We start from the raw sequence: 230,686 nt of genomic DNA on the forward strand, positions 1-230,686 counted from the left end.
CATGGCATGGTGAAAACTGACCACATTCTGTTTATCGCTTCAGGCGCGTTCCAGGTTGCCAGCCCTTCTGACCTGATTCCGGAACTGCAGGGTCGTCTGCCCATCCGTGTAGAGCTGCAGGCACTGACCGTGAATGATTTCCAGCGCATCCTGACCGAGCCGAATGCCTCCATCACCGTGCAGTATAAAGCGCTGATGAATACCGAGGGCGTGAACATTGAGTTCACCGAAGAGGGTATCCGCCGAATCGCTGAAGCCGCATGGCAGGTCAACGAAACCACCGAAAACATCGGTGCGCGCCGTCTGCATACGGTGCTGGAACGTCTGATGGAAGATATATCGTATGACGCCAGCGATCGTCACGGTGAATCCGTGACCATCGATGCTGATTATGTCGGCAAACATCTGGATGAACTGGTGGCTGACGAAGACCTTAGCCGCTTCATTCTCTGATTCACTGAATCAGCGTATTTCAGAAGCCCAGCCCATCCGGCTGGGCTTTTTTATGCATGTTCTTGATCGAACGATGCTTTTTTCATACTGATGATTTTGCCAACAATCTGCATATAGCGATATACTTACCCTTCCTGTGGCAAACAGACGAAACCCTTATGAAATACGATACATCTGAACTCTGCGATATCTACCATGAAGAAGTGAACGTTGTTGAACCGCTTTTTTCAAACTTTGGTGGGCGCACTTCATTCGGTGGTCAGATTACCACAGTGAAATGCTTTGAAGACAACGGCTTACTCTACGATCTGCTGGAAGAGAATGGCCGGGGTCGCGTCCTGGTAATCGATGGCGGCGGCTCCGTGCGTCGTGCGCTGGTCGATGCGCAGCTGGCACGCCTGGCGGCAACCAACGAGTGGGAAGGCCTGGTGATTTACGGTTCGGTACGCCAGGTTGATGAGCTGGAGGAGCTGGAGATTGGCATTCAGGCCATTGCCGCGATTCCGGCAGGCGCTGCGGGTGAAGGGATTGGTGAAAGCGATGTGCGCGTCAATTTCGGCGGCGTCACCTTCTTCTCCGGCGACCATCTTTATGCCGATAATACCGGTATCATTCTGTCAGAGGATGCGCTGGACCTCGAATAGGCCGGACATGAAAACGGGTGCCTGAGCACCCGTTTTTCACATCAGCTGAGGCTTCAAACCTCTTCCATTTTTCCCAGCAAGGCACGCAGACGTTCCTGCCATACGTGTTGCTCTTCTTTCAGGTGCTGATTTTCACGCATCAGCGCATCGTGGTTGCCCGCGACTTGTTGCGCATCGTTACGCAGTGAGTTGTTCTGCTCTTTCAGCTCTTCGATTTCCATCTGCAACAGGGTGATGGTATCAATCGCCTGCTGTACTTTCGCTTCCAGTTTCTCAAACACTTCAAATGACATCTTTCTGACCTCTCCTAAATTCCTGCAAGGCGTTGATGATGCCAGCTTAAGCCAGCAACGTTGTCCCGATTGTATGTAGCCTCACCCCGCAAGTCCAGCAACGCGGCCTTTGCGGGCGTAGTCTGTAACACTTTTCAGCCAATCCCTGAATTTACGCTGCGCTTACTGCAGCTGCGTTCTGGCACTGGCCCGTTATCACTGCAATGAGGCGCGAATAATGGGTTAAGAAAGCCAGAATACGCGAAAACGCGCATTTTTATGACACAGTACACAAAAAACGATTTCGCTATTTCTCGTTTATGTTCGTTAACGATAAATTCACATCAGCCCTACATAAAAGCTGGGTGCCTCATGGACTGAGAACAAAAACTGATAAAATTTAACCTCGCTTCAGGAACCACTATTATGAGTCAGACAACTAACACGCTCAAAGGTCAGTGTATTGCCGAATTTCTGGGGACAGGCTTGATTATTTTCTTCGGCGCAGGCTGTGTGGCTGCTCTGAAACTCGCCGGTGCCGCCTTCGGTCAGTGGGAGATCTGCATCATCTGGGGTCTTGGCGTTTCCATGGCCGCCTACCTCACCGCAGGCATTTCGGGCGCGCACCTGAATCCGGCAATTACCGTTGCACTCTGCCTGTTTGCTAATTTTGAAGGACGTAAAGTTCTGCCTTATATCGTATCGCAGATTGCCGGTGCCTTTTGTGCCGCGGCGCTGGTATACGGTCTCTACTACAGCCTGTTTTTTGATTATGAGCAGAGCCATCAGATGGTGCGCGGCACGGTTGAAAGTCTCGACCTGGCAGGCATCTTCTCAACCTACCCTAATCCACATATCGGTGTCGGCCAGGCCTTCCTGGTTGAGATGGTCATCACTGCAGTATTAATGGCGGTGATTATGGGTCTGACGGATGACGGCAACGGCATTCCGCGTGGCCCACTGGCTCCACTGCTGATTGGCCTGCTGGTTGCGGTTATCGGTGGCTCCATGGGTCCTCTGACCGGCTTCGCCCTTAACCCGGCACGTGATTTCGGACCGAAGATCTTCGCATGGCTGGCAGGCTGGGGTAACGTTGCCTTTACCGGTGGTCGTGACATCCCTTACTTCCTCGTGCCGATTTTTGGCCCGCTGGTCGGTGCCTGCCTGGGTGCAGTAGGTTATCGCACACTGATTGGTCGCTACCTGCCAGGTACCGCCCAGGAACCTGCAAGCGTTCCAGCAGACAAACCAGTTGCACGCGCTCAGCAGCGTAAAGCGTAAGTTTCACCTTTTATCATCAGGACTGAATTTATGACTACCACAGATAAAAAATATATTGTCGCGCTCGATCAGGGAACAACCAGCTCACGCGCCGTCGTTCTCGACCACGACTCTAATATCGTTGCGGTATCGCAGCGCGAATTTACTCAGATCTACCCGAAAGCGGGCTGGGTTGAGCATGATCCAATGGATATCTGGGCTTCACAAAGCTCTACGCTGGTTGAAGTGCTGGCCCATGCCGATATCCGTTCTGATGAGATTGCGGCAATTGGTATCACTAACCAGCGCGAAACCGCCATCGTGTGGGAAAAAGAGACCGGTAAACCTATCTATAACGCCATCGTCTGGCAGGATCCCCGCACCGCCGACTACTGTAACAAACTGAAGAAAGAGGGTCTGGAAGAGTACATCCAGCACACCACCGGGCTGGTAATTAACCCCTACTTCTCCGGAACGAAAGTGAAGTGGATCCTGGACCATGTTGAAGGCTCACGTGAGCGTGCGAAACGTGGCGAGCTGCTGTTCGGTACCGTTGATACCTGGCTGGTCTGGAAAATGACTCAGGGCCGCGTTCACATTACTGACTATACCAACGCCTCACGTACCATGATGTTTAACATTCACAAGCTCGAGTGGGATCAGCGCATGCTGGATATCCTGGATATCCCACGTGAAATGCTGCCGGAAGTGAAGTCCTCGTCTGAAGTCTACGGTCAGACCAACATCGGTGGTAAAGGCGGTACACGTATTCCTATCGCCGGTATTGCCGGTGACCAGCAGGCCGCGCTGTATGGCCAGCTGTGTGTACAGCCTGGCATGGCGAAAAACACCTACGGCACCGGCTGCTTTATGCTGATGAACACCGGTACTGAAGCGGTGACCTCGACCCATGGCCTGCTGACCACTATCGCCTGTGGCCCGCGCGGTGAAGTGAACTATGCGCTGGAAGGTGCCGTATTTATCGGGGGTGCCTCTATTCAGTGGCTGCGCGATGAGATGAAGCTGATCAGTGAAGCGGCTGACTCTGAATACTTCGCGATGAAAGTGAAAGATACCAATGGCGTTTACATGGTGCCTGCTTTCACCGGCTTGGGCGCACCTTACTGGGACCCGTATGCCCGTGGCGCAATCTTCGGTCTGACGCGCGGCGCGAACGCTAACCACATCATCCGTGCGACGCTGGAGTCGATCGCTTATCAGACGCGTGACGTGCTGGAAGCGATGCAGAATGATGCCAACACCCGCCTGCAGGCGCTGCGTGTGGATGGTGGTGCGGTATCCAACAACTTCCTGATGCAGTTCCAGGCTGACATCCTCGGCACCCGTGTTGAGCGTCCGGAAGTGCGTGAAGTAACGGCGCTGGGTTCTGCCTATCTGGCGGGTCTGGCTGTCGGCTTCTGGCAGGATCTGGATGAAGTGCGCGCTAAAGCGGTTATTGAGCGTGAGTTCCGTCCAAGCCTGGAAACGACCGAGCGTAACTTCCGCTATGCCGGCTGGAAAAAAGCGGTTGCCCGCGCACAGGCGTGGGAAGACCAGGAGTAATCTCTGTGCCCGCGACGCTGGCCGTTGCGGGCCTTTTCCCCGCCCTGCTGCCCCGCTGTGTTACACTGCCTGCCGGTTTTTTGTCAGGTAGATGCCATGAAACGAGAACTTGCCATTGAATTTTCCCGCGTAACCGAAGCTGCCGCCCTGGCAGGCTATCACTGGTTAGGACGCGGCGACAAAAATGCAGCTGACGGCGCGGCTGTCCATGCCATGCGTCATGTCCTGAACTCCATTGAAATTGACGGTCAGATTGTGATCGGTGAAGGCGAAATCGATGAAGCGCCGATGCTCTATATCGGTGAAAAAGTTGGTACCGGTCGCGGTGATGCGGTCGATATTGCCGTCGATCCGATTGAAGGCACCCGCATGACGGCACTTGGCCAGGCTAACGCGCTGGCCGTGATGGCCGTCGGCGATAAAGGCAGCTTTCTGCACGCCCCTGACATGTACATGGAGAAACTGATTGTCGGTCCGACAGCGCATGGCGCTATCGATCTCGACCAGCCGCTGGAAACCAACCTGCGTAATATCGCGATAGCGATGAACAAGCCGCTGTCGCAGCTGACCGTATCGATTCTGGCAAAGCCACGTCACGATGCGGTGATCGGCCAGTTGCAGCAGCTGGGCGTACGGGTCTTTACCTTCCCGGATGGCGATGTCGCCGCCTCGATTCTGACCTGCATGCCGGACAGCGAAGTGGATGTGATGTACGGCATTGGCGGCGCACCGGAAGGCGTGGTCTCTGCGGCGGTGATCCGTGCACTGGACGGCGATATGCAGGGCCGCTTGCTGGCACGTCATCATGTGAAAGGCGACAGCGCTGAAAACCGTCGGCTTGGCGAGCAGGAGCTGCAGCGCTGTGCAGAGATGGGAATTGAAGCGGGTAAAAAGCTGACGCTGGGCGAGATGGCCCGTAACGACAACGTGGTATTTGCCGCCACCGGCATTACCAGTGGCGAACTCCTGAAAGGCATTACGCGTCAGGGCAATATTGCTACCAGCGAAACGCTGCTGATTCGCGGTAAATCACGCACCATTCGCCGCATCCAGTCGATTCACTATCTCGACCGTAAAGATCCGGCGCTCCATCCGTTTATCCTGTAACCGGCTGATTGCCGCGCTTCGGCTGACGTGAGAGCGGCAACCAGCAGAGCAGCATCACCAGCGCGGTAAAGAACATCAGCATGCCAAGGCTGAACTGATCGCGCTGCGGCATCATGGCTGAGAGCCACGCCACCAGGCCCGATCCCAGATTCTGCATGCCGCCAATCAGTGCGCCCGCGCTTCCCGCCAGCCACGCATACGGCTCCATCGCGCCTGAGGTCGCCAGCGGAAACAGCATACCGGCACCAAAGAAGAACAGCGCGGCGGGCACCAGCAGCGTCCAGATATTCATTACGCCGAACCATGCCGGGATCCACATCAGGATGCCCGCCAGCAGACAGCTATTCACGCCCCACCACATCAGGCTGTGCCATGAACCCTGCTCGCGCCCGGCAAACCACGCACCAAAGAACGCTGCCGGAATCGGCAGGATGAAAAGGATGCTGACGGTCAGGCTGTGCAGGCCGAGCACGCCGCCCAGCAGAACGCCACAGCTCGACTCAAAGACCGCAATCCCGGCCAGCGCGCCAATCAGCAGCACAATATAGCGGACGAAATTCGCGTCGCTGAGCAGGCGGGCGTAACGTTTAAAGAAAGGGGTCACTTCCGCACTCTGCGGCCGGGTCTCCGGCAACCAGCGCGCCATGGAACCGGTCACCGCAAGACAGAGCAGCAGCAGAAAGGCGAAACAGGCGTGCCAGCCAAAGAGCTGGGTCAGCAGTGCGCCAATCACCGGTGCCAGCAGCGGGCTGACCAGAATGCCCATATTAAGCAGGCTGTTAGCGCGACGCAGCGCGTGCCCCTCGTAGAGATCACGTGGCATGGTACGGGCCATCACGCCTGCCACGCCGGTTCCCAGTCCCTGGATTGCGCTACCCAGCACCAGCATATCGAGAGAGGTCGCCATCAGAGCCGTGATTGCGCCGATCATAAAGATCATCATGCCCGCCAGGATCACCGGACGACGGCCCACACTGTCTGACAGCGGACCGTAGATCAGCTGGGATCCGCCATAGGTCATCAGATAGGCCGCCATCACCCGCTGCAGCGCGCCATCCCGCACATTCAGGGCGTCCGCCATCACCGACATCGCCGGGACGTAGATAGTCTGTGCCATCTGCCCGACAGCCACCAGCACAATGAGCATCACCAGCAGTGGGCGATTTTCCAGTTTACTAATCATGATTATGCAAAATTTCTTTCTGTGAAAGGAGGTTAAAACAGCGGTTCACCCGCCAGTCATCTTGTTATGGCGGGCAAAATATCAGGATTGGATGACAAAGCGAGAGGTAAGCGAAAAGGTCCGGGCTTGCGCCTGTCAAGTTTATGCGCCAGCCTGTAAAGACAAAGCAACAGTTTGTCGATTAGAGCCTTTGCCAGGGCGCAGGCTGGCAATCTCGCTGGCTAGTCGCGAAAATAGTGACCTGCCTGAATAATCAACAACCAGGGAGTGATTATGGCTGAATGGGTCAATGGTGAAGTAAAGGAAGTCAAAAACTGGACGGATGCATTGTTCAGTCTCCGGGTAAAAGCGCCCATCGATCCTTTTATCGCCGGGCAATTTGCCAAGCTGGCGCTGGAAATCGACGGTGAGCGGGTGCAGCGCGCTTACTCCTACGTCAATGCGCCAAAAGATGACCTGCTGGAGTTTTACCTGGTCACGGTGCCAGAGGGCAAGCTGAGTCCGCATCTGCAGGCTCTTCAGCCGGGCGATCAGGTGATGGTTACCAAAGAAGCCGCGGGATTCTTTGTGCTGGATGAAGTCCCGGAATGCAAAACCTTATGGATGCTGGCAACCGGCACCGCGATTGGTCCCTACCTGTCGATGCTCCAGCAGGGCGAAGGGCTGGATCGCTTTGAAAACATCGTGCTGGTGCATGCCGCACGCTATGCGGCCGACCTGAGCTTTTTGCCACTGATGCAGCAGCTGCAACAACATTATCAAGGTAAGCTGCACATCCAGACGGTGGTGAGTCGCGAAGCGATCGCCGGTTCGCTGACGGGCCGGGTCCCGGCGCTGATCGAAAACGGTGAGCTGGAGCGCGCCACCGGGTTAAGCCTGGATGCCGACAGCAGCCACGTGATGCTGTGCGGCAACCCGCAGATGGTGCGCGATACCCAGCAGTTACTGAAAGAGACGCGCGAGATGCGCAAACACCTGAAGCGTAAGCCGGGCCATATCACCAGTGAACATTACTGGTGAGTCGTTTGCCGGTATCGCACCGGCTGCGTCGCGGTACCAAACCGGTTAGCGCCGGGGGTACCGCGAAAGACGCCGAGATCCAGCAGCAGACCAGCGATTAATGCAAGCGGAATGGCGCGGCCCAGCAGCCAGGGCAGAACCCCACCCAGCATGGTCCAGTTTCCCGCCACCAGCAGCCAGGCAACAATCACCAGAAATCCCCAGTAGCCGCGTCGATTGCGATCGTGCAGCCGTTTAACCATAACCGCGCTGGCGGGCCATAGCAGGCAGACCACGCCAAAGGCCGCCATCTGGCTATCAATCCAGTCGTTTGCTGCTAAGACGAATAACAGTGTCGTGGTCAGCAACCAGACGGCCTGCCAGATCCAGAAATCACGTCGTCCCAGTCGGCCGCGCCAGGAAAAACACCATTGTTGTAACGTCATGCATTATCATCCAGAGAGAAGAGAACCGCCGCGCTTTTGACCTCGCGAATAAAAACCGTTTTAATTTGCGCCTGAGTTTACGGGTTAGGATCGACAAAATGAAGAATTTGCCTGGCGCACTGCTGTTATCGTTTGCGCTGACGGTTCCGGTCTTTGCCGCCGATCCGCCACCGCCAGAACGGCCCGATGCGTTGCCCACCGCGCCTTATCTGCTGGCGGGCGCTCCCACCTTTGATATGACTATCGGCCAGTTTCGCGAAAAATATAATCTGGCCAATGCAGCATTGATGCTGCCGGAGTATCGCGCTATTGATAACCGGGGTGATAAAAGCAACCTGACGCGCGCCGCCAGCAAAATCAATGAAACGCTCTATGCCTCTACCGCGCTGGAACCCGGCACCGGTAAAATCAAGACGCTGCAGATCACCTGGCTGCCACTGCCTGGCCCGGACCAGAGCGCCTCACAGCAAAAAGCGCTGGCTTATATGACCGCCATGCTGCGCTTTTTTGTACCAGGATTAAGCGCCGAGGAAGGGCGTAAAAAGCTGGAGAGCCTGCTGAAGGAAGGTAAGGATTTACCCTACTTTGCGCAGGTCGACGGCGCGCTGCGTTTTGTGGTCGCTGACAACGGCGACAAAGGACTGACCTTCGCGATTGAACCGGTCAAACTGGCGCTCGCGAGCCCCTGATGATGTGGCTGAAAATGACGAAAAGCAAAGCCATCACTACATTTGATCTCTATACTGTCTGGCAGACAACGCTGCCGGCTGGCAGCGATTTTTCATGTATCGCGTTATGCGGAGGATAGAATGCGACATCCACTGGTTATGGGTAACTGGAAGTTGAATGGCAGCAAGCAGATCACAGCTGAACTGATCGCGGGTCTGCGTAAGGAACTCTCTGGCGTTGAGGGTTGTGGCGTCGCCATTGCACCGCCAGCGCTCTATCTCGAGCAGGCAAAACACGCCATCTCCGGTAGCCACATCGCACTGGGTGCGCAGAACGTGGACGTTAACCTGTCTGGCGCATTTACCGGTGAAGTTTCCGCAGAGATGCTGAAAGATATCGGCGCGAAATATATCATTATCGGTCATTCAGAACGCCGCACTTACCACAAAGAGAGCGACGAGTTTATCGCGAAGAAATACGCGGTACTGAAGTCAGTGGGCCTGGTTCCGGTGCTGTGCATTGGTGAAACCGAAGCAGAAAACGAAGCGGGTAAAACCGAAGAAGTCTGTGCGCGTCAGCTGAATGCCGTTCTGGAAACCCAGGGCGCTGAAGCGTTCAAAGATGCGGTTATCGCGTATGAGCCCGTCTGGGCCATCGGTACCGGCAAATCTGCGACCCCTGCTCAGGCTCAGGCCGTGCACAAATTCATCCGTGATCATATCGCGAAGAAAAATGCAGCTATCGCTGAACAGGTCATCATTCAGTACGGCGGCTCTGTTAACGACAAGAATGCTGCTGAGCTGTTCACCCAGCCTGACATCGATGGTGCGCTGGTTGGCGGTGCGTCACTGAAAGCAGATGCTTTCGCGGTAATCGTTAAAGCTGCGGCGGCTGCAAAAAACGCTTAAGCATTAGCATTCCGGGCAGAGGCGGCGCTTAAGCCGCCTTTTTTATGGGCGCGATCAGCTCACAGGCGTGATCCTGCAACTCCTCAGCCGACCCACTGTTCAGCAGCAGCCAGTTTCGCTGAATCGCCATCAAGACCAGTCGCCCATCGCTTAATTCAGCCAGTGCCAGTCCATATTTCCCCATCTCTGTGCGTGCCTCTGGCCGTTCATCGGCCAGTCGGATAAATGCACTCTGCTGAGTCAGCTCGTCCGGGGTCAATGCACGCAGCCAGTAGCGGTGCTTACGCAGCATGATGTCCTGCCACTGACCGCTAAGCTGCGGCGTCAGCTCGTCGAGCTTTTGACGCACATCGGCCCGCAGACAGGAGAGATGAATATGGAGCTGATTCTGCGTGCGGCCATATTGTGAATTGATCGCCAGTGACAGGACCCGATCATCAATGGGTGAGCCGCGTCGCTGTGCAAGCAGGGTTCGTTCATGCCACGCAAGGGCAAAGTAGTCAGGCGTCGCGGGTTGCAGTAACTGCGGGCTTTCGATACCGGTGATTTTGTCGAGCGGAATCAGCAGATACTGCAACGGCCCGTTCATATCTTTCAGCATGGCATAGCGATGCGGCTGGTCAACACGCTGGCAGGGCGCAGGGTCTCTGCTGCTCTGCTGATGAGGCACACATTTCTGGCTGACAATCTGCCAGAGTGCATCACTGTTCTTTTTGAAATGCAGTGCGGCAGCCAGTATTCCCGCAATGAGCAGCACCAGCAGAACCGCAACCAGGCTGGTTGCACGACGATTTGTCGGCATAACAACGCTTCCCGAATGGTTTAGCAGCCTGCATCCTCGCCTGGCGGGAAAAAAATGTCACGGGGAATTCGGGCAGATAACCCAGCGGCTGGGCAGAGAAAAGAAAAGACGTGAGGGTGGCGGATAAGCGGTCAGCGCAGAGCGCGCTGACCGCAATACGTTATGGTTTCATGACCTGGTCATAGCTGCCGCCATCGGCGAAGTGGGCTTTCTGAGCCTGCGCCCAGCCACCAAACTTGTCCTGAATGGTGAACAGCTTCACGGGTGCAAAGGTGCTGGCAAATTTCTTCGCGATTTCAGCATCACGCGGGCGATAGTAGTTCTGTGCAGCGATGGTCTGGCCTTCTGGCGAGTAGAGATATTTCAGATAAGCGTCAGCGACTTTACGCGTGCCCTTTTCATCCACCACTTTATCGACCACCGACACGGTCGGTTCAGCCAGAATCGATTCGCTCGGGGTAACAATCTCGAACTTGTCTTTACCCAGTTTGTTAACCGCCAGATAAGCTTCGTTTTCCCAGGCGATCAGCACATCGCCAATCCCGCGCTCAACGAAGGTGTTGGTGGCGCCGCGTGCACCCGAATCCTGCACTTCAACGTTTTTGAACAGCGCTCTGACGTAAGCCAGCGCTTTAGCCTGATCACCGTTGTTATGATCCAGTGCCCAGCCCCAGGCCGCCAGATAGTTCCAGCGGGCGCCGCCGGACGTTTTCGGGTTAGGCGTAATCACAGATACGCCTGGCTTCGTCAGGTCGCTCCAGTCATGGATACCCTTCGGGTTATCTTTACGAACCAGGAAGACGATGGTCGAGGTGTAAGGCGCAGAGTTGTCCGGCAGACGTTTGATCCAGTCCTTATCAATACGACCGCGTTCGGCAATGGCATCAACATCGGATTGCAACGCCAGTGTGACCACATCCGCCCGGATGCCGTTAATCACGGAGGTCGCCTGCTTTCCGGAACCGCCATGCGACTGGCGGACCACGACATTGTCGCCGGTTTCCTGTTTGTAGTGCGCACTGAACGCTTTGTTGTACTGTTCGTACAGTTCACGCGTTGGATCGTAGGATACGTTTAACAGCTGAATGTCTTTCGCCAGAACGCTGGTTGAGGCCAGCAACAGGGTAACGCCAATACTCCACTTGTTCATTACGCACTCTCCCAATGTCGTTATGGGCTAAGCGTGACATAAACCATTACAGAGCTAAAAGAATTAAAAATAAGCTGTTATAACCGAGGGGAATATGCAAGGAGAATGCTGGGGCATGCCGTGCAGCACACCCCGCCTGTAATTAATAGAGTTTTTTCGCCGTGTCGAGCCAGTCACGCTTGAAGGGACGTTTCATGTTTTCAATTGCGTCGACGATGTCGTGATGCACCATCTTCTCGTTCTGAATACCCACACAACGGCCGCCGTAACCTTGCATCAGCAGTTCAATGGAGTAAGCGCCCATGCGTGAGGCCAGGATACGGTCATACGCACAAGGTGCACCGCCACGCTGAATATGGCCCAGAACGGTCGAACGGGTTTCACGTTTGGTTTCTGTTTCAATGAAACGGGCCAGATCGTCGATATCGCAGATGTGTTCGGTAATCGCCACGATAGCGTGCTTTTTACCTTTGGCGATGCCCGCTTTGATTTCCGCAACCAGCTCTTCGCGGGTATACGGGAACTCTGGCAGGACGATGAACTCGCAGCCACCGGCAATCGCCGCCGCCAGGGTCAGATCGCCACAGTAGCGGCCCATCACTTCAACAATCGAAATACGCTGATGCGAAGAAGAGGTGTCACGCAGGCGGTCAATCGCTTCAACCACGGTTTCCAGCGCTGTGAAATAACCGATGGTGTAATCCGTTCCGGCCACGTCGTTATCGATGGTGCCTGGCAGACCGATGCATGGGAAGCCCATTTCAGTCAGGCGCTTAGCACCCATGTAGGAGCCGTCACCACCAATCACAACCAGCGCATCAATACCGCGCTTTTTCATGTTCTCAATGGCAACCTGGCGCACATCTTCATTACGGAACTCAGGGAAACGCGCTGAGCCCAGGAACGTGCCACCACGGTTAATCATGTCGGAGACGCTGTAGCGATCAAGATTAATCATGCGATCTTCGTACAATCCCAGATAACCGTCATAGATCCCAAAAACTTCCAGTCCTTCACTCAGCGCGGAACGTACCACTCCACGAATAGCTGCGTTCATGCCTGGGGCGTCACCGCCACTGGTCAATACACCAATTTTTTTGATCATGACAACCTCTGGATTGTTCAAAACTAAGGGTTAATCCTGCCTGTCGATCGCTGCTGAAGATCATTTTACGATTAGCGCGACATGTGATGGCAGATAGTATATCAAAGGCTTGCTGCTGAATTGATTCAGGTCAGACAACTTTTCACTATTTTTTGCAGCAATGTTAGCGTTACGTCATTCCTTTCGTATCGATTTGATTCATTTACGTTAAAAACCTAAAGAATCTTCTCTCTCGAACGGTACCACAGAACAGGGATCCTGATGGATAATTACGTCTGACCCAGGAAATTCTTTGCGTAATGCCTTCTCAACCTGATCGGCTACCCGGTGCGCCTGCACCAGTGGCAACTGGTCTTCCAGTTCCAGATGTAGCTGAATAAATTTAGTGGGGCCGGACTGGCGGGTTCGCAGGTCGTGGACGCCCTGCACCTGTGGCCAGTTTGTCGCCAGTATCAGAATCTGCTGCCGCTCCTCTTCAGGTAGCGCGCGATCCAGTAATGACTGCACCGCCTCATAGCCCATACGCAACGCACTGTAGAGAATGAAAATGCCAATCCCCAACGCGAACAGGGCATCAGCCCGGACAAAGCCATAGCTGCTCAGGACCAGCGCGATCAGAATGGCACCATTCATGATGACGTCCGACTGATAGTGCAGCATGTCAGCCCTGATGGCCTGACTGCGGGTTTTACGCACCACCCAGCGCTGAAAGGCGACCAGCACCAGCGTTGAGCTCAGTGCCAAAACGGTCACCACAACGCCAACGCCGGGCGCCCGCATCTCACTGGGCGAGGCAAGATGCTGCAGGCCAGTCAGAAACAGAAACAGCGCCGAGCCGGAGATAAACATACTTTGCGCCAGCGCCGCCAGCGATTCCGCTTTGCCGTGCCCGAAAGTATGATCTTCGTCAGCCGGTTGCAGCGCATATCTCACCACCAGCAGATTGGTCAGGGATGCGGCGATATCTACCAGCGAGTCTACCAGTGAAGCCAGCAAACTCACCGAACCGGTGTACCACCAGGCAAAAATTTTCACGATTAACAGCACAGAAGCAAGAATGGTGGCGGCCAGCGCAGCACGCTTTACCAGTCGGCCATAAGAGGATCGCATGCCAGATTCCCTTTGCAGCATCAGCAATGATGCGTACTCAAATAAAAGAATGGCTAAAGTTTAACACCAGGAGGCGGGCAGTGCTTAGCGGGTCATTCAACGACTTAGTCTCTTTTGCAAAAGCGTGGCAGGCATAAAAAAACAAGCCCCGACCTCGGGGAGGACGGGGCAAAGTGTCATACACATCAGTGTCAGACCACAGTCATGTGCTGGTCTGGGCTGAGAAAGACGCGGCGATTACTTTTTGCCGCCCTTTTTCCCTGCTTCTGATGCTTTTTCACGATCGTTTTTGAAGTTTCCGCCGCCGCTGCTCTGGCCGCCTTTCTTACCGGCTTCAGACGCTTTTTGCGGATTATCTGCGAAATTACCTGAACCACCACGATGCTCTGCCATAACTTACTCCGTTAATAGATTCATTCAGGACTACATAATGTGGTTGTTGCTCCCTGAGACTTCGCAAAGACACTTAACTTCCCTGCAGTGACAGGATTAAGTGTAGAGGGTGCGCCTGAACCGGCAAGCGTAACGCGGGAAAAGCAACACGTTGAAAGTTAAGATAAAAGCTTATATGAGAAGGCCGTAAATCTATTAGTTTCAGTGGCTTAAATTATTTTGACAGCCTTAAGATGCTTACCGGTACGCTTAAATTTACGTGATGGCCTGAATAGTCAATAATCATCGAGCCTGACAAATTAACGTTAAACAAGCGCTAATAAAATGGGGGTTTTGTTGCGTGGTGATGATTCCGGTCAAATTAAAAAAAGTGAAAAAAAGATAAAAAAAACCCCCACCATCATGGCGGGGGAAGACAGGGATGTGTCTATGGCAAGGAAAACAGGGATACTATGTTACTGGTTACTGCTGGTACTACTCACTGCCTGCAGCGATGACGCTGACTGCAGATTCGAAAACTGTCGCAGCTCATTAAGTCGCCGCTGGTAATTCTTCTGCAACGTGGCCTGCTGGTCCGGCGTTAGCAGTTGAAACATTTGATTCTGTACGCGCGCCATCTCAACCTGCTGTTCAACCTGAACTCTGGCGATGACTTCCGCCTTTGCGCGGATGGCCGCTTCGTTAAACTGGTCTGCAGTCACCAGGTCGTGTAATGCTGCGATATCGTCAATATGAACGACCGGGCGCTCATGTCGGGCCTGTTGCATCAGGTCTCGCATCTGCTGACGCTGCACTTCAGTCAGCTCGATACCATCGAACATGTGGCTTTGCGGATTTTGCGTCATACTGCCTGTCGGCAATCCGCCATGATGCATCTCGTCAATCGTCGTCGCATCTTTAGCACCTGCGCTGGCGACACTCAGAGCCATCGCTGAGGCAAGGACGACGGCGGTTAATTTGCGCATCGTGTACTCCAGTTCGTTCCGTTTTGCGATTCAACGAGAGCCAGTGTACGGCGACAGCTGCAAACATCCGTCAGGGGGTGTAAAACTACGTAAAGCGATAGATAGGTGCGCCAGGAACACGGTATTTTGCCTGCGGAGGGCTACAAAAATGAATAAAATCCTGTTGGTAGATGACGACCGCGAATTAACTTCGCTTTTAAAAGAACTGTTAGAAATGGAAGGGTTTGAAGTGGTGGTGGCCAGCGATGGTGAACAAGCACTGAACCTGCTCGATAATTCTATTGATTTGCTTTTACTGGATGTCATGATGCCGAAGAAAAACGGTATCGACACCCTGAAAGAACTGCGTCAGCAACATCAAACCCCCGTCATCATGCTCACGGCGCGCGGCAGCGAGCTGGATCGCGTACTGGGCCTCGAACTCGGTGCAGATGACTATCTGCCTAAACCGTTTAACGATCGCGAACTGGTGGCGCGTATCCGCGCTATTCTGCGCCGCTCAAACTGGAGTGAACAGCAGCAGCAACACGACAATAGCTCGCCCACACTGGAAGTGGACTGCCTGCGGCTCAATCCTGGCCGTCAGGAAGCGAGTTTTGATGATGTCACGCTGGATCTCACCGGCACGGAGTTCACCCTGCTTTATCTGCTGGCGCAGCATCTGGGCCAGGTCGTCTCGCGTGAACATCTGAGTCAGGAAGTGCTGGGCAAGCGCCTGACACCTTTTGACCGCGCCATCGATATGCATATCTCGAATCTGCGCCGCAAGCTGCCTGAACGCCGTGACGGTCATCCCTGGTTTAAAACCTTACGTGGCCGCGGCTACCTGATGGTTTCGGCATCATGATTGGAAGTCTGACCACCCGTATCTTCGCCATCTTCTGGTTAACGCTGGCGCTGGTGTTGATGCTGGTGCTGATGGTGCCCAAGCTCGATTCACGACAGATGACCTCGCTGCTGGAAAGTGAACAGCGGCAGGGCATCATGATTGAGCAACACGTCGAAGCAGAGCTGTCACAGGATCCCCCTAACGATCTGATGTGGTGGCGTCGTCTGTTTCGCGCCGTAGAAAAGTGGGCACCGCCGGGTCAGCGGCTGCTGTTAGTGACCAGTGAAGGTCGGGTGATTGGCGCGCAACATAACGAAATGCAGGTTATCCGCAACTTTATCGGCCAGTCTGATAACGCCGATCATCCACAGAAAAAGAAATATGGTCGAGTTGAGCTGGTAGGGCCTTTCGCCGTACGGGATGGCGAAGATAACTACCAGCTTTACATGATCCGTCCCGCCAACAGTTCCCAGCTGGATTTCGTCAATCTGCTGTTTGACCGTCCGTTGCTGTTGCTTATTGTCACCATGCTCATCAGCTCACCGCTGCTGCTGTGGCTGGCGTGGAGTCTGGCACGTCCGGCGCGTAAGCTGAAATATGCCGCCGATGAAGTGGCAAGCGGGAATCTGCGTCAGCATCCGGAACTGGAGTCAGGCCCACAGGAGTTTCTGGCGGCGGGTTCCAGCTTTAACCAGATGGTGAGTGCGCTGGAGCGAATGATGACCGGTCAGCAACGTCTGCTATCGGATATCAGTCATGAGCTTCGTACCCCGCTTACTCGTCTGCAACTGGCTACCGCGCTGCTGCGTCGGCGTCAGGGCGAAGGGAAAGAGCTGGAGCGGATTGAGATGGAAGCACAGCGTCTGGATGGCATGATCAACGACCTGCTGGTGTTGTCACGCACCCAGCATAAAAATGCACTGGTCAGCGAAGCGATGAAGGCGAATCAGTTGTGGAATGGGGTGCTGGAAGATGCCCGTTTTGAGGCTGAGCAGATGGGCAAGAAGATGGATATCCCCTACCCGCCTGGCCCATGGCCGCTCTACGGCAACCCTCATGCGCTGGAGAGTGCACTGGAAAACATCGTGCGCAATGCGCTGCGCTACTCACACACCCATATCAGCGTCAGCTTCTCCGTCGATATTTCCGGTATCACGGTACACGTTGATGATGACGGCCCTGGCGTGAGTCCGGAAGATCGTGAACAGATTTTCCGACCCTTCTACCGTACCGATGAAGCGCGCGATCGCGAATCAGGCGGCACGGGTCTTGGCCTGGCCATTGTTGAAACGGCAGTGCAGCAGCATCGCGGCTGGGTTAAAGCCGATGACAGTCCACTGGGCGGCCTGCGTCTGACCCTCTGGTTGCCGCTCTACTCCTCCGGTCGTCAATAATTTGCTATGCTTCGGCCCCTGTCATCGGGGGCCTTATGCTTAACATTGTCTTGTTTGAACCAGAAATTCCGCCAAATACCGGCAATATCATTCGCCTGTGCGCCAATACGGGCTTCCAGCTTCATCTGATTCAGCCGCTCGGCTTCGCCTGGGATGACAAGCGTTTACGTCGCGCCGGACTGGATTACCACGAATTCACGGCCATAAAATTCCATGCTGACTATCAGGCATTTATCGCCACGGAGTCGCCTGAACGTCTGTTTGCGCTGACGACCAAAGGTACACCCACACACAGTGCCGTCGCCTATCAGGCTGGCGATTATCTGCTGTTTGGACCTGAGAGCCGTGGACTGCCAGCGGAAATTCTGGCGGCGTTACCGGCGCAGCAGAAAATCCGCATCCCAATGAGAGCGGAAAGCCGCAGCATGAATTTATCGAATGCCGTTTCAGTAGTGGTCTATGAAGCGTGGCGCCAGCTGGATTATGCGGGCGCACTGATTAAAGATTAGATGCCGTCGCCAAACTGAAAACCGGCCAGGCTGCCATTGAAGTGCTGATCCATATCCATTGACGGCTTTTCACTGCCTGGCTTGCCGACGATACGCGCGGGTACGCCTGCTGCCGTGGTGTGTGGCGGCACAGGCTGTAACACCACAGAACCCGCGCCAATTTTTGCTCCCCTGCCGACTTCAATATTCCCCAGCACTTTCGCACCGGCACCAATCATTACCCCTTCACGGATTTTCGGATGGCGGTCGCCGCTGGTTTTGCCGGTACCGCCCAGCGTCACCGATTGCAGGATCGAGACATCATTCTCAACCACGGCGGTTTCGCCAATCACAATGCCAGTGGCATGGTCGAGCATAATGCCGTGACCAATGTTGGCGGCGGGATGAATATCAACGGCAAAAGAGACGGAGATTTCATTCTGCAGATAAACCGCCAGCGCACGCCGGCCTTCATTCCACAGCCAGTGACCAATGCGGTAGGCCTGAAGTGCATGAAATCCTTTGAGATAGAGCAGCGGCGTGGAGTATTTATCGACCGCCGGGTCGCGCTGGCGCACCGCCTGAATATCGTAAGCCGCAGACATAATCATCGACGGATCTTCACGGTAGGCTTCTTCAACGATTTCACGAATGGCGATGGCGGGCATAATCGGGTTAGCCAGCTTGTTGGCCAGCATATAACTCAAAGCGCTACCAAGATTTTCATGCTTGAGCAATGTCGCGTGGAAGAAACTGGCCAGCATCGGCTCACAATCAGCCAGGGCGCGCGCTTCTGCTTTGATATTATTCCAGACCAGTTCTAACTCATCAGACGACATTGCTGTTTTCTCCCGATAAAAAAAGCGCCTGAATGGGCGCTACAGGTGATGATGCTACGCGTCCTGCGTTAGCTGATGCTGTTTTCGTCCTTCCTTGTTCGTCCCAGCAGGCTCAATGCTGCATCTCTCGCCGGTTTTTCGCAATACAACACCTGATAAATCTGCTCGGTGATCGGCATTTCCACACCAAAACGTGCAGCCAAAGCTTTGACTTCTTTGGTGTTTCTGTAACCTTCTACAACTTGTCCGATAATGCGTTGCGCGCTATCTACATCCTCGCCCTGGCCCAGCATCATGCCAAACCGACGATTTCGCGACTGATTATCGGTACAGGTCAGCACCAGATCGCCCAGACCTGCCATACCCATAAAGGTGGTGGGATCGGCACCCAGCGCTGCGCCCAGCCGACTCATTTCAGCCAGACCACGAGTGATCAGTGCAGTACGCGCATTCGCGCCAAAACCAATCCCGTCAGACATCCCGGCACCAATAGCGATGACGTTTTTTACCGCGCCGCCCAGCTGTACGCCGATGAAATCTGGATTGTTATAAACGCGGAAGCTTTTACCGCAGTGCAGCTTCTGCTGCAGGTCGTCAGCAAACTGCGCATCCGTTGCAGCCAGCGCGATGGCCGTCGGTAATCCTGCCGCCAGCTCTTTTGCAAAGGTCGGCCCGGAGATCACGGCCAGCGGAATAGCATCACCCACGATTTCACGTGCCACGTCCTGCAGCAGACGGCCCGTCTCTTTTTCCAGCCCTTTGGTCGCCCAGACAATACGCGAGTCGGGCCGCAGATGAGGTTTAATCTGCTGCAGCACATCGCCGAACACATGACTCGGCACCACGATTAATAAATCACGGCTGGCGGCAATGGTTTTGGTCAGATCAGGCTCAAGGGAGAGGTTGTCGGGGAACGGTACATCAGGCAGGAAAGCAGTGTTGCAGCGGTCAGTCTGAAGTTGCGCCAGATGCGCCGGGTTATGTCCCCACAACAGCACCGGATGGCCGTTACGGGCCAGCGTAATCGCCAAAGCGGTGCCATAGGAACCGGCACCGATGACGCTAATCGAAGCGTGAGTTGTCATCAGGCATCCTGATGTGGTTCAGCACCTTCTTCACCTTGTTGCTGCTGCAGGTAGTTCATGAACAGCGCATCAAAGTTAACCGGTGCCAGGTTCAGCTGCGGGAAGGTACCACGTGATACCAGGCTGGTAATACATTCGCGTGCGTATGGGAACAGAATGTTCGGGCAGTATGCACCCAGGCAATGTGCCATCTGCGTTCCTTCGATACCGCTGATGGTGAAAATACCGGCCTGCTGAACTTCACACAGGAAAGCGGTCTCTTCACCCACAGTTGCGGTTACAGTCACACGAAGTACCACTTCGTAAACGTCGTCAGCCAGCTGAGAAGATGCAGTATCCAGGTCCAGCTTAACGTCCGGTTCCCACTCTTTCTGGAAAACCTGCGGGGCATTTGGCGCTTCAAAAGAGATATCTTTAGTGAATACGCGCTGAATCTGGAACTGCATTTCGTTGGTGTTGTGTTCTGACATGTGACCAAATCCTATATATGAGGTTGTCCGGCGTAAAATTACGCCTGCAGTAAGGGATCTAAACCTTCGCGATTATCGAGTGCGAATAAGTCATCGCAGCCGCCAATGTGCTGCGCATCAATAAAAATCTGAGGCACGGTGGTACGACCGCTACGCTTGATCATCTCTTCGCGCTTCGCCATATCACCATCGATGGGAATTTCCTGAAACGAAACGCCTTTTTGCGTTAACAGCGCCTTCGCACGATGGCAGTAAGGACAGGTGGCCTTGGTATACATTTCAACATTTGCCATGATCAGCACCTCTGTAAGATTATTTACCGCGAACTAACGGCAGATTTTCGCCGCTCCAGCCACTGATACCCTCTTTCAGCACTGAAACCTGCTCAAAGCCTGCCGCGCTGAGATGTGCAGCAGAATCGCCTGCGCTTTGTCCGGTTGCACACACCACAATTATGGGCTGCGCTTTATGCTTTGCCAGTTCGTCGATGTTGCCTTTTTTAATCTCAGCGGCTGCCACATTCAGCGCACCTGAAATATGCCCCCTGCGGAAATCGTCGCGCGAACGCACGTCTACTACTACCGCGTCCTCTTTATTAATCAGGCGGGTGGCTTCACCGCGGCTGATCGTTTTTACCTTAGAGAACATTCCTTTAACGGTAGTCACAATCACCATAACGAGTAAAACGACCCATGCCAGACTCAGGATGGGGTGATTGCTTGCAAACTGCATAATTTCTTGCATGAGGGGTAACGACTCCAAACCGGGCTAATAAGCTAAAACAAGGGTTCTGAGTATACCTGCGCCACTTCGCATGTACAGATGCTATGCGGCCAGAGTATCGATTTGTGCTCCATTTTCCAAAAAAAGTGGCTGAAAGGCAAAAATGGCGTAAGGGTTAATCCATGTCATGGCGAAAGTGGACATAACTGGAAAAGCAAATGCCCGCTGGCAGCACTGGTAAGCGGCGGTTCATCGTGGAATAATCATTGGCCTATGAAGGGAAAAACAACCGTTTCGCACACAAGGACCCGTCCCAACGGCGATAACCTGCCGTTGTTCACACACCTGTCCAGCTTCTCCCTTAGTCTGCTTTGTGCGGGAGCACTGTTGTTGCCTGCCGCTGTTCACAGCGCAGAGGACAGTAAATCTCAGTTGCAATCTATTCAGCAAAACATTGCTGCAAAAGAGAAAAGCGTTAAAGCGCAGAAACTGCAGCGCAGCAAACTGCTGGATCAGTTGCAGAGCCAGGAAAAAATCATCGCGCTGGCGAGCCGTCAGCTGCGTGACACCCGCAACAGCCTCACCGCGCTGAATGATGAGATCAGGCAGCTCGCTACCTCCATCGCTCGCCTGGAGAAACAGCAAACTCAGCAGGAAAGCCTGCTTTCTGAGCAACTTGATGCGGCATTTCGTCAGGGTCAGCACAGTGGCGTACAGCTTTTGATGGGCGGTGAAGAGAGCCAGCGCAGTGAGCGTATTCTGGCCTATTTCGGCTATCTGAACGCTGCCCGTCAGAAAAGTATCGAATCGCTGCAAAAGACACGTCAGGATTTGGATCAGCAACGTGCCTCGCTGGAGCAGAAGCAACAGCAGCAGAAAGAGTTATTAGCGCAGCAGCAGGGCCAGCAGCAGAAGCTGCAACAGGCGAGCGACGCGCGTAAAAAGACCCTGACGTCACTGGAAAGCGCGCTGGAAAAAGATCAGGCCGATCTGGTCGAGATGCGTCAGAACGAAAGCCGTCTGCAGGATAAGATCGCCCGCGCGGAGCGCGAGGCGCGTGAGCGCGCAGCACGTGAAGCCCGTGAGGCGGAAAAAGTGCGTCAGCGTCAGGCGCAGGCGAAAGCCAAAGGCTCCAGCTATCAGCCAACCCAGAGCGAACGTGAACTGGTCGCCCGCACTGGTGGACTCGGTCGTGCAGGCGGACAGGCGTTGTGGCCGGTGCGCGGACGTATTGAACATCGCTTTGGTGAACAGCTCCAGGGTGAACTGCGCTGGAAAGGACTGGTGATTGATGCGCGGGAAGGCACCGAGGTGAAAGCTATCGCCGATGGTCGTGTGCTGATGGCCGACTGGTTGCAGGGCTACGGACTGGTGGTTGTGCTGGAGCACGGCAAAGGTGATATGAGCCTGTATGGCTATAACCAAAGTGCGCTGGTGAGCGTGGGTACGCAGGTGAAGGCAGGACAGCCTATCGCACTGGTGGGCACCAGTGGTGGCCGCGGTACCCCGTCGCTCTATTTTGAAATCCGACGTCAGGGACAGGCCGTCAATCCACTCCCGTGGTTAGGAAAATAAGTTTTGCTGCAACGTCGAAAAATCTCCATTCTGTTGAGCGCCTTACTGTTCAGCTACGCTGCACAGGCTGGCAAACTGGCTATTGTCATCGATGATGTCGGCTATCGCCCTGCCGAAGAGAACAAAGTCCTGCAGATGCCGCAGGCTATTTCAGTAGCGGTCTTGCCCAACGCACCCCATGCGCATGAAATGGCGACTAAAGCACATCAGAGTGGTCATGAAGTACTGATCCATCTGCCGATGGCACCGCTCAGTAAACAGCCGCTGGAAAAAGATACCTTAACGCCAGAGATGAGCAGCGAAGAGGTTACCCGCATCATGCGTAATGCGGTTAACAACGTGCCTTATGCCGTCGGTCTGAATAACCATATGGGCAGCAGAATGACCTCAAGCCTGCCCGGCATGCAGAAAGTGATGCAGGCGCTGAACCACTACAATCTTTACTTCCTGGATAGCATGACCATCGCTAACAGTCAGGCGATACCTGCCACGCAGGGTACTCAGGTCAGGGTGTTAAAACGTCGGGTCTTTCTTGATGACAGCCAGGATATTAACGCCATCCGCCAGCAGTTCAACCGGGCGGTGAAGCTGGCGCAGCGCGACGGTTATGCGATTGCCATTGGTCATCCCCATCCGACTACCGTTCGGGTGCTGCAACAGATGTTACCCACGCTGCCAGCCGACATAACGCTGGTTCGTCCCAGCCAGCTGTTGAACGAATCACTCCGCAGCGGCTCACCGACGCCAGTGGCTCCGCCAAAACCGGTACCACCACGCTTCCAGCCTGCCAGCCTGTGTAAAGTGAAACAGCCACTGGCACCGGTTCCGGCGACGCTAGCCTTAGCCGTAATCGCTGAAAGTGTGAATCACAGCCCACTGTTTACCACGCTAAAAAATCTGTTCTGATTTGCTATGAATGCTAAGTCTCCGGCTTAGCGTTCATTTATACGCAGAAATTACTATAATCCAGGGTCGGACAATAACGGGCTGTGCGGAAACAGTGATAGGGATGACGATAAATAAACAAAAAATCCTGCTGCTGGATAACGGCAGAGAGTGGGGTGGCGGCACCAACAGTATGCTGGAGCTGCTGAAACGTATCGATCGTCAAAAATTTGATATCACCTGTTGCTTCTACCACAACTACAGCCGTGGTAACGACGAAACCATTGAGGCCACGCTAAATGCGCTGGCCATTCCGGTCTTTTTTATTCCGCAAATCAAACAGCCACGCTGGGCTAAATTTGTTAAAGAAGCCGTGCGCGCGCTGCTGTTTTTCAATAAAAAGCTCAAGAAGCGCGCTATTGATGAGATTGATACGCGCTGGCGAATTATGCCCAATGCCAGCAAAATCAATTCACTGCTACAGCTGGGTAATTTCGACACGCTCTATATGAATAACCAGCCCAGCACCAATGTGGAAGGTTATCTGGCCGCGCGCAGCCTTGACGTTGCGGTGGTTCAACACTGCCGTATCGATCCGGTTCTGGAACCGCGGCTGGTGAGCATGGTGAATCAGGATTGCCAGGCTGTGATTGCCGTATCGCAGGGCGTCAGGAATACCCTGCGTCGTCATGGTATCGATGCAGAACGCTGTTTTACCGTCAGTAATGCTATCGACGTTCACCAGACTCTGCCCGACCGCCTTGAAGTCCGCCAGCGTTTTAAACTCTCCCCTTCGACCTTTGTATTTGGCACTATCGGCTCCCTGATATTGCGCAAATCTAATCACCATATCCTGCAGGCGCTGGGCCGTTTTAAACGCGCCAATCCCGATGCAGACTGGCGGATGGTGATTGTCGGCGCGGGTCCGGAACTTCAGCATCTGCTGCAGCTTGCTACAGCAGAGAACATCCAGCATCACGTGGTTTTTACGGGCTTTCAGAATAATGCTCTCGATTACCTCACGGCTTTTGATGCGTTTATTCTGGCCTCACGCAGTGAAGGTTTACCCCGGGTTGTGCTGGAGGCGATGCTGGTGAATACCGCCGTTGTGGGATCCCGTGTGGTCGGCACTGCCGAATTGATCAGTCATGACGTAACCGGACTGCTGTTTGATTACGGCAACGTGGTACAACTGACCCAGCACCTGACCGCACTGTGGCAGGATACGGAATTGCGTCAACGCCTGACCAATGCGGCAGCGAAACGCGTACGTGAACAGTACGCCATTGAAACTTATATCAGCGGCGTCGAGAATATTCTGCAAAGCGTCGTCAAAAAGAAACCTCATGCTTAATTTTTTAAATCCCCGTTACCGCCATATCAGGGCGCGCCATAACCTGCCTTATTCGCAAAAAGAGGTTCAGGGCACTGTACCGGTCACGTCTGTCGTGATCCCCTGCACAGGCGCGGACTATATTGAAGAAGCCCTGCTCAGTGCCGATTTTGCGGCACGTTTCGCAACGGGGACAAAAGAGGTCGTGATTGTCAGCGATCAGCCAGCGCACGCCTTTGGCAGCCTGCCGGCTAAAACCCGCGTGGCGACGCTGGATGTTCCGCATCGGGAAGAAAATTATCGCTATAAGCAAATCTATCGCAGTCGTTTGATCAAGTTGCAGGCGCCTTTACAGGCAGAAGGCGACGGTATTCTGATGATCGATTCCGACCTCAATCTGCTTAAGATGCCGCAGATCATGATGAAGCCAGGCCATCTCTATTCCAGCTTTCGTCAGGGGAAAATGATTGCCAAGCTGGACGGTGCGCCGGAAGCAGCGATCCCCGCCTACTATCCGCACAGTATCCGGCCTTATCTGGTGGACCATGTGAATGGCGCTTACCTGGCTGCCACCCGTGAAGTCTGGCAGCGCATTTCGCCGCTGTGGCTGACGCTGTTTAATGATACCTGGAATTTAATGAACGACAGCCAGCCGCCTACTGACCAGTTGCCGCTCGCAGTGTTGCTCGACATGCTGGATATTAAAACCGTCAATCTGGGGGAATGGGCTAACTGGCCGGTCTCAAAAAAAATCGGCGGTCAGTCGGCAGTCATCCCGCCGGATGTGGTTGGGGCGCATGGCGGATTCCCGTTGTCGGAATGGCAAAAATACCTGGCCGACCCGCAGCAGCCGCTGAACTTTAAAGGTCAGGATTACACGCGCAAAGTGCGCTACCTGACCGACGAAGAGAAGAAGCAAAGCTAATCAGGCGGCCGCCACGTCGGCGGCCGTTGCTTTAATCCCAGCTCAGTATCACTAATCCCAGCTCAGTATCACTTTCCCCGAGCGTCCTGAACGCATCTCATCGAAACCCTGCTGGAAATCGTCGATACCGTAGCGATGCGTAATGACCGGCGTTAAATCGAGGCCGGACTGAATCAGCGCCGCCATTTTGTACCAGGTTTCAAACATCTCACGGCCATAGATGCCTTTGATGAAAAGCCCCTTAAAGATCACCTGGTTCCAGTCAATTGCCATTTCACCCGGCGGAATCCCCAGCAGCGCGATACGCCCACCGTGATTCATCACCTCCAGCAATGAACGGAAAGCAGGAGGTGCGCCCGACATCTCCATCCCGACATCAAATCCTTCCGTCATACCCAGCGCATGCATCACTTCCCTCAGGTCTTCATTCGCCACATTGACCGCGCGCGTGACGCCCATTTTCCGCGCCAGTGCCAGGCGATACTCATTGATGTCAGTAATTACCACGTTGCGCGCGCCGACATGCCGACAGACCGCGGCGGCCATGATGCCGATAGGACCCGCGCCGGAGATCAGCACATCCTCGCCGACCAGATCGAACGAGAGTGCGGTGTGCACTGCATTGCCGAACGGATCAAAGATTGCCGCCAGTTCATCGGAAATGTTGTCGGGAATTTTAAATGCATTAAAGGCGGGGATGACCAGATACTCCGCAAAGCAGCCCTGACGGTTAACGCCCACGCCCATCGTGTTGCGGCATAAATGAGTGCGTCCGGCGCGGCAGTTGCGGCAGTGTCCACAGGTAATGTGCCCTTCGCCCGAAACCCGGTCTCCAATCGTAAAGCCTTTCACTTCCTGTCCAATCGCGACCACCTCACCCACATACTCATGCCCGACAATCATCGGCACCGGAATGGTTTTGCGCGACCAGTCATCCCAGTTGTAGATATGGACATCGGTGCCGCAGATGGCGGTTTTACGAATCTTAATCAGCAGATCGTTGTGACCCGGCTCCGGAACCGGGGCATCAGTCACCATCCAGATGCCCGCTTCCTTCTTCAGTTTGGCAAGTGCTTTCATGACGGACTCCTCAGGCGATGACGCCCAGTTGTTTGCCGATGCGGGTAAAGGCCGCCATCGCACGTTCCAGTTGCTGCTGGGTGTGCGCCGCAGAGATCTGGGTGCGGATGCGTGCCTGACCTTTTGGCACCACCGGATAGAAGAAGCCGGTCACGTAGATGCCTTCCTGTTGCAGCAGGCGGGCAAACTCCTGGGCGACGCTGGCTTCACCCAGCATCACCGGGATAATGGCGTGATCGGCACCAGCCAGCGTAAAGCCCGCCGCCGTCATCTGCTCACGGAAGTAACGGGCGTTGTCCCACAAACGCTGACGCAGTCCGTCGCCTTCACTGAGCAGATCCAGCACCCGCAGCGAGGCAGCCACGATGGCTGGCGCCAGCGAGTTAGAGAATAGATAGGGACGGGAACGCTGGCGTAACCACTCCACGACTTCGGCTTTTGCTGCGGTATAGCCACCGGACGCGCCACCCAGCGCTTTACCCAGCGTGCCGGTAATGATGTCGACCCGGCCCATGACGCCGCAATATTCATGGGTACCGCGTCCGGTGTTACCGACAAAGCCCACCGCATGGGAATCATCCACCATCACCAGCGCGGAGAATTCATCAGCCAGATCGCAAATGGCAGACAGATTCGCAATCACCCCATCCATTGAGAAGACGCCATCGGTGGCAATCAGAATATGTCGGGCACCTTTATCGCGTGCTTCCTGCAAACAGGCACGCAACTGCGCCATATCGTTATTGCCGTAGCGATAACGCTGCGCTTTGCACAGCCGGACGCCGTCGATAATTGAGGCATGATTCAGCGCATCCGAGATAACGGCATCCTGCGCATCAAGCAGGGTTTCAAACAGGCCGCCGTTTGCATCGAAACAGGAGGAGTAGAGAATGGCATCCTCCATGCCGACAAACTCTGCCAGCCGCTTTTCCAGCTGCTTATGGCTGTCCTGCGTGCCGCAGATAAAGCGTACTGACGCCATGCCGAAACCATGCGAATCCATCCCCTCTTTCGCCGCCTGAATCAGCGCCGGATGGTTCGCTAAACCTAAGTAGTTATTGGCGCAGAAGTTAATCACTGCCGGCTCGCTGCCAACCGCGATCTCCGTCTGCTGCGCAGAGGTAATGATCCGCTCCTGTTTAAACAGTCCTTCCTGACGTGCATCATCAAGTTGCTGACGAAGTTGTTGATAAAATTGCGCAGGCATCATTGCTCTCCTCAGATGGCAAAAATCTGGCATATCTTACTGAACAGGCCGCTTCTTCACGATAAATCGCCCAACAGAATGTCATTTTTGCAGCATAGTTCACGCCGCGACGATGTACGCACAACGCGTTACAGAGTCATCTGGCTGTCTGCACTCTGATGAAATGTTATGATGTGAGGTATTCGTGTGTGAAACCTCCTGTTTCACCCCACAACGTTGAAGGTAACAACATGATTATCGTAACTGGCGGCGCAGGAATGATTGGCAGCAACATCGTCAAAGCGCTGAACGATCGCGGTCACACCGACATTCTGGTGGTGGATAATCTGAAGGATGGCACCAAGTTTGCCAATTTAGTCGACCTGGATATCGTCGATTACATGGACAAAGAAGAGTTCCTGATGAGCGTGATCGCAGGCGACGATTTAGGCCCGATCGAAGCGGTCTTCCATCAGGGTGCCTGCTCCTCCACCACTGAGTGGGATGGCAAGTACATGATGGAGAACAACTATCAGTACTCCAAAGAGCTGCTGCATTTCTGTCTTGAGCGCGAGATCCCGTTCCTTTACGCCTCTTCCGCAGCCACCTACGGCGGACGCAACGAGAGTTTCATCGAAGAGCGTCAGTATGAGCAGCCGCTGAATGTCTATGGCTACTCCAAGATGTTGTTCGACCACTACGTCCGCCAGATGCTGCCGGAAGCGAACTCGCCGGTGTGCGGCTTCCGCTATTTCAACGTCTACGGACCGCGCGAAGGCCACAAAGGCAGCATGGCCAGCGTTGCTTTCCATCTGAACACACAGATCAGCAACGATGAAAATCCAAAATTGTTTGAAGGCAGCGATGGCTTTAAGCGTGATTTCATCCACGTTGATGACGTGGCAGAAGTGAACCTGTGGTGCTGGGAAAATGGCGTCTCCGGGATTTATAACTGTGGTACAGGCCGCGCCGAATCCTTCCAGGAAGTGGCTGATGCGGTTCTGAAATTCCATCAGAAAGGTCAGATCGAGTACATCCCGTTCCCGGAGAAACTCAAAGGACGCTACCAGGCCTATACGCAGGCCGATCTCACTAAATTGCGTGCTGCCGGTTACGACAAGCCATTTAAAACGGTGGCGCAGGGCGTCGCTGAATATATGGTCTGGCTGAACCGCAACGCATAAAGGAAGCTGCTCCGGCGATGAAAATTCTGGTAATCGGCCCGTCGTGGGTCGGCGATATGATGATGTCGCAAAGTCTCTATCGCACACTCAAGGCCGAACATCCGGATGCAGTGATTGATGTGATGGCACCCGCGTGGTGCCGTCCATTACTGTCACGCATGCCGGAGGTAAATCAGGCGCTGGCGATGCCGCTCGGGCATGGCGCACTGGAGATTGGTGAGCGTCGCCGGCTGGGAAAAGTACTGCGCGCCAGTCACTACGACCGTGCTTATGTGCTGCCTAACTCCTTTAAGTCGGCACTGGTCCCCTTCTTTGCCGGAATAAAACGCCGCGTCGGCTGGCGCGGTGAAATGCGCTATGGCCTGCTGAACGATTTGCGGGTGCTGGATAAAGCCGCGTTTCCACTCATGGTTGAGCGCTACGTTGCGCTGGGCTATGACACCCCTGTTGCCTCGGCGGCGCAGCTGCCACAGCCGCTGTTGTGGCCAAAACTGCAGGTTGAAGAGCAGGAAAAGATTGAGACCGCCGCACAGTTTCAGCTCGCGGCGACCCGTCCGATCATCGGTTTTTGTCCGGGCGCTGAATTTGGCCCCGCCAAGCGCTGGCCGCACTATCACTACGCCACGCTGGCCCGTCAGCTGATTGCTGACGGCTTCCAGATTGTGCTGTTTGGCTCCGCCAAAGATCGCCCGACCGGCGACGAGATTATTGCTACGCTGCCCGAAGAGGCGCGTGGCCACTGTCGTAATCTGGCCGGTGAAACTCAGCTGGAACAGGCAGTGATTCTGCTGGCGCAATGCCGCGCCGTGGTCAGCAACGACTCCGGCCTGATGCATATCGCTGCGGCGCTGGACCGTCCGCTGGTGGCACTCTATGGGCCGAGCAGCCCTGACTTTACGCCGCCGCTGGCGCGTCAGGCACGTATTATTCGCCTGATTACCGGCTATCACAAAGTGCGAAAAGGCGATGCCGGACAGGGCTATCACCAGAGCCTGATCGATATTCAGCCTGAGCGCGTACATCAGACGCTGAGCGAACTGCTCGCGCCACAGGAGGTGCCATGCACGTCCTGATTGTTAAAACCTCTTCAATGGGTGATGTGCTGCATTCACTGCCGGCACTGACCGATGCGATGCATGCTATCCCCGGCATCCGTTTCGACTGGGTGGTGGAAGAGAACTTCGCGCAGATCCCTGGCTGGCATCCTGCGGTCGATAAAGTGCTACCGGTCGCAATCCGCCGCTGGCGCAAACACTGGTTTGGCAGTCAGCAGCGTGAAGAGCGTGTGCTGTTTAAGCGCGCGTTACAGTCGCGTGAGTACGACGTCGTCATTGATGCGCAGGGGCTAATCAAAAGTGCCGCACTGGTTACCCGCTTATCGAAAGGGGTGAAGCACGGGCAGGACAGCCGCAGCGCGCGTGAGCCGTTTGCCAGCTGGTGGTATGACGTCCGCCATGAAATCAGTAAGCACCAACATGCGGTTGAGCGGACGCGCGAACTGTTCGCTAAAAGCCTGGGCTATGAAAAACCGCAAAACCAGGGTGACTACGCGATTGCCGGACACTTTCTGCATCATCTGCCCGCTGACGCACATCATTACCTGGTCTTTCTGCATGCCACGACGCGTGACAACAAGCACTGGCCGGAATCACACTGGCGAGAGCTGATTGAGCAGATGCAGCCCAGCGGGCTGCGGGTGAAATTGCCCTGGGGGGCTGAACATGAGCATCAGCGTGCGCAGCGCCTTGCAGAAGGATTTGAGCATGTCGATGTACTGCCTAAGCTGACGCTGGAAGCGATAGCACAACAGCTGGCGGGCGCACAGGCGGTGGTCTCAGTGGATACCGGATTAAGCCATCTGACGGCGGCACTGGATCGCCCCAATCTCACGCTGTATGGTCCGACCGATCCCGGATTGATTGGCGGTTACGGGCAGAACCAACAGGCACTGAGCGCCCCGAATCATAATCTGGCGGAGCTGACTGCTGACACGGTGGCAGAGAAACTGCGTGCCGTTATTACGGAAAACATGCCATGAACTATGTGCTGATCTACCTGCTGTTGCTGCCTTTCCGGGCCATAATGCGGCTGTTTTATCGGCCAACGGGACGCAGCCTGATCATTCAGACGGCGAAGATTGGTGATTTCATCAATATCACCCCGATGCTGCGTGCGCTGGGTCAGTCTGAGCTGCTGATCAGCAAAGCAGTGGAGCCGCTGGCGCGTCACGATGACACGGTCAGCCGCTATTTCCTGATTGAAGAGGCGAAGCGCAGCTTTTTTGCCAAACTGAAGCTCGCGTTCACGCTGATGAATCGCTATGACAACGTCTATCTGGTGCAGCCAAACAGCGTAAACCTGTTCTTTGCCGCGTTATGCAACGCACCGAACAAGCAGTTTCTGCGCACCTATGTGCGTAAGTCCTACCATAAGACCTTCTATCGCAGCGCCAGCGGTATTGTCGACCACATCAAAACGGATTTAACGCTCGACAGCTACCTGAAGCTGATTAATCGGGACTACCGCTACACCGATTTCCCCAAGCATGCGACCTCACCGCTCTGGCAGCCGCCTGCGCCGCCCGCCGCGCTGCTTAATCCGCGCAGCGGCATTAAAATTGGCATCAGTATTTCTGCCGGTAATCGGGCTAAAACCATTCCTGCCAGCATCTGGCAGCAGCTGATGGCGTCGCTGGCTGACCTGCCCTGCACCTTTTATGTGTTTGGCCCACCGGCTGAGCAGCCGTGGCTGGATGAGTTACTGAGCCTGACCGGCCCGAAAGAGAATATCGTCAGTCTGATTGGTGAGCTAAAACTGGAAGAGGTTCCGTGGGCCATTGCACAGATGGATTTCTACATCTCCTCTGACTCTGGCAATGCTTATATTGCGGATGCGCAGCAGATACCGGTGATCATGCTTTATGGCCCGTGTGAAGTCCGGGAACAGCGTCCGGTCAATAACGTTTTGTTTATCGGACCGGATAATATTGCTGCGTCGACGTTCGTTTTTGCCACCCGTTTTCAGTTTGATCAGCCTGCTGAAAAATTATTCGGGCTGGATCACGATAAACTGACTAGAATACAAACGTTTATTACTCATAATCTGGAATAGTGAAGCGTAATGGCAATTACCCCTCTTGCTGAGGCCGTTCAGCAAAGTCAGCTGCTGGTTAACACGCTTGCTGACACGGATGATAATCCGGTTCATGTTGCGTTTGGCATCAACTACGCCTACGCGCGTGGCCTGGGCATTACGTTGTTTTCACTTCTCAGCCATCATCCTGATACCGCTTTCCACGCTCATGTTTTTTCAGACTCGCTTTGCGAAGAGGATGTGGAAAAACTGCGATCGCTGGCCACGGGCCATCGTCTGGCGATCACGCTGCATATCTTTAACCGTGCCTGGGTTGATCAGTTGCCTGCTGTGGGCCGCTATCCTAAAAGCATCCACTACCGCTTTCTGATCCCTGAAACTGTGGCAAGCTATAGCGATCGGGTGATCTATATTGATGCGGATACCCTGGTGGTGGGCGATTACTCTCCTCTGTTCGCCCTGGATATCACGGATTATACGCTGGCGGCCTGTAACGACACACCACGGGCGCGGCAGAACCAGTGCGCAAGGCTGGGACTGAAGCATCACCACTATTTTAACTCCGGCTTTATGCTGATCAATATTCCACGCTGGCTCGAAAGGCAGACCACCGCGCGCATTACCGACGTGCTGGTGACGCGAGGCGCAGCGTTTGGTTTCCCGGATCAGGATGCGCTGAATATTGTGCTGGAGAGTGAGATTCTGATCCTGCCGGACCGCTATAACCATATTTACGACATCATCGCCAATAAAGTCTGGGATCACTCGGGCGTGCCTGAAGAGACGGTGATGATTCACTACACCGGTAAATGCAAACCCTGGCATGCATGGGCTGGCAGCGATCTTTCCGAGCGCTACTATAGCTATTACCAGCGCTCACCCTGGGCTTCACAACCGCTTGATACGCCAAAACATTATAAAGAGATGAAGCGATTCGCCCGCGTAAAATGGCATCAGAAACAGTATGGCGAAAGCCTGAACTGGATGATGAAGTATGTCAGTCTCAAGTTTTTTAAAAAGAGCGAGCAGTAGCGCGCTCAGGTTTATCAGATTGATGCGGGCGCTGTTATTTCAGCGCCTGACTTTCCCGTCATTTATCCCGCTGGCTGTTTGCCATGACCTCTGTAATAACGACGCTGACAGCAGGCCGACATAATAATCTGTTTACCTGCACGACCACGTTGCGTAAAAAAAGCGCCTATATCGCATTATTACTGGCGGACGTGGTTTTTAGTAAAGCAGGAAAGCCACACCGTCTTATAATCGTGAACTTCCTGATTCCACTCTGCTGATTTGGAAATGATTTATGACGAGGCAACGCCCTTTCGCAATGGATTCAACGCGGGTGCAGATAGCGTGATGAGTACTTCTCCTTTGCTGAGTATCATTACGCCGATGTTCAATGCGGGCAGCATGTTTGATGAGTTCATGCAGTCACTGCTGGCGCAGACGCTGACCTCGCTGGAGATCATCATTGTCGATGACGGTTCAACCGATGGCTCAGGTGAGCGCGCTGACCAGTATGCACAGCAGCACGCTCATATTCGTGTGATTCATCAGGAAAACGGCGGCGTGTCGCGCGCCCGTAACGCTGGTCTGGCGATAGCCCACGGGAAATATGTCACCTTTCCGGATGCAGATGACACCATGCAGCCCGATATGTATCAGACGCTGGTGACGATGGCAGAAGCGGACAATCTGGATGCTGCCCAGTGCAACGCCGAGTGGTTCTTTAAACACAGTCAGCGGGTAAAACCGCTGATTCCGCTGGATCGCCTGCGCAGCACACCGGTACTGAGCGGTGCCGACTGGCTCAATACCGCGCTGAAAACGCATCGTTATATGCATGTGGTCTGGCTGGGCATCTATCGCCGGGAACTGATTGAGCAGCATCATTTACAGTTTGAGCCGGGCCTGCATCATCAGGATATTCCCTGGACCACCGAGTTTATGCTGCTGGCAAAACGCGTGCGGTATACTGAAGCAGTGCTCTATCGCTACTATATGCACGATGCTTCAATCAGCAACCGCAAACGTACCGGCGAGCGTAACGTTGAATATCAGCGTCACTACCTGAAGATTGCGCGGCTGCTTGAAGAGCTCAACACCCGCTATCGTGACCGCGTGAAAATCTACCCGTCGTTTCACTATCAGGTAACCCATGAAGCCCTGAGCGTTTGTCACAGTGTGAGGCGTGAGCCTGATGCCCGCGCACGTCAGGCGATCATTGCCGATCTGTTCACGACCGGGACGCACCTGCGCATGCTACGGAATGCCCGGGGAATTAAGCAGTGGTATCAGCTGCTGTTATGGCTGGCACGGCTCTATCGCTGGCGTGATAAATAACCTTTGAGGCTGGCTTTATCCTAAAAAGGGTTTGCCCTACAATCGGTTCACTGAATTCTGAGAACTCTTGTTTATGGCCAGCCTGACTCCAGCAAACATCTCTCCAAAAAATATATTACTGATTAAGCTGCGCCACCATGGTGATATGCTGCTCACAACGCCCGCCATTAATGCGCTTCGTCAGCGTTACCCGCAGGCCAGCATCGACGTATTGCTCTATCAGGAAACGCGTCCGATGCTGGAAGCGCATCCGGCCATCCGCCATTTGCACGTCATCGATCGCAAATGGAAACAGGAGGGAACCTGGCGCAAGCTGGGCCATGAGCGTGCATTGATTCGCGCCGTACGTGACGCGCATTATGATCTGGTGATTAACCTGGCCGATCAGTGGCGCGCGGCCCTGATTACGCGGTTGTCCGGGGCACCCGTCCGTATCGGTTTTGCGTTCAAAAAACGCGATAACGCCCTGTGGCGCTGGTGTCACAACCGGCTGGTCCCCACACACAATCACAGCAAACTGCATACCGTTGAACAGAACATGTCGGCGCTGGCCCCCCTCGGCATCAGCAGCGATGGCGCACGTGTCTCCATGCACTACAGCGACGCTGATCGGCAAATCGTGCTGGCCCGACTGGCAGAACATCATATTGCCGCGCCCTATATTGTGGTGCAGCCGACTTCGCGCTGGGGCTTTAAATGCTGGGAAGAAGAGAGCGTTGCGGCCACACTTGAGCAGCTGGCGCAACCGGGCCGCAAAGTGGTGCTGACCGCCGGGCCGGACAAACAGGAGCTGGCAATGATTAACCGCATTCGCGCGCGCTGTGCGTCGCCTGACGTGGTTTCGCTGGCGGGTCAGTTCACGCTACCGCAGCTGGCGGCATTGATCGATCATGCCCGGCTGTTTATTGGTGTCGACTCTGCGCCAATGCATATGGCTGCCGCGCTTGAAACACCCTGTATCGCACTTTTTGGTCCGACCAAGCTGCAGCACTGGCGGCCCTGGGGTGATAACAATCATGTTATCTGGGCGGGTGATTATGGCCCGCTGCCCTCACCCGATTCCATCGACACCAAAACTGACCAGCGTTATCTCTCGGCCATTCCGGTAAAGGATGTGGTCGCGGCAGCGAGGAGCTACCTGAATGAGTAAGTTACGGCTGGCGATTGTCCGGCAGAAATATCGTCCGGATGGCGGTGCTGAACGTTTTATCTCACGCGCGCTGGAAGCGCTGGGCAGCGAAAGGCTCGATCTCAACATCATTACCCGCAGCTGGCAGGGCACGCCCAATCCAGACTGGCATCTGCATATCTGTAATCCGGCAAAGCTGGGCCGGGTCTCACGTGAGCGCGGTTTTGCCCGGGCAGCACGCGCCTGCTGGGAGCGCGAAAAGTTCGATATTGTACAAAGCCATGAGCGCATCGCCGGCTGTGACATTTTCCGTGCGGGTGATGGCGTGCATCGCGTGTGGCTGGAACAGCGCGCCCGCATCGTCTCATCATGGCAACGGCTGAGTGCTGTGCTCAGTCCTTACCATCGCTATGTTCTGCAGGCGGAAGCGGAGATGTTTAACTCTCCAACGCTGAAAGCGGTGATCTGTAATTCAGAGATGGTTAAGCGCGATATCCTGCGCTGTTTCTCGCTCGACGCCGGAAAAATCCACGTTATTCATAATGCTATCGACGCCAGCCGTTTCCAGCCCGCCACGGAAGCTGCACGTCGCGCCACCCGTCAGCAGCTGGCGCTGCCCGATGCCGCTACCGTACTGATTTATGTCGGCTCCGGCTTTGAGCGCAAGGGGCTGAAAGCGGCGATACAGGCGCTGGCTGCCAGCGATCGTTATCTGATTGTGGTGGGTCAGGATAAACAATTACAACGTTACCAGCAGCTGGCAAACCAGCTTCACTGCCTGGACCGCCTGCGCTTTGTCGGCGTACAGCAGGATGTGCAGCCGTTCTATCACGCGGCGGATGGCCTGCTGCTGCCCACGCTCTATGATCCCTTTCCGAATGTGGTGCTGGAGGCAATGGCCTGCGGTTTACCGGTAATTACCAGTACCGGTTGCGGTGGCGCGGAATTTATTACCGCTGGTCAGGAGGGCTTCGTCTGTGATGCCCTGGATATCGATGGATTGAATCAGGCGGTTAATGCAATACCGCCGCTTTCTGTCGATTCACGAATGGGTGACGCAGCGCGGCGCAAAATTGAACCTTATGGTCCACAACAGCTGGCGCAGGCGCTGACTTCGCTTTATCAGCAGGTACTGAGTAGCAACTGACAATCCGGGATGAGTGCATGCGGGGTTTCTGATAACATGCCGCCATCTCATTTTAATCTGTTTTTAGACGCGAACCTGCCGTAACGGTAACTATGACGACCATTTACACCGCATTGCTCTACTTCATTCAGCCACTGATCTGGCTGCGCCTGTGGCTGCGCGGTCGTAAAGCGCCTGCCTATCGCAAACGCTGGGCAGAACGCTATGGCTATTGTGTCGGCAAAGTGAAGCCCGACGGCATTGTGCTGCACTCGGTTTCTGTGGGTGAAACGCTGGCCGCGATTCCGCTGGTGCGCGCACTGCGTCATCGTTACCCCACCCTGCCGATTACCGTCACGACCATGACGCCGACCGGCTCTGAGCGGGCGCAATCTGCTTTTGGCAAAGATGTGCATCACGTCTATCTGCCTTATGATCTGCCAGGTTCGATTAATCGTTTTCTGGATACGGTTAATCCACGGCTGGTGATCATCATGGAAACGGAGCTGTGGCCAAATATTATCCGCATTCTGCACCAGCGTAACATTCCGTTGGTGATCGCCAATGCCCGCCTCTCGGCCCGCTCCGCCAAAGGCTATCGCAAGCTGGGGAAATTCATGCGCCAGCTGTTGCAGAGCATCACGCTGATTGCGGCACAGAATACGGAAGATGGCGACCGCTTCCTGAGTCTGGGCCTGAAACGTTCACAGCTGGCGATTACCGGCAGCCTGAAGTTTGATATTTCTGTGACGCCAGAGCTGGCCGCCAGAGCGGTAACGCTGCGTCGCCAGTGGGCGCCGCGTCGCCCGGTGTGGATCGCCACCAGCACGCACGAAGGCGAAGAGGCCATCGTGCTGGATACCCATCGTCGCCTGCTGCAGACGTTTCCGGATCTGCTGCTGATTCTGGTTCCCCGCCATCCTGAACGCTTTAACGATGCGCGCGAACTGACGCAGGAACGCGGCTTCAGCTTTATCCTGCGCAGCAGCGGTGAGATCCCTTCGGGTTCCACGCAGGTGGTCATCGGCGACTCAATGGGTGAACTGATGCTGCTTTACGGCATCGCCGATCTGGCGTTTGTCGGCGGCAGCCTGGTTGAGCGGGGCGGACATAACCCGCTGGAACCCGCTGCCCATGCGCTTCCGGTGCTGATGGGGCCTCACATCTGGAACTTCAAAGATATCTGCAGTAAGTTGCAGGAAGGCCAGGGTCTGATTACCGTCACCGACGTAATTTCACTGGAAAAAGAGGTCACCAACCTGTTACAGGATGATGATTACCGCCGTTATTACGGACGCCATGCGGTAGACGTACTGCACCAGAACCAGGGTGCGCTTCAGCGTCTGCTACAGTTACTCGAACCGCATCTGCCACCACGGGCCCACTAATGTCAGCACGCCAGCGTCTTTCCGTGGTAATGATCGCCAAAAATGAAGCGGAGCTGCTACCGGATTGTCTGGCCTCAGTCAGCTGGGCCGACGAAATTATTGTGCTGGATTCTGGCAGCAGTGACGACACTGTTGAGATCGCCACGCAGGCCGGGGCGCAGGTCTATCGCAGTGATGACTGGCAAGGCTATGGCATTCAGCGCCAGCGTGCGCAGCACTATGCCACCGGCGATATGATTCTGATGATCGATGCGGATGAGCGCGTTTCACCCGAACTGCGCGCCGCGATTGAGCAGGTTCTGGTCGCCCCACCCAGCCGCACGATTTACAGCCTGGGCCGCAGTAATCTGTTCCTCGGCCGCTTTATGCGCCACAGTGGCTGGTATCCTGACCGCGTGATGCGCCTCTATCCACGCACCTTCCGTTACAATGACAATCTGGTGCATGAATCACTGCAGAGTGACGGTGCGCCGGTGGTGGCGTTGCCTGGCGATCTGGAACATCTGACCTGCCGCGATTTAATCGCCTTTCAGCGTAAGCAACTGGCCTATGCAGAAGCCTGGGCCACGGAACGTCATCAGCGCGGTAAGCGTTGCGGCCTCTTTTCTGTGTTCAGCCATACGCTGGGCGCGTTTGTGAAAACGTTGCTGCTGCGTGCCGGTTTTCTCGACGGCAAACAGGGCTGGATTCTGGCGGTAGTCAACGCGCAATATACCTTCAATAAATATTCAGCCCTCTGGGCGCTGAATCACGCTTCGGCAAAAGGGCGAGTATGACCACTAAAGCCATCTATCCCGGTACGTTTGATCCTGTAACGCTCGGTCATCTCGACATCGTGACGCGGGCAGCGCAGATGTTTGATCAGCTGATTCTGGCCATTGCTGCCAGCCCCAGTAAAAAACCGATGTTCAGCCTGGATGAGCGCGTGGCGCTGGCCGGTCAGGTGGTTGCCCATCTGCCGAACGTTGAGGTGGTCGGCTTCAGCGACCTGATGGCGAATTTCGCCCGTGACCAGCAGGCGAATGTGCTGGTCCGTGGCTTGCGTGCGGTGTCAGACTTTGAATATGAAATGCAGCTGGCGCAGATGAATCGTCACCTGCTGCCCACGCTGGAGAGTGTCTTCCTGATGCCGTCTGAAGGCTTCTCGTTTATCTCCTCTTCGCTGGTCAAAGAGGTGGCGCGTCACGGCGGCGATGTTTCCGCCTTTCTGCCCGCGCCGGTGCATCAGGCACTGCTGGCTAAACTGGCTTAATGCTGGCAGCTCGGGCACCAGTAGGTGCTGCGCTGCCCATGCCTGCCGCTGACAATCGGCGTACCGCATGCCCGGCAGGGTTCACCTGCCCGGCCATAAACCTGCAGTTGCTGGGCAAAATAGCCAGGCTTGCCGTCGGTCTGTAAGAAGTCACGCAGCGTAGTACCGCCCTGCTCAATTGAACGTAACAGCACCGCTTTAATAGTGTTGACCAGCAGCTCCGCTTCAGCCTGCGACAGACTTACTGCGGCACGATCGGGAAGGATCCCGGCGGTAAACAGTGACTCGCTGGCGTAAATGTTGCCCACGCCCACCACCACTTTGTTATCCATCAGCCATTGCTTGATGAGCGTCCGCTTGCCGCGTGACTTATCGAACAGGTAAGCCCCGTCAAATGCCTCGCTGAGCGGCTCCGGCCCGAGATGTGCCAGCACGCTGCTGCCCGCCAGATCGCTGCTCCAGAGCCAGGCACCAAAGCGACGCGGGTCGGTGTAGCGCAGTACTTTGCCGTTGCTCATCACTAAATCAACATGGTCATGCTTCGCTGCTGGCAGCTCTTCTGACAGCACGCGCAGGCTGCCCGACATGCCAAGGTGGATAATGATCCAGCCATGCGGCAGTTCCAGCAGCAGATATTTTGCCCGACGCTGCACGCTGAGCACCGGCTGATCGCTCAGCGCCAGGATCTCCTGCGAAACAGGCCAGCGCAAACGTGAATTACGCACCACGGCGTGAAGAATGGTTTCACCAACCAAATGCGGCTCGATACCGCGGCGGCTGGTCTCAACCTCTGGCAACTCTGGCATACCCTCTCCTCAGCGTTTTACACAAACAAAAAACCCGGCCGGAGCCGGGTTTTTAGCAGAACACTAAAATTACTTAATTTTAGCTTCTTTGTAGATCACATGCTGACGTACAACCGGATCGAACTTTTTCAGTTCCAGCTTCTCTGGTTTAGTACGTTTGTTCTTCGTGGTGGTATAGAAGTGACCTGTACCAGCAGAGGAAACCAGCTTGATCTTCTCACGAATACCTTTAGCCATGATTCAGTTCCTTAGTACCTTAGTACTTCTCACCACGGGCACGCATGTCGGATAAAACCGTATCAATGCCCTTTTTATCAATAATGCGCATACCTTTAACAGATACACGCAGAGTAACGAAGCGCTTCTCGCTCTCAACCCAAAAACGGTGTGAGTGCAGGTTCGGAAGGAAACGGCGTTTCGTCGCGTTCATTGCGTGGGAACGGTTGTTACCCGTTACCGGACGCTTTCCAGTTACCTGGCAGACTCGTGACATGTCTATATCTCCAAAAATCAAATCAGCTCGAGCTTTAAAAATTAGGTTTTGGCCGCCTCGTCAGGCTTGCAGCCCGCCAGGCGAGTTCCATGGAACCCGCTAAGCTGGCCTAACCGCCAAACCCGAGATTCTCAAAGGTGGCGTAGTATACGCCGCTCAGCCCAAGTGCTCAAGTCCCGAACAGATAAAGATCCCGAATGATCGGGCAAAAAGCCGCCACCTGGCGTGAAATTTCCCGCTGTCAGAGCCATCCCCGCTCCGCAAAGGAGACATATTCGCCATGACCAATCACCAGATGATCGAGCAGACGGATGTCGAGTAGCTGACAGGCTTCGCTGACTTTATGGGTTACTTCACGGTCTGCACGGCTCGGCTCCGCCATGCCCGACGGGTGATTATGCGCCAGTATCAGGGCGGCGGCATTGAGCTTCAGCGCTTCCCGGACAATCTCGCGGGGATGAACTTCCACGCTGTTAATGGAACCCGAGAACATATTTTGTGCCCGCAGCACCCGATGCTGATTATCCAGAAACAGTGCCATAAAGATCTCACGCTCCTGATGGGCTAACAGACTTTGCAGATACTGGCGCGTGATTTGTGGATTTTCCATCACGCTTTCGCGCGCCAGCTTACTGGCGAAAAAGCGCTTCGCCAGTTCGGCAATCGCGTGCAGTTGCGCCAGCTTGGCATCGCCGACACCTTTAATTTTGCAAAATGCCGCTTTGTCTGACGTCATGAGCTGATAAAGCGAGCCAAATCCCTCCAGCATCTGCCCGGCCAGTTCAAGGACGTTCTGCCCCGGCGAGCCAGTGCGGAGAAAGATGGCCAGCAGTTCGGTATCGCTGAGCGAATGCGCGCCCAGTTTCTGCAGTTTTTCCCGTGGTCCCTTGATTTTCATCTTTGCTCTCCCTGAGATGAACCTCAGAGTGGCCCATCCTGAAGCATGCCGCTATCAGTGGCGTATCAATCTTCGAGACGGCTCGCAAACGCAGTTGGTGAAAAGGCGCATCCACGCTTTTGTGATAAAGTCCGTGCATTCGCCGCCGCGAGCGGCAGAGAGCTTAGTGAGGCCAACATCATGATGGGATTAGCCGGCAAAAAAATTCTTCTTGGCGTAAGTGGCGGTATTGCCGCTTATAAAGCACCTGAGCTGGTACGTCGCCTGCGCGATCGCGGCGCTGATGTTCGCGTAATGATGACGGAGGGGGCAAAGGCCTTTATTACTCCGCTCAGCCTGCAGGCCGTCTCCGGCTATCCGGTGTTTGACGATCTGCTTGATCCGGCAGCGGAAGCCGCAATGGGTCATATTGAACTGGCAAAGTGGGCCGACCTGATTGTACTGGCACCGGCCACTGCCGACCTGATTGCCCGTATAGCTGCCGGTATGGCAAACGATCTGGTGACCACTGCTGTATTAGCGACGGCCTCACCCGTGGCGGTGGTGCCCGCTATGAATCAGCAGATGTATCGTGCGGCGGTGACCCGGCATAATCTGCAGACGCTGCATGAGCGTGGCGTGCTGATCTGGGGGCCAGACAGCGGCAGCCAGGCCTGCGGCGACGTCGGGCCGGGCCGGATGCTTGATCCGCTGGCGATTGTTGACCATGCGGTGCAGTGGGCTGCACCCGTCAACGATCTGCAACATCTCAACATTATGATAACCGCCGGTCCGACACGTGAGGCGCTGGATCCGGTGCGCTACATCACGAATCACAGCTCCGGCAAAATGGGTTTTGCGATTGCCGCTGCCGCTGCCAGACGCGGCGCACAGGTCACGCTGGTCAGTGGTCCGGTCAGCCTGGCGGCACCAGCGGGTGTGCAACGCGTTGACGTTACCAGCGCGCTGGAGATGCAGGCCGCCGTCATGAGCGAGATAGCTAAACAACATATTTTCATTGCAAGCGCAGCCGTGGCAGACTACCGGGCAGCCGATATTGCGACCGATAAAATCAAGAAACAGGGCGGCGATGATAACGTCACGCTGAACCTGGTAAAGAATCCCGATATTGTTGCCGGGGTCGCCGCACTTCAGGAAAACCGGCCATTTGTGGTTGGATTTGCTGCTGAAACACAGAATGTGGAAGAATACGCCCGGCAAAAACGGGTGCGCAAGAATCTGGACCTGATCTGCGCTAACGATGTCGCTAAAGCCGGACAGGGATTTAATAGCGACACCAATGCTCTTCACCTTTTTTGGCAGGATGGAGAAAAACGCTTACCGCTCAGCGATAAGTCTCTCCTTGGCCAACAATTAATAGACGAGATTGTCAGCCGTTATGATGAAAAAAATAGACGTTAAAATCCTGGACCCGCGCGTCGGCAAAGAGTTTCCACTGCCGACCTACGCGACTTCAGGTTCCGCTGGGTTAGATTTACGCGCCTGCATTGATGATGTTCTCGACATCGCACCAGGCACCACAACGCTGGTCCCGACCGGCCTGGCGATTCATATTGCCGACCCCGATCTGGCCGCTGTGATCCTGCCGCGCTCAGGTCTTGGCCATAAACACGGCATCGTGCTGGGCAACCTGGTCGGGCTGATTGACTCCGACTATCAGGGACAGCTGATGGTCTCGGTCTGGAATCGCGGCCAGGAAAGTTTCTCTCTGCAACCCGGCGATCGCATGGCACAACTGGTCTTTGTACCGGTGGTACAGGCGGAATTTAACCTGGTCGACGATTTCGACGCCAGCCTGCGCGGCGAAGGCGGCTTCGGCCATTCAGGTCGCCAGTAACCCGCATTACCGACTTTCACTTACGCCCGTTATTTTTCCTCATCGCCATGGGACGCGTTCCCGTGGCAGATGCGTAGGTGTTGCCTGTTTTTAGGTGAATTTCAGGGGTCTTTAAGGTCATGGCAGAAAAAAAAGTCGCGAAGCGAAACCGTCGCGAAGAGATTTTGCAGGCGCTGGCACAGATGCTGGAGTCGGGTGATGGCAGTCAGCGCATTACCACCGCCAAACTGGCAGCCACGGTAGGCGTTTCCGAAGCGGCGTTGTATCGTCACTTCCCCAGTAAGACACGCATGTTCGATAGCCTGATTGAGTTTATCGAAGACAGTCTGATTACCCGCATCAATCTGATCCTCAAAGATGAAAAAGAGACCATGACGCGTCTGCGTCTGATCGTGCAACTGATTCTGGGATTTGGTGAGCGTAATCCGGGACTGACGCGCATCCTGACCGGCCATGCGCTCATGTTTGAGCAGGACCGGCTGCAGGGACGTATCAATCAGCTATTTGAGCGGATTGAAGTGCAGCTGCGACAGGTGATGCGTGAACGGAAAATGCGTGAGGGCGAAGCTTTTCAGGCTGATGAGGCGTTACTGGCAAGCCAGCTGCTGGCTTTCTGTGAAGGTTTACTGTCGCGCTATGTCCGTTCTGAGTTTCGTTTCAGTCCTACCGCAGACTTTGAAGCTCGCTGGCCGCTGATGGCCGTCCAGCTGGTGTAAAGAATAGAAAGAAGGCGGGCATCGCGCCCGCCTCTGTTAAATCCCGTATGCTTTCTGATAGGCACGAACCTGAGCCAGATGATCGGCCATCTCCGGCTTCTCTTTCAGCCAGCTAATCAGATCGGCCAGTGTGATAATTGCGGTCACTTTGCAGCCGTAATCACGTTCCACTTCCTGAATCGCCGACATCTCTCCACGTCCACGCTCCTGACGATCAAGCGACACCAGCACGCCTGCCAGGGTAGCGTTATGCGCGCCGATAATATCCATCGACTCACGAATCGCTGTGCCTGCCGTGATCACATCGTCCACCAGCATCACTTTGCCCTGCAGCGGGCTGCCCACCAGCAGGCCACCTTCACCGTGATCTTTGGCTTCTTTGCGGTTGAAGCAGTAAGGCACATCGCGGTCATGATGATCCGCCAGCGCCACCGCCGTGGTGGTCGCAATCGGAATGCCTTTATAGGCCGGACCGAACAGCAGATCGAAGTCGACAGCGCCATCCACCAGCGCCTGCGCGTAGAAGCGTCCCAGCAGCGCTAAATCCCGTCCGCTGTTGAACAGACCGGCATTAAAGAAATAGGGACTTTTACGCCCTGACTTCAAAGTGAACTCACCGAACTTCAGCACCTGTTTGTTCAGGGCGAATTCAATAAACTGACGCTGCCAGGCTTTCATTTCTCACTCCTCAAATAAAGAAAAGGCGACCCTGAGGTCGCCTGTTACATCAATTTTCCAGCGCTGCTTTCTGCGCCTGAATCAATTCCTCAATGCCGCCGCGTGCCAGCGCCAGTAGCGTCAGCAGCTCTTCATGGCTGAACGGTTCGCCCTCGGCAGTGCCCTGCACCTCGATCATGCGACCATCTTCCAGCATCACGACGTTCATGTCGGTTTCTGCGGCTGAGTCTTCAACGTACTCCAGATCGCACAGCGCTTCGCCTTTAACGATACCTACTGAAATCGCCGCGACCATGCCCTTCATCGGATTGGCTTTCAGCTTGCCGCTGGCTACCAGCTTGTTCAGCGCATCAGCCAGCGCCACGCAGGCACCGGTGATTGAGGCGGTGCGAGTGCCGCCATCGGCCTGAATTACGTCACAGTCGAGCGTAATGGTAAATTCACCCAGCGCTTTAAGATCAACCGCGGCGCGCAGTGAACGGGCGATCAGACGCTGAATCTCCAGCGTACGTCCGCCCTGCTTGCCTTTTGCAGCTTCACGCGTCATACGACTGTGGGTCGAACGCGGCAGCATGCCATATTCGGCCGTTACCCAACCCTGGCCCTGGCCTTTGAGGAAACGCGGAACCCCTTCGTCTACCGAGGCAGTGCAAAGCACTTTCGTTTCGCCGAATTCCACCAGAACGGAACCCTCTGCGTGTTTGGTGTAATTGCGGGTCAATGTGACTGGACGCACCTGTTGTGCGCTACGGCCTGCTGGACGCATGGGTATTCTCCGGCTTGCTAATGATTGGCTGCGCATTATACGGACTTCCTTGCCCGCTGTCTCTTGCGCCGGTCTGACGCAGGCATCAGATGAAATTCCCTGCCAGCTGTGGCTAAATGCGCTTTCCTTTCTCTCTGATAAAAAAGACATATGGCCGCCATTCTTCATTTCCTGCTGGCGCTGGTGGTGATTTTTGCCCTTGCGCTGCTGGTCAGTCATGACCGTAAACAGATTCGCCTGCGCTTTATTGTTCAACTGATTGTGGCAGAAGCCGCGCTGGGTTGGTTCTTCCTTCACTCTGCCGGGGGGCTGGCGCTGGTCGGCTCGTTTGCGGGATTCTTTGAGACGCTGCTGGGCTTTGCCGCACAGGGTACAGAATTCGTGTTTGGCGGAATGAGCAAACAGGGGCTGGCATTTATCTTCCTTGGCGTACTCTGCCCGATTGTCTTTATTTCCGCACTGATCGGCATATTGCAGCACTGGCGCATCCTGCCGCTGCTGATCCGTATTTTCGGGACGCTGCTGTCGAAAATTAATGGCATGGGCAAACTGGAGTCGTTTAACGCCGTCAGCACGCTGATTCTGGGTCAGTCGGAAAACTTCATCGCCTATAAAGGGATTCTGGGTGATATCCCGCCGCGTCGGCTCTACACCATGGCAGCGACCGCTATGTCCACCGTTTCGCTGTCGATTGTCGGTGCTTATATGGCGATGATTGAACCGAAGTATGTGGTTGCCGCACTGCTGCTTAACATGTTCAGCACCTTTATTATCCTGTCGATCATCAACCCGATGAAAAGCCAGGATGAGCAGCCTATCGCGCTGGAAAAGCTGCATGAAGAGCAGAGCTTCTTTGAAATGCTGGGCGAGTACATCCTGGCTGGTTTCAAAGTGGCGATGATCATTCTGGCGATGCTGATTGGCTTTATTGCCCTGATTGCTGCCGTGAATGCCGTGTTTGCGGCGGTCTTTGGCTATAGCTTCCAGCAGCTGCTCGGCTACCTGTTCTATCCTCTGGCATGGCTGATCGGCATTCCCAAAGCGGATGCCCTGCAGGCGGCCAGCATCATGGCGACCAAGCTGGTGGCAAATGAGTTTGTGGCGATGATTGAGCTGCAGAAAGTCGCGGCGGGCATGAGTGCGCGCGGGCTGGGTATTCTGTCTGTGTTCCTGGTCTCCTTTGCTAACTTTGCCTCGATCGGCATTGTGGCGGGTGCCATAAAAGGCCTGAACGAAAAACAGGGGAATGTGGTTTCCCGGTTTGGCTGGAAGCTGGTCTATGGCTCCACGCTGGTGAGCCTGCTCTCTGCAGCTTTTGCCGGTCTGTTTATCTGACTATTCCGCGGGCGGCCTCGCTGCCGCCCGCGTTTATTCTAGAATCCGACGCAGACGGGTGCATCTACCCGCATCACCGACTCCTGAGCAAAGCGTTTCTTATAGAGTGTGCGTAGCGCCTCAATATCCTGATTGGTGGCAGGATCGATACCGTGGATCAGCATCAGCGCTTTACTGTTCTCCCGTGCCAGTTTGCCGTTCTCGCCCAGCCATTGCCCTTTAGCGTCATAAATCGACAGTCCCGCTTTGAAGCGTGGCGTGACCTCATTGTCCACAAAGTTCATCCAGTCGAGTGAACTCACCCTGCCGCCATCTGGCTTGCTCAGTCCAAACCACAGCGTGGTCTGCATCATCATGTCGCCACCCGCACAGATGGGTTGCGGTTTCGTGGGCGGCGCATGGCGCGTCTGGCAACCCGCCAGCAACAGAGCCATCACAACAGGAAGGGCAATAACGCGTGACATAGATCGGTCATCCTCACAAGGGGTCAGTGGTCATCATAAGTGGCTCTCGCGGAAAGCGGAAATGGTTCGTTATTTTCCGGTGAGACGCTTATGCCTGTTATGCCGTGGCTCGCCTCGCTATACTTCACCCATCTTTCCGCAAATGAGTACCGCTTATGATCCGCAGTATGACCGCTTATGCCCGCAGCGAAGCCAAAGGCGAATGGGGCAGCGCCGCCTGGGAGCTGCGTTCTGTTAACCAGCGTTATCTGGAAACCTACATCCGTCTGCCGGAACAGTTTCGTGGGCTGGAGCCGGTTATCCGCGAACGCATTCGCCAGCGTCTGACGCGCGGTAAAATTGAGTGCAACCTGCGTTTTGATGCCGACCCCAGCGCGCAGGGCGAGCTGATGCTCAATGAAACGCTGGCGAAACAGCTGGTGCAGGCGGCCAACTGGGTGAAAATGCAGAGCGATGAAGGCGCGATTAATCCGCTGGATATCCTGCGCTGGCCCGGTGTGATGTCTGCACAGGAGCAGGATCTGGATGCCATTAACACGCAGTTGTTGAAGGCGCTGGATAGTGCGCTGGATGATTTTATTGCGGCACGCGAAAGCGAAGGCACCGCACTGAAAGCGATGATTGAGCAGCGTCTGGAAGGGGTTTCGCAGGAAGTCAGCAAAGTGCGGGCGCAGATGCCTGAAGTCATCAAATGGCAGCGTGAGCGTCTGGTCGCCAAACTGGAAGATGCTGAAGTCCAGCTGGAAAACAATCGCCTGGAGCAGGAACTGGTGATGATGGCGCAGCGTGTTGACGTCTCCGAAGAGCTGGATCGCCTGGATGCGCACGTTAAAGAAACCTACAACATCCTGAAAAAGAAAGAAGCGGTTGGCCGTCGGCTCGATTTCATGATGCAGGAGTTCAATCGTGAATCGAATACGCTGGCATCGAAGTCGATCAACGCCGACATCACCACTTCTGCTATCGAACTGAAAGTGCTGATTGAACAGATGCGCGAGCAGATTCAAAATATTGAGTAAGATCTTTTCCTCAGGTCTGAGATGAGGCGTCAGCGATGGCGCTTTGTTCATTCTCTGAGTAATGACCTCTCTTCTGCATCAGCGTGCAGGGTGTTCTAAGCATGTAGCTGGCCTCATTATTACGTAAAGATGGATAAATAATTATTTCCGGACTCTTCTGTAATGCGTGTCTGTCACGTTTTCCTTATCAGGCCTGTCTTTTTTAATCTTCTGAATTTAATATCTTTTTTCTGTTGCGAACCCTTTTTTCGCACCCGAAACGCTGGCTCCATGAAACAGGTCAATCCTGTAGAGTCAGTAGTTTCCCTTTCTTTGAAGGCACTTTTTGATAAAGTGCTGGTCGAAATCAGTACAGCTGTAGCGCCTGGAGACTTTATGGAAGTGTTCTTTATGCGATGCATCCATTTATCTCATGAAGGTTTTAATGAAAAACACCGGAAAATTTAGCAGCTCGCTGCTGCATCCGCGTTATTGGTTTACCTGGTTTGGTCTTGGTGTACTCTGGCTTCTGGTCCAGCTTCCCTATCCTGTTCTTATGCGTCTCGGTGCCGGTGCGGGCAAAATTTCCCGCCATTTTCTGCAGCGCCGTGAGCGAATCACCCGTCGTAACATTGAGCTCTGTTTTCCTGGCATCAGTGAAGAAAAAACAGAACATATGATCGCCGGTAATTTTGCGTCGTTAGGCATGGCGCTGGCTGAAACCGGTATTGCCTGGTTCTGGTCTGACCGTGCGGTTAAACGTCTGTTTAAAGTGTCAGGTATGGATAATCTCCACGCTGCGCAGAATGAAAAGCGCGGTGTGATGCTGATTGGTGTGCATTTCATGTCACTGGAGCTGGGCGGCCGCATCAGCGGTCTCTGTCAGCCGATGATGGCGATGTACCGTCCGCACAACAATCAGGCAATGGAATATGTGCAGACCAAAGGCCGGATGCGCTCGAACAAAGCGATGATCGACCGCCGCGATCTGCGCGGCATGGTTAATGCTCTGAAACAGGGTGAATCGGTCTGGTTTGCACCAGACCAGGATTACGGCCCGAAAGGCAGCACCTTTGCGCCGCTGTTTGCGGTAGAAAAAGCGGCCACCACCAACGGCACTTTTGTGCTGTCGCGTCTGGCGAAGCCGGCGATGGTGCCGATCATGCTGATTCGTAATGCAGATAATGATGGCTATCATCTGATCATTGAGCCGATGCTGGAAAATTATCCTCATACGGACGAGGCTGCTGCTGCTGCCTATATGAATAAAGTGATCGAGAATCAGATTCTGCGCGCACCGGAACAATACCTCTGGCTGCATCGCCGATTCAAAACCCGACCGCCGGGTGAACAGTCACTCTACGTCTGAGTAACCGGATAAAGCAGGCACCGCGCCTGCTTTTTTATTCTGCTAATCCACGCCGGCTTAGTATCCTCTCCGGTTTGTCCGTGTACAGCATGCTCTATCCCGGGTTAACACCCACTTTAATTTTTGCTGTTCAGCGCCTCCTCCACAGCCACCAGGCTGGTATCAGAAAGTTAATTAAGGAATGATGAATCCTCTTACCTCGTTAAAGCCGGATAATCTTATGGATATCAACGATACACAGCAGTGGCAAAGGCCGCTGATCGATGACCGCCTTACGCCCTATATTGAAGTGGATGCAGAGCGCCTGGAGCAGAATCTGCAGCATATGCAGCGCAAAGCCAGTGCGGCAGGCGTCGCATTGCGTCCGCATATCAAAACACATAAAAGCGTCTGGATTGCTCAGCGTCAGCTTGAATATGGTGCTCAGGGTGTCACGGTCTCTAAACCCAGTGAAGGTATCAGCTTTATTCAGGGGGGCGTTCGCGATCTGCTTTTAGCCTATCCGGTTGTGCAACCGCAAAGCGTGGCTGAGTTGCTGCGTCTCGCCGTGCTTCATCAGGCAAAACTTACCCTGATTGCGGACAGGCTGCAGGGTGTGGCAGCGATTGCGGATGCGTGGCAGCAACAACCAGACTGCGAGCTGGCGGTGGCGATTAAGGTGGATGTTGGATTACACCGGATTGGTGTTAGTCCTGATAGTGATGACGCCGTGCTGATTGCTCAGGCGCTGCGGGACAGAGGCGTACGCTTTGCCGGATTAGTGTCGCATGCCGGCCACGCTTATGGTGCCGGTAATGCTGCGGCTATTGTTGATGTTGCCAGGCAGGAAACGGTATTGATGCAGCAGCTTCAGGCAAAACTGCAGGCTGCGGGATTTACCGACTGCCCGCTCTCTGTGGGGTCAACGCCTACGGCCCTGGCAGCCGAGGTTGCGCCCTGCATCAGTGAAATCCGGCCCGGCAACTATGCACTGCTGGACCTTACCGCCTGTCGCCTCGGGCTAAGTTACGTCGATCAGCTGGCAATGAGCGTCATTACACGTGTGGTAGCGGTAAACGAGCATTTCGCAATTGTGGATGCCGGATCGAAAATGCTGAGTTCAGATAAAGGGCCACACGGCACCAATGCCAGCGGCTTTGGTGTTGCAGCCGACGAAGCGGGCCACACGTATGAGGTGACAAAGTTATCTGAGGAGCATGGTTTTCTGCTTTATCAGGATCGCCGTCCTGAAGTCGGCATGCTGCTTCGTATCTTTCCGAATCACAGCTGCGCAGTGATGGCACAGTCGGATGGCTTTGTTCTGCGTCGCGCCAGTGGGCATAGCGAAGAGCACGCAGTTTCTGCACGCGGCAATTTTATCTGAGTCAGCGGCAGACAGCCTCATCCGTTGTCTGCCGTTTGTACGAAACCCTCTCAACACCACACTTCTGCTGTTACAACGTATTAACGAGCCTGACCCCATGCTTTAATGCTTTTTTAGCTTATCCTCCGGAGGTTATATGCTCTCCTCGCGCACGCTGAGCCTGACAATTCCGCGTCACTGGTTAGATCTTTATGAAACCATCTGGAAGCCGGAATTTTTTCCAAAGTGGGCGTCCGGGCTGACGAATAGTGCATTAGAACCTGATGGCAATCGCTGGCGTGCTAAAGGCCCTCAGGGAAATGTAAAGCTCCGGTTCTCGCCACATAATCCGTTTGGCGTAATGGATCACTGGATTGATAGTGGCTCAGGAAAGGAAATCTATGTGCCGATGCGCGTGATAGCCAACGAGCAGGGTGCCGAGGTGATGGTGACGGTTTACCGCCAGCCATTTACTTCAGATGAGAGATTTAAGCAGGATATTGAATGGGTTAGCAACGATCTTGAGAAGCTTAACCAGCTTCTGACACAGTAAATCAATGACTTAGCTCGATTTTTTCTCTGTACTTATCACTGGCTGTTTATGAAAAAAAACAGAAAAACTTCCGATGATAAAGCATAAAGCGTTTATCTGATTGCATGCCTCTTTTACACATTTATCACCAACCCTGCTTAAGCATTGTTGCCAGGAAAATTCCTGGCAACATCACCCGACAGGCTGGCGATCTTCCCTGATTACAGGCCTCTTCATCTTCTGCACGAACACTTTCTCTCTGACGTATACATTAATCATCAACAATCGTTTATTACTGCCCTGCTGGGGATTTAATATTTATCATGCATAGAGTGAAACCATTTATTTCTGCGGTCGCGTAATCAGACTTTTCTTATGGTGTTAAATTAAATAAAACAATGTATAAATCATTCCACACACAGCAATACCCATAATGATAAAGCAGGAAAAGTCATGGACCGCTCTGCGTATCCTTTGTTATCAGAAAAAGAATTCGTTGAGATTGCCGCAAGGATGCTGGCAGGAGAATATAAAACTACAACAGGATTTATTCGTGATCTGGCGGAATTCTTATTAGCTGCAGGGGATTCCGCCATGACACGAAACAGAGAATTTACCAGGGATATCTATTTTTTATCCGAGCACCATTTGATTGAATCCATAATAACATGGCAAGCCTGGAAAGGTATTTCAGGACTCCGGCCAGAAAAATTGCACTAACTAACGGTGTGACAGCAACTTCTCATTGCTGTTACACAACGATTTAATTCTCACAGAGTCAATGAACTCTAACGAGTATATTATGGCAATACGTGAAAGCAGTCTTAATAGCGCAAAATGGTCTCTGCTCTCTTCAATCAAAATTATTGGCATCGGCGTACTGCAGCTCTCGTTGCTGGCGCAAATCCTGCAGGCGAATGAACTAAACCTGCTGGCGATCGCCGTGATAGCTTTACTGGCTATCGATACGCTGGCCGATCGCGGCTTCTCAAATAAGCTGATCCGCCGCTGTATGCTCTCTATCAACGACCTCTCCACGATTTACTGGGGTAATATGTTGATGGGTGTCGTAGTGTTTGGTCTGTTATTTACGGGCAGTCACCTGCTGAACAGTCTGTTTGGTCAACCTGAACTGGCGTTAATGCTGCAGATGGTCTCAGTGGTGTTTATTATCATCCCACAGGGTCAGCATTACCGTGCGATATTACAGCGCGAAAAACAATATACCCGTATCGCCTTTGCTGAAACCTCAGCAGTATTAGCCGGCCTTGCCGTCACTTTATTTACCGTCTGGCTGACCCCTTCAGTACTGTGTGCGATCTGGGGTTACCTGGCGATGGCATCCATTCGCATGCTGATTTACTGCTACTATGGTCGTTCATGGTTCCAGCCAGAATATCATTTTAGCCTGAAAGCCTTTTCTAAAATTCGTGCAAGAAACAAATAATAAAATAAGTCTGTTTGGTGGGCTCTGAGCATCTGAAACGATGCGTTGGCGTGCTGTTAACCAGCACGCCTTTTCTTTTCATTAAGCCTGTTGCTTTATTTCTCTAATTCTTCCTTTATCTGCCGCATCCAGCCTTTCTACCTCCTTTATAAACTGACTTACCTCCAGCCGTTGTCTGGCGTTCATGGTCGGTTAATATCCGCTAGTCCGGAACCGTAAAACAGCGGGCCGCAACGCACAAACCTTCTGCAGACTGTGTCTTCTCAGATTTACACAGGCACTCACCGCAGGCTCTGCGCAGAAAAGTCTTTCTATACGGACGCCTTGGCTGGCTGGTATACACTGCGCTTATCCCGGACGCCGATCGCCTGAAAATCTCTGTCGCCGTCTTTCAGGCAAGGATATCGCCTTGCCCCCGTTTTACCGGAGTCTGCTATGTTACTGACCGTTCTCTACATCATTGGTATTACTGCTGAAGCCATGACGGGGGCGCTGGCGGCGGGCCGCCGCAAAATGGATCTGTTCGGTGTTATTATTATCGCCTCAGTGACTGCCATCGGCGGTGGTTCGGTGCGCGACATCCTGCTGGGTCACTATCCGCTGGGCTGGGTAAAAAATCCCGAATACATCATGATTGTGGCGGCAGCAGCGGTCATCACCACGTTCCTGGCACCCCTGATGACACACCTGCGCAAAGTGTTCCTGGTGCTTGATGCACTGGGACTGGTGGTTTTTTCCATTATCGGCGCGCAGGTTGCGCTTGATTCCGGACATGCCATGATTATTGCCGCCATAAGCGCGGTCATTACCGGCGTCTTCGGTGGCGTGCTGCGTGACATGTTCTGTAATCGCATTCCGCTGGTGTTTCAGAAGGAACTTTACGCTGGTATCGCCTTCGCCTCAGGCTGGCTCTATATCCTGCTGCTGAAAACTACGCTGGCACATGAAGCGGTGATAATCATTACCCTGCTGTTCGGCTTCTTTGCCCGTTTACTGGCGCTGCGCTTCCGCCTCGGTTTGCCGATTTTCAACTATCCCCATCCCGAGCATTAAGGAAGAAGGTATGCCTTGCTGCTGCAGGAACGCGATCAGCCTCTGCACACGGGCATCATGGAACTGCGCAACCAGGCGCTTTGCCAGCGCAGCCCCAACACCCGGTAACGCCTGCCAGCCCGCAATATCCCGCTGCATTAAGCTCTCCCACTGCTGATCGGGCAGTGACTTCAGGGCCTTCCGCGGCAGTGAAATACCTAAGGCATCCACCCAGCGACGAAACGGCTGCTGACGGGTGAGATTAAAACGATGCCAGAGCTGACCCGCCCGTTCCGGAGAGAAGCCCGTTGCGGCAGTGATCTGTTCCGGTGTTAACGTCAGCCAGCCGAACAGATGCGTCATACTGCCGGTTTCCAGTAAGCGCAGCCAGGTGCTGCGCTCAACGCCCGGAATATTCAGCACCGTTTTCTGACTGAGCCAGCGTAATTTTGCCAGTAACTGCTTCTGGCACTCCGCACTGAAGGTGTAACAGCTTAGCGGCGTGTAATGCGACGCGTCGGGAGGCTGAGGATAGTCGCGCTCTGCCACGCGCCAGATCACCCGCTCCAGCCGGGGGATCCCCTGACCCGCCAGACTCAGCGTAATCACATCACCCGCCACAATATCGCTCTCCTGCCAGCGACGCAGGGATCCGACATTGACCCGCCTGACAGTCTTGTCATCCAGCTGCACCGGCTGCAGATTAAGGACGGCAGCTATTTTCCCGGTTCGGCCAACCGGAAAATCAACGGAGAGCACTTCAGCGCTGACTTCAGGAGGCTGATACTTCCAGGCAACAGCCCAGGTGCCCTCTCCCGGCAGCCAGTTTTTTCCCGCAGGACGAAGGCTCTGATGAACCACCACGCCATCAGTGACAAAAGGTAGCGCAGCATGGAACCAGCGCTCCCGCCAGGTGGCGACCTCCTCTTCATCTTTGACGCGGTAACTCCATTTTGCGGCAACGCCCAGTCCCCAGCGGCTGAGTTGCTCAAGCCGTTCTGTCATTTTGGCGGGACCATCTGGCCAGGCCCAGATGAAAACATTAAGCGAATTCAGCAGAGGAATCCGTTGCTTGCTCATCATGGCCCCGGCCACCTGTGAGCGCGCATTTTTACCACCATCAACGGCCTGTTGATGACCGGTCATCGTCAGGAATAGCTCACCCTGCAACACCACCTCGTCGAGACGGGTGTCGATATTCAGCGGAATCGCCGGGATCCAGGCGGCTTTAGCCAGCCACTCCTCACCACGTAATCCATCGCCACGGCTTAACAGGGAGACCAGCCTGCCGTGGCGATATACCAGTGAAACGGCGATGCCATCAACTTTGGGCTGCACCCAGAGATCGCCACGCCCCTGCATCCAGTAAGCCAGCGCCAGCTTGTCGCGCATCTTTTTTACACCTGTGTGGGCGACCGGATGCAATGACTTGCCATTACCCGGCAGTTGCGGGGTGTAAACCGGCTGATAAGGGCTAAAGCAGTGCTGCCACTGAATCAGTCGCTGTTGAAGAGCGTCATAATCCGCATCCACCACCGGACTCTGCCCCTGACGATAGTAAGCGTCATCCCAGTGTTGTAGTTGCTGTTGCAGGCGGCGGATCTCTTCAGTCGCCCGAATCGGTGTCCAGACCGGACAAACGGCGCTATGCGCAGGCCATATGACGATCCACAAAACAGCCGCCAACAGCGGCCAGCCGAATCCTTTCATATTCTCTCCCCTGACGTTTTGCGGTATTCAATATCAATGCCCTGGCGTCAGCCAGAGACGATGTCCGGTTGCGGAAGAGATGCCGTAACAATAAAGGATTAATTGCAGCGGCCTGACAGACATTTGCGCGAAGATACGCAAAAGTTGGCTGTTGCCGCTGCGCAAACGCTGCGTGGCAGCGGGAAGCTGTGTATACTGTGCAGGAAATCGACTCCGCTTTTAATCAATTCAAGAAAACCATGGCTCAAGGCACGCTCTATATTGTTTCTGCACCCAGCGGCGCAGGTAAATCCAGCCTGATTCAGGCACTGTTAAAGACCCAGCCGTTGTATGATACGCAGGTCTCTGTTTCGCACACGACACGCGGCATGCGTCCGGGTGAAGCCCATGGCGAACATTACTTTTTCGTTGAGAAACATGAATTTGAGCAGATGATCGCGGAAGATGCCTTCCTCGAACACGCTAAAGTTTTCGACAACTATTACGGTACGTCGCGCCATGCTATTGAGCAGGTGCTGGCAACCGGCGTTGATGTGTTTCTCGACATCGACTGGCAGGGTGCGCAGCAAATTCGCGCCAGAATGCCAGGCGCACGCAGCATCTTCGTTTTACCGCCGTCGAAAGAAGAGCTCGATCGCCGTCTGCGCGGTCGTGGTCAGGATAGCGAAGAGGTCATCACGCGTCGCATGGCGCAGGCGGTAGCGGAAATGAGCCACTACGCCGAGTATGACTATTTAATTGTGAATGATGATTTCGATCTGGCGCTGTCCGATCTGAAAACCATTATTCGCGCCGAACGTCTGCGTATGGCGCGCCAGAAGGCGCGTCACGATGCTTTAATCAGCAAACTGTTGGCAGTCTGAATACAGTTTCAGTATGATGCGCAGTCATTTCTTCATCTGTGGAGTAGCACACCTATGGCACGCGTAACCGTTCAGGACGCAGTAGAAAAAGTTGGTAATCGTTTTGACCTGGTGTTGGTCGCTGCACGTCGTGCACGTCAGATGCAGGTTGGCGGCAAAGATCCGCTGGTTCCGGAAGAGAACGATAAGCCTACCGTTATCGCTCTGCGCGAAATCGAAGAAGGTCTGGTCACCAATCAGATTTTAGATGTGCGTGATCGTCAGGAACAGCAAGAGCAGGAAGCCGCTGAGTTACAGGCCGTTACCGCTATCGCTGAAGGTCGTCGTTAACAGCCACCTGCAGGTCACCCTTGTATCTGTTTGAAAGTCTCAATCAACTGATTGAAAAATACTTGCCAGAGGAGCAGATCAAGCGCCTCCAGCAAGCCTACCTTGTCGCACGTGATGCCCACGAGGGACAGACACGCTCCAGCGGTGAGCCTTATATCACCCATCCGGTTGCCGTGGCCTGTATTCTGGCGGAAATGAAGCTCGACCATGAAACCCTCATGGCCGCGCTGCTGCATGACGTGATCGAAGATACGCCTGCCACTTACCAGGACATGGAACAGCTGTTTGGTAAAAGCGTGGCGGAGCTGGTCGAAGGCGTTTCCAAGCTGGATAAGCTGAAATTCCGCGACAAGAAAGAAGCGCAGGCAGAGAACTTCCGCAAGATGATTATGGCGATGGTGCAGGATATCCGCGTCATTCTCATCAAGCTGGCTGACCGCACCCACAATATGCGCACCCTCGGGTCGTTACGCCCGGACAAACGTCGCCGCATCGCGCTGGAAACGTTAGAGATTTACAGTCCGCTTGCGCATCGCCTGGGTATTCACCATCTTAAAACGGAGCTGGAAGAGCTCGGTTTTGAGGCTCTCTACCCGAACCGTTATCGGGTAATTAAAGAGGTGGTGAAAGCCGCGCGCGGTAATCGTAAAGAGATGATCCAGAAGATTCTTTCTGAGATTGATGGCCGTTTACAGGAAGCGGGCATTCCCTGCCGCGTCAGCGGTCGTGAAAAGCATCTTTACTCGATCTACCGCAAAATGACGCTGAAAGAGCAGCGTTTTCACTCCATCATGGATATCTATGCCTTTCGCGTCATCGTGAAAGATCTGGATACCTGCTATCGCGTTCTTGGCCAGATGCACAGCTTGTATAAGCCGCGTCCGGGCCGCGTGAAAGATTACATCGCCATCCCCAAGGCCAACGGCTATCAATCGCTCCATACCTCCATGATCGGTCCGCACGGCGTGCCGGTTGAAGTGCAGATTCGCACCGAGGATATGGATCAGATGGCAGAAATGGGGGTCGCTGCGCACTGGGCCTATAAACAGGCGGGCGAAAGTGGCACCACCGCACAGATTCGCGCTCAGCGCTGGCTGCAAAGCCTGCTGGAGCTGCAGCAGAGTGCGGGCAGTTCGTTTGAGTTTATCGAAAGCGTGAAGTCCGATCTCTTTCCCGATGAGATCTACGTCTTTACGCCTGAAGGCCGCATTGTTGAGCTGCCAACCGGCGCGACGCCGGTGGACTTCGCCTATGCGGTTCACACCGACATTGGCCATGCCTGCGTCGGCGCACGCGTTGACCGCCAGCCTTATCCGCTGTCGCAAACCCTGACCAGCGGCCAGACGATTGAGATCATCACCGCGCCAGGCGCCCGTCCCAACGCCGCCTGGCTCAACTTTGTCGTCAGCTCCAAAGCCCGCGCCAAAATTCGCCAGCTGCTGAAAAACCTCAAGCGTGAAGACTCGGTTAATCTGGGCCGCCGCCTGCTCAGCCATGCGCTGGGCGGCAGTCGTAAGCTGGCTGAGATCCCGGCTGAGAATATCCGTCAGGAACTGGACCGTATGAAGCTGACCTCGCTTGACGATCTGCTGGCGGAAATTGGTCTGGGCAATGCGATGAGCGTGGTCGTGGCGAAGAACCTGCTGCAGGCGGACAGCAAGACCATCAGCAGTAACAGCAAGCGCGGTAAGCTGCCGATCAAAGGCGCTGATGGCGTGTTGATTACGTTCGCCAAATGCTGCCGACCAATTCCCGGTGACCCGATTGTTGCTCATGTCAGCCCTGGCAAAGGACTGGTGGTGCATCATGAGTCCTGTCGAAATATTCGCGGCTACCAGAAAGAGCCGGAAAAATTCATGCCGGTCGAGTGGGATAAAGTCACTGAGCAGGAGTTCGTGGCGGAAATCAAAGTCGACATGTTTAACCATCAGGGCGCACTGGCGAACCTGACGGCAGCAATCAATACGGCCGGTTCCAATATTCAGAGCCTGAATACCGAAGAGCGTGATGGCCGCGTCTACAGCGCCTTTATCCGCCTGACCGCACGCGACCGTGTCCATCTGGCGAATATCATGCGTAAAATTCGCGTGATGCCGGATGTGATCAAAGTCCACCGTAACCGTAATTAGGCATGAACGATCAACGTTTTGCCCGGATTCAGGCGATGCTGGCACTGCGCCAGCACGACCTTACGGTCTGTATGGAGCAGGTGCATAAGCCGCACAATGTGTCGGCGGTGATCCGCACGGCCGACGCTGTCGGCATCCACGAAGTACATGCTGTCTGGCCCAGCCAGCGGATGCGCACCCAGGCTTCCGCGTCTGCCGGAAGCAACAGCTGGGTGAAAGTGGTCACCCATCCCACCATTGGCGATGCCGTAACACGGCTTAAACAGCAGAAGATGCAGGTTCTGGCGACCCATCTTTCTGACGATGCCGTAGATTTCCGTGAGATCGATTATACCCTTCCCACCTGCATCCTGATGGGACAGGAAAAAACCGGCATCACTGAAGAAGCACTGGCGCTGGCTGACCGGAAGATCGTAATTCCTATGGTGGGCATGGTGCAGTCGCTGAATGTCTCGGTTGCCTGTGCGCTGATCCTCTATGAAGCACAACGGCAGCGGCAGAATGCCGGTCTTTACCTGCGCGATTACAGCCTGCTGGATGATGATGAGCAGCAACGCCTGCTGTTCGAAGGCGGATACCCGGTGCTGGCGCGGGTCGCAAAGCAGAAAGGTTTACCCTATCCGCGCATCAATGCTCAGGGCGAAGTGGACGCCGATCCCAGCTGGTGGGCAACCATGCAGTCGACCGGTAAAAAAAGATGAAGGGCCGTCTGCTGGATGCCATCCCGCTCAGTACCCTGACCGGCGTCGGTGCCAGCCAGGCAGCAAAACTGGCCAAAATTGACCTGCACACCATTCAGGATCTCCTGCTTCATCTCCCGCTACGCTACGAAGATCGCACCCAGCTTTATGCCATTGACGATCTGCTGCCCGGTATCTGGGCCACCGTAGAAGGCGAAGTGCTGCATACCGACATCACCTTTGGTCGCCGCCGGATGATGGTGTGCCAGATCAGCGATGGTAGTGGTGTCCTGACGATGCGCTTCTTCAACTTCAATGCCGGGATGAAGAACAACCTGTCGCCGGGCCGACGCGTCACCGCCTATGGCGAGATTAAACGCGGTCAGCGCGGTGCCGAGATTATTCATCCCGAATACCGCATCCAGGGCGAACAGAGCAATGTAGCGCTGGAAGAGACCTTAACACCAGTTTATCCCACCACTGAAGGCATCCGACAGGCTACACTGCGTAATCTTACCGATCAGGCGTTGACGCTGCTGGAGAGCTGCCCGATTGCCGAGTTGCTGCCGAAGGAACTGAGCGGCGGCTTGATCAGCCTGCCTGATGCACTGCGCACACTGCATCGTCCGCCGCCCGATCTCCGGCTCAGTGAGCTGGAAAGTGGCCGTCATCCGGCGCAACGCAGGTTGATTCTGGAAGAGCTGCTGGCGCACAACCTCAGCATGCTGGCGGTACGCGCCGGTGCTCAGCGCTATTACGCGTTACCGATGCCGCCGCGACACAACCTTAGCGATCAGCTGCTGGCCGCGCTGCCCTTCTCACCGACCAATGCGCAGAAACGCGTGGTGGCGGAGATAGAGAAAGATCTGGCCAATGATTTTCCGATGATGCGGCTGGTGCAGGGCGATGTCGGCTCGGGCAAGACACTGGTTGCTGCGCTCTCTGCGCTGAACGTTATCGCCCATGGCAAGCAGGTTGCGCTGATGGCGCCGACCGAACTGCTGGCTGAACAGCACGCCAGTAACTTCCGTCAGTGGTTTGCGCCGCTGGGGATAGAAGTGGGCTGGCTGGCCGGAAAACAGAAAGGCAAAGCCCGCCAGGCCCAGCAGGAAGCGATAGCCAGTGGTCAGGTGGCGATGGTCGTGGGCACACACGCGCTGTTTCAGGAGCAGGTACAGTTTAATGGTCTGGCGCTGGTGATTATTGATGAGCAGCACCGATTCGGCGTCCACCAGCGACTGGCCTTATGGGAAAAAGGCGAGGAACAGGGTTTCCATCCGCATCAGCTGATCATGACCGCCACCCCCATTCCGCGCACCCTGGCGATGACGGCTTATGCCGATCTTGATACCTCAACTATCGATGAGCTGCCGCCGGGACGAACACCGGTGACCACCGTCGCTATCCCCGATACGCGACGCGATGAGATTGTGGCGCGGGTTGAGCATGCCTGCCGCGAGGGCCGTCAGGCCTACTGGGTCTGCACCCTGATTGAAGAGTCCGAATTGCTGGAAGCGCAGGCGGCAGAAGCCAGCTGGGAATCCCTGAAAACGGCGCTTCCCGACTTAAACATCGGACTGGTACATGGCCGGATGAAGCCCGCGGAAAAGCAGGCGGTGATGCAGGCCTTTAAAGCGAATGAGCTGCAGCTGCTGGTGGCGACGACAGTCATCGAGGTCGGCGTTGACGTGCCGAATGCCAGCCTGATGATTATCGAAAACCCGGAGCGGTTAGGGCTGGCGCAGCTGCATCAGCTGCGTGGTCGTGTAGGTCGTGGTGCTGTAGCATCGCACTGTGTGCTGCTCTATAAAGCGCCACTGAGCAAGACGGCGCAAAAGCGTCTTCAGGTGCTGCGCGACAGCAATGATGGCTTTGTCATTGCCCAGTTCGATCTGGAGATTCGCGGGCCGGGTGAACTACTGGGCACGCGTCAGACCGGCAACGCCGAATTCAAAGTAGCCGACCTGCTACGTGATGCCGCGATGGTGCCGGAAGTGCAGCGCGTGGCGCGCCACATCCACCAGCACTATCCCGAGCAGGCCAGCGCCCTGATTGAACGCTGGCTGCCAGAGACCACCCGCTATACCAATGTCTGAGTGCGTTCCATTCTGGTACGGCCTTTTTTATCTTCACCGGGCAAACGATTGCTTTTAGCCTGCGGATGATTACAATCGCCACACTATTTTTTGGGAAGAACAGAAGATGTCCACCACTCCTCAGCCAGACCAGCCTTCCGCCACGAAAAGTGAACTGATTTATCGCCTTGAAGATCGTCCACCCCTGCCGCAAACGCTGTTTGCCGCCGGTCAGCACCTGCTGGCCATGTTTGTCGCGGTTATTACGCCTGCGATTCTGATTTGTCAGGCGCTGGGCCTGCCTGCAGAAGATACCCGGCACGTGATCAGCATGTCGCTGTTTGCATCGGGCGTGGCATCACTGCTGCAAATCAAAACCTGGGGACCAGTAGGTTCGGGCCTGCTGTCGATTCAGGGCACCAGCTTCAACTTCGTGACGCCTCTGATTATGGGCGGGATGGCGCTGAAAAATGGCGGCGCTGACGTGCCCACCATGATGGCGGCACTGTTTGGCACGCTGATGGTAGCCTCCTGTACCGAAATGGTGCTGTCGCGCGTATTGCATCTGGCGCGCCGGATCATTACGCCGCTGGTTTCCGGTATCGTGGTGATGATTATTGGCCTGTCGCTGATTCAGGTCGGCCTAACCTCCATTGGCGGTGGTTTCAGTGCGATGAATGACCATACCTTTGGCGCGCCGAAAAATCTGATGCTGGCCGGAGCCGTGCTGCTGGTGATCGTGCTGCTGAACCGACAGAAGAATCCCTACCTGCGCGTCGCCTCTCTGGTGATTGCCATGGCGGTAGGCTATCTGCTGGCCTGGACGATGGGTATGCTGCCTGCGGCAGGTATTCCCGCTGATCAGCCGCTAATCATGGTACCCACCCCGCTCTACTATGGGCTGGGCTTCGACTGGAATCTGCTTATCCCGCTGATGCTGGTATTTATGGTTACCTCTCTGGAGACCATCGGCGATATCACCGCCACCTCGGATGTTTCAGAACAGCCGGTGAGCGGCCCACTCTATATGAAACGTCTGAAAGGTGGCGTGCTGGCGAATGGTCTTAACTCCTTTGTCTCCGCGCTGTTTAATACCTTCCCTAACTCCTGTTTCGGCCAGAACAATGGCGTCATTCAGTTAACCGGCGTAGCCAGCCGCTACGTGGGCTTTGTTGTCGCGCTGATGCTGATTGTGCTGGGGTTGTTCCCGGCGGTCAGTGGTCTGGTTCAGCTCATTCCTGAACCGGTGCTCGGCGGTGCAACCATTGTGATGTTCGGCACCATCGCCGCCTCGGGTGTTCGCATCGTGTCACGCGAGCCGCTTAACCGTCGTGCCATCATGATCATCGCACTATCGCTGGCGGTGGGCCTTGGCGTTTCCCAGCAGCCGCTGATCCTGCAGTTTGCGCCTGACTGGCTGAAAACCCTGCTCTCTTCCGGTATTGCGGCGGGCGGCATTACCGCCATTGTGCTCAACCTGATTTTCCCGCAAGAGAAGTAAGTCCACAGGCAGGCTTCGGCCTGCCTGCTAATTATTCGGATTTACATCCAGGCTGTTGAGCTGTAACGGTAATTCAGGCATAACAACCTCTCACCGGATTTAACTCGGGAAGGATGCTATGAAATTTCTTGGAAAGTTTTTCCTCACCTTACTTTTGCTGCTGCTTTTCACCCTTGTGGTGATCTATGTATTGCTGCAGACACAGTGGGGTGCAGGCTGGTTTAGCCGTTGGGTGAGCGACAAAACCGAATGGCATCTCTCCCTGAGTAAAATTGAACACAATTTCTCTTCTCCCTCTCATATCATTCTGGATGACTTCAGCTTTGGTCATGATGGGCAGCCTGCGGTTCTGGTAGCGAAACGGGTCGATCTCGGTCTGGCTCTGATTCAGTTTAGCGATCCACTGCATTTCAGTAGCCTTGAATTGCGCGACGGGGAAGTGAATCTGGCCAATCTGACGCCAGGCAGTGCGCTACCCATTCAGGCCGATCGCCTGCAGCTCAATAACATGCGTATCGACAGCCCCAACAGCACGTTACCGTTGTTTGCTCAGCAGGTTAATGGCGGCATTCTGCCGTGGAAACCCACAGCCCTCAATATGCTGGGTCGCGATGCCCGTTTCCAGATGAGTGCAGGCAGCATGACGCTGAATAAGGTGCCCGCTGAAAACGTCCTGATTCAGGGCAGTGTTTCCCAGAACCGGATGCGCTTTGATAATATTGGTGCCGACCTGGCGCGTGGATCCATGACCGGCAGCGGTGAGCGCGATGCCCAGGGCAACTGGAAAATCAATCAGCTACGACTGAATGATATTCGTCTGCAGACTGCCAGCAGCCTGAAAGATTTCCTGCATCGTCTGCAGGTGGTTCCCTCGATTGCCATTACGCGCCTCGACATGACCGATGCCCGCCTGCAGGGGCCTGACTGGGCGGTGACAGATCTTGACCTGACGCTGAGAAACGTTAACTGGCAGGGCGATGACTGGCAGAGTAATGATGGTTCGCTGGCGCTGAATGCCAGCAATTTTATCAACGGTGGATTCGAGCTTAATGACCCTATCGTTAACCTGGATTTCTCGCCGCAGGGTCTGGCGCTAACGCAGTTCAGTTCACGCTGGGCGAACGGGGTGATTCGGGCTGACGGTGACTGGTCACGCAGTGATAAACGCCTGACGCTGAAAAATCTGGCTATTGCCGGACTGGAATATACCCTGCCGCAGGACTGGCGTGACCGCTGGCAGGCGGCACTGCCCGCGTGGCTGGATAGCGTAGCGGTGACGCGTTTCACCTCTAATCGTAACCTGATTATCGACATCAATCCGGCGTTTCCCTTCCAGCTGACCTCACTGGACGGATCCGGCGAGAACCTGCTGCTGGCGCAGCAGCATCAGTGGGGGATCTGGTCGGGTAAGCTTAGCCTGAATGCGGCAGAGTCGACTTTTAACCGTACCGATCTGCGTCACCCATCCATTACGCTGAATGCAGACACGCAGCAGATTCAGGTGACCGAGCTGAGTGCGTTCAGTAACAAGGGGCTACTTGAAGGGACGGCTACCGTCGGCCAGCAGCCAGCGCGCCCGCTGACGCTGCAATTGACGGGGCGTGCAGTGCCGGTGAATGTGTTGCAGAACTGGGGATGGCCCGCCTTGCCGTTAACCGGTGACAGCAATATGCAGCTGCAATTGAGTGGCGCTTTAGCCGCAGGCCAGCCATTACGCCCAACGGTCAATGGCACGCTGTCGGTGACAACGGATAGTCAGCAGGTGCAGCAGACCATGCAGGCTGGCGAGGTTCGTTAATAACTTAAGGGCCGCAGATGCGGCCCTTATGGTTAGTTGATACGTGCGCCGGAACCGCCCTCTTCCAGCGGCCCATCCGGATCGGCGGGCAGGACGATATAAACTCCCTCAAACACCGCGCCACATTCATCATCGCCAAACAGCTCCACTTCAAGCTGAACGCGTGCTTTACGTCCGCGAGCCAGACGGTCAAGGTCGCCGCTTAGTGAGCCGAGATCGGCAATCGCGCCAGGTCGTCCGCTGATAGGGCGGCTATAACGGATGTGCGCATCTGCCAGAATAATGGTGCCGCCGAGATGGCGTTCGCGCAGCAGCAGCCAGATCAATCCCCAGCCGGTCAGCGTGGCCAGCGAGAAAAGGCTGCCAGCGAACAGGGTGTGATGTGGATTCTGGTTGCCCGCTTCAGGCATGGTGGTGATAAATTTCTGCCCGGTAAACTGCAGGATACGCACACCCATCTTCTCGCTGAGCGGAATATGATCATACCAGGCCTGTTGTAGCTGACCGCACCAGTCGGCGCGATGCAGGATATCATCGAGCGTAACAACCGGCTTGATCATCAGAAAGTGGCGTACCGGCGTCGTCTGCGGCGCGGTAATCTCACCCTGATTGATGTAGCCGAGCTTGGCGAAGAAAGCGACCGCATCTTCACGGGCACTGCAGGTTACCCGCTTCGCGCCTTCCTGACGCGCTACCGACTCCAGGGTCATGGCCATCAGCGTACCCAGCCCTTTCCCCTGCACAGACGGATGAACAGCCATGAAGCGGATAGCGGCCTCATTGTCGGCGTTGATGTAGAGACGGCCAATGGCGACCGGATTTCCCTGCTCATCAACCACCATCTGATGATGTGCCAGGGCATCCCAGGCGTCACGTTCCGACCCCTGCGGCTGACGCAGTGGTTTACGCAACATCTCCCAGCGGAACTGATAATAGATATCCAGCTCTTCCGCCGTCTGTGGCACGCGAAGGTGATACATGTAATGTTTCTCCCGCTCGGCCAGGTGGCCTGTTCCCTGCCGCTCCGCTTGCGATCTCAAACCTGTAACCAGAACGTCACAGGACCATCATTCACCAGCGAGACCTGCATATCCGCAGCAAAACGGCCATTTGCCGTGGTCATGCCCTGCTGACGACAGCAGTCGCTGAAGTATTCATACAGGCGTTCGGCCTCAGCAGGCTCCGCACCGCCTGAAAAGGAGGGGCGCATCCCTTTTTGCGTATCTGCGGCCAGCGTAAACTGCGATACCACCAGCACGCTTCCGCCCGCCTGGCGGACACTCAGGTTCATTTTGCCCTGTTCATCACTAAAGATGCGATAGCCCAGTACGCGTTCTGCGAGACGTTCCGCACGCGCGTTGTCATCACCCTTTTCCACGCCCAGCAAAACCAGTAAACCGGCACCGATTTCGCCGATAACGTTCTGATCGACGCTGACGCTGGCGCGCTGCACGCGTTGGATCAATGCAATCATGTTTCCTCGCGTTGTTCTTCTTTGTGCTGCTGTTTTAACTGCCGATAGTCGGCTAACGCGACGGTAATTTCAGCGCCTAACAACACAATACACCAGGTCCAGTAGACCCAGAGAAACAGAATCGGGATCACGGCCAGTACGCCGTAGATCAGCTGATAAGAGGGGAACATAGTAACATAGAGCGCAAAGCCCTTTTTACCCAGCTCAAACAGCGCACCTGCAACCAGCGCGCCAATCAGCGCATCGCGTGGCGGTACCCGCTGGGTAGGCACAATGCTGTAGAGCAACCAGAAGGCGAGCCACGACAGCAGAAGCGGGAAAATGCGCAGCATCTGATCGACCAGGCTGGTGACGCCGGTCGCATTAATCCAGCGCAGTGACAGCAGATAGGAGCTGATCGCCAGGCTGGCACCCGCCAGCAGCGGGCCGAGCGTCAGAATCATCCAGTAGACCGCAAAGGAGTAAACCATTGGCCGCTTCTTGTTGCTGCGCCAGATGGTATTTAACGCGGTATCAACCGAATGCATCAGCAGCAAGGCCGTCACGATCAGGCCGACAGCCCCGACCGCCGTCATCCGGTTTACGTTAGCCACAAACTGCTCAAGATAGCGTTGCAACGTGTTGCCTGCAGCCGGCATCAGATTGTTAAAGACAAACTGTTTCAACTGCACGCTGATATCAGAGAAGACCGGGAACGCCGCAAACAGGGCAAACACCACCGCAATCAGCGGAACCAGCGCCAGCAATGAGACATAAGCCAGATTACCGGCCTGAGTCGTCATGCCATCCTCATCAATGCGTTTCCATAACAGCCTGAGCCACAACCAGAACGCATGCAGCCCGGGACGAAATTTACCTGACATCATGGGTTAAGATTGACCTGCAAACCAGTCAGGTACCGTTTTACTGTCAGTAACCAGTACACTTTCAATGCCCAGGGCGCGCGCCGCCTCAATGTTATCCGGGTTATCGTCGAAAAACACCGTTTGATCGGCAGTCACACCCTCCGCGTCCAGCACATGCTGATAAATCCGGGCTTCCGGTTTACGCATACCCAGCTCCTGCGAGAGATAGAGTTTGTCTGCCGCCTGCTGTACGTCGGGATACTGCGTCGGCCAGAATTCGCAATGCAGCTTATTCGTGTTAGAGAGGATCACCACCCGATGACCTTCAAGTCGCAGCCGGTTCATCAGCGCCAGGGTTTCAGGACGTACGTCCACGAAGACCGCCTGCCAGCCAGCAGTAAACTGTTCATAGCTCAGCGCGATTTCCAGCTTTTCACACAGTGCAAGCGCGAAGTTTTCGTCGCTGAGTTCACCACGTTCGTGTTGTTCAAACGCTTCGTCCATCTGGAAATGGCTTTGCAGCGAGGCCAGTGGCACACGGCTAAGGTCACTCCAGACACCCAGCACGCGGTTAAAGTCGATATCAATAATCACATTGCCCAAATCAAAGATATACAGCATGGTGTGTCTCCTTCTGTTCCCTGGAGTATTCACTCTAGCGGCAAAAGTGCAGGCTGAACAGGCACGCGTGGAGAGAAAAGCGTAAACGCCAGAAGATGGATAAAACGCACCCAAATATTTACTGGCCCGACTGAAGAAGCCGGAGTTTCAGGCAAAAAAAAGCCCCGCATGCGGGGCTTTTTATCTGTTAAAGGCGCATTTATGCGTCTTTAGGACCACGTGAAGCACGTTTACGGTCGTTTTCCGTCAGGTGACGTTTACGGATACGCACTGACAGCGGTGTTACTTCAACCAGTTCGTCATCATCGATGAACTCGATCGCCTGTTCCAGCGTCATTTTCTGCGGTGGAACCAGTGTCGTTGCTTCATCAGTACCGGAAGCACGCATATTGGTCAGCTTCTTACCGGTCAGACAGTTTACGGTCAGGTCGTTAGAACGGCTGTGAATACCGATGATCTGGCCTTCATAGACTTCTGCACCGTGACCCAGGAACAGCTTACCGCGATCCTGCAGACCGAACAGAGCGAACGCTACGGCTTTACCCTGACCGTTAGAGATCAGTACGCCGTTCTGACGCTGGCCCACTTCGCCTGGACGGATATCGTCGTAGTGGCTGAAGGTAGAGTAGAGCAGACCGGTACCGGACGTCATGGTCATGAATTCGTTACGGAAGCCAATCAGGCCACGGCTTGGGATCACGTAGTCGAGACGTACGCGGCCTTTGCCATCCGGATCCATGTTTTTCAGATCGCCTTTACGCTCACCCATGGCTTGCATAACGGAACCCTGATGCGTTTCTTCGATATCCAGCGTGACGTTCTCAAATGGCTCCTGTTTACGGCCTTCGAATTCGCGGAAGATAACTTTCGGACGGGATACCGCCAGTTCGAAACCTTCACGACGCATGTTTTCGATCAGAACTGACAGGTGCAGCTCACCACGACCTGATACGCGGAAGGCGTCGGAATCTTCAGTTTCTTCAACACGCAGTGCCACGTTGTGAACCAGTTCTTTGTTCAGACGCTCAAGGATCTGACGTGAAGTCACGTATTTACCTTCTTTACCGCAGAACGGTGAGGTGTTGACGTTAAAGAACATGGTTACGGTTGGTTCATCGACGCTCAGGGCTGGCAGCGCTTCCACATTCTGCGTGTCACAGATAGTGTCAGAGATGTTCAGCTCGCCCAGACCGGTGATAGCAATGATATCGCCCGCTTCTGCCAGGTCGCTGTCGATACGCTCAAGACCCAGATGAGTCAGGACTTTACCGACTTTAGCGTTACGGGTTTTGCCTTCGCTATCGATGATAGTGACTTGCTGGTTAGGCTTAACTTTACCGCGCTTGATACGGCCGATGCCGATCACGCCCAGGTAGTTGTTGTAGTCCAGCTGAGAGATTTGCATCTGCAGTGGGGCATCAGCCTCAACCTGCGGAGGCGCAACGTGGTCAACGATCGCCTGATACAGCGGGGTCATATCGTCAGCCATGTCGGTGTGCTCAAGACCCGCAATACCATTCAGCGCAGAGGCGAAAATGATAGGGAAGTCGAGCTGCTCGTCAGTGGCATCCAGGTTTACGAACAGGTCAAATACCTGATCCACAACCCAATCCGGACGCGCACCCGGGCGGTCTACTTTGTTGATAACCACAATCGGCTTCAGACCATGCGCGAACGCTTTTTTGGTCACGAAGCGGGTTTGCGGCATAGGGCCATCCATCGCATCTACAACCAGCAGCACCGAGTCCACCATGGACATGACGCGCTCAACTTCACCACCGAAGTCGGCGTGTCCTGGGGTATCAACGATGTTGATACGGTAGTCATTCCACTTAATGGCGGTGTTTTTTGCGAGGATGGTAATCCCACGCTCTTTCTCCAAATCATTGGAGTCCATCACGCGCTCGGTTGCTTCGGTACGGGCATCAAAAGTACCGGATTGTTGCAGCAGTTTGTCAACCAGGGTGGTCTTTCCATGGTCAACGTGCGCGATGATGGCGATGTTACGCAAATTTTCGATCACAGCTTTGCCTCAGGCATTAGAAATAGCGCGGTATTGTACACGGATTAAGCGGAAGACTGAACAGGATCACACTTTTCACTGAAAGTTTATTGCATCGACGCAAATTTGCCCTGTTCCCGGTGCAGAAAATGCACTAAGTTGGTCCTGTGCACCAAAATAGTGCTATCAAATCACTGTTAAGCACTGTAATGGTGCGCTAAGACCATCGTGGTGCAGGCGCTTTATGACAAAAAGGTGCATCACAAGGCGATTTAAGCAACATCAAAAAAGTTGGCACAGAATTCGCTTTGTCTGATACAAGCGTAAACGCCAGTCAGATGTCGGTTGAAGAGCGTGCCGGAAGAGATGAGTCAGGGAGTGGTTTTCCCAAACGCATTCCGGAAACGACGTTTCCTCGCCATGTAGATAATGAAAGACCATTTCCAGGAGAGTTGAGTATGTCCGCTGAACACGTTCTCTCGATGATGAACGAGCATGAAGTTAAGTTTGTTGACCTGCGTTTTACCGATACCAAAGGTAAAGAACAGCACGTTACGATCCCTGCTCACCAGGTTAACGCTGACTTCTTCGAAGAAGGCAAAATGTTCGATGGTTCGTCTATTGGCGGCTGGAAAGGCATTAACGAATCAGACATGGTGCTGATGCCTGACGCCACCACGGCAGTCATGGATCCTTTCTTCGAAGATTCTACGCTGATCATCCGTTGTGACATTCTTGAGCCAGGCACCATGCAGGGCTACGATCGCGATCCACGCTCTATCGCCAAGCGCGCTGAAGATTACCTGCGCTCTTCCGGCATCGCGGACACCGTGCTGTTTGGACCGGAACCCGAATTCTTCCTGTTCGATGACATCCGTTTCGGTTCATCAACGTCCGGCTCACATGTGGCTATCGACGATATCGAAGCGGCATGGAACACAGGTAAAGAGTACGAAGGCGGTAACAAAGGTCACCGTCCAGGTCTGAAAGGCGGCTACTTCCCGGTTCCACCGGTTGACTCATCCCAGGACATCCGTTCTGCCATGTGTCTGACCATGGAGCAGATGGGCCTGGTTGTTGAAGCGCATCACCACGAAGTGGCGACCGCAGGTCAGAACGAAGTGGCAACCCGCTTCAATACCATGACCAAAAAAGCGGACGAAATTCAGATATACAAATATGTCGTTCACAACGTTGCGCACGCTTACGGCAAAACGGCGACCTTCATGCCGAAGCCAATGTTTGGCGACAACGGTTCAGGCATGCACTGCCACATGTCACTCTCTAAAGGCGGCCAGAACCTGTTTGCCGGCGATAAGTACGGCGGCCTGTCTGAAATGGCGCTGTTCTATATCGGCGGTATCATCAAGCACGCGAAAGCGATCAACGCCCTGGCGAACCCGACAACCAACTCTTACAAGCGTCTGGTCCCGGGTTATGAAGCACCGGTTATGCTGGCTTACTCTGCCCGTAACCGTTCTGCCTCAATCCGTATCCCGGTTGTTGCCAGCCCGAAAGCCCGTCGTATTGAAGCGCGCTTCCCGGATCCAGCAGCTAACCCATACCTGGCGTTCACCGCGCTGCTGATGGCTGGCCTGGATGGCATCATCAACAAAATCCATCCTGGTGACGCGATGGATAAGAACCTGTATGACCTGCCACCGGAAGAAGAAGCTGAGATTCCAAAAGTTGCAGGCTCTCTGGAAGAAGCGCTGAATGCACTGAACGAAGACCGCGAGTTCCTGACCCGTGGCGGTGTATTCACAGACGAATCGATCGATGCTTACATCGAACTGCGTAAAGCCGAGATGGATCGCGTTCGCATGACGCCACACCCGGTTGAGTTCGAGCTTTACTACAGCGTTTAACTGGTCAGACGTTTTTGTTGCCGTGGAAACTTTTAGCCCATCTTCGGATGGGCTTTTTTCTCCGCGAATTCACCGTTCATTCGCCCTCTTTTCGGCTTAAAGACTAAAATGCACCTGACTGGTGCAGAGGAACGTTGTATGGCAACTGGCTCTCTGCCCGATGCAGGGCAGATTCTCAACGCGTTAATCAACAGTATTTTGTTAGTGGATAACGATCTGGTTATTCATTACGCCAATCCGGCGGCGCAGCAATTACTGGCGCAAAGCTCACGCAAATTGTTCGGCACACCATTACCGGAATTAACCGGCTACTTTTCGCTGAATATTGAGGTGATGCGCGAGAGTCTTGAAGCTGGCCAGGGATTTACTGACAGTGAGGTCACGCTGGTGGTAGATGGTCGCGCACATATTATGTCGCTGACCGCCCAGCGGTTACCCGATGGCTTAATTTTGATGGAAATGGCGCCGATGGATAATCAGCGTCGCCTCAGTCAGGAGCAGTTACAGCATGCGCAGCAGGTGGCTGCTCGCGACCTGGTTCGCGGTCTGGCCCATGAGATTAAAAATCCGCTGGGCGGATTACGCGGCGCGGCACAGCTTCTATCCCGCGCCCTGCCCGATCCGTCACTAAATGAATACACCAAAGTGATTATTGAACAGGCCGACCGGTTGCGAAATCTGGTGGATCGTCTGTTAGGACCGCAGCAGCCAGGCATGCACATCACGCAGAGCATTCATCAGGTGGCCGAACGGGTGGTCAATCTGGTGTCGATGGAGCTGCCGGAGAATGTTTCGCTGGTACGGGATTACGACCCCAGCCTGCCGGAACTGCCGCATGACCCTGACCAGATAGAACAGGTGCTGCTTAACGTGGTTCGCAACGCACTTCAGGCGCTGGGCGACGACGGTGGCACCATTGTTATCCGCACCCGCACCGCTTTTCAGTTGACGCTGCACGGCACGCGTTATCGCCTGGTGGCACGTATTGATATTGAAGATGATGGCCCCGGCATTCCGGCCCAGCTGCAGGATACGCTGTTTTATCCGATGGTCAGCGGACGTGAAGGCGGAACCGGTTTAGGCCTCTCCATCGCCCGTAGCCTGATTGATCAACATTCAGGAAAAATAGAATTTAACAGTTGGCCGGGACACACCGAATTTTCGGTTTACCTGCCTATTCGCCAGTGAGGTTTCTATGCAACGAGGGATAGTCTGGATCGTCGATGACGATAGCTCCATCCGCTGGGTGCTTGAACGCGCGCTCACTGGAGCCGGTTTGAGCTGCGCGACGTTTGACAGCGCAAGCGAGGTGCTGGATGCCCTCTCAACCAAGACCCCGGACGTTTTACTGTCAGATATTCGCATGCCCGGTATGGATGGCCTGGCGCTGCTGAAACAGATTAAACAGCGTCATCCGATGCTTCCGGTCATCATAATGACGGCGCATTCGGATCTGGACGCAGCCGTCAGCGCTTATCAGCAGGGTGCCTTTGATTACCTGCCTAAACCGTTTGATATCGATGAAGCCGTTGCGCTGGTCGAGCGTGCTATCAGTCACTATCAGGAGCAGCAGCAGCCGCGTAATCAGCCTGTCAGCGGACCCACCACCGATATCATTGGTGAAGCGCCGGCGATGCAGGATGTGTTTCGTATCATCGGCCGGTTATCGCGCTCGTCGATCAGTGTGCTGATCAACGGCGAATCCGGTACCGGTAAAGAGCTGGTAGCTCATGCGCTGCATCGCCACAGTCCGCGTACCAAAGCGCCTTTTATTGCGCTGAACATGGCGGCGATTCCCAAAGATTTGATTGAGTCCGAACTGTTCGGTCACGAGAAAGGTGCCTTTACCGGCGCAAACCAGATCCGTCAGGGCCGTTTTGAGCAGGCGGATGGCGGCACGCTGTTTCTGGATGAGATCGGTGATATGCCGCTGGATGTGCAGACCCGTCTGCTGCGCGTGCTGGCCGATGGTCAGTTCTATCGCGTTGGTGGCTATGCACCGGTCAAAGTGGATGTGCGTATTATCGCGGCGACCCACCAGAATCTGGAATTACGCGTACAGGAAGGCAAGTTCCGTGAGGATCTTTTTCACCGCCTGAATGTGATTCGCGTGCATCTGCCACCGCTGCGTGAGCGTCGTGAGGACATCCCGCGTCTGGCACGTTACTTCCTGCAGGTGGCGGCCCGAGAGCTGGGAGTGGAAGCGAAGATTCTGCATCCGGAAACCGAGACCGCCTTAACCCGGCTTCACTGGTCCGGTAACGTCCGTCAGCTGGAGAACACCTGTCGCTGGCTGACCGTGATGGCGGCGGGCCAGGAAGTACTGATTCAGGATCTGCCCGGGGAACTGTTTGAATCCAGTACCCCGGAAAATCCGGTGCAGTCGCTGCCTGACAGCTGGGCAACCCTGCTGGCACAGTGGGCCGACCGCGCCCTGCGTTCCGGTCATCAGAATCTGCTGTCAGAAGCCCAGCCAGAGATGGAGCGTACGCTGCTCACTACTGCGCTGCGTCATACGCAAGGCCATAAGCAGGAAGCAGCACGTCTGCTGGGCTGGGGACGAAACACGCTGACGCGCAAGCTGAAAGAGCTTGGCATGGAATAAGCGGTTCAGTACGGGCTGGAGTGGTTGCCAGCCCGTTTCTTCAGATAACGCGTGAGAACTGCTGCTGACGCGCTTTCTGACGCAGATAACGATCAAAACACATGCAGATATTACGAATCAGTAAGCGGCCAATCCCCGTCACCTCCAGCCCGCCAGCCGTTTGTACTACCAGCCCGTCGGCAATTAACGGTTTCAGCAACGCCAGATCCTCAGCAAAATAGTCGCTGAAGCAGATTCCCCATTGCGCTTCTGTCGCGGCAAAATCCAGCGAGAAGTTACAGATCAGCGTTTTAATCACGTCACGACGCAGGCAATCATCGTCGGTTAAGGCGATGCCGCGCCACAGGCCATTCCCCTGCTGTTCAACACTCTTGTACCAGGTGTTGAGGTCTTTCTGGTTCTGCGCATAACTGTCGCCAATCATGCTGATGGCTGAAACGCCAAGCCCCAGCAAATCGCTGTCGCCCTGTGTCGTGTATCCCTGAAAATTGCGATGCAGCTGCCCTTTTCGCTGCGCGATGGCCAGCTCATCCTGCGGCTTTGCAAAGTGATCCATCCCGATAAACTGGTAGCCCTGCTGAGTCAGCGTCGCGATGGTCTGCTGTAAGATATCCAGCTTTTGCTGAGCAGATGGCAGTTCGTCCTCTTTGATTTTACGCTGTGCCGCGAACATCGCTGGCAGATGCGCATAGTTAAACACGCTAAGGCGATCGGGATTGAGTGCCAGTACCCGCTCCAGCGTCCAGGCAAAGCTGGCTGGCGTCTGCAGGGGCAAGCCATAGATCAGGTCGATGCTGACAGAGCTGAAGCCCTGTTCACGGGCGCGCGCCATCAGGCCAAAAATTACCTCTTCGTCCTGCACCCGGTTAACCCGTTCCTGCACCGATTTATTGAAGTCCTGTACTCCCATGCTCAGACGATTGAATCCCAGCGATCGCAGGTGATCAATCACATCCTGCTCTATTTCCCGGGGATCAACTTCGATCGACATTTCGGCCTCATCAGCCACGCTGAAATGCTGCTTGAGCAAACCCACCAGCCGCGAAATCTGCGCATTGTCGAGAAAGGTTGGCGTGCCGCCGCCCCAGTGAAGCTGCGTGACCTGACGCTGACGAAATAGCGGCGCACGCTGAATAATCTCCTGCTCAAGCACATCCAGATAACGGTCCGCTTTGTGGCGCTGACGGGTCACAATCTTATTACAGCCGCAGAAGTAGCAGAGACGATGGCAGAAGGGAATATGGACGTAGAGCGAGAGCGGACGATCAGGGTAGCGCGTCACGGCTCGCTGAAAATCGCCTTGTGCATAGTGCTCGCTGAACTCCAGCGCGGTGGGATAAGAGGTGTAACGCGGGCCGGCATAATTGTACTTTTCAATTAACGCCTGATCCCACTCAATCTGCTGCGATGGCATGCTCACTCCTTCCGGTGACGTCGTCTGAGAGAAGGTCGCGAAGAAGAGGAGATGAAAGGTGAGCGGGTCGAGACCCGACGTAAACGTTGCTTCAGCCGCGACAGGCGTCGTAGTTTAAACAATAACCACAGCAGATAACATGTCGCCAGTAGCGCGAAAATTGATCCAGGCCAAAACATTGTTGTTTACCTGATAAGTACGGCACGCGGAAACCGCATGCCGATCAAATCTGCTTAGTTGCCCTTCAGCAGACGGTACATATCTTCTTCAGCCTGCTCATCGTCGGCATCATCCATCACAATGCCTAACTGCTCCATCAGTTCGTCGATACGGTCCAGCGAAGCATCCAGCCAGCCCTGATCTTCTGCCGACAGCGTTTCGCCATTTTCCAGACGATCCAGCAGCGCATCCAGACGCTCGTCATTTTCCAGCTTCGCCAGCTCTTCTTCGGGTGTCAGACGCACTTTCTTCTCAGATGCCGGTTTTGCCACGCTTTTCTTTGGTTTAACGGCTGCGGTTTTCCCCTCAGCAATCAGAGCTACCGGTTTTTTACTTCCGATACGCGGATCTTTTACGCTGCTCTCCTGGCGTCCGCCGTTGCTTTCGGACGCAGCCGGATTAGCACGGCTGCCAGATGCGTGTCCGCGATGCTTTTTATCACGTTTGCGATCGCGTGCTTCATGGTTGATATCGTCACGCGATTTGCGTTTGGCTTTGACGGCAGGTTTGCCGTTAGCAGCTCGTGCAGGTTGCTTCATAGTATTCAGTCCCGGCTTTTTTATTCAGTATAGAATTGCGGCGAAATCTAGCAGAAACCAGGCAAAGAAAAAAGGCGACAGCTCAAGCTGTCGCCTTATTTCATACCTTCGTAAGAAGGAATCATGTTTTAAGTCCTTTTCGGCTCGTAACATCCCGGTTAATCCCGCGCCTGCTCAACTCCTGAGCTTTTCCTTATCCCTGTCTGGCCGTATCCCTGACCGTTTCCATTCCACCGCTCGTTGCCTTCCTGACATCCCTGAGCGCATCATCCTGATGTGTGCTGCCGTTCACTGCACAATAATGTAGACCAACTGGTAAAAGCCTCAAGTCGATGGCAAAAATAGTTAGTTCAAAAAAAGAACAATAACAGTCAAAACCATGAATTTTAATGCTTTTTATTTTTAGTAATTAAAGTAAAAAGCGAAATAACCCGCAGCCTGAATGGCAAATCTCTTACACACTTTGTTATCGAGATGTGATTGAGCACTTTCGCGCCATAACGCGTATAATCGCCGCCATTGCCTTAATGCGTTTTCTGGAGTGTTACCTTGTCTGAATTGAATTATCACGTTACCCACTTTGTCATGAGCGCGCCGGATATCCGTCATCTGCCTGCCGATACCGGAATTGAAGTGGCTTTTGCTGGCCGTTCGAACGCGGGAAAATCGAGTGCGCTGAATACGTTAACCAATCAGAAGGGTCTGGCACGTACCAGTAAAACGCCGGGACGTACGCAGCTGATTAACCTTTTCGAAGTGAAAGAGGGTAAGCGTCTGGTCGACCTGCCCGGTTACGGTTATGCCGAAGTGCCGGAAGAGATGAAGCTCAAGTGGCAACGTGCGTTAGGGGAATACCTGCAAAAACGTCAGGCATTGAAAGGACTGGTCGTGTTGATGGATATCCGTCACCCGCTGAAAGACCTTGATCGACAGATGATTCAGTGGTCAGTGGAAAGCGGTATTCCGGTGCTGTTACTTCTGACTAAAGCAGACAAACTGGCCTCAGGTGCCCGTAAAGCGCAGCTCAATGTCGTGCGTGAAGCTGCACTCGAATTCGCTGGTGATGTGCAGGTAGAGCTCTTCTCCTCGCTGAAGAAAATCGGCGTGGATAAGGTTCGTCAGAAGCTGGACAGCTGGTTTAATACGCTTGAACCGGCGGTTGAGGATCCGGACGGGGAAGAGTAACTGGCAACCCGGTGCCGCTGAAGCTGGCGGTGCAAAAAGCCCAATAAAAAACGCCCCAGTCACAGAATGACTGGGGCGGCTAAATTCAGCCAAATCCGATTACGTGAAGTAAAAGGTCTGAAAGATAGAACATCTTACCTCTGTACCCTACGCGACGAACTTTACCTGATTTTCTGTGCGTGACAAAGGCTTTTTTGTTGCTTACTTACATCAGGCAGGGCTTTTTTTACCATACACATCACAAAAATAGCGTTGCGATGTAGTTAAATAACGAAAAAAGTGTTTAGCCGATAAGCAGTTATAAAAACGCTTAATCTCAGTACCAGCGCTGGCCGGTCTAAACCAGGGAATTAAACGATTTACTTATACCTGAATAAGGGTCGATTCCGCTCTGTGGAACCGACCTGAAGCCGTGAATCAGTGGGCTTCATCCCAGTTGTCACCCACACCGACTTCAACCAGTAAAGGCACGTCGAGCTGCACGCTACCTTCCATCAACGCACGGATTTTCTGGCTGGCTGCTTCAACGGCCTCCGCTTTCACTTCGAACACCAGTTCATCGTGAACCTGCATGATCATTCTGACACTATTGTCGTTTTGCTGTTCCAGCCACTCATCAACAGCAATCATCGCCCGCTTGATAATATCCGCTGCCGTTCCCTGCATTGGCGCATTGATCGCGGCACGTTCTGCAGCTTTCCGGCGAATCGCGTTGCTGGATTTAATATCGGGCAGCCACAGCCGACGGCCTTCAATCGTTTCGACATAGCCTTTACTTGCCGCCAGCTGGCGGGTGTTCTCCATATAGCGCAGTACGCCCGGATAGCGTTCAAAGTAGAGATCCATATACTTTTTCGCTTCGCCTGCGCCAATGTTCAGCTGGCGCGACAGACCAAATGCGCTCATGCCATAGATCAGACCAAAGTTGATCGCTTTCGCACTACGGCGCTGTTCTGCGCTGACCTTATCCAGTGGTACACCAAACACTTCGGATGCCGTGGCACGGTGAATATCTTCGCCCTGGGCAAAAGCGTCCAGTAATCCTTTATCCTGAGAAAGATGCGCCATGATACGCAGTTCGATTTGCGAATAGTCTGCCGCCACAATGCGATAGCCTTTGGCCGCCACAAAGGCCTGACGGATTCGGCGTCCTTCGTCATTACGTACCGGAATGTTTTGAAGATTCGGGTCGGCAGATGACAAGCGACCGGTGGCGGTAACGGCCTGATGATAAGAGGTATGTACGCGCCCGCTCAGCGGGTTGATCATCAGCGGTAATTTATCCGTATAGGTCGACTTAAGTTTGGATAAGCCGCGATGCTCCAGAATCACTTTGGGCAGCGGATAGTCGAGTGCCAGCTCAGCTAACACTTCTTCGCTGGTTGACGGTGCCCCACCCGGTGTTTTCTTAGTGGGCTTGATACCCTGTTTTTCAAACAGAATCACCTGAAGCTGTTTGGTGGATGAGAGGTTAAAGGGTTCTCCCGCCAGCTCATGCGCTTTTAATTCAAGCTCAGCGAGTCGGGCAGTCAGCTCTTTCGAGTGTTGCGCCAGAATAGCCTGATCGATTAACACGCCATTACGCTCAATCCTGGAAATTACCGTCAGTAACGGCATCTCAATCTGCTCGAAGACTTTTCTCGGGCCCGCTTCTTTCTCCAGCTCTGGCCACATTTTCAGATGCAATTGCAGGGTCACATCGGCATCTTCGGCAGCATAATGGGATGCCTGCTCCAATGCGATTTGATTGAACGTCAGCTGATTTTTGCCTTTACCGGCGATCTCCTGGAAGGTGACCGTTTTGTGGTTAAGCCAGCGAGCAGCCAGGCTATCCATGTCATGTTTGCCCACCACGCTGTTAAGAATATAGGACTCAAGCATGGTGTCGAATTTGATACCGGCCAGTTCAATGTCGTAATTCTTCAGCACGCCACGATCGTATTTCAGGTTCTGGCCCACTTTCCAGGCGCTGTCATCTTCCAGCAGGGGCTTGAGCTGTGCCAGAACGGCCGCGCGATCCAGCTGATCAGGCGCATCGAGATAGTCGTGTGCAACCGGCAGATAGGCGGCTTCGCCGGGCGCAACCGCAAAGCTGATGCCCACGATGTTAGCGCTCAGGGTATCCAGCGCGTCGGTCTCCAGATCAAAGGCAAAAACCTCGCTGTTTTTCAGCTTCTCCAGCCAGCTGTCGAAAAGATCCTGATCCAGAATGGTGACATAATTCTCGGTCGGTAATACGCTGCTGGTTTCAGCCACAGGAACCGGCTCATCGGAGAGCGATTTCTGCGCCTGAGTATTGCTCTTCTTGCCCTGCAGCCATTTCCCATCCTGCAGGTCGCTCAGCCAGCGTTTGAATTTGTACCGGCTGAACAGTGCCTGCAATGCTTCGACATCGGGTTCAGTGACCGTAAGCTCTTCACAGGGCAGCGCCAGCTCAACGTCGGTTTTAATTGTCGCCAGCTGATAAGAGAGAAAGGCTACATCACGATTCTGCTCAAGTTTAGTCGCCATGGTTTTGGCACCACGAAAGCCGAGATCGGCTACCTTGTCCAGATTGTCATAAATGGTCTGCATGCTGCCCAGGCCCTGCAGCAGAGCCTGTGCCGTTTTCTCACCCACGCCGGGAACGCCAGGGATGTTATCTGAGCTGTCGCCCATCATGGCCAGAAAATCGATGATCAAAGCTGGCGGCACACCATATTTCTGCTCAACCTCTTCCGGTCCCAGAATGGTATTGCTCATGGTGTTAATCAGCGTGATGGCTGGCGTGACCAGCTGCGCCATATCTTTGTCGCCTGTGCTGATTAGTACTGAAAGGCCTTTTCTCTCCGCTTCCAGCGCCAGCGTACCGATGACATCATCGGCTTCAACGCCGCTCACAGCCAGCAACGGCAGACCCATCGCCCGCACCATCTCATGCAGCGGCTCGATTTGCGCACGCAGTTCGTCAGGCATCGGCGGACGATGAGATTTATAATGCTCGAACAGCTCGTCCCTGAAGGTTTTGCCCTTGGCATCGAACACCACAGCAACGTGACTAGGATTATATTGCGCCAGCAGGCTTTTCAGCATGTTGAGCACGCCGTACATGGCGCCAGTGGGTTCACCTGCACTATTGGTCAGCGGCGGAAACGCATGATATGCGCGATAAAGATAGGATGAGCCATCGACCAGAATGAGGGGATTTTCTGCTATTTGCGCCATAAGTCTGTGTTGTCTTCGTTGCTATGGGTTGGTCTATAAGGATGCCACAAGCTGGCGGAAATGGTGAACTAAGGCGTAGGATATGTCACGTTTTTGACGGTTCTGGAGGGAAGATCGCAACGATCGTTCTGTGGATAACTTTGTGCGTAAAAATTATAACGCGCTGTTATTCAGGATCTTAAAGGATTTAGCCTTTAATAAAATCTATAATTTTCATTGACTTATTTAATTTCCGTGACCCGATCGCCATTTTTAATTACGCGATCCCTTGTGTGGATATTAAATTTATGCCCTGGAGATGGACAAAATTTGCGCCGCTGTTCAATGGCATAAAAAAACGCCAGCAGAGCTGGCGTCAGATGGGGTGGTAAAGCAGATTACTTCTGGCTTAAAAGGAATTTCACGACGTTCGCATAGTCTGCGACCATATTATCCATAGAGCTGAGATCCAGACCGCCGTTGTTCACCATATATTTGCCATTCACGAACATCGCTGGCACGCCACGCAGGTCAACATCCGCAGCCGCTTTCTGCTGCTGCGCAACCAGCGCTTTTACGGCGAAGCTGTTCCACGCAGCATCGTATTCAGCAGCGGAGATACCGGCTGCTTTGACAAAAGTTTCTTTCAGACTGGCAGGATCGGTGATTGTCTGCGTTTTTTGAATGCCATCGAAGATCGGGGCTGTCACCTTATCTTCAACACCCAGCGCCATTGCAACAGCCCAGGCCTGGGTCACAACCGGCCCCATATCACCACCGAGGAAATCGACGTGGTATTTCACCATTTTGGTGTCAGCAGGCAGGTTGTTTTTCACCGCGTCATTGACGTGATAAATACGCTCAAACTGATAGCAGTGCGGGCAGAAGAAGGAAAAGAACTCCAACACCTGAGGTTCACTGGCCACAGGTTTTGGCAGACTCACATATTGTTTACCTTCAGTGAACTGGGCAGCAGACGCGCTGAATGCCAGCACTAAACCCATCAGTGCAAACCAAATTTTTTTCATCGTGAAAACTTCTCCTGACTACGTCGTTAATATTGCGGTGTCAGCTGCAGAGGAGGTTCCTGCAACAGCTTCTCCTGCTCGGTAAAGAGTGAAATTTGCCTGCGCCAGAAATCTTCATCTGTCATCCAGGGGAAAGCGCGCGGAAAAGCGGGATCCTGCCAGCGTCGGACAACCCAGGCCAGATAATAAACCATGCGCATGGCGCGTAAAGGTTCAATCAGTGACAATTCATTAATATCAAAATCACTGAACTCACTGTACGCCTCCAGCAGTATATCCCATTGAATACGCTGTTCCTGACGATCGCCGCTGATCAGCATCCAGAGATCCTGCACGGCCGGGCCATTACGGGCATCATCCAGATCCACAAACAGCGGTCCATCGCGCCACAGGATATTACCCGGATGGCAGTCGCCATGTAATCGTAGCGGCTGCCACGTGGTGTGCCACTGTTGTTGCAACGTGTTTCCCAGCTTATCGATAGCCTGTAGCAGTGCGACTTTAAGCGATGCAGGCACTAACAGAGAGTGCTCCAGCACCTGCCGGGGTTCATGCAGATATTCATCCAGACCGATGGCAGGCCGATGCCTGAACAGCGCTTTACGCCCGGTCTGATGAATGCGGCCCAGGAAGCGGCCTACCCACTCCATCTGATCTTCGTTGTCTGTCTCATATTGTCGTCCGCCCAGGCTGGGGAATACGGCAAAGAAGAAGCCAGCGTGACTGTGCAGGGTCTCACCCTTTAACCGCAGTGGTGCTGCGATGGGCACCTCGTCAGCCAGCAGATCGAGCGCATACTGATGCTCTTCATCAATCTGTTCAGCACGCCAGCGCTGTGGGCGATAAAACTTCGCAACATAGCGACGTTTTTCATCATCGCTGAATTGGTAAACCCGGTTCTCATAGCTGTTCAGGGCTGTCAGACCTGATTCGACGCGAATTCCTGTATCCCAGAGCGCATCAAGCAATACGTCGGGATTTAATGTCTGGAAGTTGAAAGCAGCGTCGCTCATCATATTACCTGTAGTTGCCCTAACATTTAGCTGCCAAGGATAACATTACTCGTCCTGTTTAATGACACCCCGTGCGCGGAGCAGTGCAGTTTTGAAATCAACTTCATAGTCTTTTTTCAGGCCTGGGATCGCATCATCGCTGGCGGAGTCACGCATTTTGAGATGGTAAATTAATACATCGTCAGTTAATTCACTTAACGGGCCACGGAAACCAGATTCCTGCGCCAGTTTCTGCAAAAATGTGACCAGATTCAGGTCAGGCTCTTTTTGCCAGGCGGGTTGCAGCAGTTCGATCAACTCGTTTAAACGATGGCATTTCATTGAGGTTTCTCCGTTATTCACAGTGCGTCATCAGCGAGGGCACAGTCATGACAAGATTGACCGGCATCATTCTGGCCGGAGGTCAGGGCCGCCGTATGGGTGGTCAGGACAAAGGATTAGTGCAACTGGATGGCAGGCCGCTTTATCAGCATGTCCTTGAACGGCTCAGGCCACAAGTCGACATTGTCATGATTAATGCCAATCGTAATATTGATCGCTATCAGTTAAGCGGGTGTCGGGTTGTGCAGGATGTTTTTGATGGCTATCCGGGTCCGCTGGCTGGTATCTACAGTGCATTAATAACCATCGACGGTGAATGGGCTGCGTTTTGCTCCTGTGATACGCCTGCCGTTCCTCTTAACTTCGTTGAAAAACTGGCTGAACAACGGGGAAACGCCCCTGCAGTCTGGGTTCGCTCACAATCACGCGACCACCCGACGCTGGCGCTGATTCATCGGGAGATGGCAGCACCTCTTCATGACTATCTTCACGCCGGTGAACGACGTCTGATGCACTTCCTGCGCGACCACGGCGGCCATGCTGTTCAGCTGGATGATGATGAATCTGCTTTCCGCAATATCAATACACCTGATGACCTGAAGTAGAGCGGTTGATATGTCATTACCTTTACTCGCGATTGTCGGCTGGAGTGGAACCGGCAAAACGACACTATTACAGCAGGTGATACCGATTCTTCTTAATAAAGAGATTCGCGCCGGGCTGATTAAGCACACGCATCATGAGATGGACGTAGATACACCAGGCAAAGATAGCTATCTGCTCAGAAAAGCAGGAGCCAGTCAGGTGATTGTAGCTAACAGAGAGCGATGGGCATTGATGTGTGAGACACCGGAAAAGCCGTCGATTGATCTGCCTTATCTGCTCAGCCGCATGGATCACTCTGTGCTGGAGATAGTGCTGGTTGAGGGCTTTAAAGAGGAATCGGTGCCTAAAATTGTTGTCTGGCGTGCCGGGATCAAGGGTGAGATCGAGGAACTGCTTGATGGGCAAGTGATCGCTGTCGCCAGCGACCAGAAATTAGCGCTAAATGTGCCGGTTCTGGATATAAACAGTCCGGACAACGTTGCAGATTTTATTGCTGACTGGCTGCAAAAGCGCTGAAGCAGAGAGGTTTTCGTGTTTTTCACGATCTGCAGACGTAAAAAAGCCCCGCACTGCGTGCGGGGCTTCTTCACTTATATAATGCCTGGCAGTTCCCTACTCTCGCATGGGGAGGCCCCACACTACCATCGGCGCTACGGCGTTTCACTTCTGAGTTCGGCATGGGGTCAGGTGGGACCACCGCGCTAAAGCCGCCAGGCAAATTCTTTGTGCTCTGTCCTGTGTCTTTTGTGCTGATGCTGCGTTGGCCGCCCTCGCGCTACTCCGTCACATACTTCAGTATGCTCCTTCGTATCGGTCGGTTGCCGCCTTGCCTCAGCGCAAAATCCTTCGGACTTCAGCCCGCAGGACACAACTGTATCCGGTTAACAAGCTGAAAATCTGTCTCTCAAAAACGCCTCTGGCGTTGTAAGGTTAAGCCTCACGGGTCATTAGTACCGGTTAGCTCAACGCATCGCTGCGCTTACACACCCGGCCTATCAACGTCGTAGTCTTCAACGTCCCTTCAGGACCCTCAAGGAGTCAGGGAGAACTCATCTCGGGGCAAGTTTCGTGCTTAGATGCTTTCAGCACTTATCTTTTCCGCACTTAGCTACCGGGCAGTGCCATTGGCATGACAACCCGAACACCAGTGGTGCGTTCACTCCGGTCCTCTCGTACTAGGAGCAACCCCCCTCAATTCTCCAGCGCCCACGGCAGATAGGGACCGAACTGTCTCACGACGTTCTAAACCCAGCTCGCGTACCACTTTAAACGGCGAACAGCCGTACCCTTGGGACCTACTTCAGCCCCAGGATGTGATGAGCCGACATCGAGGTGCCAAACACCGCCGTCGATATGAACTCTTGGGCGGTATCAGCCTGTTATCCCCGGAGTACCTTTTATCCGTTGAGCGATGGCCCTTCCATTCAGAACCACCGGATCACTATGACCTGCTTTCGCACCTGCTCGAGCCGTCACTCTCGCAGTCAAGCCAGCTTATGCCATTGCACTAACCTCACGATGTCCGACCGTGATTAGCTGACCTTCGTGCTCCTCCGTTACTCTTTAGGAGGAGACCGCCCCAGTCAAACTACCCACCAGACACTGTCCGCAGCCCGGATAACGGGCCTACGTTAGAACATCAAACATTAAAGGGTGGTATTTCAAGGTTGGCTCCACGCAGACTGGCGTCCGCGCTTCAAAGCCTCCCACCTATCCTACACATCAAGGCTCAATGTTCAGTGTCAAGCTGTAGTAAAGGTTCACGGGGTCTTTCCGTCTTGCCGCGGGTACACTGCATCTTCACAGCGAGTTCAATTTCACTGAGTCTCGGGTGGAGACAGCCTGGCCATCATTACGCCATTCGTGCAGGTCGGAACTTACCCGACAAGGAATTTCGCTACCTTAGGACCGTTATAGTTACGGCCGCCGTTTACCGGGGCTTCGATCAAGAGCTTCTCCTTGCGGATAACCCCATCAATTAACCTTCCGGCACCGGGCAGGCGTCACACCGTATACGTCCACTTTCGTGTTTGCACAGTGCTGTGTTTTTAATAAACAGTTGCAGCCAGCTGGTATCTTCGACTGGCTTCGGCTCGGGGAGCAAGTCCCTCCACCTACGCGCCAGCGTGCCTTCTCCCGAAGTTACGGCACCATTTTGCCTAGTTCCTTCACCCGAGTTCTCTCAAGCGCCTTGGTATTCTCTACCTGACCACCTGTGTCGGTTTGGGGTACGATTCTGTGTTACCTGATGCTTAGAGGCTTTTCCTGGAAGCTGGGCATTTATCACTTCAGCACCGTAGTGCCTCGTCGTCACGCCTCAGCGTTGATAAGGGACCGGATTTACCTGGACCCTCCGCCTACACGCTTAAACCGGGACAACCGTCGCCCGGCTGATATAGCCTTCTCCGTCCCCCCTTCGCAGTAACACCGAGTACAGGAATATTAACCTGTTTCCCATCGACTACGCCTTTCGGCCTCGCCTTAGGGGTCGACTCACCCTGCTCCGATTAACGTTGAACAGGAACCCTTGGTCTTCCGGCGAGCGGGCTTTTCACCCGCTTTATCGTTACTTATGTCAGCATTCGCACTTCTGATACCTCCAGCATGCCTCACAGCACACCTTCGACGGCTTACAGAACGCTCCCCTACCCAACAACACATAGTGTCGCTGCCGCAGCTTCGGTGCATGGTTTAGCCCCGTTACATCTTCCGCGCAGGCCGACTCGACCAGTGAGCTATTACGCTTTCTTTAAATGATGGCTGCTTCTAAGCCAACATCCTGGCTGTCTGTGCCTTCCCACATCGTTTCCCACTTAACCATGACTTTGGGACCTTAGCTGGCGGTCTGGGTTGTTTCCCTCTTCACGACGGACGTTAGCACCCGCCGTGTGTCTCCCGTGATAACATTCTCCGGTATTCGCAGTTTGCATCGGGTTGGTAAGCCGGGATGGCCCCCTAGCCGAAACAGTGCTCTACCCCCGGAGATGAGTTCACGAGGCGCTACCTAAATAGCTTTCGGGGAGAACCAGCTATCTCCCGGTTTGATTGGCCTTTCACCCCCAGCCACAGGTCATCCGCTAATTTTTCAACATTAGTCGGTTCGGTCCTCCAGTTAGTGTTACCCAACCTTCAACCTGCCCATGGCTAGATCACCGGGTTTCGGGTCTATACCCTGCAACTTAACGCCCAGTTAAGACTCGGTTTCCCTGCGGCTCCCCTATACGGTTAACCTTGCTACAGAATATAAGTCGCTGACCCATTATACAAAAGGTACGCAGTCACCCCCGTAAAGAGGGCTCCCACTGCTTGTACGTACACGGTTTCAGGTTCTGTTTCACTCCCCTCGCCGGGGTTCTTTTCGCCTTTCCCTCACGGTACTGGTTCACTATCGGTCAGTCAGGAGTATTTAGCCTTGGAGGATGGTCCCCCCATATTCAGACAGGATACCACGTGTCCCGCCTTACTCATCGAGCTCACAGCGCGTGTGCTTTTGTGTACGGGAGTATCACCCTGTACCCTGCGACTTTCCAGACGCTTCCACTAACACACATGCTGATTCAGGCTCTGGGCTGCTCCCCGTTCGCTCGCCGCTACTGGGGGAATCTCGGTTGATTTCTTTTCCTCGGGGTACTTAGATGTTTCAGTTCCCCCGGTTCGCCTTGCAGCACTATGTATTCATGCTGCAATGATGCACAGAGTGCACCGGGTTTCCCCATTCGGACATCGACGGCTGTAGCGGTTCATATCACCTTACCGTCGCTTTACGCAGATTAGCACGTCCTTCATCGCCTCTGACTGCCTGGGCATCCACCGTGTACGCTTAGTCGCTTAACCTCACAACCCACAGGCGTTTTGCAACGCTGCAGACTGCAAGCATTTGAGAGACTCGAACGTGCCGCATTTTTCATTCTTATTACGGAGAATGAAAGCGACACGTCGTTTCAATTTTCAGCTTGTTCCGGATTGTTAAAGAGCATAATACTTCGCAGCACACCGTTGCCGGTACGCTCTGAAGTATTCAGAAAAAACAGATAAACGGTATGGTGGAGCTAAGCGGGATCGAACCGCTGACCTCCTGCGTGCAAGGCAGGCGCTCTCCCAGCTGAGCTATAGCCCCATACAGTTACTGCAGAGACCGCTACTACCACTCAACCGAGTACACTTCGTAAGAAATGCAATTCGTGCTCAGGCAGGGCATGTTTCCGCGCAGCATAGTGAACTATGCGAGCCGGGAACATAACGCAGCGTGAGTGCGAATTTGGTAGGCCTGAGTGGACTTGAACCACCGACCTCACCCTTATCAGGGGTGCGCTCTAACCACCTGAGCTACAAGCCTGTAGAGGTTTTTTCTGCTCGTTACTTTTTATCAGACAATCTGTGTGGACACTGCGCGGGAAGGTATCTTCAGGTAAGGAGGTGATCCAACCGCAGGTTCCCCTACGGTTACCTTGTTACGACTTCACCCCAGTCATGAATCACAAAGTGGTAAGCGCCCTCCCGAAGGTTAAGCTACCTACTTCTTTTGCAACCCACTCCCATGGTGTGACGGGCGGTGTGTACAAGGCCCGGGAACGTATTCACCGTGGCATTCTGATCCACGATTACTAGCGATTCCGACTTCACGGAGTCGAGTTGCAGACTCCGATCCGGACTACGACGCACTTTGTGAGGTCCGCTTGCTCTCGCGAGGTCGCTTCTCTTTGTATGCGCCATTGTAGCACGTGTGTAGCCCTACTCGTAAGGGCCATGATGACTTGACGTCATCCCCACCTTCCTCCGGTTTATCACCGGCAGTCTCCTTTGAGTTCCCGACCGAATCGCTGGCAACAAAGGATAAGGGTTGCGCTCGTTGCGGGACTTAACCCAACATTTCACAACACGAGCTGACGACAGCCATGCAGCACCTGTCTCACGGTTCCCGAAGGCACTGAGGCATCTCTGCCGAATTCCGTGGATGTCAAGAGTAGGTAAGGTTCTTCGCGTTGCATCGAATTAAACCACATGCTCCACCGCTTGTGCGGGCCCCCGTCAATTCATTTGAGTTTTAACCTTGCGGCCGTACTCCCCAGGCGGTCGACTTAACGCGTTAGCTCCGGAAGCCACTCCTCAAGGGAACAACCTCCAAGTCGACATCGTTTACGGCGTGGACTACCAGGGTATCTAATCCTGTTTGCTCCCCACGCTTTCGCACCTGAGCGTCAGTCTTTGTCCAGGGGGCCGCCTTCGCCACCGGTATTCCTCCAGATCTCTACGCATTTCACCGCTACACCTGGAATTCTACCCCCCTCTACAAGACTCAAGCCTGCCAGTTTCAAATGCAGTTCCCAGGTTAAGCCCGGGGATTTCACATCTGACTTAACAGACCGCCTGCGTGCGCTTTACGCCCAGTAATTCCGATTAACGCTTGCACCCTCCGTATTACCGCGGCTGCTGGCACGGAGTTAGCCGGTGCTTCTTCTGCGGGTAACGTCAATCGGCGCGGTTATTAACCGCACCGCCTTCCTCCCCGCTGAAAGTACTTTACAACCCGAAGGCCTTCTTCATACACGCGGCATGGCTGCATCAGGCTTGCGCCCATTGTGCAATATTCCCCACTGCTGCCTCCCGTAGGAGTCTGGACCGTGTCTCAGTTCCAGTGTGGCTGGTCATCCTCTCAGACCAGCTAGGGATCGTCGCCTAGGTGGGCCATTACCCCGCCTACTAGCTAATCCCATCTGGGTTCATCCGATAGTGAGAGGCCCGAAGGTCCCCCTCTTTGGTCTTGCGACGTTATGCGGTATTAGCCACCGTTTCCAGTGGTTATCCCCCTCTATCGGGCAGATCCCCAGACATTACTCACCCGTCCGCCACTCGTCACCCGAGAGCAAGCTCTCTGTGCTACCGTCCGACTTGCATGTGTTAGGCCTGCCGCCAGCGTTCAATCTGAGCCATGATCAAACTCTTCAATTTAAGTTTGATTTGCTTAAACAAGTTAAGCGGTGCTCATCTGTAAAACGTCATAATGAATTTCATTATGTGTTCACTCGTGAGGCTTTGATATTTTTGTGCGTCCAAAGACGCTGATATCAATCCTGCGAGTGCCCACACAGATTGTCTGATAAATTGTTAAAGAGCAGTGCGAACAGTGCGTTAGCGTCCTGTCGCGAGGTGGCGTATATTACGCTTTCCTCCTGCAGAGTCAACCTCTATTTCAGAAGTTTTTCTCCGGCGGCGCAGTCTCCTGTGCCTCTCAACCCGTCATCCCGTTGCCGGTGTTCCGTGTCGATGGAGGCGCATTATAGGGAGTTTCCGCAGGCTGACAAGTGTTTCTTCGAATTAATTTACTGAGCGCATCTTTTTTAAACGAACGGCTTAAAAAGAGACGTTTCATGGCCGAATAACGCACAAAAACAGCGATCAAACGTTGTAAAGAGACCTGCCGTTGCAGATTACGGGTGCTATTATTTTGCTTCTTCTCGCAGGATAACCCCAGGAAGGACACTCAATGATAAAATCCTCGCGCAGCATGGCCGGTTTGCCATGGATAGCGGCTATGGCCTTTTTCATGCAGTCACTCGACGCCACTATACTGAATACCGCCCTGCCCGCTATCGCCACCAGCCTTGACCGTTCTCCCCTGGCCATGCAATCCGCCGTCATCAGTTACACCCTCACTGTCGCTATGCTGATTCCGGTCAGCGGCTGGCTCGCCGATCGCTTCGGCACGCGCAAGGTATTTATCATTGCGGTTTCGCTGTTCACCCTCGGCTCGCTGGCTTGTGCGCTCTCACCGACGCTTTCGGTGCTGGTCATATCGCGAATCGTACAGGGCGTGGGTGGCGCAATGATGATGCCGGTCGCACGCCTTGCGCTGCTACGCGCCTATCCGCGCAGTGAATTGCTGCCAGTACTCAATTTCGTCACCATGCCAGGATTAGTTGGCCCAATACTGGGCCCCATGCTGGGCGGTGTGCTGGTAACCTACGCGACGTGGCACTGGATCTTCCTGATTAATATCCCGATAGGCATTCTCGGCATTATCTACGCACGCAAATATATGCCGGACTTCACTACACCCAAGCGCCGCTTCGACTTTTTCGGCTTCATATTATTCGGGACTGGACTGGTGATGATTTCAATTGGGATTGAGCTGTTCGGTGAGCGGATTGTTTCTGCCTGGCTGGCGGGCGGGATATTACTCAGCGGGATCGTGCTTTTGCTCCTCTATATAGTACATGCCCGGAATCACCCTTCACCGTTGATCAATCTGCCGATGTTTAAAACCCGGACATTCTCAGTCGGCATCGTCGGCAATATTGCCTCTCGTCTCGGCACCGGCTGTGTGCCCTTTTTGATGCCGCTCATGTTGCAGGTCGGGTTTGGCTTTTCTGCGATTATCGCAGGCTGCATGATGGCGCCAACCGCCATTGGTTCAATACTGGCGAAGTCAACGGTGACACAACTGCTGCGCTGGCTGGGCTATCGCCGTCTGCTGGTCGGCATTACCGCCATTATCGGCATCCTGATCGCCAGCTTCTCTCTGCAGTCACCCGCTGAAAGCATCTTTGTACTCTTGCTTCCACTGTTTGTTCTCGGTATGGCGATGTCTACGCAGTTCACCGCCATGAACACCATTACTCTGGCCGATCTGGATGATGATAACGCCAGCGGGGGTAATAGCGTGCTGGCAGTGACGCAGCAGTTAGCGATCAGTTTTGGTGTGGCCGTCAGCGCGGCGGTGCTGCGCTTCTATCAGGAGTTTGAAACCAGCACCATTTCACAGTTCCATGCCACGTTTCTGACCATGGGTGTTGTTACCGTGCTTTCGGCACTGACTTTTATGCTGCTGAAAAACGGCGATGGACGTAATCTGATCAGTAATCGCGACAAGAAGAAAAAGCGCTAAACCGAACCTCGCACCACCAGTTCCGGCGTCAGCACCAGCGTTTGCTGGCTGGCGTCGGGATCGCTGAGACGATGAATTAATGTATCTATCGCCAGTTCGCCCAGTGCATCTTTGGGCTGATGAATAGTACTCAGTGGCGGAGTGAGATAGCGCGCCAGTTCAATATCGTCATACCCCATGACCGCCATTTGCTGCGGAACCTGCATGCCAGCCTGATAGAGGGCATGATAAACGCCGACAGCCATCGCATCGTTACTGGTGAATACCGCTTCCGGCAGCGTTTCCAGCGCCAGCAACTCGATCATCCCGTTGTAGCCACCCTGAAATTCAAAGTCACCATTCACGATATAGCCAGGCAAAATCTCCAGCCCACTCTTAGTCATGGCGTTGCGATAACCTTCGAGCCGCATACGGGCCGGGGTTTTATCCTGAGGACCGGCTATACAGGCGATACGGGTATAACCGCTGTCGATAAGATGCTGAGTGGCCAGCTCGCCGCCCAGCAGCGCATTATCCTGAATGATGTCACCGCGCCCCTCAAATGGTGCCCAGTCCATCATCACCGCAGGTATAGAGGGATAACGATTCAGGATGTCTGCCGACGGCAGATGACTTTCAGTACACATGATCAGCAAACCATCGACACGCTTCTGCATCAGCGTTTCCAGGCTGCGATTCATCCGCTCCTCATCTCCCGCCGTATTACAGAGAATCAGGCTGTAGCCACGCTGATAGCAGCTCTCCTCCACGCCCCGCACCACTTCGGCATAAAAAGGGTTACTGCTGGTAGTCAGCAGCATACCGATAGTGTGCGTCTGATTAATTTTCAGACTGCGTGCCAGTGCAGAAGGAGCATAGTTAAGATGACGTATAGCCTGCTCAACTTTTTCCCGCACGCCTTCACTGACAAAGCGATTGTTATTAATGACGTGCGAGACAGTGGAGGTAGAGACGCCCGCGAGCCGAGCGACATCTTTCATGGTACTCAAGCGCTTAACCCTGCTGCAGCAAAAATTCATCGATCTCCGCGCGCCACGGCACGGAGGGCTGTGCACCTGAACGCGTAACGGCAATCGCGGCGGCGGCATGGGCAAATCGCACCGCGTCATACATCGGCTTCTGTTCCAGTCTTGCGGTAATAAAGGCACCGTTAAAGGTGTCGCCTGCCGCAATGGTATCAATAGCTTTAACGCTGAAGCCTGCAATACGCTGACCGTCTCCCTGCTCGCTCAACCAGACACCGCGGCGACCCAGCGTAATCAGTACCGTGCCGATGCCTTTCGCATGCAGTGCTGCCGCCGCGCGGGCCGCATCTTCATCATTGTTAACCGCAATGCCGGTCAGACTCTCCGCTTCCGTTTCATTCGGAGTAATAATATCGATCAGCGCCAGCAACTCATCGGAGAGAGGGGTGGCAGGTGCCGGATTGAGAATAACCTGCGTCTGATGCTGTCGGGCAAATGTCGCGGCGGCCAGCACGCTCTCCAGCGGTGATTCCAGCTGCATTAAAAGTGCATCGGCACCGGCAATGACCGGCTGATGACGCGCCACGCAATCAGGCGTTAGCGCCGCGTTTGCACCGGAGTAGATGCCGATAGTGTTCTCACCGTCACCGTTGACGAAAATCATCGCCACACCGGTCGACTCGCCTTCAACCACTTCTACAGGCGTGGTATCAATATTGTCCTGTGTGAGCTGCTCACGAATACGTTCGCCAATGTCGTCAGCGCCCACACAGCCTATAAAGGCGATATCGGCACCCGCACGACCCGCGGCGACCGCCTGATTCGCGCCTTTACCGCCAAACGCAACCTGATAATTCTGCCCGATCACCGTTTCACCGGGACGAGGGAAGTGCGCCAGATTAAGGATGTGGTCAGCGTTAATGCTGCCAAGAACGGCCAGTTTTGCGTTTTTGCTCATTAGGGGAGTCCGGAATAAGTGCGCCACCGGGAGGGTGGCGCGGTGCCCTGCTTTTCTTTGAGTTATTGAGTGACCAGCTTCAGGTCGACCGGATTGATCGCCTTCACTTTTTCACCCTTCAGCACTTTATCAGCGGTGTCCACGCCGATCATGCCAATTTTGTCTGGCATCTGTGCCACGGTCGCAGACAGTTTGCCAGCTTCTACGGCTTTCACGCCATCAGCAGTGCCGTCAAAACCAACCACGATCACACCTGTTTTTCCGGCGGTCTGCAGCGCACGCAGTGCACCCAGCGCCATTTCGTCGTTCTGAGCGAATACCGCCTGAACATCCGGATGCGCCTGCAGCAGGTTCTGCATGACGTTCAGACCTTTGGTACGGTCAAAGTCAGCAGGCTGGCTGGCGAGGATCTGGAATTTATGCGCATCAGCGGCCTGTTTGAAGCCCTCGCCACGTTCGCGGGCAGCAGAGGTGCCGGCAATGCCCTGCAGCTCAATAATTTTGGCATTTTCGCCGACTTTTTTGGCGATAAAATCACCGGCCATTTTACCGCCGAAACGGTTATCGGAAGCGACGTGGCTGACCACGGTGCCCTGTGCCGCAACACGATCCAGCGTGATGACAGGAATGTTCGCCTGGTTAGCCATCTTGACTGCGTTACCTACGGCATCAGAGTCAGTCGGGTTGATCAGCAGTAGCTTAGTACCGCGAACGGTCAGATCCTGCACGTTCGCCAGCTCTTTAGCCGGGTTGTTCTGTGAATCCAGCACCACCAGGTTATAACCCAGTTTGTCCGCTTCTTTCTGAGCACCCTCTTTCAGAGAAACAAAGAACGGGTTGTTCAGGGTTGAAACCACCAGCGCGATGGTATCTTTTGCCATAGCGCTGGTACTGAGCGTTGCGCCGAGGATCATGGCCAGTGCGGTTAACTTTTTCATCTTATTATCCTGTGTAAGGTCAGAGTTATTTACTGCTTTTATTATCCACCAGCACCGCCAGCAGGATGACTACCGCTTTAACGATCATCTGGTAGTACGAAGAGACGCCCATCAGGTTCAGGCCGTTGTTCAGGAAGCCGAGGATCAGCGCGCCAATCAGGGTGCCGAAAATACGGCCTTTACCGCCAGCCAGACTGGTTCCGCCTAACACGACCGCAGCAATCGCATCCAGCTCATAGCCGGTACCCGCCGTCGGCTGTGCTGATGAGAGACGCGCCACTTCAATGGTGCCCGCCAGCGCCGCCAGCATGCCGCTCAGTGAATAGACGATGATTTTGACGCGATTCACATTGATGCCTGAGAGACGCGTTGCCGCTTCGTTACCGCCAAGCGCATAGATATAGCGACCCAGACGCGTGTGCTGCAGCATGTACCAGGCGGCGACAAAGACCAGCGCCATCAGCCAGACCGGCGCAGGGATACCCAGCGGGCGACCAATACCAAACCAGCCCAGCAGATCGGCATTGGCACTGAAGCCGGTGTTAATCGGGCTGCCGTCGGTGTAGACCATGGTGACACCGCGCAGCAGCAGCATCATGACTAGCGTGGCGATAAAGGCCTGAACCTTACCGCGCGCCACAATGGTGCCGGTCAGGGCACCGATTGCCGCACCCAGCGCCAGCGAAGCCGCTACCGCGACCAGTGCATTGACTTCCATGCCCACCAGCGATGCACCGACCGCACCGGTCAGGGCCAGCAGCGATCCCACAGAGAGGTCAATACCGGAAGTCAGGATCACCAGCGTCATCCCGACCGCCATAATGGCATTGACCGAGGTCTGCTGCAGAATGTTGAACAGGTTCGCCACGGTAAAGAAGTTCGGGCTCTGGCTGGCCACTACGGCAATCAGCACCACCAGCGCAATCAGCGACTTCTGTTCCAGTAGCCAGCTTTTGCTAAACCAGCGACGGCTGGCCGGTAAAGTTTGGGTCGTCATACCACTAAATCCTCGCTGTGTTGCTTGCCTACGGCGGCTGCCATCAGGCTCTCCTGAGTGGCGTCTTCTCGGGTAAATTCGCCGCTGATACGGCCTTCATGCATCACCAGAATCCTGTCGCTCATACCCAGCACTTCCGGCATTTCCGAGGAGACCAGGATGATGCTCAGCCCTTCGGCTTTAAACTGGTTAATCAGTTGGTAGATCTCTTTCTTCGCACCGACATCCACACCGCGGGTCGGTTCGTCCAGAATCAGCACGTTAGGGCGGGTCATCAGACCGCGGGCAATCGCCACTTTCTGCTGGTTGCCGCCTGAAAGCAGGCCAATCGGCTGCTCCATAGAAGGGGTTTTCACGTTGAACAGCCGGATAAAATCGCCTACCGCCAGCTGCTCTGCTGCATGTTTCAGCGTGCCGCTGCCGTGACTGAAATAGCCTAACGCCGTCAGCGACATGTTCTCTTTCACTGACATGCCCAGCACCAGACCATCACGCTTACGATCTTCCGAGATATAGACGATACCGTTAGCCAGTCCATCCTGTGGCGAACGCGTCACCACTTCCCGGCCATTGAGCCACATTGCGCCTTCACGACGCGGCAGGGCGCCGTAGAGTACCTTCATCAGTTCAGTACGGCCCGCGCCCATCAGGCCCGAAATGCCAAGGATTTCACCTTTGCGCAGACTGAAGCTGACGTTCTCCACGCCCGGCCCGCTGACGTTTTCCACTTTGAGCCGCACGTCGCCGGGCGCCTGATTAAGATGTGGATATTGATCTTCCAGCTTGCGTCCGACCATCATCTCGATCAGGCTCTCTTCGGTCAGCTCGCTGACCGGACGTTCAGCAATAAACTGACCGTCGCGGAATACGGTGACGTCATCGCAGATCTCAAAGATCTCTTTCATGCGATGCGAGATATAGACGATGCCGCAGCCCTGCGCTTTCAGTTCGTTGATCACCCGGAACAGCGACAGCGTTTCGGTATCCGTCAGCGCATCGGTCGGCTCATCCATGATGATGACCTGCGACTCAAAGCTCAGCACTTTGGCGATTTCGACCATCTGCTGATCGCCAATCGACAAATCGCCAACCAGCTTGTGGCTGTTGAAGCGCAGATTGAGCCTTTTAAGCAGCGCATCGGCTTCGGCATACATACGCGGCCACTGGATACGGCCAAAACGACCCACATATTCGCGACCGAGAAAAATATTTTCCGCCACGGTTAACTGAGGGATCAGGTTCAGCTCCTGATGGATGATGCCAATACCCGCTTCCTGAGACGCTTTCGGTCCACTGAAACGGGTCTCTTTACCGAGCCAGCGCAGCGTACCGGCATCATATTGATAGATCCCGGTCAGCACTTTCATCATGGTGGACTTGCCTGCGCCGTTCTCGCCCACCAGCGCCATCACGCGTCCTGCACGGACATTCAGCGACGCACCCTTCAGGGCTTTCACGCCCGGAAAGGATTTTTCAATGCCGTCGAGTTGCAGTAAAGGTTGCATAGCGGCCTCAGAAGGTCACACCGGCGCAGAGGATGACATTCGCAAATGGAGAGCACTCTCCGCTGCGAATGACCGCCTGACTACGCTGCGTTTGTTGTTTGAATTTTTCATGACTGGTGTAGCTGATGGTGATGCTATTCCCCTGGTGCTGTTGCAAGGCTTCGAGCACGGCGACGAGCGCGCTATGAAGGTGCGGATTATGCTGCTTAATCTCCTCCGCGATCAGGGCACTCTCTACCTGCATCTCCAGTGCGACAGCATTCACCACCTGCATAAAATCGGGCGTACCCGGCGTAAGCGCTAAGTCGATGCGTCGCGGTCCTGCCGGAATGGGCAAGCCAGCATCGGCAATCGTCAGCGTATCCGTGTGTCCCAGGCGGGCAATCACATGAGAGAGTTCTGCGTTTAAAAGGCGACCTTTTTTCATCTTTTCACTCCATAGCGAAACGTTTCGCTGTCTGAAGTGTATGAAAAGCCCCCATCAACTCAACCGGCAAAGAAGAAATCTGTGATCGCTATCGAAACGTTTCGCTCACGCGGGGAGAAATTTGCATTAAGGCGGGGAATGGGACGAAAAAAGGGCCGCGAATGCGGCCCTGAAGTAAACGATTAAGGCAGTTTCTTAACCTGCTTAACGTCCATCTCAATGCTGTTGAAATCTTTGTCCAGTTCACCCGTCAGCTCAACGTTATCTTTGGGCGTGATCGTCTGGCCGTTCCAGTGCTTGTGGTCAATTTCGACCTTCATGGTGCCGGTCTGGTCGCGGAACAGATAATCTTCCTTGCCGATCTGTTTTTCCAGCTTGCCGCGCACGGTGATCCAGCTGTCATCTTTCATCTCTTCAGCCTGCTTCACGGTCACCACACTGGTGTTATCGGCACTGAAGCCGCCCTGACCGGATGCTGACGGCGTCTGTGCGGCCGGCGCACTGGGATCAACAAATCCGCCCTGCTGTGCAGCGAAAACCGGGGCGGAAGCCAGCATAACGACGGCCAGAATTGCAGCGTGCTTTTTCATGGTGTACCCCTTTCTCAGTGGTGTTTTCGGTTTGAATACGCCCAGTTGACCACAGAGTTCTTAACAGCTTCTTAAGCGTGAAAAATAAGCCATTTTCGCCGAAATCAGCTGTACAGGGAGGAAGTTGCTTCGTATAAAGCGCTATCAGAACAGGGAGACGTAATGCGTATTTTACTGATTGAAGACGATCGCTTAATTGGCGACGGTATCAAAGCGGGACTGAGTAAACTGGGCTTCAGCGTTGACTGGTTTACCTCTGGTGAGTCGGGCTTTAACGCGCTGCAGGCCGCGCCCTGGGATGCGGTGATTCTGGACCTTTCTCTGCCTGAGCGGGATGGGCTCGATATCCTGCGGCAGTGGCGGCAGCAGGGAAATGATGTACCGGTACTGATACTGACTGCCCGCGATGCGCTCGATCAGCGGGTTGAAGGCCTGCAGATGGGAGCCGATGATTATCTGTGTAAACCCTTTGCCTTAACCGAAGTGGCCGCGCGCTTACAGGCGCTGATCCGCCGCCGTCATGGTCAACTGCAGCCCGAACTCCGTCACGGTAACGTGGTGCTGATCCCCGGCAGCCATAGCGTCATGCGCGATGGCGAAGCGATCGAGTTAAAAAGCCGTGAACTGGCGCTGCTGGAACTCTTTATGCGCAACCCAGGACGGGTGCTGACGCGCAGCCAGCTGGAAGAGAAGCTCTACAACTGGGACGCCGATGTCTCCAGCAATGCGGTAGAGGTCCACATTCATCATCTGCGTAAAAAACTGGGCAGCGCGTTTATCCGCACGCTGCACGGCGTCGGCTATACCCTGGGAGCCGCTGAATGCGATCAATGAGCCTGTTTCTGCGGCTGGGTATCGGTTTTGTGCTGCTGCTCGGGCTCTGCTGGGCCAGCGCCAGCCTGAGTGCCTGGCATCAGACCCGTGAAACCCTTGATGAGCTGTTTGATACCCAGCAGATGCTGCTGGCCAAGCGCCTGCTGACGCTTGATTTCTCTTCGCTGGATAACACCACGCTGCCCCGAACCAAAGCGATGCTGCGCCACCATCGTGGGGAGCAGGATGACGATGCCCTGGCCTTTGCTGTTTTTACCCGTGACGGCAGGCAGGTGATGAATGATGGCGATAATGGCCGCTATCTGCCGTTTGAGGCGGACTATCAGGGATTTCATGAGGGTCAGCTCACCAATGATGACGATCGCTGGCGGTTTGTCTGGCTGACCACGCCGGATCAGAAATTCCGGGTAGTCGTCGGTCAGGAGTCGGAATACCGCGACGACATGACGCAGGATCTGATGAAAGCCAGTATGCTGCCCTGGCTGATCGCACTGCCGTTTATGCTGCTGTTGCTCATCGGCCTGGTCTGGTCTGAACTGCGGCCATTGAAAACGCTGGCACAGCAGCTGGCGCAGCGCGCGCCCGATGACGATACGCCGCTGCAGGCAGACCGCGTGCCGAAAGAGGTACAGCCGCTGATGATTGCGCTTAATGGCCTTTTCAGCCGTATCAGCGCCATGATGCAGCGTGAACGGCGCTTTACCTCCGATGCCGCGCATGAGCTGCGCAGTCCGCTGGCCGCGCTGCAGGTGCAAAGCGAAGTGATCCAGCTGACTGCGGATGACGAAGTGATGCGAACCCATGCGCTGCAACAACTGGATGCCGGCATTGTCCGCGCCACGCGGCTGGTGGATCAACTGCTGACGCTCTCGCGGGTTGAAGCTGATGATGCACGCAGCGCCTTCGAACCGGTGGCGCTGAAACGCACGGTGCAGGAGACACTCGCCGCACAATTGCCGCTGGCGGATAAAACCGGTGTCACGTTGCGGCTGCACGCTGAGGCCGATCCACAAATTCAGGGCCATCCGCTGTTGCTGTCGCTGCTGGTGCGGAATCTGCTGGATAACGCCATTCGCTATACGCCTGCGGGCAGCGAAGTCGATGTGCAACTACAGGCAAACAGCCTGTCGGTGGAGGATAACGGCGAGGGTCTGAGTGCTGCCGACCTGCAACGGCTCGGTGAGCGTTTCTGGCGACCGCCAGGTCAGGAGAAGAGTGGGAGCGGGCTGGGATTATCGATAGTGCGTAATATTGCCCAACTGCACGGGATGCAGATTACGTTCAGCCAGCGACCCGGTGGCGGCTTGTGCGTCACGCTACGCTGGGCAGCGCCCACCCCGTAAGGCGGGCGCTGCCGATCAAATCTCGACCTGAGTGCCCAGCTCAATAACCCGGTTTGGCGGGATCTCAAACTGGTCTGGCGCACGGAGCGCATTGCGCTGCAGCGCCAGGAAGAGTTTGCCGCGCAGGCGCAGATACCACGGCCGCTTGCCGATGATCAGCGACTCATGCGACATAAAGAACGAGGTCTCCATCATGCGACAGTTGAGTCCTTCCAGCCCGCAACGATGGAAGATCTCCTCAACGTTTGGCGTTTCACGCCAGCCGTAGCTTGCCACCACCCGCCAGAAGGTCGGCGACAGCTGCTCAATAGTGACACGACGCACGTTGTGCACGTAAGGCGCATCTTCAGTGCGCAACGTCAACAGCACGACCCGCTCATGCAACACTTTGTTGTGCTTAAGGTTGTGCAGCATGGCAAACGGAATCACATTCAGGGCACGCGACATATAGACCGCTGTGCCCGGTACGCGAACCGGCGGCGATTTCTCCAGCGACGCGATCATTGCCTCCAGGGAGTTACCATGTTCGTGCATGCGGCGCAGCAGACGGAAACGTTCGCTTTTCCACGTCGTCATAATGATAAACATCACCAGGCCGAGACAGAGCGGCAGCCAGCCACCAGAGAAAATTTTCACCAAATTGGCGGTAAACAACGGCACGTCAATGCAAAGCATCAGCACCAGGATGACGGCGACCGCCAGCTTATTCCAGTGCCAGTTTTTAACCGCCACGGTGCAGGAGAGCATCGCCGTCAGCACCATAGTGCCGGTCACCGCAATACCGTAAGCCGCAGCCAGATTGCTTGAATGCTCAAAGCTGATAATCACAATCAGCACGGCGAAATAGAGCACCCAGTTGATCACCGGAATATAAATCTGGCCCGATTCGCGCTCAGAAGTGTGGATGATACGCATCCCCGGCAGATAGCCCAGTCGCACCGCCTGACGCGTCAGCGAGAAGACGCCAGAGATGACCGCCTGTGAAGCGATAACGGTGGCCAGCGTTGCCAGAATCAGCATCGGGATCAGCGCCCAGTCCGGGGCCAGCAGGAAGAAGGGGTTTTTAATTGCTTTAGGATCGCTGAGTAACAGCGCGCCCTGGCCAAAGTAGTTCAGCACCAGCGACGGCAGCACCACTGAGAACCAGGCCAGTCGAATCGGCACTTTACCAAAGTGACCCATATCGGCATAGAGCGCCTCAACCCCGGTAATCGCCAGCACGACTGCACCGAGGGCGAAGAACGAAACAGACTTATAGTGCAGGAAGAATTCAACCGCATAGGCAGGATTCAGCGCATGCAGCACGTCCGGGTTTCGCATGATGCCCATAACCCCCAGGATCGCCAGCACCAGAAACCAGACCAGCATTACCGGCGCGAAGAGTTTACCCACCATACCGGTGCCATGCTTCTGAATGGCAAACAGCAGCGTCAGTACGGCAATCGACATCGGCACAATAAAGGGATCCAGCGACGGCGCAGCAATCTCAAGGCCCTCAATGGCGGACATCACCGAAATGGCTGGCGTGATCACCACCTCTCCATAGAAGAAGCTGCCGCCAATCAGGCCCATGATCACCAGCACCGCCGTGGCGCGTGCACCGGTATGGCGGCCAGCCAGCGACATCAGGGTCAGTATTCCGCCTTCCCCGGCGTTGTCGGCGCGCATCACATAACTGATGTACTTCAGTGAGACCACCAGCACCAGCAGCCAGAAAATCAGCGACAGAAAGCCAAATACCGCTTCCCGCTCAACGCCGAAACCAAACTGTCCGGAGAGACATTCACGCAAGGTATACAGCGGACTGGTGCCGATATCCCCGTAAACAACACCAATAGCGGCCAGCGTTAATCCGCGAAGTGACTGCTTATTATCCGAGCTCATAGAGTTATCTTTTGTTGGAGTCTAAGAGGTGCAAAAACCCCTCGCTCAGGCCATCAAAAAGCGCACAGTATGCACGGTTTAACGAAAATTCCTATACCCGCTTCGCCTCGCGGTCAGGGTAACGGGGTCATTTCAAGACGATAAATTGTCATCCAGCACCACTTTTAAAACAGGCAAACCTTCTGAAACAAAAAAGCTGACAGCTATCAACGCTTTCACGCATGATGATCTATAGAGTAAGGCGCTTGCTTAAGCGCGGCGGCCCGACGATCGTAAGGACATTGATGTGATTATGGCTCAACCCCATCTTTTGGCAGAAAGAATTTCTCGCCTTAGCAATACGTTAGAAAAAGGATTATATGAACGGCACCATGCCATTCGCCTTTGCCTGCTGGCGGCGCTGAGCGGTGAAAGCGTGTTCCTGCTGGGACCGCCGGGCATCGCCAAGAGCCTGATTGCCCGCCGCCTTAAATATGCCTTTCAGCACGCCCGCGCCTTTGAATATCTGATGACCCGTTTCTCCACGCCGGAAGAGGTGTTTGGCCCGCTCTCCATTCAGGCACTGAAAGATGAAGGACGCTACCAGCGCCTCACTAAAGGGTATCTGCCCGACGCCGAGATTGTTTTTCTGGATGAGATCTGGAAAGCCGGTCCGGCGATTCTGAATACCCTGCTGACCGCTATCAATGAACGCCGTTTCCGCAATGGTGACAGCGAAGAGACCATCCCGATGCGGCTGCTGGTTACCGCTTCCAACGAACTGCCGGAAGCGGATAGCGGCCTTGAAGCGCTTTATGATCGAATGCTGATCCGCCTGTGGCTGGATAACGTGCATGAGAAGCAGAATTTTCGCAGCATGCTGACCCACCAGCAGGATGAACATACCAATCCCGTCGCGGAATCCCTGCGCATCAGTGATGAAGAGTATGCGCAGTGGCAGCTCGGCATCAGCCAGGTCAGCCTGCCCGATGCCGTCTTTGAGCTGATTTATCAGCTGCGTCAGCAACTGGAGAGCCAGCCTGCCGCACCTTATATTTCCGATCGTCGCTGGAAAAAAGCCATTCATCTGCTGCAGGCCAGCGCTTTCTACAGCGGTCGCAATACCATTGCCCCGATAGATCTGATCCTGCTGAAAGATTGCCTCTGGCACGACGTCGCGTCCATGCAGCTGCTGGAGCGAGAAATCGATCAGCTGATGACGCAGCATGCCTGGCAGCAGCAGCCGATGCTGCTGAAACTGCAGCAGATCAAAGCGCGTCGCCTGGCTCTGCAGCAACAGCAGAGCATCGCGCAGGCGATCACCCTGGAAAAACACAGCGGCATGTTCAGCCGCAAACCCCATTACGATCTGCCGGAAAGCTTTACCGATGAGCAACTGACGCTGATGCTGCAAAAGCCGCTGATGCTGCACGACATGCAGGTGACCCACCTGGTGATTGCGCGTGATGCCCTGAATCAGTGGCTACAGAAAGGCGGCGAGGTTCGCGGCAAGCTTAATGGGATTGGCTTTGCGCAAAGCCTGGATTTACAGGTGGATGCGCAGCACTGCCTGGCTATCCGTGATGTCAGCCTGCAATCGTCGCGTCTGACCCTGCCTGGCGTCAGCAACAGCGAGCCGTTGCCCGGTGAGATCACCGATGCGCTGGATGCGCTGGAGAGTGAACTGCGGTCACAGCGTCATCTGTTCAGCCAGCACCAGCGTTGCCTGTTTATCAGTGATGACTGGCTGGCGCGCATTGAAACCAGCCTGCAGGATGTGGCGGAACAGCTGAAACAGGCGCGTAAATGATCCCACTGGAGACGCTCAGCACACTGCTCTCCGTGGGTGAAACCGAACTGATTGAAGAGCTGATTATTGCCCTGCTGGCGTCTCCGCAGCTGGCGCTGTTTTTTGAAAAGTTTCCCGGGCTGAAAAAAGCGCTGTTGCGCGAGGTGCCACGCTGGCGAGCGGAGATCAACGCTGAGCTCAAAACCACACCGGTTCCGGCCACGCTGGCCGAAGAGTTTCAGCTGTTCCAGCGGGTGCAACTCCTCAGCGATCGTGAATTCAGCCACCAGCTGAATGCCACGCTTCAGGCGCTTGAAAGCCTCCCTTCCCCTTTTCTGGATGAAGCCAACCGGCTGGTGCTGCACACCGATACCAGCCATCTCAGCAGCGCGCAGCACCAGCTTTTTCTACAACGCTGGCGGCTCAGCCTGACCTTACAGACGCTGACGCTGAATCAGGATTTGCTGGAGCAGCAGCGCGAACGCCTGCTGGCGGAACTGCAGCAGCGCATGGCGCTGAGCGGTCAGCTGGCACCCATCCTCGGTGACGATGATGAAGCCGCCGCGGGCCGGCTGTGGGACATGAGCAAAGCGTCACTGCAGCCTGGTGACTATCAGCTGATGCTGCAATATGGCGACTTTCTGGCGCAGCAACCGGAGCTACTGAAGCTGGCCCAGCAACTGGGTCGCAGTCGCGAAGCAAAATCGGTGCCGTCAAAGGATGCCCCTATGGAAGCTTTTCATCATCTGGTGCAGGAGCCTGCCTCCGTGCCGGAGGAGGTCAGCGGCATTCATCAGAGCGATGACGTGCTGCGTCTGCTGCCACCGGAGTTAGCTGCGCTGAGCATCAGTGAACTGGAGCTGGAGTTTTACCGGCGGCTGGTAGAGAAACGGCTGCTGACCTACAAGCTGCAGGGCGATGCCTGGCATGAAAAGGTCACTATGCGTCCGGCCAGCCACCAGCAGCATGAAGAGCAGCCGCGCGGGCCGTTTATCGTCTGCGTCGATACCTCCGGTTCGATGGGGGGCTTCAACGAGCGCTGCGCCAAAGCATTCTGTCTGGCACTGCTGAAAGTTGCACTGGCCGATCGCCGTCGCTGCTACATCATGCTGTTTGCGCATGAGGTGATTGGCTATGAGCTGACCGGTGACGACGGACTGGAACAGGCGATTCGCTTTCTGAGCCAGCGTTTCCGTGGCGGCACCGATCTGGCCGCCTGCCTCTCTTCCGTTGTGACCCGAATGGAAGGCGCACTGTGGGAGGAAGCCGATGCGGTGATCGTTTCCGATTTTATTGCTCAGCGTCTGCCGGAAGAGGTGATCGGGACCATCAAAACGCGTCAGCGAAATAATCAGCAACGTTTTCACGCCGTGGCGATGTCGGCCCACGGGAAACCAGGCATTCTGCGCATCTTCGACCATATCTGGCGTTTCGATACCGGCATAAAAAGCCGTCTGCTGCGTCACTGGCGGCGTTAAGTCATCGGGCAGAAATGCACATTTGCTATAGTGAATTACCGTTTCACTTACTCAGCAATCTGGAGCTCCCTGTGACGCTTGCTCAACCTCATCGCGATCTGCCTGCGCCGACGCGAACGCTACTGCTCTCCGGCCATAACATTGAACAAAAACGTGCCGAATTGCTGGCCTATTTTCAGCAGACCTGGGAACAGTATGAAAGTCTGTTTACCTGTCTGGCCGATCCCCAGGCCTGGTTTACCAAAGCCATTCCGCTGCGCCATCCTTTAATCTTCTATTTTGGCCACACCGCTACCTTCTACATCAATAAGCTGATGGCCGGACGCCTTATCGACGCGCGTCTGGACGATCGTATCGAAGCGATGATGGCGATTGGTGTGGATGAGATGAGCTGGGACGATCTCAACGACAGCCACTATGACTGGCCCACTGTTGAAGAAGTCCGCGAATACCGCGGGCGCGTTAAAGCGCTGGTCAGCGATCTGATCCAGACCCTGCCGCTGACTCTGCCGATCACCTGGGAGAGTCCGGCCTGGGTGATCCTGATGGGCATTGAGCATGAGCGTATTCATCTGGAAACGTCCAGCGTGCTCATCCGCCAGTTACCGGTTGAATGGGTCAGACCGCAGGCCGCATGGCCGGTCTGTCCGATGGCGCGCCACCAGCGCGAAGCTGTGCCGGCCAATGCCCTGCTGCCGATGCCAGGCGGCACCGTCACGCTGGGTAAAACCGACGATACCTACGGCTGGGATAATGAATATGGCCGTCAGCAGATCGCGCTGCAGCCTTTCAAGGCGAGCAAAATGCTGGTCAGCAACGCAGAATTTCTGGCGTTCGTTGAGGCGGGCGGTTATCAGGATGCCCGCTGGTGGGATGATGAAGGCTGGGGCTGGTGTCAGTTTGCCAAAGCGGAGATGCCCACCTTCTGGGTCGGCACGCCAGCGATGCCCGATCAGCTTAAACTGCGTCTGATGTGTGAAGAAGTGGCGATGCCGTGGGACTGGCCTGCCGAGGTCAATCAGCTTGAAGCGGCGGCCTTCTGCCGCTGGAAAGCGGAACAGACCGGCATGAGCGTTCAGCTCCCGTGTGAAGCGGAGTGGGCTCAGCTGCGCGAGCAGGTTGCGGGCGATCAGCCGGACTGGGAGCGGGCACCGGGCAACATTAACCTGGCGTACTGGGCGTCCTCTTCACCGGTCGATCTCTTCGCCCAGGGCGACTTCTTCGATATCGTCGGTAACGTCTGGCAGTGGACGACCACGCCGACCAACGGCTTTGAAGGTTTTAAAGTCCACCCGCTTTACGATGATTTCTCTACCCCGACCTTTGATGGCAAACATTCGCTGATCAAAGGCGGTAGCTGGATATCGACCGGCAACGAAGCGCTGAAATCGGCACGCTATGCGTTCCGCCGCCACTTCTTCCAGCATGCCGGTTTCCGCTACGTGGTTTCCAGCCATCAGGAAACCATGGCGCTGAACCCGTATGAATCTGACGCCATGGTGTCGCAATACCTCGACTTCCAGTATGGCCCGCGCTATTTCGGCGTGGATAACTATGCCGAAAGCCTGGTAAACCTCGCGCTGAACTACACCACGGCACGCGGCGAGGCACTGGATATTGGCTGTGCCACCGGACGCGCCAGTTTTGAACTGGCTCGCCACTTTGGACGTGTCACCGGCATGGACTACTCGGCGCGCTTCATTGATGTAGCGCTTCAGCTGGCCAGCGGCGAAGACTTCCGTTATCTCCTGCCACAGGAAGGCGAGCTGGTGGAGTATCGCCAGGTTCGCCTGAAAGATTTCGCGCTGGAGAGCGAACTGGCGCAGCGGATTCAGTTTGTTCAGGGCGACGCCTGTAACCTGAAGCCACAGCCTGGCCGATACGATCTGGTGCTCGCCTCCAACCTGATTGATCGCCTGCGTCAGCCCGCGCGCTTCCTGCAGGATGTCACGCCGATGCTGCGTCAGGGCGGCATCCTACTGCTCTCATCGCCTTATACCTGGCTTGAAGATTTCACGCCGAAGGAGAACTGGCTGGGCGGCGTGCGTGAGAATGGTGAGGCACTGACGACGCTGCAGGCACTGCAACGTCTGCTGGCAGCCGACTTCGAGCTGGTCGATGATCCACAGGATAAACCCTTTGTGATCCGCGAAACGGCCCGCAAGTTCCAGCACACGCTGGCGCAGGTTACCGTCTGGCGTAAACGCTAAGTGAACCGGCAGCGGCGTCCGTCGCTGCCGGTAGTTGCCTGAACCGTTATTTTGCTGCACATTCACCCTTGTTTACTTAAAGCAGACCAATAACGAGGATGGCCATGGCCGAACATCTGCAGCTCGATAACCTGGATCGCGGCATTCTGAATGCCCTGCTCGACAATGCGCGCACTGCTTACGCCGAGCTGGCAAAACAGTTTAACGTCAGCCCCGGCACCATTCATGTCCGCGTGGAGAAGATGAAGCAGGCGGGCATTATCCTGGGCACCCGGGTTGATATCGATCCGCGCCAGCTGGGGTTTGATGTCTGCTGTTTTATCGGCATTATCCTTAAAAGCGCGCGTGACTATCCGGCTGCGCTGAGCAAACTGGATGCGCTGGATGAAGTGGTTGAAGCCTGGTACACCACCGGCCACTACAGCATCTTTATTAAGGTGATGTGCCGATCCATTGATGCCCTGCAACAGGTGCTGATCAACAAGATCCAGACCATCGATGAAATTCAGTCGACGGAAACGCTGATCTCGTTGCAAAACCCCATCATGCGCACTATCAAGCCCTGATCCTTCTCCGCCTTGTGCATAATCTTATCCCTGACGAATGTGGCGGCTGGCAACGGCTGCGTTCGTTTCTCTTAATCTATTAACCCTGTTGTCCACAGGTGGATCACCGCTTGATCACAGCGTACAATGCTCGCCTTAATGTCCGGGAGAGCAAGATGGCCGATATCACCTTAATCAGTGGCAGTACTCTGGGTAGCGCAGAGTATGTGGCTGAACATCTGGAAGAAAAATTACAGGAAGCGGGTTTCTCAACGCAGATGCTGCATGGCCCGGAGCTGGATGAAGTGCCACATGAGGGTATCTGGCTGGTGGTCTGTTCAACTCATGGTGCAGGCGATATTCCCGATAACCTGCTGCCGCTGTTCGAAGCCATCCGTGACAGCCAGCCCGATCTCTCTCAGGTTCGTTTTGGGGCAATAGGCCTCGGCAATCATGAATATGATCTCTTTTGTGGTGCGATCCGCCAGATTGAAGCACAGCTGATTGCTCTGGGAGCCCAGCAGATCGGCGATCGTCTGGAGATTGACGTGCTGGAGCATGAGATCCCTGAAGATCCGGCGGAAGCCTGGCTGGAAAGCTGGAAAAAGGCGATCTGAAGGGGGCTGGGGATCGCGAAATAGTGATGATCCCCAGTGGAAGATGCTGATTTTATCCTTTTCCGCTCGTTTATTTTGTGGATAACTACCCTCTTTTACTGCGTATAACCGGTAGTTATCCAAATAATAACCGTAGAACGATTTTTGAGCTGTGGATAACGTGCCATTTTGATCCCAGCTTATACGGATCAGGATCACCGATCACTCACAGCTAGTGATCCTCGTCATCCTGTTGTTTCTGTTCTGCTTCTGGCACATATCCACAGGCAGGCGGGATCCTAATAAGAGATCTAACAGAAAGATCATATACAGATCTAAGATCCTTTCTTTTAAAACCGGACGATCCCGCGACTTTCACCCCAGACGGAATTTGAGTAGAATCCACGCCCCAGGACGACGATCCTGCAAGTTCATCAACCGAGGTACCACTTCATGTTTTATCAGGATCCTTTTGACGTCATCGTAATTGGTGGTGGTCATGCGGGCACCGAAGCCGCAATGGCGGCAGCCCGAATGGGTCAGCAAACCCTGTTACTCACCCATAACATTGATACGCTTGGACAAATGTCCTGTAACCCGGCGATTGGTGGGATTGGCAAAGGACATTTGGTGAAGGAAGTGGATGCCCTGGGTGGTCTGATGGCCAGTGCGATTGACCAGGCGGGTATCCAGTTCAGGATACTAAACGCCAGCAAAGGTCCGGCAGTACGGGCCACCCGTGCTCAGGCAGATCGCGTGCTTTATCGGCAGGCGGTGCGTACGGCACTGGAGAATCAGCCTAATCTGATGATCTTCCAGCAGGCGGTCGACGATCTTATCGTGGAAAACGATCGTGTGGTGGGTGCCGTCACCCAGATGGGACTGAAGTTCCGCGCGAAAACCGTCGTGCTTACCGTCGGCACTTTCCTTGACGGCAAAATTCATATCGGTCTGGATAATTACAGTGGCGGTCGCGCTGGCGATCCTCCGTCCATTCCGCTGGCAAAACGACTGCGTGCGCTGCCGCTGCGGGTAAACCGCCTCAAGACCGGTACGCCACCGCGTATCGATGCGCGCACCATCGATTTTTCAGTGCTTAGCCCGCAGCACGGTGATCACCCGATGCCGGTTTTCTCGTTTATGGGTAATGCGTCCCAGCATCCGCAGCAGGTACCGTGCTGGATCACGCATACCAACGAGAAAACCCATGAGGTGATCCGTAATAACCTGGATCGCAGCCCGATGTATGCCGGGATCATCGAGGGGATCGGTCCACGCTACTGCCCGTCGATCGAAGACAAAGTGATGCGCTTTGCCGATCGTAACTCGCATCAGATCTTCCTGGAGCCGGAAGGGCTGACCAGTAATGAGATCTACCCGAACGGTATCTCGACCAGTCTGCCATTTGACGTACAGATTCAGATCGTCCGTTCCATGCAGGGCATGGAGAATGCGAAGATCGTGCGTCCGGGCTATGCCATCGAGTATGATTTCTTCGATCCACGCGATCTCAAACCGACGCTGGAGAGCAAATTTATTCACGGCCTGTTCTTTGCCGGCCAGATCAACGGCACAACCGGCTACGAAGAAGCGGCTGCGCAGGGGATGCTGGCAGGGCTGAACGCCGCCCGTCAGTCTGCCGATAAAGAGGGCTGGGCACCGCGTCGTGACCAGGCTTATCTGGGCGTGCTGGTGGATGATCTCTGCACACTCGGTACCAAAGAGCCGTACCGGATGTTTACCTCCCGTGCTGAATACCGCCTGATGCTGCGCGAAGACAATGCCGACCTGCGTCTGACCGAAACTGGTCGTGAACTGGGTCTGGTGGATGATGCGCGCTGGGCGCGTTTCAATCAGAAGCTGGAAGCGATTGAACAGGAGCGTCAGCGCCTGCGCGATATCTGGGTTCATCCGAAGTCAGAGCATGTGACGGAAGTGAACACGGTACTCAGCGCACCGCTGACGAAAGAAGCGAGCGGCGAAGATTTGCTGCGCCGTCCTGAGCTGACCTATCTGAAGCTGATGACGCTGGATGCCTTTGGTCCGGCACTGGCTGATGAGCAGGCCGCTGAGCAGGTTGAGATTCAGGTTAAATATGAAGGTTATATCGCGCGTCAGCAGGAAGAGATCGATCGCCAGCTGCGTAACGAGAACACACTGTTACCGGTGGAGCTTGATTATCGCCAGGTGAACGGCCTCTCAAATGAGGTGATCGCCAAGCTGAACGATCACAAACCGAGTTCGATTGGTCAGGCGACGCGTATCTCCGGCATCACCCCGGCGGCCATCTCAATTCTGCTTATCTATCTGAAAAAACAGGGTCTGCTGCGTAAAAGCGCCTGATCTGAAATGGGGCGAGGTGACTTGCCCCCGCTGAATGGACTTATGCTGTGATTAACTCACTCACGTCGCTGCTAAAGGCAGCCGGTATTTCCCTCTCCGATCAACAAAAACAGCAGCTGGTTGCCTATGTCGGCCTGCTGGATAAGTGGAACAAAGCCTACAATCTGACATCCGTGCGCGATCCGCAGCAGATGCTGGTTCGCCATATCCTCGACAGCATCGTGGTGGCGCCGCATCTGAAAGGCTCGCGTTTCATTGATGTGGGAACCGGGCCAGGACTGCCTGGCATTCCGCTGGCTATCGTGATGCCCGACGCGCACTTTACGCTGCTCGACAGCCTGGGCAAGCGGGTACGTTTCCTGCGTCAGGTTCAGCATGAGTTAGGACTCACTAACATTGCTCCGGTCCAGAGCCGGGTTGAGGCGTTTCCGGCTGAGCCGCCGTTTGATGGTGTCGTCAGCCGTGCATTTGCCTCGCTGACCGACATGGTGAACTGGTGTCACCATCTGCCTGGCGGGGAAGGGCGCTTTTATGCGCTCAAAGGTGTCCGCCCGGACGATGAAATAGCTGAGTTACCGGCCGGCTATGTCTCCGATGCAGTGATAAAGCTGCAGGTGCCTCAGCTGGAAGGTGACCGTCATCTGGTCATTATTCGTCATCAGTAGCCCTCTGGTTTGCAGGGATTTAACGTTTCTCTGCCAGGGTTTTAATCAGGGTGTAGATGAAAAAAGTGCAGATGATGCGTTATCAATAAAAGATTTTGATTAAGCCCAGGCTGAGCGAAGGTTAAAAACGGAGACGGAAATTATCCGAAAAGCTCTGTTACATTTAACGTTTAATTCACATTCGGTTATCAGAAATATCACTTGTATAGGCGGGTCGTGGAATAAAAGTAGTCACGCCGGAAAATATATCGTGGTAATAACTTTGCGTACGTAATATCAATTTCACGATTCTCATGCACAGTTCGATGTCAATAGCGTGTTTTCTGTGAAAATAGTCCTGCCTGCCCATTTTTGTAATTTTAATTTTATGATTTTAAAGGTTTAATTTGTTTTGCAGATTGTTCTTAAATAGGCCACAGATAAAACTCAATGTCGTGTGAGTGCTTATTATGTGATCTAAAGCACGCTTTAAAAGCAAGATGCGAGTGAATTTTCAGTCAGATTCGGGTGAATCTCTGCAGGGTAATCTTTGGAAAAATAGCCCTTCGGAAAGAAATTTAAATAATTGTTCACCTTTTCGCTACTTACCGATTGAAATCGCAGGTGCGGCCCGTATAATTTGCACGGCTTTTGCTGCTTGACTCAACTGCGCAAAGGCAGTCTTATACGACACGCGACATACCCCTAACGGGGCAGGAGAGTATCAGCGTCATGTCAGTGTCTCTTTACAGTGTAAAATTCGCCCGAACGGTGCTGATGATTCAGCTGGTGACGATAGTCATCATCGGCGGACTCTTTGCTGTTAAAGATGTCACCTGGGGTGTCTCTGCTCTTGCTGGCGGAGCGGCAGCCTGGCTGCCAAACGTATTGTTTTTGTTTTTAGCCTGGCGCCTGCAGGGGCAACCCCCCGCTTCGGGACGAGTCGCGTGGAGCTTCGCTTTAGGTGAAATTGCTAAAGTGTTTGCGACCATCATTTTGCTCATTGTGGCGTTGGGTCTGTTCGGGGCGGTCTTCTGGCCGGTCGGAATAACCTGGTTATCGGTGCTGGTGGTTCAAATGCTGGCACCGGCGGTAATTAACAACAAAGGGTAAGAGGCATCATGGCTGCAGGAGAAATCTCTACTCCGCAAGAGTACATTGGTCACCACCTGACTCATCTTCAGTTGGACCTGCGTACCTTCGAGTTAGTGAATCCGCACGACGTTCCCGCGACGTTCTGGGTATTAAATATCGATTCCATGTTTTTCTCTATGGTGCTGGGAATCATCTTCCTGGTGTTGTTCCGTAGCGTGGCGAAGTCTGCTACCAGCGGTGTACCAGGGAAAATGCAGGCGGCTATCGAACTGGTTGTCGGTTTCGTTGATAGTAACGTGCGCGACATGTATCACGGTAAGAGCAAACTTATCGCCCCGCTGGCTCTGACAATTTTTGTCTGGGTCTTCCTGATGAACTTCATGGATCTGCTGCCAATCGACCTGCTGCCATATATTGGTGAGCACGTATTGGGGTTACCGGCGCTGCGCGTCGTACCATCTGCAGACGTGAACATCACGCTATCTATGGCGTTGGGCGTATTTATTTTGATTCTGTTCTACAGCATCAAAATGAAAGGCATTGGCGGCTTCACGAAAGAGCTGACGCTGCAGCCTTTTAACCACCCGATCTTCATCCCGATCAACCTGATTCTGGAAGGTGTAAGCCTTCTGTCTAAGCCTGTGTCACTGGGTTTACGACTGTTCGGTAACATGTATGCGGGTGAACTGATCTTTATCCTTATTGCCGGTCTGTTGCCGTGGTGGTCGCAGTGGGTGCTGAATGTGCCGTGGGCCATTTTCCACATCCTGATCATTTCGCTACAGGCTTTCATTTTCATGGTCCTCACGATTGTCTATCTGTCGATGGCATCTGAAGAGCATTGATTTTTTTCTCAACACTACTTTCCCTCTTGATTCCGGGTTGCAGCGTACTCCGCTGAAGCCCGGAAGATGAAGGGAGCATTTAACTGAAACAAACTGGAGACTGTCATGGAAAACCTGAATATGGATCTGCTGTACATGGCTGCCGCTGTGATGATGGGCCTGGCGGCAATCGGTGCTGCGATCGGTATCGGCATCCTCGGAGGAAAATTCCTGGAAGGCGCTGCTCGTCAGCCTGACCTGATTCCTCTGCTGCGTACGCAGTTCTTTGTTGTAATGGGTCTGGTGGATGCAATCCCGATGATCGCTGTTGGTCTGGGTCTGTACGTGATGTTTGCTGTCGCCTAAAGCCCTGTGTTCACTCAGCGCACAATGTGCAGGGGTGAACGGATTCTGCCGCTTATCACAACGATAACGGCAGAAAAGTTAAATACTCAATCTAGAGGCATTGTGCTGTGAACATTAATGCAACAATCCTCGGCCAGGCTATCGCGTTCATCCTGTTTGTCGCGTTCTGCATGAAGTACGTATGGCCGCCGCTCATGGCTGCTATCGAAAAGCGCCAGAAAGAAATTGCTGAAGGCCTTGCTTCTGCTGAACGTGCAAAGAAAGATTTGGATCTCGCGCAGGCTAATGCGACCGACCAGCTGAAAAAAGCCAAAGAAGACGCTCAGATCATTATCGAGCAAGCGAACAAGCGTCGCGCGCAGATTCTGGACGAAGCGAAAACCGAAGCTGAAAACGAACGTAATCGCATCGTGACACAAGCGCAGGCTGAAATTGACGCCGAACGCAAACGTGCGCGTGAAGAACTGCGTAAGCAGGTTGCGTTGCTGGCTATGGCTGGCGCCGAGAAGATCATCGAACGCTCCGTGGATGAAGCTGCTAACAGCGACATCGTTGATAAACTGGTCGCTGAACTGTAAGGAGGGAGGGGCTGATGTCTGATCTGATTACTGTAGCTCGCCCCTACGCCAAAGCAGCTTTTGACTTTGCTGTTGAGCATCAAAGTATAGAACGCTGGCAACAGATGCTGGCGTTTGCCGCAGAAGTGGCTCGCAATGAACAGATGGCTGATCTTCTCTCCGGTGCATTAGCACCTGAAGCGCTGGCAGCGTCGTTTAACGCAGTCTGTGGTGATCAACTGGATGAACCCGCGCAGAACCTGATTAAGGTGATGGCGGAAAACGGACGTTTGACAGCGCTTCCGGCTGTACTGGCCCAATACATCGAACTGCGTGACGCTCATGAAGCCACCGCTGAAGTTGATGTTATCTCCGCCAGTACGCTGAGTGACGACCAGCTGAATAAAATCAGCGCCGCGATGGAAAAACGTCTGTCACGCAAAGTTAAGCTGAATTGCAAAATTGATAAGTCTGTGATGGCAGGCGTGATCATCCGTTCGGGTGATCTGGTTATTGATGGCAGCGTACGCGGCCGTCTTGACCGTCTGGCTGACGTCTTGCAGTCTTAAGGGGACTGGAGCATATGCAACTGAATTCCACCGAAATCAGCGAACTGATCAAGCAGCGCATTGCTCAGTTCAATGTCGTGAGTGAAGCTCACAACGAAGGTACGATTGTTTCTGTAAGTGACGGTATCATCCGCGTACACGGCCTGGCCGATGTCATGCAGGGTGAGATGATTGCCCTGCCGGGTAACCGTTACGCTATCGCCCTGAACCTCGAGCGTGACTCGGTTGGTGCAGTGGTGATGGGTCCTTACGCTGACCTCGCCGAAGGCATGAAGGTTAAGTGTACTGGCCGCATTCTTGAAGTACCGGTAGGCCGCGGCCTGCTGGGCCGCGTTGTGAACACCCTGGGTGCGCCAATCGACGGTAAAGGCGCAATCGACAACGACGGTTTCTCACCAGTCGAAGTGATTGCACCTGGCGTTATCGATCGTCAGTCAGTCGACCAGCCGGTTCAGACCGGTTATAAGTCGGTCGATGCGATGATTCCAATCGGCCGTGGCCAGCGTGAGCTGATCATCGGTGACCGTCAGACCGGTAAAACCGCGATGGCGATCGATGCGATCATCAACCAGCGCGATTCAGGCATCAAGTGTGTCTACGTTGCGATTGGTCAGAAAGCCTCAACCATCTCTAACGTGGTTCGTAAGCTGGAAGAGCATGGCGCACTGCAGAACACCATCGTTGTTGTGGCGTCTGCTTCTGAATCAGCTGCACTGCAGTATCTCTCTCCGTACGCAGGTTGTGCGATGGGCGAATACTTCCGTGACCGTGGTGAAGATGCGCTGATCGTATACGATGACCTCTCCAAACAGGCTATCGCTTACCGTCAAATCTCTCTGCTGCTGCGCCGTCCACCAGGCCGTGAAGCGTTCCCTGGCGACGTGTTCTATCTCCACTCCCGTCTGCTGGAACGTGCATCACGCGTAAGCGCTGATTATGTAGAACGTTTCACTAATGGCGCAGTGACAGGTAAAACCGGTTCACTGACCGCGCTGCCGATCATCGAAACTCAGGCGGGCGACGTTTCTGCGTTCGTTCCGACCAACGTAATCTCGATTACTGATGGTCAGATCTTCCTGGAATCGAACCTGTTTAACTCCGGTATTCGTCCGGCCGTTAACCCAGGTATTTCGGTATCCCGCGTAGGTGGTGCTGCACAGACCAAGATCATCAAGAAACTGTCCGGTGGTATCCGTACCGCGCTGGCACAGTATCGTGAACTGGCGGCGTTCTCGCAGTTCGCCTCTGATCTGGATGATGCTACCCGCAAACAGCTGAGCCACGGTCAGAAAGTGACCGAGCTGCTGAAGCAGAAACAGTATGCGCCGATGTCTGTCGCGCAGCAGGGTCTGGTTCTGTTCGCTGCAGAGCGTGGCTACCTGAACGACGTTGAACTGGCAAAAATTGGCAGCTTCGAAGCTGCACTGCTGGCCTTCGCCGATCGCGACCACGCTGAGCTGATGGCTGAAATCAACCAGTCGGGTAACTTTAACAACGATATCGAAGCGAAGCTGAAAGGCCTGATCGATACGTTTAAAGCAACCCAGTCCTGGTAATGTCTGGCGGCTTGTCTGAAAAGGCAGGCCGCAAGGCTTTGAGGAGAAGCTAATGGCCGGCGCAAAAGAGATACGAAGCAAGATTGGAAGCGTGAAAAACACGCAGAAGATCACCAAAGCGATGGAAATGGTCGCCGCCTCCAAGATGCGTAAAACGCAGGAACGCATGGCGGCCAGCCGTCCGTATGCAGACACCATGCGCAAAGTGATTGGTCACCTTGCGTTGGGTAATCTGGAATACAAGCACCCTTACCTGGAACAGCGCGACGTCAAGCGCGTCGGCTACCTGGTCGTTTCTACAGACCGCGGGCTTTGTGGTGGTTTGAACATTAACCTGTTCAAAAAATTACTGGCGGATATGAAGTCCTGGTCCGATAAAGGCGTGCAGAGCGATCTGTCGATTATCGGTTCAAAAGGGGCGTCATTCTTCAGTGCTGTGGGTGGCAACATTGTGGCGCAAGTCAGCGGCATGGGCGATAAACCTGCCCTGTCTGATCTGATTGGCCCGGTAAAAGTGATGTTGCAGGCTTATGATGAAGGCCGCATCGACAAACTGATGATCGTCAGTAACAAATTCAATAACACCATGTCTCAGACTCCGACCATCACCCAACTGCTGCCGTTAGCGCCAGCGGAAGGTGAAGAAGAGATGAAGGCGAAGACCTGGGATTACCTGTACGAACCCGATCCGAAAGCGCTGCTGGATACCCTGCTGCGCCGTTATGTCGAATCGCAGGTTTATCAGGGTGTGGTGGAAAATCTGGCCAGTGAGCAGGCTGCACGTATGGTGGCGATGAAAGCCGCAACCGACAACGGCGGAAATCTGATCAAAGAGCTGCAGTTGGTATACAACAAAGCTCGTCAGGCCAGCATCACCCAGGAACTTACCGAGATCGTCTCGGGGGCCTCCGCGGTTTAACCAGGTTTGGAATTAGGTAGAGGATTCAAGATGGCAACTGGAAAGATTGTCCAGATTATCGGCGCCGTTGTTGACGTCGAATTCCCTCAGGACGCGGTACCGCAAGTGTACAGCGCCCTCGAGGTAATGAATGGTGATGCGCGTCTGGTGCTGGAAGTACAGCAGCAGCTCGGCGGCGGCGTAGTGCGTACCATCGCAATGGGTACGTCTGACGGCCTGAAGCGTGGTCTGAACGTCAACGACCTGCAGAAACCGATTCAGGTTCCGGTCGGTAAAGCGACCCTGGGCCGTATCATGAACGTTCTCGGCGAGCCTATCGACATGAAAGGCGAGCTGAAAGAAGAAGATGGCAGCGCAGTAGAGATCGCCTCTATTCACCGCGCAGCGCCTTCTTATGAAGATCAGTCTAACTCGCAGGAACTGCTGGAAACCGGTATCAAGGTTATCGACCTGATGTGTCCGTTTGCCAAAGGCGGTAAAGTGGGTCTGTTCGGTGGTGCGGGTGTCGGTAAAACCGTCAACATGATGGAACTGATCCGTAACATCGCAGCTGAACACTCAGGTTACTCTGTGTTTGCTGGTGTGGGTGAGCGTACTCGTGAGGGTAACGACTTCTATCACGAAATGACTGACTCAAACGTTATCGATAAAGTTGCTCTGGTCTATGGCCAGATGAACGAGCCGCCGGGTAACCGTCTGCGCGTCGCACTGACCGGTCTGACCATGGCGGAAAAATTCCGTGATGAAGGCCGCGACGTTCTGCTGTTCATCGATAACATCTACCGTTACACCCTGGCCGGTACAGAAGTTTCTGCACTGCTGGGTCGTATGCCATCTGCGGTAGGTTACCAGCCAACGCTGGCAGAAGAGATGGGTGTGTTGCAGGAGCGTATTACCTCCACCAAGACCGGTTCAATCACTTCCGTACAGGCCGTTTACGTCCCTGCGGATGACCTGACTGACCCGTCACCAGCAACCACCTTTGCGCACTTAGACTCAACGGTAACGCTGAGCCGTCAGATCGCCTCTCTGGGTATCTACCCGGCCGTTGACCCGCTGGACTCTACCAGCCGTCAGCTGGATCCGCTGGTTGTCGGTCAGGAGCACTATGATGTTGCACGTGGCGTTCAGTCACTGCTGCAGCGTTATCAGGAACTGAAAGACATCATCGCCATCCTCGGTATGGATGAGCTGTCTGAAGAAGACAAACTGCTGGTGGCACGTGCGCGTAAGATTCAGCGCTTCCTGTCTCAGCCGTTCTTCGTTGCGGAAGTATTCACCGGTTCACCGGGTAAATACGTTACGCTGAAAGACACTATCCGTGGCTTTAAAGGCATCATGGAAGGTGAGTTTGACCACCTGCCAGAGCAGGCCTTCTACATGGTTGGTGCCATCGAAGAAGCCGTGGAAAAAGCGAAGAAACTGTAATAACGGTTTCCCGGGAGGAAGATTATGGCTATGACTTATCACCTGGATGTGGTCAGCGCAGAGGAGCAGTTGTTCTCTGGTCTGGTACAGAAAATTCAGGTGTCAGGTAGCGAAGGTGAACTGGGGATTTTCCCTGGCCATGCGCCGCTGCTGACTGCCATTAAGCCTGGAATGATCCGTATCGTGAAACAGCACGGCGAAGAGGAGTATATCTACCTCTCTGGCGGCGTGCTGGAAGTGCAACCGGGCAGCAGCACCGTTCTGGCCGATACCGCGATTCGCGGTACCGATCTGGACGAAGCGCGTGCTCTGGAAGCAAAACGCAAAGCAGAAGAGCACATGAACAGCAGCCACGGCGACGTGGACTACGCTCAGGCCTCTGCCGAGCTGGCGAAAGCCATTGCTAAACTGCGCGTGATCGAACTGACCAAAAAAGCGATGTAATCCAGCTTTATGCGTCACGAAATGCCAGCCCTCGGGCTGGCATTTTTTTTGCCTGTGGCGGCCAATCTGTCCGTCCGCCTAATTTCGGCCTGAGAAAAATGTAGTAATCTCAACCCCAAACCGTTTTACTTTCACCCGTAAAAATTCACTCAGGATAGTTATGTCTAACAGTGCGATGAGTGTGGTGATTCTTGCTGCTGGCAAGGGCACCCGTATGTATTCCGATCTGCCTAAAGTTCTGCATACGCTGGCAGGCAAACCGATGGTTCAGCACGTCATTGATGCCGCCAAAGGGCTGGGCGCACAGCAGGTACATCTGGTTTATGGTCACGGTGGCGACCGCCTGAAAGCGACCCTTACCGACAGCACGCTTAACTGGGTGCTGCAGGCTGAGCAGCTCGGCACCGGCCATGCGATGCAGCAGGCCGCGCCTGCCTTCGCCGATGATGAAGATATCATGATGCTCTATGGCGACGTGCCGCTGATCACTCAGGCGACATTACAGCGTCTGCGTGAAGCAAAACCGCAGGGCGGCATTGGCTTACTCACCGTGGTACTGGATGACCCGACCGGCTATGGCCGCATTGTGCGCGAGAACGACACCATCACCGGCATTATCGAACAGAAAGATGCCACCCCGGCGCAGCTCACCATTAAAGAGATCAACACTGGTATTCTGATCGCCAACGGCGGCGATTTAAAACGCTGGCTGTCACAGCTCACCAACAACAATGCACAGGGTGAGTATTACATCACCGATATTATCGCGCTGGCGCATCAGGAAGGTCGGGTAATCAACGCAGTCCATCCGGCACGTATCAGCGAAACCGATGGCGTAAATAACCGTCTGCAGCTGGCGACATTAGAACGCACTTACCAGGCTGAACAGGCGGAAAAACTGCTGCTGGCCGGCGTGATGCTGCGCGATCCGGCACGGTTTGATTTACGCGGGACGCTGACGCATGGACGGGATGTCGAAATCGACACCAACGTCATTATTGAAGGCCAGGTCACGCTAGGCTCGCGCGTCAAAATCGGCGCGGGCTGCATTATCAGAAACAGCGTGATTGGCGATGACTGTGAAATCAGCCCCTATACGGTGATCGAGGATGCTCATCTCTCCACCGCCTGCACCGTCGGGCCCTTTGCCCGTCTGCGTCCTGGCAGCGAGCTGGCGCACGCCGCTCACGTGGGAAACTTCGTCGAAATGAAGAAAGCGCGTCTCGGCAAGGGATCGAAAGCGGGTCACCTCTCTTATCTGGGTGATGCGGAGATTGGCGACAACGTGAACATTGGTGCAGGCACGATTACCTGCAACTATGATGGCGCGAATAAATTCAAAACCGTGATTGGCGATGACGTATTTGTCGGCTCAGATACGCAGCTGGTGGCCCCGGTCAGCGTCGCGGCAGGCGCTACCATTGCGGCAGGCACCACCCTCATGAAAGATGTGACCGAAGCCGGTCTGGTCTATAACCGTAAAGAACAGAATCACAAAGCGGACTGGCAGCGTCCGGTGAAGAAAAAATAAATTTTTAACGGCCCGCTTTATGCGGGCCGATGCAGTGCAGTGCCAAAACTATAATCCCCACTCTCTACAAGGCTCGGGGAACCGGCAAAGCCGGATATCAGGTCGCATGACAACAGAAGTGGCGAAAAGCCATGTAGTCAGGAAAACATCATTATGTGTGGAATTGTTGGTGCAGTAGCACAACGCGATATCGCAGAGATTCTGCTGGAAGGTCTGCGTCGTCTTGAATATCGCGGATATGATTCGGCCGGTCTGGCCGTGGTCGATCGTCAGGGGCACGTCACGCGCCTGCGGCGGTTAGGGAAAGTGCAGAAACTGGCGGAAGCTGCTGAACAGCAGCCGCTGATTGGTGGCACCGGTATCGCGCACACGCGCTGGGCAACCCATGGCGAGCCGTCGGAAGCGAATGCGCATCCGCACGTCTCAGAGCACATCATCATCGTGCACAACGGCATCATTGAAAACCATGAGCCGCTGCGCGCTGAGCTGATTGAACGCGGCTACGTCTTTGTCTCTGAAACCGACACCGAAGTGGTGGCGCATCTGGTTCACTGGGAGCAGAAGCAGGGCGGTTCGCTGCGCGAAGTCGTATTGCGCGTAATCCCACAGCTGCGCGGTGCCTATGGCATGGTCATCATGGACAGCCGCGATCCGTCACTGCTGGTGGCCGCCCGTTCCGGCAGCCCGCTGGTGATTGGCCGTGGCATGGGTGAAAACTTTATCGCCTCAGATCAGCTGGCTCTGCTGCCGGTGACCCGCCGGTTCATCTATCTGGAAGAGGGTGATATCGCCGAGATCAGCCGTCGTGATGTCACGGTAATCGACCGTGAAGGCAACACCGTGACGCGTGCTGAAATCGAGTCGAACCTGCAATATGATGCCGGTGACAAAGGCATTTACCGTCATTACATGCAGAAAGAGATCTACGAACAGCCGATGGCGCTGAAAAGCACTCTGAGCGGTCGGTTCAGCCAGGGACAGGTTGACCTCAGCGAGCTGGGCGCGGGCGCTGAAGCGATGCTGAGTCAGGTGGAGCATATCCAGATTATCGCCTGCGGCACCTCTTATAATTCCGGCATGGTGTCACGCTACTGGTTTGAGTCGCTGGCAAATATCCCCTGTGACGTGGAGATCGCCTCTGAGTTCCGCTATCGCAAGTCAGCGGTACGCAAAAACAGCCTGCTGATCACCCTGTCGCAGTCGGGTGAAACGGCGGATACTCTGGCAGCACTGCGTCTCTCGAAAGAGCTGGGCTACCTGGGGTCGCTGGCCGTCTGTAACGTGGCGGGTTCGTCACTGGTGCGGGAATCTGACCTGGCACTGATGACCAAAGCGGGCACCGAAATCGGCGTCGCCTCTACCAAAGCGTTTACCACCCAGTTAGCGGTGCTGCTGATGCTGGTGGCGAAACTGGGACGTCTGAAAGGCATGTCTGCGGAGACTGAGCATGAGATCGTTCATGCCCTGCAGGCGTTGCCGAACCGGATTGAGCAGATGCTGGCGCAGGATAAGCTGATTGAGAATCTGGCAGAAGGCTTCTCTGACAAGCATCACGCGCTGTTCCTGGGTCGTGGCGATCAATACCCGATTGCCATGGAAGGGGCGCTGAAGCTCAAGGAGATCTCCTACATTCATGCGGAGGCTTACGCCGCAGGCGAGCTGAAACATGGCCCGCTGGCGCTGATTGATGCGGACATGCCGGTGATCGTAGTGGCACCTAACAACGAACTGCTGGAGAAGCTCAAATCCAACATCGAAGAGGTGCGTGCACGCGGCGGTCTGCTCTATGTGTTCGCCGATCAGGATGCAGGCTTTAGCGACAGTGACGGGATGAAGATTATCCCGTTGCCGCATGTTGAAGAGGTGATTGCGCCGATCTTCTACACCGTGCCGTTGCAGTTACTCTCCTATCACGTTGCCCTAATTAAAGGCACCGACGTCGATCAGCCACGCAACCTGGCAAAATCGGTTACCGTGGAATAACCTGGTGGGCCCCGTCGCGGGCCCACTTCATTCTGGCCCTCTGTCATATAACTGTCACATTTCGTACATTTCACTGTCATCAAACTGTCCTATTTTCCCTCCTGCAGCAATCACAGACTCTTACTAAAACGGCCCCTAGCCTGACTTTTCTCCCCTGGAGGGAATATGACACTGATGCGTAGCACCGTAGCCCGAATCCTCGCCACCACCTTCGCTGTAAGCGCGGTATCTGCTTTTGCGGCCACCGATCTCACTGGTGCAGGCGGGACGTTCCCGGCGCCGGTTTATGCCAAGTGGGCAGCAGAATATCAGCAAGCCACCGGTAGCAAAATTAACTACCAGGGCATCGGTTCATCTGGCGGCGTAAAACAGATCATCGCCAAAACCGTTGATTTCGGTGCGTCCGATGCGCCAATGAAAGATGAAGATCTGCAGAAAAATGGCCTTTTCCAGTTCCCTACCGTGATCGGTGGTGTGGTGCTGGCGGTTAACCTGCCAGGCATCAAGTCAGGCCAGCTGACGCTGGATGGTAAAACCGTCGGTGATATCTACCTCGGCACCATCAAAAAGTGGAACGACCCGGCGATCGCCAGACTCAACCCGGGCGTAAAACTGCCAGAGACCAACATCAACGTGGTGCGTCGTGCTGATGGTTCAGGCACCTCATTCGTCTTCACCAGTTACCTGGCGAAAGTGAACCCGGACTGGAACAGCAAAATTGGTAAAGGTAATACCGTTAACTGGCCGGTGGGTCTGGGCGGTAAAGGCAACGACGGCGTCGCCGCGTTTGTTCAGCGTCTGCCGGGTTCTATCGGCTACGTGGAATATGCCTACGCCAAACAGAACAACCTGACCTACACCAAACTGATCAATGCCGATGGTAAAGCGGTTGCACCAAGCGAGACCAGCTTCAGTAATGCCGCGAAAGGCGCTGACTGGAGCAAGTCTTTTGCGCAGGATCTGACCTTCCAGAAGGGCGCGGATGCCTGGCCAATCTCCTCAACCACCTTCATTCTGATCTATAAAGATCAAGCGAATGCGGCTAAGGGCGCTGAAGTGCTGAAGTTCTTCGACTGGGCTTACAAAAGCGGCAGCAAAACCGCCACAGCGCTGGATTATGCTGCGCTGCCAGAGAGCGTGACCGAGCAGATTCGCGCCGCCTGGAAAGCCAATATCAAAGACAGTTCTGGTAAAGCGCTTTATCAGTAATTGACCGACCCTGGCCGGACAGCGGTCCGGTCAGACCCAGCGGGCGGCTCATGCCGCCCTGATAACTTCTGAAGACTGAGACTTCTATGGCTGCAACGAAGCCGGCATTCAAAGCCCCAGGCAAACAAGGTGACAGAATTTTTGGCGCGCTGGTCAGGCTGGCTGCGCTGATTGTGCTGTTACTGATGGGCGGCATTATTGTCTCCCTGATCATCTCCTCGTGGCCCAGCATCCAGAAGTTTGGTTTCGCCTTTTTGTGGACCAAAACCTGGGATGCGCCCAACGAACAATTTGGCGCACTGGTTCCGATTTACGGCACCCTTGTGACCTCCATCATCGCCCTGATTATCGCCGTGCCAGTGAGTTTTGGTATTGCGCTGTTCCTGACTGAACTCGCGCCAGGCTGGCTGCGTCGCCCGCTGGGCACCGCCATTGAGCTACTGGCAGCTATCCCGAGTATCGTTTACGGCATGTGGGGCCTGTTTGTCTTCGCGCCACTGTTTGCCGAATATTTCCAGACGCCGGTTAACGACGTGATGTCGGGTATTCCGATTGTTGGCGAACTCTTCTCCGGCCCCGCTTTCGGTATCGGTATCCTCGCGGCGGGAGTGATTCTGGCGATCATGATCATCCCGTACATTGCCTCGGTGATGCGCGACGTCTTTGAGCAGACCCCGGTGATGATGAAAGAGTCAGCCTACGGCATCGGCTGCACCACCTGGGAAGTGATCTGGCGCATCGTCCTGCCATTTACCAAAAATGGTGTGATTGGTGGCGTGATGCTGGGGCTGGGTCGTGCGCTGGGTGAGACCATGGCAGTGACCTTTATTATCGGCAACACCTACCAGCTCGACAGCCCATCGCTGTTTATGCCGGGTAACAGCATCACCTCGGCGCTGGCCAACGAGTTTGCGGAAGCGGAGTCGGGCGTGCATGTCGCCGCGCTGATGGAGCTGGGCCTGATCCTGTTTGTGATTACCTTTATCGTGCTGGCGATTTCAAAGCTGATGATTATGCGACTGCAGAAAAGTGAAGGAACGCGCTCATGACCACGATTGAAATTCAGGCGCGCGCCGAACTGGACGCATCACGTCGTAAAATGCAGTCCTGGCGCAGCACGAAAAATAAAATTGCGCTGACGCTGTCGCTGCTGACCATGGCGTTTGGTCTGTTCTGGTTGGTGTGGATACTGTTCACCACCGTCACGCGCGGTGTGGATGGACTCTCCTGGTCCCTGTTCACCGAATCAACGCCACCGCCAAATACCGCAGGCGGCGGTCTGGCGAACGCCCTGGCCGGCAGTGGATTGCTGATTTTCTGGTCGACCTTTTTCGGCACACCGCTGGGCATCATGGCTGGGATCTATCTGGCGGAATATGGGCGCAAGTCTGCCCTGTCAGAAGTGATCCGCTTTATTAACGACATTCTGCTTTCAGCCCCCTCCATTGTGGTCGGCCTGTTCGTCTACACCCTGGTGGTGTCGCAGATGCAGCACTTCTCCGGCTGGGCCGGGGTGATTGCGCTGGCACTGCTGCAGGTGCCGATTGTGATTCGTACTACCGAAAATATGCTGCGGCTGGTGCCAGATAGCATGCGTGAAGCGGCTTATGCGCTTGGCACACCGAAGTGGAAGATGATCTCGGCCATCACCCTGAAAGCCTCGGTCTCCGGCATCATCACCGGCGTGCTGCTGGCGATTGCCCGCATCGCAGGGGAAACGGCGCCGCTGCTGTTTACGGCGCTGTCGAACCAGTTCTGGAGCACCGACATGATGCAGCCGCTGGCAAACCTGCCGGTCACCATCTTTAAGTTTGCCATGAGCCCGTTCGCCGAATGGCAGAGCCTGGCCTGGGCAGGTGTGCTGATCATTACCCTCTGCGTGCTGCTGCTGAACATTGTGGCGCGGGTGATTTTCGCCAAAGGTAAACACGGTTAACTTCCGGCGCGGCCCTGAGCGGCGCCGTATAAGAGAGATGAATGATGAGTATCGCGACAGCAACAGCCGATAAAATTCAGGTTCGTAATCTGAACTTCTATTACGGTAAGTTTCATGCGCTAAAGAACATTAACCTGGATATCGCTAAGAATCAGGTCACCGCGTTTATCGGCCCGTCGGGCTGTGGTAAGTCGACCCTGCTGCGTACCTTCAATAAGATGTACTCGCTCTATCCAGAGCAGCGGGCCGAAGGGGACATTCTGCTGGATGGTGAAAACATTCTGGCGACACAGCAGGATATCGCGCTGCTGCGCGCGCGCGTCGGCATGGTATTCCAGAAGCCTACGCCGTTCCCGATGTCAATTTATGACAATATCGCCTTTGGCGTGCGCCTGTTTGAAAAGCTATCGCGTGCCGATATGGATGAGCGCGTACAGTGGGCGCTGACCAAAGCAGCGCTGTGGAATGAAACCAAAGACAAGCTGCATCAGAGCGGTTACAGTCTCTCCGGCGGCCAGCAGCAGCGTCTGTGCATTGCGCGTGGCATCGCGATTCGGCCGGAAGTCTTACTGCTGGATGAGCCCTGCTCCGCACTGGATCCCATTTCCACCGGCCGCATTGAAGAGCTGATCACCGAGCTGAAGCAGGACTATACCGTGGTGATCGTGACGCACAATATGCAGCAGGCGGCACGCTGCTCTGACCATACTGCTTTCATGTATCTGGGCGAACTGATTGAGTTCAGCGACACCGACACGCTGTTCACCAAGCCCGCGCAGAAGCAAACCGAAGACTACATTACTGGCCGCTACGGCTGATCTGACAGGAGATCGACATGGATAATCTGAATCTGAATAAGCACATCTCCGGTCAGTTCAATGCCGAACTGGAGCATATCCGAACCCAGGTAATGATCATGGGCGGCATGGTCGAGCAGCAACTGACCGATGCGATTACCGCCATGCATAATCTGGATGGTGAACTGGCGCAGCGGGTGATCGACGGCGACCAGAAGGTCAATATGATGGAAGTGGAGATTGATGAAGCCTGCGTGCGCATCATCGCCAAACGTCAGCCAACCGCGATCGATTTGCGGCTGGTGATGGCGATTATCAAAACCATTTCCGAGCTGGAGCGCATTGGCGACGTGGCAGAGAAGATCAGCCGCACGGCGCTGGAGAAATTTGGTCAGCAGCATCTTCCGCTGCTAGTGAGCCTTGAGTCGCTGGGTCGTCACACCGTGCAGATGCTGCATGATGTGCTGGACGCTTTCGCGCGGATGGATCTCAATGAGGCGATCACCATCTACCGCGAAGACAAAAAGGTGGATAAAGAGTACGAAGGTATTGTGCGCCAATTGATGACCTACATGATGGAAGATCCGCGCACCATTCCCAGCGTGCTGACAGCATTGTTCTGCGCCCGCGCGATTGAGCGTATTGGCGATCGCTGCCAGAACATCTGCGAAATTATCTTCTATTTCGTCAAAGGTCAGGATTTCCGTCACGTTGGTGGAGACCGGCTCGATGAATTATTGTCAGGTGACGATGGCAGCAACCGCCCTTCCTGAGTAATCTTATCCCTGTGCCTGAGTGGCGCAGGGATACGCCTTTTCAATTGGTCACATCCTGAACTCTCCTTATAATTGCGGCACTTTTCTTTATGAGGTGCGCAACGATGTCCCCTTCTCCCCAATCTAAGCCGGGCGTCACGCCGGGCAAAGCGATGCTGGCTGCGGTCAGCGGTTATGCCATGGATGGATTTGACCTGCTGATACTCGGCTTTATGCTGCCGGCGATCAGTGTTTCGCTGGCGCTCAATCCCTCACAGGCGGGATCGCTGGTGACCTGGACGCTGATTGGCGCGGTTATCGGTGGCATCGTATTTGGTCATCTCAGCGACCGCTATGGTCGCATCCGCATGCTCACCGTCACGATTCTGGTCTTCTCGGTCTTTACCGGGCTGTGCGCGGTGGCGCAGGGCTACTGGGACCTGCTCGCCTGGCGAACGCTGGCGGGTGTGGGCCTGGGTGGCGAATTCGGTATTGGCATGGCGCTGATTGCCGAAGCCTGGCCTGCTGAGAAGCGTAACCGCGCATCAGCGTGGGTCGGTATCGGCTGGCAGCTCGGCGTGCTGATGGCAGCCTTTATCACGCCGCCGCTGCTGAATATCATCGGCTGGCGCGGCATGTTCCTGGTCGGATTATTACCGGCGCTGGTCTCGTTTGCTATTCGTCGCGGCATGGGCGAACCAGAGGCGTTTCAACGGCAGGTTAAACATGTGCCGTCGCTCTCGTTTCCGGCGCGCCTGAAGCTGCTGGTGCGCGACCGCGCGACCGCCAAAGCCAGTCTCGGTATTTTTATCCTTTGTTCCGTGCAGAACTTTGGTTACTACGGGCTGATGATCTGGATGCCGAGCTACCTCTCCTCCAGCTTTGGCTTCAGTCTGACGAAATCCGGCCTCTGGACTGCGGTAACGGTGGTCGGGATGACCTTTGGCATCTGGCTGTTTGGCGTGCTGGCCGACCGCTTTGCGCGCTGGAAAATCTTCCTGCTCTATCAGTTTGGTGCCGTCGTGATGGTGGTGGTGTATGCGCAGCTGCGCGACCCGAACATCATGTTATTTACCGGTGCGATCATGGGAATGTTTGTTAACGGCATGATTGGCGGCTACGGCGCGCTGATTTCCGATACCTTCCCGCCGCAGGTGCGTGCCACCGCGCAAAATGTCCTGTTCAACCTTGGGCGTGGCGTGGGTGGCTTCGGCCCGGTAGTGATTGGTCTGCTGGCGAGCCAGTTCTCGTTTACGGCGGCGATTACCCTGCTGGCGCTGATTTATCTGCTGGATATTGCGGCGACGCTGTTCCTGCTGCCGAAGAAACAGGGTCAGGAAGATACGCTGGGCGCGATTGGCTGATGCTGCCTGGAAGGTATGGCTGAGTTAGTGTCATCCCGGCCACGCCGGGTCAGTAATACCGATCATCTTTTCTGCATTAATCAACCCCCTGGCTTTTAACACCAGGGATTGATTAACAGGCGCTTTAAATTCAGAACGCCCTCGTTGTTACTTCATCAATGGCTGAAGCTGCTGATACAGAGTCGCAAAGGTCGCCCGACGCGACTGGTAATGCGCCAGCCTGACCGGATCCGGCTGGTGTCGCTGCACCAGAACCGGGGTCGGCACGGTGACCTCTGCATCCAGCGCCTGCTGTGCCAGCCTGGCGGCCCCCAGCGCCGGACCCACTTCACCGCCGTGGCAGTAATCCAGCGTCTGGCCACTGATGTCTGCCAGCATCTGACGCCACAGTGCACTGCGTGCGCCACCGCCGATCAGCATAATGCTCTCTGGCTGCACGCCACAGTCGTGCAGCGCGTCCATGCCCTCCGCCAGCGCAAACCCTACGCCTTCCAGCACCGCTCGTGCCAGCTCGGGACGACCATGCTGGTGGGTAAAGCCAAAGAAAGCGCCCCGGGCACTGGGATTGTTATGCGGCGTGCGTTCTCCGGAAAGATAGGGCAGAAACCACAGCGCGGGCACGTCATCGCGCGCGCGCTCCGCTTCAGCCAGCAGCTCAGGAACATCTTTACATCCGGTCAGCGTGGCTGCCCAGTCGAGACAGGAAGCCGCACTGAGCATCACCGACATCAGATGCCAGCGCTGCGGTAACGCATGACAGAAGCTGTGAACCGCACGTTCCGGATTGCTGAGATAGCCATCGCTCACCACGAAATAGACGCCCGAGGTGCCCAGCGACAGCATACCCTGGCCCGGTTCGGTCATGCCGACCCCAACAGCGCCCGCGGCATTGTCACCTCCGCCAGCGGCCAGCGGCACCGCGTTCATCTTCCAGCGCGTCGCCAGATCGGCATGTAATGTGCCGGTCAGGGCATTGCCTTCATAGAGTTGCGGCATCTGATCGCGGCTGAGATCGCAGGCTTGCAGCATCACATCGCTCCAGTCACGCTGCGCTACATCCAGCCACATCGTCCCTGCGGCATCGGACATATCGGTGGCGAAGTCGCCACTCAATCGCCAGCGCAGATAATCCTTGGGCAGCAGCACATGAGCAACCCGACTGAAGATGGCCGGTTCATGCTGCTGCACCCACAGCAGCTTGGGAGCCGTGAAGCCGGGCATCATCAGGTTGCCGGTAATCAAACGCGAATCCGGCACCGTCTGCTCCAGCTCGCGGCACTGCGCCTCGCTGCGCCCGTCATTCCAGAGCATGGCCGGACGTAAAATCTGGTCAGCGCTGTCGAGCAGCGTTGCACCATGCATCTGTCCACTCAGCCCGATAGCCTGAACCCTATGCAGGTCCTGCTGCGCGCTCAGGGCCTGCATGGCTGAATCCAGCGCCTGCCACCAGCTTTCAGGATCCTGCTCGCTCCATAAGGGCTGCGGACGCGAAACCTGCAGCGGCGATGTTTCTGTCGCCACCACGTTGCCCTGTGCATCCATCAGCACCACTTTGACGCCAGAGGTGCCTAAATCGATCCCGATAAACATGCGCTGCTCCTGAAGGGTTAGAAATCAAACAGGTAGTGATTCACCAGATTTTCCAGCTGCTCCTGACGTCCGCTCTGATGCTTCGGATTAAGCTGCTGCTGCTGAGCATGCGCCGCCAGTGCCTCGAGTGAAAACTCACCTTTCAAAATTTGCTGGCCGAACTCACCATTCCAGCCGCTGTAGCGCTGCGCCACACGCTTATCGAGTTCACCGTCACTGATCATGCGAGCCGCCACCTTCAGCGCCAGCGCCATGGTGTCCATCGCGCCAATATGACCGTAGAAGAGATCATATTTATCGGTGCTCTGACGACGCACTTTGGCATCAAAGTTTAAGCCGCCAGTGGTAAAGCCGCCCGCCTTAAGAATTTCGTACATCACCAGCGCGTTTTCTTCCACGCTGACCGGGAACTGATCGGTATCCCAGCCGCACTGCGGATCGCCGCGGTTGGCGTCCACGGAACCAAAAATGCCCAGCGCAATGGCGGTCGCGATTTCATGATGGAACGAGTGGCCAGCCAGCGTGGCATGGTTCGCCTCGACGTTAACCTTAATCTCTTTCTCCAGCCCGAACTGTTTCAGGAAGCCATAAACCGTGGCGACATCATAGTCATACTGATGTTTGGTCGGCTCCTGCGGTTTGGGTTCGATCAGCAGTGTTCCCTGGAAGCCAGTTTTGTGTTTGTGCTCAACCACCATCTGCATAAAGCGGCCAATCTGCTCGCGCTCCTGGCGCAGATCGGTATTCAACAGTGTTTCATAGCCTTCGCGTCCGCCCCACAACACATAGTTTTCGCCGCCCAGGGTTTTGGTCGCCTGCATTGCGCTACAGACCTGCGTCGCTGCCCAGGCAAAAACTTCAGGATCGGGATTGGTGGCTGCACCCGCACCGTAGCGTGGATGGGTGAAGCAGTTGGCTGTGCCCCAAAGCAGTTTCACGCCGGTTTCCTGCTGTTTCTCCAGCAGTTTATCGGTCATGGCGGCTAAGTTTTCTTTATAGCTGCGCAGCGAATCGCCTTCCGGTGAGACATCAACGTCATGGAAGCAGTACCACGGCACATTCAGCTTGTGGAAAAACTCAAAGGCGACATCCGCTTTCATTTTTGCCTGCTGCAGCGCATCCCCGTTTTTCTGCCACGGACGATCAAAGGCACCGACACCAAACATATCCGCGCCATTCCAGCAGAAGGTGTGCCAGTAACAGGCAGCAAAGCGCAGATGCCCGGCCATGGTCTTGCCGAGGATGACCTCATCGGGATTGTAGTGGCGGAAAGCGAGAGGATGCGTCGACTGGGTGCCTTCATAACGAACCCGATCGATCTGATCGAAATAAGCGTGCATGGTTTGCTCCTTAGCATCAGTACCCGGATGGTCTGCGTTGAAGCAATATTCAATATGGGCTGTAATCTCAGCTCAATTACGATATTTCATTACGGGTGTCAGATAATTGTTATTTGTGCGCTGGCTCGCAAAATATTGTTATTCACCTGCCTTTTTATCATTGTCACTCTTTTGTCCGAAAAAGATGAAACCTCGATCGCGCTCATAAAAAATGAAATAAACCAAAAAACGTAATAGCCGGATAAAAATCAGTAATTGCTGTGACCGGAAAATAAGGGCAACAATTCATCCGCCTGGTTTATCGGCCTGCGATAACAATAGCCTCCACCTACAGGATGATCACAATGAAGATGAAATATGCACTGTTTGCCGCCTGCGCGGCGCTGGCGCTCTTCAGCCAGACCAGCGTGGCAAAAGAAGTGAAGATCGGCATGGCAATTGACGATTTGCGCCTCGAGCGCTGGCAGAAAGACCGCGATATTTTCGTTAAACAGGCGGAGACGCTGGGCGCTAAGGTGTTTGTTCAGTCGGCGAACGGCAACGAGGAAACACAGATGTCGCAGATTGAAAATATGATCAATCGCGGTGTCGATGTGCTGGTGATTATTCCCTACAACGGTCAGGTGTTGAGTAATGTTGTCGCTGAAGCGAAACGTGAAGGCATTAAAGTACTGGCCTATGACCGAATGATAAATAACGCCGATATCGATTTTTATATTTCGTTCGATAATGAAAAAGTGGGCGAGTTGCAGGCCGAAAGCATTGTGAAACAGGTGCCTAAGGGCAACTATTTTCTAATGGGCGGATCGCCGGTGGATAATAACGCCCGCCTGTTCCGCGCCGGACAGATGAAAGTGTTAAAACCTTATATCGATAACGGCAGCATTAAAATTGTCGGCGATCAATGGGTCGATGCCTGGCTGCCGGAAAACGCCCTGAAAATTATGGAAAATGCCCTGACTGCCAACGGCAACCATATTGATGCGGTGGTGGCCTCTAACGATGCCACTGCAGGCGGTGCGATTCAGGCCCTGAGTGCGCAGGGGCTGGCCGGAAAAGTGGCCATCTCCGGACAGGATGCCGATCTGGCCGCGATTAAGCGTATCAAAGCGGGCACCCAGACCATGACGGTGTACAAACCGATCACCGAGCTGGCCACTGAAGCGGCGAAAATTGCGGTCGAGCTGGGCGAGGGCAAAATGCCCGCCAGCAACAGCAAGCTGAATAATGGCCTGAAAGATGTACCGTCGCGACTGCTGAAGCCGATTCCGGTCAACAAAGACAATATCGAAAGCACCGTGGTGAAAGACGGTTTCCACAAACAGAGCGAACTCTGACCGCGCATAGCGTGAGGGAGAACAGTCGATGCTGCTGGAAATGAAAAACATCACCAAGCGTTTCGGTGCTGTGAAAGCGCTGAATGATGTCAGCCTGCAACTTGAGGCAGGTGAAGTGATGTCGCTGTGCGGTGAGAATGGATCGGGCAAATCGACGCTGATGAAAATCCTGTGCGGACTCTATCCGCACGGTGATTTTGAAGGGAAGATTCACTTCTCTGGCGACGAGATTCAGGCGCAGACCATTCGCGACACCGAACGTAAAGGCATTGTGATTATTCATCAGGAGCTGGCGCTGGTGCGGCAACTCACCGTGATGGAGAACATCTTCCTTGGTGCTGAACTGAGCCGTTTCGGCATGGTGGATGATGAAACCATGACCCTGCGCTGCCAGCAGCTGCTGGCGCGGGTCGGGCTGAACGTCTCTCCCGCGACCCGGGTCGGTGAGTTAGGCCTGGGCCAGCAGCAGCTGGTAGAGATCGCCCGCGCCCTCAACAAACAGGTCCGGCTATTGATTCTGGATGAGCCGACCTCATCGCTGACGGAGCAGGAGACGGATGTGCTGCTGGGTATCATCCGTAATCTGCGTGAACACGGCATCGCCTGCATCTACATCTCCCACAAGCTGAATGAGGTAAAGGCGATCTCTGACACCATCTGCGTGATCCGTGACGGCCAGCATATCGCGACCCGTCCGGCGGCGGGTCTGAGCGAAGATGACATCATCACCATGATGGTCGGACGCGAGCTGACCGCGCTCTATCCTCACGCGCCGCATCAGGTTGGCGATGTGATACTGAAAGTCGATAACCTCACCGCCTGGCATCCGGTTAACCGCCACATCCGCCGCGTTAACAATGTCTCGTTCACGCTCAGACGCGGTGAGATTCTGGGTATCGCCGGGCTGGTGGGCGCAGGCAGGACCGAAACGGTGCAGTGTCTGTTTGGCGTCTGGCCAGGACGCTGGCAGGGTGATATCTGGATCAATGGCCAGCAGGTCAGCATCACCGATTGCCGCGCTGCCATTGCGCACGGTATCGCGATGGTGCCCGAAGATCGCAAAAAGGATGGCATCGTGCCGCTGATGGCGGTGGGCAAAAATATCACCCTGGCGGCGCTGGACCAGTTCAGCCACCGACTCTCAACGCTGGATGAAGCGCAGGAGCAGCAGGCGATCAACGACGCGATCACCCGCCTGCGGGTGAAAACCTCCTCATCAGAACTGCCGATTGGCCGTTTAAGCGGCGGCAACCAGCAGAAAGCAATTCTGGCGAAATGTCTGCTGCTCAATCCAAAAATCCTGATCCTCGATGAACCGACGCGCGGCATTGATGTGGGCGCACGTCAGGAGATCTACCTGCTGATCAATGCGCTGGTTCAGCAGGGTATCGCGGTGATTGTGATTTCCTCTGAGCTGCCGGAAGTGCTGGGCCTGAGCGATCGGGTGCTGGTGATGCATGAAGGGCAGATCAAAGCCGACTTGATTAACGATAACCTGACTCAGGAGCAGGTGATGGAAGCTGCCCTGCGGAGTGAACATTATGCTTAAAAGTGAACGTACCCAAAGCCGCCTCTCCGGCACGCCGGGCAAACCCTCACCGGGCAGGTTCACACTGCCTAATCTGCAGGTTCTGGTGATGCTGGGCGCGATTGTGCTGATTGCGCTGTTCTTTACCTGGACCACCGACGGCGCGTGGCTCAGCGCGCGTAACGTTTCTAACCTGCTGCGTCAGACCGCCATTACCGGCATCCTGGCGGTGGGCATGGTGTTTGTGATTATCTCGGCGGAGATCGACCTGTCAGTCGGCTCCATGATGGGGTTACTGGGCGGCGCGGCGGCGATATTCGACGTCTGGCTCGGCTGGCCGTTGCCCCTGACCATCGTGGTGACGCTGGTGATGGGGCTATTGCTCGGTACCTGGAATGGCTGGTGGGTGGCCTACCGTAAAGTGCCGTCGTTTATCGTCACGCTGGCGGGAATGCTGGCGTTCCGCGGCATTCTGGTCGGAATTACCGACGGCACTACGGTTGCGCCCATCACGCCGGGCATGTCGCAGATTGGACAGAGTTATCTGCCGGGCGGCGTCGGTTTCGGCTTTGGCGTTGCCGGTCTGGCGCTGTTTATGCTGTGGCAGTGGCGTCTGCGTCTGCGTCGTCAGCAGCTCGGACTGCCGCAGGGCCCAGCCAGCAGCACCGTAGGGCGTCAGGCGATCACCGCCATCTTAGTGCTCGGTGCTATCTGGTTGCTCAACGACTATCGCGGCGTACCGACGCCGGTGTTACTGCTGGCCGTACTGTTGCTGGCGGGCATGTTCATGGCCACCCGCACCGCATTTGGCCGTCGTATCTACGCCATCGGGGGCAACATTGATGCTGCGCGGCTGTCAGGCATTAACGTGGCGCGCACCAAACTGGCGGTGTTTGCCATCAACGGTGTGATGGTGGCGATTGCCGGGCTGATCCTGAGTTCAAGGCTGGGCGCCGGTTCGCCATCGGCGGGTAACATCGCAGAACTCGACGCGATTGCCGCCTGCGTGATCGGCGGCACCAGCCTGGCGGGTGGTGTGGGGTCGGTGGCGGGCGCGGTAATGGGTGCCTTTATCATGGCCTCGCTGGATAACGGCATGAGCATGATGGATGTGCCGACTTTCTGGCAGTACATCGTTAAAGGCGCGATTCTGCTGCTGGCGGTGTGGATGGATACCGCAACGCGGCGTCGGGTGTAATCGCGCGGGCGATCACATTGTGGCGCAAACAATTTTTTTGCCCCTTTCAGCCGTGTTATGCAATGCGCTGAGGATTTAAGGGAACGCGCCACCATGCATGATAAACGCTATCGCATTACACTGCTGTTTAACGCCAATAAAGTGTATGACCGCCAGGTTGTTGAGGGCGTCGGAGAGTATCTGCAGGCGTCGCAGACTGACTGGGATATCTTCATTGAAGAAGATTTCCGCTGTCGCATCGACAATATCCGTGAGTGGCTGGGCGATGGCGTGATCGCCGATTATGACGATCGCTCCATCGAAAGCCTGCTGTCGAATGTCTCTGTGCCGATTGTCGGCGTTGGCGGTTCTTACCATCGGCAGGAGGATTATCCACCCGTGCATTACATCGCCACGGATAACGCCGCACTGGTGGAGAAAGCCTTTCTGCATCTGAAAGAGAAGGGCATTAACCGCTTTGCCTTTTATGGTTTACCGGCCTCCAGTGGCAAGCGCTGGGCACAGGAGCGGGAACAGGCTTTCCGTCAGCTGGTGGGGCGCGAGCGTTATCAGGGCGTAGTCTATCAGGGCATGGAAACCGCGCCGGAAAACTGGCAGCACGCCCAGAACCGTCTCGCCGACTGGCTGCAGACGCTGCCGCCGCAAACCGGCATTATCGCCGTCACGGATTCACGGGCGCGACACCTGCTTCAGGCGTGCGAACATCTGAAAATACCGGTGCCGGAGAAGCTTACGGTGATCGGGATTGATAATGAGGAGCTGACCCGCTATCTGTCACGCGTGGCGCTCTCGTCCGTGGCACAGGGCTCACGACAGATGGGCTATCAGGCGGCCAAACTGCTGCATCGGCTGCTGGATAAGCAGCCCCTGCCACTACAGCGCATTCTGGTGCCGCCCGTAAAAGTCATCGCCCGGCGCTCGACTGACTTCCGTTCTCTGCGCGATCCGGCAGTGATTCAGGCGATGCACTACATCCGTTTCAACGCCTGTAAGGGGATTAAAGTGGAGCAGGTGCTGGATGCGGTCGGGCTGTCACGCTCTAATCTTGAAAAACGCTTCAGGGATGAGACCGGCGACACCCTTCATGCAATGATCCATCGCGAAAAGCTGGAAAAAGCCCGCGAACTGCTGGCTTCCTCGTCGCTCAACATCAACGAGATCTCGCAGATGTGCGGCTATCCTTCGTTGCAATACTTCTACTCAGTCTTCCGCAAAAGCTACGACACCACGCCGAAAGAATATCGGCAGCACTTTGGGGAAAACCTGCTTTAACGACAGACCGGAGTAAAGAACGCCCGGATTTTCATGTAATGGGCAGGATGAAAATTATATTTCATCCTGATGCCTCGCTGTCAGTTCAGAGGCCATCTTCGCAGGCTTAATCTGCCAGCCGGAACGGCCCAACCTCATTAGATTTAGAGCTTAAAAATCAGCATTTAAGGCAGAGGGCTGGCGGGATATTTTATCAGTCCCAGACGGACCGCTTCAGACGATATTTCTTCTGTCATCAGGTATTTACCCTTGATGGAAAAACCTCATCGCCCGGGTTATCTTTTACCTCATTGATTAATATGATCTTTATTAAGGATTATCACTCAGCAAGTTTATAATTTTTTCCAACCTGCCTCACACTTTCGAAAGAATTAATCCAAATTTCCCCATTTAGAAAATATATTTCACGGGTGTCTGCTCGCTGAAATTCCTGAACCTCTGACCTGTCACGCCTCCTGTTACTGAACCGATGCGGTTCAGGCAGTAGAGAAAAGGAGCCTGTAAAAATGGAAACCCGGCAAAAACGTTACAACATGAAATATGTCCTGCTCTGTTGCACCGTCGCCGCTTTTGGTGGCCTGCTGATGGGCTATGACTCGTCGATTATCTCTGGCGCTATTGAGCCGCTTAGTGACTATTTCCAGCTGACCCCGGCAGAAACCGGCTGGGCAGTGTCTAATATCCTGCTTGGCAGTCTGGTTGGCTGCTTTATTGCGCCAAAGCTGAGCGATAAATTTGGCCGCAAAAAATCGCTCGCTATCACGGCGCTATTGTTTACTGCCTCGGTGGTGGGGACTGCCATCGCCCATAACTTCTTCACCTTTGTCGCCTTTCGTATTCTTGGCGGATTAGCCATTGGGCTGGCCTCGGTGATCTCGCCAATCTATCTGGCGGAGCTTTCACCGTCGAAGTATCGCGGTCGCACCAGCGCGCTCTATGCGGTGTGCTGCGTCGGTGGGCAATCAGTGGTTCTGCTCACCAACTACTATATTAATAAATCGATGCTGCCAGAGATGATGGTCGATACAGGCTGGCGCTATATCCTGGCAACCGCGCTGGTGCCCTGTGCGCTGTTTATCTTTTTCATTGCTTTTATACCGGAATCACCGCGCTGGAACGTTCTGAAAGGCAAAGACAAAGAAGCACTGGATACGCTGAGCAAAATCTCTGACCCGGTCCATGCCCGCACCGTTTTCAATGAAATTAAACACTCTTTCTCTGATGAGGCGGCGACTCGCCATAAATCCCGATTCCGCCTGAACAAAACCACGGTGCCGTTGCTCATCATTGGTGTCGGACTGGCCGTCGGCAATCAGATTAGCGGCATCAATGTGATTCAGTATTTCGGGCCAACGTTGTTGAAAAATGTGTCCGGCAGCACGGATTCGGCGCTGCTCCAGACCTTCTGGCTTTCCGTATGTCAGTTTGCGGGTGTGCTGATGGGTATGGCGCTGATTGATAAAGTCGGGCGCCGTAAGCTGTTACTGCTGGGGGCGATTACCTCTGCCGTTTTCCTTGCCTATACCTTTATTGCTTTCTATTACCGTTTGCCCGGCTTGCTGGCGGTGGTGGGACTGTTTGCCTATATGGTTTTCTTTGGCATGACCTGGGGACAGATTGTCTGGACCGTATTGGGCGAGCTGTTTCCGACAGAAATCCGCTCAATCTGTGTCGGCATCTCCATTTGCGCCATGTCGATGGCCAATTTTGTCATCAGCACCACATTCCCGATTCTGAACAGTAATGCTTTTCTGCTTGAGATTTTCCACGGTGGCTTCCCGCTGTTACTGTTTGCGCTTTTTTCACTGGCTATGTACTTCTTCACTTTCCGCTATCTGCCGGAAACGGCTGGGATGCCGCTGGAGAAAATTCACGCGCGTGTGCTGGAGAAGTTTAATGTTGACCCGCGTGAGGTGGGCGAACGGACAGATGCACCGGTCAGTGAGACGCGATCATAAAGAAGAGGGCAGTCTGTGGGGGCACGCTCACCCCACCCGCTGCTCACTCTGTTCCAGCACCGCCAGCGCCAGCCCGTTAGCCGGGTCAATCCGGGTTTCCGGGAAGTGCAGCTGAGTGTGCGCGGCGGTAAAGGCCAGCGCGTTGCCGTGTGCTGTATCGCGCACCGCCTTGCAGAAGCGCTCACTGACGTTCCACGGACAATCAATGATGATGGTGGCGGGATTGAGCAGCAGCATAATCTGACTCAGCGCCGCGCCAAGATAGCCACCCGCCTGCGTCATCACCTCATCCACCACGCGCGGAGCGCTGTCGCGGTTCTGCCAGCTCAGGCCCGGCTGACGCTGCGCCAGCTGCTGATTCACCGTGGGCTTGCTGACCAGCGCTTCCAGACACCCCCGGCGGCCGCAGCTGCAGCGTGGCCCTTCAGGCTGGACAACCAGATGTCCTGCTTCGCCCGCCGTCCAGCTATGTCCGGTAAATACCTGCCCCTGTTGTACCAGAGCGCCGCCAATCCCCTCGGAAATACGCAGATAAAAATGACCGCTCTCCGGCGATAATCCACTTTGCTCGACAGCCAGTAGCGCAGCAGCTTTAACATTATTCATAATGAGGATGGGCAGACGGACGTGCTTGCGCAACGTGGTCAGCAGGTCAACATCCTGCCATTCCAGCGGCAATGAAATATGCATCCAGCCGCGCCGGGGATCGACGATGCCGGGGAAGCCAAGGCCAATACCGAGCAGGTCGGGATAACGTTCTGTGAGTTCCCGGCACAGCATAGCCAGTTCAGCCAGCAGGCGAGTCGGGTGACTGGTATCGGTGCGCAGCGTCGCTTCTGCCAGCACCTGTGAAAAGTAGTCGCAGACGCGCCAGTGGATTACGTTGCGTTCCACCATGACGCCTGCGCTCTTAAGCTTTTCCGGCCGCAGGGTGATCCCGATTTTAGGCCGTCCGGCTGCTGCGGCGCTGACCGGCCCCAGTTCCTCTATCAGACCCTGCTCCAGCAGGTCATCAATGATTAATGAGACCGTGTTTTTGCTGAGGGTCAGCGCCTCCGCAAGATCCTGACGGGACGTCACGCGCAGCTTACGCAGCTGAGCCATCACCCGTTTCTGGTTATTGAGTCGCAATAGTGCGGGGCCTTTGCCGTTCGTTTTCATCACGGATTCACCCAACAGAGGAGTTAGAATTGAGTGTATCAGCCCCGGCGTATTCTTCATGCCACACTTTTGCGGGCTGTTTCACACAACCCGATCGGATGTGGCTGAGATCGTGACAGCGATCAGATCGCCGGATTAACGCCGGGTTTTCTGCTGTACCGGCGGCCTCATTAGCGCAATGACCCGGCGTAGCCTTTGTTTAATACTCGTCGCCGCGCACCCGACTGCGATAGCTTTCCCAGTCGAAACGCACCCACAGGCTGTTGCCCAGGCGCATACGGTCCATGACGCGCTCGCCCAGCAGCGCATTCATGCCTGCATGGTCGAGGTTGGATAACATGCCGGTCGGGCGTTTCGATGAAGAACGGCGATCGACAATCTGGTTGATAATCACTTTTTCGTAGCGTGACTCGCTCTGCATACCGATCTCATCAATCACCAGCAGATCAACACTGCTGAGATCCTGAATCAGTCGCTCTTCGGTAATGCCGCTGCTGCCACTGAAGGTGCCCTTCATGCTCGACATCAGATCGGCGACCGTCACGATCAGCACGCTTTTACCGCGCAGGATCAGGTCATTACCAATCGCAGCGGCCAGGTGGTTTTTACCGGTGCCAGGACGCCCGGAAAAGACAAAACTGGCGATGCTGCCATCAAACTCAGCGGCGTACTGACGTGCCAGCTCCAGCGCTTTGCGCTGTCCCTCGTTCTCGACCCGGTAATTATCAAACGAGCAGTTCATGTGCAGCTCGCGAATGCCGGAACGGCCCATCACGCGCTGCATCTTCATTGCGCGGTTCTCACGCACAATGGCCTCTGACCGCAGACGACCCTGCTCCTGATTCCACGCCAGCAGCTCTTCGCCATTGGCAAATTTAGGACGGGTGCCCGCAGGCATCATTCTTTTCAGACGGTTAAAGAGATCATCTGGCGTTTTCATCATTCACCTCGGAAACCATCGGGAATGGTACGGTCTGGATCAGGCAACTGCGTGATATCACGCTTCGGTTGCCCGCCGTTTGCGGCGCGGTTCATCTGAATGCTGCGCGCCAGCTTCTGTTGCCACTGCACATGATGGAACATCCGGCCTTCCGCCTGCCAGTAGGCCACAAAGGCCGCCAGCTCGCCGGGCGTCACCGGTTCACTCAGCGCCACGCCCCAGATGGCGGCCTGACGCGTAAAGTCGGCATCCGGCTGCCAGCCCGGATACATGACAAATTTACCTGCTGGCGTGTGGATTGCGGCGGGCGCATCGTCATAGAGGCTGTCATCCAGTGCGACATCATTCGGCTGACGGGCGGCGGCTTCCAGCGCCAGCAGTTCAGCCAGACGCGCCGGCGTGATGGCGTACATCACCGGCGCATAATTATCTAACACCGCCAGCGTGCCCTTTTCCGCCTGCTGCAGGGCAGTCAGCGGATCCTGTCGGAAGGCATCCAGGCCAATGAGCGTTGAAGTTAAGATTTTAGCTGACATGAAAAGACCTGAGGTTAACGAACACCTTGCGCCGGGAACCCGTCGCCGACGCAGAAGTGTTTATTGTACCTTTTTTAATGATGCGGATCGCTTAAAAAGGGCCGTAAGCAAAGAGCCAGATAGCGATGTGATGATGACTACCACCAATAACCTGATTATCAACCGGATGACCGGGTTGTCGCACAAGAAATGGCTGAAGTGCTGCCAGTGTCAAATCAGGGAATTTAACGGAGATACAGGCTGGGAAGGTAACAGAGCAAAAGGTCGATCATTAAGTGCATCAGAGAATCCTGTACGTCCTCCAGCTCAGGATTCTGGTGCACGGCAAACGGCGGATAAGATTGCTGCCTGAGCATGCTTTAGTGGCAGACAGGAGCCTGATATTTGGGTTAAGTCATGAATGAGGTATGATGCGCTTACTTTATAGCCACAAAGTTCATGAGGGATTATGACTGAAGGATTTTTTTTGTATCACCTGGATAAAACCACTTGCGGCGGACGGATTCTAAGCGGTGCATCTGATGACACCTACATCATCGGCGGCATTGAGCGTCAGCAAGTACGGACGGGCGATCCGGTGACATGCGGTAAGCATGAAGGACGCTTTCGCGTCTGTGGCGGTATGGGGGACACCTATGAGGTGAACGGTGTCCTGAAGGAGTGGGCGGGTTCACTTCACAGTTACAGCTCCTGTCCCTGTCGTGCCCGGTTTATTCCCTCTGTCAGCACACACACTTACGAGATCGACAGCAATGCCGGCCGTGCGGCCGAACGGGCTGAAGCTGCGGAGAGAAAAGCACAGCAGTCTGAGCCTGAACAGCGTGCACAGGCAGCGAAGAAGAAACGGGAAATCACGCTCACCATCGGTGTGTTTTTCGATGGGACGGGCAACAATGCGAATAACAGCGGCGACCGGCAGGCCGCTTGTTCCGGTGAACATTTTGGGATGAATGATGCGGAGGCTACGTCTGGATTAGAGCAGTGCCTGAGACTGAATCGTGGAGTCAGCGGTACTGCAGCTGGAAGCTATCTGGGATATTACAGCAACATATACTGGCTTAATACGCTGTATAGCCCGGATGTGAGGCCCGATACGGGAACCGGTCAGTATGCCATTTATATCGAAGGTATCGGTACGGAGGACGGCACGGGCGACAGCACTTACGGGATGGGTACCGGCCGGGGCGATACCGGTGTAGTGAGAAAAACAGATAAAGCTGTTGCCATACTGGCTGCCGCTATTCAAGGGTATTTCAACAGACACGCCGCTGCGCGAACCTGTGTCATCAAAGAGCTGCAGTTTGATATTTTTGGCTTCAGCCGTGGAGCCGCAGCGGCGCGGCATTTTGCCAACCGGATATTCAGCCAGGACAGCACCATTGTCTCGGCAATTAAGATCGGGCTGGGTGATGTTGAGTTCTCTGGCACGCCCGGCGGTAAAACCCGATTTCTGGGAATATTTGATACCGTAGCTGCCATCGGAACGCCAGTCAATGGCCTAAACCCGCACAGTGCAGATACGGGTGAGGTTAACCTGGTGCTGCGTCCGGGCGTGGCGGAAAAGGTATTTCATATCACCGCGCAACACGAATGCCGGTTTAACTTTGCGCTAAACAGCCTCAAACCGGCATGGCCGGAGCTGGCTCTGCCGGGTGCGCACTCAGACATTGGCGGAGGTTACAACCCGGAGGAACGCGAAGCCTGTTTCCTTACCCGGCCGGAGTTTGAAACCGTACCACTCTCTAATCCCGATACAGAAACGCGGATTTATCAGCAGACCTGCGCGCAGCTTAAAACGATGGATGGCTATCCAGCGATAGCGCCGCTGCTGAATGCAGTGAAGGTAAGTGCAGATGTCTGGCATGACGACAGAATGCCAGCCGATCGCTACGGAATACTACAAAAGCGCAGTGGTGCGGCGCTGGTTATTGACAGGCTAACACGTAACGACTGGTCGAAGGTGGTGCTACGGGTGATGCTTGATGCGGCACAGGATGCCGGTGTGGTGTTTGAGCCTGTCGATGAGACTAATCCTGATTTCGCGCTGGGGGCAGAAATGAACGCATTGAGTGAAAAAGCAATTGTCATGGGACGTGCAGTCCGGAATAGTCAATCTGTACAGGGCTTTACAACTTCCGAAATCCTGATGCTGGCCGAAAAATATATTCACTGTTCAGCCAACTGGAACGGTGTGGTGAGGAATAATCAGGGAATGATCAGTGGTGCAGTCAGACCGGCAAAGCTTGTGACCTTTACTAACCGGCCAGACGAGCGCTGGCAGCGTACGGTTTACGATATGGAAGGAAATAAAATATGGAAATAAAAGGCATGGCAGGGCTTTTTACCATTCTCGCATTGACTGGTTGTCAGGGAGAAGCACACACAACTGGTGCTCCTCAGAACGATGAGCCGACAGAATGGACCTTTGATTTTTTCACCCCAAAAGCACTACCGGCATTGGTGACGTACGCAGTAGTTCAGGACGCCGATGATAAAGTTTATGAATTTAATACCCTGAACCGTACATCTGCTCTGCCAGGGGTTATCGGACAGTGGAATGACAATGATCGTGCTTCTGGTGGCTACTGGAATCACGTTGAGCATCCGCCAAGGCATATTATTTTCTGCTGGGACTCGATTATCGATAAAAAGGTGTACCAGACCACTCTGACTATACCTAAACCCGTACTGGATAAAATGATCAGGCCGGCTGAGCAGAAAGACTATTGGGGGAGAACGGCATATTACAACAGAGTACAGATTGGTCTGGCTCCCGAGGGAAAGGTAGCTGTCTGGCTGCAGGGGATCAATGCGGAGCCTAACTATCGCATCACGCCGTCAGTCCTGAAAACTTTATCGGGGGATAAACTGGATATCTGTAAAGGGATAACCAAACATCCAAATGGATATAAATACTATGGAGACACGCCTGCCTTTATCAAGGGAAAAAAATACCCTTACGGTAAATGGTAATCATAACGTTAAGCTCTAAAGGATTTCCTCAGAATCCTTTAGAGCATACCTGTGAATTAAAAAGCATCAATACAAGAACGGTTTATAATCAGGAATTGCCAAAATCTCCTTTCCCTGGTCGGATCGCCAAAAAAAGCACGACCGCGGTCAGTGAGAGGTTATCGGAGACGTAGTATGACGGGCAGCGGCGGGTTGGGTCGCACTGACAGCGGCGATCGGACGGGTCTGCCATAAATAGCGCACCGAGGCGAGCCAGCAGAGGCTGTATCCCAGAAGCTCGGTCCCCTCTTCGGCCATGTTTTTCACCACGCGGTTGTAATCGCCCAGCATCAGGTGCTGCCACAACGCATGAATACCAAACAGTCGTGAGAAGACCAGCACCACTAAAAAGCCGGAGGCCATCACCGGCCAGCTGCGGTGTTGCAGCAGCCTGGCCAGCGCATGCAGGGTTTTTTTCGGCGTCCGCAGCGCGACGGCCAGGCAACCGGCCGTCACCGCCAGGGCGAACCAGATCCAGCTGCCATGCTGGATGGCATCAAACACAAAGTCGAGCTCACGGATCAGCATACAGCTATAGAAGCCCGCCACTAAGGTCAGCGCGCCGCGCTGAGCCGGACGGCGCTGGGCCGCAATAAAGAACAGGGCGGCAATCACCGCCAGCATGATTTCCTGGGTGGTTTCAGTAAAAGAAGTTTCGTGCAGCGCATCATTCATCCAGGCCACATCAATATAGATGGGCAATATCATCAGAGCGAGGAAGAGTGCTGCCAGTATGAAGACCGTCATTTCACGGCCAATAATAGTCAAATCGTTGCGCATTTTGTTACCAGTATAATGATTAGCGGACTCATTATATTTTAAACGCCCGATTCTCTTTCTCTTTTCATGCCCCGCTAGAAGCTGGCGCTAAAGCCAAAGGTGTAAAGTTGCTGCTCGTCGTTGTTCAGCGCTTCGCTTTGTGAAAATGACGCGAAAGCCGCCAGTTTATCGTTCAGTGGCATTTGTGCACCGATGCTTAAATCAATACCGTCAGACTGATCCGAGCCATTCGCCGCCTCGCGCCGGGGGGTCTGCGGCGTATCCGCCATCAGATAGTGGTAACTCAGTTGCGCCCAGGGTGATATCCATCCCTGCTGCGAATCGATGCGCCAGCCGACGCTGGCGCTCTGCTCCCGGCTCTGCTGATCGCTGTAGTCGCATTGCAGGCAGTTCATCTGCTGCGGATCGACTGCATACTGCGCCACCGGCCCGGTGGTCAATGACGGGGCAATAGGCATATCAACGCCAGCCCGATAGCGTTTGCCCAGCGGCGTGGTGCCTACGCTGCCGGTTTCACTGTGCAGGGCGATGGGTGAGGCGGTGGGCGAATTGATCGCGGCTTCAAACAGGGCGCGGCTCTCATCGCTGAAAGCAAGTGGCGTCAGGGCGATCTTCTCCGCCAGAATTGTGTCGTAGTCGGGCAGAAAGTCAGCATGCTGAGGCGCAGAAATGCCGCCGCGGGCAAACGTCGGTTGCGTTAACATTAACAGCCCTACAGCACAGCAGGTCCGCAGACCTTTCCAACCGCTTCTCGGCAACATCGCATCTCCAGGCCAGGCTGAAGTTATTATCCGGCGTCTTAATGAATTTTTCGGGCCGTCTCTGTTATTTAACCGGTGATCGTTTAACTATCAACCGATTAATTCTAAGATCAAGCGGACCGCTAAAATATTCTCGTTATAAAGGAACAAAACGATGCAACGATGTGGCTGGGTAACGCAGGATCCCCTCTATCTGGCGTATCACGACAGGGAATGGGGTGTGGCGCAGAGAGACACGCGTGCACTGTTTGAGATGCTTTGTCTGGAAGGACAACAGGCGGGACTCTCATGGATTACCGTGCTGAAAAAGCGTGAAAATTATCGGGCAGCGTTTCATCAGTTTGATCCGCAGGCTATTGCGCAGATGGATGCTGCCGACATCGACGCGCTGATGCTCAACAGCGGCATTATCCGCCACCCTGGCAAAATCGCCGCCATTATCGCTAACGCTCGCGCTTTTCTTAAGATGGAAGCGAAAGGCGAGCATTTCAGCGACTTCGTCTGGCAGTTTGTCGATAACGTGCAAATTGTTCACCATTATCCTGATTACAGTCAGGCACCCACCACGTCAGAGCAGGCTATTTCGCTCTCGAAGGCGCTGAAGCAGCGTGGTTTCAAATTCATCGGCCCTACAATTTGCTACTCCTTTATGCAGGCCTGTGGGCTGATAAACGATCATCAGAGCAACTGTTTTTGCCATCCTGCCAATCAAAAGGCGTGATTCCCGGTAAATCAGGATTTTTCCGCACTACATTCTCTGTCACCAGACGGCATAATCGTGCCACTTATGGGAAAGGTTTTCCCCTGTGTGTCAAATGTAAGGGAACAAAAATGCAGAAGAAATTAATCGCCATCACCTTGTTATTAAGCGGCAGTCTGGCCCTGCCAGGTTGTACCACCAATCCTTACACTGGCGAATCTCAGGCGGGTAAGTCAGGCGTGGGCGCGGGCCTTGGCGCATTAGTCGGTGCCGGTGTTGGCGTGCTCTCATCGTCAAAGAAAGATCGTCGTAAAGGTGCGCTGATTGGTGCCGCAGGCGGCGCGGCCCTGGGCGGTGGCGTGGGTTACTACATGGACGTGCAGGAAGCGAAACTGCGTGACAAGATGCGCGGGACCGGCGTCAGCGTGACCCGCAACGGCGATAACATCGTCCTGAATATGCCAAACAATGTCACCTTCGACTCCAGCAGCAGTAATCTGAAACCTGCCGGTGCCAACACTCTGACCGGTGTTTCAATGGTGCTGAAAGAGTATCCGAAAACCGCGGTAAACGTCGTGGGTTACACCGACAGTACTGGCAGTCGCGCGCTGAACATGCGTCTGTCACAGCAGCGTGCTGAAAGTGTTGCCAGTGCGTTAATCGGACAGGGTGTTGCCAGCGATCGCCTGCGCACACAGGGTGCAGGCCCGGATAACCCGGTTGCCACCAACAGCACCGAAGCAGGCAAAGCACAAAACCGTCGCGTTGAAATCACGCTCACCCCGCTGGGATAGTCGCGGTCGCCCCCGACCGGGGGCGCACCTTTTCTGTAAAGCATCACGTTAAAAGCACCAGTAATGTGTCTGCGGATAGAGCCAGCAGAGGCCTTATGGTAGTCTGATCAAAAATTGATCAGTGGATTTGCCCCATGTCTCTTAAAGCCATCGCTGCAGTTTTAGGTCTTTCCGTTACGACTGTCAGCCGCGCCCTTAATGGTTATCAGGATGTCGCTCAGGAGACGCGTAAACGCATTGAAGAGGAAGCGCAGCGGCGCGGCTACCGACCTAATGCGGCGGCCCGGCGGCTGAAAACCGGCCGTGCTAATGCAGTAGGGCTCGTTTATCCGGTCATTGAATCTACGCTGAGTGGTAGCGACTTCAGCGATATGCTGCTGGCACTGGATCATCATCTTGCCCGGCATGAAATTAACCTGCTGTTGCTGGCGGATAAACAGCAGCAGAGTCACTCAACCCTGACGCGCCTGCTGCGCAGTGGGGCCGCCGATGCCCTGATCGTCGGCCATACCACGCCAGATGACAGCCGACTGAATGCGCTAATGCAGACCAGTTTTCGCTTTCTGGCGCTGGGCCGCAGCGATCTGCCAGCCACCTATGCCTGGTTTGATGTTGATCACCTTGCCGGTTCACAACTGGCGGTGGGCTGGTCGCTGGCGCAGGGACGGCAGCGGATAGCCTGGCTCGGCAGCAATGAAAACAGCACGCGGGTACGTGACCGGCGTCAGGGTTATCTGACGGCGCTGGGTGACGTTGCGCCTTATGCGATGGCGGCAGTCGCACCGTCGCGCCGTGCAGGTTATCACCAGACGCGTGAGTGGCTGGCAGAGGACCCCGCGCCGGAAGTGATTATCACCGACTGCGCTGCGCTGGCTGAAGGCGCAGCCCTGGCGCTGCAGCAGGCTGGTCGGACTGCGGGCGAAGACGCCATTCTGCTTGCAGGCTGGGAAGGATTACCGCGTGATGCGATTCTCGATCATCCCATTGCTGCGATTTGCCAGGCAACGCCGCATCAGGCGGGTGAACAGGTGGCTGACATGGTTATCAGGCTGATCAACGGCGAACCGCCGGAAACGTTACAGACCCTGTGGCAACCCTGGCTGCAATTACCGGCCTAGCACTTTTTGCGCCGGGCTTCGCTTGTGCTAGTCTCTGCCGGGTTTCTTATTTCGCAGGATATCTCATGAAAATCAGGCCGCCTCGCGCCACCATCAGCGATGTTGCTCACGCGGCACGAACCGGTAAAACCAGCGTTTCACGCTATCTCAATGGCGAGCTGCATCTGCTCTCTGCCGACTTAAAAGCGCGGATTGAACAGGCCATTGCGGATCTCAGCTACCGTCCGAGTCAGATGGCGCGCGGCCTGAAGCGCGGACGTACCCGCCTGATCGGGCTGATTATCGCCGACATTACTAATCCTTATTCCGTCGATGTGATGAGCGGCATTGAAGCTGCGTGCCGGGAGCAGGGCTTCACGCTGTTGATGTGTAACACCAACAACGAAGTGGATCTGGAGCAGCACTATCTGCAACTGCTGAGCAGCTATCAGGTTGAGGGCATCGTGGTTAATGCGGTCGGCATGCGTGAAGAGGTGCTCAGCCATCTGCAACAATCCCTGCTGCCGATGGTGCTGATTGACCGCAAAATTCCCGATTTTCCCTGCGATGTAGTGGGCCTGAACAATGCCGAAGCGGCCGAAACGGCAACACGGCATCTGGTCGACAATGGCTATGAGGCGCTGCTGTTTCTCAGCGAGCCCCTGGGCAGCGTGAATACGCGCCGCGAGCGTCTGCAGGCCTTCCGCCAGCTGCTGGCGGCGCATCCGCAGGTTGAGCATGAAAATGCAGAAGTGCCGCTGCACCAGCCTGCCGCACTGGATCAGGCGCTTCTGGCCTTCCAGCAGCGTCACAGCGGCAAACGCTGCGCAGTGATGGTGGCCAACGGCGCGCTGACGCTGCAGGTGGCGCGATCGCTGCAGCGGCTCAATCTGCACTGGGGTCGCGATATTGGCCTGCTCGGTTTTGATGAACTGGAGTGGGCGGCGCTGGCGGGTGTCGGCATTACCACGCTGAAACAGCCGACCTGGCAGATTGGCTTCAGCGCGCTGGAGCGATTGATTGCGCGCATAGAGGGCAGCGAATTGCCCATTGCCGAGCAGGTCTTCTCTGGTGAACTGATCGTTCGTGGCTCCAGCCAGCCTCTGGGCTGAATTTCAGATTTAACCTTCTGTTTACATGCTCGCTTCGTGAGCACGATCATAATTTCACAGTTTGCTGCTTTGCTTTGGAACCGGTTCCATTTAGGGTTTTTCTATTCGTTATGGGCAGACCTCTGCCATGGAGTAGAACATGAAACCTGACATTATCGTGGTGACCGCCGCTTATGGCCACACGCAGATCGCCGCACTCGGCGGTCAGGCTGCGCTGCTGCCAGTCATCCGGCAGGCGGGTGCTGACGGGGTCGAAATCCGCCGCGAACTGCTTGATGATGCGGCGCTGGCCGATCTGCCGGCGCTGGCCAGGGCGATAGCGGAGCATCAGCTGCATGCCAGCTATTCAGTGCCGGATACGCTGTTTTGTGACGGCGGCGAAATCAATCCATGCATAACCCACTACGTTGAAGAGGCACGCCAGTTAAACGCGCAGCGACTGAAAGTGGCGCTGGGAGACTTTACCGGTGCGCTGCCTCGCGAAACGTTGCAGGCGCTGCTGGCAGATCTGCCATTCCAGCTGACCGTGGAAAACGACCAGACCGAACATGGCCGACTGGCACCGTCCGTCGCGTTTTTCACGGCGGTGCGCGAAGCCGATCTGCCGATCAGCATGACCTTTGATATGGGTAACTGGTGCTGGACCGGCGAAGACGCCGATCAGGCCGCGACGCAGCTGGCCGCGCAGGTGGGCTATGTGCATGTCAAAGCCGCCGTGCCGCATCAGGATAGCTTCCGGGCGATTGCGCTGGATGAGGCTGATGACCACTGGCGCAGGCTGCTGCAACAGCTGCCCGCCCGCGCGCCGCGCGGTATTGAATTTCCGCTGGAAGGCAACGATCTGACTGCGGTGACACGCCACTACGTGTCGCTGTTGCGTAACGTGTAAGGAACAGATATGACGCACATTAATCATCACAACGGTCCGCTTGATGTTGTCACCATCGGTGAAGCGATGGCGATGTTCATCGCCCGCGAGACCGGCGACCTGGCCGCAGCAGAGACCTTTGTTAAACGTGCCGCGGGCGCGGAACTCAATGTAGCGACCGGCCTGGCACGTCTTGGCCTGAAAGTGGGCTGGGTCAGCCGTGTCGGCGATGACGCTTTTGGCCGGTTTATCTGCCAGCAGCTGGAGAAAGAGGGTATCGATCACGCCTGTGTGACGGTCGATAAGCGCTATCCCACCGGATTTCAGCTCAAGTCCAAAGTGGATGACGGTTCCGATCCGCTGGTGGAATATTTCCGTAAAGGCTCGGCTGCCAGCCATCTGTCGGTCGATGATTTTGACGCGGACTATTTCGGCGCGGCGCGCCATCTGCACCTCAGCGGTGTGGCGGCAGCGCTGTCAGAAAGCTCATTAGACCTGCTGAAGCACACCGCCAAAGAGATGCGGGCACGCGGCAAAACCATCTCGTTTGATCCGAACCTGCGGCCGGTGCTGTGGCGCAGCGAAGAGGAGATGCGTAAGCAGCTCAATCTGCTGGCGGAATATGCCGACTGGGTGCTGCCGGGCGAAAAAGAGGGGCTGATTCTGACCGGTTATCGTCAGCCGGAAGCGATCGCAGATTTCTATCTCGACAGGGGGGTGAAAGCCGTCGTGATTAAAACCGGTTGTGACGGTGCCTGGTATAAAACCGCGCAGGGCGAACAGGGCAATGTTGCGGCGATTAAAGTCGATAACGTGGTGGATACGGTGGGTGCCGGTGATGGCTTTGCCGTTGGCGTTATCAGCGCGCTGCTGGAAGGCCGGTCGCTGCCGCAGGCGATTCGGCGCGGCAACAAAATTGGTTCGATGGCGATTCAGGTCATTGGTGACAGCGAAGGTCTGCCGACGCGTCAGCAACTGGGCGACGTGTAGTTCGCGCCCCTCTACAGTCACAGGAGTTCCCGATGAAAAAGCAGACAATCGCGCCAAAACGCTGGTGGTTCATCATGCCCATCGTGTTTATCACCTACAGCCTGGCGTATCTCGATCGTGCAAATTTTAGCTTCGCTTCTGCTGCCGGGATTAATGACGATCTCGGCATCACCAAAGGCATGTCCTCGCTGCTGGGTGCGCTGTTCTTCCTGGGTTACTTCTTCTTTCAGATTCCGGGGGCGATTTACGCCGAGCGTCGCAGCGTCAAAAAACTGATTTTCGTCTGTTTGATCCTGTGGGGCGGCTGTGCCTCGCTGACCGGCGTGGTCAGCAACATTCCGATGCTGGCCGCGATTCGCTTTGTTCTGGGCGTCGTGGAGGCCGCCGTGATGCCTGCAATGCTGATCTACATCAGCAACTGGTTCACCAAATCGGAACGTTCGCGCGCCAACACCTTCCTGATCCTGGGTAATCCGGTCACGGTGCTGTGGATGTCGGTGGTGTCGGGCTATCTGATTGAATCCTTTGGCTGGCGTGAGATGTTTATCTTCGAAGGCATTCCGGCGGTGGTCTGGGCGATTGCCTGGTGGTTCCTGGTGCAGGATAAACCGGCACAGGCGCGCTGGATGAGCGATGCCGAGAAAGCGGCATTGCAGGCTGAACTGCAGAAAGAGCAGGAAAACATCAAAGCGGTGCGTAACTACGGCGAAGCGTTCCGTAACCGCAACGTCATCCTTCTCTGCCTGCAGTACTTTGCCTGGAGCATCGGCGTGTATGGCTTTGTGCTGTGGCTGCCGTCGATTCTGCGCAACGGCACGCAGATGGGCATGGTAGAAGCGGGCTGGCTCTCAGCGGTGCCGTATCTGGCGGCGACCATTGCGATGGTGGTGGTCTCCTGGGCGTCGGACAAAACTCAGAATCGTAAGCTGTTCGTCTGGCCGCTGCTGCTGATTGGGGCGCTGGCGTTCCTCGGCTCGTATCTGGTGGGATCGAACAATTTCTGGATGTCCTACACCCTGTTAGTGATTGCCGGTGCCGCGATGTATGCCCCTTACGGACCGTTCTTCGCCATTATTCCTGAGATGCTGCCACGTAATGTCGCCGGGGGCGCGATGGCGCTGATCAACAGCATGGGCGCGCTGGGGTCGTTCATCGGTTCATGGATTGTCGGCTATCTTAATGGGGCCACCGGCAGCCCGTCGGCGTCTTACATCTTTATGGGATCGGCCCTGCTGGTTTCGGTGTGGCTGACGCTGATTGTGAAACCGGCACAGAATAAAGCCCCGCCGCTGCAGGGTGCCAAACCGGCCTGAAAGCGTAAACGCTAGAGATTGTTGACCCGCTTTGGCTCAGGGCACTGACACCGTCCGCAAAGACGCAAACCGCCATCCCTGGCCCGCGATGCTTTGCTACCGGTATCAGCGCCCATGGCCCTGGCGTCAGCAAACTAAAAGCGTAAACGTTAACCTCTGTTTCTTAGGGCGGCCTGCAAGCCGCCCGCAACTTATTGACCGGGAGCCACCGAATGAAACCCGCTGTAATTCTTTATAAAAAACTACCTGACGATCTCTATGCACGCCTGGCTGAACAGTGTGACGTGACGGAAATCAGCGATCTCTCGCCGGAAAGCCAGCAGCAGCATGCTGCGGTGTTTCAGCAGGCAGAAGGGCTGCTGGGATCGGGGGGTAAGGTGAATGGCGAGCTGCTGGCGAAAATGCCCAATCTGCGCGTCTGCTCCAGTGTTTCTGTGGGCTATGACAATTTCGATGTTGATGCACTGAATCAGCGTCACGTGGTGCTGATGCACACGCCAACCGTGCTGACCGAAACCGTGGCGGACACCATGATGGCGCTGGTGCTGAGCACGGCGCGCCGGGTGCCGGAACTGGATACCTGGGTTAAAGCGGGCAACTGGCAGAAGAGCATCGGACCGGCGCAGTTCGGCATCGACGTGCACCATAAAACGCTGGGTATTCTCGGCATGGGACGTATCGGGATGGCGCTGGCGCAGCGCGCGCACTTTGGCTTCGGCATGAAAATCCTCTACAACGCCCGCCGCGAACATGAAGAGGCGCAGTCGCGCTTTGGCGCGCAGCGCTGTGAACTGGAAGCATTGCTGAAGCAGAGTGATTTCGTCTGCATCAGCCTGCCGCTGACCGAAGAGACGCATCATCTGATCGGCGCCGCCGAACTGGAACTGATGAAGCCGGATGCGGTGCTGATCAACGCCGGTCGCGGGCCGGTGGTGGATGAGCAGGCGCTCATCGCCGCATTGCAGGCGGGCAGGCTGTACGCTGCCGGGCTGGATGTGTTTGAGCAGGAACCGGTCTCAGCCGACTCTCCGCTGCTGTCGCTGCCCAACGTGGTGACGCTGCCGCACATCGGTTCCGCCACGCACGAAACCCGTTACGGCATGATGCAGGATGCGGTAGAAAATCTCATTGCCGCACTCGGCGGCAGCGTTGAGAAAAACTGCGTGAACCCGCAGGCGCTGAAGTAATCCCACGCCTTTCCATTGCGCCCGCCATCGGCGGGCGTTATGGTGAACCCCCGATTCGCTATCACAAATATTTAACCGTTATGTCCTTTTCTCAGTTCGGCGACAAATTTACCCAACATTCCGGCATCTCACGTCTGATGGAAGATATGGGCGCGGGCCTGCGCACGCCTGGCACCATCATGCTGGGTGGCGGCAATCCGGCGCAAATTCCGGCCATGAACGACTATTTTCAGCAACTGCTGCAGCAGATGCATGAGGAGGGCAAACTCAGCGAGGCGCTGTGCAATTATGACGGTCCGCGTGGCAAAGCGACGCTGCTGGCGTCACTGGCGGGACTGCTGAGTGAACAGCTCGGCTGGCCGATTACCGCAGAGAACATCGCGCTGACTAACGGCAGCCAGAGCGCCTTCTTCTATCTGTTTAATCTGTACGCTGGTCGCCGGGCCGATGGCAGCAAAAAGCGGGTACTGTTCCCACTGGCGCCTGAGTATCTTGGCTATGCGGATGCCGGTCTGGAAGAGGATCTGTTTGTCTCGGCGAAGCCGAACATTGAGCTGCTGCCGGAAGGTCAGTTTAAATATCATGTCGATTTCGAGCATCTGCCGATGAACGATGATGTCGGGTTAATCTGCGTCTCGCGCCCGACCAACCCCACCGGCAATGTGATCACTGATGATGAGCTGATGCAGCTCGATGCGCTGGCACAGCAGCATGACGTTCCGCTGTTGATCGACAACGCCTATGGCGTGCCGTTTCCCGGCATCATCTTCAGTGAGGTGCGCCCGCTGTGGAATCCCAACATCATTCTCTGCATGAGCCTGTCGAAGCTCGGCCTGCCGGGTGCACGTTGCGGCATTATTATCGCGGATGAGAAGACCATTACTGCGCTGAGCAACATGAACGGCATCATCAGCCTGGCGCCAGGCAGCATCGGTCCGGCCATCGCCAATGAGATGATCCGTCGCGGCGATCTGTTGCGGCTCTCCGAAGAGGTGATTAAGCCGTTCTATCAGCAGAAGGTGCAGCAGACCATCGCGATCCTGCGGCGCTATCTGCCGGAAGAGCGCTGCCTGATCCACAAGCCGGAAGGGGCGATTTTCCTCTGGCTCTGGTTCCGCGATCTGCCAATCACCACTGAATTGCTTTATCAGCGGCTTAAAGCGCGTGGCGTACTGATGGTGCCGGGCCACTTCTTCTTCCCGGGACTGGAACAGGCATGGCCGCATACCCATCAATGTATGCGGATGAACTACGTGCCGGATGCAGAGAACATCGAGCGGGCAGTGCAGATTCTGGCGGAAGAGGTTGAGATCGCCTGGCGCGACAGTTAATCCTGCTCTTCCTGTGAATCGGTTAACGACAGCTGGCACCACTGTGCCAGCTGCTGAATCGCCTGTTCCACCTCCGCATTCCAGCCGAAACCGGCATTCAGCCGGAAACAGTGATCGTAACGCTGATCGGTGGCAAAAATGTGGCCCGGCGCAATCCCGATGCCCGCATTGCGCGCTTTCAGAAACAGCTCGCGCACGTTCAGCGCCGCTCGTGGCATTTCCACCCACAGCACATAGCCTCCTTCCGGATCGGACACCCGCGTGCCTGCCGGAAATTCCCGTAGCACCGACTGACGCATTTCGCGGATTTGCCGCGCCAGTTCGCGCCGCAGCTTGCGCAGGTGAGCATCGTAGCCGCCGTTACGTAGCAGCTCCGCTACTGCCGCCTGTGACAGCACTGAGGTGCCCATCGTAGAGGTATATTTCAGTGAGGCGATTTTGCGCATGTAATTGACGCTGTGAACCCAGCCAATGCGAATGCCCGGAGCCACGGTTTTAGAGAAGCCGCTGCAGAGAATGGCGTTGGGGCTGAAGGCGCGCATCGGGAAGGGACGACGCTCACCAAAGGCGGTATCGCCAAAAATATCATCCTCGATGATCACCACATCGTTTTCATCCGCCTGCCGCGCAATATAGGCTTTATGCTCGTTGGGAATGCTCTTGCCCAGCGGATTATTGACGTTGCACAGGGTGAGAAAGACCCGCACCGCCTTGCGCTTAAACAGGCCGGTCAGCTTCGCCACATTCACATACCCTTCTGGCCCGGCTTCCACTTCAATCACCCGTAAATTGAGGTTATGCAGCATCTGCAGCAGCACGAAATAGCAGGGTGACTCTACTGCGACCACATTCCCCGGCTGGGTGGTGGCGCGCAGCGACAGCGAGATTGCCTCGATGCAGCCGTTGGTGATCAGGATATCGTCGGCGCTGATATTGCAGCCGTAATCGACCGCGCGGCGGGCAATCTCCGTTTTCAGCGGCGCATAGCCGGTGCCCTTGACCGTATTGCCGAGCAGGGCTGGTTTGCTGTAACCCATCTGGCGCATCAGCAGGCCGATGCGTTTGACCGGATAGAGCGCGCTGTCACCGTTAGCCAGATCGAGGCGCACCCGGCAGTCTGAGCCGAGCATCGCCAGATGCAGTTCTGTCTGCTCATCCAGCGGCGCGATGGCGCGCGGCTGTTCGCTGACAGCGGGCAACTGACGCGAAGCGGGGCGTTGCGAGGCAACAAAAAAGCCCGATTTAGGGCGGGCGACGGCGTAACGCTCATCTTCCAGCGTGCGCAGTGTTTTCAGGGCGGTGGTGAGGCTGACATTGTACTGCGTCGCCAGCGTCCGCACCGACGGCAGACGGCTGTCGGGAGCCAGCGAACCGGCGTGAATGGCCTGCTTGATCTGTTCTGCTATCTGGCGGTAACGACTGCTCTGACTCTCCTGTTCCCCGACAACATCGGCCATCTGTTCCACCCCATATCGCGCTGATCTGTGCATATTCAACAGAGTACATTCAAAGTACTTTAGGCTGCATCTCTTAATTATTCATGATGCTGAACGGCACGGCGACCCCGCCAGCCACCGGGCTTCAGGCCATAAAGCGATTCTGTTCACCTGAGGGAAATGCGAGAAATGAATAATCTGCCCACCATGATGAAGGAGATTGAAGCCTATCTGTCGCCCGCGATCATGGAGTCGGCTCAGCGCTGCTCCGCCCGCCTGCTTGCGGTGTTACCGGATAAGCTGCAACTGGAGAACAACCGTGTGCTGCTCGCCTATGGCGGCGGAAAAGACAGCAGCTACATGGTGGCTTACGTGCGATACATTCAGGGCCTGATCTGGCAGCAGCAGGGCAGCACGTTCTCTCTTCGGGTCAGTACCAACCGCCACGCGGCGATGAATCAGAGCGTGATGGAGAATATCCACCGCGTTTATCAGGCGCTGGCGATGCACGACGATGAACGGGCGGAATGTCTGGTGGTGGATGGCATGCTGATCCGGCCGTTTGCCCGCGACCTGCCGATGCCGGAGAGCGTGCGGCAGCAGAACCGCCATGATGTGCTGATGAATGGACACCGCTTTCGCGCTGATGGGCGCTCGACCTTCTGCAACGCCTGTAATCTCAGCATGGTGAACTCCTTTGGCCTGGCGGCTGACTACAATGGCGGCGTGGATCTGATTATCACCGGCGACTCGCCGCAGGAGCAGGCTGCCTACGTTGCCTGGGCGCGGCACCTTTCACGGCTGTTTGATGCGCACGTCGCCAATAAAAGTCGCGGCTTCAGTGGCTTTCTCCAGACGCTGGACGGCGTGGCTGAGCGCTACTTCTCTGACGTTTACGGTGCCGATCAACTGACACCCGCACACCGCATTACCCACCAGCTGGCGCGCGATCCGCTATTTTTCAACATCTATCAGGACACCGCCTATGAAGCGGGCGCGCACTGGGCGCTGCTCAGCGAATTTATGCGTTTCCGTTTTGATGAACTGATGTTCAGCTTTTCTGAGTCCGACTGCGGTAATCCGACGCTGATGGCTCACCTGCGCGGACTGCGGGCGGAAACGCTGTTGCAGCGTAACTATGCCGAAGGGATCCGTGAATATGTGCGCTTTGCGCTGGGGCTGATGGTGAAGAAAGATTTTCCGCCACAGCTGATTGATGAGATGGCGGCACGTTATCAGGATGACGACGCCATCCACCAGCAGCGGCAGCGTGCGGCGGACTTCGCCCTGCAGGCGTTTGATCTTAGTGAAGATCAGCTGATCTGCATGATCTGCTCACCCTTCCTGGCGCAGGGAGAGCAGCTCGGACAGTGGCTGTCGCAGCAGCAGATTGCGCTGGATGAAACAGCCATTCGCGACCTGCTTGAGCAGCGCAGTGAGGATCTCGCGCTGGCACAGCAGTTAACGCAGCTCTCCGGCCTGACGTTGAAGCAGATGCGGCACTGCTGGCAGAGTAAGCCGGTCAGTTCGCTGCTTGAGGGCAAAAGCCGCGATCCGCTGTCGCGCGTACTGCGTTTCGATCCCCATAAAGCGGTGATTCAGGTCAATAACGGTGTACTGAATGACATCGTGACAGAAATCATTTCCGGGCGTTAACCCGGTAAGGCGAGGCGATGAAAAAGATTTTTCTGCAAATTGGTGCCACCCGCGATGGCCAGAACCCCTACTGTGAGGTGGCAAAACGCGATGGCTATTTCACCGTACTGGCGGAAATGGGCGATTTTGTCGATTACCAGTCGTTAAGCCTGGCGCTGCCGTTTGATCTGATCATCCGCCTTGACCGTCCTGAGAATCCGTGGGAGGTCATGCAGGCTTATCTGCACGCCGGTTTGCTGGCGCATCCGCTGGTGGTGCTGGCGGGCTTTGAAGCCTACAACGCCAGCGCCGGACGGCTGCGCGAGATGCTGGCCGGACCTGACGCACCCGCTGCCTTTATTCCGCTGGATAAATATGCGCAGCGCATGGCGCTGAAAAAAGCCTGGCCGCGCTTCCCGCAGCCGGAGTTCCGCTTTTTTGCCTCGCCGCTCAGCATTCTGGATGCGGCACAGGCGCTGATCTATCCCTGCGTCGTGAAGCCGGTGGATGGCGGCGGCGGGCTGGGTATCTGGCTGATTGAGCGCGCCGATCAGCTGTACAGCGTGGTAACACAGCTGATACAGACCATGAACTATGGCGGGCGCGGCTTCAGCGGCTTCATTGTGGAAAGTGCGCTGATCGGCGAGGAGTTTTCATTGCAGGGCGTGGTGCATCAGGGGCATCCCCTGGCGCTGACCTGCTGCCAGAAGGTGATAGAGCAGCACCGCGATAGCGAAGGTTGCGTCAGCTTTTATGAGTCGGGGCATGTGGCGGTGGCGGCAGCGGCCTTGCCAGCCTCGTTCAGCAGCCTGATGACCTTCTGCTGCGAAACCTTTGGCTATCGTCAGGGCGCGTTTCACATCGATTTCATTGTGGTGAATGGCGTGCCGCATTTCCTGGAGATGGGATTCCGGCTCTCCGGCATGGGCGTGGCGACGCTGGTGCAGGCGACGACAGGCATCAACTGGGCGGAGGTCACCTTCCGGCTGGAAGCGGGCGGCGCACTGCCTGCCTTTACCTTCACCACACCCGGTGCGGTCGGCCAGCTGCGGTTACGGCAACCGGCGCAGTTGCAGGCGGCTGAACGCTGGATCGATCAGCATCAGCAGGGTGCGCTGTTGCCACCACTCAGATTGCCAGCATTACAGGTTTCACCCCGATCCTCGCTCTATGCCGATCTGACCCGCCACGCAGGCATTCTGGCAACGTTCAGCCTGACGGCCTCTGCGCGCGAACCCATTATGACTACGTTTCAGCAGGTGATTGCCGCGCAATCCGTCATCGCAGGGAGAGACAAAGTATGTGCAGGATGATTCTGGCGCATGGCCAGTTCGACAGCGCACAGATTTTAGAGGCAGCGCGTGCCATGAGCTGCGGTGAAGGCGCCGAACACGATGGCCCGATCAAATCACATCCCAACGGCTGGGGCTGTCTGTGGCTGGAAGAGGGCGAGATTCGAACCCTGCACGGTACCGGCCCGTTCGCCGATGCTCTGCCAGGTATTGATGTGGATCGCCTGCGCAGCCGCTTTCTGGCGGTGCATGTGCGTCACGCCACGCTGAATAAAAATCAGGGGATCGAATTTTCGCATCCGCTGTGGCGTCACAGCGCCGGACATCAGTGGTACATGATGCATAACGGCTTTCTGCCAACAATTTACCGCCAGCTTGGCCTGGCGGAGTCACGTTTCGATTCCGAAGAATATCTGCGCTACCTGGTGGATCAGACTACGCCCGCCGATTTTACCCGCGACTATCTGCGCGCAAAGATGGCTCAGGTTGAGCCAGGCGGCAGCGCAGGCAATGCCATCTTCGTCACCCGCGACAAAGCCTGGGCGTGGCAGTGGTACCCGCACGACACCCCTTTCCCTGACTATTTTACGATGCATTTTCGGCAACAGGACGGTTGCACGCTGATCGCCTCTGAACCCGTGGCAATACCAGGCAGCGCCGGTAACTGGCGGCGAATGAACAATCATGAACTCTATGAAATATCGTTTAGGGAGTGATAAACATGGCTATTTTCAATCAGTTCCGCGTGATTAATCCCAACATGTTTGTGGAATCGACCTGGCTGGATGACATTGTTACCGCACGGGTACCGCTGCTGGTGCTGCGCAATTTCCTGACGCCAGAGGTGCGGGAAACGGTAGTGGCTGACCTGCAACACTGCCGGGAAAAGATCCGTGTCTCTCACTATCCGAATGGCGCACTGACCACGCTGGGCCCTTATCTGGCGCGCCATACGGCGTATCCCGATAACTATTTTACCGAGCTGCGTGATATCCAGCCGGCGTTGCCGCCCACGCTTAACCAGCTGCGCGAACAGATTTACGGGTGGGTGCAGCATGCGCTGCGGCTGGAAAGTCTAAACATCGCCCACGAACCGGGTTGTGGTGACTACGCCGGTTCTATCGTGCGCTTTCACGCCGATGGCGTCGCGAATCCGCTGCATAACGACAATATCGTGCGCGACGCCGCAAAGACCTCGCTGGTGGTGACGCAAATCCTGCATCAGCTCAGCTGCGTGGTCTGCCTGCAGGAGTGCAACGCGGGTGGCGCGCTGCGTATCTACAACAAAAAGTGGACACCGGAGGATGAGCAGTTCAAAACCGCCGGTGAGCTGGGCTACCGCAGTGGCGTGATTGAAAACAGCGAGATCTGTGAATTTTCACCACGCAGTGGTGATATCTATCTGTTTAATCCCGCTTTTTATCATGAGATCGACCGGGTTGAAGGTGATACCCGCATCACCATGGGGTTCTTTTTCGGGCTGACCGATAAAAAGATGAAACACGCTATCGCCTGGAGCTAAGCCGGGTTATGCCAGAAGTTGTGCCAGAAGAGGAGAAGGGAATGACAACGTTTGAAAAAATTACTGCGCTGCTGGATCAGCATCAGGCCAGCTACCGTGTGGTGGAGCATGAGGCGGTAGGGCAGACCGATCAGATCAGCCAGATCCGCGGCAACGCGCTGGGTCAGGCGGCCAAAGCGATGGTGCTGGAGGTGAGCATGCCGGACGGTGCGCCCTCGCGACAGCTGCTGGCGATTGTGCCGGGCGACTGCCGCATCAATTTCAAAAGCGCGGCGCGCGCCATCGGCGGCAAAAAATCCTCGTTCGCCGCGCCTGACCTGGCGCAGGCACTGACCGACTGTGTGATGGGTGCAGTGCCGCCGTTTAGTTTTGATGACCGGCTGGCGCTGCGGGTTGATACCCGGCTGCAACAGGTCGGCACATTATGGTTTAACGCGGGTGAGCTGGATAAATCGATCGCGCTGGCTGCAGACGATTATTTTCGCATCGTGGGTGAAGACTGTTGTGCTGATATCGCTTCCCCGATTGCGATCACCGCCTGACGGCGGCTCAAGGAGTTTCAGATGTCGGTAAAAGATATGCTGTTAGCGCTGTGCGTAGTGGTGGCGTGGGGCGTGAATTTTGTGGTGATTAAGCTCGGGTTGCAGGGCATGCCGCCTTTTTTGCTGGCCGGACTGCGTTTCGCCCTGGTCGCCTTTCCCGCTATTTTCTTTGTGCGTCGCCCGCCGATCCCGCTACGCTGGCTGGTGGTTTACGGTATGACCATCAGTTTTGGTCAGTTTGCGTTTCTGTTTCTGGCGATCAAGCTCGGCATGCCGGCCGGTCTGGCGTCGCTGGTGCTGCAGGCGCAGGCGTTCTTTACCCTGTTGCTGGGTGCGCTGCTGCTGGCGGAGAAGCTGCGCTGGAATCATATCGTCGGGATTATCATCGCCACGCTGGGGATGTTTTTGCTGGCGACGGCGGGGATGGAAGGGCAGACCAGCGCCGGGATTACGCTGACCACCATGATGCTGACGCTGTCGGCGGCGCTGTCATGGGGGCTGGGGAATATCACCAATAAGATTATTATGCGGAACCGCAGTGTGCCGATTATGTCGCTGGTCGTCTGGAGTGCGCTGGTGCCGGTCATTCCGTTCTTTGCCTGTTCGCTGCTGTTTGAGGGGCAGGCCGCCATCGTTAATAGCCTGCTGCACATCGGCCTGCAGACCATGCTGGCGCTGTTCTACCTGGCGTTTGTCGCCACCATTGTCGGTTACGCTATCTGGGGGAATTTACTGAGTCGCTATGAAACCTGGCGCGTCGCGCCGCTGTCGCTGCTGGTACCGGTGGTGGGGATTATTACCGCCGCGCTGGTGCTGGATGAGCACCTCTCTGGTCAGCAGATGCTGGGTGCGGTGGTGATTATTCTGGGACTGCTGGTGAATGTGTTTGGGGGCGTACTGGGTCAGCGTCTGGCGATGCGAACGCAGCCGTAAGTTAAAAATCTTCGCTGACGCGGCCTTTGTAAGCGTTATAGCTCAGGGCGCAAAACAGCGCTGGTGCTGCTCTTTTTTTCAGGCAGCTCATAAATTCCAGGCGATGGGAGCATACGCCTGTAGCAAAGCATCGCGGGCCAGGGACAAAAACGCCGGGAGCGTTTTTGAACAACGCAAAGCGTTGGCCCGTTTACGGGCGCACCTTAGGGATGAGGTGCGTAATCGACCGCGCTGAGCCGCCATGGATGGCGCTTTTGCGTCTTTGCGAAAGGCGTATGCTCTCTGAGCCTGTGCACCCACTGACATCAAAAACGAAAAACGCCGCTAATGCGGCGTTTTTCATGGTTACTTCAGAATCTCAATACGGCGTGGTTTCGCCTCTTCCGGCACCAGTCGTTCAAGATCGATGCTCAGCAGACCATTTTCGAGACGGGCATCGCGCACCACAATGTGGTCGGCGAGCTGGAATTTACGCTCAAAGTTACGCTCGGCGATACCCTGATAGAGGTATTTACGCTCGGTCTGCTCTTCAGGATGGGCACCCCGCACGATCAGCACGTTATCGTGCGCCGTGATATCCAGTTCGCTCTGAGCAAAACCGGCCACCGCAATGGTTATGCGATAGTGATTTTCATCGACCAGTTCAACGTTATAAGGAGGATAGCCGCCATTGCTCTGATTCTGATTAGATTCGAGCAGGTTAAACAGGCGATCAAAACCGATAGCAGAGCGATAAAGTGGGGTGAGATCAAAATTACGCATATTAAGACTCCTGAAATTCAGCAAGTTTTGGCAACCTTCCACTACTGGACAGGCTGGATACGGCACCCCACTGTCCCTTGCGGCGACGGTGAGTGCGTCCGTAAACTAAAAATGGGTGTCACAAAACGATTTTCAAGAGGGCGATATGCAATTTTTTTCGCCAAATTGCGGAAATGACATACACTCAGAACTACTTTTGCCAGACGCAGACGGACTTCGCCCCAGAGTGTTGACGTTGTCTGGCAAGCCAACTCAGCCAGGTTTATGCCATGGCTGAAGGGATGAAGATAATGAAATTGATGAAGACCTTACCTCTGGCTGGAATGGTGTGCTGCGCTATGGCAACAACAGGCTGTTCCAGTGTGATGTCTCATACCGGTGCGAGTCAGGGCTATTATCCCGGTACCCGTGCCAGCGCCGACATGCTGACTGATGGTGATACCAGCTGGGCGCTGAAGCCACTCGCGTTAATCGATCTTCCTTTCTCTGCCGTGCTGGATACGCTGCTGCTGCCGTGGGACTACTACCGTAGCGATAAAGACAAATCTCTCGACTCCCCACGTGAACGCATCCTGCAGAGCGAAAGGCTGGCGCATACTAACGAAAGCCTGGCGCAGGCACAGCCTATGCCACCTATGCGGTCACAGCCGCAACCGCAACTGTAAAGAGCTGCCGCCAGCCATTCACCTCACGCATAAAAGCAATCTGTGACCCGTCAGGTGACCAGACCACCGCGTCACCTGATGGCGCGTCTTCTGTTCTGTGCGTCAGACGCTGACATGCGCCGCTCTCAACGTCACATCGCATCACACTGTTATCGCAGATAAAGGCGATTGACTGGCCGTCAGGATGCCAGCTAAAGGCGGACTGAATGCTATGGCTGAGTCGGGTGAGCTGACGTGGCTCGCCGCCGTTGGGAGAGACCGACCAGAGCTGGATCACCGCGTCCGCATCCGCCATCAGAAACGCAATCTGGCTGCCATCGGGCGCACTACGCAGCCAGTGGCGCGGTTGCAGCGCCACGCCACGACTGTGCGTCAGGCGACGCTGCTGCACGCCAGCCGGTGGCGCCGGTAACTGTGTGCTGGTGCCCTCCAGCGGCCTCTCTCCGGCGCGAGCGTAATCTTCCAGTTCGTCAGGCAGATCAACAATGAAGACTTCAGGACACTTCTCGCCCTGCGCCGTCAGCGTGTCGCCAATAAAAGCGATGGCCCAGCGCTGCCAGCGGCCGTCCGGTTTCTGATAGCCACGCTCACCGACCCAGCACTCCTCATAAGCACGATTGATCTGGTCACTGCCCGGCTCGGGTTCCGCATGCGTCTGGCTCACCAGCAGGCAGAAAAAGGTACCGTCATATTCACGCGGATGCTGCTTTTCAGGCTTCACAGCACGCAGCGGCACCGCGATACCGACATTGCGCAGATCGAGACGGCTGTCCCGCTCGTGCATCACGTGGTCATTATAGGTAAAACTGAGGCGTGAACCGTCGGGGCTGAAGACATGCACATGCGAGCCGCCGCGCAGCGCGCCAGGGGTAAAGGGCGGCGTGATATCGCAGGCATCCAGATTCACCGCCGCGCCGTTCTCAACAATCACACCGCGCCGGTGGTGGAAGTCATACTGCCAGCTGGCATCGGGATGTTCCGGGCCATGAATGCAGACGTAGCGCGGGGGCAGATCGGGACTGACCGTCACGACCCCGACATGCGCTCCGTCCCGGGCCTGATAGAGCACCTCAACGTCACCGGTCAGCACATTGACCCGCTCAATGGTCTGGCTGGTAAAGGACGCGCCCGAGGGCCGGACGTCAAACGCCAGCCACTGGCTGTCGGCCGTCCAGACATTGATATTGGTGAGCTGGTGCTGACGGTCAGCAAAGGTGATCTGTTTTTCTGACATGATGAAACCCAGGGAGAAAGCGTTGCCCGACAAAGTACGCGATTCCGTTTTGCGGTACCGCTTTTTTGCCGGATTAAGGGTGCCGGGCCGCAGCGGCCCGGCAGAGAACAGCGGTGTTACAGCACTAACTCTTCAATGGCATGGGCGACGCCATCTTCCATATTGGTTTTAGTAATGAACTGCGCGATTTTTTTAACAGAATCAATGGCATTACCCATGGCGACACCCGTACCAGCGTATTCAATCATCGCCAGGTCATTCTCCTGGTCGCCAATCGCCATCACTTCTTCCTGCTTCAGGCCGAGCTTCTCCGCCAGCATTCTGACGCCCTGACCTTTGTTCACCCGACGATCGAGGATTTCGAGGTAATAAGGCGCACTCTTCAGGATGGTGTAAGTCTGATGGGCCTGTTCCGGCAGGCGGGCAATTGCCGCGTCGAGCAGTGCAGGCCGGTCGATCATCATCAGTTTCGGGAAGCGCATGGCACGATCCATCTCCTCCACAGCGCGATAGCGCACCGGAATGCCGGTCAGGCTCGCTTCATGGATGGTGTATTCGCTGATGTCTTTGTTCGGCGTGTAGAGATGAGATTTGTCGAATGCCTGGAAATGGACGCCAAGCTCACGCGCCAGGTTCTCAATGTAGAGGTAGTCGTCAAAGGTCAGCGTCACTTCCGCCACGCACTCACCATCTTCGGCCTGATGAACCAGCGCACCGTTGTTGCTAATCGCGTACTGGCCGGGTGCCTGCATATCCAGTTCCATCAGATAGCGCTGGATACCCACAAACGGTCGGCCGGTGGTCAGCACAATCGACACGCCCTGCTGACGGGCGCGATCCAGGGCGGATTTCACCCCCGGTGTGATCTCATGTTGCGGATTGAGCAGGGTGCCATCCATGTCGATAGCGATCAATTTAATAGCCATAGAGTCCTCGTAGCGTCGGGGTTTTATTCAATGCTAGCGCGATTCAGCGCACATTGACCAGTTTCATGGCAGACGGGAGTGGCTGGCTGATCGCCAGCTTCAGGCGGTAAAGAGATCACGGTGGATTTTAATCACGGCTTTTCGGATTGTTGCGGGCTCCCCAGGCGCGCAGCAGGGGCGATGAATATCGTGCGGGAAAAAGAGCGCGAACATGCCGGGCAGCAGCGTAATCACCGACTCATTCAAAATCGTCTGATAAAACACGACGTCGCGCTGCCCGGCAAAATCTTCGGTAATTTTCTGGTCGGCATGGGCGCGTGCCACGCCGATATTCTCGGTGCCTGCCAGCAGATACTGAATATCGATGTAGTTAAAGTGGGACTCTGCACGACGCGCGCTGGCGGGTTCGGTCATCATCTCCTGCACCAGACAGAACATTTTGTTGTCAGGCAGGATCTCATATTTGCCGGTGTCCAGCTGGCTGAAATCGGTTCCCGCAATCCAGCTTATCGCCTGATCGATGACCGGATGAAAGGCGTGACGTTCTCTGTCCCAGTCGTGACGATCGCAAACAATCATGGTGTAACTCCCTGTAAAAATGAGTGCGCCGGAATAGCGCAAAGAGAGGCAAGAGTAAGGGAGCTGACCGGGTTAAAACGTGATCGGGGTCGCAGCATGCAGGCAGGAAGGCACCGCCTGGCGGGTTTTCCGCTCGGACGGCACAAAAAAAGGCCATCACCTGGGTGATGGCCTTTCATCTCTGATGCCGATTAAATATCGATATTGGCGGCTTTCAGCGCATTTTCTTCAATGAAGGCGCGGCGCGGTTCAACCGCATCGCCCATCAGGGTAGTGAACAACTGATCAGCGCCAATCGCATCTTTAATGGTGACGCGCAGCATACGACGGCTGTCTGGATCCATGGTGGTTTCCCACAGCTGATCCGGGTTCATCTCGCCCAGACCTTTATAGCGCTGGACCGAGAGTCCGCGACGCGACTCTTTAATCAGCCACTCAATCGCCTGTTCGAAGCTTGCCACTGGCTGACGACGCTCGCCACGCTCGATGTAAGCATCCTCTTCCAGCAGACCACGCAGTTTGCCGCCCAGGGCGCAGATTTTGCGGTACTCAGGACCCTGAATGAAATCAGCATCCAGCGGATAGTCAGTATCCACACCGTGGGTACGGACACGCAGTACCGGCTCGAACAGGTTTGATTCGCGGTTTTCACGCACCTGTGCCAGATAGGTGCTGCCATGCGCTTCGCGTTCAGTCAGATAGCTTACCAGGCCGTTCAGCCAGGTTGTAACCTCCGCTTCATTGCTCAGGTCGCTCAGCGTGTCGTGATAAATCATCGCACGCAGCATGGCCATCGGATAACGGCGCTCCATACGCTTGATCATCTTCTGGGTGCTGTTGAAATCAGTGACCAGCGTCTCCAGCGGCTCACCGCCCAGCGCCGGGGCGCTGGCATTGGTGTGCAGCGTCGCACCATCAAGGGCGATAGCGATCTGGTATTGATCCATCGCCTCGTCATCTTTGATGTACTGCTCCTGCTTGCCTTTCTTCACTTTGTAGAGTGGCGGCTGGGCGATATAGACGTGGCCGCGCTCAATAATTTCAGGCATCTGACGATAGAAGAAGGTCAGCAGCAGGGTACGGATGTGTGAACCATCGACGTCGGCATCGGTCATGATGATGATGCTGTGATAGCGCAGCTTGTCCGGGTTGTATTCATCGCGACCAATGCCGCAACCCAGTGCGGTGATCAGCGTGGCCACTTCCTGCGAGGCGAGCATCTTGTCGAAACGCGCTTTCTCAACGTTCAGGATTTTACCTTTCAGCGGCAGAATCGCCTGGTTTTTACGGTTACGGCCCTGTTTGGCCGAGCCGCCTGCGGAGTCACCCTCCACCAGGTAGATTTCAGAGAGCGCCGGGTCGCGCTCCTGGCAATCCGCCAGCTTGCCTGGCAGACCCGCCAGATCCAGCGCGCCTTTACGGCGGGTCATTTCACGGGCGCGGCGTGCTGCTTCACGGGCACGCGCGGCGTCGATAATTTTACCGACCACGATTTTAGCGTCTGATGGATTTTCCAGCAGGTACTCGGCCAGCAGTTCGTTCATCTGCTGCTCAACCGCCGATTTCACCTCTGACGAGACCAGCTTATCTTTGGTCTGTGAGGAGAATTTTGGATCCGGCACTTTCACCGAAACCACGGCGATCAGACCTTCACGCGCATCATCACCGGTGGCGCTGACTTTGGCTTTCTTGCTGTAACCCTCTTTATCCATGTAGGCATTCAGGGTACGCGTCATCGCTGCGCGGAAACCGGCAAGGTGCGTACCGCCATCGCGCTGCGGAATGTTGTTGGTAAAGCAGTAAATATTTTCCTGGAAGCCGTCGTTCCACTGCAGTGCTACTTCCACGCCAATGCCATCTTTCTCGGTAGAGAAATAGAACACGGTAGGGTGAATCGGGGTTTTGTTTTTGTTGAGGTACTCAACAAACGCCTTGATGCCGCCTTCGTAATGGAAGTGATCGGTTTTGCCATCACGCTTGTCTTCCAGACGAATCGACACGCCCGAGTTCAGGAACGACAGTTCGCGCAGGCGTTTTGCCAGAATGTCATACTCGAAATCGCGCACGTTGGTAAAGGTTTCATAGCTTGGCCAGAAACGCACGCGGGTACCGGTGATATCGGTATCACCAGTGACTGCCAGCGGTGCCTCAGGTACGCCATGGACGTAAATCTGCTGATGCACTTTGCCTTCGCGACGAATGGTCAGCTCCAGCTTCTGCGACAGGGCGTTAACGACAGAGACGCCCACGCCGTGCAGGCCGCCGGAGACTTTATAGGAGTTATCGTCGAACTTACCGCCCGCATGCAGCACGGTCATGATCACTTCAGCGGCGGAAACGCCTTCTTCTTCATGAATACCGGTTGGAATGCCGCGTCCATCATCCTGCACCGAAACGGAGTTATCCGCATGGATAGTGACTACGATGTCACTACAGTGACCAGCGAGCGCTTCGTCGATTGCGTTATCCACGACCTCGAATACCATGTGATGCAGACCGGTACCATCATCGGTATCGCCGATATACATGCCCGGGCGTTTGCGTACCGCATCAAGTCCTTTCAGGACTTTAATACTTGAGGAGTCATAAGAATTCGACATCAACGTTTCTCGCTCATTTTAATCTTCAGGTTGAACCGCTATTTTACCCTGTTCCACGCGGAACATCTTGCCCTTTTCGTCGGTCATGTCGATTACATGTCCGGCAGAAATAGCGCTGACAAAGACCTGAGCCTGAGTGGCTTTTAACCGGTCCGCCAGCAGGCGTCGGCGACTCTCATCCAGCTCAGAAGCAAAGTCATCAATGAGGTAAATACAGCGGCGTCCGCTCTGGCTTGTCAGGAACTCGCCCTGTGCCAGACGCAATGCACACATCAGCAGTTTTAACTGCCCGCGTGAGAGTAAATCTTCGACCGGCGTTCCTTCAGCGCGAATACGAAAATCGGCTTTATGGGGACCGCTGGCGGTATAGGTCAGTGCGCGATCGCGCTCAAAATTACGTTCCAGCAGTTCGGCGTAGTCGCTCTCTTTGTCCCAGCCACGCTGGAAGGAGAAGCGCAGCTCAAACTCCGGCAGAAACTGGGCGCAGGTGGCGGTGATCTCCGCTGAAATCGCCGCACTGTATTCCGCCCGCCACTGGCTGATCTGTTCCGCCAGCGGGACCAGTTCCTGATCCCAGGGACGAATCTGGCTGTAACGTGAAACCTGGCGCAGCGCCGCGTTTCGCTGCTTAAGCAGGCGGCGCATGTTGTTCCAGGCGATAAAGAAGCCGGGCGTATTATGGAAACAGCCCCAGTCGACATAGGCCCTGCGGTATTTGGGGCCGCCATTCAATAAACTAAAGCCTTCCGGCGTAATTAACTGCATCGGCAGCAGCTGTGCCAGCTCCGCGACCTTGTGACCATCGCTGCCGTCAATGCGCACTTTGCTGTCACCAGCCCGGTTTTTGGTCAGCCCGACGGAGATTTCCCGCTCTTTGCTTTCCAGCCGCCCGTGCAGCACAAACGCCGCCTCGTCGTGACGGATCACGCGGCCCGCCTGCAGACTGCGAAACGAACGGCCATGCCCCAGCGTATGGATCGCCTCTAAAACGCTGGTTTTCCCGCTGCCGTTGACACCGACCAGGAAATTAAAGCCGGGTGCCAGCTGCAGGTCAGCCTGCTCAATATTACGAAAATCTTTGATAAGAAGGCGGGTTAAAGCCATGAATCAGTCCAGCGTGAAGGGCAATGATCGGGATGAAATGGTTTTGCCTTGTAAAAATTCAGGTCTTACCTTTAACAATCCAGGGCGTCGACGGCGAAGCAAGTTTGCGCACGGCCAGCGCACAGGCCCTGGGAGCATACTGAAGTATGTGACCAGGGACGAGCACTGCCCGGGCGCAAAATGGCGAGTAAGTTAGCCCGGCACAGACTATAGACGCATGGGCATCACGACGTAGGCCGCTGCCGGACTCGCTACATCTTCAATCTGCACGCTCGACACCGAATCCGTCAGCAGCAGGCGGACGTTTTCGCACTTCAGCGCGTTCAGCACATCCAGCACGTAACTGACGTTGAAGCCAATCTCCAGCTCGGTGCCGTTGTAGCTGACATCCAGCATCTCTTCTGCTTCTTCCTGTTCAGGATTATTAGCGGTGATCTTCAGCTGATTTTCGGTGATATAAAGGCGAACGCCGCGGAACTTCTCATTCGAGAGGATGGCTGCACGGGCAAACGCCTGTTTGAGCAGATCGCAGCCCGCTTCCAGCGCTTTATCAGGATTCTTTGGCAATACGCGGCGATAGTCAGGGAAACGGCCATCAACCAGCTTAGACGTGAAGATGTAGTCACCGACATGTGCGCGGATGTTGCTGCCGCCAATCTGTACCTGCAGCGGGTTCTCGCCGCCATCCAGCAGACGCAGCAGTTCAATCACGCCTTTACGCGGCACAATCACCGAATGACTCGGCAGCGCCTGACCAACCGGCATGGAGCAGACGGCCAGACGGTGACCGTCAGTGGCCACGGTGCGCAGCTCTTCGCCTTCGGTTTCAAACATCATGCCGTTGAGGTAGTAACGCACATCCTGATGCGCCATCGAGAACTGGGTCGCTTCGATCAGCCGTTTCAGGGTCGCCTGCGGCAGGGTGAATTCAACTTCACTCTGCCAGTCGTCCAGGTTCGGGAAGTCACTAGCGGGCAGGGTCGACAGCGAAAAACGGCTGCGGCCAGAGCGAACCAGCATGCGATCGCCTTCCAGCGCCAGCGTAATTTCTGCGCCATCGGGCAATCCGCGACAGATATCGAGGAATTTGCGCGCTGGCACGGTGGTGGAGCCAGGCTCATGCGCCTGCGTCAGCGCCACACGCGCGACCATCTCCATTTCCAGATCGGTACCGGTCAGTAACAGCGACCCTTCCGTTACCTGCAGCAGCAGGTTTCCAAGGATCGGCAGTGTCGGACGACCGCCCAGGGGGCCACTTACTTGCTGCAGCGGCTTCAGCAGCTGCTCACGTTCAACAATAAATTTCATAGCGTCAGGAAGATAATGTTCTGATGAGATTAGAGAAATCTTCTTTGATATCGTGGCTCTCTTCACGCAGCTGCTCGATCTTGCGGCAGGCATGAAGCACCGTTGTGTGGTCGCGACCCCCAAAAGCATCGCCAATTTCTGGCAAGCTGTGGTTCGTCAACTCTTTTGCCATCGCCATCGCCATCTGGCGCGGACGCGCTACCGAGCGCGAACGGCGCTTGGAAAGCAGATCCGCCACCTTAATCTTGTAGTACTCAGCCACGGTCTTCTGAATATTATCGATGGTGACCAGCTTTTCCTGTAGCGCCAGCAGATCGCGCAGCGCTTCGCGCACGAAGTCGATCGTGATTGCCCGGCCGGTAAAGTTGGCGTTGGCGATAACGCGATTCAGCGCGCCTTCCAGCTCACGCACGTTAGAGCGTAAACGCTTGGCAATAAAGAAGGCGACTTCACCTGGCAGACGGATGTCATTTTCATCCGCTTTTTTCATCAGGATCGCCACGCGCGTTTCCAGCTCAGGCGGCTCGATCGCCACCGTTAAACCCCAGCCGAAACGTGATTTAAGACGATCTTCCACCCCGTTGATCTCTTTTGGATAGCGATCCGAGGTCAGGATGATCTGCTGGTTGCCCTCTAATAAGGCATTAAAGGTGTGGAAGAACTCTTCCTGCGATCGCTCTTTATTCGCAAAGAACTGAATGTCATCGATCAGCAGCGCATCGACAGAACGGTAGTAGCGTTTGAACTCTTCAATGGCATTGTTCTGCAGCGCTTTAACCATATCCTGCACAAAGCGCTCGGAGTGCATGTAAACCACTTTTGCATTGGGTTTACGGGCAATGATGCCGTTGCCTACCGCGTGCAACAGGTGCGTTTTACCGAGACCCGTACCGCCATACAGAAACAGCGGGTTATAAGCGCCGCCTGGATTATCCGCCACCTGACGTGCCGCCGCGCGCGCCAGCTGGTTGGACTTACCCTCGACGAAGTTATCGAAGTTATGACGGTTATTCACATTCGAGCGATAGGTGACGTCGGCCGGTGCCGGGACATTATCCCAGCTGGGACGCAGAATCTGCGTCGGGGCCGGACGGATATGACTCTGCACGGGCATGACGGGCGCGCTGACGCTGGCCATTACCGGCTGGCTGACCGCGGCCGCCTGCTGCTGAACCGGGCGCGTCCCCACTTCAAAACGTAGTGCAGGCACGTTCGGGCCACAGAATTCATTCAGCAGTGCATTGATACTATTGAGGTATTTGTCCCGGACCCAGTCGAGTACGAAGCGATTTGGAGCATACAAGGCAAGCGTATTGTCGTTTAACTCAGCCTGCAGTGGACGGATCCACATGCTGAATTCGGTGGCAGGAAGCTCATCCTGCAAACGGGCAAGACACTGTTGCCAAAGCGTAAGTGACACGGCGGACTCCACTCGTACAAATTCGATAAGAATAGTAGGCGTTACTCTAAGAAACGTTCATTTTTGACACAGACGCTAAGAAAGCGCCTGCGACCGCTATCAGCGGTTTCCCGTCCTGCAATCATTGGAGGATCGTCAGCGGAAGGGCGGATCATAGCGCAAAGCGAGGCAGAGATCTTCCCTTTCTACACAGTTTTGATCCTTTTTATCCACAGGCCTGAGACGCGCAAAGAAGTTTACGCCAGTTGCGGGAAAAACCAGCAGGGATCTGGTGGAATGCGCTAAATTTTCGGGCGACATCTCATTTTATCCCCAGGATCCGCCAGGCCGATCGCAATAAGATCCCGCGCGATCCTTGCGCTTTAGTGCGGAGCCCGTATAATTCTCCACCCGAGATTGAGCCATCAGGCGCAAAGTCGGGACTCAGCGGGCTGTAAGCGGGTTTTCAGGTACCGTTGCACGCGAAGTAAATTGACTCGGGACTGTACAATTATTACAATCCCGCCTCTTTATTAAAGACACATTGAGGCGTAGGTCGATTTACTGGCCCGAAACGCGTCACCCAGTGAAAATTTTCAAGTTTAGGTAGAAACCGCCATGAAACGCACTTTTCAACCGTCCGTACTGAAGCGCAACCGTTCACACGGTTTCCGTGCTCGTATGGCAACAAAAAATGGTCGTCAGGTTCTGGCACGTCGTCGTGCTAAAGGCCGTTCTCGTCTGACCGTTTCTAAGTAATAAAGCAAGCCCTGATGGGTAAGCTCGCATTTCCCAGGGAGTTACGTTTGTTAACTCCCACTCATTTCACTTTCGTCTTCCAGCAGCCACAACGGGCTGGCACGCCGCAAATCACTATTCTCGGCCGCCTTAACGCGCTGGGGCATCCCCGCATCGGTCTCACCGTCGCTAAAAAACATGTGAAACGCGCTCATGAACGCAACCGGATCAAGCGATTGACCCGCGAAAGCTTTCGTCTGCGTCAACATGAACTGCCGTCGATGGACTTCGTGGTGGTTGCGAAGAAGGGGGTTGCCGATCTGGATAACCGTATGCTGGCGGAAGCGTTGGAGAAATTATGGCGTCGTCACTGTCGCCTGGCGCGCGGCTCCTGATCGTCCTGATACGCGTCTATCAACGCGGTATCAGTCCATTACTGGGACCACACTGTCGGTTTCACCCGACCTGCTCTCATTACGGAATTGAGGCGTTACGCAGGTTTGGCCTGATAAAAGGCAGTTGGTTGACATTAAAACGCGTATTAAAATGCCACCCTTTGAACCCGGGTGGTGACGATCCTGTGCCGCCAAAAACCTTTGATACCAGAGAACATTAACGATGGATTCGCAACGCAATCTCTTTCTCATCGCTTTTCTGTTCGTGACCTTTATGATCTGGCAAGCCTGGCAGACGGACCACGCTCCGCAGCCACAGCAGACGCAGACCACACAGGGCACCAACAGCGTAGCGGGTGATACCGCCAGTCAGGGTGTACCGGCCAGCGGTCAGGGCCAGACGATCACCGTTAAGACTGATGTCCTGTCATTGAATATCAACACCCGAGGCGGTGATGTTGAACAGGCACAGCTGCTGACTTTCCCGGACAAACTGGGTTCAGACCAGCCGTTCCAGCTGCTTGAAACAACGCCAGCGTTCCTTTATCAGGCTCAGAGTGGTTTAACCGGTCGTAATGGCCCGGATAACCCGAACAACGGCGCGCGTCCGCTGTTCACCACCGCGCAGGATCACTTCGAGATGGCTGATGGCCAGTCCGAACTGCGTGTGCCGATGACCTATACCGCTGAAAATGGCGTGGTTTACACCAAAACCTTCATCTTCAAGCGTGGCGAATATGCCGTTAATGTCGATTATCATGTCAACAACACTACCCAGCAGCCGCTGGAAGTATCGCTGTTTGGCCAGCTGAAGCAGACAATTGATCTGCCTAAGCATCGTGATACCGGCAGCAACAACTTTGCTCTGCACACCTTCCGTGGCGCGGCCTACTCCACCAGCGAGTCGAAATATGAGAAGTATAAATTCGACACCATCGCGGATAACGAGAACCTGAACGCGACGACCAGTAATGGCTGGGTTGCGATGCTGCAGCAGTACTTTGCCACTGCATGGGTTCCGCGTACTGAAGGCACCAACACCCTTTACACCAGCAACCTGGGTAACGGCGTGGCAGCGATTGGCTATAAATCTGCACCGGTCACCATCGCCGCGGGCGCACAGCAGAATCTGGGTGCAACGCTGTGGGTCGGCCCGGAAATTCAGGACAAGATGGCCGCGATTGCGCCGCACCTTGATCTGACCGTGGATTACGGCTGGTTGTGGTTTATCTCTCAGCCGCTGTTCAAGCTGCTGAAATTTATTCACAGCTTCATCGGTAACTGGGGCTTCTCCATTATCGTGATCACCTTCATCGTGCGCGGCATCATGTACCCGCTGACTAAAGCGCAGTACACCTCGATGGCTAAGATGCGTATGCTGCAGCCGAAGATTCAGGCAATGCGTGAGCGTCTGGGTGATGACAAGCAGAAGCAGAGCCAGGAGATGATGGCGCTGTATAAAGCAGAGAAAGTGAATCCGCTGGGTGGCTGTCTGCCGCTGGTGATTCAGATGCCAATCTTCCTGGCGCTCTACTATATGCTGTCAGGCTCGGTTGAACTGCGTCATGCGCCATTCATTCTGTGGATCCATGACCTGTCAGCGCAGGACCCGTACTACATTCTGCCGATTCTGATGGGCATCACCATGTTCTTCATTCAGAAGATGTCACCGACCACCGTGACCGATCCGATGCAGCAGAAGATCATGACTTACATGCCGGTGATCTTCACCGTGTTCTTCCTGTGGTTCCCGTCAGGTCTGGTGCTGTACTACATCGTCAGCAACCTGGTTACCATTCTCCAGCAGCAGCTGATTTATCGCGGCCTGGAAAAACGTGGTCTGCATAGCCGCGACAAGAAGAAAGCGTAAGCGATCCAGCGCGGGAGCCATCCCGCCCTAAAATAGTCTATTCTCAGGCGGTCAAAGCGACCGCCTGTGTTTTTTGTAGCGAGAGAAAATTTATGAGCCACAGCGATACCATTGTTGCCCAGGCGACGCCACCCGGACGCGGCGGCGTCGGCATTCTGCGCGTCTCTGGCGCGCAGGCGGCAGAGGTTGCCCGCCAGTTGCTGGGTAAACTGCCTAAGCCCAGATACGCCGATTACCTGCCGTTTACTGATAGCGACGGCAGCGTGCTGGATCAGGGCATTGCGCTGTGGTTTCCCGGTCCTAACTCCTTTACCGGCGAAGATGTGCTGGAGCTGCAGGGTCACGGCGGCCCGGTGATCCTCGATCTGCTGCTGAAGCGCATTGTGGCGCTGCCGGGCGTGCGTATCGCTCAGCCGGGTGAGTTCTCTGAGCGGGCGTTTCTGAACGACAAGCTCGATCTGGCGCAGGCCGAAGCCATTGCCGACCTGATTGATGCCAGCTCTGAGCAGGCGGCGCGTTCGGCCGTGAACTCGCTGCAGGGCGCCTTCTCCACCCGGGTCAATCATCTTGTGGAAGCACTGACTCACCTGCGCATCTATGTCGAAGCGGCTATCGACTTCCCGGATGAAGAGATCGATTTCCTCTCTGATGGCCGAATTGAAGCGCAGCTGAATACGGTGATCGGTGATCTGGATGCGGTCCGTGCCGAAGCGCGTCAGGGCAGCCTGCTGCGTGAAGGAATGAAAGTGGTGATTGCGGGCCGCCCCAATGCGGGCAAATCGAGCCTGCTGAATGCGCTGGCAGGCCGTGACGCCGCTATCGTTACGGACATTGCGGGCACCACCCGTGACGTACTGCGTGAACATATTCATATAGATGGCATGCCGCTGCATATCATCGACACCGCTGGACTGCGTGAGGCCAGTGACGAAGTCGAACGTATCGGGATTGAGCGTGCCTGGCAGGAGATTGAACAGGCTGACCGCGTGCTGTTTATGGTGGACGGCACTACCACCGATGCCACCGAAGCGGCGGCTATCTGGCCCGATTTTGTCTCCCGCCTGCCGCCGGAACTGCCGATTACCGTGGTCCGCAACAAGGCGGATGTCACCGGTGAGCCTTTAGGCCTGACAGAAGTGAACGGTCACTCACTGATTCGCCTGTCGGCACGCACCAGCGAGGGCGTCGATGCACTGCGGGATCACCTGAAGCAGAGCATGGGCTTCTCCGGCAATATGGAAGGCGGCTTCCTGGCGCGTCGTCGTCATCTGCAGGCGCTGGAGCAGGCGGCAACGCACTTACAGCAGGGAAAAGCGCAACTGCTCGGTGCCCGGGCCGGTGAGTTACTGGCGGAGGAGCTGCGTGTTGCTCAGCAGGCGTTAAGTGAGATTACCGGTGAATTCACCTCTGACGATCTGCTGGGCCGTATCTTCTCCAGCTTCTGTATCGGTAAATAGCTTTCCTGGCCTGGCGGCAGCGCTGTCAGGCCTGATTTCCCGCCTCGCTACCTCCCCTGTTATTCCTGCCGCTGCGTTGATTCTTGCTGATATGTTATTTTGCGGCGGCAACACGTTGTCGTATAACGGTAGACGCGCCGATCTGACGTGCGGCTATGATCGCGGTGAGTGAACCCCGCCTCATCCAGCCGTGTCGGGCCGGAAGCAAACCCACTACGTGAATACCTTCAGGCGAACTTTTTGCCTGAAAAAGGAGAGTTGCATGAGTACACCGCTCGACACTGCTGCACTGGATACCCTGTTTAATGACGCCCGCACCCACAGTTACTGGCAGGATAAGCCGGTCGATAATGCCCTGCTGGAACAGCTTTATACCTTAACGGCGCTGGGTCCGACCTCGGCGAACTGTTCGCCTGCGCGATTTGTTTTCGTGACCTCGGCGGAAGGCAAAGAGAAGCTGAAACCGGCACTCTCTTCCGGCAATCTGGAAAAAACCATGAGCGCGCCGGTCACGGTGATTGTGGCCTGGGACCGCGAGTTCTATGAGCAGCTGCCCGCGCTGTTCCCGCATGCTGATGCGCGCAGCTGGTTTACCGGCAGCCCGGAAGTGGCAAAAGAGACCGCTTTCCGTAACAGCAGCCTGCAGGCGGGCTACCTGATTCTGGCGGCTCGTTCGCTGGGTCTGGATGCCGGTCCGATGTCCGGGTTTGATCCGGCCAAAGTCAACGACGCCTTTTTCCCCGACGGTCAGTATCAGGTTAATCTGCTGATTAACCTCGGCTATGGTGACGCGTCAAAATTGCATCCGCGCCTGCCGCGACTAAGCTTTGAGCAGGCGAGCCGTTTCGCCTGATGCTGCCCGCGTCGCGATTCGAATCGCGACGCGTAACGCTGATCCATTCCCGCTAATCTGCGCTGTATGCTCATCCTATTCCGAATTTACCCCAATCTGTGCGTTGTCAGGTGCATTAAGGTAAGAAAATTCCTACAATGCGTCTGATGATTATCTGACCATTTTCACGGAGCGACAGATGGCTGGTCATTTTGTACGCTGGACGGGCGATCCCGGCTTCCCGGCTAATGATTTACGCATTCCCCAGGTTATCACCGATACGGCACAGCAGTTTGCTGACAAACGCCGTGGACGATTTCTTGCCGCCCGTACCCTGCTGGCACAACTGATGCTGCGGGTTTATGGCATTAGTGAGCTGCCGCGCCTGCTTATCCAGGGTAACGGACGCCCCGTTTTTGCTGACAGCGATCTGCCCGATTTCAGCATCGCCTATGCGGGCAATACGGTGGGGGTGCTGCTGGCTGAAGAGGGTGGACGTGCGGGTCTGGATATGGAGATTGTGCATGCGCGGAGCCGTCAGACGCAGGAGCAGCTGATTCAGGGATTAACGTCGGGCGAAATCGCCTGGATTAATGCCCAGCAGGATGCCATGGAAGCGGTGACGCAAATCTGGACGTTACGCCAGAGCATTCTCAAGCTGACGGGAGAAGGCGATCGCGGACTGGATTCGCTGCGCCTGTTGCCGGGTGCCGGTCGGCTGCGATCGTCACTCTATCCCGAGATTCAGGTGGTATGTGATGCGGAACCCATGCTGGTCTGGTCGTGCGCGCTGTCGTCTGCGACCCAGCGGCTGTACCTGTGGGAGATGGATAACGCTTTTGAATGGCGTGCATTACGCGAAATCGAGATGGGTAAACCCAACATCGGGCCTCATGCCCTGCGGCTGACCAGTCTGCCCGGCGAGCACAATCTGCATCCTCAAATGTAAAAAGCCGCAACCGGTGGGTTGCGGCTCTGACTGCGCTTAGTGCGCGTCGATAAAGACAATCTTCAGCACAAACAGCAGCGCAACAATTACCACGCAGGGGCTGATTTCACGCCAGCGGCCGGTGCCCAGTTTCATCACGCAGTAAGCGATAAAACCCAGCGCAATGCCTTCGGTGATGGAAAAGCTGAAGGGCATCATGGCGGCGGTGACAAACGCCGGAACGGCTTCGGTCAGATCATCCCAGCGCACGCGCGACAGGCTGGCGGTCATTAACACGCCAACGTAAATCAGCGCGCCTGCGGCGGCATAGGATGGCACCATTGCGGCCAGCGGTGACAGGAAGGTCACCAGCAGGAACAGCAGGCCGGTCACCACGGCCATCAGACCGGTACGGCCACCAATCGCCACGCCCGAGGTGCTCTCGATATAGGCGGTCACGGAAGACGTGCCCGCCAGCGCGCCACTCACCGAACTGATGCTGTCGACATAAAGCGCCTGCTGCATCCGCGGAAAGGTGCCGGTTTCATCGGTCAGTCCCGCTTTGTCGGTAACGCCAATCAGCGTGCCGGAGGAGTCGAACAGATTGACCAGCATAAAGGAGAAGATGACGCCCGCCATGCCAATGTTAAACGCACCTTTGATATCGACCTGACCCACCACCGAAGTAATCGAAGGCGGCGCAGAAAACAGGCCGACAAACTTCACGTCGCCCAGCATCCAGCCAATAGCGGTGGTGATCACCATTGAGATCAGCACCGCCGCGTGGATATTGCGTGATGCCAGAATGGCGATAATAAAGAAGCCGAGTGCGCCCAGCAGCACGCTGTGCGAAGTCAGATTACCCACGGCCACGAGCGTATCGGGATTCGGCACGATAATACCGGCATTCTTCAGCCCCATCATGGCGATAAACAGGCCGATACCGGCAGTGATGCCAACGCGCAGGCTCAGTGGGATATTGGCAATCATCCAGTAGCGAACCCGCAGCAGGGTCAGTATCAGCAGGCCGACCGCACCCCAGAAAATCGCGCCCATACCGACCTGCCACGAATAGCCCATCGCCCCGACCACCACAAAAGCGAAGAAGGCATTCAGCCCCATTGCGGGGGCCAGCGCCACCGGCAGATTGGCAAACAGTCCCATCAGAATGCTGCCAAACGCGGCAATCAGACAGGTGGTCACAAACACCGCCTGGGTATCCATACCGGCGACGCCGAGGATCTGCGGGTTGACGAAGACGATATAGACCATCGTCAGAAAGGTGGTGATACCTGCGATCACTTCGGTGCGCACCGTGGTGCCATGTTCCTGCAGCCTGAAGATGCGCTGCAAAACGCCTTGCTTGCTCATGCCATCCATCCAGAAGAAAAAATCATCGGCGCGTATCCTGGCGATTTTACCGGGGCAATACAATGATTTTTCGCAACCGATTGCCAGTCTCGCAATCTGCGCTGAGTGCGGTAGAGTGTGGAGCACACCCCTGAATCGAAGGATAGAGTCTGATGTCAGTTGAATGCGTCTTTTTTGATTGCGATGGCACGCTGGTGGACAGTGAGTTGCTCTGCACCCAGGCCTACGTCAACACGTTTGCCCGTTACGGTCTGGCGCTGTCGCTGCAGCAGATGTTTGAAAAGTATAAGGGCGTCAAACTCTACGACATCATTCGTGACGTGGGCGACGCGCATCAGGTGTCGCTGCCGATGGAAGAGGTGGAGACAGCTTATCGCGCGGAAGTCGCGCGACTGTTCGATCAGCAACTGCAGCCAATTCCGGGTGCGAAAGCGCTGGTGGAGCAGATCAAAGTGCCGATGTGCGTGGTCTCAAACGGGACGGTAAAAAAGATGCAGCACTCGCTGGGCTTAACCGGCATGCTGCCGCTGTTTGCCGAACACCTCTATAGCGGTTATGACATTCTGCACTGGAAGCCCGATCCGGAGCTGATGTATCACGCGGCGGAACAGATGCAGGTGCCGATTGAGCGCTGCATTCTGGTGGATGACTCCGAAGCGGGCGCCCGCGCCGGTATTGCCGCCGGGATCCCGGTCTACTACTACTGTGCTGATCCGCACAATCCTGAACTGGATCATCCGCTGGTGACGCGCTTCGACGACATGGCGCAGCTGCCTGCGTTGTGGCGCGCCCGTGGCTGGGATCTGGTGTAGCGCAGGCCAGCATGACACATACCGTCTGGTTTTTAACCCTGCCTGGCGTCATGGTACTGGATCTGACCGGCCCTGCCGAAACGCTGAAGCTGGCGGGGGATCGCTTTTCGCTGCGCTACATTGGCCCGCAGCCGGAGGTGGTCTGTTCCACCGGTATGACCATTGGCGGCATCGAACCCTTGCCAGAACAGTTGCCCGCCGGGAGCCTGCTGGTGGTGCCGGGCGTCTATGACTCGCAGATCTGTTATTCCACACCCCAGGCCACAGAAGCACGCGACTGGCTGATGCGGCAGCACGCCGCGCTGCGCGCGCAGACCTTTATGCTGGTCTGCGTCTGCTCAGGTGCGTTGCTGGCAGCGCAAGCGGGCATGCTCGATGACGTGCCCTGCACCACCCATCATGATGTCATTGCCCGTCTGAAAGCGGTCGCCCCGCGCGCTCAGGTGCAGGAGAACCGGGTATTTGTCGGGCATGAGAATATCTGGACCAGCGCGGGCATCACGGCGGGGATCGACCTGGCGCTGCATCTGGTGAATCAGCTCTGCGATACGCCAACAGCGCTGGCCGTGGCGCGGGAAATGGTGGTCTGGTTCCGCCGCGCCGGTGACGACCCGCAGCTTTCACCCTGGCTGCGTTACCGCAATCACCTGCATCCGGCCATTCATCGGGCGCAGGACCTGATGATTGCGCATCCTGAGCATGGCTGGACGCTGACCGAGCTGGCCGGGCGCGCCCACGTCAGCAGCCGTCATCTGGCGCGGCTGTTTCGTCAGCATCTGGGGATCAGCGTGCGGGAATACCATGAGCAGCTGCGGGTTGGCGTGGCGCGCCAGCGTCAGCAGCAGGGTGAATCCGCTGAGAAAGCGGCGCTGGCGGCGGGATTTTCATCGGCGCGCCAGCTGCGACGCGCCCGCCAGCGGGAAACCGATCAGCTGACAAAGTGACGGGTATCGACCCGTTTCAGCGCCATCCCCAGCAGCAGACTGCCACCCAGCGTCAGTCCGAACACCCAGGGCAGATCGAGCCACGGACGCGACATATCATCGTAGTGATGCGTGCGCAGATAGTGAATGAACAGCGCATGAAAGCCGTAGATCGGCAGTGAATAGCGCGCAATCACGGTAAAACCGGGCAGCGTGCGCTGATTCAGGCTGTTTTTAAACACGATGAGCAGGCTGATCGCCGCGATAAATACCAGCGGTCCGCAGTAGAGATACCAGGTATCGTTAAACGCCCCGTTGACGATCAGCGCCTTTTTCGTCCCTAACGTAATGCCAATCACACAGGCGATAAACAGCCCGGCGGCCAGCGGGGTCAGGCCGCGCCGGGTCGTGTCCATGGTGCCGATCGCCCGTCCAAGCAGCGCATAGAGCAGGTAGTAAATGCTGTCACCGCTGACATAGAGGTTAACCGGCAGAAAATGGAACGGGCCCAGCGACTGGCTGACCGTATTCGGGTTGGCGAGTACCGCCAGCACCAGCACCAGCAGCGCTACATAGCGTGCCTGCACGGTTTTCACCTGGATCAGCGGCGACATCAGATAGATGCCAATCAGCGCAAAGAAGAACCACAGGTGATAGAACACGGGCTTCTGCAGCATCTTCAGGATCGAACGTCCTTCGCTGATCGGCGTCAGCCAGGTGATATAGGCCAGCGAGACCGCGCTGTAGAACAGCAGACAGAGCACCAGCCGGAGCATATGACGCGGCTGGGCGCTACGTTCGCCGAAAAACAGATAGCCGGAGATCATAAAGAACAGTGGAACACAGACGCGTGATGCCGAGTTCAGCAGATTCGCCACATCCCAGGTCGTGCCGGTTACCGCCATCGGCCCGGTGATATACCAGGTGGTGGTGTGAATCACGATCACCATCAGGCAGGCAACCGCGCGTAAATTATCGATCCAGTAAATCTTCTGCGACATGGCGTCCTCTTGCGCATAGCTCCGTGCGCAAAAGGGTAGTCAAATGCGACCAGAGCAACAACTGCCGCCAGCAGGATTCGGAGCCATCTGTATGCCAGCGCCCGTAATTACCGCGAAAACGCGCCGGTAGTGCCTGGGATTTACGGCTGCACATCGCGCGGTCAAAGGGTATACTGTCGGCCTCTTTTTTTAATCTAACCGAAGCGCGTGCACACTCAACATGCAAAAGTTTGATACCAAAACCTTTCAGGGGCTGATCCTGACCTTGCAGGATTACTGGGCGCGTCAGGGCTGCACCATTGTCCAACCGCTGGACATGGAAGTGGGCGCTGGCACTTCACACCCGATGACCTGCCTGCGTGCACTCGGCCCGGAGCCGATCGCCGCCGCCTACGTGCAGCCATCCCGTCGTCCTACCGATGGCCGCTACGGTGAAAACCCGAACCGTCTTCAGCACTATTACCAGTTCCAGGTCATCATCAAACCGTCACCCGACAACATTCAGGAGCTGTATCTTGGTTCGTTAAAAGAGCTGGGAATGGATCCGACGGTGCATGACATTCGCTTTGTAGAAGATAACTGGGAAAACCCGACGCTGGGCGCCTGGGGACTCGGCTGGGAAGTCTGGCTCAACGGCATGGAAGTGACGCAGTTCACCTACTTCCAGCAGGTTGGCGGCCTGGAGTGTAAGCCGGTAACCGGTGAGATCACCTACGGCCTGGAACGTCTGGCGATGTATATCCAGGGCGTCGACAGCGTTTACGATCTGGTCTGGAGCGATGGCCCGCTGGGCAAAACCACCTACGGCGACGTGTTCCATCAGAACGAAGTGGAGCAATCCACCTATAACTTCGAATACGCCGACGTCGACTTCCTCTTTACCTGCTTCGAGCAGTACGAGAAAGAGGCACAGCATCTGCTGGCGCTGGAAAAACCGCTGCCACTGCCCGCCTACGAACGCATTCTGAAAGCGGCACACAGCTTCAACCTGCTGGATGCCCGCAAAGCGATCTCGGTAACAGAGCGTCAGCGCTATATTCTGCGCATTCGTACCCTGACCAAAGCCGTGGCTGAAGCTTACTACGCCTCTCGCGAGGCAATGGGCTTCCCGATGTGCAATAACAAAAAGTAAGAGGCAGCCATGACTGAACAAACCTTCCTGGTGGAGATCGGCACCGAAGAGCTGCCACCAAAAGCCCTGCGCAGCCTGGCAGAAGCCTTTGCCGCGCAGGTCACTGCTGAACTGGATGCCGCTAACCTGAGCCACGGCGAGGTCAGCTGGTTTGCTGCGCCGCGTCGTCTGGCGCTGAAAGTCGCCAACCTGAGCGCCTCACAACCCGATCGGGAAGTAGAGAAGCGCGGACCGGCGGTCGCAGCGGCATTTGATGCTGACGGCAACGCGACCAAAGCCGCTGAAGGCTGGGCGCGTGGCAACGGCATTACTGTCGATCAGGCTGAACGCCTCGCCACCGATAAAGGCGAATGGCTGGTTTATCGCGCCCAGGTCAAAGGCGAAGCGGCCCAGGCACTGCTGCCAGCGATGATTGCGACTGCACTCAGCAAGCTGCCGGTGCCAAAACTGATGCGCTGGGGCGACAGCGATGTGCAGTTCGTTCGGCCGGTGCACACCGTGACGATGCTGCTGGGCGATGAGCTGATCCCTGGCACCATCCTGGGCATCGCGTCAGACCGGATTATTCGTGGTCACCGCTTTATGGGTGAAAGCGAAATCACGCTCGAAAGCGCCGATCACTATCCTGATGTGCTGGAAAAACGCGGCCAGGTCATTGCCGACTATCAGGTCCGCAAAGCGATGATCAAAGCCGATGCAGAAGCGGCCGCACGCCGCTTAGGCGGCAACGCCGATATCAGCGACAGCCTGCTGGAAGAGGTGACGTCGCTGGTGGAGTGGCCGGTCGTCCTGACCGCGACCTTTGAAGAGAAATTCCTCAAGGTGCCAGCGGAAGCGCTGGTCTACACCATGAAAGGCGATCAGAAGTATTTCCCGGTGTATGACAATGACGGTAACCTGATGCCGAACTTCATTTTCGTCACCAACATCGAATCCAGCGATCCGCGCCAGATTATCTCCGGCAACGAGAAAGTGGTACGTCCGCGCCTGGCCGATGCGGAGTTCTTCTTTAACACCGACCGCAAAAAACGTCTGGAAGACAATCTGCCGCGTCTGGAGACCGTCCTGTTCCAGAAAGAGCTGGGCACGCTGCGCGATAAAACCGATCGCATTCAGGCCCTGGCGGGCTGGATTGCCGGTAAAATCGGCGCCGATGTGAATCACGCTACCCGCGCGGGCCTGCTGTCGAAGTGTGACCTGATGACCAACATGGTCTTCGAGTTCACCGATACCCAGGGCGTGATGGGTATGCACTACGCGCGTCACGACGGCGAAGCCGAAGATGTGGCGGTTGCGCTGAACGAGCAGTATCAGCCGCGCTTTGCCGGTGACGATCTGCCATCCAGCCCGGTCGCCTGTGCGCTGGCGATTGCCGATAAAATGGATACGCTGGCCGGTATTTTCGGCATTGGTCAGCATCCAAAAGGCGACAAAGATCCGTTCGCACTGCGTCGTGCGGCGCTGGGCGTGCTGCGTATCATCGTTGAGAAAAACCTGCCACTCGACCTGCAGACGCTGACTGAAGAAGCAGTACGTCTGTACGGCAGCAAGCTGAGCAACGCCCGCGTGGTGGATGATGTGATCGACTTTATGCTGGGTCGCTTCCGCACCTGGTATCAGGAAGAGGGTCACAGCATTGATACGCTGCAGGCAGTTCTGGCGCGTCGTCCGACCCGTCCGGCTGACTTTGATGCACGCATGAAAGCGGTGTCGCACTTCCGTACGCTGGAGGCCGCCGCAGCACTGGCGGCGGCGAACAAGCGCGTCTCTAACATTCTGGCAAAATCGACCGAAACGCTGAATGAGAGCGTGCAGGCGTCGCTGCTGAAAGAGAACGAAGAGATCCAGCTGGCGACCTTTGTCACCGCGCTGAGCAGCAAGCTGCAGCCTTACTTCGCTGAAGGCCGCTATCAGGATGCGCTGGTCGAACTGGCCCAGCTGCGCACCGCGGTAGACAACTTCTTCGATAAAGTGATGGTGAACGCCGACGATCAGGCGGTGCGGGTCAATCGCCTGACGCTGCTGTCAAAACTGCGTGAGCTGTTCCTGCAGGTCGCGGATATCTCGCTGCTGCAGTAATCCTCTTAGCGTAGTACGAAAAAGGGACGAGCAATCGTCCCTTTTTTTATGGGATTTTTCAGGCCTGATGTCTTCAACTCATATCTGAGTGTGACCGCTATAGCGGCCATTTTTTAGGATGCAAATGAATACGCTAAAGTGCTCAAACTGCCATTGCCGGTCATCAGAAATCGGCTGTCGTGATGCTACAGGTGATAAATATTATTATATATCAAAAGGTTAATTGTTAATTTTTCTCCTGTAATACTCTAAGGGTTTTCATCAATCCGGAGGTTAAGAAACCGCCTCAAAAATAGCCCTCCCCCTTGTTTTTGTCCCTTTCTGATGGATAATTCGCCAAAATTTACACCCGGTTACAGTTAGTGAAATGGAATTTTCATGAAAAGGATTTGTTTATCGCTCTGGCATCCGCCAAAGCCTCTGCTCGCCATAGTCGCGGGCGCGCTGTTCTGCTTCTCTTTACCGCTGATGGCAGCGCCGCCAGCCAATAATCCCCGCGAAGAAGGCCAGGTGATTGATGCCCGCGAGCAACTGCGTCAGCAGACGCGCGAGCGCGTGCTGCAACAGCAGAATGCGCCGCAGGCGAATGAACATCTTCCCCGTCCTGATAGTCGTCTGCCCGGTTATCCTGCCAGTGAGCAGCCCTGCTTTACCATCAATCAGATCGCCCTGACTGGCGACGAAGCCAGCCGTTTTCAGTGGGCGCTTGATGCTGCTTCAGACGCCACCGGCCGTTGCCTGGGCGGACAGGGCATCGTGCTGGTCATTAACAAAGTGCAGAATGCGATTCTCGCCAAAGGCTATGTGACCACCCGCGTCATGGCACAGGAGCAGGATCTGACGAAGGGCGTGTTGACGCTGACGCTGCAGCCTGGCCGTATCAGCCAGATCCGCTTCGAAGAACCTGTTTCCTGGCGTGGACGGCTGTGGAATGCCGTTCCGGCGTCATCGGGCGATATTTTGAATCTGCGGGATATTGAGCAGGGCCTGGAGAACTTTAAGCGGGTGCCCAGCGCCAGAGCTGACATTAAAATCGTGCCGGGCGAGCAGGAAGCCACCAGCGATCTGCAGGTCAACTGGTACGAAGGCAGACCGGTACGGCTCAGTCTGGGACTGGATGACAGCGGATCTAAAAGTACCGGGCGCTATCTCGGTTCCGCCACCCTCGCAGTGGATGCGCCCTTTGCGCAGAACGATCTGTTTTACGCCAATATTGGCAAAAATCTGTTTGAGCATGGGCCGTTCGGTAACCGCTCGCACACCCTGAATTACTTTTTCCCGATAGGCTACTGGGCCGTTTCCGCCAACTACAACGACTACACCTATCACCAGAACATCCCCAATGCCAATGAGGTGCTGCGCTACAGCGGCAAGAGCGATAATTTCCAGCTCACGGTCTCCCGATTGCTCTACCGCGATCAGTCGAACAAAACCACGCTTAATCTGCGTGGCTACCGCAAACACTCCACCAACGCCGTCAACGATATCGACATTGAGCAGCAAAAGCGGCGCACTGCGGGCTGGGAACTGGGCCTGAATCAGCATAGCTATCTGGGTAGCAGCACGCTGGACGCCAGTATCGCCTGGCGGCGCGGTACCGGGGCGTTTAATGCGCTTCCTGCACCAGAAGAGTCGCGTCATCAGGGCAGTGCGCGTACCGGCATACTGCTGGGCGACCTCGGCATCAATCATCCTTTCGCCCTGGGCGAGCAGCCCTGGCGGGTCTATAGCAGCGTGCGCGGACAATGGAGTCCGAATGCGCTGACGCCGCAGGAGCGCATGGCGATTGCCGGGCGTTACACGGTACGCGGCTTTGACGGTGAACAGATGCTGTCAGGCGAAAAAGGTCTGCTGTGGCGCAACGAAATCGGCTGGAACCTTTTCTCACGCGGGCATGAGCTCTATCTGGCTGCCGATTATGGCCGGGTAAGCGGACCTGCGACTCGCGATCTTGTCGGGCATCAGCTGGCAGGCAGTGCAATAGGCGTACGCGGCGCGCTCTGGGGGCGCTTCAGCTACGACCTGTTTGCGGGCGTGCCGATCTGTAAACCCGAGGGTTTTCATACCTCAGGCGCGACGGCGGGTTTCAGCGTTAATCTGGAAATCTGACCAATAAAGCGGGCGATCCCGCTATCTGAACAGAGTGACTTTCACATGGATGTGACCCATGAATAAACATTGCTATCGCATTATCTTCAGCCGCACCCATGGGGAACTCCGGGTGGTGTCAGAACTCGCCCGCAGTTGCAGCACGGAAGCCGGCCAGAGCCGTGGCAACGGCGCGCCACGTCTCTGGGTCACTTTACACCGCACGACGTGGCTGCTGGGACTGGCCCTGTTTGCCGGGCCTGCAATGGCGAACGGCATTGTGGCCGATAGCAATGCTACGCCAGGACAGCGGCCGGACGTCATCGCCACCCAGAACGGGTTACCACAGGTTAATATCACCGCCCCCAATCAGGCAGGAATCTCACACAACCAGTATCAGCAGTTCGGCGTCGCGCAGAACGGCGCTGTCCTGAATAACTCCGCAGTGATGACCTCAACACAACTGGCCGGAATGATTCAGGGCAACCCGAACCTCAAGCCCGGTGCTGCACCGGCGCGGGTGATCATCAACGAAGTAAACAGCAATAATCCCAGCCAGCTGCGCGGTTATATGGAAGTGGCGGGCGGACGGGCGCAGGTGATCGTTGCCAACCCGGCCGGGATTGTCTGTAACGGATGCGGCACTATCAACGCCGGACGGATGACGCTGACCACCGGCAAACCACAGCTCAACGCTGACGGCAGTCTGGCGGGTTATCAGGTCGAACGCGGCGTGGTGCGGATTGAAGGCGGCGGACTCAACGGCGATGCACGTCATGATACTGAGTATGTTGACGTACTGGCCCGCGCGGTGGAGATCAATGCGGGCGTCTGGGCCAAAAAAGAGCTGGCGGTGGTGGCCGGTCGCAATCGCGTAAGCGCAGACGCACAGACGATCACACCGCTGGCTGATGACGGCAGCGCCAGACCTGAACTGGCGATCGACATGGGGCAGATGGGCGGCATGTACAGCGGCCAGATCCGCATGATAGGCACTGAAGCGGGCGTCGGCGTGCGAAATCAGAACGCTCAGGTACAGGCGGGCAAAACGCTGGTGGTGAGCAGCGAAGGTAAGCTTGTCTGGCAGTCGGCGGCGCAGGATGGTGTGACGCAGGCCGGAGGCGACATCAGCCTGGCGGCCAGAGAGGATATTGACTATCAGGGCAAACTCCACAGTGGCGGTCAGCTGACGGTCCGGAGCCGCGAAGGCGAAATCACTCAGTCCGGCACCCTGGCGGCGGCAGGCGATGTGCGGCTGACGGCGGCCCGTAACATACAGAGCAGCGGACACCTGCTGGCAGGCAGCGATGCCAGCAGCCAGGTTGTGCAGGAAGCTAATCTGCAGCTGGAGAGCCAGAATACCATTCGCGCCAGCGGCAGCCTGCTGAGCAAAAAAGAGGTCAGCGCGCGCGGCCGCCGGGTCGATCTTAGTGGCGCTCAGATCGCGGCCAGCCGCGCAATGCTCACGGCTCAGGAAGGTGGTGTTGCCGTGCGTCAGGCGGTGATTAATGGCACGGAGCTGGTGATCAACACGGCAGGTGATATCGAGGCGCAGCAGGCGCAGATTAGCGCCGGGCGCTGGCAGATCGATGGACGCAGCCTGTTCAGCCAGCAGGCCGGATGGTCGCAGACCGGAAGTGGCGAAAGCCGCTTCACCCTGAGTGGTGGGCTGGATAACAGCGACGGAGCGATTGAGAGCCGGCAGCTCAGTTTCCAGGCCGCCTCGCTGAACAATCAGCGTGGCCGTATGGTTGCGCTTGATAACGCAGCGCAGCACTGGCGGATTGATGGGCTATTTGACAACACGTCGGGCGAGCTGGGCAGCAACGGCGATCTGACGCTTGAGACCGGCAGCCTGAATAACCAGGGCGGCACCATCAAAACCCAGGCGTCGTTGGCTATCACTGCCCGCGACGCGGTTAACAACAGTCAGGGTAATCTTCTGGCCGGTAATGTGCTGACGCTTAGCGCGGGCGGCGATCTGGATAATCACGCGGGCACCCTGAACGGCGGCCAGCTGTCGCTGACCGCGCAGCATCTGAACAATGCGCAGGGCGAGATTACCAGCCAGCGTGATCTGAGCCTGACGGCAAACGGGCTGGATAATTCAGAGGGCAAAGTGATTGCGCTGCAGGATCTGAGCCTGATGACGGCACAGGGCCTGGACAACAGCGATGGCTGGATCGAAGCGGGTCATCATCTTTCGCTCAACAGCGGCGGATTCTGGCAGAACAGCGGTGGGACGGCGCAGGGTGGTGAGCAGGTTACAGCGACGGCCGATCAACTCAATAACGCCAGCGGCCGGTTGCAGTCTGGCGGTGATCTGACGCTGACCAGTCGTGGCGATATCCTCAACCAGGGCGGCAAACTCACGGCGAAAAATGCTCTCGCGATCCAGGGCACCGCCGCGACGCTGTTTGATAACGATAGCGGGTCGCTGCAAAGCGGCGGCGATCTGCTCATGCAGGGTGGCGCACTGAACAATCGTCAGTCAGGACAGATTTTCAGCCAGCAGTCGCTGACGCTCAGTCTGGCAGGCGAATGGGACAATCAGGGCGGCACCCTGACCGGCAATGGCAGCACGCAGGCCAGCGCCGCAAATCTGTTGAATGCCGGGGGGGCGATCAATGCGCTGGACGCGCTGAATATGCAGTTTACTGGTCGTCTGGATAACAGTAATGGCCGCATCTTCAGTCGGCTAAGCCAGACGCTCCAGGCGCAGGAAATTGGCAATGCGCAGGGCTGGATGGGTAGCCAGGGGCGCTGGGCTGCCACGACTGCCGGTTTCGATAACACGGCGGGCAGCGTGCAAAGTCAGCTGCAGGCTGAGCTCTCGGCAAACTGGCTCAGTAACGCCAGCGGCGTGTTGCAGTCAGCCGCCGGGCTGGTGTTGCGCGTTGCACAGAATATCAATAACCTGGCCGGTAAAGTCTCTGCTCAGCAGCTGCTGACCGTTCAGGGTCAGACCAGCGGCAGCCGCACCGGTAACATTAACAATGCGGGCGGCCAGTGGCTGGCTGGTGAGGGGCTGACCATCACCGCTGCCCATCTCGGTAACACTCAGGGCGGTCTGCTCTACAGTCAGCGGCAGTTAAGGCTGAACCTGGCCGGGGATCTGGATAACCGGGCGGGCAACGTGCAGAGTGGCGGCGCGCTCCAGCTTGATGCGCAGACGCTGAACAACGCGGGCGGCCACATCGACAGCCAGCAACAGCTCAGCCTGCAGCTGTCAGGACAGATGGATAACAGCGACGGTGCGGTGCGCAGCAACGGTGAACAGCAGGTTAATGCCGCGACGGTCACTAACCGTCAGGGCATCTTCAGCAGTCGTGAGGCGATTAATCTGACAACAGGGCAACTGGAGAATGCCAGCGGCACGCTGATCAGTCAGGGCGCGGGAAATTATCACCTCAATGTGCTCAACAACCAGCAGGGCAAAGTCCACAGCGGCGCGGCGCTCTCCCTTGACGCTGCGCAACTGAACAATCAGGGCGGCCAGCTGGTCGCCACTCAGGATCTCGTGCTGAAGGCCACGGCGATCGATAACAGCACACAGGGTGTGCTCAGCAGCCAGGCGGGACTCTCACTGCAGGCCGATCGTCTGAGTAACCGCGACGGCGGCCTGTTACTCGGTACGACCTTTACCGACATCGCTGCCCGTGACATCGATAACAGCAGCGGACGGCTGCAGAGCGCCGGAACGCTCATGCTGCGCGGTGTTGCACAGCTGGACAACCGGCAGGGAAGGGTGCTGGCGAATGGCGATCTCACCCTCAACGGTGATCTCTCACCGACTGATTCACCGCTGGTGCTGCTCAATCAGAGCGGACGGCTGGAGAGTGCTGGCGCATTAAACATCCATGCACACTCTTTCGATAATCAGGGCGGCACGCTGCTAGGCCTGCAAGCTCTGACGCTGACTGCACAACAGGACTACACCCGCCATGCGGGTGAAACCATCAGCAGTAACGGCACGGTGACTTTCTCGCTGAGCGGGGCGTTTACTAACCTGGTGGACTGGCTGCTGCCAGGTAATCTTGTGCTGAATGCGGCAGGCATAACCAACCCGGCGATGCTGGTGGGTAAAACCGTTCAGCTCACGACGGGTGCGCTTCTGAACAGCGGGCGGCTTGAAGCCGACAACCTGACGCTGAATGTCGACTCGCTGGATAACCTCGCCACCGTGATAGGCGATGAGGTCACCGTGCGTGGTCGGGTTATCGATAATCACGGACAGACTGCGGTCATTGCCGCAACGCAAAGCCTGACGCTGCAGGCCAGCGAGCGGCTGAGCAACAAAGAGGGTGCATTGCTCTACAGCGGCGATCGCCTGTCATTGCACAGCGATGACCTGATCGAGAACCGGGCGAGTTTTATCGAAGCAGATGGTGATATGACGCTGGAGGCGCGGCGGCTCGACAACCTGCGCGAAGGACTGGTGATAGAGCGCGAGGCCGAGAGCAGCGACTACAGCTGGCATCGTTATAACTATTACTGGCGCTCTTATGGCGGAGAGACCAATACGAATCTCAGCACTATGGCGTCGACCACTCAGCAATTGACCTTCCAGGATGAAGCAGCGGCACAGAATAATCCTTACGGCACGCTGCTGGCGATTGACGCTGCAGGCAAACGCGCCCAGGTTCGCGTCATGAACAATCAGGGCGTGCTGACCGATCTGTGGGTTAACTATCTGGCGCTGAACCCCAATGCCGACGGCACCTATGCCATGACGTTCTATGAAACCCGTGGGTTGCGGCAAAAAAATGTGCCAACCCCTTATCAGAACACGGTATGGCGCGAAGCCAACAGTGGACGTCTTGAGCAGTGGGATCCCGAAAAGCATATCGACATCGACAATGCGCTTTTCGTCACTGATTACAACAATTTCCGTGAGCGTAGCGTAACCGGCACGGTGACGCGTGATCGGCTGGTCAGTGAAGGTATCGGCGCGCGCATTCTTGCGGGTGGCGACATGGTGCTACGCATCATCGGCGCATTACTCAATGACGCCAGCGTGATCACGGCTAACGGCAATCTGACCGTGGACGGCGGTGGCAGCATTGATAACCGGGGCTATTCGGTCAATGAGCGACGCCAGGAAGTGATTGTCGACCATTATGACCAGAATACCCATCACTGGTACCCGACCTTCAATTCTGATGAGACCACGGCCCTGGCTACCATTGATGGCATCATTACCGGCAACGGTAATGTCAGTATCAGCGGAGCGAGCATCAGTAACACCACCGTTAATCAGGCGCAGATCAGCCAGCTTGAGGCGGCGCTGCAGGCGGTGGATGCCGAACGCGCAGAGTATGAACGTAACCCGCTGGCTTTTGCCGTAGACGGCGTCGCTCACCATGACGGCGACACAGAGCTTGCGGCGGGTAATTCCTCGGGTCGCCCGCTGTTACCGGCTGAGCTGGCACTGACGGCGCTGCAACAGCTGGAGAAAGTCGCCACAACCCTCCCCGATAACGGCCTGTTCAGCCAGCACACTGCGGCGGGCAGCCCGTATCTGGTGGTGACTGACGAGCGCTTCACCAGCCAGAGCAAATTTATCAGCAGCGACTATCTGCTCGAACGCGTGGGCTATGACCCGTCACAGGTGCATAAACGGCTGGGCGACGGTTTTTATGAGCAGCGCCTGGTGCGCGAGCAGGTCCTGAAACTGACCGGCAGGCCTTCCGTTAACGGCTGGGATGCAATGGAGCAGTATCAGGCGCTAATGAATAACGGCTCAAAAGTGGCGCAGGATTTCCATCTGGTGCCGGGTGTGGCGCTGACGCCGCAACAGATTGCGGCGCTGCAGCAGGATATCGTCTGGCTGGTCAGCGAAACGGTTGATACGGCAGACGGACCTCAGACGGTGTGGGTGCCGAAAGTTTATCTGGCCCAGAACACGCTGCGCCTGACCGGCGCGGGCGCGGTGATTGGCGGCGGTAACCTGCAGCTCTCGGCGGACAGCGTGACCAATGCCGGTAATCTGTTTGCGGATAAGGCACTCGCCATCGACAGCGGGCAGTTTCAGCACCTGAGCGGCGATATTAAGGCGGGCAGCATCGATGTGCAGGCGGAAAGCCTCACGATCAGCACCGATCTGCAGAATGCCCTGCGTCAGGCGACGATGAGTGCTGGGGATATCAGCCTCAGCGGTACCGATATCCGGCTGCAGGGCGCGAAGCTGGACGCCACCGATAATCTCAGCCTGAGCGCACGCAATAACCTTGAGATCGGTACCGCAAAAAGCAGCCACAGCGGCAGCCTGGAGGTTATCTCCGGGGCGATGGGCAACCGCACCAGCAGCGGCATGGAAGAAGCGGGCAGGCGCATGGCGCAGGTCAGCGGTGAGTGGCAGCAGGCAAAGGGCAGCGAGCTTAACGCCGGTGGCAACCTTCTGCTCTCGGCCGGTCGTGATCTGACGCTGACCGGTAGTCAGGCCAGCGCCTCCGGCTCCGCCCGGGTTCAGGCTGGCGGAGACATTCGCATCGGCGCTGAAACCACCACCAATACCACCCATCTTGAGGCCGACAGCCGGACCTCGTCGGTCAGCAATAGTCGCCAGGAAGATCGTCTGTTGCTCAGCACCCTGAGCGGCGCTCAGGGTGTGACGCTGGTGGCGGGTAATAACCTGCTGGCCGAAGGTGCGCAGGTTGACAGTACCGAGGGCCGCATTGGCGTCAGCGCGCAGAACGTTACCATTAAAGACGCACGCGCCAGCCTGGTAGCTCAGGACAGCGAAAACAAGCGCGAGGGTAATACCCGCACTCACCGTGAAGAGGAAACTGCACGTGAGAGCAGCACCGGCAGCACCTTCAGCGGGCAGCAGGGCGTGACGGTGATCGGGCGCGAGGGCGACGTCACCGTTACCGGCAGTACGCTGCACAGCGAACAGGGCGCGGTCGGGTTGCAGGCAAAACAGGACGTGGTACTGAACACCGCCACCGAACGTGAGTCGCTCTACAGTGAAGAACGCTCAGAGAATAAAGGTCTGCTGAACAAAAGCAGCGGTCACAGCGTGACGCGGGACGTCACCACCCGCGAGAACGGCAGCCTGCTGAGCGGCGAAAGCGTCACGGTCATCGCCGGACGCGACCTGACGGTGACCGGCTCGGCGGTGGCCGCCGACCAGGATGTGAACCTGCGGGCCGGGCGCGACGTGGAGATTGGCGCGGCGACGGAGACCGAGAGCCATTATCAGCTGGAGGAGAAGAAAAAGAGCGGCCTGCTGGGCAGCGGCGGCATCGGCTTCACGGTCGGCAAGCAGTCGACCCGTCATGAGATTGATGAGAAGGGCACCACCCAGAGCCAGAGCGTCAGCACCGTCGGCAGCAGCCAGGGCAGCGTGAACGTCACGGCGGGCAACCGGCTGCACGTCGGCGGCGCGGACCTGGTAGCGGGTAAAGACATGAACCTGACGGGCGACAGCGTAACTATCGATCCGGGCTTTGATTCACGCAGCCGTAAGGAAACCTTCGAGCAGAAACAGAGCGGTCTGAGCATCGCCCTGTCAGGCACGGCAGGCAGCGCGCTCAACACGGCGGTGAGCACCGCACAGCAGGCCAGGAAGTCGGGCGACGGACGGGTCAGCGCGCTGCAGAACACCCAGGCGGCGCTGAACGGGGTGCAGGCGGCGCAGGCGGTTCAGATGGACGGGCTGAACACGGCCTCCGCGGACGCACACAATGCCGCCGGCAACCTGCAGCCGGGGCAGGACAGCTATCAGGCGGGTTCGACCAGCACCGTCGGCGTCAGCGCCTCGTACGGCAGCCAGTCGTCGAAAAGCGAAACGCGGACTGAGAGCAGCCGGTCGCAGGGCAGTACGCTGACGGCGGGCCGGAATCTGGCCGTCACGGCAACCGGCAAAAACGGTACGGCGCAGAGCGGCGACATCAGCATCGCCGGCAGCCAGCTGAAGGCGGGCGGCGACCTGAGCCTGGAGGCGTCGCGGGACATCCTGCTGCAGTCGGCGCAGAACACGCAGAGCACCGACAGTAAGAACAGCAGCAAGGGCGGCAGCGTCGGGGTCGGTATCGGCGTCGGGTCAGGCGGCTACGGCATCAGCGTGTCGGCGAGCGTCAACGCGGCGAAAGGCAACGAAAAAGGCAACGGGCTGACGCACAGCGAGACCACGCTGGACGCGGACAGTCAGCTCAGCCTGACCAGCGGGCGCGACACGACGCTCACGGGCGCGCAGGCAAGCGGCAACAGCGTGAAGGTGGACGCGGGCCGCAACCTGACGCTGACCTCAGAGCAGGACAGCGACCGCTACGACAGCAGGCAGCAGAGTGCCGGCGCGGGCGGCAGCTTCACGTTCGGCTCCATGACCGGCTCAGCGAACGTGAACGTGAGCCGGGATAAAATGCACAGCACCTGGCAGAGCGTGACGGAGCAGACCGGGATTTTTGCGGGTCAGGGCGGCTTTGACGTGACGGTGGGTGAGCACACACAGCTGAACGGGGCGGTCATCAGCTCGACGGCCACCCCCGATAAGAACCGGCTCGACACCGGGACGCTGGGGTTCAGCGACATTGAGAACCACGCGGAATATGAGGTGGAGCATCAGAGCGCGGGGATAAGCACCGGCGGCAGCATCGGGGGGGACTTCGCCGGGAACATGGCGAACGGGGTGCTGGCGGGGCTGAGCGGCTCGGACAGCGCCTCGTCGGTGACGAAGTCGGCGGTGAGCGAAGGCACTGTCGTTATCCGCGACACATCGAAGCAGACGCAGGACGTGGCGGACCTCAGCCGCGACGTGGCGAACGCGAATCCGGGGCTGGAGGTCATCTTCGACAAGGAGAAGGAGCAGAACCGGCTGAAGGCGGCGCAGCTTATCGGGGAAATCGGCAGTCAGGCGGGTGATATTGCAAGGACGCAGGGCCAGATAGCGGGCCTGAAGGCGCAGCAGGATCCGGCTGCTCTTCAGGCGGCGAAAGAGGAGCTGGCCGGAAAAGGGAAGCTGAACCCGACGTCAGATGAAATAGCGAAGCAGGCTTACGACACGGCGATGAAGCCGTTCGGCACCGGCTCGTCACTGCAGCAGGGCATCAGCGCGGTGACGGCGGCGATGCAGGGCCTGTCGGGCGGGAACGTGGCGCAGGCGGTAAGCGGCGCGTCGGCACCGTACCTGGCGGAAAAGATACATGAACTGACGACGGACGCGAACGGTAAGGTTAATGTCCAGGCGAACCTGATGGCGCACGCGGTGCTGGGTGCGGTAACCTCGTACGCGGCGGGCAATACAGCGCTGGCCGGAGCCTCGGGCGCGGTGATGGGCGAGTACATCGCGCAGCAGCTGTATCCGGGGGTTAAGCGCAGTGACCTGTCTGAGGAGCAGCGGCAGACGATAAGCGCGCTGGGTACGCTGGCGGCGGGTCTTGCGGGCGGCGTTGTGGGTGACAGCACGGCGGATGCAGTGGCGGGCGCGCAGGCCGGGAAAACGTCGCTCGAATTCAACTCGCTTAGCGGTGACCAGGCGCGGGCAACGGCGAAACAGGCCGCTGAATCCCTGAAGGATCAGGTCAGGGAAAAGCTGGGTGAGGGTACAACCTCTTCCATCGCCAACGGCATTATCAATGCCCTTGCCGATACCGGCGATGCGGCATTAGGTGGAGCTGATTACGCTGCTGACGCAGCAATGGCGCTGGCGTCATGTGCTACCGGGGACAGTTACTGCGGTACGGCGCTTAATGACCTGTCCGGTAAGAATCAGGCGGTAGCGGACAGCGTTAAGGCGCTGATGAGCAGCGATACCTGGTCTGTGGTTGCAGATACGATCAAACAGGCATCCGAAGGAAACCAGGTGGCGCTGGAAGCTACGGGCGGCATGCTGGCCGGGATTATATTACCGGGTAAAAAAGTTCCACATGTGCCAAATGCTGGAGCCGTGGGAAATATGAAAGAATTTCTTACCCAACAGGGGCTTGGTGCTCAAATAAAAAATAGTGCTCAAAAAAGTAGTCAAATATATCAAGGTCAGAGCATTTATAAAGCAAGTAGTGACATTGGCGATGTGATAAAAAAAGGCGATCAATTCTATCTGGATGGGCAGCATAAAAATCATCTTGAAGTATTCGACAGCAAAGGTAAATTCAAGGCAGTATTAAATCTTGATGGGACTATTAATAAGATTAAGACTGAGGCAGCTAAGGGAAGGAAAATATAATGCGGCAACTAGCAATGAGTAACAAGAAATTGCGAGGAATACCTCGCAGATTAAGATCATTAAAGAGATGGTCGGAGTCGTACGCGTCTAAATTTCCAGAGATTAATTCTGAAGGCTACTCTAATGGCTACTGGAATGTAAAAATTCCGGTGCATTTTTCACTGGTTCAAGGGAAGCAAACTAGTCATGATATTCAGTCATATTGTGCACAGGTATTGATAAATGCAGCATATGAAATTCATCAAGCCAAGCCTGTTAATAAAAATGATATAAGAGTTACGTGCAGTATTGTTTTGCCTGATATGTTTTCAAGTGAATTATGTTTATTTACTTCTGAAGAGTATTTCGATATGCATACATCGCCGGGGGTTAATGTTTTTGGGGAATTAAGTTTACTGCGTGATAGAAGTTTGATCAGAGAATGGGGTTTAAAATTACCGAAAGGTTTTTCGGAGTTAGGAATACTAAGGGTCTGTGAAAATGATGAGGGTGAGCTTTATCATTCAGAGCACTGGTATATTGGTGAGGTCAGTAAAAAATAGACCTCTATTTTTTAGCGGAAGATCCCGGCCAGTGTGAAGTGAGCCGGGATTTTTGCATTTAAGCCCTGAATCTTCCCGCTTACCGCCGCTGCAACCTTAGCACACCGGGCGCAGTGGTAACCTCCAGCTGTCCCGCCTCGGTGATACCGAAGCCGGTCAGCCAGTCGCCGCCGAGAATCACCTCGCCATTCTCGCGCACCCAATCTGCCCATGAATCCTGTATTTGCAAGCTACAGGCTTCGCAGAGTTCTCTCCACTCCGCCTCATCGGTGACGATAGTTACTGTCAGCGAGTTATCGTGGCGCGTCACCCGGGTCGGCGAACGTGAACGTGAGCCGGGATAAGATGCACAGCAACTGGCAGAGCGTGGCGGAGCAGACCGGCATCTTTGCCGGGAAGGGCGGTTTTGACGTCACGGTGGGTGAGCACACGCAGCTGAACGGCGCGGTCATCGCGAGTACGGCAGATGCCAGCCTGAATAAGCTCGACACCGGCACGCTGGGCTTTGGTGACATAGAGAACCACGTGGACTATAGGGTGGAGCACCAGAGCGCCGGGATAAGCACGGGCGCCAGCATGCCGTTCGCCGGGAACATGGCGAACGGCATGCTGGCGGGGCTGAACGGCAGCGGCAGCGCGGACTCCACCACGAAGGCGGCGGTGAGTGAGGCCACCATCGTTATCCGCGATAAGGAACAGCAGACGCAGGACGTGGCGGACCTCAGCCGCGACGTGGCGAACGCGAATCCGGGGCTGGAGGTCATCTTTGACAAGGAGAAGGAGCAGAACCGGCTGAAGGCGGCGCAGCTCATCGGGGAAATCGGGGCTCAGGCGGGGGATATCGCACGGACGCAGGGCCAGATAGCGGGCCTGAAGGCGCAGCAGGACCCGGCGGCTCTTCAGGCGGCGCGTGAGCAGCTGGCGGCAAGCGGTAAGCCTTATACGGAAGCCGATATATCGCAGCGGGCGTATGACAACGCGATGAAGCCGTTCGGCACCGGCTCGTCACTGCAGCAGGGCATCAGCGCGGTGACGGCGGCGGTGCAGGGCCTGTCGGGCGGGAACGTGGCGCAGGCGATAAGCGGCGCGTCGGCACCGTACCTGGCGGAAAAGATACATGAACTGACGACGGACGCGAACGGTAAGGTTAATGTCCAGGCGAACCTGATGGCGCACGCGGTGCTGGGTGCGGTAACCTCGTACGCGGCGGGCAATACAGCGCTGGCCGGAGCCTCGGGCGCGGTGATGGGCGAGTACATCGCGCAGCAGATGTATCCGGGCGTTAAACGTGAAGACCTGTCTGAGGAGCAGCGGCAGACAATAAGTGCGCTGGGGACGCTGGCGGCGGGTCTGGCGGGCGGCGTGGTTGGTGACAGCTCGGCGGATGCGGTGGCGGGGGCGCAGACGGGTAAAAATGCGATTGAGCAGAATCACCTGCACGTATCGGAGAAGACCGAGCTGGAGCTGGCGAAGCAGAAACTCCAGAACAGCAAAGATCCGGCAGAGCGTGAGCAGGCGCAGCAGAAGATCAATGAGCTGAACGAGCTGGATATCAGCCGCGATCAGAAAGTGCTGGATGCCTGCGGAAATGGTAACGCAGGAAGCGCAGCCTGTGCCGGTGCGAGACTGGAAGTTATCGCAGTAAAAGGCGAGTACGAAACCGGCCCCTACAACTCGAAGATCAGCCAGCAGTATGCAGACTCCTACGGTAAGATCGTAGACCTGCTGAATATCACCAGCGTTGATGCACAGAATCAGCAGCAGGTGAAAGATGCGATGGTGAATTACGCCATGGTTCAGCTTGGCGTAGACAAAGCAACGGCAGAGCAGTACGTATCTACCTATGACGCGATGAAGATCGTTGCTGCTTCAATGTCACCAGTACTGGGAACGGCAGCGGCTAATAAGCTCCGCGCGATGGTCAAAGAAGCTAAAATTTATCCTTCAGGGATTAGCTTTAAAATTGATCAGCCGGAACATATGGGATCTGTTGTAAAATATAGCCAGCAGAAAGGTATTACAGGAGGCCATAATGCCGATGCCTTCTACTCAACAGTAAGTGAGAAAAATGTGAAAATCGTCGGTGAAACTCAAACTGGTATTAAGGGGATATCAGAAGTTCAATATCAAATCCCTTCTTATGATCGAGCTGGCAATGTTATGGGTTACAAAGAGAAGGTATTTACCAAAACAATCTATGATCCTAAGGTTTATACTGATAAAAAAATATTAGATTTGGGGCAGCAAGCCGCAAGTGATGGTTACAAAGCAGCTATAGCATCAGGACAAAGAGAGTATACGGCAATAGCCGGTGGGATAAAATTCCAAGTTTATTTGGATCAGAAAACAGGAATGGTAGAAAACTTCTATCCGGTGGCTAAATGATGAACGAATATATATTTAATAACACAGACTATGAAAATGATCCTGAATGGGTTATCAAGGACTACTTTAATTCAATGAATTTGCAAGGTAAATTCCTGTGGATGTTGCCGTATCTTATAAATAAGATTGGCTGTGGTGTTAATGAAACATATTGCTCATTTCCTGATTTTGAAGATCCTGATCCAGAATGCCATTTTGAAGGAGTAATGTTTGGTGTCTGGGAAGGGGAAATCATCGTTCCTGAATCTGTAGGTTTTAAATATACTCGACTGGCCTGTGAAAAGTATCTGAAGCTTCACCCGGAAGATACAGAAAAAGTAAATAGTTTACTGTCAAAACTTTCTTCTTGATAAAAAGAGCCCGGTCATAAAACCGGGATCTTTTTACCTGTTACTCAGCAGGCCGGATCACCAGTTTCCCCTGTTCTACGGCGACGGTACCCGGAACCAGGCAGAACACATAACTGTGTGAACTGTTCTGTTGTCACTGATGCTACTTTGGCTGGAAATCCTGCATCGGCGTTGCTTGTAAATCATAAAAACGTCAGCGCCTCGTACGGCAGCCAGTCGTCGAAAAGCGAAACGCGGACTGAGAGCAGCCGGTCGCAGGGCAGCACGCTGACGGCGGGCCGGAATCTGGCCGTCACGGCAACCGGCAAAAACGGTACGGCGCAGAGCGGCGACATCAGCATCGCCGGCAGCCAGCTGAAGGCGGGCGGCGACCTGAGCCTGGAGGCGTCGCGGGACATCCTGCTGCAGTCGGCGCAGAACACGCAGAGCACCGACAGTAAGAACAGCAGCAAGGGCGGCAGCGTCGGGGTCGGTATCGGCGTCGGGTCAGGCGGCTACGGCATCAGCGTGTCGGCGAGCGTCAACGCGGCGAAAGGCAGCGAAAAAGGCAACGGGCTGACGCACAGCGAGACCACGCTGGACGTGGGCAACCGGCTCAGCCTGACCAGCGGGCGCGACACGACGCTCACGGGCGCGCAGGCCAGCGGTGAGAGCGTGAAGGTGGACGCGGGCCGCAACCTGACGCAGACCTCAGAGCAGGACAGCGACCGCTACGACAGCAAACAGCAGAGCGCCAGCGCGGGCGGCAGCTTTACCTTCGGCTCAATGACCGGGTCGGCGAACGTGAACGTGAGCCGGGATAAGATGCACAGCAACTGGCAGAGCGTGGCGGAGCAGACCGGCATCTTTGCCGGGAAGGGCGGCTTTAACGTCACGGTGGGTGAGCACACGCAGCTGAACGGTGCGGTTATTGCGAGTACGGCTGATGCCAGCCTGAATAAGCTCGACACCGGCACGCTGGGCTTTGGTGACATAGAGAACCACGCGGAATATGACGTGGAGCATCAGAGCGCGGGCATGAGCACGGGCGGCAGCGTGGGCGGTCAGTTCGCCGGGAACATGGCGAACGGCATGCTGGCGGGACTGAACGACAGCGGCAGCGCGGACTCCACCACGAAGGCGGCGGTGAGTGAGGCCACCATCGTTATCCGCGATAAGGAACAGCAGACGCAGGACGTGGCGGACCTCAGCCGCGACGTGGCGAACGCGAATCCGGGGCTGGACGTCATCTTCGACAAGGAGAAGGAGCAGAACCGGCTGAAGGCGGCGCAGCTTATCGGGGAAATCGGGGCTCAGGCGGGGGATATCGCCCGGACGCAGGGCCAGATAGCGGGCCTGAAGGCGCAGCAGGATCCGGCTGCTCTTCAGGCGGCGCGTGAGCAGCTGGCGGCAAGCGGTAACCCTTATACGGAAGCCGATATATCGCAGCGGGCGTATGACAACGCGATGAAGCCGTTCGGCACGGGTTCGTCGCTGCAGCAGGGCATCAGCGCAGTGACGGCGGCGGTGCAGGGCCTGTCGGGCGGGAACGTGGCGCAGGCGATAAGCGGCGCGTCGGCACCGTACCTGGCGGAAAAGATACATGAACTGACGACGGACGCGAACGGTAAGGTTAATGTCCAGGCGAACCTGATGGCGCACGCGGTGCTGGGTGCGGTAACCTCGTACGCGGCGGGCAATACAGCGCTGGCCGGAGCCTCGGGCGCGGTGATGGGCGAGTACATCGCGCAGCAGATGTATCCGGGCGTTAAACGTGAAGACCTGTCTGAGGAGCAGCGACAGACGATAAGTGCGCTGGGAACGTTAGCGGCGGGTCTGGCTGGCGGCGTTGTGGGTGACAGCACGACGGATGTTGTGGCGGGGGCTCAGGCGGGGAAAACGTCGCTGGAAAATAACAACCTTTTACTGCCAAGGTACATGCCAGTGCCTGTTCCGGGACTGCCGACGAGTCCGGGAGATAAAGTTGTTCAGGATGCGAATAACAACATTGCATCAGAACTGGATAAGGCTCTGAAAGGGTCAGGAACTGAAGCGGATACGCTGCCGATCACTGATGGCCCTTCAATCGTTGAAGCGCGTGACGAAGCTGCAAACTCCCGCGATCCGAATGTGGCGAAGGATCTGACGGATGCGGAGAAAGCTGAGCTGGGCGGTGCAGGATCGGGAGCGCCGGGTGGATGGGAACCGCAGGATGAGGAGAATGCGCGGAACAATGAAAGTAGCCAGAACAATAATTTTGATCGTTTCAAGAAAGATGATCTTGTTTCTTCAGCCAACAAGCCAATTAACGAACAGGGTCTATCCGCAGCGGCCAGAGCATGGGAGAAACATGCTGGCAGGCCTGGCGGTGTTTTTGAACCATTAAAAGGTAACCCAGCTCAAAAAAGCGAAGCTGCAAATAAGTTTGTAAACGAAGTTTTGAATAGTACTAATACTATAAAAACAGATCTTTCCAGAGGAGGTATAGAGTACAGGCTTCCTGATGGAAGAGGGGTGCGCTATAACTCAGATGGTTCATTTTCTGGTTTCTTAGATCCTAAAAATCCGAGATGAAAATATGAATAATGACTTTGAAATAACCTTCTTCAGTGATTCTAAATATGAAGAAATTACAGCCGAGATCTCTTATAAGGATCAAATACTTTGCCAATTAAACAAAGATAAAGGGCCTGATAATATTGAGATTGAGTTTTTTTCGGATGCTAGGGTATTGGCTGAACAGGATAAAATGAAGTTTAGCTTAAGTAGTTTTTTACAAATAATAGCCGAAGCGACGGAAGAACTAAAAATATCTTAACTGACTATGAATCCCGGCCAACTGGCCGGGATTTTTGCTTTAAGCCCTGAATCTCCTCTTACCGCCGCTGCAGCCGCAACACATCTGCTGCTGCGACAATTTCGACCTGTTCCGCATCCGTGATACCAAACCCGGTCAGCCAGTCACCGCCGATAATCACCTCGCCATTCTCCCGCACCCAGTCCGCCCCTGAATCCTGCCCCTGGAGATTGGCTTCGCACAGTGCTGTCCACTCCGCTCCGCTTCTTCAGTCACGGTTGTTACCGACAGCGTATTATCACGCAGCGTTAATCGGATCGGTAGTAAGTCCGAACGCAGCCAGCTCGCTACCCGGGATGGCCAGTTCCGGGACTGGCTCAGGAATAAAAGTGATGTTCATGTGTTCTCCTCCGTGAGGTGCATTATGCGGATAATCAGCTGGCCCTGTTCGGCGATGATGCTGACCGGCTGGCCTTTAATAAATCCTAACTGTTTCAGCCAGCGTCCCTTGATGGTGAGTTGGGGTAATGGATTCGGTCTGCCGCCGTTGGGGCGATATCCGACGATGCTTTTGCGTGCTTGGGGTACAGCGGGTTCTGACGTAGAATCAGCTCTAGCCATAATTAACTCCTGTTCAGTTAGTTGTGGTCAGCGGGCTGTTGGTGTTCCACCACCTTCAGCTCGCGCTAAAAATCTCTCGTTACGTTCTTCCTTTCTGTTTTCTCCTGTTCAAAATATACACCGCCCGCTTTGTAAACTCGCTGAAAGCTAAGTAATAAACTGCGAGTCGTCTCTGAAAAACGGATTGTTTTTTTCGTTTACTATTTCGTTTACATCCTCTTCCCAATACCCTCTTCAGCATCTGCAGCCGGCCCTTTGTTCATATGGGTGTGGCGATTTCCGGCATCGCATAAGAGTGAAATGGAGATGACAGAGAAAGGGATGACAGGCATGATGACACCACAAACGACACCACGCGAGAGTCAGGCTATGAGCACTATCCATTTCAGGATTGATGACGACGTTAAACGACTTGCCATGCAGGCAGCCGAGCGCCAGAAGAAGACGCTGACTGAGGTTATGCGTCAGCGAGCGGAAGAGCTGGCTGCTGAAGAGCGGCACTATCAGGACAGTAAACATGATGCATGGCTGGAAGAGCAGATAGCGGCTGCATTCAGTCGTTATGATGCCGGTGAAAGTGAATTCATCAGTAACGATGAAATGGATACTCGCATGGAAGAGCTTAAAGCGCAGGCCGCGCAGGGAAAATTGTGATAGCAGCCGTTCAATGGGAAAAACAGGCGCAGGCGGACAGGGAAACAATATTTCGTTATCTGTATCGTGAGGCTGGCCTGCTGGTAGCCAGTGCAACAGACGATAAGTTTACCCGGTTGGCCAGTCTGCTTAGCGAAAACCCGCGGGCTGGCACTAAAGTCGGAACAGAAAAACAGCTTAAACTGGTGGTGCCACGCTTACCGTTCATCATCATCTATGTAGCTGAAAAAGATGCGGTTCGCATCCTGCGTATACTGCATACATCCCAAAAAATATCGGGCCGCTATCAAAGATAGTCAGCCACTTCAGCCTGCATCAGATTGTCTGGATCATGAGCTACGGCAGAGAGAGCGGTGCGCTGAGGAGGCCGATGAAATCATCAGCCCCAGCACCGCACCTATCACGCCGCAGGCGGCGTCGTCCTTGCAAAGCTCTCGCGCTCAAACAGCGTTTCCGCCAGCTTCACCAGCGCCGGTCGTTCGACACACCAGTTCGGCACTACGCGGCGGAAATTGAGGTAGCCGATCATGCAGCCAGTGGCGATATCCGCCAGATTAAGCTGGCCGTTGTTAAGCCATTTCCCCTCTGCCGCCTTCGCTTCCAGCATATCGAGGCTGCGCTGAATCTTTTCACGATTGCGCAATAGCACCTCTTCCGACTGCAAATCCCCCGGACGCATTTGCTCGCGCACGATCACCAGCGCGGCATCGCTGACGCCATCCGCCAGCTTCTCCAGCTGACGGATGTTAAGCGATTCAAGCGGATCGGCAGGTAGCAGAGCAGGCTCCACGCCGCGCAGTTCCAGAAATTCGGCGATGATGCTGGAGTCGAACCAGATTTGCTTATCGTCAGCAACCAGCGCCGGGACTTTGCCCAGCGGATTGTAGTGCGGCACGTGGCTGTCATCGCTGTAAGGCGATGCGTTAACGAATTCAAACGTAATGCCTTTTTCCAGCATGATAATCGAAATCTTACGCACAAACGGGCTGGTGTAGCTGCCAATCAGTTTCATCGGGTTCTCCGGATTCAGTGACTATTCGCCAGGAAACATAAAGGGATTGAGACTACTGCGCGCGAAGCCTTCCTGCTCCATTCTGGCATCCAGTATCAGCGATGCCAGGTCATCGGCCACCGGTTCAATCGCCGGATCTCTCTCCTGATAAAGCATCTTCAGGTAGGTGCCGCAGTCGCCACAACTCTCCGCCTTTACCGCCGCATGCTCGCTGTCGAGCGACCAGTAGTGCAGATCACGGGACTGTTCGCACTGAGTACATTTGCTGCGTACCACATGCCACTCACTTTCGCACAGATTGCAGTGCAGATAGCGCGCGCCTTCATGACTGCCCATATGCACCACGCTGGCGACCGGCATACTGGCACAGACCGGACAGAACTGACGCTGATCGCCCATCTCAGCGCGTGCTTTGCCTGGGATCAGGGCCGCCATCTGCGCCCAGTAGAGCGAAAGCGCCGCCCAGATAAAGGGCGCTTTATCGCTGCTGACCAGCGCATAGTCGCCGGTAAACAGCGCGCTGGCCAGCGTCTCCAGCTCGGTGGCGGACGCCTTTTCCAGATTCTCCAGCACCGCCAGCGCCTGACCACTCATCTCCGGCTTCAGCTCGGCAATCAGCGAGTGCAGCAGCCGTTGCCAGTGCGCATCGCGCGGCAGAGTGTGAATGTTCAGTGGCGGCTTGCCCTCGCTGGCACCCTGCGTCAGTCGGGCATGCAGGTCGATGTGCAGCGGATGGTCATACAGCACAATCTCCTGCGCTTCAGCGATCATCGCCGCAAAGCGCAGATAATCGCCAAGTGGGTTTTTCGCCGCCAGGTCGCGCAATCGCGCGGCACGACGGCTGTATAAATTTTTCAGCCGTGGAAAAAGTAACGGCGGAATCATCTCCGCCGTTGTCTTTTCGCTTTTCTCCAGCTGGTCCTGCGGGATTATGCGAATACTCATCAGGGGCGTTTTTCCTGTTTTATTGGCGGATTACGCTGCTCACGATACCAGCGAGGATGATGCTGTCTGGCCCATTCCGAGCTGACCCAGCCTTCCACCATCGCGGTCAGTGTGCCTTTGACCCACAATGCAGCATAAATATGCACCATAATGACGATGATCAGCGCAACCGCTGACACCGAATGCACAACCAGCGCCAGACGGATCAGCGGAATGGCAAAGGCATCAGCAAAGTAGGGTCGCCAGATCACAATGCCACTGGCAAGCAGCAATACTAAGCTGATGATAGCAGCCCAGAACACACACTTCTGACCAAAGTTATATTTACCGGTATCGCCGACCTCTTCGTTCAGCGCAATCCGGTGAATATTTCTGGCCCAGTAGAGGTCATCGCGATTGATCAGATTGTGTTTCCAGTAACGTAAAAACATCAGCATAAAAGCGGCAAACATCACCACGCCAACAAAAGGATGCAGAATACGCGCCAGTTGTGGCGTGCCAAAGATCTGCATCAGCCAGTTAAACGACGGAAAGAAAAACCCTAATCCGCTTAACGCAGCCATGACAAAGCAAATCGCGACGATCCAGTGATTGATGCGTTCAGGTGCGCGATAGCGCACCAGATGATCGGGCTTTTTCATTATTGATGCTCCTCAGGCTGATCGTCATTGTCGTCATGCTCTTCAGTGACGCGATTCGGGCCAACGCCAACATAGTGGAAGATTGAGGCGGCAAACGTGGCGGCAAAACCGACCGCTGCCAGCGGTTTCCAGATCCCCTTCCAGAAGGTCACTGTCGGGCTGATGCCCGGATTAGCAGGCAGCCCGTGATAGAGCTGAGGCTTATCAGCATGATGCAGCACATACATCACGTGGGTGCCACCCACGCCTTCCGGGTTGTAGAGGCCCGCCTGCGCAAACCCGCGTGACTTCAGCTCCGCCACGCGTTCCTCCGCCAGCGTCAGCATGTCGCTTTTACTGCCGAAATGAATGGCACCGGTCGGACAGGTCTTCACACAGGCAGGTTCCTGGCCGACACTGACGCGATCCACACACAGCGTGCATTTATAGGCGCGGTTATCTTCTTTATTGAGTCGTGGCACGTTGAACGGACAGCCTGCGATGCAGTAGCCGCAGCCAATGCACTGCTCCGACTGAAAATCGACGATGCCGTTGGCATACTGAATGATGGCGCCTGCCGACGGACAGGCTTTGAGGCAGCCGGGATCGGCGCAGTGCATGCAGCCATCTTTGCGAATCAGCCAGGCCAGCCTGCCGTTCTCTTCGACTTCCGAAAAGCGCATCACCGTCCACGATTTGGCGGTCAGATCGACAGGATTGTCATAAACCCCGATGTTGTGGCCGACTTCATCGCGGATGTCATTCCACTCAGAACAGGCGACCTGACAGCCTTTGCAGCCGATACAGGTGGTGACGTCGATAAGTTTCGCCACTTCGATCTTGTGATCGCGCGCCTGCGGCGGCGGGGTAAAACCATTGGTCGCAGAGCGACGGATAATATCTTGTGATTGATAAGCCATAGTCATCTGCCGTTACGCTTTTTCCACTTTCACTAAAAATCCCTTGTACTCCGGGGTCTGCGAGTTGGCATCGCCAACCGAAGGCGTCAGCGTATTGGCGAGGAAGCCTTTACGCGTGGTGCCTTCAAAGCCCCAGTGGCAGGGAATGCCCACGGTATCAACCGGCTTGCCGTCAATCATCAGACGCTGCAGACGACGCGTCACCACCGCTTTAGCTTTGATATAGCCGCGACGTGATGTGACCTTAACGGTGTCTCCGGCCTGAATGCCTTTCTCCTCAGCCAGCTCGGTGCCGATCTCGACAAACTGCTCCGGCTGCGCAATCGCATTCAGCAGGGCATGTTTGGTCCAGTGGCGGAACAGCTCGGTGATGGAGTAGGTGGTGGCGACGCAGGGATAGTCGGCGGCCTCGCCCAGCTGCGTGGCGTCGCTGCTGAACAGACGAACCACCGGACTGTGTCGCTGCTGCGGATGCAGGGGATTGTCGGCGAGCGGGCTTTCCATCGGTTCGTAGTGTTCCGGGAACGGGCCATCGGCCATTTTATCGAGTGCAAACAGGTGGCCGAGACCATCGGGCTGCATGATAAACGGACCGGCCTGCTTCTGCGGCGACAGCGTTACCGGGTAATCGGGTACGTCGATGCCGTGCCAGCGTGCGCCATCCCACTCAATCAGACGGCGCTGCGGATCCCAGGCTTTCCCCTGCGCATCAGCGGAGGCGCGGTTATAGAGAATGCGGCGGTTAGCGGGCCAGGCCCAGGCCCAGCCTGAGACCGCCCCCAGTCCCGACGGATCGGCGTTGTCGCGTCGGGCCATCTGGTTACCCTCCGGCGTCCAGCTGCCGCTGTAGATCCAGCAGGCGCTGGCGGTGGTGCCGTCGTTACGCAGCTCAGAGAAGCCGTTTAGCTGCTGGCCTTTTTTCAGCAGCAGCTTGCCGCTGGCGTCATAAATGTCGGCCAGTGCCTGACCGTTGTTCTCCTGCGCCACCTCTTCCGGCTCAGGATTGAATGGGTCGCGGTAGTCCCAGCGCATCGCCATCAGCGGCTCAGGGGCTACTCCACCTTCCAGGCGGTAGAGCGCGCGCAGACGCATAAACAGGTTGCCGAGGATTTTGCCGTCGTGCAGCGCTTCCGCTGGCGGCTCGGCTGCTGCCCAGTGCCACTGCAGCCAGCGCGACGAGTTCGCCACCGAACCCGACTCTTCCGCGAAGCAGGAGGAGGGCAGGCGGAACACTTCGGTCTGGATGGCCGACGGATCGACGTCGTTGAACGCGTCGTGATGCTGCCAGAAACTGGCGGTTTCCGTGCGAAGCGGATCGATCACCACCATATATTTGAGGCGGGACAGTGCCCGGACCGCTTTATTTTTGTCCGGGAAGGCGGCCAGCAGGTTGAAGCCCTGAATCAGACAGCCGTTCAGCGCGCCCTGTTCCATCATCTCCGCCTGCGCCATGCAGTCATAGGCCTTGTCCCACTTCGGCAACCAGTTGTAGCCCCACTGATTTTCCGCCGTAGCATTATCGCCGTAGAAACTCTTCATCAGGCTGACGAAAAACTTGTCGGTGTTCTGCCAGTAGTTGACCTGGTCCGGCAACGTTGCCACCGGCGTAGCCTGTTGCAGGTAAGTCGCCAGCGTGGTCATCTTCTCGGAGGGCAGTGGCAGATAGCCCGGCAGACTCTGCGCCAGCAGGCCGAGATCGGTGTAGCCCTGAACGTTGGAGTGACCGCGCAGCGCGTTAATACCGCCACCCGGCATACCAATGTTGCCCAACAGCAACTGGATCATCGCCGCCGTGCGGATAATCTGCGAACCGTTGGTGTGGTGGGTCCAGCCCAGCGCATAGAGGATGGTTGCGGTACGATTGGGCACGCAGGTGGAGGCGAGCTGCCTGCACACCGTAATAAAGGCGTCCTGCGAAGTGCCGCACATCCGCGTCACCATTTCCGGGGTGTAACGGCTGGCGTGGGTTTTCAGCAGGTTCAGTACACAGCGTGGATGGCTGAAGCTCTCATCGCGTCGCGCATGGCCGTTTTCATCCAGCTCATAGTGCCAGCTCTGGCGATCGTACTGACGGGTTTCCGCATCGTAGCCGCTGAATAATCCGTCGCTAAAGCTGAAGCCTTCGCTGACAATCAGGGCGGCATTGGTGAAGGCGCGAACATACTCCTGCTGAATCTGATTGTGTTGCAGCAGATAGTTGATCACCCCCATCAGGAACACCACGTCGCTGCCGGCACGCAGGGGGGCATAGAAGTCAGCGACCGCCGCAGAGCGGTTAAAGCGCGGATCGACCACGATGACCTGCGCATTGTTATGGGTTTTGGCTTCAATCACCCATTTAAAGCCAACCGGATGCGCCTCGGCGGGGTTGCCGCCCATGATCATCACCACATTGGCGTTTTTGATGTCGTTCCAGTTATTGGTCATTGCACCACGACCAAAGCTCGGGGCCAGAGCCGCCACGGTGGGGCCGTGGCACAGGCGCGCCTGGTTTTCCAGCGCCAGAATACCCAGCGCGCGGGCAAACTTCTGATCGAGCAGGCCGGTTTCATTACTGGCGGCGGAGGAGCAGAGCATCGACATGGTCGGCCAGCGATTTACCGTCACGCCAGCGGCGTTGGTCGTCTGGAAATGAGCATCGCGATCCTGCTTCATCAGGCGGGCAATGCGGTCAAACGCTTCATCCCAGCTGATGCGCTGCCATTTATCGGAACCCGGTGCGCGGTACTCCGGGTATTTCAGGCGCTGTTCGCTTTGAATAAAGTCGAGCACGCCTGCGCCTTTCGGACAGAGCGATCCACGACTGACCGGATGGTCAGGGTCGCCTTCGATATGGTAAATCGAGGCACGGGCATTTTTTGCGCCATCACCCAGGCTGTAAATCAGCATGCCGCAGCCGACTGAACAGTAGGTGCAGTTATTACGTGTCTCTCTGGCGCGAATGAGTTTGAACTCTCTGATACTGGCTAAGGCTGTGGTGGGGGCAAAACCGAGTAATGCCGCGCTGGTGCCTGCCAGCCCGCCAGCACAGATTTTGAAAAAACTCCGTCTGTTAATCTGCATGTTATCGTTCTTCTTTATTGGCTCCATTGCGAAGCCTTGCAAAATAGCAGTCCTGGTTGACTGTAAGTTGACCAGGGTCAACACGTTAGTCATTAGTAATTCTTTTTCTCAATTTTGTTAAAAATCCTCGGTGGTGGATTTGCGCTGCAAGCAGATTTTCAGACGGCGCAGATAATTACTGTTGTTTTATGCTTACCGATGTTAACGCGTAAAAGAGAACTATTCGCATTATGCCCGCCAGCAGGCGTGGCTACGCCTTTCGGGGGATAAAACCGCATGAATTGTCCCGCTGTTTATTTGCGCTGTCAGGGGCTAAAAGGCAGAATCAGAGCGCGTCAGTGCTCTGCAGACCCGGGCACTGAATTACATAATTTATTAACAACAGGTCATACTTTTTGAAAGCTATCCAGCCTGACTCAGGCGAAGATTTAACAATTCAGGCCGGCGTCAGCAGGACGCAGGTGTGGCAGCGTAAAGACCTGACCGATGCACAGGATGACTGGCTGGCGGACGAAGTGCCGGTGGCGCTGGTCTATAACGGCATCTCACACGTGGTGATGATGACCACGCCCAAAGATCTGGAGGCGTTTGCGCTGGGTTTTTCGCTGTCAGAGGGCATTATCGACGCGCCGGGCGACATTTTCGGCATGGACATCGTGCCGGGCTGTGACGGCATTGAGGTTCAGATCGAGCTGTCCAGCCGTCGCTTTATGGCGCTGAAAGCGCAGCGTCGCGCGCTGGCGGGCCGGACCGGCTGCGGTGTGTGTGGCGTTGAACAGCTGGACCAGATTGGCAAGCCGCTCTCTCCGCTGCCATTTACCCAGACCTTCGCGCTGGACCAGCTGGATCGGGCGCTGGGTCAGCTGAAAGATTATCAGCCTGTCGGACAGAAAACCGGCTGCACCCATGCGGCCGCGTGGATCCAGCCCGACGGTCAGCTGGCCGGTGGCTGTGAAGATGTGGGTCGCCATGTGGCGCTGGATAAGCTGCTGGGCTATCGCAGTCAGGCAGAGTGGGGGCCGGGCGCGGTGCTGGTCTCCAGCCGCGCCAGCTATGAAATGGTGCAGAAGTCCGCCATGTGCGGCGTCGAGATCCTGTTCGCGGTTTCAGCCGCTACCCGCCTGGCGGTTGAGGTGGCTGAGCGCTGCAATCTGACGCTGGTCGGGTTCAGTAAACCTGGCCGCGCCACGGTCTACAGCCATCCTCAGCGACTGCGTTAAACGACCATCACCTCTGGCAACGTCTGCTGCAGTGCCTCAAGGGCGGCACCGTTATCGCCGCCGCTATCGGTAATCAGCATGGTGATCGTCTGCGGCGGCGCGTAAACCGTGCGGCTGACCACGCCCAGTTTGGTGTGATCGGCCAGCAGATAGCAGGCTGCAGATTGCTGCACCATCGCTCTGGCAATAGCCGCTTCGTGCGGATGAAAACTGCTGGCACCGCGATTCGCCTCAATGCCGACCGGTGACAGCAGCGCGACGTCGGCGCGATAGCGGATGATCTCACCCACGGTGATTTCGCCGCGCGTCTGGTGCGCACCCGCTGTCATCATCCCGCCCAGCAAAATAATCTGATTATTCAGCGGCTGATCTTCTTCTCCGGCGCTCAGCGCCAGCGCAGCCTGCAGGCTATTGGTGACGATCGTCAGGCCGGAAAGGGCGTGGAGTTCCTCTGCCAGCAGGGTGGTGGTGGTGCCCGCATCCAGAAACAGTGTCTGTCCCGGCTGCAGCAACTGCGCAGCGGCGCGGGCGATGGCGCGCTTCTCGCGGGTCTGCGTGCTGCGGCGTTGTGTCAGCGGCGGTTCAGCCGCCGTTTCAATCGCCACCAGGCCACCGTGAACACGGCGCGCCAGACCCTGCGCTTCCAGCTCAATAATATCGCGGCGCGCGGTTTCGCGAGACACCCCCAGCTCCCTGATAATGCGCTCGGTACTGACCTGATTAAGCCGGGTCAGTAAGGCGCGGATGCGATGAAGGCGCGTTTCCTGCAGCATAGAGGTTTCCTTATAAAGCGCGAAGGGGACGGATGATACGCCAATGACGCGAAAGATGCCGTCTGAATCAGGAGCAAGCTTAGCGCGGGGATCGGCCTGCGTCATGTGTATTTTATTGCGCTTGTGTATTTGGTTGCATTTTAGATTCAGGCAGGCATGATACAGGGGTCAGCTCTTCCTCCTTCATCCTTGTCACGGGAGTCATTATGGCCACGCGTTCCACCATTATGGATACCAACAGTTTCCGCGCCGAACATGCCGATGCGCTCGACAGCGAGACGCGCAAACTGACCGATAAACGCAGCAAAGTGCTTGGCGAATCCTATCGCCTGTTCTATCGCAAACCGGTTCATCTGGTGCGGGGTGAAGGGCAATATCTGTGGGATGCGGCGGGCGATAAATATCTCGACGTCTACAACAATGTGGCGAGCATCGGCCATTGCCATCCGGCCGTGATTGAAGCGGTGACGCAGCAGATGAAAATGCTGAACACCCACACCCGTTACCTGCATGAAAATATTCTCGACTACAGCGAAGCGCTGCTGGCGACCACGCCTGCGGCGATCGATCGCGCGATGTATATGTGCACCGGCTCTGAAGCCAATGACCTTGCTATCCGCGTGGCGCGTGCTTTCAGCGGCGGTACCGGAATTATCGTCAGTAAAGAGGCCTATCACGGTACCAGCGAGCTGACCTCCGGCGCTTCTCCGGCGCTGGGCAGTGGACAGCCGCTGTCGCCTACCACGCGGCTGGTGATGCCACCGGATGCGTATCGTGTGGATGCGCCGGACCTGGGCGACTGGTTCGCTGATCAGATTCAGCAGCAGATTGATGATATGACGGCGCACGGCATTAAATTTGCCGGTTTCCTGGCGGACTCGATCTTCTCCTCCGACGGAGTTCTGCCCAATCCGCGTGGCTTCCTGAAAAAAGCGGTCGGGGTGGTGCATGCCAATGGCGGCATCTTTATTGCCGATGAAGTGCAGCCTGGCTTTGGCCGTACCGGCGACGCCTTCTGGGGCTTTGGCCGCCATGATGTGGTGCCTGATGTGATTACTACCGGCAAGCCGATGGGCAATGGCATTCCGGTGTCCGGGCTGCTGGCAAAAAGCGAGGTGCTGGCCGCCTTCAGTGACTCGATTCCCTATTTCAATACCTTTGGTGGCAATCCGGTTGCGATGGCGGCGGCGCAGGCTGTTCTGAACGTGATCACCGAAGAGGGATTACAGGAACACAGCCGCGTGGTCGGCGCGAAGCTGCTGGCGGAGTTGCGGACCCTGATGGATCGCTATGAGTGCGTGGGCGATGTGCGCGGTGCCGGGCTGTTTATCGGCTTCGAACTGGTCACCGATCGTCACAGCAAAACGCCGGACAAAACCCTGGCGCTGAACCTGATCGAGAAGCTGCGTGAACATCGTGTGCTGACCTCGGTCGCTGGCCCGTATGGGAATGTACTGAAACTGCGTCCGCCATTGGCTTTCCAGGAAAGCGACATCGACTGGCTGGCTGGTGCACTCGACAACTCCCTGCGCGAGCTGGGTCAGTAACGCGCAGGGCAGGGCAGATGCGGCGTCCGGGTGGAATGCATGCCCGCTTGCAGTCTGGCTCAGGCCTGCCGCGCGCCCTGTCGGATGGGGCAAAAAAGGGAGAGTCAGCAGCAGCATGCTGTAAAAACAACGGGTTGCTTTTGCCGGATTTCTCAAATCCTTATGGTTAATAGGGCATTGATTACCCTTTTACGCTACATGAATTTAACTATAATGATTCGACTGCTTACGCGGCACGCCCCAAATTCGTCGTGCTGCTCACATTAAATGGAGAGGAAGAACATGAGTTATTCACTGCCATCCCTGCCTTACGCATACGACGCACTGGAACCGCATTTCGACAAGCAGACGATGGAGATCCATCACACTAAACACCACCAGACCTACGTGAACAACGCGAACGCGGCGCTGGAAGGTACTGAATTTGCTAATCTGCCGGTAGAAGAGCTGATCACCAAACTGGATCAGCTGCCAGCAGACAAAAAAGGCCCACTGCGTAACAACGCAGGCGGCCACGCTAACCACAGCCTGTTCTGGAAAGGCCTGAAAACCGGCACCACGCTGCAGGGCGACCTGAAAGCGGCTATCGAGAAAGATTTTGGTAGCGTGGAAAAATTCCAGGAAGAGTTCGAGAAAGCTGCCGCCACCCGTTTCGGTTCTGGCTGGGCATGGCTGGTTAAGAAAGGCGACAAACTGGCTGTGGTTTCAACCGCAAACCAGGACAACCCACTGATGGGCGAAGCGGTTGCCGGCGTTTCTGGCTTCCCGATCATCGGTCTGGATGTATGGGAGCACGCTTACTATCTGAAATATCAGAACAAGCGCCCTGACTACATCAAAGCGTTCTGGAACGTGGTTAACTGGGACGAAGCGGCAGCCCGCTTCGCGTCTGCTAAATAAGTTAACCAAACGTAAACGTAATGAAGATAAACCGGTGAAATCTATTTCGCCGGTTTTTTTTGTCCTTATTTTGTGCATTGCCAAAAGGAAATGAAAATCGTCAGTTATCGGTTTTAATGTTATTCCACATTAACTTTTCGTTGATATTGGCTATGTTATGTTCGGTGACATTCCTGCTTAACTCACTGTGTGTCGCTGACTATGTCAATTATAACTACTCACGAAAATACGACCGAATCCTCTGCTTCACTTTTTTTCCAGTTAATCAGTGGCAAATACATTCCGGATAAACTCTGGAACAGTAAACGTTTCCGTCTGAAATTTGTGTTAAGAACCTTGATATCGCCGCTGACCACGCTGCATTATCTGGATGCGCTGTCGCATCTGCCGCAACTTCCTTTGCTGATGAGTACCCAGGGATTGCTGCCAGCCAAGCTGCACCGGCCCTATCTGCGTTCAGGTATGAGCATTGCTGCGCGTGCGCAGGCGATTCTCGACCACTACACGCTCATGAACAATCTCGAAAATCCTATGCTGCGTCAGCTGCTGCAGAGCGCTTCAGATAATCCGCTGGCCGCGCTGACCGGAAAAAATGGTGAGGCCTTTTTACTCTCCTGCAGTTCCGGTTATTTTGATCGTGAAGGGGAAGTGACGCTGGTATTACGTTATAACGACGAGATTATTGCTTCACTTTCTTTTTCGATTCTCAACGAGAATAACCAACGCACCTTATTAATTGGCGGATTACAGGGGCCGCGAAAACATATTAATAATGAGATGATCCGCGAGGCGACCAAAGCGGCTCACGGTCTCTTCCCGAAACGCCTGTTAATGGAAGCGGTATTTATTGTGGCGAAACAGTGCGGCGTGGAAAGTATTCAGGCGGTAGGCGATGAGACGCATGTATTCCGCAGCCTGCGTTATCGCCACAGCAAAGGGGATAAGTTCTTTGCCAGCTACAGTGAATTCTGGCTGTCGCTGAGTGGTGAAGCGCGCAGGGATGGGATGTTTACGCTGCCGCTGAGTCTGCCGCGTAAAACGCTGGAGGAAATTGCCAGTAAGAAGCGGGCAGAGTATCGCCGCCGTTATGAACTGCTGGATGCGCTGGCGGAGCAGGTTTATGCCGCCGCCGGCGAACGCAAAGCCGATGTCGATCAGGCAGCTGCCTGATCGACCCGTCAGAATGCGGTTTTAGCGAAGCCCGTCATCGCTTTCAGACCCATCTCACGTCCCAGCGCGGTCATTGGATGCACCACCACCAGGCCGCGCACGCTTTTCTTCAGCGCACCCAGATTTGCCTGCTCTTTTTTGGTAATTTCGCGGCTGAAGCCCATTTTCTGCAGCTTCTGCGCTTCGGCACTCAGTTTTTCAACCCGCTGACCGCGCAGACGCTCAATCTCAATGACCAGCGCTTCTTTCTCTTTCAGCAACGCGCCCAGTTTCTCGACATCACCTGATTCCAGTAACTGCGGCTCTTTGCGGTTCAGTGCGTCCAGCTTATCGCTGAGAAGTTTGATTTCGTTCTTTTCTTGCTCTTTCATGACAACAACTCGTTGAGGAAAACAGGCCAAGGATACACCAAATCTGACGTATATTCCCGGCCAGGTTAAGACGAAAAAGGCGTCGTGATGACGCCTGACAGGATTAGCTACCGGACTTTTTAAACGCCTGCTTCATACTGATGCGGGCGATCAGCTCGGTGAGCGACAGGACCATGGTGGAACGCACCATCTGCAGATAGCGCTGCTGCTGCATGCTGCGCAGCTCAGCATCGTCGGTGTGAAACACCGGCGCAGGTGGCCAGGCGGTCACACAGTGCAGTTCACCAAACGGGCCGAGGATCTCATCGTCGGTGAAACGATAATCGCCGCTGTCGTGATTCAGCTCTTCGCGTAGTGCCAGCAGCAGTTCACCATCTTCATATTCGTGTCGGCTGATCACGCCAAGTCCGTAAATCAGCTTCAGGCGAACCGAGAGTTCGCCCAAAGGACCATCGCCCAGCAGCAGCGGTTCTACCGCATATTTCACTGCATAGTCATCTTTACGAAATACCTGCAGCACCAGCAGATTGACGGCTTCAGCCAATAGCTCAACGGCGGCGATCAGAAAGCTTCTCACCGAACGACCGGCGTTCAGGCGCTCAAGCACCCGGTTCTCAAAAGCCTGCTTCTCTTCCATTATTGCCTGCATGGGTTTAATACCGCCGTCGGGAGCAGGCGAACTGCGCCCGGCTTGCATCACTAACACGCGCGCATTATGCCATAGCGTGCCAGGCGCTCACCACAGAAGCCACCACTTCGCTATCGGCATCCAGCCCTGAAATCTCAGCCAGCGTCGTCTGTGGGCCTTTTTCGGCCAGCAGTGTGGCCAGTTCCTGCGCCTGTGGGTCCTGATCGCTGCGATAGTGCATCGCGGCGGCAATGCCCTGCACCAGGCTGGTGTGCGGTAAACCATATTCCAGCGTGCCCAGCGTCGGCTTGATCAGGCGATCGCCTGCGCTGAGTTTACGCAGCGGCTGACGGCCCACGCGCTCCACATCATCTTTCAGATACGGATTTTCAAATCGACCCAGAATCTTCCGGATGTAGGCCGCATGTTTCTCCGCATCGAAACCGTAACGCTTAATCAGCACCGCGCCGCTCTCTTCCATTGCGCCTTTCACCACAGCCCGGATTTTTTCGTCGAGGATGGCGTCACGAATGGTCTGATGACCGGCCAGCTGGCCGAGGTAGGCGGTAATGGCGTGACCGGTGTTCAGGGTAAAGAGTTTACGCTCAACAAAGGCCATCAGATTATCAGTCAGCTCCATGCCCGGAATGGTCGGCAGGTCGCCTTTAAACTGAGTTTTATCGACGATCCATTCGCTGAAGGTCTCAACGGTCACTTCCAGCGGATCGGTGCTGCCTGCTTCAGACGGGGGCACGATGCGATCGACAGCGGAATCCACAAAGCCGACATGCTGCTCCAGCCAGGCGTGATACTGCTCTGGCAATGCTTTCAGTACGTGCTGTTTCAGCTGGCTGGTGCCGCGTACCATATTTTCACAGGCGATAATATTTAACGGATGGGTGTTGCCGTTGTCGCTGCGTTTTGCCAGCCCTTTAGCCACACTGCCGGCAATACGCTCCAGAATCTGCGGACCCACCGCGGTGGTGACCAGATCGACCTCTGAAACCAGGGTGATGATCTCATCGCTGGTGCTGTTTACCGCACTGACGCCTTTAACGGTTTCCACTTTGGCCTGCTCGCCAACTACATGAACGGGATACTCATGACGCGCGTTCAGTGCATCCAGCACCGTCTGATTCACATCAGCAAAAACCAGTTCGATACCTGCATCAGCCAGTAATTTGCCGATAAAGCCGCGACCAATGTTTCCTGCTCCGAAATGTAACGCTTTCATAATTTTTGACCCATATCAAATGACGATGGGGCGGGCAAACCCGCCCCAGGAAATCGGGACGGGCATGACCGCCCCAGGGAAAATAATTGCTATAAATTACGCGATTACAGGCTTGCCTGACAGCAGATCCAGCACTTCCTGCACGCTGGTGGTGTTAGCCAGCTTCTCAATCACACTGTCATCATCCAGCGCGTTGGTCAGGCTGGTAATCACCTGGATGTGCTCGTTGTTACGAGCGGCAATACCAATCACCAGTCGCGCCACATCGTCCGGCTCTTCGCCGAACAGGACACCTGCCGGATACTGACAGAACACCACGCCGGTTTTCAGCACGCGATCTTTCGCTTCAACCGTGCCGTGTGGCACTGCGATTGACTCACCCAGATAGGTCGGCGTCAGTTTTTCACGCGCCAGCATCGCATCAATATATTCAGGTTCAACGTAACCGCCCTTCACCAGCTGTTCGCCGGCAAAGCGAATCGCCTGCTCTTTGTTGCTGGCGGTCAGACCGAGGAAGACATTATCTGCGCCCAGTTTAAACAGGTGCGCATTGCCCTCATCGTAGCTGTCTGAGAGTGCAGTGTTCACCGTTTCACGATGCACATCGCTGCGGTTAGCCGCCACCAGACGTTCGGTCAGGGTGCTGTAGAGCGCGCTGTCGAGGAAGTTATTCAGCGAGATATGCTGCGCATGTGGCGCCTGGCGAATCGCGCGTTCAGTCAGGTCACGATGCGTAATCACGAGATCGACATCACCCGGCAGGGCGTTGATCGCGGTGTTGGTTACCGACACATTGCTCAGACCGGCATCCTGCACTTTCTTGCGCAGCACGCCCGCACCCATGGCGCTGGAACCCATACCGGCGTCACAGGCAACGATGATTTTGCGCACGTGATGCAGCTCGACGCTCATGGCATCGCTGGCGACGGCGCCGCCCGCTGTGCTCTGGCCTTTAGACTGCGCTTTCATCTCATGCATGCGCTGGGTCGCGGCTTCAATATCGTCATCTTCTTTGACTTTGCTGGTTTTCAGCAGGATAGCGGACACCACGAAGGAAACGGCGAAGGCTGCAGCAATAGCCGCGATGTTCGCGAAGTAAGCACCTTTTGGTGTCATTGCCAGCACGGCCAGGATAGAACCCGGTGAGGCAGGAGAGACCAGGCCACCGTTCAGCACGGTCAGCGTGAAGACGCCGGTCATACCGCCCAGGATAACCGCCAGCAGCAGGCGAGGGGCCATCAGCACATACGGGAAGTAGATTTCATGGATGCCGCCGAGGAAGTGGATAATTGCTGCACCGCCCGCAGACTGTTTAGCACTGCCACGGCCAAAGAACATGTAGGCCATCAGCACGCCCATACCCGGACCCGGGTTGGCTTCGATCAGGAAGAAGATCGACTTGCCCGCTTCGCTCGCCTGCTGGATGCCCAGCGGTGAGAAGATACCGTGGTTAATGGCGTTGTTCAGGAACAGGATTTTTGCCGGTTCCACGAAGATGGACGTCAGTGGCAGCAGGTTGTTCTGCACCATCAGATTCACGCCCGCGGCGAGAATGTGTGACAGACCTTCAACCAGCGGACCAATCGCCAGGAACGCCAGCAGTGCCAGAATCATCCCGATAATACCGGCCGAGAAGTTGTTAACCAGCATCTCGAAGCCGCTTTTGATTTTGCCGTCAATCGCCCGGTCAAACGACTTAATAGCCCAGCCGCCCAGCGGACCGGCAATCATCGCACCGAGGAACATCGGCATATCCGCACCGACAATCACACCCATGGTCGTAATCGCGCCGACCACGCCACCGCGATCGCCGCCTACCAGACGCCCACCGGTAAAACCGATCAGCAGAGGCAGCAGGTAGGTGATCATCGGGCCAACCAGTTTGGCCAGCGTTTCGTTAGGGATCCAGCCAGTTGGAATAAACAGTGCAGTGATGATACCCCAGGCGATAAACGCCCCGATGTTCGGCATCACCATATTACTCAGAAAGCGACCAAAGCTCTGTACTTTGACCTTCACTGATGAGGACATAAACCCACCCCTTATTGAGACGCGCTGCAATAGGAGAGCGCGCTTGTTTTTGTTTAGCCACCCCGACTCACAGCCGGTGGTATTACTGTATGCACGCGGACTCTATCACGCGAATTTGACGCTGCGTAGCGCATGGAGCAAGTGTGATCTGTATCACGGATTAAGGGTGGTGACAGGGGTGATTTGCGTGACTGTGATCACAATTTTATCGGAGTTAAGGCCTGTTTTGCCTGGATTTTGGTCGGGCGGGCAGGTTATCTGTGAGATGAATCACACTTAGCTGCAGGGTGTTTGTTATATAAATGTGACTTAGATCACAAACTATTTTTGGTCGAAAATGCGCCAGATCACACTTCATTATCCAGTTAACAGTAAGGGTGATGAAAAGGGGAATGAGGCGGGCAGACGAATGACGCCTGCCCGTTAAAGGATTTTACTGCAGACCACCCTGGACGGCGGCCTGGGCCTGAGGAAGCGCCTGTGCATTGGCTGATAAGGTGCTCATCAGCGCGTTATATTGTGAAGCCTGATCCTGCGTCGGGAACTGCACGCCGCCATCATTGAAGCTGACACGGTTTCCCTGCGTTTGCAGGAAATCGCCAGTCTGTACGGCACCCTGGCTCAGCGCCTGGAGTTTTGGCAGCAGCGGAATCAGCTGATTGGCGGGCACCGTCACCACTTTGTTGTAGGCGGTGTCATAGACTTTTTTCAGGTCATCCGGCTGCTTCAGGGCCGCTTTGCTGCTGTCCGCCTGCATTTTTGCACTTTCAATCTGCTGGGTAACGATCACCAGTGCGCTGTTCGCCTGACGCAGGGAATCACGACGGCTCAGATAATCCTGCGGAACGCGAATGGCCGAAAGTTCATCCACCACCGGACGCATACCCTGCTCAACGGCCTTGTTCGCCTGCTGCGAGAAGCCATACATGATGGCGTAATCGCTGGCGAAGTTGCCAAAGCTCTGCTTCTGGTTCTCGCTGAGGCTGGGCAGATGTTCGCCGCTGCGCATGACGGTGTTCTGGAGGAAATCGATAAATGCTTTGCGCTGCTCGCCTTCTTTATCACCGCACGCGGTGAGTTGCAGCACAATCAGCGCGCCAGCGAGCATCATGCCGCCGCGTGCCATAAGGCGTGTAAGTCCTGAAACCATGGGTTCAACTCCTGTCGGTGATACTGTCGGATGTCCAGGTAAGAATGGCCTAAAGAATAGAACAAACCCGCGTCACGGCACAATGTGAAACAACCTGTGAAACAGATGCTTTCTGAAACACCGGTTAAAGAACGGGATTATCTGCACGTCAGAACGCACTATGATCCCTGCCATCGCTGGCTTAGGCGTGACGATTAAAGAGGCATGTAGCGGCCTGGCGTGGCCTTAAAACACCACCGCCTGACCATCTTTGCGACTCTCGCTGGCGGCGATATAGAAGCCCTGCGGATCGCGTACGATTGCCTGCGCGCCACCAAAATTGTAATTGCTCAGGGGATCTTCCAGCACCACATTGTGCCCCATACGGCGCAGGGTGCTCAGGGTATTGCGATCGAGAGTGGATTCGAACACTACCTCGCGTCCCTGTACCACGCGCCAGCGCGGCGCATCAATTGCGGCCTGTGGATTCTGCCGATGCAGCATAATCCGCAGCGCCAGCTGAACGTGTCCCTGCGCCTGCATCGGGCCGCCCATCACGCCAAACGCCATCATCGGCTGGCCCTGCTGATCCCGCGCAAAGGCTGGAATGATGGTATGAAACGGCCGCTTACCGCCCGCCACAACGTTGGGATGCTCCGGGTCGAGTGAAAAGCCCGCGCCACGATTCTGCAGGCTGATGCCGGTATCGGGTACGACCACGCCGGATCCAAAGCCCATGTAATTGGACTGGATGAAAGAGACCATCATGCCGCTGGCATCCGCTGCCGCGACATACACCGTGCCGCTTTGCTGCGGTGATCCAAAGCGGAAATCTCCTGCTTTATCAGGGTCGATTAATGCTGCCCGCTGGCGGATGTACTCTTTGCTCAGCAGTAACTCAGCCGGAAATTCGAGGTGATCCTCGTCGGTGACATAACGGTCCAGATCAACCAGTGCCAGTTTCATCGCCTCAATAGAAAGATGCAGCCACTGCGGTGAATCAGGTGCATAACGATTGATCTCCCACGCTTCCAGAATGCCGAGCGCAATTAAGGTCGCAATCCCCTGACCATTCGGCGGCAGCTCCTGCACCGATCCCCCGGCAAACGGATGCGAGAGCAGGGTCACCCAGTCGGCGCGATGGTTTTTCAAATCCTCCAGCGTCAGCGCCGCGTTATGTTCACGGGCGAAGGCTGTCATCTTTTGCGCCAGTGCGCCGCGGTAAAAGCTTTCGCCCCTGGTCTCAGCAATTTCCTGCAGGGTGCGGGCCTGCGCCGGGTTGCGGAATAGCTCGCCAGCACGAGGCGGACGACCCTGCGGCGCAAAGCAGTCGCTGAAGCCAGGTTGATCCCGCAGCTTGTCATAGCCGCGCTGCCACAGCTGACCAATCAGCGGTGAAACCGGAAAGCCGTCGCGCGCATAGTTAATTGCCGGTTGCGCCAGGGTGGTCAGCGGTAAGGTGCCGAAGCGCTGCGCCAGCGTCACCCACGCCGAGACGGCCCCTGGCACAGTGACGGATTCCCAGCCGGTTTCAGGCATCGCACTAAAACTGGCAAAGCGTTCGGGATGCCACGCGGCTGGCGATCGGCCTGAGGCGTTTAAGCCATGCAGCGCGCTGCCGTCCCAGACAATGGCAAACGCATCGCTGCCGATGCCGTTTCCGGTTGGCTCCAGCACGGTTAAGGCGATGGCAGTGGCGATAGCCGCATCCACAGCGTTACCACCCTGTTGCAGCATACGTAAACCCGCCTGTGCCGCCAGCGGTTGCGAGGTTGCAACGGCATTACGACCCATCATCGGTACACGATGAGAAGGGTATCCGACGTTAAAATCTGTTTCACGCATCGCTTTTCCTTAAAGAGTTCACGAGTGAATTTTTCCGTCGTCAGTACGCGATTAATTAACAGCTGCACGTTTAGCGCGCAAAGGGCTCGCTTTTAGCCGCCAGCTGCACCGTTATGAGGCGTCAGCCGTTTCGTTAGGGTGACTGCTGATTTATCTGACGATACCGGGACGTTCAGAATAAAAGATTTCCCTGCACCGCACTGTGAGCCGCCGCGCGCCAGGATTCAGGCCTCAACCAGGACTATTCTTAATTTAATAAGAACAGTGAATATATGTGTTCAGGAAGTAAACCATTGGCGTATATTTTGCACTCACTACCTGAAGAGGTGTATTGCCTCACAGAAATGAGAATATGCCAGCAAAAAGCTTGATGGCATCCACATAAATAGCAAACACCATTTGATTTTTTTGCCCACACCGAAGGCACAAAATTCAACTGCCTCAGCGGGTTAGAGGTGCTGGAACTTTTCCGGCAAACCATAGTGAAAAAAATAATTATAAATTGCGCGGCAAATAGTCAGGTCTCTATCCATACTTAGTCTCCCGGCATTTGTTGCATTGATCTGACATCTTTAAAGCAGTGCACCGCAGGCTGTGTCCCGTAATGGTTTCTCTCATAACAAAAATAAACCCTTGCGGGATCCAGCCTGAAACAGGCCCGGTTTCAGAGTCCTGACTTCAGGCTCGTACCTCTCTACTTTCACGTGCTTCATAGCGAGTTTTTAAGGAGTTCTCTATGGAATTAAAAGACCCGATGTTTGAATTGCTCAGCAGCCTTGAGCAGATTGTTTTGACACGTGATGATCGCGCCGCCGAGTTACTTATTCAGCGTCAGCAACCCGCCCAGCCAGAGCCGCAGCGTCTGCGTGAAATGACCGGCATGCAGGTTGATGAGTTTGCAAAAGTAATGGGCGTGAGCGTTTCTTCCGTGAAAAGCTGGGAAGCCCGGCGTACCCGTCCTTCCGCGACGGCGCAGAAATTGATGAAGTTATTACATGCCAATCCCTATCTGGGACGGCAGTTGCTTGAATAAACTGATATCACGAAAAGAACCCGCCGCTGGCGGGTTTTTTATTAGCGTAATTCGCTGTATTTAGCCGCCTGTCTGGCAAACCAGCTCTCCGGCACGCTATAGGGCGGCTCCCGCAACTGTGCGAGTCCGCTTTCAATAATCATTGAAGCCTGCTGCCATAACTGCGCATCTCCCTGCTTCAGCAACGCAATCTGTATTTGCTTTTCAACCAGGTAGACCCGCGCAAAGTCGGGATCAAACCGCACAATCGCGCGGGTGTTATCGATGATGTCAGCCAGTTTGATGGTTTGTGCCTCAGGACTGGCGCTGGCTGTATGGCGGAAGTGCGCCAGTTTACGGGCCGTCCGATTTTTTGCCCCAGCGGGTGCGCTGTTGGTCAGCATTTCTACCAGGCTTGCCACGCGCGTACCAAAGTGGGTTTCGATATCGCTCTGTGTGGTTGCGGTATCTTCCACGGTATCGTGCAGCCAGGCCGCCGCTAACAACGCATCGTCATGGCTGACGCTGCGCACCAGTTCCACCACCGCTGCCGGATGAACAATATAAGGCTCATCGGTATATTTGCGGCGCTGTCCGGCACTGGCATGTGCCTCGGTGGCGAAGCGACGCGCCTGTTCTTCCAGTGAATCCTGCATGCCTTTCCCCCTGACAAAAAGTTTGCTTGCAATTATCTAGCGCGCTATCTATATTATTAACCATGAACTGTGATCAAGATGACAAAAAAGTGAAAACGATGCCACTGTTGGTCGATCAGCACCTCTGCTTTGCGCTTTATTCTGCCAACCTGGCGATGAATAAAGTCTATCGTCAGTTGCTGAGCCAGCTCGACATCACCTATCCTCAATATCTGGTCATGCTGGTGTTGTGGCAGAAAGATGATGTCACGGTGTCAGAGATTGGCGAGCAGCTTTTTTTAGACTCTGCAACATTAACGCCACTTCTGAAGCGGCTGGAAAGTGCAGGCCTGATTAACCGGCAGCGAACCCGTCAGGATGAACGCCAGGTTGCGGTGACGCTGACCGACGCTGGACAGGCGTTACGGGCCAGGGCTGAAGCCATTCCTGAAGCGGTTAAGTGTGCCACAGCCTGTGATGATGACGCTCTGCTGGCGCTGAAATTACAGCTGGATGGGTTGCGAGATAACCTGAATCGATCACGATAAGTATTGCCGACGGATGCGCTGCATCCGTTGAACCTCACCGCCTGCTTACAGTTAAATAAGTAGCAGGCGATTAAATAGCGTAACGGAGAAATGTCATGTCTTTAGAACAAGTGGTTTACCGCGCCAAAGCCAAAGCAACCGGTGGTCGTGATGGTCGCGCAACCTCTTCTGACGGTGTACTGGACGTTAAACTGGGCGTGCCAAAAGAGATGGGCGGTGCAGGCGGCGAAGTGACTAACCCTGAGCAGCTATTTGCTGCAGGCTACTCTGCCTGCTTCCTGGGCGCGATGAAGTTTGTTGCAGGCCGCGACAAAATCGCAATGCCAAAAGATGCGTGGATTGAAGGTGAAGTCGGTATCGGTCCGATCCCTGACGGCTTTGGTATCGAAGCCACGCTGAACATCCATCTGCCAGAGATGGATGAAGCAGAAGCACAGAAGCTGGTTGATGCGGCGCATATCGTTTGTCCTTATTCAAACGCTACCCGCAACAATATCGACGTCACGCTGAACATCATTCGCTAAGCGTACTGCGGGCCTGAAACCATCAGGCCCGCATTTTTTTACATCCTCTCTCCTGCTGTTTTCTGCGTCAGTCAGCCAACAGCTACTGTCAGCCGTGTACAAAAAATGTGCTAATCAGGTCGACAAAGATTATTTTCTGGTCTATCAAACGCGGCCATGTTTTACTGAGCCACCTTGCGTTATAGCCAGTAAATCCGTTCAGAATTTTCCTTCATCTTGTCCGGTCCGCTTATTCAGCGAACTCTGCCGGGTTTTGGCAGTCACATAAAAGATTTGGTCAAGCGCTTCACACCGGAGAAACCCCTTTTTTCATGAATTATATTAAAACCCTGACCCAGCAGAAGTTATCGCTATTGCTGGCGCTCTACCTCGGTATTTTGCTGAACTTACCGATTTTCTATCGTCGTTTTGACGGTTTTCTCAGGCAATCCACGGTAACGAACTGGCTCACTGCCGTTACCGAGGTGGTTGCTATTGTGCTGCTGACGTTCTTCCTGATGCGTCTGCTGTCGCTAGGCGGAAAGTGGTTTTATCGCGTGCTGGCCACGCTGATTGTTCTGATATCTGTTGCCGCCGCCTATTACATGGCGTTTTTTAACGTCGTGATTGGCTACGGTATTGTGGCGTCGGTGATGACGACCGATACCGATCTTTCTAAAGAAGTGGTTGGCTACCATTTCATCCTGTGGATGGTGCTGGTCAGCGCGCTGCCGCTGCTGATGATCTGGCGCAACAGGCTGAGCATGACGCTGAACGAGCAGCTGCGTACGCCAGGACAGCGCCTGAAACCGACCCTGATTATGCTGCTCTGTGTAGCTCTGGTCTGGCTGCCGATCCGTTATTTCGACAAGCTGCAGAAGCATAATGAAGAGATTACTAACATCGATCTGCCGAGCTACGGCGGTGTGGTCGCCCACTCGTATCTGCCTTCTAACTGGCTGGCGGCTGTAGGTCTGTTTGCCTGGACTCGCGTGGATGAGTCGCTGCAAAGCGAGGAACTGCTGGATCCGGCGAAGAAGTTTACCTACGTTGCGCCTGCCGGCCTGGATGACACCTATGTGGTGTTTGTGATTGGCGAAACCACCCGCTGGGATCACATGGGGATGCTGGGTTATGAGCGCGACACGACGCCTAAGCTGTCGAAAGAGAAGAATCTGGTCGCGTTCCGCGGCGAGTCCTGTGATACCGCGACTAAGCTGTCGCTGCGCTGCATGTTCGTGCGCGAAGGCGGCACCATGGATAACCCTGGCCGCACGCTGAAAGAGCAGAATGTGTTTGCGGTGATGAAAGAGCTGGGCTTCACCTCTGAGCTGTTTGCGATGCAGAGCGAAGTCTGGTTCTACGACAACATCAATGCCAACAACTTTGCCT

Annotated in this window: 203 protein-coding genes, 2 tRNA genes, 3 rRNA genes and 2 pseudogenes (2 of these 210 cut by a window edge); 129 read left to right on the top strand and 81 right to left on the bottom strand. The window is 55.5% G+C overall.

From position 1 onward, the window contains the following. Together hslU and rraA are read left to right on the top strand one after the other, a co-directional pair. Positions 1-453: the 3' end of an HslU--HslV peptidase ATPase subunit gene (gene hslU / locus NIM72_RS11650; RefSeq protein ID WP_013359469.1), read on the top strand. 885 nt of this gene lie to the left of the window's left edge; 453 of the gene's 1,338 nt are visible here — the last part of the coding sequence; the start codon falls outside the window, past its left edge; the stop codon is at positions 451-453. A gap of 158 nt (positions 454-611) precedes the next feature. Beyond that, positions 612-1,097, top strand: coding sequence for a ribonuclease E activity regulator RraA (gene rraA, locus NIM72_RS11655; RefSeq protein WP_009088032.1), 486 nt, complete (start codon positions 612-614; stop codon positions 1,095-1,097). Between the two features lie 53 nt (positions 1,098-1,150). On the opposite strand, the gene zapB is transcribed toward rraA, so the two are convergent. Further along, positions 1,151-1,390, bottom strand: coding sequence for a cell division protein ZapB (zapB, locus tag NIM72_RS11660; RefSeq protein ID WP_003851242.1), 240 nt, complete (start codon positions 1,388-1,390; stop codon positions 1,151-1,153). Between the two features lie 405 nt (positions 1,391-1,795). On the opposite strand from zapB, the gene NIM72_RS11665 reads away from it, so the two are divergent. The 3 genes from NIM72_RS11665 to glpX all read left to right on the top strand — a co-directional run bounded on the left by NIM72_RS11665 (position 1,796) and on the right by glpX (position 5,299). Then, positions 1,796-2,650, top strand: a complete 855-nt coding sequence (locus tag NIM72_RS11665) for an MIP/aquaporin family protein (protein ID WP_010258182.1) — start codon at positions 1,796-1,798, stop codon at positions 2,648-2,650. Between the two features lie 30 nt (positions 2,651-2,680). After that, positions 2,681-4,192, top strand: coding sequence for a glycerol kinase GlpK (glpK, locus tag NIM72_RS11670; RefSeq protein ID WP_033734465.1), 1,512 nt, complete (start codon positions 2,681-2,683; stop codon positions 4,190-4,192). Positions 4,193-4,288: 96 nt separating this feature from the next. After that, positions 4,289-5,299 (top strand): class II fructose-bisphosphatase, encoded by a 1,011-nt coding sequence (glpX, locus tag NIM72_RS11675; RefSeq protein WP_253420461.1) that lies wholly within the window; start codon positions 4,289-4,291, stop codon positions 5,297-5,299. Here glpX and emrD read toward each other — a convergent pair. Further along, complete coding sequence (gene emrD, locus NIM72_RS11680) at positions 5,289-6,482, bottom strand: multidrug efflux MFS transporter EmrD (RefSeq protein WP_253420462.1); 1,194 nt, start codon at positions 6,480-6,482, stop codon at positions 5,289-5,291. The genes glpX and emrD overlap by 11 nt on opposite strands. A gap of 273 nt (positions 6,483-6,755) precedes the next feature. Here emrD and fpr point away from each other — a divergent pair, with 273 nt between their 5' ends. After that, positions 6,756-7,502: a ferredoxin--NADP(+) reductase gene (fpr, locus tag NIM72_RS11685; RefSeq protein WP_253420464.1), complete on the top strand. Its 747-nt coding sequence runs from the start codon at positions 6,756-6,758 to the stop codon at positions 7,500-7,502. Here fpr and NIM72_RS11690 read toward each other — a convergent pair. Then, the gene (locus NIM72_RS11690; RefSeq protein ID WP_222924837.1) at positions 7,493-7,927 is read right to left on the bottom strand and encodes a DUF805 domain-containing protein; all 435 of its coding nucleotides are present in this window, start codon (positions 7,925-7,927) and stop codon (positions 7,493-7,495) included. The two genes, fpr and NIM72_RS11690, sit on opposite strands and share 10 nt — an antisense overlap. 98 nt (positions 7,928-8,025) lie before the next feature. Here NIM72_RS11690 and NIM72_RS11695 point away from each other — a divergent pair, with 98 nt between their 5' ends. Both NIM72_RS11695 and tpiA read left to right on the top strand, forming a co-directional pair. Further along, entirely contained in the window at positions 8,026-8,616 is a 591-nt protein-coding gene (locus tag NIM72_RS11695; RefSeq protein ID WP_161732993.1) for a DUF1454 family protein, read from the top strand. A gap of 120 nt (positions 8,617-8,736) precedes the next feature. Continuing rightward, a complete protein-coding gene (gene tpiA, locus NIM72_RS11700) occupies positions 8,737-9,504 on the top strand; it encodes a triose-phosphate isomerase (protein WP_253420466.1) in 768 nt (255 codons plus the stop codon). Positions 9,505-9,532: 28 nt separating this feature from the next. Here the strand turns inward: tpiA and NIM72_RS11705 are convergent, their stop codons facing one another. The 6 genes from NIM72_RS11705 to cpxP form a co-directional block, all read right to left on the bottom strand. After that, positions 9,533-10,306: a CDP-diacylglycerol diphosphatase gene (locus tag NIM72_RS11705; protein ID WP_253420469.1), complete on the bottom strand. Its 774-nt coding sequence runs from the start codon at positions 10,304-10,306 to the stop codon at positions 9,533-9,535. Positions 10,307-10,466: 160 nt separating this feature from the next. Next, the gene (locus NIM72_RS11710) at positions 10,467-11,456 is read right to left on the bottom strand and encodes a sulfate ABC transporter substrate-binding protein (RefSeq protein ID WP_161732987.1); all 990 of its coding nucleotides are present in this window, start codon (positions 11,454-11,456) and stop codon (positions 10,467-10,469) included. A 142-nt stretch (positions 11,457-11,598) separates the two neighbouring features. Continuing rightward, entirely contained in the window at positions 11,599-12,561 is a 963-nt protein-coding gene (gene pfkA / locus NIM72_RS11715; protein ID WP_003851263.1) for a 6-phosphofructokinase, read from the bottom strand. Positions 12,562-12,768: 207 nt separating this feature from the next. Continuing rightward, positions 12,769-13,671, bottom strand: a complete 903-nt coding sequence (fieF, locus tag NIM72_RS11720; RefSeq protein ID WP_253420484.1) for a CDF family cation-efflux transporter FieF — start codon at positions 13,669-13,671, stop codon at positions 12,769-12,771. Positions 13,672-13,908: 237 nt separating this feature from the next. After that, positions 13,909-14,064: a general stress protein gene (locus NIM72_RS11725; protein ID WP_010258211.1), complete on the bottom strand. Its 156-nt coding sequence runs from the start codon at positions 14,062-14,064 to the stop codon at positions 13,909-13,911. 455 nt (positions 14,065-14,519) lie between these two features. Beyond that, positions 14,520-15,029 (bottom strand): cell-envelope stress modulator CpxP, encoded by a 510-nt coding sequence (cpxP, locus tag NIM72_RS11730; RefSeq protein WP_161732983.1) that lies wholly within the window; start codon positions 15,027-15,029, stop codon positions 14,520-14,522. A gap of 148 nt (positions 15,030-15,177) precedes the next feature. On the opposite strand from cpxP, the gene cpxR reads away from it, so the two are divergent. From cpxR to trmL, 3 genes are read left to right on the top strand one after another with little or no spacing between them, the layout of a single operon-like run. Beyond that, positions 15,178-15,876, top strand: a complete 699-nt coding sequence (cpxR, locus tag NIM72_RS11735; protein ID WP_009088062.1) for an envelope stress response regulator transcription factor CpxR — start codon at positions 15,178-15,180, stop codon at positions 15,874-15,876. Continuing rightward, complete coding sequence (gene cpxA, locus NIM72_RS11740; RefSeq protein WP_013359484.1) at positions 15,873-17,252, top strand: envelope stress sensor histidine kinase CpxA; 1,380 nt, start codon at positions 15,873-15,875, stop codon at positions 17,250-17,252. The genes cpxR and cpxA overlap by 4 nt, the downstream gene beginning before the upstream one ends. 35 nt (positions 17,253-17,287) lie before the next feature. After that, positions 17,288-17,761 (top strand): tRNA (uridine(34)/cytosine(34)/5-carboxymethylaminomethyluridine(34)-2'-O)-methyltransferase TrmL, encoded by a 474-nt coding sequence (trmL, locus tag NIM72_RS11745; RefSeq protein ID WP_161732982.1) that lies wholly within the window; start codon positions 17,288-17,290, stop codon positions 17,759-17,761. Here trmL and cysE read toward each other — a convergent pair. The 5 genes from cysE to NIM72_RS11770 form a co-directional block, all read right to left on the bottom strand. Continuing rightward, a complete protein-coding gene (gene cysE / locus NIM72_RS11750) occupies positions 17,758-18,579 on the bottom strand; it encodes a serine O-acetyltransferase (RefSeq protein WP_090967199.1) in 822 nt (273 codons plus the stop codon). The two genes, trmL and cysE, sit on opposite strands and share 4 nt — an antisense overlap. Before the next feature lie 68 nt (positions 18,580-18,647). After that, complete coding sequence (gene gpsA, locus NIM72_RS11755) at positions 18,648-19,664, bottom strand: NAD(P)H-dependent glycerol-3-phosphate dehydrogenase (protein WP_197061506.1); 1,017 nt, start codon at positions 19,662-19,664, stop codon at positions 18,648-18,650. Beyond that, positions 19,664-20,134 (bottom strand): protein-export chaperone SecB, encoded by a 471-nt coding sequence (gene secB / locus NIM72_RS11760; RefSeq protein WP_161732980.1) that lies wholly within the window; start codon positions 20,132-20,134, stop codon positions 19,664-19,666. The genes gpsA and secB overlap by 1 nt, the downstream gene beginning before the upstream one ends. A 38-nt stretch (positions 20,135-20,172) precedes the next feature. Then, the gene (gene grxC, locus NIM72_RS11765; protein WP_008926942.1) at positions 20,173-20,427 is read right to left on the bottom strand and encodes a glutaredoxin 3; all 255 of its coding nucleotides are present in this window, start codon (positions 20,425-20,427) and stop codon (positions 20,173-20,175) included. Between the two features lie 19 nt (positions 20,428-20,446). Then, on the bottom strand, positions 20,447-20,878 hold the full coding sequence (locus tag NIM72_RS11770) for a rhodanese-like domain-containing protein (protein ID WP_161732978.1): 432 nt from the start codon (positions 20,876-20,878) through the stop codon (positions 20,447-20,449). Positions 20,879-21,130: 252 nt separating this feature from the next. Here NIM72_RS11770 and envC point away from each other — a divergent pair, with 252 nt between their 5' ends. The 4 genes from envC (at position 21,131) to NIM72_RS11790 (ending at position 25,575) form a co-directional block, all read left to right on the top strand. Continuing rightward, positions 21,131-22,432, top strand: coding sequence for a murein hydrolase activator EnvC (gene envC, locus NIM72_RS11775; protein ID WP_161732976.1), 1,302 nt, complete (start codon positions 21,131-21,133; stop codon positions 22,430-22,432). 3 nt (positions 22,433-22,435) lie between these two features. Continuing rightward, the gene (locus tag NIM72_RS11780; protein WP_253420487.1) at positions 22,436-23,338 is read left to right on the top strand and encodes a divergent polysaccharide deacetylase family protein; all 903 of its coding nucleotides are present in this window, start codon (positions 22,436-22,438) and stop codon (positions 23,336-23,338) included. Between the two features lie 103 nt (positions 23,339-23,441). Beyond that, on the top strand, positions 23,442-24,671 hold the full coding sequence (locus NIM72_RS11785) for a glycosyltransferase (RefSeq protein WP_253420491.1): 1,230 nt from the start codon (positions 23,442-23,444) through the stop codon (positions 24,669-24,671). After that, positions 24,664-25,575 (top strand): hypothetical protein, encoded by a 912-nt coding sequence (locus tag NIM72_RS11790; protein ID WP_253420494.1) that lies wholly within the window; start codon positions 24,664-24,666, stop codon positions 25,573-25,575. The genes NIM72_RS11785 and NIM72_RS11790 overlap by 8 nt, the downstream gene beginning before the upstream one ends. A 51-nt stretch (positions 25,576-25,626) precedes the next feature. On the opposite strand, the gene tdh is transcribed toward NIM72_RS11790, so the two are convergent. Both tdh and NIM72_RS11800 read right to left on the bottom strand, forming a co-directional pair. Next, a complete protein-coding gene (gene tdh, locus NIM72_RS11795) occupies positions 25,627-26,655 on the bottom strand; it encodes an L-threonine 3-dehydrogenase (protein WP_161732969.1) in 1,029 nt (342 codons plus the stop codon). A 10-nt stretch (positions 26,656-26,665) separates the two neighbouring features. Beyond that, a complete protein-coding gene (locus tag NIM72_RS11800) occupies positions 26,666-27,862 on the bottom strand; it encodes a glycine C-acetyltransferase (protein WP_253422087.1) in 1,197 nt (398 codons plus the stop codon). A gap of 230 nt (positions 27,863-28,092) precedes the next feature. On the opposite strand from NIM72_RS11800, the gene rfaD reads away from it, so the two are divergent. The 11 genes from rfaD (at position 28,093) to coaD (ending at position 39,359) form a co-directional block, all read left to right on the top strand. Then, positions 28,093-29,025 (top strand): ADP-glyceromanno-heptose 6-epimerase, encoded by a 933-nt coding sequence (gene rfaD / locus NIM72_RS11805; RefSeq protein ID WP_161732967.1) that lies wholly within the window; start codon positions 28,093-28,095, stop codon positions 29,023-29,025. Positions 29,026-29,042: 17 nt separating this feature from the next. Then, positions 29,043-30,098, top strand: coding sequence for an ADP-heptose--LPS heptosyltransferase RfaF (gene rfaF, locus NIM72_RS11810; RefSeq protein WP_222924832.1), 1,056 nt, complete (start codon positions 29,043-29,045; stop codon positions 30,096-30,098). Then, positions 30,086-31,063 carry a lipopolysaccharide heptosyltransferase RfaC gene (gene rfaC, locus NIM72_RS11815; protein WP_161732963.1) on the top strand — a complete coding sequence of 326 codons (978 nt, stop codon included), beginning with the start codon at positions 30,086-30,088 and terminating at the stop codon, positions 31,061-31,063. The genes rfaF and rfaC overlap by 13 nt, the downstream gene beginning before the upstream one ends. Next, positions 31,060-32,136 (top strand): glycosyltransferase family 9 protein, encoded by a 1,077-nt coding sequence (locus NIM72_RS11820; RefSeq protein ID WP_253420497.1) that lies wholly within the window; start codon positions 31,060-31,062, stop codon positions 32,134-32,136. The genes rfaC and NIM72_RS11820 overlap by 4 nt, the downstream gene beginning before the upstream one ends. A 9-nt stretch (positions 32,137-32,145) precedes the next feature. Beyond that, a complete protein-coding gene (locus tag NIM72_RS11825) occupies positions 32,146-33,150 on the top strand; it encodes a glycosyltransferase family 8 protein (RefSeq protein ID WP_161732959.1) in 1,005 nt (334 codons plus the stop codon). A gap of 267 nt (positions 33,151-33,417) precedes the next feature. Continuing rightward, the gene (locus tag NIM72_RS11830) at positions 33,418-34,464 is read left to right on the top strand and encodes a glycosyltransferase (RefSeq protein WP_256497635.1); all 1,047 of its coding nucleotides are present in this window, start codon (positions 33,418-33,420) and stop codon (positions 34,462-34,464) included. Positions 34,465-34,537: 73 nt separating this feature from the next. Further along, entirely contained in the window at positions 34,538-35,614 is a 1,077-nt protein-coding gene (gene rfaQ, locus NIM72_RS11835) for a putative lipopolysaccharide heptosyltransferase III (protein WP_161732955.1), read from the top strand. Further along, positions 35,607-36,740, top strand: coding sequence for a glycosyltransferase family 4 protein (locus NIM72_RS11840; RefSeq protein ID WP_222924830.1), 1,134 nt, complete (start codon positions 35,607-35,609; stop codon positions 36,738-36,740). Before rfaQ ends, NIM72_RS11840 begins: the two co-directional genes overlap by 8 nt. A 92-nt stretch (positions 36,741-36,832) precedes the next feature. Then, positions 36,833-38,107 (top strand): lipid IV(A) 3-deoxy-D-manno-octulosonic acid transferase, encoded by a 1,275-nt coding sequence (gene waaA / locus NIM72_RS11845; protein WP_013359504.1) that lies wholly within the window; start codon positions 36,833-36,835, stop codon positions 38,105-38,107. Continuing rightward, entirely contained in the window at positions 38,107-38,883 is a 777-nt protein-coding gene (locus NIM72_RS11850; protein ID WP_253420500.1) for a glycosyltransferase family 2 protein, read from the top strand. Before waaA ends, NIM72_RS11850 begins: the two co-directional genes overlap by 1 nt. Next, a complete protein-coding gene (coaD, locus tag NIM72_RS11855; RefSeq protein ID WP_161732949.1) occupies positions 38,880-39,359 on the top strand; it encodes a pantetheine-phosphate adenylyltransferase in 480 nt (159 codons plus the stop codon). The genes NIM72_RS11850 and coaD overlap by 4 nt, the downstream gene beginning before the upstream one ends. Here coaD and mutM read toward each other — a convergent pair. From mutM to radC, 4 genes are all read right to left on the bottom strand, one after another. Continuing rightward, on the bottom strand, positions 39,356-40,165 hold the full coding sequence (gene mutM / locus NIM72_RS11860; RefSeq protein WP_161732947.1) for a bifunctional DNA-formamidopyrimidine glycosylase/DNA-(apurinic or apyrimidinic site) lyase: 810 nt from the start codon (positions 40,163-40,165) through the stop codon (positions 39,356-39,358). The two genes, coaD and mutM, sit on opposite strands and share 4 nt — an antisense overlap. A 69-nt stretch (positions 40,166-40,234) precedes the next feature. Then, the gene (rpmG, locus tag NIM72_RS11865; protein ID WP_001051798.1) at positions 40,235-40,402 is read right to left on the bottom strand and encodes a 50S ribosomal protein L33; all 168 of its coding nucleotides are present in this window, start codon (positions 40,400-40,402) and stop codon (positions 40,235-40,237) included. 19 nt (positions 40,403-40,421) lie between these two features. Continuing rightward, positions 40,422-40,658, bottom strand: coding sequence for a 50S ribosomal protein L28 (gene rpmB / locus NIM72_RS11870; RefSeq protein WP_013359508.1), 237 nt, complete (start codon positions 40,656-40,658; stop codon positions 40,422-40,424). A gap of 241 nt (positions 40,659-40,899) precedes the next feature. Further along, complete coding sequence (gene radC / locus NIM72_RS11875) at positions 40,900-41,556, bottom strand: DNA repair protein RadC (RefSeq protein ID WP_161732945.1); 657 nt, start codon at positions 41,554-41,556, stop codon at positions 40,900-40,902. Positions 41,557-41,736: 180 nt separating this feature from the next. Between radC and coaBC the strand changes: the two genes are divergently transcribed. The 3 genes from coaBC to slmA all read left to right on the top strand — a co-directional run bounded on the left by coaBC (position 41,737) and on the right by slmA (position 44,109). Next, a complete protein-coding gene (gene coaBC / locus NIM72_RS11880; protein ID WP_222924828.1) occupies positions 41,737-42,957 on the top strand; it encodes a bifunctional phosphopantothenoylcysteine decarboxylase/phosphopantothenate--cysteine ligase CoaBC in 1,221 nt (406 codons plus the stop codon). Then, on the top strand, positions 42,935-43,393 hold the full coding sequence (gene dut, locus NIM72_RS11885) for a dUTP diphosphatase (RefSeq protein ID WP_161732941.1): 459 nt from the start codon (positions 42,935-42,937) through the stop codon (positions 43,391-43,393). The genes coaBC and dut overlap by 23 nt, the downstream gene beginning before the upstream one ends. 119 nt (positions 43,394-43,512) lie before the next feature. Continuing rightward, positions 43,513-44,109, top strand: coding sequence for a nucleoid occlusion factor SlmA (gene slmA / locus NIM72_RS11890; protein ID WP_253420503.1), 597 nt, complete (start codon positions 43,513-43,515; stop codon positions 44,107-44,109). 36 nt (positions 44,110-44,145) lie between these two features. Here slmA and pyrE read toward each other — a convergent pair whose 3' ends face one another. Both pyrE and rph read right to left on the bottom strand, forming a co-directional pair. Next, a complete protein-coding gene (gene pyrE, locus NIM72_RS11895) occupies positions 44,146-44,787 on the bottom strand; it encodes an orotate phosphoribosyltransferase (protein ID WP_253420506.1) in 642 nt (213 codons plus the stop codon). Positions 44,788-44,836: 49 nt separating this feature from the next. Continuing rightward, complete coding sequence (gene rph / locus NIM72_RS11900; protein ID WP_253420510.1) at positions 44,837-45,553, bottom strand: ribonuclease PH; 717 nt, start codon at positions 45,551-45,553, stop codon at positions 44,837-44,839. Between the two features lie 150 nt (positions 45,554-45,703). Here rph and NIM72_RS11905 point away from each other — a divergent pair, with 150 nt between their 5' ends. After that, positions 45,704-46,888, top strand: coding sequence for a NupC/NupG family nucleoside CNT transporter (locus tag NIM72_RS11905; RefSeq protein ID WP_253420513.1), 1,185 nt, complete (start codon positions 45,704-45,706; stop codon positions 46,886-46,888). A gap of 38 nt (positions 46,889-46,926) precedes the next feature. On the opposite strand, the gene NIM72_RS11910 is transcribed toward NIM72_RS11905, so the two are convergent. Beyond that, on the bottom strand, positions 46,927-47,352 hold the full coding sequence (locus NIM72_RS11910) for a DUF3574 domain-containing protein (RefSeq protein WP_161732939.1): 426 nt from the start codon (positions 47,350-47,352) through the stop codon (positions 46,927-46,929). Positions 47,353-47,507: 155 nt separating this feature from the next. Here NIM72_RS11910 and NIM72_RS11915 point away from each other — a divergent pair, with 155 nt between their 5' ends. The 7 genes from NIM72_RS11915 (at position 47,508) to NIM72_RS11945 (ending at position 54,093) form a co-directional block, all read left to right on the top strand. After that, the gene (locus NIM72_RS11915) at positions 47,508-48,371 is read left to right on the top strand and encodes a YicC/YloC family endoribonuclease (RefSeq protein ID WP_161732937.1); all 864 of its coding nucleotides are present in this window, start codon (positions 47,508-47,510) and stop codon (positions 48,369-48,371) included. A 424-nt stretch (positions 48,372-48,795) separates the two neighbouring features. Continuing rightward, positions 48,796-49,719 (top strand): kdo(2)-lipid IV(A) palmitoleoyltransferase, encoded by a 924-nt coding sequence (gene lpxP / locus NIM72_RS11920; RefSeq protein WP_033734527.1) that lies wholly within the window; start codon positions 48,796-48,798, stop codon positions 49,717-49,719. A gap of 220 nt (positions 49,720-49,939) precedes the next feature. Continuing rightward, positions 49,940-51,082, top strand: coding sequence for an alanine racemase (locus NIM72_RS11925; RefSeq protein ID WP_253420515.1), 1,143 nt, complete (start codon positions 49,940-49,942; stop codon positions 51,080-51,082). A gap of 136 nt (positions 51,083-51,218) precedes the next feature. Beyond that, entirely contained in the window at positions 51,219-51,614 is a 396-nt protein-coding gene (locus NIM72_RS11930) for a hypothetical protein (RefSeq protein WP_033734531.1), read from the top strand. A gap of 432 nt (positions 51,615-52,046) precedes the next feature. After that, entirely contained in the window at positions 52,047-52,313 is a 267-nt protein-coding gene (locus NIM72_RS11935) for a hypothetical protein (protein ID WP_161732931.1), read from the top strand. Positions 52,314-52,395: 82 nt separating this feature from the next. Further along, positions 52,396-53,040, top strand: coding sequence for an oligosaccharide flippase family protein (locus NIM72_RS11940; protein ID WP_161732929.1), 645 nt, complete (start codon positions 52,396-52,398; stop codon positions 53,038-53,040). Between the two features lie 435 nt (positions 53,041-53,475). Continuing rightward, positions 53,476-54,093, top strand: a complete 618-nt coding sequence (locus NIM72_RS11945; RefSeq protein WP_161732927.1) for a trimeric intracellular cation channel family protein — start codon at positions 53,476-53,478, stop codon at positions 54,091-54,093. Here the strand turns inward: NIM72_RS11945 and ligB are convergent. Further along, positions 54,031-55,782, bottom strand: a complete 1,752-nt coding sequence (gene ligB, locus NIM72_RS11950) for an NAD-dependent DNA ligase LigB (RefSeq protein ID WP_161732925.1) — start codon at positions 55,780-55,782, stop codon at positions 54,031-54,033. The genes NIM72_RS11945 and ligB overlap by 63 nt on opposite strands. Before the next feature lie 239 nt (positions 55,783-56,021). Between ligB and gmk the strand changes: the two genes are divergently transcribed. The 7 genes from gmk (at position 56,022) to NIM72_RS11985 (ending at position 65,158) form a co-directional block, all read left to right on the top strand. Next, the gene (gene gmk / locus NIM72_RS11955) at positions 56,022-56,645 is read left to right on the top strand and encodes a guanylate kinase (protein WP_161732923.1); all 624 of its coding nucleotides are present in this window, start codon (positions 56,022-56,024) and stop codon (positions 56,643-56,645) included. A gap of 54 nt (positions 56,646-56,699) precedes the next feature. Then, a complete protein-coding gene (rpoZ, locus tag NIM72_RS11960; protein ID WP_003851346.1) occupies positions 56,700-56,975 on the top strand; it encodes a DNA-directed RNA polymerase subunit omega in 276 nt (91 codons plus the stop codon). A 20-nt stretch (positions 56,976-56,995) separates the two neighbouring features. Beyond that, positions 56,996-59,104, top strand: a complete 2,109-nt coding sequence (gene spoT / locus NIM72_RS11965; RefSeq protein ID WP_161732921.1) for a bifunctional GTP diphosphokinase/guanosine-3',5'-bis pyrophosphate 3'-pyrophosphohydrolase — start codon at positions 56,996-56,998, stop codon at positions 59,102-59,104. A gap of 2 nt (positions 59,105-59,106) precedes the next feature. Next, positions 59,107-59,805 (top strand): tRNA (guanosine(18)-2'-O)-methyltransferase TrmH, encoded by a 699-nt coding sequence (trmH, locus tag NIM72_RS11970; RefSeq protein WP_253420518.1) that lies wholly within the window; start codon positions 59,107-59,109, stop codon positions 59,803-59,805. After that, the gene (gene recG / locus NIM72_RS11975; RefSeq protein WP_161732917.1) at positions 59,802-61,880 is read left to right on the top strand and encodes an ATP-dependent DNA helicase RecG; all 2,079 of its coding nucleotides are present in this window, start codon (positions 59,802-59,804) and stop codon (positions 61,878-61,880) included. The genes trmH and recG overlap by 4 nt, the downstream gene beginning before the upstream one ends. Positions 61,881-61,986: 106 nt before the next feature. Beyond that, on the top strand, positions 61,987-63,360 hold the full coding sequence (locus NIM72_RS11980; RefSeq protein WP_161732915.1) for an NCS2 family protein: 1,374 nt from the start codon (positions 61,987-61,989) through the stop codon (positions 63,358-63,360). Between the two features lie 118 nt (positions 63,361-63,478). Next, entirely contained in the window at positions 63,479-65,158 is a 1,680-nt protein-coding gene (locus NIM72_RS11985) for an AsmA family protein (protein WP_253420521.1), read from the top strand. Between the two features lie 32 nt (positions 65,159-65,190). Here NIM72_RS11985 and fabY read toward each other — a convergent pair whose 3' ends face one another. The 5 genes from fabY to typA form a co-directional block, all read right to left on the bottom strand. Further along, positions 65,191-66,138, bottom strand: coding sequence for a fatty acid biosynthesis protein FabY (gene fabY / locus NIM72_RS11990; RefSeq protein ID WP_013359528.1), 948 nt, complete (start codon positions 66,136-66,138; stop codon positions 65,191-65,193). A 56-nt stretch (positions 66,139-66,194) separates the two neighbouring features. Then, complete coding sequence (gene dtd, locus NIM72_RS11995) at positions 66,195-66,632, bottom strand: D-aminoacyl-tRNA deacylase (protein WP_222924819.1); 438 nt, start codon at positions 66,630-66,632, stop codon at positions 66,195-66,197. Beyond that, entirely contained in the window at positions 66,629-67,498 is an 870-nt protein-coding gene (locus NIM72_RS12000) for a virulence factor BrkB family protein (protein WP_161732909.1), read from the bottom strand. The genes dtd and NIM72_RS12000 overlap by 4 nt, the downstream gene beginning before the upstream one ends. Before the next feature lie 3 nt (positions 67,499-67,501). Continuing rightward, entirely contained in the window at positions 67,502-68,098 is a 597-nt protein-coding gene (gene yihX, locus NIM72_RS12005) for a glucose-1-phosphatase (RefSeq protein WP_161732907.1), read from the bottom strand. A gap of 199 nt (positions 68,099-68,297) precedes the next feature. Continuing rightward, positions 68,298-70,121, bottom strand: a complete 1,824-nt coding sequence (typA, locus tag NIM72_RS12010; RefSeq protein ID WP_033734551.1) for a ribosome-dependent GTPase TypA — start codon at positions 70,119-70,121, stop codon at positions 68,298-68,300. Between the two features lie 437 nt (positions 70,122-70,558). Between typA and glnA the strand changes: the two genes are divergently transcribed. From glnA to glnG, 3 genes are all read left to right on the top strand, one after another. Next, on the top strand, positions 70,559-71,968 hold the full coding sequence (glnA, locus tag NIM72_RS12015) for a glutamate--ammonia ligase (protein WP_013359533.1): 1,410 nt from the start codon (positions 70,559-70,561) through the stop codon (positions 71,966-71,968). Between the two features lie 138 nt (positions 71,969-72,106). After that, positions 72,107-73,156, top strand: coding sequence for a nitrogen regulation protein NR(II) (gene glnL / locus NIM72_RS12020; protein WP_013359534.1), 1,050 nt, complete (start codon positions 72,107-72,109; stop codon positions 73,154-73,156). A 7-nt stretch (positions 73,157-73,163) separates the two neighbouring features. Then, a complete protein-coding gene (gene glnG / locus NIM72_RS12025) occupies positions 73,164-74,573 on the top strand; it encodes a nitrogen regulation protein NR(I) (RefSeq protein WP_010258440.1) in 1,410 nt (469 codons plus the stop codon). A 40-nt stretch (positions 74,574-74,613) separates the two neighbouring features. On the opposite strand, the gene hemN is transcribed toward glnG, so the two are convergent. Then, complete coding sequence (gene hemN, locus NIM72_RS12030; protein ID WP_253420524.1) at positions 74,614-75,987, bottom strand: oxygen-independent coproporphyrinogen III oxidase; 1,374 nt, start codon at positions 75,985-75,987, stop codon at positions 74,614-74,616. Positions 75,988-76,220: 233 nt separating this feature from the next. Next, a complete protein-coding gene (gene yihI, locus NIM72_RS12035) occupies positions 76,221-76,745 on the bottom strand; it encodes a Der GTPase-activating protein YihI (RefSeq protein ID WP_161732904.1) in 525 nt (174 codons plus the stop codon). Positions 76,746-77,294: 549 nt separating this feature from the next. Between yihI and yihA the strand changes: the two genes are divergently transcribed. Beyond that, complete coding sequence (gene yihA, locus NIM72_RS12040) at positions 77,295-77,930, top strand: ribosome biogenesis GTP-binding protein YihA/YsxC (protein WP_161732902.1); 636 nt, start codon at positions 77,295-77,297, stop codon at positions 77,928-77,930. 417 nt (positions 77,931-78,347) lie between these two features. Here the strand turns inward: yihA and polA are convergent, their stop codons facing one another. From polA to NIM72_RS12060, 4 genes are all read right to left on the bottom strand, one after another. Then, complete coding sequence (polA, locus tag NIM72_RS12045; RefSeq protein ID WP_253420527.1) at positions 78,348-81,134, bottom strand: DNA polymerase I; 2,787 nt, start codon at positions 81,132-81,134, stop codon at positions 78,348-78,350. Positions 81,135-81,511: 377 nt separating this feature from the next. After that, positions 81,512-82,141 carry a thiol:disulfide interchange protein DsbA gene (gene dsbA / locus NIM72_RS12050; RefSeq protein ID WP_161732898.1) on the bottom strand — a complete coding sequence of 210 codons (630 nt, stop codon included), beginning with the start codon at positions 82,139-82,141 and terminating at the stop codon, positions 81,512-81,514. A gap of 26 nt (positions 82,142-82,167) precedes the next feature. Continuing rightward, complete coding sequence (locus NIM72_RS12055) at positions 82,168-83,154, bottom strand: serine/threonine protein kinase (RefSeq protein WP_161733042.1); 987 nt, start codon at positions 83,152-83,154, stop codon at positions 82,168-82,170. 45 nt (positions 83,155-83,199) lie between these two features. Continuing rightward, entirely contained in the window at positions 83,200-83,475 is a 276-nt protein-coding gene (locus NIM72_RS12060) for a YihD family protein (RefSeq protein WP_033734564.1), read from the bottom strand. A 47-nt stretch (positions 83,476-83,522) separates the two neighbouring features. Here NIM72_RS12060 and mobA point away from each other — a divergent pair, with 47 nt between their 5' ends. Next, entirely contained in the window at positions 83,523-84,080 is a 558-nt protein-coding gene (gene mobA / locus NIM72_RS12065; protein WP_161732895.1) for a molybdenum cofactor guanylyltransferase MobA, read from the top strand. Between the two features lie 10 nt (positions 84,081-84,090). Further along, positions 84,091-84,597, top strand: a complete 507-nt coding sequence (gene mobB, locus NIM72_RS12070) for a molybdopterin-guanine dinucleotide biosynthesis protein MobB (RefSeq protein ID WP_161732893.1) — start codon at positions 84,091-84,093, stop codon at positions 84,595-84,597. An 83-nt stretch (positions 84,598-84,680) separates the two neighbouring features. Here mobB and rrf read toward each other — a convergent pair. The 5 genes from rrf to NIM72_RS12095 form a co-directional block, all read right to left on the bottom strand. After that, positions 84,681-84,796: ribosomal RNA gene (gene rrf / locus NIM72_RS12075) — 5S ribosomal RNA — on the bottom strand. 211 nt (positions 84,797-85,007) lie between these two features. Then, a 23S ribosomal RNA gene (locus NIM72_RS12080) occupies positions 85,008-87,915 on the bottom strand. Positions 87,916-88,122: 207 nt separating this feature from the next. Beyond that, positions 88,123-88,198: transfer RNA gene (locus NIM72_RS12085), tRNA-Ala, on the bottom strand. Positions 88,199-88,340: 142 nt separating this feature from the next. Further along, positions 88,341-88,417 (bottom strand) — tRNA-Ile (locus tag NIM72_RS12090). Between the two features lie 73 nt (positions 88,418-88,490). Beyond that, positions 88,491-90,030: ribosomal RNA gene (locus tag NIM72_RS12095) — 16S ribosomal RNA — on the bottom strand. Together the 16S, 23S and 5S rRNA genes with 2 tRNA genes alongside form the textbook arrangement of a ribosomal RNA operon. A gap of 535 nt (positions 90,031-90,565) precedes the next feature. Between NIM72_RS12095 and mdtD the strand changes: the two genes are divergently transcribed. After that, positions 90,566-91,966 carry a multidrug transporter subunit MdtD gene (gene mdtD / locus NIM72_RS12100; protein WP_161733343.1) on the top strand — a complete coding sequence of 467 codons (1,401 nt, stop codon included), beginning with the start codon at positions 90,566-90,568 and terminating at the stop codon, positions 91,964-91,966. On the opposite strand, the gene rbsR is transcribed toward mdtD, so the two are convergent. The 7 genes from rbsR to NIM72_RS12135 form a co-directional block, all read right to left on the bottom strand. Beyond that, complete coding sequence (gene rbsR / locus NIM72_RS12105; RefSeq protein ID WP_161733341.1) at positions 91,963-92,946, bottom strand: ribose operon transcriptional repressor RbsR; 984 nt, start codon at positions 92,944-92,946, stop codon at positions 91,963-91,965. The genes mdtD and rbsR overlap by 4 nt on opposite strands. A gap of 13 nt (positions 92,947-92,959) precedes the next feature. Beyond that, complete coding sequence (gene rbsK / locus NIM72_RS12110) at positions 92,960-93,889, bottom strand: ribokinase (RefSeq protein WP_253420530.1); 930 nt, start codon at positions 93,887-93,889, stop codon at positions 92,960-92,962. A 62-nt stretch (positions 93,890-93,951) separates the two neighbouring features. Beyond that, on the bottom strand, positions 93,952-94,827 hold the full coding sequence (rbsB, locus tag NIM72_RS12115; protein WP_098051971.1) for a ribose ABC transporter substrate-binding protein RbsB: 876 nt from the start codon (positions 94,825-94,827) through the stop codon (positions 93,952-93,954). A 25-nt stretch (positions 94,828-94,852) separates the two neighbouring features. Then, positions 94,853-95,824 carry a ribose ABC transporter permease gene (gene rbsC, locus NIM72_RS12120; RefSeq protein WP_161733336.1) on the bottom strand — a complete coding sequence of 324 codons (972 nt, stop codon included), beginning with the start codon at positions 95,822-95,824 and terminating at the stop codon, positions 94,853-94,855. Further along, positions 95,821-97,329 (bottom strand): ribose ABC transporter ATP-binding protein RbsA, encoded by a 1,509-nt coding sequence (gene rbsA / locus NIM72_RS12125; protein WP_161733334.1) that lies wholly within the window; start codon positions 97,327-97,329, stop codon positions 95,821-95,823. The genes rbsC and rbsA overlap by 4 nt, the downstream gene beginning before the upstream one ends. A gap of 7 nt (positions 97,330-97,336) precedes the next feature. Further along, a complete protein-coding gene (rbsD, locus tag NIM72_RS12130; protein WP_253420533.1) occupies positions 97,337-97,756 on the bottom strand; it encodes a D-ribose pyranase in 420 nt (139 codons plus the stop codon). A gap of 182 nt (positions 97,757-97,938) precedes the next feature. Further along, on the bottom strand, positions 97,939-98,346 hold the full coding sequence (locus NIM72_RS12135; protein WP_161733330.1) for a YgiW/YdeI family stress tolerance OB fold protein: 408 nt from the start codon (positions 98,344-98,346) through the stop codon (positions 97,939-97,941). A 162-nt stretch (positions 98,347-98,508) separates the two neighbouring features. Between NIM72_RS12135 and qseB the strand changes: the two genes are divergently transcribed. Both qseB and qseC read left to right on the top strand, forming a co-directional pair. Further along, positions 98,509-99,180, top strand: coding sequence for a quorum sensing response regulator transcription factor QseB (qseB, locus tag NIM72_RS12140; RefSeq protein ID WP_253420548.1), 672 nt, complete (start codon positions 98,509-98,511; stop codon positions 99,178-99,180). Further along, positions 99,168-100,523: a quorum sensing histidine kinase QseC gene (gene qseC / locus NIM72_RS12145; RefSeq protein WP_253420550.1), complete on the top strand. Its 1,356-nt coding sequence runs from the start codon at positions 99,168-99,170 to the stop codon at positions 100,521-100,523. The genes qseB and qseC overlap by 13 nt, the downstream gene beginning before the upstream one ends. 15 nt (positions 100,524-100,538) lie before the next feature. Here qseC and kup read toward each other — a convergent pair whose 3' ends face one another. After that, positions 100,539-102,407 carry a low affinity potassium transporter Kup gene (gene kup, locus NIM72_RS12150; RefSeq protein ID WP_013359553.1) on the bottom strand — a complete coding sequence of 623 codons (1,869 nt, stop codon included), beginning with the start codon at positions 102,405-102,407 and terminating at the stop codon, positions 100,539-100,541. Positions 102,408-102,699: 292 nt separating this feature from the next. Between kup and ravA the strand changes: the two genes are divergently transcribed. From ravA to NIM72_RS12270, 24 genes are all read left to right on the top strand, one after another. Further along, positions 102,700-104,196, top strand: a complete 1,497-nt coding sequence (ravA, locus tag NIM72_RS12155) for an ATPase RavA (protein ID WP_253420552.1) — start codon at positions 102,700-102,702, stop codon at positions 104,194-104,196. Beyond that, positions 104,193-105,653: an ATPase RavA stimulator ViaA gene (viaA, locus tag NIM72_RS12160; protein WP_253420554.1), complete on the top strand. Its 1,461-nt coding sequence runs from the start codon at positions 104,193-104,195 to the stop codon at positions 105,651-105,653. The genes ravA and viaA overlap by 4 nt, the downstream gene beginning before the upstream one ends. A 71-nt stretch (positions 105,654-105,724) precedes the next feature. Next, a complete protein-coding gene (gene ovoA / locus NIM72_RS12165; protein WP_253420556.1) occupies positions 105,725-107,863 on the top strand; it encodes a 5-histidylcysteine sulfoxide synthase in 2,139 nt (712 codons plus the stop codon). A 104-nt stretch (positions 107,864-107,967) separates the two neighbouring features. Next, a complete protein-coding gene (gene asnC / locus NIM72_RS12170) occupies positions 107,968-108,429 on the top strand; it encodes a transcriptional regulator AsnC (protein WP_003849496.1) in 462 nt (153 codons plus the stop codon). 155 nt (positions 108,430-108,584) lie between these two features. Beyond that, complete coding sequence (gene mioC, locus NIM72_RS12175) at positions 108,585-109,025, top strand: FMN-binding protein MioC (RefSeq protein WP_161733308.1); 441 nt, start codon at positions 108,585-108,587, stop codon at positions 109,023-109,025. Positions 109,026-109,457: 432 nt separating this feature from the next. After that, positions 109,458-111,347, top strand: a complete 1,890-nt coding sequence (mnmG, locus tag NIM72_RS12180) for a tRNA uridine-5-carboxymethylaminomethyl(34) synthesis enzyme MnmG (RefSeq protein WP_161733306.1) — start codon at positions 109,458-109,460, stop codon at positions 111,345-111,347. Between the two features lie 47 nt (positions 111,348-111,394). Next, positions 111,395-112,012 (top strand): 16S rRNA (guanine(527)-N(7))-methyltransferase RsmG, encoded by a 618-nt coding sequence (gene rsmG, locus NIM72_RS12185; RefSeq protein ID WP_222924812.1) that lies wholly within the window; start codon positions 111,395-111,397, stop codon positions 112,010-112,012. Between the two features lie 711 nt (positions 112,013-112,723). Next, entirely contained in the window at positions 112,724-113,104 is a 381-nt protein-coding gene (atpI, locus tag NIM72_RS12190) for a F0F1 ATP synthase subunit I (RefSeq protein WP_013359561.1), read from the top strand. Between the two features lie 8 nt (positions 113,105-113,112). Then, on the top strand, positions 113,113-113,931 hold the full coding sequence (gene atpB / locus NIM72_RS12195; protein ID WP_161733302.1) for a F0F1 ATP synthase subunit A: 819 nt from the start codon (positions 113,113-113,115) through the stop codon (positions 113,929-113,931). Positions 113,932-114,036: 105 nt separating this feature from the next. Next, positions 114,037-114,276, top strand: coding sequence for a F0F1 ATP synthase subunit C (atpE, locus tag NIM72_RS12200; protein WP_003849523.1), 240 nt, complete (start codon positions 114,037-114,039; stop codon positions 114,274-114,276). 107 nt (positions 114,277-114,383) lie between these two features. Next, positions 114,384-114,854 carry a F0F1 ATP synthase subunit B gene (atpF, locus tag NIM72_RS12205; protein WP_253420559.1) on the top strand — a complete coding sequence of 157 codons (471 nt, stop codon included), beginning with the start codon at positions 114,384-114,386 and terminating at the stop codon, positions 114,852-114,854. A gap of 14 nt (positions 114,855-114,868) precedes the next feature. After that, positions 114,869-115,402, top strand: a complete 534-nt coding sequence (gene atpH, locus NIM72_RS12210; RefSeq protein ID WP_003849530.1) for a F0F1 ATP synthase subunit delta — start codon at positions 114,869-114,871, stop codon at positions 115,400-115,402. A 14-nt stretch (positions 115,403-115,416) separates the two neighbouring features. After that, a complete protein-coding gene (gene atpA, locus NIM72_RS12215; protein ID WP_003849532.1) occupies positions 115,417-116,958 on the top strand; it encodes a F0F1 ATP synthase subunit alpha in 1,542 nt (513 codons plus the stop codon). A 52-nt stretch (positions 116,959-117,010) separates the two neighbouring features. Further along, complete coding sequence (atpG, locus tag NIM72_RS12220; RefSeq protein WP_003849534.1) at positions 117,011-117,877, top strand: F0F1 ATP synthase subunit gamma; 867 nt, start codon at positions 117,011-117,013, stop codon at positions 117,875-117,877. Between the two features lie 30 nt (positions 117,878-117,907). Then, complete coding sequence (gene atpD, locus NIM72_RS12225) at positions 117,908-119,305, top strand: F0F1 ATP synthase subunit beta (protein WP_008926373.1); 1,398 nt, start codon at positions 117,908-117,910, stop codon at positions 119,303-119,305. Positions 119,306-119,329: 24 nt separating this feature from the next. After that, complete coding sequence (locus NIM72_RS12230; RefSeq protein WP_008926374.1) at positions 119,330-119,749, top strand: F0F1 ATP synthase subunit epsilon; 420 nt, start codon at positions 119,330-119,332, stop codon at positions 119,747-119,749. A 160-nt stretch (positions 119,750-119,909) separates the two neighbouring features. Then, a complete protein-coding gene (gene glmU, locus NIM72_RS12235) occupies positions 119,910-121,280 on the top strand; it encodes a bifunctional UDP-N-acetylglucosamine diphosphorylase/glucosamine-1-phosphate N-acetyltransferase GlmU (RefSeq protein WP_161733299.1) in 1,371 nt (456 codons plus the stop codon). A 153-nt stretch (positions 121,281-121,433) separates the two neighbouring features. Continuing rightward, positions 121,434-123,263 (top strand): glutamine--fructose-6-phosphate transaminase (isomerizing), encoded by a 1,830-nt coding sequence (gene glmS, locus NIM72_RS12240; protein WP_253420562.1) that lies wholly within the window; start codon positions 121,434-121,436, stop codon positions 123,261-123,263. A gap of 165 nt (positions 123,264-123,428) precedes the next feature. After that, positions 123,429-124,472, top strand: coding sequence for a phosphate ABC transporter substrate-binding protein PstS (gene pstS, locus NIM72_RS12245; protein WP_253420565.1), 1,044 nt, complete (start codon positions 123,429-123,431; stop codon positions 124,470-124,472). Between the two features lie 86 nt (positions 124,473-124,558). Beyond that, the gene (gene pstC, locus NIM72_RS12250) at positions 124,559-125,521 is read left to right on the top strand and encodes a phosphate ABC transporter permease PstC (protein ID WP_222924810.1); all 963 of its coding nucleotides are present in this window, start codon (positions 124,559-124,561) and stop codon (positions 125,519-125,521) included. Continuing rightward, a complete protein-coding gene (pstA, locus tag NIM72_RS12255; protein WP_161733293.1) occupies positions 125,518-126,408 on the top strand; it encodes a phosphate ABC transporter permease PstA in 891 nt (296 codons plus the stop codon). The genes pstC and pstA overlap by 4 nt, the downstream gene beginning before the upstream one ends. Positions 126,409-126,452: 44 nt before the next feature. Beyond that, a complete protein-coding gene (gene pstB, locus NIM72_RS12260; RefSeq protein ID WP_013359568.1) occupies positions 126,453-127,226 on the top strand; it encodes a phosphate ABC transporter ATP-binding protein PstB in 774 nt (257 codons plus the stop codon). Positions 127,227-127,243: 17 nt separating this feature from the next. Continuing rightward, entirely contained in the window at positions 127,244-127,978 is a 735-nt protein-coding gene (gene phoU, locus NIM72_RS12265) for a phosphate signaling complex protein PhoU (RefSeq protein WP_009088225.1), read from the top strand. 107 nt (positions 127,979-128,085) lie between these two features. Further along, positions 128,086-129,324 carry an MFS transporter gene (locus NIM72_RS12270; protein ID WP_161733291.1) on the top strand — a complete coding sequence of 413 codons (1,239 nt, stop codon included), beginning with the start codon at positions 128,086-128,088 and terminating at the stop codon, positions 129,322-129,324. A 147-nt stretch (positions 129,325-129,471) separates the two neighbouring features. Here NIM72_RS12270 and xylB read toward each other — a convergent pair whose 3' ends face one another. Both xylB and xylA read right to left on the bottom strand, forming a co-directional pair. Further along, positions 129,472-130,914 (bottom strand): xylulokinase, encoded by a 1,443-nt coding sequence (xylB, locus tag NIM72_RS12275; protein WP_253420568.1) that lies wholly within the window; start codon positions 130,912-130,914, stop codon positions 129,472-129,474. A 17-nt stretch (positions 130,915-130,931) separates the two neighbouring features. After that, positions 130,932-132,254, bottom strand: coding sequence for a xylose isomerase (xylA, locus tag NIM72_RS12280; protein WP_161733287.1), 1,323 nt, complete (start codon positions 132,252-132,254; stop codon positions 130,932-130,934). Between the two features lie 344 nt (positions 132,255-132,598). Here xylA and xylF point away from each other — a divergent pair, with 344 nt between their 5' ends. The 5 genes from xylF (at position 132,599) to NIM72_RS12305 (ending at position 139,547) form a co-directional block, all read left to right on the top strand. After that, the gene (gene xylF / locus NIM72_RS12285; protein ID WP_161733285.1) at positions 132,599-133,591 is read left to right on the top strand and encodes a D-xylose ABC transporter substrate-binding protein; all 993 of its coding nucleotides are present in this window, start codon (positions 132,599-132,601) and stop codon (positions 133,589-133,591) included. A 28-nt stretch (positions 133,592-133,619) separates the two neighbouring features. Next, the gene (locus tag NIM72_RS12290) at positions 133,620-135,140 is read left to right on the top strand and encodes a xylose ABC transporter ATP-binding protein (RefSeq protein WP_161733283.1); all 1,521 of its coding nucleotides are present in this window, start codon (positions 133,620-133,622) and stop codon (positions 135,138-135,140) included. Further along, on the top strand, positions 135,133-136,317 hold the full coding sequence (gene xylH / locus NIM72_RS12295; protein ID WP_222924807.1) for a xylose ABC transporter permease XylH: 1,185 nt from the start codon (positions 135,133-135,135) through the stop codon (positions 136,315-136,317). The genes NIM72_RS12290 and xylH overlap by 8 nt, the downstream gene beginning before the upstream one ends. Before the next feature lie 93 nt (positions 136,318-136,410). Next, positions 136,411-137,589, top strand: coding sequence for a D-xylose utilization transcriptional activator XylR (gene xylR / locus NIM72_RS12300; RefSeq protein ID WP_161733279.1), 1,179 nt, complete (start codon positions 136,411-136,413; stop codon positions 137,587-137,589). A 506-nt stretch (positions 137,590-138,095) separates the two neighbouring features. Beyond that, positions 138,096-139,547: a sugar porter family MFS transporter gene (locus tag NIM72_RS12305; protein WP_253420571.1), complete on the top strand. Its 1,452-nt coding sequence runs from the start codon at positions 138,096-138,098 to the stop codon at positions 139,545-139,547. Positions 139,548-139,574: 27 nt separating this feature from the next. Here NIM72_RS12305 and NIM72_RS12310 read toward each other — a convergent pair whose 3' ends face one another. From NIM72_RS12310 to dnaT, 3 genes are all read right to left on the bottom strand, one after another. Then, positions 139,575-140,708, bottom strand: a complete 1,134-nt coding sequence (locus NIM72_RS12310; RefSeq protein WP_161733277.1) for an ROK family transcriptional regulator — start codon at positions 140,706-140,708, stop codon at positions 139,575-139,577. A 199-nt stretch (positions 140,709-140,907) separates the two neighbouring features. Beyond that, positions 140,908-141,648: a DNA replication protein DnaC gene (gene dnaC / locus NIM72_RS12315; protein WP_033734618.1), complete on the bottom strand. Its 741-nt coding sequence runs from the start codon at positions 141,646-141,648 to the stop codon at positions 140,908-140,910. Beyond that, positions 141,648-142,184 carry a primosomal protein DnaT gene (dnaT, locus tag NIM72_RS12320; protein WP_135907382.1) on the bottom strand — a complete coding sequence of 179 codons (537 nt, stop codon included), beginning with the start codon at positions 142,182-142,184 and terminating at the stop codon, positions 141,648-141,650. The genes dnaC and dnaT overlap by 1 nt, the downstream gene beginning before the upstream one ends. On the opposite strand from dnaT, the gene NIM72_RS12325 reads away from it, so the two are divergent. From NIM72_RS12325 to NIM72_RS12335, 3 genes are all read left to right on the top strand, one after another. Further along, positions 142,153-142,536: a hypothetical protein gene (locus NIM72_RS12325; RefSeq protein WP_253420573.1), complete on the top strand. Its 384-nt coding sequence runs from the start codon at positions 142,153-142,155 to the stop codon at positions 142,534-142,536. The genes dnaT and NIM72_RS12325 overlap by 32 nt on opposite strands. Before the next feature lie 96 nt (positions 142,537-142,632). Beyond that, complete coding sequence (locus NIM72_RS12330; protein ID WP_253420575.1) at positions 142,633-144,507, top strand: phospholipase effector Tle1 domain-containing protein; 1,875 nt, start codon at positions 142,633-142,635, stop codon at positions 144,505-144,507. Continuing rightward, positions 144,498-145,157, top strand: coding sequence for a DUF2931 family protein (locus NIM72_RS12335; RefSeq protein WP_222924803.1), 660 nt, complete (start codon positions 144,498-144,500; stop codon positions 145,155-145,157). The genes NIM72_RS12330 and NIM72_RS12335 overlap by 10 nt, the downstream gene beginning before the upstream one ends. 147 nt (positions 145,158-145,304) lie before the next feature. Here the strand turns inward: NIM72_RS12335 and NIM72_RS12340 are convergent, their stop codons facing one another. Further along, positions 145,305-145,976, bottom strand: coding sequence for a hypothetical protein (locus NIM72_RS12340; RefSeq protein WP_222924802.1), 672 nt, complete (start codon positions 145,974-145,976; stop codon positions 145,305-145,307). Between the two features lie 74 nt (positions 145,977-146,050). Then, a complete protein-coding gene (locus NIM72_RS12345; RefSeq protein WP_253420577.1) occupies positions 146,051-146,680 on the bottom strand; it encodes an autotransporter in 630 nt (209 codons plus the stop codon). A gap of 211 nt (positions 146,681-146,891) precedes the next feature. Between NIM72_RS12345 and NIM72_RS12350 the strand changes: the two genes are divergently transcribed. The 9 genes from NIM72_RS12350 to NIM72_RS12390 all read left to right on the top strand — a co-directional run bounded on the left by NIM72_RS12350 (position 146,892) and on the right by NIM72_RS12390 (position 156,129). After that, the gene (locus NIM72_RS12350) at positions 146,892-147,458 is read left to right on the top strand and encodes a DNA-3-methyladenine glycosylase I (RefSeq protein ID WP_253420579.1); all 567 of its coding nucleotides are present in this window, start codon (positions 146,892-146,894) and stop codon (positions 147,456-147,458) included. A gap of 110 nt (positions 147,459-147,568) precedes the next feature. After that, a complete protein-coding gene (locus tag NIM72_RS12355) occupies positions 147,569-148,231 on the top strand; it encodes an OmpA family lipoprotein (protein WP_161733267.1) in 663 nt (220 codons plus the stop codon). A gap of 134 nt (positions 148,232-148,365) precedes the next feature. Continuing rightward, positions 148,366-149,349, top strand: coding sequence for a LacI family DNA-binding transcriptional regulator (locus NIM72_RS12360; RefSeq protein WP_253420581.1), 984 nt, complete (start codon positions 148,366-148,368; stop codon positions 149,347-149,349). A gap of 65 nt (positions 149,350-149,414) precedes the next feature. Further along, positions 149,415-150,440 (top strand): LacI family DNA-binding transcriptional regulator, encoded by a 1,026-nt coding sequence (locus tag NIM72_RS12365; protein WP_222924801.1) that lies wholly within the window; start codon positions 149,415-149,417, stop codon positions 150,438-150,440. A gap of 139 nt (positions 150,441-150,579) precedes the next feature. Continuing rightward, complete coding sequence (locus NIM72_RS12370; RefSeq protein ID WP_253420583.1) at positions 150,580-151,329, top strand: sugar phosphate isomerase/epimerase; 750 nt, start codon at positions 150,580-150,582, stop codon at positions 151,327-151,329. A gap of 9 nt (positions 151,330-151,338) precedes the next feature. Further along, entirely contained in the window at positions 151,339-152,298 is a 960-nt protein-coding gene (locus tag NIM72_RS12375) for a sugar kinase (RefSeq protein ID WP_253420585.1), read from the top strand. A 32-nt stretch (positions 152,299-152,330) separates the two neighbouring features. Next, positions 152,331-153,611, top strand: coding sequence for an MFS transporter (locus NIM72_RS12380; protein ID WP_013359588.1), 1,281 nt, complete (start codon positions 152,331-152,333; stop codon positions 153,609-153,611). Positions 153,612-153,823: 212 nt separating this feature from the next. Next, positions 153,824-154,798, top strand: a complete 975-nt coding sequence (gene ghrB / locus NIM72_RS12385; protein WP_253420588.1) for a glyoxylate/hydroxypyruvate reductase GhrB — start codon at positions 153,824-153,826, stop codon at positions 154,796-154,798. Positions 154,799-154,878: 80 nt separating this feature from the next. Continuing rightward, positions 154,879-156,129 carry a valine--pyruvate transaminase gene (locus NIM72_RS12390; RefSeq protein ID WP_161733250.1) on the top strand — a complete coding sequence of 417 codons (1,251 nt, stop codon included), beginning with the start codon at positions 154,879-154,881 and terminating at the stop codon, positions 156,127-156,129. On the opposite strand, the gene NIM72_RS12395 is transcribed toward NIM72_RS12390, so the two are convergent. After that, positions 156,126-157,586 carry a PLP-dependent aminotransferase family protein gene (locus tag NIM72_RS12395; RefSeq protein WP_253420591.1) on the bottom strand — a complete coding sequence of 487 codons (1,461 nt, stop codon included), beginning with the start codon at positions 157,584-157,586 and terminating at the stop codon, positions 156,126-156,128. The genes NIM72_RS12390 and NIM72_RS12395 overlap by 4 nt on opposite strands. Before the next feature lie 168 nt (positions 157,587-157,754). On the opposite strand from NIM72_RS12395, the gene NIM72_RS12400 reads away from it, so the two are divergent. The 6 genes from NIM72_RS12400 to NIM72_RS12425 are packed head-to-tail and all read left to right on the top strand — an operon-like array spanning position 157,755 to position 163,489. Beyond that, a complete protein-coding gene (locus NIM72_RS12400) occupies positions 157,755-159,221 on the top strand; it encodes a hypothetical protein (RefSeq protein WP_253420594.1) in 1,467 nt (488 codons plus the stop codon). Between the two features lie 17 nt (positions 159,222-159,238). After that, positions 159,239-160,513: an acetyl-CoA carboxylase biotin carboxylase subunit family protein gene (locus NIM72_RS12405; protein WP_161733244.1), complete on the top strand. Its 1,275-nt coding sequence runs from the start codon at positions 159,239-159,241 to the stop codon at positions 160,511-160,513. After that, complete coding sequence (locus tag NIM72_RS12410) at positions 160,501-161,208, top strand: class II glutamine amidotransferase (RefSeq protein WP_161733242.1); 708 nt, start codon at positions 160,501-160,503, stop codon at positions 161,206-161,208. Before NIM72_RS12405 ends, NIM72_RS12410 begins: the two co-directional genes overlap by 13 nt. Positions 161,209-161,213: 5 nt before the next feature. Next, positions 161,214-162,014 (top strand): hypothetical protein, encoded by an 801-nt coding sequence (locus NIM72_RS12415; protein ID WP_253420597.1) that lies wholly within the window; start codon positions 161,214-161,216, stop codon positions 162,012-162,014. Between the two features lie 41 nt (positions 162,015-162,055). Continuing rightward, positions 162,056-162,556: a YbaK/EbsC family protein gene (locus NIM72_RS12420; protein ID WP_253420600.1), complete on the top strand. Its 501-nt coding sequence runs from the start codon at positions 162,056-162,058 to the stop codon at positions 162,554-162,556. 21 nt (positions 162,557-162,577) lie between these two features. Then, positions 162,578-163,489, top strand: a complete 912-nt coding sequence (locus NIM72_RS12425) for an EamA family transporter (RefSeq protein ID WP_161733236.1) — start codon at positions 162,578-162,580, stop codon at positions 163,487-163,489. Positions 163,490-163,834: 345 nt separating this feature from the next. On the opposite strand, the gene ibpA is transcribed toward NIM72_RS12425, so the two are convergent. Further along, a complete protein-coding gene (gene ibpA / locus NIM72_RS12430) occupies positions 163,835-164,251 on the bottom strand; it encodes a small heat shock chaperone IbpA (RefSeq protein WP_010258920.1) in 417 nt (138 codons plus the stop codon). A gap of 290 nt (positions 164,252-164,541) precedes the next feature. Here ibpA and NIM72_RS12435 point away from each other — a divergent pair, with 290 nt between their 5' ends. Beyond that, a complete protein-coding gene (locus NIM72_RS12435; RefSeq protein ID WP_285088450.1) occupies positions 164,542-164,916 on the top strand; it encodes a YceK/YidQ family lipoprotein in 375 nt (124 codons plus the stop codon). On the opposite strand, the gene NIM72_RS12440 is transcribed toward NIM72_RS12435, so the two are convergent. From NIM72_RS12440 to dnaA, 7 genes are all read right to left on the bottom strand, one after another. Then, positions 164,885-166,150 carry a DUF3748 domain-containing protein gene (locus tag NIM72_RS12440; RefSeq protein ID WP_161733232.1) on the bottom strand — a complete coding sequence of 422 codons (1,266 nt, stop codon included), beginning with the start codon at positions 166,148-166,150 and terminating at the stop codon, positions 164,885-164,887. The two genes, NIM72_RS12435 and NIM72_RS12440, sit on opposite strands and share 32 nt — an antisense overlap. A gap of 116 nt (positions 166,151-166,266) precedes the next feature. Beyond that, positions 166,267-167,076, bottom strand: coding sequence for a sugar-phosphatase (gene yidA, locus NIM72_RS12445; RefSeq protein WP_253420606.1), 810 nt, complete (start codon positions 167,074-167,076; stop codon positions 166,267-166,269). A gap of 99 nt (positions 167,077-167,175) precedes the next feature. Then, positions 167,176-167,655 carry a YhcH/YjgK/YiaL family protein gene (locus tag NIM72_RS12450; protein ID WP_161733228.1) on the bottom strand — a complete coding sequence of 160 codons (480 nt, stop codon included), beginning with the start codon at positions 167,653-167,655 and terminating at the stop codon, positions 167,176-167,178. A gap of 191 nt (positions 167,656-167,846) precedes the next feature. Then, positions 167,847-170,255 (bottom strand): DNA topoisomerase (ATP-hydrolyzing) subunit B, encoded by a 2,409-nt coding sequence (gene gyrB, locus NIM72_RS12455; RefSeq protein WP_161733226.1) that lies wholly within the window; start codon positions 170,253-170,255, stop codon positions 167,847-167,849. An 18-nt stretch (positions 170,256-170,273) separates the two neighbouring features. After that, positions 170,274-171,359, bottom strand: coding sequence for a DNA replication/repair protein RecF (gene recF, locus NIM72_RS12460; RefSeq protein WP_161733224.1), 1,086 nt, complete (start codon positions 171,357-171,359; stop codon positions 170,274-170,276). A 207-nt stretch (positions 171,360-171,566) separates the two neighbouring features. Beyond that, positions 171,567-172,667, bottom strand: coding sequence for a DNA polymerase III subunit beta (dnaN, locus tag NIM72_RS12465; RefSeq protein WP_161733222.1), 1,101 nt, complete (start codon positions 172,665-172,667; stop codon positions 171,567-171,569). 4 nt (positions 172,668-172,671) lie between these two features. Beyond that, on the bottom strand, positions 172,672-174,087 hold the full coding sequence (dnaA, locus tag NIM72_RS12470) for a chromosomal replication initiator protein DnaA (RefSeq protein ID WP_161733220.1): 1,416 nt from the start codon (positions 174,085-174,087) through the stop codon (positions 172,672-172,674). A gap of 597 nt (positions 174,088-174,684) precedes the next feature. On the opposite strand from dnaA, the gene rpmH reads away from it, so the two are divergent. From rpmH to NIM72_RS12505, 7 genes are all read left to right on the top strand, one after another. After that, positions 174,685-174,825: a 50S ribosomal protein L34 gene (gene rpmH / locus NIM72_RS12475; protein ID WP_003849659.1), complete on the top strand. Its 141-nt coding sequence runs from the start codon at positions 174,685-174,687 to the stop codon at positions 174,823-174,825. A 14-nt stretch (positions 174,826-174,839) separates the two neighbouring features. After that, entirely contained in the window at positions 174,840-175,199 is a 360-nt protein-coding gene (gene rnpA / locus NIM72_RS12480) for a ribonuclease P protein component (protein ID WP_008926396.1), read from the top strand. Further along, complete coding sequence (yidD, locus tag NIM72_RS12485; RefSeq protein WP_008926397.1) at positions 175,163-175,420, top strand: membrane protein insertion efficiency factor YidD; 258 nt, start codon at positions 175,163-175,165, stop codon at positions 175,418-175,420. Before rnpA ends, yidD begins: the two co-directional genes overlap by 37 nt. A gap of 2 nt (positions 175,421-175,422) precedes the next feature. Beyond that, complete coding sequence (gene yidC, locus NIM72_RS12490; protein ID WP_013359606.1) at positions 175,423-177,069, top strand: membrane protein insertase YidC; 1,647 nt, start codon at positions 175,423-175,425, stop codon at positions 177,067-177,069. A gap of 92 nt (positions 177,070-177,161) precedes the next feature. Beyond that, positions 177,162-178,526, top strand: coding sequence for a tRNA uridine-5-carboxymethylaminomethyl(34) synthesis GTPase MnmE (gene mnmE, locus NIM72_RS12495; protein ID WP_161733218.1), 1,365 nt, complete (start codon positions 177,162-177,164; stop codon positions 178,524-178,526). A gap of 262 nt (positions 178,527-178,788) precedes the next feature. Continuing rightward, positions 178,789-179,379: a malonic semialdehyde reductase gene (locus tag NIM72_RS12500; RefSeq protein WP_161733216.1), complete on the top strand. Its 591-nt coding sequence runs from the start codon at positions 178,789-178,791 to the stop codon at positions 179,377-179,379. Positions 179,380-179,557: 178 nt separating this feature from the next. After that, a complete protein-coding gene (locus NIM72_RS12505) occupies positions 179,558-180,307 on the top strand; it encodes a 4'-phosphopantetheinyl transferase superfamily protein (RefSeq protein ID WP_253420609.1) in 750 nt (249 codons plus the stop codon). Positions 180,308-180,343: 36 nt separating this feature from the next. On the opposite strand, the gene NIM72_RS12510 is transcribed toward NIM72_RS12505, so the two are convergent. Then, positions 180,344-181,657 carry an NCS2 family permease gene (locus NIM72_RS12510; protein ID WP_161733208.1) on the bottom strand — a complete coding sequence of 438 codons (1,314 nt, stop codon included), beginning with the start codon at positions 181,655-181,657 and terminating at the stop codon, positions 180,344-180,346. Positions 181,658-181,809: 152 nt separating this feature from the next. On the opposite strand from NIM72_RS12510, the gene yieH reads away from it, so the two are divergent. Both yieH and NIM72_RS12520 read left to right on the top strand, forming a co-directional pair. Then, positions 181,810-182,469, top strand: a complete 660-nt coding sequence (yieH, locus tag NIM72_RS12515) for a 6-phosphogluconate phosphatase (RefSeq protein WP_161733206.1) — start codon at positions 181,810-181,812, stop codon at positions 182,467-182,469. 11 nt (positions 182,470-182,480) lie between these two features. Next, positions 182,481-183,413 carry a GlxA family transcriptional regulator gene (locus tag NIM72_RS12520; RefSeq protein ID WP_161733204.1) on the top strand — a complete coding sequence of 311 codons (933 nt, stop codon included), beginning with the start codon at positions 182,481-182,483 and terminating at the stop codon, positions 183,411-183,413. Here the strand turns inward: NIM72_RS12520 and NIM72_RS12525 are convergent. Beyond that, entirely contained in the window at positions 183,398-184,393 is a 996-nt protein-coding gene (locus tag NIM72_RS12525) for an acyltransferase (protein ID WP_161733202.1), read from the bottom strand. The genes NIM72_RS12520 and NIM72_RS12525 overlap by 16 nt on opposite strands. A gap of 220 nt (positions 184,394-184,613) precedes the next feature. Between NIM72_RS12525 and glyQ the strand changes: the two genes are divergently transcribed. The 5 genes from glyQ to NIM72_RS12550 all read left to right on the top strand — a co-directional run bounded on the left by glyQ (position 184,614) and on the right by NIM72_RS12550 (position 200,402). Continuing rightward, entirely contained in the window at positions 184,614-185,525 is a 912-nt protein-coding gene (glyQ, locus tag NIM72_RS12530; RefSeq protein ID WP_003849680.1) for a glycine--tRNA ligase subunit alpha, read from the top strand. 9 nt (positions 185,526-185,534) lie between these two features. After that, positions 185,535-187,604 (top strand): glycine--tRNA ligase subunit beta, encoded by a 2,070-nt coding sequence (gene glyS / locus NIM72_RS12535; protein WP_253420612.1) that lies wholly within the window; start codon positions 185,535-185,537, stop codon positions 187,602-187,604. A gap of 378 nt (positions 187,605-187,982) precedes the next feature. Further along, positions 187,983-189,713, top strand: a complete 1,731-nt coding sequence (locus tag NIM72_RS12540) for a ShlB/FhaC/HecB family hemolysin secretion/activation protein (protein WP_253420615.1) — start codon at positions 187,983-187,985, stop codon at positions 189,711-189,713. Between the two features lie 58 nt (positions 189,714-189,771). Beyond that, entirely contained in the window at positions 189,772-199,860 is a 10,089-nt protein-coding gene (locus NIM72_RS12545; protein WP_253420618.1) for a hemagglutinin repeat-containing protein, read from the top strand. Next, entirely contained in the window at positions 199,860-200,402 is a 543-nt protein-coding gene (locus NIM72_RS12550) for a DUF3916 domain-containing protein (protein ID WP_253420620.1), read from the top strand. Before NIM72_RS12545 ends, NIM72_RS12550 begins: the two co-directional genes overlap by 1 nt. A gap of 79 nt (positions 200,403-200,481) precedes the next feature. Here the strand turns inward: NIM72_RS12550 and NIM72_RS12555 are convergent, their stop codons facing one another. Next, positions 200,482-200,631, bottom strand: coding sequence for a hypothetical protein (locus NIM72_RS12555; RefSeq protein ID WP_253420623.1), 150 nt, complete (start codon positions 200,629-200,631; stop codon positions 200,482-200,484). Between the two features lie 71 nt (positions 200,632-200,702). On the opposite strand from NIM72_RS12555, the pseudogene NIM72_RS12560 reads away from it, so the two are divergent. From NIM72_RS12560 to NIM72_RS12575, 4 genes and pseudogenes are all read left to right on the top strand, one after another. Further along, a pseudogene (locus NIM72_RS12560) lies at positions 200,703-202,787 on the top strand (VENN motif pre-toxin domain-containing protein); the annotation flags it as partial. After that, positions 202,784-203,137, top strand: a complete 354-nt coding sequence (cdiI, locus tag NIM72_RS12565; protein ID WP_371876297.1) for a ribonuclease toxin immunity protein CdiI — start codon at positions 202,784-202,786, stop codon at positions 203,135-203,137. The pseudogene NIM72_RS12560 and the gene cdiI, both read left to right, overlap by 4 nt. Before the next feature lie 180 nt (positions 203,138-203,317). Continuing rightward, positions 203,318-205,690: pseudogene (locus NIM72_RS12570) on the top strand (hemagglutinin repeat-containing protein); the annotation flags it as partial. Positions 205,691-205,694: 4 nt separating this feature from the next. Beyond that, on the top strand, positions 205,695-205,934 hold the full coding sequence (locus NIM72_RS12575) for a hypothetical protein (RefSeq protein WP_253420626.1): 240 nt from the start codon (positions 205,695-205,697) through the stop codon (positions 205,932-205,934). Between the two features lie 375 nt (positions 205,935-206,309). On the opposite strand, the gene NIM72_RS12580 is transcribed toward NIM72_RS12575, so the two are convergent. Beyond that, positions 206,310-206,534, bottom strand: coding sequence for a SymE family type I addiction module toxin (locus NIM72_RS12580; protein WP_253420629.1), 225 nt, complete (start codon positions 206,532-206,534; stop codon positions 206,310-206,312). A gap of 369 nt (positions 206,535-206,903) precedes the next feature. On the opposite strand from NIM72_RS12580, the gene NIM72_RS12585 reads away from it, so the two are divergent. Further along, complete coding sequence (locus tag NIM72_RS12585) at positions 206,904-207,188, top strand: damage-inducible protein J (RefSeq protein ID WP_033784384.1); 285 nt, start codon at positions 206,904-206,906, stop codon at positions 207,186-207,188. Then, positions 207,185-207,484 (top strand): type II toxin-antitoxin system RelE/ParE family toxin, encoded by a 300-nt coding sequence (locus tag NIM72_RS12590; protein WP_161734159.1) that lies wholly within the window; start codon positions 207,185-207,187, stop codon positions 207,482-207,484. The genes NIM72_RS12585 and NIM72_RS12590 overlap by 4 nt, the downstream gene beginning before the upstream one ends. Positions 207,485-207,588: 104 nt before the next feature. Here NIM72_RS12590 and NIM72_RS12595 read toward each other — a convergent pair whose 3' ends face one another. From NIM72_RS12595 to fdnG, 5 genes are read right to left on the bottom strand one after another with little or no spacing between them, the layout of a single operon-like run. Continuing rightward, entirely contained in the window at positions 207,589-208,200 is a 612-nt protein-coding gene (locus tag NIM72_RS12595; RefSeq protein ID WP_222924779.1) for a glutathione S-transferase, read from the bottom strand. Between the two features lie 21 nt (positions 208,201-208,221). Then, positions 208,222-209,145 (bottom strand): formate dehydrogenase accessory protein FdhE, encoded by a 924-nt coding sequence (fdhE, locus tag NIM72_RS12600; RefSeq protein WP_222924778.1) that lies wholly within the window; start codon positions 209,143-209,145, stop codon positions 208,222-208,224. Beyond that, positions 209,145-209,786, bottom strand: coding sequence for a formate dehydrogenase cytochrome b556 subunit (gene fdoI, locus NIM72_RS12605; protein ID WP_150013375.1), 642 nt, complete (start codon positions 209,784-209,786; stop codon positions 209,145-209,147). Before fdoI ends, fdhE begins: the two co-directional genes overlap by 1 nt. Beyond that, on the bottom strand, positions 209,786-210,685 hold the full coding sequence (gene fdxH, locus NIM72_RS12610) for a formate dehydrogenase subunit beta (RefSeq protein ID WP_161734165.1): 900 nt from the start codon (positions 210,683-210,685) through the stop codon (positions 209,786-209,788). The genes fdoI and fdxH overlap by 1 nt, the downstream gene beginning before the upstream one ends. A gap of 12 nt (positions 210,686-210,697) precedes the next feature. Then, complete coding sequence (gene fdnG, locus NIM72_RS12615) at positions 210,698-213,748, bottom strand: formate dehydrogenase-N subunit alpha (RefSeq protein WP_253420632.1); 3,051 nt, start codon at positions 213,746-213,748, stop codon at positions 210,698-210,700. Positions 213,749-214,143: 395 nt separating this feature from the next. Here fdnG and fdhD point away from each other — a divergent pair, with 395 nt between their 5' ends. Then, positions 214,144-214,968, top strand: coding sequence for a formate dehydrogenase accessory sulfurtransferase FdhD (fdhD, locus tag NIM72_RS12620; RefSeq protein ID WP_161734169.1), 825 nt, complete (start codon positions 214,144-214,146; stop codon positions 214,966-214,968). On the opposite strand, the gene NIM72_RS12625 is transcribed toward fdhD, so the two are convergent. Next, a complete protein-coding gene (locus NIM72_RS12625; protein ID WP_222924776.1) occupies positions 214,965-215,741 on the bottom strand; it encodes a DeoR/GlpR family DNA-binding transcription regulator in 777 nt (258 codons plus the stop codon). The two genes, fdhD and NIM72_RS12625, sit on opposite strands and share 4 nt — an antisense overlap. 206 nt (positions 215,742-215,947) lie before the next feature. On the opposite strand from NIM72_RS12625, the gene NIM72_RS12630 reads away from it, so the two are divergent. The 3 genes from NIM72_RS12630 (at position 215,948) to NIM72_RS12640 (ending at position 219,358) form a co-directional block, all read left to right on the top strand. Continuing rightward, positions 215,948-217,288 carry an aspartate aminotransferase family protein gene (locus tag NIM72_RS12630; protein ID WP_161734173.1) on the top strand — a complete coding sequence of 447 codons (1,341 nt, stop codon included), beginning with the start codon at positions 215,948-215,950 and terminating at the stop codon, positions 217,286-217,288. A gap of 282 nt (positions 217,289-217,570) precedes the next feature. Further along, the gene (gene sodA / locus NIM72_RS12635) at positions 217,571-218,188 is read left to right on the top strand and encodes a superoxide dismutase [Mn] (RefSeq protein ID WP_135910493.1); all 618 of its coding nucleotides are present in this window, start codon (positions 217,571-217,573) and stop codon (positions 218,186-218,188) included. Between the two features lie 201 nt (positions 218,189-218,389). After that, positions 218,390-219,358, top strand: a complete 969-nt coding sequence (locus tag NIM72_RS12640) for a VirK/YbjX family protein (RefSeq protein ID WP_161734175.1) — start codon at positions 218,390-218,392, stop codon at positions 219,356-219,358. A gap of 8 nt (positions 219,359-219,366) precedes the next feature. On the opposite strand, the gene NIM72_RS12645 is transcribed toward NIM72_RS12640, so the two are convergent. The 6 genes from NIM72_RS12645 to NIM72_RS12670 all read right to left on the bottom strand — a co-directional run bounded on the left by NIM72_RS12645 (position 219,367) and on the right by NIM72_RS12670 (position 226,596). Next, entirely contained in the window at positions 219,367-219,729 is a 363-nt protein-coding gene (locus tag NIM72_RS12645; RefSeq protein WP_013359626.1) for a YibL family ribosome-associated protein, read from the bottom strand. 103 nt (positions 219,730-219,832) lie between these two features. Next, a complete protein-coding gene (gene mtlR, locus NIM72_RS12650) occupies positions 219,833-220,426 on the bottom strand; it encodes a mannitol operon repressor MtlR (RefSeq protein WP_202604956.1) in 594 nt (197 codons plus the stop codon). A gap of 16 nt (positions 220,427-220,442) precedes the next feature. Next, positions 220,443-221,591: a mannitol-1-phosphate 5-dehydrogenase gene (gene mtlD / locus NIM72_RS12655; protein ID WP_253420635.1), complete on the bottom strand. Its 1,149-nt coding sequence runs from the start codon at positions 221,589-221,591 to the stop codon at positions 220,443-220,445. Between the two features lie 96 nt (positions 221,592-221,687). After that, positions 221,688-223,622, bottom strand: a complete 1,935-nt coding sequence (locus tag NIM72_RS12660; protein ID WP_033734707.1) for a PTS mannitol transporter subunit IICBA — start codon at positions 223,620-223,622, stop codon at positions 221,688-221,690. Positions 223,623-224,055: 433 nt separating this feature from the next. Next, complete coding sequence (locus NIM72_RS12665; RefSeq protein ID WP_161734180.1) at positions 224,056-224,772, bottom strand: DUF3053 domain-containing protein; 717 nt, start codon at positions 224,770-224,772, stop codon at positions 224,056-224,058. 225 nt (positions 224,773-224,997) lie between these two features. Beyond that, positions 224,998-226,596 (bottom strand): gamma-glutamyltransferase family protein, encoded by a 1,599-nt coding sequence (locus NIM72_RS12670; protein WP_222924774.1) that lies wholly within the window; start codon positions 226,594-226,596, stop codon positions 224,998-225,000. 736 nt (positions 226,597-227,332) lie between these two features. Here NIM72_RS12670 and NIM72_RS12675 point away from each other — a divergent pair. Then, positions 227,333-227,629, top strand: coding sequence for an HTH-type transcriptional regulator (locus tag NIM72_RS12675; RefSeq protein WP_010257438.1), 297 nt, complete (start codon positions 227,333-227,335; stop codon positions 227,627-227,629). 41 nt (positions 227,630-227,670) lie between these two features. Here NIM72_RS12675 and NIM72_RS12680 read toward each other — a convergent pair whose 3' ends face one another. Further along, positions 227,671-228,264: an HD domain-containing protein gene (locus NIM72_RS12680; RefSeq protein WP_161734184.1), complete on the bottom strand. Its 594-nt coding sequence runs from the start codon at positions 228,262-228,264 to the stop codon at positions 227,671-227,673. 62 nt (positions 228,265-228,326) lie between these two features. Here NIM72_RS12680 and NIM72_RS12685 point away from each other — a divergent pair, with 62 nt between their 5' ends. The 3 genes from NIM72_RS12685 to eptB form a co-directional block, all read left to right on the top strand. Next, entirely contained in the window at positions 228,327-228,791 is a 465-nt protein-coding gene (locus NIM72_RS12685; protein WP_161734186.1) for a MarR family winged helix-turn-helix transcriptional regulator, read from the top strand. A gap of 95 nt (positions 228,792-228,886) precedes the next feature. After that, entirely contained in the window at positions 228,887-229,315 is a 429-nt protein-coding gene (locus NIM72_RS12690; RefSeq protein WP_013359635.1) for an organic hydroperoxide resistance protein, read from the top strand. Positions 229,316-229,626: 311 nt separating this feature from the next. Beyond that, positions 229,627-230,686 carry the 5' portion of a kdo(2)-lipid A phosphoethanolamine 7''-transferase gene (eptB, locus tag NIM72_RS12695; RefSeq protein ID WP_161734188.1) on the top strand. Its footprint extends 632 nt past the window's final position, so only the first 1,060 of its 1,692 coding nucleotides appear in the window; the start codon lies at positions 229,627-229,629; its stop codon lies beyond the right edge, outside the window.

The organism is Pantoea sp. B550 (assembly GCF_024158165.1).
Lineage (GTDB): Bacteria > Pseudomonadota > Gammaproteobacteria > Enterobacterales > Enterobacteriaceae > Pantoea > Pantoea alfalfae.

Excerpts from the sequence above, each read along its gene's own strand:
- rraA (WP_009088032.1), top strand. The coding sequence starts at position 612 with ATGAAATACGATACATCTGAACTCTGCGATATCTACCATGAAGAAGTG.
- zapB (WP_003851242.1), bottom strand. The coding sequence starts at position 1,390 with ATGTCATTTGAAGTGTTTGAGAAACTGGAAGCGAAAGTACAGCAGGCG.
- NIM72_RS11665 (WP_010258182.1), top strand. The coding sequence starts at position 1,796 with ATGAGTCAGACAACTAACACGCTCAAAGGTCAGTGTATTGCCGAATTT.
- glpK (WP_033734465.1), top strand. The coding sequence starts at position 2,681 with ATGACTACCACAGATAAAAAATATATTGTCGCGCTCGATCAGGGAACA.
- glpX (WP_253420461.1), top strand. The coding sequence starts at position 4,289 with ATGAAACGAGAACTTGCCATTGAATTTTCCCGCGTAACCGAAGCTGCC.
- emrD (WP_253420462.1), bottom strand. The coding sequence starts at position 6,482 with ATGATTAGTAAACTGGAAAATCGCCCACTGCTGGTGATGCTCATTGTG.
- fpr (WP_253420464.1), top strand. The coding sequence starts at position 6,756 with ATGGCTGAATGGGTCAATGGTGAAGTAAAGGAAGTCAAAAACTGGACG.
- NIM72_RS11690 (WP_222924837.1), bottom strand. The coding sequence starts at position 7,927 with ATGACGTTACAACAATGGTGTTTTTCCTGGCGCGGCCGACTGGGACGA.
- NIM72_RS11695 (WP_161732993.1), top strand. The coding sequence starts at position 8,026 with ATGAAGAATTTGCCTGGCGCACTGCTGTTATCGTTTGCGCTGACGGTT.
- tpiA (WP_253420466.1), top strand. The coding sequence starts at position 8,737 with ATGCGACATCCACTGGTTATGGGTAACTGGAAGTTGAATGGCAGCAAG.
- NIM72_RS11705 (WP_253420469.1), bottom strand. The coding sequence starts at position 10,306 with ATGCCGACAAATCGTCGTGCAACCAGCCTGGTTGCGGTTCTGCTGGTG.
- NIM72_RS11710 (WP_161732987.1), bottom strand. The coding sequence starts at position 11,456 with ATGAACAAGTGGAGTATTGGCGTTACCCTGTTGCTGGCCTCAACCAGC.
- pfkA (WP_003851263.1), bottom strand. The coding sequence starts at position 12,561 with ATGATCAAAAAAATTGGTGTATTGACCAGTGGCGGTGACGCCCCAGGC.
- fieF (WP_253420484.1), bottom strand. The coding sequence starts at position 13,671 with ATGCGATCCTCTTATGGCCGACTGGTAAAGCGTGCTGCGCTGGCCGCC.
- NIM72_RS11725 (WP_010258211.1), bottom strand. The coding sequence starts at position 14,064 with ATGGCAGAGCATCGTGGTGGTTCAGGTAATTTCGCAGATAATCCGCAA.
- cpxP (WP_161732983.1), bottom strand. The coding sequence starts at position 15,029 with ATGCGCAAATTAACCGCCGTCGTCCTTGCCTCAGCGATGGCTCTGAGT.
- cpxR (WP_009088062.1), top strand. The coding sequence starts at position 15,178 with ATGAATAAAATCCTGTTGGTAGATGACGACCGCGAATTAACTTCGCTT.
- cpxA (WP_013359484.1), top strand. The coding sequence starts at position 15,873 with ATGATTGGAAGTCTGACCACCCGTATCTTCGCCATCTTCTGGTTAACG.
- trmL (WP_161732982.1), top strand. The coding sequence starts at position 17,288 with ATGCTTAACATTGTCTTGTTTGAACCAGAAATTCCGCCAAATACCGGC.
- cysE (WP_090967199.1), bottom strand. The coding sequence starts at position 18,579 with ATGTCGTCTGATGAGTTAGAACTGGTCTGGAATAATATCAAAGCAGAA.
- gpsA (WP_197061506.1), bottom strand. The coding sequence starts at position 19,664 with ATGACAACTCACGCTTCGATTAGCGTCATCGGTGCCGGTTCCTATGGC.
- secB (WP_161732980.1), bottom strand. The coding sequence starts at position 20,134 with ATGTCAGAACACAACACCAACGAAATGCAGTTCCAGATTCAGCGCGTA.
- grxC (WP_008926942.1), bottom strand. The coding sequence starts at position 20,427 with ATGGCAAATGTTGAAATGTATACCAAGGCCACCTGTCCTTACTGCCAT.
- NIM72_RS11770 (WP_161732978.1), bottom strand. The coding sequence starts at position 20,878 with ATGCAAGAAATTATGCAGTTTGCAAGCAATCACCCCATCCTGAGTCTG.
- envC (WP_161732976.1), top strand. The coding sequence starts at position 21,131 with ATGAAGGGAAAAACAACCGTTTCGCACACAAGGACCCGTCCCAACGGC.
- NIM72_RS11785 (WP_253420491.1), top strand. The coding sequence starts at position 23,442 with ATGACGATAAATAAACAAAAAATCCTGCTGCTGGATAACGGCAGAGAG.
- NIM72_RS11790 (WP_253420494.1), top strand. The coding sequence starts at position 24,664 with ATGCTTAATTTTTTAAATCCCCGTTACCGCCATATCAGGGCGCGCCAT.
- tdh (WP_161732969.1), bottom strand. The coding sequence starts at position 26,655 with ATGAAAGCACTTGCCAAACTGAAGAAGGAAGCGGGCATCTGGATGGTG.
- NIM72_RS11800 (WP_253422087.1), bottom strand. The coding sequence starts at position 27,862 with ATGCCTGCGCAATTTTATCAACAACTTCGTCAGCAACTTGATGATGCA.
- rfaD (WP_161732967.1), top strand. The coding sequence starts at position 28,093 with ATGATTATCGTAACTGGCGGCGCAGGAATGATTGGCAGCAACATCGTC.
- rfaF (WP_222924832.1), top strand. The coding sequence starts at position 29,043 with ATGAAAATTCTGGTAATCGGCCCGTCGTGGGTCGGCGATATGATGATG.
- rfaC (WP_161732963.1), top strand. The coding sequence starts at position 30,086 with ATGCACGTCCTGATTGTTAAAACCTCTTCAATGGGTGATGTGCTGCAT.
- NIM72_RS11820 (WP_253420497.1), top strand. The coding sequence starts at position 31,060 with ATGAACTATGTGCTGATCTACCTGCTGTTGCTGCCTTTCCGGGCCATA.
- NIM72_RS11825 (WP_161732959.1), top strand. The coding sequence starts at position 32,146 with ATGGCAATTACCCCTCTTGCTGAGGCCGTTCAGCAAAGTCAGCTGCTG.
- NIM72_RS11830 (WP_256497635.1), top strand. The coding sequence starts at position 33,418 with ATGATTTATGACGAGGCAACGCCCTTTCGCAATGGATTCAACGCGGGT.
- rfaQ (WP_161732955.1), top strand. The coding sequence starts at position 34,538 with ATGGCCAGCCTGACTCCAGCAAACATCTCTCCAAAAAATATATTACTG.
- NIM72_RS11840 (WP_222924830.1), top strand. The coding sequence starts at position 35,607 with ATGAGTAAGTTACGGCTGGCGATTGTCCGGCAGAAATATCGTCCGGAT.
- waaA (WP_013359504.1), top strand. The coding sequence starts at position 36,833 with ATGACGACCATTTACACCGCATTGCTCTACTTCATTCAGCCACTGATC.
- NIM72_RS11850 (WP_253420500.1), top strand. The coding sequence starts at position 38,107 with ATGTCAGCACGCCAGCGTCTTTCCGTGGTAATGATCGCCAAAAATGAA.
- coaD (WP_161732949.1), top strand. The coding sequence starts at position 38,880 with ATGACCACTAAAGCCATCTATCCCGGTACGTTTGATCCTGTAACGCTC.
- mutM (WP_161732947.1), bottom strand. The coding sequence starts at position 40,165 with ATGCCAGAGTTGCCAGAGGTTGAGACCAGCCGCCGCGGTATCGAGCCG.
- rpmG (WP_001051798.1), bottom strand. The coding sequence starts at position 40,402 with ATGGCTAAAGGTATTCGTGAGAAGATCAAGCTGGTTTCCTCTGCTGGT.
- rpmB (WP_013359508.1), bottom strand. The coding sequence starts at position 40,658 with ATGTCACGAGTCTGCCAGGTAACTGGAAAGCGTCCGGTAACGGGTAAC.
- radC (WP_161732945.1), bottom strand. The coding sequence starts at position 41,556 with ATGAAAATCAAGGGACCACGGGAAAAACTGCAGAAACTGGGCGCGCAT.
- coaBC (WP_222924828.1), top strand. The coding sequence starts at position 41,737 with ATGATGGGATTAGCCGGCAAAAAAATTCTTCTTGGCGTAAGTGGCGGT.
- dut (WP_161732941.1), top strand. The coding sequence starts at position 42,935 with ATGATGAAAAAAATAGACGTTAAAATCCTGGACCCGCGCGTCGGCAAA.
- slmA (WP_253420503.1), top strand. The coding sequence starts at position 43,513 with ATGGCAGAAAAAAAAGTCGCGAAGCGAAACCGTCGCGAAGAGATTTTG.
- pyrE (WP_253420506.1), bottom strand. The coding sequence starts at position 44,787 with ATGAAAGCCTGGCAGCGTCAGTTTATTGAATTCGCCCTGAACAAACAG.
- rph (WP_253420510.1), bottom strand. The coding sequence starts at position 45,553 with ATGCGTCCAGCAGGCCGTAGCGCACAACAGGTGCGTCCAGTCACATTG.
- NIM72_RS11905 (WP_253420513.1), top strand. The coding sequence starts at position 45,704 with ATGGCCGCCATTCTTCATTTCCTGCTGGCGCTGGTGGTGATTTTTGCC.
- NIM72_RS11910 (WP_161732939.1), bottom strand. The coding sequence starts at position 47,352 with ATGTCACGCGTTATTGCCCTTCCTGTTGTGATGGCTCTGTTGCTGGCG.
- NIM72_RS11915 (WP_161732937.1), top strand. The coding sequence starts at position 47,508 with ATGATCCGCAGTATGACCGCTTATGCCCGCAGCGAAGCCAAAGGCGAA.
- lpxP (WP_033734527.1), top strand. The coding sequence starts at position 48,796 with ATGAAAAACACCGGAAAATTTAGCAGCTCGCTGCTGCATCCGCGTTAT.
- NIM72_RS11925 (WP_253420515.1), top strand. The coding sequence starts at position 49,940 with ATGGATATCAACGATACACAGCAGTGGCAAAGGCCGCTGATCGATGAC.
- NIM72_RS11930 (WP_033734531.1), top strand. The coding sequence starts at position 51,219 with ATGCTCTCCTCGCGCACGCTGAGCCTGACAATTCCGCGTCACTGGTTA.
- NIM72_RS11935 (WP_161732931.1), top strand. The coding sequence starts at position 52,047 with ATGGACCGCTCTGCGTATCCTTTGTTATCAGAAAAAGAATTCGTTGAG.
- NIM72_RS11940 (WP_161732929.1), top strand. The coding sequence starts at position 52,396 with ATGGCAATACGTGAAAGCAGTCTTAATAGCGCAAAATGGTCTCTGCTC.
- NIM72_RS11945 (WP_161732927.1), top strand. The coding sequence starts at position 53,476 with ATGTTACTGACCGTTCTCTACATCATTGGTATTACTGCTGAAGCCATG.
- ligB (WP_161732925.1), bottom strand. The coding sequence starts at position 55,782 with ATGAAAGGATTCGGCTGGCCGCTGTTGGCGGCTGTTTTGTGGATCGTC.
- gmk (WP_161732923.1), top strand. The coding sequence starts at position 56,022 with ATGGCTCAAGGCACGCTCTATATTGTTTCTGCACCCAGCGGCGCAGGT.
- rpoZ (WP_003851346.1), top strand. The coding sequence starts at position 56,700 with ATGGCACGCGTAACCGTTCAGGACGCAGTAGAAAAAGTTGGTAATCGT.
- trmH (WP_253420518.1), top strand. The coding sequence starts at position 59,107 with ATGAACGATCAACGTTTTGCCCGGATTCAGGCGATGCTGGCACTGCGC.
- recG (WP_161732917.1), top strand. The coding sequence starts at position 59,802 with ATGAAGGGCCGTCTGCTGGATGCCATCCCGCTCAGTACCCTGACCGGC.
- NIM72_RS11980 (WP_161732915.1), top strand. The coding sequence starts at position 61,987 with ATGTCCACCACTCCTCAGCCAGACCAGCCTTCCGCCACGAAAAGTGAA.
- NIM72_RS11985 (WP_253420521.1), top strand. The coding sequence starts at position 63,479 with ATGAAATTTCTTGGAAAGTTTTTCCTCACCTTACTTTTGCTGCTGCTT.
- fabY (WP_013359528.1), bottom strand. The coding sequence starts at position 66,138 with ATGTATCACCTTCGCGTGCCACAGACGGCGGAAGAGCTGGATATCTAT.
- dtd (WP_222924819.1), bottom strand. The coding sequence starts at position 66,632 with ATGATTGCATTGATCCAACGCGTGCAGCGCGCCAGCGTCAGCGTCGAT.
- NIM72_RS12000 (WP_161732909.1), bottom strand. The coding sequence starts at position 67,498 with ATGATGTCAGGTAAATTTCGTCCCGGGCTGCATGCGTTCTGGTTGTGG.
- yihX (WP_161732907.1), bottom strand. The coding sequence starts at position 68,098 with ATGCTGTATATCTTTGATTTGGGCAATGTGATTATTGATATCGACTTT.
- glnA (WP_013359533.1), top strand. The coding sequence starts at position 70,559 with ATGTCCGCTGAACACGTTCTCTCGATGATGAACGAGCATGAAGTTAAG.
- glnL (WP_013359534.1), top strand. The coding sequence starts at position 72,107 with ATGGCAACTGGCTCTCTGCCCGATGCAGGGCAGATTCTCAACGCGTTA.
- glnG (WP_010258440.1), top strand. The coding sequence starts at position 73,164 with ATGCAACGAGGGATAGTCTGGATCGTCGATGACGATAGCTCCATCCGC.
- hemN (WP_253420524.1), bottom strand. The coding sequence starts at position 75,987 with ATGCCATCGCAGCAGATTGAGTGGGATCAGGCGTTAATTGAAAAGTAC.
- yihI (WP_161732904.1), bottom strand. The coding sequence starts at position 76,745 with ATGAAGCAACCTGCACGAGCTGCTAACGGCAAACCTGCCGTCAAAGCC.
- polA (WP_253420527.1), bottom strand. The coding sequence starts at position 81,134 with ATGGCGCAAATAGCAGAAAATCCCCTCATTCTGGTCGATGGCTCATCC.
- dsbA (WP_161732898.1), bottom strand. The coding sequence starts at position 82,141 with ATGAAAAAAATTTGGTTTGCACTGATGGGTTTAGTGCTGGCATTCAGC.
- NIM72_RS12055 (WP_161733042.1), bottom strand. The coding sequence starts at position 83,154 with ATGAGCGACGCTGCTTTCAACTTCCAGACATTAAATCCCGACGTATTG.
- NIM72_RS12060 (WP_033734564.1), bottom strand. The coding sequence starts at position 83,475 with ATGAAATGCCATCGTTTAAACGAGTTGATCGAACTGCTGCAACCCGCC.
- mobA (WP_161732895.1), top strand. The coding sequence starts at position 83,523 with ATGACAAGATTGACCGGCATCATTCTGGCCGGAGGTCAGGGCCGCCGT.
- mobB (WP_161732893.1), top strand. The coding sequence starts at position 84,091 with ATGTCATTACCTTTACTCGCGATTGTCGGCTGGAGTGGAACCGGCAAA.
- mdtD (WP_161733343.1), top strand. The coding sequence starts at position 90,566 with ATGATAAAATCCTCGCGCAGCATGGCCGGTTTGCCATGGATAGCGGCT.
- rbsR (WP_161733341.1), bottom strand. The coding sequence starts at position 92,946 with ATGAAAGATGTCGCTCGGCTCGCGGGCGTCTCTACCTCCACTGTCTCG.
- rbsK (WP_253420530.1), bottom strand. The coding sequence starts at position 93,889 with ATGAGCAAAAACGCAAAACTGGCCGTTCTTGGCAGCATTAACGCTGAC.
- rbsB (WP_098051971.1), bottom strand. The coding sequence starts at position 94,827 with ATGAAAAAGTTAACCGCACTGGCCATGATCCTCGGCGCAACGCTCAGT.
- rbsC (WP_161733336.1), bottom strand. The coding sequence starts at position 95,824 with ATGACGACCCAAACTTTACCGGCCAGCCGTCGCTGGTTTAGCAAAAGC.
- rbsA (WP_161733334.1), bottom strand. The coding sequence starts at position 97,329 with ATGCAACCTTTACTGCAACTCGACGGCATTGAAAAATCCTTTCCGGGC.
- rbsD (WP_253420533.1), bottom strand. The coding sequence starts at position 97,756 with ATGAAAAAAGGTCGCCTTTTAAACGCAGAACTCTCTCATGTGATTGCC.
- NIM72_RS12135 (WP_161733330.1), bottom strand. The coding sequence starts at position 98,346 with ATGAAAAAGCACGCTGCAATTCTGGCCGTCGTTATGCTGGCTTCCGCC.
- qseB (WP_253420548.1), top strand. The coding sequence starts at position 98,509 with ATGCGTATTTTACTGATTGAAGACGATCGCTTAATTGGCGACGGTATC.
- qseC (WP_253420550.1), top strand. The coding sequence starts at position 99,168 with ATGCGATCAATGAGCCTGTTTCTGCGGCTGGGTATCGGTTTTGTGCTG.
- kup (WP_013359553.1), bottom strand. The coding sequence starts at position 102,407 with ATGAGCTCGGATAATAAGCAGTCACTTCGCGGATTAACGCTGGCCGCT.
- ravA (WP_253420552.1), top strand. The coding sequence starts at position 102,700 with ATGGCTCAACCCCATCTTTTGGCAGAAAGAATTTCTCGCCTTAGCAAT.
- viaA (WP_253420554.1), top strand. The coding sequence starts at position 104,193 with ATGATCCCACTGGAGACGCTCAGCACACTGCTCTCCGTGGGTGAAACC.
- asnC (WP_003849496.1), top strand. The coding sequence starts at position 107,968 with ATGGCCGAACATCTGCAGCTCGATAACCTGGATCGCGGCATTCTGAAT.
- mioC (WP_161733308.1), top strand. The coding sequence starts at position 108,585 with ATGGCCGATATCACCTTAATCAGTGGCAGTACTCTGGGTAGCGCAGAG.
- mnmG (WP_161733306.1), top strand. The coding sequence starts at position 109,458 with ATGTTTTATCAGGATCCTTTTGACGTCATCGTAATTGGTGGTGGTCAT.
- atpI (WP_013359561.1), top strand. The coding sequence starts at position 112,724 with ATGTCAGTGTCTCTTTACAGTGTAAAATTCGCCCGAACGGTGCTGATG.
- atpB (WP_161733302.1), top strand. The coding sequence starts at position 113,113 with ATGGCTGCAGGAGAAATCTCTACTCCGCAAGAGTACATTGGTCACCAC.
- atpE (WP_003849523.1), top strand. The coding sequence starts at position 114,037 with ATGGAAAACCTGAATATGGATCTGCTGTACATGGCTGCCGCTGTGATG.
- atpH (WP_003849530.1), top strand. The coding sequence starts at position 114,869 with ATGTCTGATCTGATTACTGTAGCTCGCCCCTACGCCAAAGCAGCTTTT.
- atpA (WP_003849532.1), top strand. The coding sequence starts at position 115,417 with ATGCAACTGAATTCCACCGAAATCAGCGAACTGATCAAGCAGCGCATT.
- atpG (WP_003849534.1), top strand. The coding sequence starts at position 117,011 with ATGGCCGGCGCAAAAGAGATACGAAGCAAGATTGGAAGCGTGAAAAAC.
- atpD (WP_008926373.1), top strand. The coding sequence starts at position 117,908 with ATGGCAACTGGAAAGATTGTCCAGATTATCGGCGCCGTTGTTGACGTC.
- NIM72_RS12230 (WP_008926374.1), top strand. The coding sequence starts at position 119,330 with ATGGCTATGACTTATCACCTGGATGTGGTCAGCGCAGAGGAGCAGTTG.
- glmU (WP_161733299.1), top strand. The coding sequence starts at position 119,910 with ATGTCTAACAGTGCGATGAGTGTGGTGATTCTTGCTGCTGGCAAGGGC.
- glmS (WP_253420562.1), top strand. The coding sequence starts at position 121,434 with ATGTGTGGAATTGTTGGTGCAGTAGCACAACGCGATATCGCAGAGATT.
- pstS (WP_253420565.1), top strand. The coding sequence starts at position 123,429 with ATGACACTGATGCGTAGCACCGTAGCCCGAATCCTCGCCACCACCTTC.
- pstC (WP_222924810.1), top strand. The coding sequence starts at position 124,559 with ATGGCTGCAACGAAGCCGGCATTCAAAGCCCCAGGCAAACAAGGTGAC.
- pstA (WP_161733293.1), top strand. The coding sequence starts at position 125,518 with ATGACCACGATTGAAATTCAGGCGCGCGCCGAACTGGACGCATCACGT.
- pstB (WP_013359568.1), top strand. The coding sequence starts at position 126,453 with ATGAGTATCGCGACAGCAACAGCCGATAAAATTCAGGTTCGTAATCTG.
- phoU (WP_009088225.1), top strand. The coding sequence starts at position 127,244 with ATGGATAATCTGAATCTGAATAAGCACATCTCCGGTCAGTTCAATGCC.
- NIM72_RS12270 (WP_161733291.1), top strand. The coding sequence starts at position 128,086 with ATGTCCCCTTCTCCCCAATCTAAGCCGGGCGTCACGCCGGGCAAAGCG.
- xylB (WP_253420568.1), bottom strand. The coding sequence starts at position 130,914 with ATGTTTATCGGGATCGATTTAGGCACCTCTGGCGTCAAAGTGGTGCTG.
- xylA (WP_161733287.1), bottom strand. The coding sequence starts at position 132,254 with ATGCACGCTTATTTCGATCAGATCGATCGGGTTCGTTATGAAGGCACC.
- xylF (WP_161733285.1), top strand. The coding sequence starts at position 132,599 with ATGAAGATGAAATATGCACTGTTTGCCGCCTGCGCGGCGCTGGCGCTC.
- NIM72_RS12290 (WP_161733283.1), top strand. The coding sequence starts at position 133,620 with ATGCTGCTGGAAATGAAAAACATCACCAAGCGTTTCGGTGCTGTGAAA.
- xylH (WP_222924807.1), top strand. The coding sequence starts at position 135,133 with ATGCTTAAAAGTGAACGTACCCAAAGCCGCCTCTCCGGCACGCCGGGC.
- xylR (WP_161733279.1), top strand. The coding sequence starts at position 136,411 with ATGCATGATAAACGCTATCGCATTACACTGCTGTTTAACGCCAATAAA.
- NIM72_RS12305 (WP_253420571.1), top strand. The coding sequence starts at position 138,096 with ATGGAAACCCGGCAAAAACGTTACAACATGAAATATGTCCTGCTCTGT.
- NIM72_RS12310 (WP_161733277.1), bottom strand. The coding sequence starts at position 140,708 with ATGAAAACGAACGGCAAAGGCCCCGCACTATTGCGACTCAATAACCAG.
- dnaC (WP_033734618.1), bottom strand. The coding sequence starts at position 141,648 with ATGAAAACGCCAGATGATCTCTTTAACCGTCTGAAAAGAATGATGCCT.
- NIM72_RS12325 (WP_253420573.1), top strand. The coding sequence starts at position 142,153 with ATGAGCGTTGAAGTTAAGATTTTAGCTGACATGAAAAGACCTGAGGTT.
- dnaT (WP_135907382.1), bottom strand. The coding sequence starts at position 142,184 with ATGTCAGCTAAAATCTTAACTTCAACGCTCATTGGCCTGGATGCCTTC.
- NIM72_RS12330 (WP_253420575.1), top strand. The coding sequence starts at position 142,633 with ATGACTGAAGGATTTTTTTTGTATCACCTGGATAAAACCACTTGCGGC.
- NIM72_RS12335 (WP_222924803.1), top strand. The coding sequence starts at position 144,498 with ATGGAAATAAAAGGCATGGCAGGGCTTTTTACCATTCTCGCATTGACT.
- NIM72_RS12340 (WP_222924802.1), bottom strand. The coding sequence starts at position 145,976 with ATGCGCAACGATTTGACTATTATTGGCCGTGAAATGACGGTCTTCATA.
- NIM72_RS12345 (WP_253420577.1), bottom strand. The coding sequence starts at position 146,680 with ATGTTAACGCAACCGACGTTTGCCCGCGGCGGCATTTCTGCGCCTCAG.
- NIM72_RS12350 (WP_253420579.1), top strand. The coding sequence starts at position 146,892 with ATGCAACGATGTGGCTGGGTAACGCAGGATCCCCTCTATCTGGCGTAT.
- NIM72_RS12355 (WP_161733267.1), top strand. The coding sequence starts at position 147,569 with ATGCAGAAGAAATTAATCGCCATCACCTTGTTATTAAGCGGCAGTCTG.
- NIM72_RS12360 (WP_253420581.1), top strand. The coding sequence starts at position 148,366 with ATGTCTCTTAAAGCCATCGCTGCAGTTTTAGGTCTTTCCGTTACGACT.
- NIM72_RS12365 (WP_222924801.1), top strand. The coding sequence starts at position 149,415 with ATGAAAATCAGGCCGCCTCGCGCCACCATCAGCGATGTTGCTCACGCG.
- NIM72_RS12370 (WP_253420583.1), top strand. The coding sequence starts at position 150,580 with ATGAAACCTGACATTATCGTGGTGACCGCCGCTTATGGCCACACGCAG.
- NIM72_RS12375 (WP_253420585.1), top strand. The coding sequence starts at position 151,339 with ATGACGCACATTAATCATCACAACGGTCCGCTTGATGTTGTCACCATC.
- NIM72_RS12380 (WP_013359588.1), top strand. The coding sequence starts at position 152,331 with ATGAAAAAGCAGACAATCGCGCCAAAACGCTGGTGGTTCATCATGCCC.
- ghrB (WP_253420588.1), top strand. The coding sequence starts at position 153,824 with ATGAAACCCGCTGTAATTCTTTATAAAAAACTACCTGACGATCTCTAT.
- NIM72_RS12390 (WP_161733250.1), top strand. The coding sequence starts at position 154,879 with ATGTCCTTTTCTCAGTTCGGCGACAAATTTACCCAACATTCCGGCATC.
- NIM72_RS12395 (WP_253420591.1), bottom strand. The coding sequence starts at position 157,586 with ATGGCCGATGTTGTCGGGGAACAGGAGAGTCAGAGCAGTCGTTACCGC.
- NIM72_RS12400 (WP_253420594.1), top strand. The coding sequence starts at position 157,755 with ATGAATAATCTGCCCACCATGATGAAGGAGATTGAAGCCTATCTGTCG.
- NIM72_RS12405 (WP_161733244.1), top strand. The coding sequence starts at position 159,239 with ATGAAAAAGATTTTTCTGCAAATTGGTGCCACCCGCGATGGCCAGAAC.
- NIM72_RS12410 (WP_161733242.1), top strand. The coding sequence starts at position 160,501 with ATGTGCAGGATGATTCTGGCGCATGGCCAGTTCGACAGCGCACAGATT.
- NIM72_RS12415 (WP_253420597.1), top strand. The coding sequence starts at position 161,214 with ATGGCTATTTTCAATCAGTTCCGCGTGATTAATCCCAACATGTTTGTG.
- NIM72_RS12420 (WP_253420600.1), top strand. The coding sequence starts at position 162,056 with ATGACAACGTTTGAAAAAATTACTGCGCTGCTGGATCAGCATCAGGCC.
- NIM72_RS12425 (WP_161733236.1), top strand. The coding sequence starts at position 162,578 with ATGTCGGTAAAAGATATGCTGTTAGCGCTGTGCGTAGTGGTGGCGTGG.
- ibpA (WP_010258920.1), bottom strand. The coding sequence starts at position 164,251 with ATGCGTAATTTTGATCTCACCCCACTTTATCGCTCTGCTATCGGTTTT.
- NIM72_RS12435 (WP_285088450.1), top strand. The coding sequence starts at position 164,542 with ATGAAATTGATGAAGACCTTACCTCTGGCTGGAATGGTGTGCTGCGCT.
- NIM72_RS12440 (WP_161733232.1), bottom strand. The coding sequence starts at position 166,150 with ATGTCAGAAAAACAGATCACCTTTGCTGACCGTCAGCACCAGCTCACC.
- yidA (WP_253420606.1), bottom strand. The coding sequence starts at position 167,076 with ATGGCTATTAAATTGATCGCTATCGACATGGATGGCACCCTGCTCAAT.
- NIM72_RS12450 (WP_161733228.1), bottom strand. The coding sequence starts at position 167,655 with ATGATTGTTTGCGATCGTCACGACTGGGACAGAGAACGTCACGCCTTT.
- gyrB (WP_161733226.1), bottom strand. The coding sequence starts at position 170,255 with ATGTCGAATTCTTATGACTCCTCAAGTATTAAAGTCCTGAAAGGACTT.
- recF (WP_161733224.1), bottom strand. The coding sequence starts at position 171,359 with ATGGCTTTAACCCGCCTTCTTATCAAAGATTTTCGTAATATTGAGCAG.
- dnaN (WP_161733222.1), bottom strand. The coding sequence starts at position 172,667 with ATGAAATTTATTGTTGAACGTGAGCAGCTGCTGAAGCCGCTGCAGCAA.
- rpmH (WP_003849659.1), top strand. The coding sequence starts at position 174,685 with ATGAAACGCACTTTTCAACCGTCCGTACTGAAGCGCAACCGTTCACAC.
- rnpA (WP_008926396.1), top strand. The coding sequence starts at position 174,840 with ATGGGTAAGCTCGCATTTCCCAGGGAGTTACGTTTGTTAACTCCCACT.
- yidD (WP_008926397.1), top strand. The coding sequence starts at position 175,163 with ATGGCGTCGTCACTGTCGCCTGGCGCGCGGCTCCTGATCGTCCTGATA.
- yidC (WP_013359606.1), top strand. The coding sequence starts at position 175,423 with ATGGATTCGCAACGCAATCTCTTTCTCATCGCTTTTCTGTTCGTGACC.
- mnmE (WP_161733218.1), top strand. The coding sequence starts at position 177,162 with ATGAGCCACAGCGATACCATTGTTGCCCAGGCGACGCCACCCGGACGC.
- NIM72_RS12500 (WP_161733216.1), top strand. The coding sequence starts at position 178,789 with ATGAGTACACCGCTCGACACTGCTGCACTGGATACCCTGTTTAATGAC.
- NIM72_RS12505 (WP_253420609.1), top strand. The coding sequence starts at position 179,558 with ATGGCTGGTCATTTTGTACGCTGGACGGGCGATCCCGGCTTCCCGGCT.
- NIM72_RS12510 (WP_161733208.1), bottom strand. The coding sequence starts at position 181,657 with ATGAGCAAGCAAGGCGTTTTGCAGCGCATCTTCAGGCTGCAGGAACAT.
- yieH (WP_161733206.1), top strand. The coding sequence starts at position 181,810 with ATGTCAGTTGAATGCGTCTTTTTTGATTGCGATGGCACGCTGGTGGAC.
- NIM72_RS12520 (WP_161733204.1), top strand. The coding sequence starts at position 182,481 with ATGACACATACCGTCTGGTTTTTAACCCTGCCTGGCGTCATGGTACTG.
- NIM72_RS12525 (WP_161733202.1), bottom strand. The coding sequence starts at position 184,393 with ATGTCGCAGAAGATTTACTGGATCGATAATTTACGCGCGGTTGCCTGC.
- glyQ (WP_003849680.1), top strand. The coding sequence starts at position 184,614 with ATGCAAAAGTTTGATACCAAAACCTTTCAGGGGCTGATCCTGACCTTG.
- glyS (WP_253420612.1), top strand. The coding sequence starts at position 185,535 with ATGACTGAACAAACCTTCCTGGTGGAGATCGGCACCGAAGAGCTGCCA.
- NIM72_RS12540 (WP_253420615.1), top strand. The coding sequence starts at position 187,983 with ATGAAAAGGATTTGTTTATCGCTCTGGCATCCGCCAAAGCCTCTGCTC.
- NIM72_RS12545 (WP_253420618.1), top strand. The coding sequence starts at position 189,772 with ATGAATAAACATTGCTATCGCATTATCTTCAGCCGCACCCATGGGGAA.
- NIM72_RS12550 (WP_253420620.1), top strand. The coding sequence starts at position 199,860 with ATGCGGCAACTAGCAATGAGTAACAAGAAATTGCGAGGAATACCTCGC.
- cdiI (WP_371876297.1), top strand. The coding sequence starts at position 202,784 with ATGATGAACGAATATATATTTAATAACACAGACTATGAAAATGATCCT.
- NIM72_RS12575 (WP_253420626.1), top strand. The coding sequence starts at position 205,695 with ATGAATAATGACTTTGAAATAACCTTCTTCAGTGATTCTAAATATGAA.
- NIM72_RS12580 (WP_253420629.1), bottom strand. The coding sequence starts at position 206,534 with ATGGCTAGAGCTGATTCTACGTCAGAACCCGCTGTACCCCAAGCACGC.
- NIM72_RS12585 (WP_033784384.1), top strand. The coding sequence starts at position 206,904 with ATGAGCACTATCCATTTCAGGATTGATGACGACGTTAAACGACTTGCC.
- NIM72_RS12595 (WP_222924779.1), bottom strand. The coding sequence starts at position 208,200 with ATGAAACTGATTGGCAGCTACACCAGCCCGTTTGTGCGTAAGATTTCG.
- fdhE (WP_222924778.1), bottom strand. The coding sequence starts at position 209,145 with ATGAGTATTCGCATAATCCCGCAGGACCAGCTGGAGAAAAGCGAAAAG.
- fdoI (WP_150013375.1), bottom strand. The coding sequence starts at position 209,786 with ATGAAAAAGCCCGATCATCTGGTGCGCTATCGCGCACCTGAACGCATC.
- fdxH (WP_161734165.1), bottom strand. The coding sequence starts at position 210,685 with ATGGCTTATCAATCACAAGATATTATCCGTCGCTCTGCGACCAATGGT.
- fdnG (WP_253420632.1), bottom strand. The coding sequence starts at position 213,748 with ATGCAGATTAACAGACGGAGTTTTTTCAAAATCTGTGCTGGCGGGCTG.
- NIM72_RS12625 (WP_222924776.1), bottom strand. The coding sequence starts at position 215,741 with ATGCTGCAGGAAACGCGCCTTCATCGCATCCGCGCCTTACTGACCCGG.
- NIM72_RS12630 (WP_161734173.1), top strand. The coding sequence starts at position 215,948 with ATGGCCACGCGTTCCACCATTATGGATACCAACAGTTTCCGCGCCGAA.
- sodA (WP_135910493.1), top strand. The coding sequence starts at position 217,571 with ATGAGTTATTCACTGCCATCCCTGCCTTACGCATACGACGCACTGGAA.
- NIM72_RS12640 (WP_161734175.1), top strand. The coding sequence starts at position 218,390 with ATGTCAATTATAACTACTCACGAAAATACGACCGAATCCTCTGCTTCA.
- NIM72_RS12645 (WP_013359626.1), bottom strand. The coding sequence starts at position 219,729 with ATGAAAGAGCAAGAAAAGAACGAAATCAAACTTCTCAGCGATAAGCTG.
- mtlR (WP_202604956.1), bottom strand. The coding sequence starts at position 220,426 with ATGCAAGCCGGGCGCAGTTCGCCTGCTCCCGACGGCGGTATTAAACCC.
- mtlD (WP_253420635.1), bottom strand. The coding sequence starts at position 221,591 with ATGAAAGCGTTACATTTCGGAGCAGGAAACATTGGTCGCGGCTTTATC.
- NIM72_RS12660 (WP_033734707.1), bottom strand. The coding sequence starts at position 223,622 with ATGTCCTCATCAGTGAAGGTCAAAGTACAGAGCTTTGGTCGCTTTCTG.
- NIM72_RS12665 (WP_161734180.1), bottom strand. The coding sequence starts at position 224,772 with ATGGTTTCAGGACTTACACGCCTTATGGCACGCGGCGGCATGATGCTC.
- NIM72_RS12670 (WP_222924774.1), bottom strand. The coding sequence starts at position 226,596 with ATGCGTGAAACAGATTTTAACGTCGGATACCCTTCTCATCGTGTACCG.
- NIM72_RS12675 (WP_010257438.1), top strand. The coding sequence starts at position 227,333 with ATGGAATTAAAAGACCCGATGTTTGAATTGCTCAGCAGCCTTGAGCAG.
- NIM72_RS12680 (WP_161734184.1), bottom strand. The coding sequence starts at position 228,264 with ATGCAGGATTCACTGGAAGAACAGGCGCGTCGCTTCGCCACCGAGGCA.
- NIM72_RS12685 (WP_161734186.1), top strand. The coding sequence starts at position 228,327 with ATGAACTGTGATCAAGATGACAAAAAAGTGAAAACGATGCCACTGTTG.
- NIM72_RS12690 (WP_013359635.1), top strand. The coding sequence starts at position 228,887 with ATGTCTTTAGAACAAGTGGTTTACCGCGCCAAAGCCAAAGCAACCGGT.